Here is a 230,686-nt window from a genome sequence, read left to right as displayed (position 1 = left end):
TGCATTACCGGTTAAGGGCATTTGATAGAAAAACGGCTTCGGTGGATGGCGCTTAACGCTTATCCACCCTACAAAAACCATACGGATTTGTAGGTCGGGAAAGGCGAAAGCCGCCACACGACAGGAGTGTACGAAATCTGCCGACCGGAAGGTCGGCATTTTTTTACCGGTAAGACTGGAGAAAGCATTGTTAAAAGTATTAGTGGTTATTTTGGCGGCCTGCGCCCTGAGCGGTTGTGGCAGCATTATCAGCCGTGCAGTTCCGGGGCAGGGACATGGTAATCAGTATTACCCCGGAGTGCAGTGGGACGTGCGTGACAGTGCATGGCGCTATATTACAGTGCTCGATTTACCATTTTCGCTGGTCTTCGACACATTGTTATTGCCCATTGATGCCAGCCACGGGCCTTACGAATAAGCGTTATCGTTCATCCCACTCATCAGCCGCAGTTTGCCCTTCCTCTGTATCCAACGGCGGCTCAAGTTGAAATTCACCTTCGTCCCACTCATGCAGCGTGTTTTCCTCAATCCACTCCTGGCGCAACTCGATTTCGTCATAGTCGCCGTCGAATACACTTTGGGCCGCCTCACCACTGAGCATCGGTAAACATTCGCCATCTTCGCTGTCATCTGCGAAGAACTCGGCTTGCCACATAATGTCGCCATCCTGAAGAATGTACTTTTGAATGTTCAGTTGCTGAACACTGGCACTCTCTTCTTCAAGCTCCGGGTTATCTACAAGGAAAAGCTCGCGTGCGGCATCAATGGCCTCTTCCAGCGTCGCGTACAGACTCATACTCATCTCCTTTTGTTACAGGTCAGGGAGCGCGCTACAGCGCATTTTCAAGTTAATTGTTGACGCTGTTTGCAAAGTTGCAAGTATGAGATTTAATCCGCTATCACTCTTCTGAAACCGTGATGCGTTCTGTTGGGCGGCGCAGGCTTATCCATGAGTAAAGCGCGTTGAAAAGTACCACACAGGCCGTGACTAAAAAGACGGTACGGAAACCGTAGCTGGCAGAAACGGCCGCGCCCACTAACGGGCCGGTGACATTGCCAATATCGCGGAATGACTGGTTATAGCTAAAAATGCGCCCGGCAATCTGGTTGCTGGAGTTATAGACAAGCAGGGTCTGAACCGCTGGCAGCAATGCGCCGTCGGCAGCGCCCAGCAGGAAGCGTAATACGCCCAATTGCCAGGGCGTTTGTACCATCGACATAGGAATAAGTAGAAGGACGGAGACAACCAGTGCGCAGATTAAAATCCGCTCCGGCCCGATTCTATCCCCCAACTTCCCCAATCGCGGTGCGCTAATCAACGCGGCAACGCCTGGAACTGAGGCAATCATGCCGCTGATAAACGCCAGGTTGCTGACATTCCCCGCAAGCTCGCGAACGTAGAGCGTCAGAATCGGTGCAATGGAACCAGTTGCAACCTGAATGATCATGGTAGTGACAAACAAACTCAGCACCAGTTTTGGGTTCTTAAGCGAAGTTAAAACCTGGCGTGCGTGCAGCATATCTTTCTTGTGCACCGGGGTGAATTGTTCGCGAATGCAGAAGAAGGTAAAGACGAAACAGGTAAACAGCACGCCAGCGGTGATGAAAAACACCGGACGCAGGCCATAAGTATCCGCCAGAAAGCCGCCGATCATCGGCCCGAGAAGGGCTCCGCTTACCCCACCTGTCGAAAGCGTACCCAGCGCCCAGCCACTTTTATGGCGTGGAACCTGAGTGGCTATCAGCGCGTTGGCATTAGGCACAAAGCCGCCTAATAATCCGAGCAGCGCGCGAAGCGCCAGAAATTGCCAGATATTGCTCGCAAAGCCCATCAGCACCATCACAATGGCCATACCTAGTGCCGAACGTAGCAGCATAATTTTGCGGCCTTTACGGTCGGCAAGCCCGCCCCAGAAAGGTGATGCAATTGCTGAGAACAAAAAGGTAATGCTGAAAACGATGCCGGACCACATGTTCAGTGCGCTGTGGCCTGTTACGCCAAGGTGTTCGACATATAGGGGCAGGAAAGGCATTACCAGACTAAATGCGACACCAGTAAGAAAACACCCAAGCCAGGCGACAGTGAGATTTCGTTTCCAGTTGATGGTGCTCTCAGGGAGAGTCATAAAACTCCAAATTGGGCAGAAAAGATATGCGGGGAATTATTACCTTGCTAATTATGCGCCTGTTAGCGTTGGGGTGGCAATGTTTCTGAAACACAATTTTAGAACGAATAAAGGCGGCTTCAGGCCGCCTTATGACTTAAATGAAAGATAGCTAGTAGCGTGAAGGAACGCCTTCGGGTCGGGTTTTAAAACGGCGGTGCAGCCACATGTATTGCTCAGGTGCCATCATGATGCATTCTTCAATGATTTTGTTCATCCAGAGCGCTGTGCCTTCCGGGGTTTCCAGCGGCGGTGAAAATTCCGCAGGCAGAATAATCAGCTCATAGCCTTTTCCGTCAGGTTTGCGGCGTGGCACCATTGGGACAATTGCCGCGCCCGACATACGTGCCAGCGTATAGGTGCCCGTGGTTGTCGCCGCCTGATCAACGCCAAAGAAGGGTACAAAGACGCTGCCGCGCGGGCCGTAATCATGGTCAGGTGCGTACCAGATAATCTCGCCCTGTTTTAGCGCGCGGATCATGCCTTTGAGATCTTTACGGTCGATCATACTTTTATTGGAACGCATGCGGCCCCAGGTTTGCAGCCAGTCCAGCAGGGGATTGTCATTCGGGCGGTAAACGCCAATGCCGGGCGTATTCATGCCGAACATGCGTGCGCCTAATTCAAGCGTCAGGAAGTGAATACCAATCAGCAGTACGCCGCGTTTGGCTTCTTGTACCGCATGAATCTGGTCGACACCGCTCACATCACACCAGCGCTGGATACGCCGTGTTGGCCAGAACCAGGCGATACCAGTCTCCATCAGGCCAAGGCCAACGGACTCAAAGTTTTTTTCCAGATAGTGCTCACGTTCCTCGACGGTTTTGTGCGGGAAGGCGAGCTCAAGATTGCGGCGTGTAATTCTGACGCGACGTTTCATAAAGCGCCTGGCGAGTTGGCCAAGGCCACGGCCAAGTCGATAAATCACAGGGTAAGGGAGAAGAGTAATTAAGTAGAGTAAGCCAATCCCAAACCAAACTCCCCAATAACGAGGATGAAGCAATGCGCGCGAGAATTGCGGTAAGTTCGTCATGTAAAACCTATTGTGACGGCAAATGCCGGATCTTCTTGAGTAAGACTATTGTGACACTTTTTGTGGGACAGCCAAAATTAACAGGTGCGGAGTGACTGATAATCCATCAATTGTTGATTGTGGTGCGGCTAGATGAAGAAAATGTAGCGCAAAATGCGTGGATGTAAATTAACGATAATTGCTTTATGATGCTGCCCAGTTTTTTTCTTATCAACGATAGCCGAGCGAACACCATGCCAGTGTTACACAACCGCATATCGAATGATGAATTGCGCCTGCGTATGTTGGCTGAAACCGAGCCACGCACCACAATCTCATTCTATAAGTATTTCACCATTGAAGAACCTAAAGCCACGCGCGATGCGCTTTATCTGGCTTTTACCGCGCTGAATGTATTTGGCCGCGTATATCTCGCCCATGAAGGGATTAATGCGCAAATCAGCGTACCGCAAAGCCGGGTCGATGCGTTCCGGGAAACACTATACGGATTCCATCCTGCACTTAACGGCGTGCGTTTAAATATCGCCCTTGAAGACGATGGTAAGTCGTTTTGGGTACTACGCATGAAAGTGCGTGACCGTATTGTTGCCGATGGCATTGATGATCCATCGTTTGATGCCAGCAACGTCGGTTCTTATCTTAAAGCGGCTGATGTCAACGCAATGCTCGATGACCCTGAAGCCGTGTTTATCGACATGCGCAATCATTACGAATATGAAGTGGGCCATTTTCAGGATGCTTTAGAGATCCCGGCTGATACTTTCCGTGAACAGCTGCCGAAAGCGGTAGATATGTTGCAGGATGACAAAGATAAAAAAATTGTCATGTATTGCACTGGTGGGATTCGCTGTGAGAAAGCCAGTGCCTGGATGCTGCACAACGGCTTTAAGAACGTCTATCACATTGAAGGCGGGATTATTGAATATGCCCGACGTGCGCGAGAGCAGGGGATTCCAGTGCGTTTTGTTGGCAAGAACTTTGTTTTTGACGAGCGTATGGGTGAGCGAATTTCCGATGATGTGATTGCTCACTGCCATCAATGTGGGGTTTCCTGTGATAGCCACACCAATTGCAAAAATGATGGATGTCACCTGCTGTTTATTCAGTGTCCATCCTGCGCGCAGAAGTTTGCAGGCTGTTGCAGCGACATTTGCCGCGAAGAACTGGCACTCTCACCCGAAGAACAGCGCCGTCGTCGCGCAGGGCGCGAAAACGGTAATAAGATTTTCAATAAATCTCGTGGAGCACTAAATACCACGTTAGGTATTCCTGACCCCGAGTAATACTCGCGCGGGTGGGTTTAATTTGATCCACCCGTTTATTCCCTTTCATTTCAGCCACAAATAAATCACATCAATCAAAATCAGTAATGCTGACAACAGCAGATACAGCATTAAATGCTCGCGTACGTTATTGATCAGATAGCTAAAAAAGCGGTGCATTGCAGGCTCATTTAAAACGTGAAAGTGAGAATGGTGTCAGGTCGAAGCCTGGCTCTTTACCTAACGCAAATTGACACGCAATTTCCCCAAGCACTGAGGCGAATTTAAAACCATGCCCGCTTAACCCGGTGATCACCAACGTATTGTCATGCTCGGGCAAAGTATCAATAATGAAATCCTCATCCGGCGACATATCGTAGGTGCAGGCTGCACCATGCATGCAAACGCCAACACCTGGCATTATCTGGCGTAAGAAGCTGAACACTTCACTGCCATCGGTTGCGATAGCGCCAAACGGTTTGCGTTGCTGCGGTTCACTGATGACTTGCCCGCCATTATGTTTCCCGAGCTTCAGCTCGTTATCTTCGCCGGCCGGGAAGCCATAGTACTGGCTACCATCGGGTAACTCGGCCGTGAATGCAGGGAAATTGTTCTTTTCGCTATAACGCCCATCAGCCTGATGCCAGCTAAAGATTTTACGCACTGGTGTCACTGGCAGCTCGGGTAATAATTTCGTGACCCAGGTCCCTGCGCTCACCAACAGTTTGTCGGCGGTGAACTCGCCTTCCGAGGTATCAACTACTACACCGTCTGCGGTATGGCGAATGTCAGTGACCGGGCAGTTAAATAACTGAGCACAGCCGCCCTGGTTTGCCAGGCGGATATAAGTTTCCACCGCTAACTCGCTGCGTAGCACGCCAGAATTCGGCTCAAATAAGCCAAGGTAGTTTTCTGGAACGGTAATCTGTGGCCAGCGTGCCATGATTTGTTCAGCAGTCAGTGTCTCAAGCGGCAGTGACCAGATTTGCGCACTGCTTTGCACCGTTGAGATAAAAGCTGAATCCGCAGGGCCCAGGTTAATCACACCAGTGCGATGAAAGACTTTCTCGCCGCTGATTTCCTGCAATGCATCCCATAAAGTTTGGGCGCGTAACACCAGTGGGACATATTTTTCCCCTTCGCCATAAGCGTGGCGCATCAGGCGAGTATCACCATGATGGCTACCTTGCTGGTGGGGAGGGTGGCAGCTGTCGATCATGAGCACGTTCAAGCCAGAATGAGTAGCGTAGCATCCGGCGGCTGCGCCAACCGAACCACTACCGACGATGATAAGATCATAATGCATGGCACTTTTCTCTCTGAGAGTCATTATATAGCAGGGTAATTAATTCTTGATTGGCTGACAATAAAGTGAAACCTGAATAATAAAAAAGGCACCTGTACGGTGCCTTGCGTTATTTGGGCAGCATCGACAATCAATGCTTACGATAATCGTTTACCTGGTAATCACTGGATTCAATCTTAGCAATCCCGGCTTCTAAAATAGAAATAAATTGCCGGGCAACATCCGTGGTCAGCCATAAAGTTTGACCGATTTCAGTTTCGTCGTGCTTTTGCGTATTCGAGGTCAGGTAGTGCAGGCGAAGCATCAGCGCATCGTAGCTATCAACGGTGCTGATGTCCCATCCGATAAGGGGATGGGTCTGGATAACATCACTATTTTTTTCCATCATAACCCCTTTTATACGTGTGTTTGAGACAACGGTTCGTGAGGTTTAATGCTTGTTTAATGTGAAGCCAGTTAAGTATATCAATGATTAAGCTATTTCGACGGATAAATAAATACCCTGCAACACTTTTTTTACAATAAAGTGCTTAATTGCACAATAAACCGGCATGATATTTATTATTGAATCAGATGATTCTGTGTAATGTACGCGAAAGGGAATTATTTAAATGAGCGAATTTCATACAATTAAAAAAACCGGATGGCGACACCCGGTATAAAGATAACAACGAGGGAATTATTTATACCCGTCATACTTCAAGCTGTGGGGGTGTTGGCTGTACTCACTTACCCCAGTCACTTACTGAAGTAAGCTCCTGGGGATAAGCTCCCTGGCCGCCTACCCACAACTCGAATTATTTAGGGTATATCAGGTAAATGGTGGTTCATTGCGGCCAGCCCATCCCCATTTTGTTTTTTAATCCGCAGCAAACCAGTCGTCAGCGCTTTCCCAGGTCTCTTGCAATATTTCGCTAATGCGATCGCGGTCTTCTTTGGTAGCCCCTAAAACCGACAGGTTATTTGCAGCGGCATAACGCACCTGAACGTGATTATTGTTTTCAGGATAGTGTTGAGTAATACGGCGTGAAAGTTCATTGGCAAGCGCATCAATAGCGCCTGGTGGCAGAGATGTAGTTTTGGCAATAGTGACTTCAATACGCATAACATCCCCCTGTATAATATACTGGATATTTATACAGTCATATTACCCGTGATGCAACAGGGGGCGGTAAAAATTATGCGTTAACTGACCAGGCGACTTTCTCACCGGCCAGGAATGGCACGATGCTGTCATCGGATGTTTCGATGATTTCTGGCATTTCAACAGGGGTGCGAACCAGTTCGATAGTTTCTTGGTTAACAGGTAAACCGTAGAAACGCGGGCCATTGAGAGATGTAAACGCTTCGAAATGTTGCATTGCATTCATTTCTTCAAATACAGTCGCGTAAGCGCCCAAAGCTGAAGGGGCGTTAAAGCAACCAGCACAGCCACAGCTTGCTTCTTTGCGATGACGTGCATGTGGTGCTGAATCGGTACCCAGGAATACACGGACGCATCCGCTTGCTACCAGTTCACGTAACGCTTCCTGATGCACGCTGCGTTTCAAAATCGGCAGGCAATACAGGTGAGGGCGCACGCCACCAACCAGCATGTGGTTGCGGTTAAACATCAAGTGTTGCGGAGTAATCGTTGCACCTAACAGGGAGTTGCCTTCCTTCACATACTGTGCGGCGTCCCTGGTGGTGATATGTTCAAACACCACTTTCAGTTCGGGCAGTTGCTTACGCAGCGGTTCCATTACACTGTCGATAAAGCGAGCTTCGCGGTCAAAAATATCAATGTCAGCGTGAGTCACTTCACCGTGGATAAGAAGCGGCATGCCGATTTTCTGCATGCGCTCAAGCACAGGTAAGATTGCGGCGGTGCTGGTCACGCCATGGCTTGAGTTGGTTGTTGCGTTTGCTGGATAGAGTTTTGCCGCAGTAAACACACCTTCGTTAAACCCGCGTTCAACTTCGTTCGGGTCCAGAGAATCGGTCAGGTAGCAGGTCATCAAAGGCTCAAAATTATGCCCTTGCGGTACGGCGTCGAGAATACGCTGGCGGTAAGCAATGGCCGCTTCAACCGTTGTTACTGGCGGAGCCAGGTTTGGCATCACAATCGCGCGACCATAAATTTCGCTGGTATAAGGCACCACCGTTTTTAACATATCACCATCACGAAGGTGAACATGCCAGTCATCTGGGCGGCGAATTTTTAATACCTGAGGTAATACGGTCATGAAAGTGCTCCGGCGTAGGAAGGAAATAACGATGATTTATGCCGGGCACAAAGGATAAGCGCAAACGTTTAGCTTTGCACCATTTTCGTTGAGATTTTCTTGGGGAGGACGTGCCTCCCCAGTATTTGCTTGCTTACTCGGTGAACGGAATAATGATTTCACCTGGTTTGACTTCAATCCCTTTGGCGTATTTCTTCGCCAATTTTTCGCCTGCACTGTTATCTTCGCTCAATACGTAAGCTGGCTGTTGGTTGAAGTAATTGCGTAGCGACTGATTGAGATATGGAATCAGTGTCTGAACTATCGTCTGCATTTTTTCAGGCTCGACGGTTGCATCTACCACTTCCATTTCTTGCAAATAGATAGCACCTTGCTCTTTATTAAAGGCTGGCAGGGCTTTGAGTTTAAGTTTGATATTAGCTTTTTGATTGCCGAACAAAGACGTCATATCCAGTTTGGCATCGCCAGTCAGGGTGATTTTGTTCGGTTCTTCTCGGCCAATCGCACTGGCTAAATTAGTTAAGACAATATGAGCATCGGCAACGCCTGGCAGGCCAATGTCTTTAGAGAAATTATTCCGTTTGTGCAGCGCCTGGTTGATTTCCTGTTCGCTGACGGTGTACTGCGTTAGCTGGTTACAACCCACCACTAATCCGCTGAGCATCAAGGCTGCGGCTAAAACTATTTTTTTCATGGATTTCCTTAACATGCTGCATCGGTCACAGATCCTGACATAAAGCATCATGATGTACCAGTGCAGGGCGTGCTACAGGAAAAGGCTTAATTTTTTATTCAACAAAATGAGTTTCTGAACCATGAGATAAAGGCGGGTTAACTTACCCGCCGTAGAACCGTTATCATTCTTTAAATAGCGTGGGATGAGAGCAGATTAATTTGCGTCTGTTTAGCCATATTATCGCGATATGCAGCAACACGACTCGGCCACTCAATTCCGGCAACCAGCGTCAGGTTACGCAGCAGTGGGAAGAGGTGGATATCGTCATCGGACAACTCACCGTTGACGGCATTTGGCTGCACGATAAGTTTATCGAGCTTGCGTAAATCATCGCTGATTTTTTTGGTCAGGCCCGGTGAATGCGTCAGATGGTCAGCAAAAGAACCGATCATTGCCTCTTTCTTCTGTGTGAAATAAGCACGCGCAGCAGGTGTGGCAAACTCATCAAAAGGTGCTTTCGCAATACGCGGCAATAACAGGTGTTGGACATAGCTATTGACGTGGCGTAACCAGTCACTGATGGCTGCGTTAGCTGCACCAGTTAAAAGTGGTTCACCATCAAGTTTGTCGACGTAGTGCACGATATCCATGCTTTCAGGTAGGTAGCGACTGTCATCTTTTTGCAGAATTGGCGCCATTTTCTTGCCAATCATTTTCGTCGGGGTTGCTTCATCGTCGTTTAGCAAGACGACCAGCTCAACGGGGATATTCTTTAAGCCAAAAATCATGCGTGCTTTGAGGCAGAAAGGGCAGTGATCGTAAATATAAAGCTTCACGTTACTCCTCCATATCAATCGTCAGGAAAAATCCGTCAATTTTTGAGTATGGAGGAGAATACCAGGGGCTGCAAACTAGTTGCCGGGCTCGAGCATAGAGGGGTCTACCGGTTTCGGGCTAAATTGCCACCATAATGCGATAAGCGTGATGAAGCCTATAATTCCTAACATCACCCACGGAAGTTCTGGCTGGTTGATACTTTTCCCGGCATCAAATAGCCAACCGCCACCGGCGTAACCAAATGCGCCACCAATTGCCAAACCCAGTCGACTAAAGCCCATGTAACTGCCGCGAGCACGGGAATCAGCAAGTGATGCGCTCAGCGTTTCTCGTGCTGGTTCAGCAATGATGGAACCAACATAAAACACACAAATGAGTGTGAACAGTTGTTGAAGGTTATTGGCAAGGCCAATCGGCAGCATGGCGAGTGACATCAGGAATAAACCCGCCATCAGGCGCTGCTCCAGACGGAAGCGTTTTTCGCTCCAACGCGCAATCGGATAGAGCAGCGTTAAGGAGAGTGCTGCTTCAATGGCATACATCCATTTCACCGCTGCAGGCGTACCGGCAATTTCATTCACCATAATTGGCAGCATGAGCATCACCTGCACCGCCAGCATGTAATACCCGGCAAGCGTTAAGACATAAGTGATGAAACGTTTGTCGCGCAGCACGCGCCCCATGCCTTCGAGTATTGGTGTCCGAATGGTGGAGAGTTTATAGGCCGGAAGCAGCCAGGCGTTGACCATCGCACAAATCACAAACATCACCGCACCCGCGCCACACACCAGACGAAAATCGTATTGCAGCAACCAACTGCCAAGTAGTGCTCCAATGACAGCTCCTGCGCTGTCTTGCATCATCAAAATCGAGAAGAAACGGCCGCGTTGGTGTGGGCGCACCAGTTTCACCACCAGGGCTGCCCGCGGTGGGTCGAATAACGTGCCGCCGATACCGGAAATAAAACACGATAACCACAACACCCAGGGTTCATGGGCGATACCCATCAGTGCAAAACCGACGGCCCGCAGCAGCATTCCGGTGACAATCATCGGTTTGGCACCTAGCCGGTCGGCGATGGCCCCACCGAAAATACCTAACCCTTGCTGAGTAAGCTGACGCAGGCCCAGCGCGATACCGACCATTAACGCCGCCCAACCCATCTGGTCGACAAAGCGAATGGAAATAAGAGGGAAAACCACGAAGAAGCCTAATACAACTAACATGTTATCGAGCAATAAGAAGTATTTACCCAGGCTCCTGGCCTGCGCTACCCGTGACATCTCCCCTCCAGGGAACTTAAAAGTGTGACAAACCGCTATTCTCCACTGCTCTCAGGTTTTTTGACAGGGCGTATGGCGACAATATTTTTTTATCAATCCAGCGCTTTGATTTAACGCGTTAATCGAAAAAAGTATCGCCGGATGAGAAATCTGCATGTTGTTGTTTTCCTTCCATCGCAAGGGGCAGGTATAGTAATTACGTTGGCTCAAAAATACGTGGGATGTGAGGAGTAGGGTGAACATGTTTGGCTACCGCAGTAACGTGCCGAAAGTACGCTTAACAACGGACCGCATGGTGGTGCGTCTGGTGTACGAGCGAGATGCATGGCGTCTGGCAGATTATTACGCTGAAAACCGTCAGTTCCTGAAACCCTGGGAACCCATTCGTGATGACAGCCATTGCTATCCTTCCGGCTGGCAGGCGCGGCTTGGCATGATTAGCGAAATGCATAAAACCGGTAGCGCTTATTACTTTGCGCTGCTCGATCCAGAAGAAAAAGAGATCCTTGGCGTTGCCAACTTCTCAAACGTAGTGCGGGGCTCATTTCATGCCTGCTATCTGGGCTACTCACTTGGTGAGAAATGGCAGGGGCAGGGCATGATGTTTGAAGCACTGACCACGGCTATTCGCTACATGCAGCGTAGCCAGCATATCCATCGCATCATGGCGAACTACATGCCGCATAATCAGCGCAGCGGCGATCTTCTTGCGCGCCTTGGTTTTGAAAAAGAAGGCTATGCCAAAGAGTATCTATTGATTGATGGCGTGTGGCGGGATCATGTTCTGACCGCGCTAACTACCAAAGAATGGACCCCTGGGCGTTAAGGACAAGAAATGAAATATCAGTTAACTGCGGTTGAAGCACGCGTTGTGGGTAGCCTGATGGAAAAGCAGGTGACCACTCCCGAACAATATCCGATGTCTGTCAACGGTGTGGTGACGGCATGTAACCAGAAGACCAACCGCGAACCGGTGATGGATCTGAAAGAGCATGATGTCCAGGAAACGTTGGATATTCTGGTCAAACGCCACTTTTTGCGCACCGTCAGCGGGTTTGGCAATCGCGTAACTAAATATGAGCAACGTTTTTGTAATTCAGAGTTTGGTGACCTTAAACTTTCTGCGGCAGAAGTCGCAGTGGTCACTGCCTTACTGCTACGTGGCGCCCAAACGCCAGGTGAATTGCGTACCCGCTCCGGAAGAATGTTTGAATTCAGCGATATGGCGCAGGTTGAAGCGACTCTTGAACATCTCGCGAATCGCGAAGATGGCCCTTTTGTGGTGCGCTTACCGCGTGAACCCGGCAAACGTGAAAGCCGCTATATGCATCTTTTCAGCGGTGATGTGGATACGTCACAGATTGCAGCGCCAGAAAGTACTGTTGCGCCTGCTGGCGATTTAACGGCGCGTGTCGAGCAGCTTGAAAATGAAGTTGCCGATCTTAAGCAACGCCTGGATTCACTGCTGGCTCATCTCGGAGATTAATTGATGACTAAACTTCGCGTAGGCGTTGTCGGTTTAGGTGGCATTGCGCAAAAAGCATGGCTACCCGTTCTGGGAGCCTCCAGCGACTGGACGCTTCAGGGCGCGTTTTCCCCAACACAGGCGAAAGCGCAGAAAGTCTGTGACACCTGGCGTATCCCCTATATTCCTTCTATTGCTGAACTGGCGGCACAGTGTGATGCCGTGTTCGTTCACAGTGCGACCAGTAGCCATTACGCGGTAGTCAGTGAGTTATTGCAGGCGGGCGTCCATGTTTGTGTGGATAAACCGCTTGCTGAAAACCTTGCCGATGCTGAACGTTTAGTGGAAATGGCACAGCGTCACAAGCGTACGCTGATGGTTGGTTTTAACCGTCGTTTTTCACCGCTGTACCAGGATTTGAAAGCGATGCTGGCGAATGGCTCATCGGTACGGATGGATAAACATCGTGCCGACAGCGTTGGGCCAAACGATCTGCGTTTTACTTTGCTTGATGATTATCTACATGTGGTTGATACCGCACTGTGGCTGGCTGGCGGTGAAGCACAATTACAAAGCGGGACCCTGTTGACCAACGATCAGGGGCACATGCTTTATGCTGAACATCACTTTGCCCGAGGCAACCTACAAATCACCACCAGTATGCATCGCCGGGCGGGTAGCCAACGTGAGTGGGTTCAGGCCGTCACAGAGGGTGGCTTGTACGACGTTACAGATATGCGCGAATGGCGTGAAGAGTGCGGCAATGGCGTGGTGAATCGTCCAATTCCGGGCTGGCAAACCACACTCGAACAACGCGGTTTCGCTGGATGTGCGCGTCATTTCCTTGATTGTGTGGCAAATCAGACAGTTCCTGAAACCTCCGGTGAGCAGGCGTTGATGGCCCAGCGCGTGGTAGAGAAGTTGTGGCGCGATGCCATGAGCGAATAACACGAGTGCTATTTAAATAGAGTATCGGTAGACTACGCGCCTACGAAATGTCCCTTAACAACGCCTGCCTTGCAGGCGTTGATGTTTGTGGAACCATATAATAAATGAATCTATTAAAATCGCTGGCAGCCGTCAGCTCGATGACGATGTTTTCTCGCGTGCTCGGATTTGCACGTGACGCCATTGTGGCAAGGGTTTTTGGCGCAGGAATGGCGACGGATGCCTTTTTTGTGGCATTCAAATTACCGAACCTTCTACGCCGTATTTTCGCCGAAGGTGCATTCTCGCAGGCGTTCGTCCCGATTCTTGCTGAATACAAAAGTAAGCAGGGTGAAGATGCAACACGCGTGTTCGTTTCCTATGTTTCCGGGCTTCTGACACTCGCACTGGCGGTTGTTACCGTCATCGGGATGATTGCGGCCCCGTGGGTTATTCTGGTCACAGCACCTGGCTTTGCGGATACTGCCGATAAATTCGCGCTCACCTCAAGCCTGCTGCGGATAACTTTCCCGTATATTTTCCTGATCTCATTGGCCTCGCTGTGTGGGGCGATACTGAATACCTGGAACCGCTTCTCGGTCCCCGCGTTTGCGCCAACCTTCTTAAACCTCAGCATGATTGGCTTTGCACTTTTTGCTGCACCACACTTTAACCCGCCGATTCTGGCACTGGCTTGGGCGGTTACTGTCGGTGGTGTGTTGCAACTTGCGTATCAGTTACCGCATCTCAAAAAGATTGGCATGCTGGTTTTACCGCGCGTGAACTTGAAAGATGCAGGTGCAATGCGTGTGATTAAGCAGATGGGGCCTGCGATTCTTGGCGTCTCCGTTAGCCAGATCTCATTAATCATCAACACCATTTTCGCCTCGTTCCTCACATCCGGTTCAGTTTCCTGGATGTACTACGCTGACCGTCTGATGGAGTTCCCATCGGGTGTGCTTGGTGTGGCACTGGGTACCATTTTGCTGCCGTCGCTGGCGAAAAGCTTTGCCAGCGGTAATCACGATGAATATTCGCGCCTGATGGACTGGGGTTTGCGTCTGTGTTTCCTGCTGGCGCTGCCAAGTGCGGTTGCATTGGGGATTCTGGCTAAGCCGCTCACTGTTTCACTGTTCCAGTACGGCAAGTTCACCGCTTTTGATGCTTCAATGACGCAACGTGCGCTGGTGGCTTATTCCGTCGGTTTGATGGGTCTGATTGTCGTGAAGGTCCTGGCACCCGGTTTCTATTCGCGCCAGGACATCAAAACCCCGGTTAAAATCGCCATCGTGACGCTGGTTTTGACTCAGGTAATGAACCTTGCGTTTATTGGCCCGCTCAAACATGCAGGGCTGTCGCTGTCGATTGGTCTGGGGGCTTGCCTAAATGCCAGCCTGCTATACTGGCAACTGCGTAAACAGGATATTTTCCAGCCTCAGCCGGGCTGGAGCGCATTCCTCTGGCGCCTGTTTGCCGGTGTCATTGTGATGTCGGCGGTATTGGTTGGCATGATGCACATTATGCCTGCCTGGGATCTGGGCACGATGCCTTATCGTTTACTGCGCTTGATGGCTGTTGTCGTGGCTGGTATTGCAGCATATTTCGCAACGCTTACGGTGCTGGGATTCAGAGTGAAGGATTTTGCCCGACGCACAATGTAGTGTGATGGCAATTTATCGTGTCGACGCATGCCAAAGGCATAGTCGGCACGCGCATTCTGCATTAAACTGCGCGCTGCAAAATTTGACTTATTGAACGATTAATTAGGCGGTAATAGCGATGCACGGGACAATCACAACTTGGTTTGAAGATAAAGGTTTCGGTTTTATCAAAGATGAAAACGGTGACAATCGTTATTTTCATGTGATTAAGGTCGCCAACCCTGAATTGATTAAGAACGATGCGTCAGTTACTTTCGAACCAACGACCAACAACAAAGGCCTGTCGGCGTTTGCGGTCAAAGTCGAGCCTGACAGCAAGTACATTTATATCGCAGGCGAGCGCATTAAAATCACAGCGATTAAATCCTTCCTGGTTTACAGCGAAGAAGTCCCTGCCGAAACCAGGATTGATAAAGAGAATGCGGTGTTGTCTGTAGGCGCTCTGATGAACAGCATTCGTCCGAAAGCTGACCCAAAACCGGGTGAAATGCGCACGCTGAAGAAACTGGCTGTCACCACTTTCCAGGGCTCGACGTTGATTTTCTCTGAAGATGAAATTGATGTTGAAGCGACGATGAAGATTCTGAAGGGTCTTTAACGCATTACCAGGGCGGTGCTTTGAAACCGCCCTTATTCTTTCTGGTATTAAATCGTTATTTTCTTCCCACCACGACTAACCGTCGTCGCTTGCCCATCGGCCCCGTAGAGATTCGGTTCCTGATGCGGCTTGAGTACCGCCAGCGCTTGTTCATTACGCGCTAACTGATCCTCTAATAACCAACCGTTATGCTGGTTGATATCACGTAAGTGCTGCGTTTTCTGCGTAATCGTCTGCCAACGCTGGCTAACATCCGTGCTGCTGGTATTTTCAGCTTTCTGTGCATCACGGCGAAGCTGTTCGAGATAATCGAGCGTCGCAAGTAGCGAGCTTTTATCTTCAGTAATGCGCTGCAACGCACTGCCATTCACATGGCCTGCGGATAGTTGTTGCTGTTCGGCGTCCATCACCTCCTTAAGAGAGTTGAGCACCACAGTCATTTGATCCATCACTTCTAACAGACGATTCATGCAATTATTTACTCGAGATATAGCTTTGAGCTTCCTGGATTAATGCATCGGCGATTTTGCCGGTATCCATTTTAAGCTCACCGTTGCGGATCGCAGTTTTGAGTGCTTCAACGCGTTCCATATTAATATCACCGCTGCCTGGCTGAATTAACTTAGCTTGCGCGTCACTGAGTGTCACGTTGGTGCTGTTTGGCGTGGTACTTTTTTCCAGGCGGCTCTTTTGAATCGGAGCTTCTGATGTTTCACGTGGTTGTACGGTACTTACCGGTTTCAAAGGAGACGTGCGATCAATGCTCATTATTCTATCCTCATCGAGGTGGCTCGCAGCATTTGAGCCTGCCAATATCTATCATCTGTTAACACACTATCGGCAGTCGCCGCAGAACCTTTATACCCTTCTTAATCGCCAGCAGAATATTATAAGTTAATCAGAATATTCCCATCAACGTCGACTGTTCCGCTCACAATCTGACCCGAATCCATTCGTACACGTGCATTCTGTGCGACAGCGGCATTGTTCAGTGCTTTGCCTTCGCTATTCACACTAAAACCTTCACCTGCAGCCACAACCTGGACTCGTTGTCCGGCTTTGACTCGCCATGACTGGCGCACCATCGACAGCATTATTGGCTGATTTGGTGCGATGTCGCGCAGTGTTACCGCATCGTTTGCCTGGCGGATATCCAACATGGTACGCGGAGGGAGTTGATCTAATCTCCCGCGTTTAAGTTGTACCTGACTTTCATTAATGACACTGCCACGTGGTAGTGCCTGGGCTGCAACGACGTAATTTCCAATAGCTTGCACTTGCGCCTGAATAAAGCGTTTGTCATTACCACATTGGGCTAACACGCTCACAGTTCCCCACAGGCGGCTATTACCCGGCATTGAAAATTCGGGAAGCGGGCAGGAGGGTAATTGTGCATCGGGAGTTTTCACTTTTACCGATACTTCATCGCTAATGCTGGCCAGACGTTGCTGAAAAAACTGGCTCAAAGGTGCATCCAGCATACTGGCGAATGCCGATGGGCATGCCAGTAAAAGTGCAATCGTGCTCCAGGTTTTCAGACCGTTCATGACGCTTCTCCTTGTTCAGGTTGCAGTGATTTTAACCGCACACGGAATTGATCAAGGCGACAAATAGCGACCCATTTTGTGTCTATTCCAACGATAACGCACGCGTAAGGGGCTTTAAGCTGTCGGACAAATCCTAATTATGCGGAGGGAACATGCTAGACAAACTGGATGCCGCACTGCGATTTCAGCAAGAAGCGATAAATTTGCGCGCCCAGCGTCAGGAAATTCTGGCAGCAAATATCGCCAATGCCGATACCCCAGGCTATCAGGCTCGCGATATTGATTTTGCCAGTGAAATGAAAAAAGTGATGGACAGAGGACGTGTTGAAGGCAGCGGTGTCTCGCTTGCGCTCACCTCCGCGCGCCATATTCCGGCGTCGACACATTCAACACCTTCGCTTGATCTCCTCTACCGCATTCCTGACCAACCATCAATGGATGGTAACACCGTCGATATGGACCGCGAACGTACACAATTTGCCGACAACAGCCTGAAATACCAGTCAGACCTCACGGTTCTCGGCGGCCAAATCAAGGGCATGATGTCTGTGCTGCAACAAGGTGGCTAATAGATGGCTTTACTGAATATTTTTGATATTGCCGGTTCAGCAATGGCCGCGCAATCCAAGCGTATGAACGTGGCGGCAAGTAACCTGGCTAACGCCGATAGCGTCACTGGCCCGGATGGCCAACCGTACCGCGCCAAACAAGTTATTTTCCAGGTAGATGCAGCGCCTGGTGCTGAAACCGGTGGTGTGAAAGTGACAGGCGTTGAAGAGAGCCAGGCGCCGGATAAGCTGGTATTTCAGCCGGGTAACCCGCTCGCTGATGCGAAAGGCTACGTGCGGATGCCAAATGTTGATGTGGTAGGTGAGATGGTTAACAGCATGTCAGCCTCCCGTAGCTACCAGGCAAACGTGGAAGTACTCAACACCGTGAAAAGCATGATGTTGAAAACCCTGACTCTTGGTCAGTAAAGGAGTGACTGATGGGCATAGCTGTTAATATGAACGACACCACGACCAGTGGTGTTAATACTTTATCGGGTAATAGCAGTATTACCGGGAACAATGCTGCCGATCTTCAGAGTAGTTTCCTGACGCTGCTGGTTGCGCAGCTCAAAAACCAGGACCCGACCAACCCTCTGCAAAATAACGAACTGACTACACAACTTGCGCAAATCAGCACGGTAAGCGGTATTGAAAAACTCAACACCACGCTCGGTTCAGTGTCAGGTCAGTTAACCAATAACCAGTCAGTTCAGGCCAGCGCCCTGATTGGTCATGGCGTAATGATCCCCGGTACTAAAATTCTGGCAGGCAGCGAGGCCACCACTCCGTTTGGTGTCGAGCTGCAACAAGCCGCCGATAAAGTGACCGCAACGATCACCGATAACACCGGCAAAGTGGTACGTACGCTCGATATTGGTGGCCTAAGCGCAGGTGTCCATACCTTTACCTGGGATGGCACGATGACGGATGGCACGACCGCACCAGACGGTGCTTATAACGTCGCTATCAATGCCACAAATGGTGGGACACAGCTGGTTGCTCAGCCGCTAAATTTTGCGATGGTCAACGGTGTGACACTCAGTAATGGCAAGACCTTGCTCGACCTCGGTACTTACGGCACCTCCACTCTCGACGACATCAGGCAGATTATTTAAGCCTATAACCCTTTGCAGGAGTAAGACATGGCCTTTTCTCAAGCGGTCAGCGGCCTGAATGCTGCGGCCACCAACCTGGACGTGATTGGTAACAACATTGCCAACTCCGCCACCTATGGCTTTAAGTCCGGCAGCGTATCTTTCGCTGATATGTTTGCAGGTTCTAAAGTGGGTCTGGGCGTTAAAGTCGCAGGCATCACGCAGGACTTTGGCGACGGTACTACGACTAACACCGGGCGTGGCCTGGATGTGGCGATTAGCCAGAATGGTTTTTTCCGTATGGTGGACACTAACGGTTCGGTCTATTACAGCCGCAACGGTCAGTTCAAACTGGATCAAAACCGCAACCTGGTGAACATGCAGGGTATGCAATTGACGGGTTATCCGGCAACCGGCACACCACCAACGATTCAGGAAGGGGCAAACCCAGTAGGGCTTTCAATTCCTAATACTCTGATGGCTGCGAAAATCACTACCACAGCCTCGATGCAGATTAACCTGAACTCCACAGATAAGGTGCCTACCAAAACGACTTTTGACCCTGCGGATTCAGAAAGTTACAACAAAAAAGGTTCTATCACTGTCTATGACAGCCAGGGTAACTCCCATGATATGAACGTCTTCTTTGTGAAGTCTTCTACAGCAAATACCTGGGATGTTTATACCCAGGACAGCAGCGTTGCGGGCAGCCCAATTCAAAAAGGGACACCTCTGGAGTTCAGCAGTAGTGGTGTCTTAACCAGCGGTACTAGTAGCAATTTTGAGACTGAGGCCATTAATGGTGCAACGCCTGCAAGATTCAGCCTGAGCTTCTTGAATTCCATGCAGCAAAACACCGGCTCCAACAACATCGTTGCCGCGAATCAGAATGGCTATAAGCCAGGCGATTTGGTGAGTTATCAGATCAATGAAGATGGCACTGTAGTTGGTAACTACTCCAACGAACAAACCCAATTGCTGGGGCAGATTGTGTTGTCCAACTTTGCTAACCCGGAAGGCTTGTCCTCTGAGGGTAACAACGTCTGGGCAGCAACGAATGCTTCGGGCGTTGCGCTGTTGGGTACGGCGGGTTCAGGTAACTTCGGTACGCTAACTAACGGTGCGCTGGAGGCTTCAAACGTCGATCTGAGTAAAGAACTGGTCAATATGATTGTTGCACAGCGCAACTACCAGTCTAACGCGCAGACCATCAAAACTCAGGACCAGATACTTAACACCCTGGTTAACCTGCGCTAAGCACTGACGGGGAAGCTTAATGGATCACGCGATTTATACCGCCATGGGCGCGGCCAGTCAGACGCTCAATCAACAAGCGGTGACGGCCAGCAACCTGGCGAATGCTTCAACTCCCGGCTTTCGTGCACAACTTACTGCTTTGCGCGCCGTTCCGGTGGAAGGGCTTTCTTTGCCAACGCGTACGCTGGTGACCGCGTCAACGCCTGGCGCTGATATGTCCCAGGGTCAGCTTGATTACACCCAACGCCCGCTGGATGTTGCCCTGCAACAAGATGGCTGGCTGGCGGTACAAAGTGCTGATGGTACAGAAGCTTATACCCGTAACGGCAATATGCAGGTAAGTCCTGCCGGGCAACTGACCATCGGCGGGCAACCGGTGATGGGAGAAGGTGGCCCGATTGCCGTTCCTCAAGGCGCACAGCTAACTATCGCGGCTGATGGCACCATTTCTGCACTTAACGCGGGTGACCAGCCTAACACGGTGGCTCCGATTGGCCGTTTGAAACTGGTGAAAGCGAGCGGGACAGAAGTTGTGCGTGGTGATGATGGGTTTTTCCGTTTGAGCCCCGCAGCCCAAGCCACGCGTGGTGCGACTTTACAAGCCGATGCCAGCATCTCTTTGATGCCTGGTGTGCTGGAAGGCAGTAACGTTAAACCGGTTGAAGCCATGGCTGACATGATTTCCAACGCCCGTCGTTTTGAAATGCAGATGAAGATTATTTCGAGCGTGGATGAAAACGAGCAACGGGCCAACCAACTGCTGTCGATGAGTTGATAGCCGGGGTTTGTAGGGTGGATAAGCGGTAAACGCCATCCACCACTTGCACCACGGTTGTCGGATGACGTTTCGCTTATCCGACCTACGAAACACAATCTCTAACAGGAATTCAAAATGATCAGTTCTTTATGGATTGCCAAAACCGGTCTTGATGCCCAGCAAACCAACATGGATGTGATTGCCAACAACCTGGCAAACGTCTCCACTAACGGTTTTAAGCGTCAGCGTGCTGTGTTTGAAGATCTGCTTTACCAAACCATTCGCCAGCCTGGAGCCCAATCATCTGAGCAAACCACGTTGCCGTCAGGTTTGCAGATTGGTACGGGCGTGCGCCCGGTCGCCACTGAGCGTCTGCACAGCCAGGGCAACCTGTCGCAGACTAACAACAGTAAAGATGTGGCTATCAAAGGTCAGGGTTTCTTCCAGGTGCAATTACCGGATGGCACCAGTGCCTACACGCGCGATGGTTCATTCCAGGTTGATCAAAACGGTCAACTGGTGACGGCGGGTGGTTTCCAGGTTCAGCCTGCAATCACCATTCCTGCTAACGCCCTGACGATTACCGTTGGACGTGACGGCATCGTGAGTGTGACTCAGCAGGGTCAGGCGCAACCCGTACAGGTAGGCCAGATTAACTTGACCACCTTTATGAATGACACGGGTCTGGAAAGCCTGGGTGAAAACTTGTATGCCGAAACCCAGTCATCCGGAACGCCTAATGAAAGTACTCCGGGGCTTAATGGCGCCGGGCTGCTGTATCAGGGTTACGTTGAAACCTCTAACGTGAACGTCGCAGAAGAGCTGGTGAATATGATCCAGGTTCAGCGCGCTTACGAAATCAACAGTAAAGCCGTTTCTACCACCGATCAGATGCTGCAAAAACTGACGCAACTGTAAGGCGTTTGCCGGTGTGCAGTTTGCACCGGCTGTCTTTATCTGAATGACCTGAAGATGAAAGCAATGCAAAACCCAATGGTTCTCCGTCCTATCGTGATGTGTCTGGTGCTCGCCTCAACGGGCTGCGCGCTGATACCAACTAAACCGCTGGTGGAAGGGGCGACAACGGCCCAGCCAGTGCCAGGCCCTGCGCCTCTCGTCAATGGTTCAATTTTCCAGACGGTGCAACCGGTGAACTATGGGTATCAGCCTTTGTTCGAAGACCGCCGTCCAAGGAATGTCGGCGATACCTTGACTATTCAGCTCCAGGAAAATGTCAGTGCCAGCAAAAGCTCGTCGGCTAATGCCAGCCGTGATGGCAAAACCAACTTTGGCTTTGACGTAACGCCTCGTTATCTCGAGGGGCTATTCGGCAACGATCGTGCGTCAGTGGATGCCTCTGGCGGCAACAGTTTCAACGGTAAAGGTGGGGCAAACGCCAGTAACACCTTTAGCGGAACCTTAACCGTGACGGTGGATCAGGTGCTGGCAAACGGCAACCTGCACGTCGTGGGTGAAAAACAGATAGCCATTAACCAGGGCACCGAATTTATTCGTTTCTCCGGCGTGGTGAATCCTCGCACTATTAGCGGCTCCAATACCGTGCCGTCTACGCAAGTGGCGGATGCACGTATCGAATATGTCGGTAACGGCTATATCAACGAAGCGCAGAATATGGGTTGGTTGCAACGCTTCTTCCTTAATTTATCGCCGATGTAAGCGAGGAAACTCATGACCAAATATTTATTCGGATTGCTGATGCTGGTGGCAACTCTCGCACAGGCTGACCGCATCCGCGATCTGACCACGATTCAGGGCGTGCGTGAAAACTCCCTGATTGGTTACGGTCTGGTGGTCGGGCTTGATGGCACAGGCGACCAAACCACACAAACACCGTTCACTACCCAGACACTCAATAACATGCTTTCGCAGTTGGGGATCACCGTTCCGGCAGGCACCAACATGCAGCTTAAAAACGTCGCAGCGGTCATGGTGACGGCAAAATACCCGGCATTTGCACGCTCTGGCCAGAATATTGATGTGGTGGTTTCATCCATGGGTAACGCCAAAAGTCTGCGTGGAGGCACTTTGCTGATGACGCCGATGAAAGGTGTTGATAACCAGGTTTATGCGCTCGCACAGGGTAACATTCTGGTGGGTGGTGCCGGGGCTTCCGCGGGCGGCAGCAGTGTTCAGGTTAACCAGCTTAACGGCGGCCGTATCACTAACGGTGCGGTTATCGAACGTGAGTTACCGGGCACTTTTGGCTCCGGGAATATAATTAGTCTGCAACTTAACAACGATGATTTCACTCTTGCGCAGCAGATAACGGACACCATCAACCGCTCACGTGGTTTTGGTAGTGCCTCTGCGTTAGATGCGCGCACCATTCAGATTCGTGTGCCAAGCGGCAATAGCTCGCAAGTGCGTTTGTTGGCCGATATTCAGAACCTGGAAGTCAACATGCCTGCGCAGGATGCGAAAGTGATTATCAACTCACGCACCGGCTCGGTGGTGATGAACCAGGAAGTGACACTCGACACTTGTGCGGTTGCGCAAGGTAACTTGTCTGTGACGGTTAATCGCTCAGCTCAGGTAAGCCAGCCAGATACGCCATTTGGTGGCGGTCAAACAGTGGTGACGCCGCAAACGCAAATCGATCTGCGTCAAAATGGTGGTGCTCTACAACGTGTTAATGCCAGTGCCAATTTAAATAATGTGGTGCGTGCGCTTAACACATTAGGCGCATCACCAATGGAATTGATGTCGATTTTACAATCGATGCAAACCGCCGGCTGTCTACGTGCCAAAGTGGAAATCATCTGATGCTTAACGATACCCAGTCACTGGCGAATGCTGCATGGGATGCTAACTCTCTTAACCAGCTAAAAGCGAAAACCGGGCAAGATCCAAAGGGCAACATGAAATCGGTTGCCCGCCAGGTGGAGGGGATGTTCGTGCAGATGATGCTGAAAAGCATGCGTGAGGCACTGCCAAAAGATGGTTTGTTTAGCAGTGAACAAACGCGCATGTACACCAGCATCTACGACCAGCAAATCGCGCAGCAGCTCAGTGCCAAAGGGCTTGGGCTGGCCGATATGATGGTGGAGCAAATGGGCGGCAATGCCGACCCATCGGAAGATGCTGGCAAAGTGCCGATGAAGTTTGATCTGCAAACCGTGACCAGTTTCCAGAACCAGGCGTTAACGCAAATGGTGCGCCAGGCTATTCCTAAAGCCCCTTCTAATGAAGAGCCGCTAACAGGGGATAGCAAGGACTTTCTGGCGCAACTTTCATTGCCTGCAAGACTTGCGAGCGAACAGAGCGGTATTCCTCATCACTTGATTCTGGCGCAAGCTGCGCTGGAGTCAGGGTGGGGTCAGCGGCAAATCCTCACTGAAAAAGGCGAACCGAGTTTTAACTTGTTTGGTGTGAAGGCGTCGGGAAGTTGGAAGGGCCCGACGACGGAAATCACCACTACCGAGTATGAAAACGGTGAAGCTAAAAAGGTGAAAGCCAAATTCCGCGTCTATAGCTCTTACCTCGAAGCGCTTTCTGATTATGTCGGCTTGCTGACGCGCAACCCGCGATATGCCGCCGTCACTAATGCTAATACCGCTGAACAGGGTGCACAGGCATTGCAAAATGCCGGTTACGCCACCGATCCGAACTATGCCCGTAAGCTTACGGGCATGATTCAGCAGATGAAGGCGATGGGTGAGAAAGTGGCGAAAGCGTATAGCAATGATCTCTCAAACTTGTTTTAAACCTGTCATTAATCTCTCAAGTATTGCAGGGAACTGCCGATACTCATCGACAGGAACCGTGATTAACGCGCTAAGGAAATTTCATGTCCAGTAGCCTGATTAACAGTGCCATGAGTGGCCTGGGTGCTGCCCAGGCGGCACTGAATACTGTCAGTAACAACATTTCTAACTATAACGTCACAGGCTATACCCGCCAGACTACCGTGTTGTCGCAGTCGCAAAGTACGCTTGGCGCAGGTGGCTGGATTGGTAATGGCGTACAGGTCAGCGGTGTGCAACGTGAATATGATGCGTTCATCACTAACCAACTGCGTGCGGCACAAACGCAAAGCAGTGGTCTGAATACTCAGTACCAGCAGATGTCTAAAATTGACAATATTCTGTCTGGCACGACAAATACTCTCGCTACAACCATGCAGAGCTTTTTTAGCGGCTTGCAGACTCTGGTAAGCAACTCCGAAGATCCAGCGGCACGCCAGGCATTGCTCGGTAATGCCAGCGGCCTGGTGAACCAGTTTAAGGTGACCGATCAGTATCTGCGCGATCAGGATAAGCAGGTGAATACCGCCATCCAGAGCAGCGTGGAGCAAATCAATAACTACGCCAGTCAAATTGCCAATCTGAATAACCAGATTTCGCGTCTGACGGGTGTGGGCGCGGGTGCCGCACCTAACGATCTCCTCGATCAACGTGATCAGCTGGTTAGCGAGTTAAACCAAATTGTCGGCGTTGAAGTCAGTGTTCAGGATGGCGGCACTTATAACGTCTCCATCGCGAACGGTTTATCTCTGGTACAGGGTGATAAAGCCAATAAATTGGCGGCAGTTTCTTCCAGTGCAGACCCTTCACGCACCACTGTTGCATATGTTGACCCTGTTTCTGGTACTAAGGAAATCCCGGAAAACCAGCTGAACAGTGGCACGCTGGGTGGCATGTTGACCTTCCGTTCTCAGGATCTGGATAGCGCTCGCAACCGCCTGGGGCAACTGGCTCTGACATTTGCCGATGCGATAAATCAACAACATGGCAAAGGGGTTGATGCTAATGGTGATAAAGGCGGCGATTTCTTTGCAATCGGCGGGCCGACGGCGTGGGGAAATGCCAACAATGTCGCTAAAGATACCTCGCTTAAAGTAAGCATGACGAACAGCTCGGAAGTGCAGGCAAGCGACTACAAAGTGACCTATGACGGAAAGGCGTGGCAAGTCACACGCCTGGCGGATAATAAACAATTCGAAGCAGCACTCTCCACTGATGGCAAAAGCATGAGCTTCGACGGCCTGAAACTTGATATTAGTGGAACGGCGCCGAGCAAAAATGACAGCTTCATAGTTAAACCTGTTTCTGACGCTGTTGTGAACATGGGTGTACTGATTACCGACGAAAGTAAGCTGGCCCTGGCAGGTGATCCTAATGGTGGCACCGGAAATACCAGCGGTGGCGCAAGCGATAACCGTAATGCCCAGGCAATGCTGGATTTACAAAGCGGCAAACTCGTTAACGGCAACAAATCGTTTAACGATGCGTATGCAAGTCTTGTGAGCGATGTCGGTAACAAAACCAGTACGCTGAAAGTCACCAGCACCACACAAAATAACGTGGTCACGCAGTTGAGTAACCAACAGCAGTCTATCTCTGGCGTCAATCTCGACGAAGAGTACGGTAACTTGCAGCGTTTCCAACAATATTACCTGGCCAATGCCCAGGTACTACAGACGGCATCAACTCTGTTTGATGCGTTACTGTCCATCCGTTAATTAAGGAATCTGGCGTATGCGTATCAGTACCGCAATGATGTACCAACAGAACATGCGTGGCATAACCAACTCGCAAAGTGAGTGGTTGCGTTATGGCGAGCAGATGTCGACCGGTAAGCGCGTCACTAAACCTTCTGACGATCCGATTGCAGCATCACAGGCTGTGGTGTTGTCTCAGGCTCAGGCACAAAACAGCCAGTATGCGTTGGCGCGCACCTTTGCGACCCAAAAGATTTCGCTGGAAGAAAACGTGTTGGGGCAGGTGACAACAGCTATCCAGTCAGCACAAGAAAAAATCGTTTATGCCGGTAACGGAACATTAAGCGATGATGACCGCGCATCGCTGGCGACCGATCTGGAAGGTATTCGCAATCAGATATTAAACCTTGCCAATAGTACCGATGGCAACGGACGCTATATTTTTGCCGGCTACAAAACGGATTCTGCACCGTTTAGTGATGTTGCCGGGAAGATTACATATGGTGGTGGTGATACTGCGGTTGTGCAATCTGTAGACGCCTCTCGCACCATGACCGTAGGGCATCTGGGCTCGGAGATTTTTGAGTCACTGACCAGCAATGCTGTGCCTGAACCGGGTGCTGGCACGTCTGAGAAGAGTCTTTTCAATATGCTTGATTCAGCTATTGCGACGCTGAGAACACCGACGGAAGGCCTGGATGAAACTCAGAAGGCTGATCTGGACGCGGCAATTGATAAAACCAACCGTGGATTGAAAAACTCCCTCAACAACGTGCTGACTGTTCGTGCAGAACTCGGTACGCAGCTGAACGAGCTGGATAAGCTTGATGAGTTAGGTAGCGATCGCGCATTGGGCCAGGCTCAACAAATGAGTGATTTGGTTGATGTGGACTGGAACTCAGCAATATCTTCTTATGTGATGCAGCAGGCAGCTCTACAGGCCTCTTATAAAGCCTTCAGTGATATGCAAGGGATGTCCTTGTTCCAGCTAAACAAATAAGTTTTACCACTTTGGGCGTGCCATGAAACTGGGCACGCTTTATATGCCCACTTCTGCACCCCGAAGTGGGCTTTTTTTTGCCTAAAAATGGGGGGTGCTGCAGCGAATTTGCCTGTGAATAGACAAAGTGCTTTTGTAGGAAGGGTTAGGGGCGCGGCATCTAACAGCTTACACACATGACTAGTCCTGATATAAGTTGACAGTTTTCTGTCTGTAAAACGCCTGATGAACATCATCGGGCGTTTTGTATTTCAGGGCCTGGTGTGGCCGCTCATGGTTATAAATCGCCACAGATTCTTTTACCATTTCCCGGGCCTGCGCCAGGTCTGCAGGACGCGAGAGTAAAAACTCATTTTTCAGGATCCCGTTTATTCGCTCAGCCAGCGCATTCTGGTAGCAGTCATAACCATCGGTCATTGAACAGGTTATCCCGTTTTTCTCATGGACTGACTGATAAAGCGCTGAGCAGTATTGCAGTCCTCTGTCAGAGTGATGAACCAGGGGCTCCGTCGTTTTTCTTCGCCTCAGAGCCTGTCTGAACGCTTTTACCACATTTTCTGTCTGCAGGTTTTCCCCGACATGATAACCCATGATTTTTCTGGAGCAGGCATCTGTGACCAGACTCAGATAAGCTGTGCCACTGAGCAGTGGAAGGTACGTAATGTCGGCAACCCAGACCTGCTCTGGCTCAAGGGCGGTAACCTGTCCCGGGCCGGGTTTCAGCAAATTAGGATGCCGGTAAAAGCGATGGTGGCTGTTGGTGGTTTTGTGATACGCCCGTTTCACTGGCACCAGGAGCCGGTATTCATTCAGCAGGTTAAACAGACGGTCTCGTCCTATATTCAGCATGTTATCGGCCTGAGTGTTCAGCAGATAGTGCAGTTTACGCGTACCGATTCGCGGCTGACGACACCTGACGCGGGTAACAAACGCAAGAACCCGGGCATGTTGTTCCTGGCGTTTTCTGCGCCTTGTGTTGTCCTGATACCACGCCTGTCTGCTGTGCCCCAGGAACTGGCATGCGCGCGTAACGGTTATTTTGGGGGCCGGACTTTGCGCGAGGACTTGCCGTGCCGCTTTTTTACGACACTCACCCCGTAATCATTTTTCAGGACATTGATAATCGACTCAAAAAACTCCGCTTTCTGGTTCGCCAGCTCAAGCTGTTCTTCAAGTTCCCTGATTCTTTGTTCGGGTGTAAGCGGGATAGTCGTCTGAGCCACAGGCCGTTTCCTCTTCACCAGGTCAGGAAGTCCGGGACTCCAGTCAAGCCGGCCATATTTACGCAGCCAGACAAGAACGGTGGAGCGCCCCTGGATGCCATACCGCTGCTGGGCCTGTTTATAGGTCATCTCGCCTTTTTCAACCTGCTCAACAACGGCTATTTTAAAGGATAGAGGATAATCACGTTGGGTGCGTTTGAACTCAGTCATCATCACGTTCTCCGGATTTAAGTCAGGAACGTGTCAACGCTATTCAGGACGGGTCAACAGAAATAAAAAAGCCGACCAGTTTCCTGGTCGGCTTTTTAGCAACGCTTAGCGATTAGTCAGTGCTTTTCGGGCGTGTTGCTGGTGCTGCTGCCTGGTGAGTTGCGCTGCTGCCACCGGCAGAACCACGACCACTGAAGTCATAAGTTGGGCGTACCCAATCACTTTGACGTGGTGATTCAGGGGTGTATTCAGGAGCTGGTGCTTTTGTCATTGGCGCAGTGGCATGTTTAGTAACATGAGCCACAATCGGAGCAACAGCTGGAGCAACAACTTGTGGAGCTGGCTCTACAGCTTTCACTTCAGGTTGTGCTTCGACAACAGTTTCAACCGCTGGCACAGTTTCTTCAGTCACTTCAACAGGCTGAGCTTCTTCTACTGGAGCAACTGGTGCAGTCTCTTCAACCACAACTGGTGCACTCTCAGCAATTTCAGCTGCTTGCTGCTGCTGTGTCTCTACAACCACATGATCCTGAACCGGCGCAACTTCATCAATCACTTGCTCTGCGACAACGTCGTCCTGAGCTGCAATCAGATGCGGTTGTTCGTTCACTGACGTGGCAATCACTTCCGGATGCGTGGTTTCCACTTTTGCAGCTTCTACAGGTGCCGCTTCAACGTGCGCTGTTTCAACTTGTGCAATTTCAACCACATGTTGCGCTTGAGCAGCAACTTCCTGAACAACCGGTTGTGAAATGATCGCTTCTGGAACTTCTTGCTCGTGCGAGACGAAGACCGGGGTACGTTCAACATTATTGTCGAACTGGCCATCTTCCTGCGAACGGGCAACCGGATAACTAATCCAGGCTTTACCAGAGGCCAGTTCAGGAGAAGCACATGCTACGGTCAACGGCATTGGTGACTGTGTTGGGTAACGCTCGTCACGGTAGCGACGACGGCGCTGGCCACTAACACGTAAATGGCGTGGAGAGCGGCGAGAACGGCGCGGCATACCATTAGAGTCGTTACGTGAATCGTTGTTGTCTTCTTGTTCAACAACAGGCTTCTCGATAACGGCCGGTAACGGAATAGTTGCAAGCTCAGTATGGGTAGCTGGTGCTGCGACTGTTTCAGTGATTTCAGGCGTTGCCACAGCTTGAACAGCAGAATCTTGAGCAGATTCGAAGCGAACTTTCTGGTTCAACTGACGCTGTTTACGACGAGGCATAACCTGGACGCGTTCTTCCTGCTCAGTTTCGACATCAACGTCTACAGTTTCATCACGTTGCAGAACTTTAACTTCTTGCTGCGCCTGGCGTTTATCATCGCTACGACGACGGTTGCGCTCACGACGTGGTTGCTGCTCGTCGCGTGCTTTTGGCTTCTCAACTTCTTCAGCAACTGTTGGGCGGTTTTCACGCACTTCACTATTTTGCTGCTGACCCTGACGGCGATTACGGCGGTTATCGTCGCGATCGCGGTTTTCACGCGGCTCACGGTTGTCACGACTTTCGCTGCGGTTTTCACCACGGCCTTCGCCACGATTATCACGATCGCGATTGTTGCGATCGCCACGGTCGTTACGGTCACGACGGTTATTCTGGCGACGGTTATTACGGCGATCCTGGTTTTGACGTTGGCCTTCAGTCTCAGCAGGTTTAACTTCCTGAACTTCTTTGCTTTCAGGTGTTGGTTCACCTGCGAACAGGTTTTTCAGCGCACTGAAGAAGCGGCTAAGCAAGCCAGGTTGCTCTGTTGTTGCTACTTTCGCAGTTACTGGTTTGGTAACTGGGGTTTGCACCGTGGTTGCTGCAGGGGCTGACTCAGCTGGAGCTGGCGGCACGTCAGGCATCACGAAGGTTGCCAGTGCAGGTTGTTCTGGGCGTTTACGCTCGGCGTACTCTTCTTCAGACGGCACAGCCATCTCTTCTTCATACCGCTTCGGCAGCATGTAGCTCAGAGTTTTGCTTTCTTCGCCTTTACGTACGCGCAGTACGGAATAGTGTGGCGTTTCCATCTGATCGTTAGGAACGATGATAGCTTTCACACCACCCTGACGGGTTTCAATCGCGCTCACAGCATCACGTTTTTCGTTCAGCAGGTAAGAGGCAATGGGTACAGGAACAATCGCGTGAACTTCCTGGGTGTTCTCTTTCAGCGCTTCTTCTTCAATCAGACGCAGAATGGAGAGTGCCATGGATTCGTTGTCACGTACCGTACCTGTTCCGCTACAACGCGGGCAGACGTGGTGGCTGGACTCGCCCAGAGAAGGGGAGAGACGCTGACGGGACATTTCCAGCAGGCCAAAGCGTGAGATATGGCTAATCTGGATACGAGCACGGTCCTGGCGTACAGCTTCGCGCAGACGGTTTTCTACCGCGCGCTGGTGGCGCACAGGCGTCATATCGATGAAGTCGATAACAATCAGGCCACCGAGGTCACGCAAACGCAGTTGGCGTGCGATTTCATCAGCTGCTTCAAGGTTGGTATTGAATGCCGTTTCTTCAATATCACCACCACGAGTTGCGCGCGCGGAGTTGATGTCGATGGCGGTTAATGCTTCGGTGGAGTCAATAACAATCGAACCGCCGGAAGGCAGGCGAACTTCACGCTGGAAAGCGGATTCAATCTGCGATTCAATCTGATAGTGGCTAAACAGCGGGATTTCACCGGTGTAGAGCTTAATTTTGCTGCTGAAATCAGGGCGACCCAAAGCACCGATATGCTGGCGAGCCAGTTCGAGCACTTTCGGGTTATCGATAAGAATTTCACCGATGTCCTGACGTAGATAATCACGGAAAGCACGGACGATCACGTTGCTTTCCTGATGGATAAGGAATGGAGCCGGGCGATTTTCTGCCGCTTTCTGAATGGCTTCCCAATGCTTCAGACGGAAACTTAAATCCCATTGCAGTGCTTCGGCGGATTTACCCACGCCAGCAGTACGTACAATCAGACCCATGCCATCTGGCAGTTCAAGGGAAGACAGGGCTTCTTTCAGTTCGGTACGATCGTCACCTTCAATGCGGCGGGAAATACCACCAGCACGTGGGTTATTAGGCATCAGTACCAAATAGCTACCTGCCAGGCTAATAAAGGTGGTTAAGGCTGCGCCTTTATTACCACGTTCTTCTTTATCAATCTGGACAATCACTTCCTGGCCTTCGCGCAAAACATCTTTAATGTTTGGACGACCATGTGATGAATAATTAGACGGGAAATATTCGCGGGCAATTTCTTTAAGAGGAAGGAAACCATGACGTTCCGCGCCGTAATCTACAAATGCCGCTTCCAGACTAGGTTCAATACGGGTGATTTTGCCTTTATAGATGTTGGCTTTTTTCTGTTCGTGTCCAGGACTTTCAATATCCAGGTCGTACAGGCGTTGCCCATCTACAAGGGCGACACGCAACTCTTCTTGCTGAGTCGCGTTTATTAGCATTCTTTTCATCGTAACTTACTCATTATTCTTACATTGGTGACAGAGCTACGGGCATGGTGACGCTGACCGGGAGTGAACCGATGGCCTCGTGACTAAACGCATTAAGTCGCCAACCTCACGGTTGTCGCTTGCTGAGAGGCGCAAAGTGTCGGTAGCCTGTATTTCATACGGAAATACAGCGCAATTATCGTGGGAATAACCTTAGAAAATTTCTTAAGAGTTGATTCCATTTTACCGGTCAGGCTGCAACCCGCAGCCCGCTAACTGCCTGAAAGTGCAATACGTCTTACGCCATTGCTGCGTGGATGAACATTCAGGCAAAACTGGTAATTCCGCAAAATTCCTTGTTCTAACAAGTATCAACACGGAAAACCGCAACATTATTCCATTGCTAACCTTATTATAGCAAGATGACTTTTGCCTTTGATGCCTCGTTTCTTACAGTTTTTTAACTCACTTTTTCGCTGCGTGTCGCAGAAATTTGAAAAAGGAGAGTCAGGCGACTTAAAACCAGGCAATTTCTCAGTTAAGCACATAAAAATGAGTGGCGCTATGCGCGCACGCTATTTAGAATCGCCGACCATGAAAACTCAGACTCCTTCAGTACAAATCGTTGCCATTTCGTCCGACGAAGCAGGGCAGCGTATCGATAACTTTTTGCTCTCGCGCTTAAAAGGCGTACCGAAAAGTATGATTTATCGCATTTTGCGTAAAGGCGAAGTGCGCGTGAATAAAAAACGCATCAAGCCTGAATATAAAATTCAGGATGGAGACGAAATCCGTATTCCACCAGTTCGCGTTGCTGAACGTGAAGAAGAGGCGGTTTCCCCGCATCTGCAAAAAGTGGCAGCATTGACTGATGCGATTCTCTATGAAGACGACCACATTCTGGTGTTAAATAAGCCATCGGGTACTGCAGTTCACGGCGGCTCTGGTTTAAGCTTTGGTGTAATTGAAGGTTTACGTGCGTTACGCCCTGAAGCGCGTTTCCTCGAACTGGTTCACCGTCTGGACCGTGATACTTCCGGTATTTTGCTGGTTGCGAAGAAACGCTCTGCATTACGTTCGCTGCACGAACAACTGCGTGAAAAAGGAATGCAGAAGGATTACCTGGCACTGGTTCGTGGCCAATGGCAATCGCATGTGAAAGCAGTGCAGGCTCCGTTGCTGAAGAATATTTTGCAAAGCGGTGAGCGTATTGTACGCGTAAATAGTGAAGGGAAACCTTCAGAGACGCGTTTTAAAGTGGAAGAACGTTACGAGTTTGCCACACTTGTGCGTTGTAGTCCGATTACCGGGCGTACTCACCAGATTCGTGTGCACACGCTGCACGCAGGCCATCCGATTGCGTTTGACGATCGTTATGGCGATCGTGAGTTTGATAAGCAACTCGCAGGAACGGGTCTGAATCGCTTGTTCTTGCACGCTGCGGCCTTGCGCTTCACCCATCCTAATACCGGTGAAATTATGCGAGTTGAAGCACCGCTGGATGAGAAGCTAAAGCGTTGCCTTAACGTGTTGCGTAACGCACGCTAGTTTATTGTCAATTGGCTAAGCATTGCACTTGCCGAAAGAAAAAAGGGTGGATCAAGCTGTCGCTTTGCCACCCTTTTTTTCATATCAACAGTGGGTTACAGCCTTCATTGCACAGCATTTCGCACAAGCTAATCAGCGGCAGTCCAACTAACGTATTTGGATCTTTTCCAGATAATCGTTCAAATAATGTGATCCCCAGTCCTTCACTTTTAAAGCTTCCTGCACACTGTAAAGGTTGCTCTTTATGTACGTAATGGCGGATTTCTTGTTCACTCAAATGACGAAAATGCACATCAAAGGGCTCGCAAATCACCTGTAAATTTCCTGCAGCGGAATTATAAAGTGCCAGGCCGGTATAAAAAGTAACAATACTGTTACGCGCAATCAGCAATTGTTCGACTGCTTTTTCTTCTGTGTGCGGCTTACCGACGATTTTCCCATCTAAAACGCAGACTTGATCTGAACCGATAATCAGATGATTTGGATACTGCATACTTAACGCCTGTGCTTTGGCTTGCGCAAGGCGCATGACGAGTTGGCGGGCATCCTCACCGGGAATTGGCGTTTCATCGACCAATGGTGCTGCGGTGATAAAGGGCATACCGAGCTTTTCAAGCAGCTCTCGACGGTATGGCGAAGTTGAGGCCAGAACAATTTGCGTCATATTTTTTTCATTAATGATAGCGATCCGAGAAAAGGCATTTTAAACTATGCCACCGCAATGTGTGCGAATAAGTAGAAAAGGCACTGTTTACAGGCTTTTTCTTTGACTCTATGACGTTACAAAGTTAATATGCGCGCCCTATGCAAAAAGTAAAATTACCCCTGACTCTCGATCCGGTTCGTACGGCTCAAAAACGCCTTGATTACACGGGTGTTTACACCCCTATTCAGGTAGAGCGTGTCGCCGAGTTTGTAGTCAGTGTAGACAGTGATGTGGAATGCGATATGTCATTTGCCATCGATAACCAACGCCTTGCCGTTCTTACTGGTGATGCGAAGGTTTCGGTAACATTGGCGTGTCAGCGTTGCGGAAAGCCGTTTGCCCATCAGGTTTACACGCAGTATTGTTTTAGTCCGATCGTCAAAGACGAGCAGGCTGAAGCACTCCCGGAAGGATATGAACCAGTTCAGGTCAACGAATTTGGTGAAATCGATCTTCTGGCGTTGGTGGAAGATGAAATTATCCTCTCCTTGCCAGTTGTTCCGGTGCATGATTCTGAACACTGTGAAGTGTCCGAGGCGGACATGGTATTTGGCAAACTGCCTTCCGAGGCGGAGAAACCAAACCCATTTGCCGTATTAGCCAGTTTAAAGCATAAGTAATTAAGGAGTAAGGTCCATGGCCGTACAACAGAATAAACCAACCCGTTCTAAACGTGGCATGCGTCGTTCCCATGACGCGCTGACCACAGCAGCAGTGTCCGTGGACAAAGTTTCTGGCGAAACTCATCTGCGTCACCACATCACCGCCGACGGTTTCTACCGCGGTCGCAAGGTTATCGCTAAGTAATTGGCGATACCTTGAGACGTCTAACCCTTGCGTTAGATGCCATGGGTGGGGACTTCGGTCCTTCCGTGACAGTGCCTGCAGCATTGCAGGCACTGGACTCTAACTCTCAGCTAAACCTTCTATTAGTCGGCGACCCCGACGCCATCACGCCATTACTTGCCAAAGCTGATTTTGAAAAACGCTCACGTGCGCAGATAGTTCCTGCGGAGTCGGTTATTGCCAGTGATGCAAGGCCCTCGCATGCGATCCGAAATAGTCGCGGATCCTCAATGCGAGTGGCGCTTGAGTTAGTAAAAGAAGGTCGTGCAGAAGCTTGCGTCAGTGCAGGAAATACCGGTGCTCTGATGGGGCTTGCCAAATTATTGCTCAAACCAATTGAAGGGATTGAGCGTCCGGCGTTGATGACGGTGTTGCCGCATCAGCAAAAAGGCAAAACAGTCGTGCTGGATCTTGGCGCGAATGTGGATTGTGACAGTAATATGCTGGTCCAATTTGCGATAATGGGTTCAGTGATGGCTGAGGAACTCCTCAGCATCAACTCTCCACGTGTCGCATTGCTGAATATCGGCGAAGAAGAGACGAAAGGTCTCGATAGCATTCGTGATGCTTCAGCTTTATTAAAAACAATGCCTTCTATCAACTATATTGGTTATCTTGAAGCTAACGAGTTGTTGACGGGAAAAACCGACGTGTTGGTGTGCGATGGTTTTGTCGGTAACGTCACCCTCAAGACGATGGAAGGGGTTGCAAGGATGTTCCTCTCGCTTTTGAAATCGCAGGGCGAAGGGAAAAAAAGGTCGTGGTGGCTAATTATATTGAAGCATTGGTTACAAAAAAGCCTGACAAGGCGATTCAGTCACCTCAACCCCGACCAGTATAATGGCGCCTGTCTGTTAGGATTGCGCGGCACAGTGATTAAGAGTCACGGAGCGGCCAATCAGCGAGCGTTTGTTGTCGCGATAGAACAGGCAGTGCAGGCGGTGGTGCGGCAAGTCCCTACACGGATTGCTGCCCGCCTGGAATCTGTATTACCCAAGAGTGACTGACGTACATGCATACGAAGATTATTGGTACTGGTAGCTATCTGCCAGAACACGTGCGTACCAACGCCGACCTGGAAAAAATGGTGGATACTTCTGACGAGTGGATTGTCACCCGCACAGGTATTCGTGAACGTCGAATTGCTGGACCAGATGAAACCGTTGCAACAATGGCTTTTGCTGCGGCTACGCGTGCGCTTGAAATGGCAGAAATCGATAAGTCTGAAATTGGGCTGATTATCGTTGCCACAACTTCTTCAACTCACGCTTTCCCAAGTGCTGCCTGCCAGGTTCAGGCAATGTTAGGGATCAAAGGCTGCCCTGCGTTTGATGTTGCAGCCGCTTGCGCAGGTTTTACCTACGCTCTGAGCGTGGCAGACCAATATGTGAAGTCCGGTGCAGTAAAACATGCGCTGGTTATTGGTTCTGATGTGCTGGCACGTACTTGCGATCCTACCGATCGCGGCACAATTATTATTTTTGGTGATGGTGCGGGGGCGGTTGTACTGAGTGCTTCTGAAGAGCCTGGTATCATTTCAACCCACCTGCATGCTGACGGTAGCTATGGTGAACTGCTGACGTTACCGAATGTCGATCGCGTGAATCCCGAAAATTCGATTCATCTGTCGATGGCCGGTAATGAAGTCTTTAAAGTCGCGGTTACAGAGCTTGCGCACATTGTTGATGAAACCCTTGAGGCGAACAATCTGGATCGTTCCGATCTTGATTGGTTGGTTCCGCATCAGGCTAACCTGCGCATTATCAGCGCGACTGCGAAAAAACTCGGTATGTCACTTGATAATGTCGTCGTTACCCTCGATCGTCACGGTAATACCTCAGCCGCGTCTGTTCCGGCAGCGCTGGATGAAGCGGTACGCGACGGGCGGATTCAACGTGGCCAGTTGGTATTGCTCGAAGCCTTCGGTGGCGGCTTTACCTGGGGTTCAGCACTGGTTCGTTTTTGATTATTAGGGATTTAACCATGACTCAATTTGCTTTTGTTTTTCCGGGACAAGGTTCGCAAGCTGTAGGTATGCTGGCAGACATCGCGGCATCAAACCCTGTCGTTGAAGCAACCTTCCGTGAAGCTTCTGATGTGCTGGGCTATGATTTGTGGGCGCTGACCCAACAAGGTCCGGCTGAAGAACTGAACAAAACCTGGCAAACTCAGCCAGCTTTGCTGGCAGCCTCTGTCGCATTGTGGCGTGTCTGGGAGCAGCAGGGTGGCAAAACCCCTGCAATGATGGCAGGACACAGCCTGGGCGAGTACTCTGCTCTGGTTTGTGCCGGCGTCATTGGTTTCGCAGATGCAGTCCGTCTGGTTGAATTACGCGGCAAATTGATGCAAGAAGCGGTCCCAGCGGGTACAGGCGCCATGTATGCCATTATCGGTCTTGATGATGCGTCTATTGCAAAAGCCTGTGAAGAAGCAGCCCAGGGCGAAGTGGTTTCTCCGGTGAATTTTAACTCACCAGGCCAGGTTGTGATTGCGGGTAACAAAGACGCCGTAGAACGTGCAGGTGCAGCTTGTAAAGCCGCCGGTGCAAAACGTGCTCTGCCACTGCCTGTTAGCGTGCCATCTCACTGTGCATTGATGAAACCCGCAGCTGATAAACTAGCTGTTGCGCTGGAAGATATTACTTTCAATGCTCCAGTTGTTCCGGTAGTGAACAACGTTGACGTGAAATGTGAAACCTCTCCTGAAGCTATTCGTAGTGCTCTGGTACGCCAGCTCTATAGCCCGGTACAGTGGACTAAATCAGTAGAATTTATGGCAGCGCAGGGTGTGACCCAGTTGCTGGAAGTAGGGCCTGGTAAGGTATTGACTGGCCTGACAAAACGTATTGTTGACACACTGACTGCATCGGCCATTAACGAGCCGGTAGCGATGTCAGCAGCGCTCGAGCAATAAGACGAGGAAAACCATGAGTTTTGAAGGAAAAATTGCGCTGGTAACCGGCGCAAGCCGCGGTATTGGCCGCGCAATCGCGGAAACCTTAGTGGCCCGTGGTGCGAAAGTTATCGGTACTGCTACTAGCGAAAGCGGTGCGCAGGCGATCAGTGATTATCTGGGTGATAACGGCAAAGGTTATATGCTGAATGTGACCGATCCGGCTTCAATTGAAGCTGTTTTAGGAAATATTCGCGCAGAATTTGGCGAAGTCGACATTCTGGTTAATAATGCCGGTATCACTCGTGATAACCTGTTAATGCGCATGAAAGATGACGAATGGAACGATATCATCGAAACCAATCTGTCATCAGTTTTCCGTCTGTCAAAAGCGGTAATGCGCGCTATGATGAAAAAGCGTCATGGTCGTATTATCACTATTGGTTCTGTGGTTGGTACCATGGGAAATGCTGGTCAGGCTAACTACGCTGCGGCGAAAGCGGGTCTGATTGGTTTCAGTAAGTCTCTGGCACGTGAAGTTGCGTCACGAGGTATTACTGTAAACGTTGTTGCTCCGGGCTTTATTGAAACGGACATGACACGTGCGCTTTCTGATGAACAGCGCGCGGGTATACTGGCGGAAGTTCCAGCGGGTCGTTTAGGCGACGCAAAAGAAATCGCCAGTGCTGTTGCATTTTTAGCCTCTGACGAGGCGGGTTACATCTCTGGTGAGACCCTGCACGTCAATGGCGGAATGTATATGGTTTAACCGCAAGATAAAACTATTTGCGTTATTTGGGCGAATGCCCGCAAAATAGCGTAAAATCGTGGTATGACCTGCCGGGATTTAGTTGCATCTTTTTCAACATTTTATACACTACGAAAACCATCGCGAAAGCGAGTTTTGATAGGAAATTTAAGAGTATGAGCACTATCGAAGAACGCGTTAAGAAAATTATCGGCGAACAACTGGGCGTTAAGCAGGAAGAAGTTATCAACTCCGCTTCCTTCGTAGAGGACCTGGGCGCTGATTCTCTTGACACCGTTGAGCTGGTAATGGCTCTGGAAGAAGAGTTTGATACTGAGATTCCGGACGAAGAAGCTGAGAAAATCACCACCGTTCAGGCTGCCATTGATTATATCAACGGTCACCAAGCGTAAGTGAACATCTCCAGGCGGTCATTCGACCGCCTGAGTTTTATCTAAGTGTCCCACAAGTCCTATTTTTTCCCTCCCTGGAGGACAAACGTGTCTAAGCGTCGTGTAGTTGTGACCGGACTGGGCATGTTGTCTCCTGTCGGCAATACCGTAGAGTCTACCTGGAAAGCTCTCCTTGCCGGTCAGAGTGGCATCAGCCTAATCGACCATTTCGATACTACCGCCTATGCAACGAAATTTGCTGGCTTAGTAAAGGATTTTAACTGTGATGACATCATTTCGCGCAAAGAACAGCGCAAAATGGATGCCTTCATTCAATATGGAATTGTTGCTGGCCACCAGGCCATGCTGGATTCTGGTCTGGAAGTAACGGAAGAGAATGCAATCCGTATCGGCGCCGCAATTGGTTCTGGTATCGGTGGTCTGGGTCTTATCGAAGAGAACCACTCCTCGTTGGTCAACGGTGGTCCACGTAAGATCAGCCCATTCTTTGTGCCGTCTACTATTGTGAATATGGTGGCAGGTCATCTGACCATTATGTTCGGCCTACGTGGTCCAAGCATTTCCATCGCTACAGCGTGTACTTCTGGTGTGCATAACATCGGTCAGGCAGCGCGTATCATCGCTTATGGCGATGCAGACGCTATGCTGGCAGGTGGTGCGGAAAAAGCCAGTACTCCGTTGGGCGTGGGTGGCTTTGGTGCCGCACGTGCACTTTCTACCCGTAATGACAACCCACAAGCGGCAAGCCGTCCGTGGGATAAAGACCGTGATGGTTTTGTGTTGGGTGATGGTGCGGGCATGATGGTACTCGAAGAGTACGAACATGCTAAGAAACGTGGCGCGAAAATCTATGCAGAAGTCGTTGGTTTTGGTATGAGCAGCGATGCTTACCATATGACTTCTCCGCCAGAAACAGGGGCGGGGGCTGCACTAGCTATGGAAAATGCTCTGCGTGATGCAGGTATTACTCCGGGCATGGTGGGTTATGTCAATGCGCATGGCACCTCTACGCCAGCTGGCGATAAAGCTGAAACACAAGCGGTTAAGACTATTTTTGGTGAAGATGCGTACCGTGTTCTGGTGAGCTCTACCAAGTCTATGACCGGCCACCTGTTGGGTGCTGCTGGAGCAGTAGAGTCAATCTACTCCGTTCTTGCATTGCGCGACCAGGTCGTTCCACCAACGATTAACCTCGATAATCCTGATGAAGGTTGCGATTTGGACTTTGTTCCACATGTTGCACGTCAGGTAAAAGGAATGGAGTACACCCTGTGTAACTCCTTCGGGTTTGGTGGTACAAACGGCTCGTTGATCTTTAAAAAGGTCTAAGTCGTTTTAATAAAGGGCTCGCTTGCGGGCCCTTTATACATCTCAACTAATCCCCTCTTGCTGCACCCCTTTCACACTGGCACTCTTAACTCACAGAACGTTGAGGAGTTGTTATGTATTTAATCAATGGTGAGTTCTCGACCAGTTTGCCCGCAAACGACCGCGCCGTGCAGTTTGGCGATGGCTGTTTCTCAACGGCACGGATCAAAGATGGTCGCGTTCGCTTTTTAGCGCAGCACCTTGGTCGTTTACAACAAGCCTGCGAAAAACTCCTGATCCCGTTTGTTCAATGGTCAGTGCTGGAAAGTGAAATGCAGCAACTGGCTGTGGCGCACCAACAAGCCGTGCTGAAAGTGATGATTACTCGTGGAAGCGGCGGGCGCGGATACAGTGCAGCAAATTGCCAGCATCCGACACGGTTACTCAGCGTTTCAGCTTACCCTTCGTTTTATCCGCAATGGCGAGAGCAGGGTATTAGCCTTGCATTAAGCCCCATTCGATTAGGCATCAATCCGCATTTGGCCGGAATTAAACACCTGAACCGCCTTGAACAGGTACTGATTCGTACGCATCTTGAACAGACGCAGGCTCAGGAAGCCCTGGTTCTTGACAGTGACGGGTGGCTTACGGAATGCTGTGCCGCTAATTTATTCTGGCGTAAAGGATCTCAGGTATTTACCCCTTATATGGATAAATCTGGTGTAAATGGCACGATGCGCCAGCATATTATTGCCTGTCTTGCAGACTCACCCTGGCAAGTAACGCAAGTGCGGGAGCGTCCTGAAAGTCTGGCTCAAGCCGACGAGTTACTCATTTGCAATGCATTGATGCCGGTTGTCCCTGTGAATCAGGCTCAATTATGGCGATTTGAATCTCGTGAGCTTTATCAATTTTTAGCACCACTTTGTGAGTAACCGATTAACGATGAAAAAGATGCTACGTTTCTTTCTGCTGCTGTTAGTGATATTTGGAGTGGCGGCAGGTGTTGGCTTATATAAAGTCCGCCAGCTCGCTAATAGCCATCTGACCATTGCGCAAGAAACCATTTTCACCCTTAAACCTGGCACCGGTCGCCTGGCGTTGGGTAAACAGCTGTATGACGAAAAATTACTTAACCGCCCACGTGTATTCCAGTGGTTGCTTAAAGTTGAGCCCGACCTCGCTAAATTCAAAGCGGGGACTTACCGGTTTACACCGCAAATGACCGTGCGCGACATGCTAAAACTGTTAGCGAGCGGTAAAGAAGCGCAGTTCCCGATTCGCTTTGTGGAAGGCACTCGCCTGAGTGACTGGCTAAAACAATTACGCGAAGCTCCATATATTCAGCACACGCTTAAAGACGATAGCTACGCCACTGTTGCCGACGCCTTAAAATTCGAAAACCCGGAATGGGTCGAAGGTTGGTTCTTCCCGGACACCTGGCTGTATACCGCTAATACCACTGACTTAGCCCTGTTAAAACGTGCACATGAGCGCATGGTCAAAGCGGTTCAGGCGGCGTGGGATGGCAAAAAAGAGGGGCTACCGTATAAAACTCAGAATGATCTGGTCACTATGGCCTCGATCATCGAGAAAGAAACGGCTGTTGCAGCAGAGCGCGATCAAGTCGCATCGGTGTTTATCAACCGTCTGCGTATCGGCATGCGCCTGCAAACCGACCCGACGGTAATTTACGGCATGGGCGAAAGCTATAATGGTAAGCTGTCACGTAAAGATCTCGAAACGCCTACGCCGTATAATACCTACGTGATTAGTGGCATGCCGCCTGGCCCGATTGCAATTCCAGGCAATGCATCGCTACAGGCTGCGGCTCACCCGGCGAAAACGCCGTATCTCTATTTTGTCGCTGATGGAAAGGGCGGCCACACATTTAATACCAACCTTGCAGGCCATAACCAGGCTGTACAGGTGTATATCAAAGCGCTGAAGGATAAGAATGGTCAGTAAATTTATCGTCATTGAAGGGCTCGAAGGAGCAGGGAAAACTAACGCGCACAACGTGGTAGTTGCGACCTTAAAAGAGCTGGGAGTCACCGATCTGGTGTTCACGCGTGAACCCGGCGGTACCCCCCTTGCGGAAAGATTGCGCGAGCTGACGCTGAACAACAAAGGTATCGGTGATGAAATCGTTACTGATAAAGCCGAAGTGCTGATGTTCTACGCGGCACGAGTTCAACTGGTAGAAACGGTTATCAAACCGGCATTGTCACGTGGAGCCTGGGTGATAGGCGATCGCCATGATCTCTCTACTCAGGCTTATCAGGGTGGTGGTCGTTGCATCGATCAGGAATTATTGATGGCGCTGCGTAACACAGTGCTTGGTGATTTTTACCCGGACCTGACTATTTATCTTGATGTCACGCCAGAAGTGGGTCTGACACGTGCGCGTGCGCGTGGTGAGCTAGACCGCATCGAACAGGAGTCTGTCGACTTCTTTAATCGCACCCGTGCGCGTTACCTTGAACTCGCCGCCGCTGACAGCCGTATTCATACGATTGATGCAACACAATCGTTGGATAAAGTGTCGCAAGACGTGCGCAACACTGTACTCGAGTGGGCTAAGGGGCTGGCGTAATGAAATGGTATCCATGGTTACGCGCGCCATTTGAGCAAATCCTGAGCCAATATCAGGCCGGGCGTGGGCACCATGCATTACTGCTTCATTCATTATCCGGTATGGGTGATGACGCGTTAATTTACGCACTTACCCGTTGGTTGATGTGCCAGAAACCGCAAGGCAGTAAAAGCTGCGGTCAGTGCCGTAGTTGCCAGTTGATGCAGGCTGGCACGCACCCGGACAGCTATGTGGTTGCGCCAGAGAAAGGCAAGTCAAGCCTTGGCATTGATGCCATCCGTGAAATTACTGAGAAGCTTTACAGCCACGCTCAACAGGGCGGGGCAAAAGTGGTCTGGCTTGAAGATGCAGGGTTACTCACCGAAGCGGCAGCCAATGCGCTGCTAAAAACACTTGAGGAGCCACCAGCGAATACCTGGTTTTTCCTGGGTTGCCGCGAACCGGCTCGTTTACCTGCAACCTTGCGTAGCCGCTGCCTGTACTGGTATCTCACGCCACCAGACGAAACCTTTGCTCTGGCCTGGCTTGCGCGGGAAATCTCACTTCATAGCGCCCAGTTGCGCGCTGCGTTACGTTTAAGTTCTGGAGCACCAGCAGGCGCTTTGGCATTGCTGCAACCCGAGCAGTGGAAACATCGGCAGTTGCTTTGTGACAAACTCAATGAGGCCTGTGCGACCAAAAATATGCTGGCGTTATTGCCAGAGTTGAACAGCGATGATGCAGCTGTCCGTGTTCACTGGTTATGTTCTCTTTTGGTTGATGCACTAAAATGGCAGCAAGGGGCGACACCGTGGTTGACTAACGATGACCAACACTCATTGGTAGCAAACCTTGCCTCCATCGCAACCCCTGCGATGCTACAAGCTATACTGCATAGCTGGTTTTCATGCCGTGAAACACTGTTAAGTGTTGTGGGCGTGAACCGAGAATTAATGCTGACTGAACAATTGCTCACCTGGGAGCGTTTAATGCAACCGGGTGCTGTCCTTCCTACCTTCCATCTTTAAAGAGTATTTGTATGTTCCTGGTTGACTCACATTGCCATCTCGATGGCCTCGATTATCAATCCCTACACAAAAGCGTTGATGATGTTCTGGAAAAAGCTGCCGCGCGCGATGTGAAGTTCTGCCTTGCGGTTGCCACGACGCTGGATGGTTATCGTAATATGCGCCAGTTGGTTGGCGAGCGTCAGAACGTCGCTTATTCATGTGGCGTGCATCCGCTCAATCAGGATGAAGAATACGACGTGGAAGAACTTCGCCGTCTGGCCGCCGATCCAGGCGTGGTGGCAATGGGGGAAACGGGGCTGGATTATTTCTATACCCCGGAAACCAAGCCACGCCAGCAGGAATCATTCCGTCATCACATCCAGATTGGCCGCGAGCTTAATAAACCAGTGATTGTCCACACCAGAGACGCACGCGCCGATACTCTGTCGATCCTTCGCGAAGAGAAAGTGACAGACTGCGGTGGGGTACTACACTGTTTTACGGAAGACAGAGAAACTGCTGGAAAATTGCTCGATATGGGGTTTTACATTTCTTTCTCGGGCATTGTGACGTTCCGCAATGCTGAGCAACTCAGGGATGCAGCCCGTTATGTGCCACTGGATCGCATACTGGTGGAGACTGATTCACCTTATCTTGCGCCAGTGCCACATCGTGGCAAAGAAAACCAACCAGCGATGACTCGTGATGTAGCGGAATATATGGCGGTACTGAAAGGTGTTTCACTTGAGGAATTGGCCGTTGCGACGACAAAAAACTTCGCCACCTTGTTCCATATTCCTGACTCCCGCTTGCAATCCGCCTGATAATTCTAAGTTATTTTAAAGCTCGTAATTAATTATTGAAGCGAGTAAAGTTCACCGCCTCAAAAAGGGCGGTGAACGCCATTTTTGTAACATTCAGAAACGCGTTTTGTAAATTTATGAAAGTTTTTCACAGGGCTGTTTGAGAAACGTGATAGCCGTCAAACAAACTTTCGTCGATTTATTTTACTCTGCGTAATAAATCAAAAGGCACTTAGATGCCTGTTTATGGACCGGATCTCCCCCCAGTCCGATGCGCATAACGCGTAAAAAAAAGCACAAATACTCAGGAGCACTCTCAATTATGTTTAAGAATGCATTTGCTAACCTGCAAAAGGTGGGTAAATCGCTGATGCTGCCAGTATCCGTACTGCCTATCGCAGGTATCCTGCTGGGCGTCGGTTCTGCAAACTTCAGCTGGCTGCCAGCAGTGGTTTCTCATGTTATGGCGGAAGCGGGCGGTTCAGTATTCGCCAACATGCCGCTGATCTTTGCTATCGGTGTGGCATTAGGCTTCACAAATAACGATGGCGTTTCTGCATTAGCCTCTGTGGTTGCATACGGCATCATGGTGAAAACCATGGCAGTTGTTGCGCCTCTGGTTCTGCATTTACCTGCTGAAGAGATCGCAGCAAAACACCTGGCTGATACCGGTGTTCTGGGCGGTATTATCTCTGGTGCAATTGCAGCCTACATGTTTAACCGTTTTTACCGCATCAAGCTGCCAGAATACCTGGGCTTCTTCGCGGGTAAACGTTTCGTACCGATCATCTCTGGTCTGGCTGCGATCTTCATGGGCGTTGTGCTGTCCTTCATCTGGCCTCCAATCGGTACGGCTATTCAGACCTTCTCTCAGTGGGCTGCTTACCAGAACCCGGTTGTGGCATTCGGTATCTACGGTTTCGTAGAACGCTGCCTGGTACCATTCGGTCTGCACCACATCTGGAACGTTCCATTCCAGATGCAAATTGGTGAATACACCAATGCTGCAGGTCAGGTATTCCACGGCGATATCCCACGTTATATGGCAGGTGACCCAACTGCGGGCAAACTGTCTGGTGGCTTCCTGTTTAAAATGTATGGTCTGCCTGCTGCTGCTATCGCAATCTGGCACTCAGCTAAACCTGAGAACCGTGCAAAAGTCGGCGGTATCATGATCTCCGCTGCACTGACCTCGTTCCTGACCGGTATTACCGAGCCAATCGAGTTCTCCTTCATGTTCGTTGCTCCAATCCTGTACATCATCCACGCGGTGTTGGCAGGCCTGGCGTTCCCAATCTGTATCCTTCTGGGTATGCGTGACGGTACTTCCTTCTCTCACGGTCTGATTGACTTCATCGTGTTGAGCGGAAACAGCAGCAAACTGTGGTTGTTCCCAATTGTTGGCCTGTGCTACGCGGCGATTTACTACACCGTGTTCCGTGTGCTGATTAAAGCGCTGGACCTGAAAACTCCAGGTCGTGAAGACGCAACTTCAGAGACTTCTACCACTTCCACAAGCGAAATGGCACCAGCTCTGGTTAGCGCTTTCGGCGGTAAAGAAAACATCACTAACCTGGATGCGTGTATTACCCGTCTGCGTGTTAGCGTGGCCGACATTTCTAAAGTCGACCAGGCTGGCCTGAAGAAATTGGGTGCAGCAGGTGTAGTTGTAGCTGGTTCAGGTGTTCAGGCAATCTTCGGTACTAAATCCGATAACCTGAAAACTGAAATGGATGAGTGGATCCGTAACAGCTAACAAGTAGTTGGGGAGAACTGAGGGAGGCCATTGGCCTCCCTTTTTTATTGCCGTCATTCTTCAAGTAGTAGGGGGGGTGGCTTCGCGCTCTTGCCCGAATCACTTACTAATTTAAGCTTATCGGGACTCGTTCTTTTGCCGCCTACCCTGAACATGAATTATTTAGGCTATGAATTAAATGGCAGATAGCTTGCGTCATCCGCCATTAAGGATGCTAGAAAGCGTAATTAGCGCTTACAGAGAAGTTGCGCGGCGCACCGTAAACGATGGAACGGCTGTCGATGTTGGTGTCGTAAGTTTTGTCGAACAAGTTATCGAGGTTCGCCTGAACGGAGAGCGCCTTCGTGACTTGATAACGGGCAAACAAATCAACTAACGCATAACTGCCTTGTTCCGCACGGAAAGTACCGCCCGGTACTGGAACATCCGCCCACACATGGTCTTGCCAGTTGACGCCGCCACCGACAGTTAGCTCGCGCAGTGTTGGGATCCGGTAACTGGTGAACAATTTAACTGAAGTGCGAGGCAGGTTAGGGTTAACTGCTTTACCGTTGCTGTCTTCAGCAACATAGCGTGTCGCACCAAATGTCATCTGCCAGTCATCAGTCAGCGCACCGTTGATCTCAAACTCCACACCTTTACTTACGGTACCATCAGCTTCACGGTAGGCTGTCTCACCGTTGCTGTCAGGAATTACCATGCCAGTCGATTGTGCGAGGTTATCTTGTTCAATACGGAAGATGGCAAGAGAAGTGGTCAGACGGCTGTTCATCCAGTCAGACTTCACACCTGCTTCATAGTTATTACCGGTGATTGGGGTGAGGTAGTTACCTTGCTCATCACGTTCGGTTTGCGGTTTAAAGACTGAGGTATAGCTTGCGTAAGTTGACCAGTCATCATTGATATCAAACACCACACCGGCGTAAGGCGAGGTGTTATTTTTCTCAAGTTCCTGGGTCAGGGTATGCAGGTTGTATTTGGTATAACGTGCGCCAACGATCACGTGCAAAGGGTCGGCTAGAGTGATGCGAGTCGCCATATAGGCAGACTTCTGGCGAACCGTATCTTCCTGAGCGAGACTCAACGGCGTCCAGTTTGTTTCCGGGAAGTTACCGTCATAATCATTGTAATTACCTAACTGGGTATCGCTGATATTTTCCCAGGAGCTGTGATAGGTGTTGTTCTGTTTGGTGTAGCTGGTACCGATCATCAGTTCATGTTGGCGCCCTAAGAGCTCATAAGATCCATTGGCAAAGGTATCGAGAGCATCCACTTTGCGCTTACCGGTGTTGTAACCTGTGCCACCTACATATGGGTAGGATGCGCCATACGGGCTAACCATCATGCCGCTGTTTTTATCTACCAGTCCGTCCAGGTAAAGCTGCTTACTTTCGAGGTCCATTTCCGTGTGTGTCCCGTTCACCGTGAGCTGCCAGTCATTGGCAAACTTTTGCTTCAGGGTGACGAAGGTGCGCTGCGATTCTTTATCGTTGTAAGCCCAGTCAGGGGCCGTGCTGTAGCTGCGATCCGGATCAGTTTTGCTGCCATCGGTGTACCAGCGCGGAATGCCGCCCCATGTCGGACTGTTAACGTTGGTTTCCTGATAGTCATAACCGACTGAGAAACTGGTGGCCTCGGTCAAATCCGCATCGAGCACACCATAGAAGAATTTTTTCTTCTGATTGTAGCGGTCAAGCCAGCTGTCGTTATCCTGATAACCTGCAACCATACGGCCACGAACATTACCGTTGTCGGTCAATGGCGTAGACATATCAGCAACATAGCGCTGTTTATTCCAGCTTCCATACTCTGCTGATACGTTGGTCTGGAATTCACGACTATCGGCATGTTTACGCACCATATTGACGGCGGCTGAAGGGTTGCCGGAACCGGTCATCAGGCCATTAGCACCACGGACCACTTCAATCTGCTGATACATCGCGGTATCTGTCAGGGCGTCGCCCAGGTTCCAGCGCGATTCAAACAGCGTTGGGATGCCATCGACCATATAGTTATCTATTAAAAATCCGCGCGAGTAGAAGTTGCTGCGGTCGGAGTCGGCAACACTTTCTGATATGCCCGTGGTGTTTTTCAGTACATCGCCCAGTGACTGCAGATTCTGGTCCTGCATGCGCTGTTCGCTGATGATGCTAACGGACTGCGGAATATCACGCGGTACCAGCAACATTTTCGTTCCGCTGGTGGTGGTTTTAACACTGTAATCCTTCTCTTCTGTATCGAGTGTATTAGACACCGAGTTTTCGACAACCAGCGTTTCTTCTGCATTTTGAGTGGCAGAGAAAGCGGTAGAAGGAAGGAGTGCGAAAGCAATACAGGATGCCAGCATAGAAATAGCGCTGGCAGGTGCGCGCTGCCCATCCCTGGTAGAAATGGTTAAAGACATCTTAAACCCTTAATGAATTGTTGGAGGTTATGTCTCTGCGCCAAAGGAATCCGGTCGCGGAGTACATAGAGTGTTTGCGATTTTATTTATTTCATGCGAATAAAAATGAAAATGAGAAATATACTCATTCATTAACTGGCTGTAAACATATGTTACAGCTCAAATGAAATATCGTTTTAATCATGAGAAGTGCAGCGTTTACGAAAGATCTGAGAAGAAGGTTGCCCAAAGAGTGATAAAGAAATAATGGGTTGAGGTTGAAAGAGCACGAGTAACTCGCTCATACTCTTACGTTATGCCTTTAAGCCTGTGCGCGCAGCGACTTAAACGAGCAATTAGTCAGCAATTAATGAATAAAGGTAACGTCATGGCCGAAGAAACTATTTTCAGTAAAATTATTCGCCGCGAGATTCCGGCAGATATCGTTTATCAAGATGAGTTAGTTACTGCATTCCGTGACATATCGCCGCAGGCACCTACCCACATCCTCATTATTCCGAACATACTGATCCCAACAGTTAATGATGTCACTGCTGAGCATGAACTGGCGCTGGGGCGCATGTTGACCGTTGCTGCAAAAATTGCTGAGCAAGAAGGGATTGCTGAAGATGGCTATCGTCTGATCATGAACTGCAATCGTCATGGCGGGCAGGAAGTTTATCATATCCACCTGCATCTGCTGGGCGGTCGTGTGCTGGGGCCGATGCTGGCGCATAAAGGATAAGTTGATGAAAAATAAACCGCTGTTAACGCTACTGGCCGTCATTGTGATGGCTGGGTGTAGCTCCAAACCGGCTATCCCTGTCAATGATGGGCAAACGCTGGTCATGGAAGCATCTGTGCTTGCGGCGGGAGTCAGTGCTGAAAAGCCTGAAATTTCAACTGACAAGGGTGCCACTGTTTCTCGCAGCCGGCTATATAATGAACAGTCTAACCCCGTCATCATCAACTATCGTTTCTATTGGTATGACGAAAAGGGTCTTGAGATTCATCCTCTCGAGCAGCCACGTACGATTACGTTACCAGCGAAATCAAGCGTTTCGGTCTCATCCATAGCCAGTTATCCAGACGCACGTAAAGTTCGTCTTTCTCTCTCTTTGTAAGGGGTGAATTTTGATTAAGGGAATCTATCGTTATCTGGTTATTCTCGCTGCGGCGATGATTTTAACCGGGTGTATTAATCGTGGAGAAGCGCCTGCACCAGTGGAAGAAGTGAAACCTGTTCCACAGCAACCCGTAGAGCCGCCGCCAACTGTTCCAACAGTGCCAACTGTACCCACTCAGCCAGGCCCGATTGAACAACCACAACCTACCATTCCTGCAACACCAAAAGTGCGCAGCTACGATTGGGGCAGCACCATGCAGCCTATGGTTGGAAAAATGCTGCAAGCCGATGGTGTGACAGCCGGTGGCGTATTACTGGTGGACAGCGTAAATAACCACACTAATGGTTCACTGCAAACCAGCAAGGCGACAGAAGCACTACGTGGTGCGCTGGAGAACAATGCCAAATTTACCCTTGTTTCAGCACAACAACTTTCGTTGGCGAAACAGCAATTAGGGCTATCACCGCAAGACAGTCTTGGATCGCGCAGTAAAGCGATTGGCATTGCCCGTAATGTTGGTGCGCAATATGTGCTCTACAGCAACGCCAGCGGTAATGTGAATGCGCCGACGCTGAAAATGCAGTTGATGTTGGTACAAACTGGCGAAATTATCTGGTCAGGAAGCGGTGCTGTACAACAAACTCAATAATTCGACACTGCAACGTTTGATTGAGAAGTACCTTCCGGCGGCTCAGGCCGCCGGTTGCTTTTCTCATCTTCAGGGATTAAGCGGCGGCAGTCTGCATTTCAACCTTGGAACGGAAGAATATGTCGCCCGGCATCAGCTTACCGCGCCAATGCCTGGGGTTTCTCTCAGCAGACAGCATCGGGCTCTGAGACGCCTTCCTCCAGGAATAGGTCCTCGGCCCGTTTGTCTGGCTGAAGGCTGGCTTATCGTTGAATGGTTAAATGGGGAGGTGAAATCGGAACTCCCCTCACTGCAAATGCTCACTTCGTTACTGTATGATTTGCATCGTCAACACTGTTTTGGCTGGCGAATCAGTTTGTTGCAATTACTTGAGCATTATTGGCAAAACGCCGCATCAGAACGAAGAAGTTTGCTCTGGCTACGGTTGTTGAAAAAAATGAAGCGGCAAGGCGAACCTAAGCCGTTGCGTCTGGCACCGCTGCATATGGATATTCATGCCGGAAACCTGGTAAATCAGTCAGATGGTATCAAGCTTATCGACTGGGAATATGCCGGTGATGGGGATGTAGCACTGGAATTGGCGGCAGTCGCGCTGGCTAATAACATTGATTGCGAGCGGTTGGTTCATGCTTACGCGAAGTTAAGCCATATTCCATTACAAGTGCTAGTCCAGCAGGTTGCGCGTTGGCAGCCCTGGGTCATTATGCTGATGGCATCCTGGTATGAATGTCGTTGGTCGCAAACGCAGGATAAAACATTTTTAACTCTTGCAGATGAGGCCTGGAGCCTGCTGTGGAATAAGAATTGATAAAGAGAGGTTGATGTGGGTCCGGTAATGTTAGATGTGGCAGGCTTTGAGCTGGATGCCGAAGAGCGTGAAATTCTAAAACATCCACTTGTTGGTGGGCTGATTCTGTTTACCCGCAACTATCACGATGCTGAGCAACTGCGTGAACTGGTGCGCCAGATTCGTGAAGCTTCCCGCAATCGTCTGGTGGTTGCTGTTGACCAGGAAGGTGGCCGTGTTCAGCGTTTTCGTGATGGCTTTACCCTTTTGCCTGCTGCTCAATCTTTTGCTGCACTGCATGGTCTGGAGCAGGGCGGCAAACTGGCTGAGGAAGCGGGCTGGTTGATGGCGTGTGAAATGATTGCCATGGATATCGACATCAGCTTTGCGCCCGTGTTGGATATCGGCCATATCAGTGCCGCGATTGGTGAGCGTTCATATCATGAAGATCCGCGCAAAGCGCTGGCGATGGCGACTCGTTTTATAGACGGGATGCACGCAGCCGGTATGAAAACGACGGGTAAACACTTCCCTGGGCATGGCGCCGTCACTGCGGATTCTCATAAAGAAACACCTCGTGATCCGCGTGAAGAGGCGCAGATCCGCGAACACGATATGCAGATCTTCCGCACGCTGATTACCGACAACAAACTCGATGCGATTATGCCTGCGCACGTCATCTATACCGATGTCGATCCCCTTCCAGCCAGCGGTTCTCCGCATTGGCTGAAAACCGTGCTACGTGGTGAGCTTGGCTTTAACGGCGTTATCTTCTCTGACGATTTGTCGATGGAAGGCGCCGCGATTATGGGCAGCTATGCTGAACGTGGACAGGCATCTCTGGATGCAGGTTGCGATATGATCCTGGTCTGCAATAATCGTAATGGTGCGGTCAGCGTGTTAGATAACCTGTCTCCGGTCAAAGCAGAGCGTGTTACAGGTTTGTATCATAAAGGTTCATTTACCCGTCAGGAGCTGATGTCATCAGCGCGCTGGAAGGAAGCAAATCAGCAACTTGAGGCGCTGCATGAGCAGTGGCAAGCCCACAAGGCGGGTCTTTAACTCCTCGGGCCAAATGGCCTGAATTCGTGTGGTGAGGATGCAATGATTATCTATTTACACGGTTTCGACTCTAATAGTCCTGGTAACCATGAAAAGGTGCTGCAACTCCAGTTTATCGACCCGGACGTGCGGCTTATCAGCTACAGCACGCGGCATCCGAAACACGACATGCAACATCTGCTCAAAGAAGTCGACAAGATGCTGCAACTGAGTGCCGATGAGCGCCCACTGATTTGTGGCGTTGGGCTTGGTGGTTTCTGGGCGGAACGCATCGGTTTCTTGTGTGATATTCGTCAGGTGATTTTTAACCCGAATTTGTTCCCGCAAGAGAACATGGAAGGCAAAATCGATCGCCCTGAAGAGTACACCGACATTTCGACAAAATGCGTGCAAAACTTCCGTGAGAAAAACCGCGATCGTTGCCTGGCGATTTTGTCGCGTAATGATGAAGCGCTGGATAATACCCGCGCAGCAGAATTGTTGCATCATTACTACGAAATTGTATGGGATCAGGAACAGACCCATAAATTCAAAAATATCTCACCACATTTGCAGCGCATAAAAGCTTTCAAAACTCTCGGCTAGCCGGGGCTTAAAGATGTAAAAGTGAAAGGGTCAGCCATGTGCTGGCCCTTTTTGTTTATCTTTTCGGCATAAAAATTTGATGCACATCAATTTTGGTATGACCAATACACCATCCATGTTATTCTTTGGTCACATTAGTGAGTTTGTTTAGGTAACTTGTTGTTAATTAAATGCTATTTCCATAACCTTTAATTAACAATTGGTTAATATTTTAAGGGGGTCACTTTGACTACGCCATTAAGAAAGATTGTCATTGTCGGTGGTGGTGCTGGCGGACTTGAACTGGCCACTCAGCTCGGTAAAAAACTAGGCCGTGGTAAAAAAGCGAAAGTCACGCTTATCGACCGTAACCACAGTCATTTGTGGAAACCGCTATTGCATGAAGTCGCAACGGGTTCACTGGATGAAGGTGTGGACGCGCTTAGCTATCTGGCACATGCCCGTAATCATCACTTCCAGTTCCAGCTAGGTTCAGTGGTTGATATCAACCGTGAAAGCAAAACCCTGACGCTCTCAGAATTGCGTGATGATAAAGGGGAATTGCTGGTTCCTGAACGCAAAATCCCTTATGACACTCTGGTGATGGCGCTGGGTAGTACTTCCAATGACTTCAATACGCCAGGCGTGAAAGATAACTGTATCTTCCTTGATAACCCGCACCAGGCGCGTCGTTTCCACTCCGAAATGCTGAATCTGTTCCTCAAGTATTCTGCAAATCTGGGTGCCAGTGGCAAAGTGAATATTGCTATCGTTGGTGGCGGGGCAACCGGTGTTGAGCTGTCAGCGGAACTGCACAACGCAGTAAAACAGCTGCACAGCTACGGCTACAAAGGCCTGACGAACGAAGCGCTGAATGTAACGCTGGTGGAAGCTGGTGAACGTATTCTGCCTGCGCTGCCACCACGTATTTCAGCAGCGGCTCACAGCGAGTTAACTAAACTGGGCGTGCGCGTTCTGACGCAAACTATGGTTACTTCTGCAGATGCAGGTGGACTCAATACCAAAGATGGCGAGTATATCGCAGCAGATCTGATGGTTTGGGCTGCAGGTATCAAAGCGCCGGACTTCATGAAAGATATTGGTGGTCTTGAAACTAACCGTATCAACCAACTGGTGACTGAGCCTACGCTGCAAACCACCCGCGACCCTGATATTTTCGCGATTGGTGACTGTGCATCCTGTGCGCGTCCTGAAGGGGGCTTTGTGCCTCCACGTGCGCAAGCCGCACACCAGATGGCCTCATTGGTTCTGACCAATATTCTGGCGCAGATGAAAGATAAACCGCTGAAGTCCTATGTTTATAAGGATCACGGTTCACTGGTTTCGCTGTCTAAGTTCTCAACTGTGGGTAGCCTGATGGGTAACCTGATGCGCGGCTCGATGATGGTAGAAGGGCGTATGGCACGTTTCGTTTATATCTCGCTATACCGTATGCACCAGGTGGCACTACACGGTTACTTCAAAACCGGCCTGATGATGCTGGTGGGCAGTATTAACCGCGTGATTCGTCCGCGCCTGAAACTGCATTAATCAAGTTTCCATGAGATCTCTAGAAACCCGGCCTTGAGCCGGGCTTTTTCATTTTATATAGCAGCATAAAAATCCGTAAATTAGCCTTTCATGCTTAAGATTCCTCTCAAACACATATTTCTAACCTATGAATCCGCATTTTTCATCCGTTGTCTGATTTGTGGAAAACCTCCTTTGGTTGCAAAATTGTAAGCAATTGCACAATCAGGAGGATGTCCTGTGAATAAATCAATGGTAGCGGGTATTGGTATCGGTGTGGCCGCAGCACTGGGTGTGGCAGCGGTTGCCAGCATGAATGTTTTTGACCGTGGTCCTCAGTACGCACAGGTGGTGTCAGCGACACCCATTAAGGAAACGGTAAAAACACCACGTCAGGAGTGCCGCAATGTAACGGTAACTCACCGTCGTCCGGTGCAGGATGAGAACCGCATTCTTGGTTCTGCTCTGGGAGCTGTTGCAGGCGGTGTTATTGGTCATCAGTTTGGCGGTGGGCGCGGTAAAGATGTTGCAACGGTAGCAGGTGCATTAGGTGGTGGTTACGCAGGTAATCAGGTTCAGGGTGCTATGCAGGATCGCGACACCTACACCACTAGCCAGCAGAAATGCAAAACCGTCTATGACAAATCAGAAAAAATGCTTGGTTACGACGTAACCTATCGCATTGGCGAGCAGCAGGGCAAAATCCGTATGGATAAAGACCCTGGTACGCAGATCCCACTGAATGATAAAGGCCAGTTAGTTTTAAACAAAATCTAACGGTTATAAATTGATCTCTAAACGCCCAGGTCATTAATGACTCGGGCGTTTTAGTTACGACTCAGTCGATTAATTCCATCCCTGTTTTCCGCGGCGTGCATAAGGTAAGACAGACAATAAAGCCAGAATAGCCAATATCAGACCGATCCATAAAGCTGAGCGTAATCCATACCCAGAAGAAATAGCCATTCCACCTAAATAAGAACCACCACCTAATCCAATATTAATGACAGAGGTATGAACAGCATTTACCATTGGGCCCGGATGCGCCACGCTAACAATACGTGCCATCATTGCAGGATTCATTGGCACACCCGATAAACCGATAAGTATAACTGCCAGAATAGCGATTGATTGATATTGTACAAATAGCGCCATGCCTAGCAAAGAAATACTCAATACCGTCAAGCCGACGATCATCACCGCTAAACTATGGCGGTACGCCAGGCGCCCCGTTACCATATTTCCGACAATATTTGCCAACCCGTAAAGCATCAGAATGAAGGGGACTGTTTGCATGGTAAATCCGCTAACATCCATCAGTACTGGGACAAAATAACTAAATGCAGCAAAACTTGCGCCTAAAATTAAACAGCTGGTTGTACAGGCTTTCCAATAGGCTTTATTTTTAAATGCCTTAATTTCTTCGGCCATTTTGATAGAGCCGCCGCCAGTCATCTGTGGTAATAAGCGAACTAATGCCAACAAACATACTAAAACCAGCACGGCAACTAGCCCAAAACTCATTTTCCAGCCCCAGTACTGGTCAATAATGGTCGCGATGGGCACACCAAATACATTGGATACCATAAAACCTGCAATCACTATTGAAGCTGCCCTTGGGCGATTTTCTATAGTTACAAGGGCCATACTTGTGGCAAGAGAAAGGCTTAAACATCCGGCACATAAAATACCTGTCACAATTCGAATAGCCACCAGAACATTGTAATCAGAGACAAAGACACTTAATCCTTGCACGACAACATATAATCCTAATAACCATAATAACGTCGTACGGTATGGGGCTTTAAATTTAAGGAAAGCGTAAGTTAATACTGGGCCGCCTAGCATAACGCCGAATGCGTAATACGAAATCAAGTGCCCAACTTCACCGACGGTAACGCCAAATGCTTCAGATAGCGTGGTCATCATGCCGGCTACCATTAATTCTGCTGTACCTAATGAAAAAATGACCAACCCTAAAATATATACGACTAATGGCATAACTTTTTATTTTCTCCCTTTATTGGAATGTTCGTTACAAAAATGGATGTGGAAAATTGATGAACTTTACGCTTGAATTTATAAATTGATTAACAGACCAGCGACGACATCTTCGAGGATTTTTCTATCTGAGATATTTTTATTTAGCACACGTAAACCGTAATAGCCTGCCATAAAGCCTCTTGCCATTTCGACGGGCGATGCTTTATTGCCTAGTTCACCGCTTTGTTGACCTTCGATAAATACTGCAACCAGCGTTTGTTCTAAGCGTTGACGATATTCATTATTCAGACCGGCAACAGCTTCATCTTTGCTGCCCATCTCCAGGGCTGAAAATAAAACCATAGCATCATGCTGTTCTGGAAGAGAAAGATCTTCGGCAATACCCCAAAGTAGCAGAGTATGTAATCGCTCTTTCACCAGACCAGATTGTGTGAGTATTGCTAATTGTGCTGACATAGTTTGCTCATGGCTGCGCAACAAAGCTTGCTCGTACAGAGCTTGCTTGCTACCAAAGGCATTATATAAGCTTCCCCGCCCTAGTCCTGTGCCATCGCATAAATCTTGCGCAGAGGTACCTGCATAACCATTGGCACTAAAAACAGCGACAGCAGCATCAATGACATCCTGATCTTCGAACTTGCGCGGACGACCGGGAAAGGTTGGTTTTTCAGCACTCATAGGGGTGGGGGACTTGAAATGAGTTGAGGCGGCATAGTATTGATTATGGAACGATCAGTCAAATACTTTCCGTTGAAAAAATTAACAGTGATGCGCTGGCTGATTCTCTTGGGAATGGTCATGCACCACTGCTTTGGTTTTTACTAATGACAACCACGTAATTGTTGCTGTAATTCCAGGAGCGCAGTCACCTCAACTATCCGCCGCTGAGTACAGGCAGGGACTTGTTCGGCGGCACGGGCGAAGAGTCTGTTTTCGCCAAACACAACATCCAGTAAACAGCGATCATATAACGGCCCAGCGATGAGATTGCGTTCGCTGTTTTGCGTTGAAATTCGCTCAACCACTTCATTCGTACCTTCACGGTCGATATTAATAATTTGCCCGTCATGAAGATGAATCCGCATCCCTTTTTGGCCACCAGCAGGCCCGGCATATTTATTAAGATGGAGCGTAAAGGGAATGCCGCTCATAGTTCCGGTTAACAGCGCCTCGCCTTCAGCGGTCGTAAAATCACCGACTGAAATGGCATTTCCTAACCGATCCCGGGCGTAACTGAGCTCAACGCATAATTTGTCATTGCCACCCAACTGTTGGACGGTTTCACGCATCATGGCGAGAACATGGGTGCCGATATCAACAATTACGCCATCAGGGTGGCGTAACTGGCGGGTATCTGCCTCACCCGTAGCAAAGTTCAGCGCAATGGGTTCTCCAGCAGCATTAAAGCCGCTGGGTTCAAGCAAGAAAGCTTCGATATGGCTTATTTCATTGATATCATTAATATATTGGCAAGCCTGAGTGCGCACCATCCAGTGATCTAACGCCAGAACACGCGCGGCTTTCCGGGGATCTGCTAGCAACGTTTTTAGTTGTTCAAGCTGCGCAAGTGTGGCGGCGACTGGCTTTTCAACCACAATGACGGGAACTTTGCTTTGCAGTACCGTTTCAAGCACCGGTAAGTGGTGAAGTGAGGAGGTGGTTATCAGCACGACGTCGAGCGGCAATGCCAGCAATGCATCCATTGAATCACAACGTTGAACACCGTCAACTTGCCTCGCCGGGTCAGCATCGTAACCAAACAATTCGATAGAAGGGAGTGACATGCGGCGTAGCGCCGGAAGATATGCTGTTTCGATAACCGAACCTAAACCAATAATACCTGCCAACATATAAATACCTTACCAAATAGAAGTCGTGCCTATCGTTAGAGTCCGTATGTTTTAAATGACTATTGCGCTGGGGTCGAGTGGGATTTTGTGTACGAGGGTAAAACGCTGACTGGTTTTTAGCCAGTCAGCGGGTATTAGCTTAGAACAAGAACGAGTAATTCACACCGTAAGTGCGTCCACGGCCCTTGTATTCGTACAGTGCAGGGCTGCCGTAAGTTGGGCTATACAGCAGCGGTGCGCGCTGGCCCCACACGGTGGTGTAATCTTTATCCAGCAAGTTTTCGATGCTGAAGCTCAGTTTGCCTAATGGTAGAGCGTAGCTTCCAATAAAGTCGACGGTGTTATAACCATTGATCTTATTGTCGCTGGCGTCGGTTAAATCGAAGGTTTGCTGGCTTTGAACGCGCAGGCTCCATGGGTCTGGCGCCCAGCCGACATAAGCGGTGGCTTTCGATGGGCTTGCGTAAATCACGTCCCATTTCTGCCATTTACCATCCACTTTGGTTTCGGACTTCAGCACGTTGAAGTTAACGCCGGTGCTCCAGTTGGAGTCCGGAATAAAGTAATCCACTGCACCTTCAACACCGTAAATACGACGTTTGTCATCTTCCACATTGATGGTCATATCTGCACGGTTGATGGAGATAGACTTGTCGGACAATGAGTAGTACGCCGCAATCTGGCTACGCAGACTGTCGCCGGTATAACGCCAACCCAACTCATAAGAATCGACCTTGATCCCCTGAAGTTTTGACTGCCCAACGTTCACGCTATTTACCAGTTGGTAATGACCATTCACCAGACGGTAAGTGCCATTGCCGTAGTATTTGCCTGGATCTGGCAGCTCCACGCCTTGCGAGAAGTTAAACCACGCTTGTTGGCGTTCAGTGATGTGCATCAACAGACCAGCATTGAATAACGCATTGTCGTAATCAGTGCTGCCACCAGGGATTGCGTCCGCAGACTGAGCGATGCCGTTTGCGATACCTTGTTGCTGAGTAAAGCCAATAAAGTCATCGACTTTATTCTCAGTCCACTGATAGCGCACGCCGCCACTAACGGTAAACAGGTCGTTGATGTCATAGCTGGTTTGCAGGAACGGTGCGAGGTTCGTGATGGTGTATCCCGGATAGCGCCCGGTGGTGTAAATACTCTGGTTATTCAGGCCACCTGAAGCGTTCGCTTTCGCCAGATCAAAGAACATTTGGTTGGAGGTAAAGCTCTCGTGATCGGCATCAACTCCATAGGTAATCTGCCAGCCATCTAGTGGTTGGCTGGTGAGAGCCAGTTTCGCACCGTACTGATCGGTATCCTGCTGGGAGGCTGAGAAACTGGTTACGGCTCCACGCGTGAGCGTCGGGAATGGATAGAAAGTCAGTGACTCATCACGGTAGTAAATTTGCCCAACAACTTCCTGGCCGAGGAAGTCGCTGTTGGAATATTGCAGGCTAATCAGATGGCGTTCGGTACCAGGAATGCGGTCAGAATTAAGCTTGTCACTGACAAACGCGTTGCCGTTACCGGTCACTGCTGAGAAATTTTCACCCAGATTCAGCCCGTAATCATCGTCTCCCTGGCTCTTGTAGTATTGCGTCACCACCTGCAATTGCTGGGTTTCATCAATGTTTATTGTGCCGGTACCCATCACATCCAGACGGTCGGAATACTGTAAACCGGTTTGCGTGTTATCGAGCAAAGTCTGGTCGCCATTGCCATCAAACCAGCCACCAAATTTCTGATAAGCCACCGATAAACGGCCGGAGGCATTATCGTTACCGCCAGATATGGCGCTGGCGACACGTTCATCATGATCTTTACTGCTGTTAAAACCAGACTTAATCCCGGTTTCAAATTCGACCTGAGTGTCAGGCTGCCCCTTTTTCGTCACGATGTTAATCAAGCCACCAGTGCTACCACCGCCGTACAGCGAAGTTGCACCAGAAATAACTTCGATATGTTCGATGTTAAAAGGGTCGATAGAGTCGAGCTGGCGGCTATCGGTACGGGAAGAGTTCAGACGAACGCCATCCACTAAAACCACGATAGAACGTCCACGCATATTCATGCCGTAGTTGGTACGACTTTGGCTGCTGACATCCAGACCGGGAATTAACTGTGCAAGTGCGTCTTTCAGCTCCTTACCTCCCTGAATCTGTTGCTCAAGCTCGGTGCCTTCAATAACCCAGGTGGTCTGCGCCATTTCAGCCACCGTACGGTGCATACGGTTGGCAGAAACCAGAATATTTTCTTCGGAAGTTTGCTGCGCGAAAGCCGGAGCCATCATCGCCAGAAGCAGCGGGTTAAGCACCCAGCGTGCGTTTTTATGCATCATCATCATTCCTTGGATGGGAAAATATTAACATTTGAAAATGTTTTGAAATAAGAACGAGCTGAATTTTGCCGATAACGTTTCTCATTATCAATCTCAATTGATAGTATTTCTCAAATTAATCTTATGAATAATCATATGATTTCTGTGGGTTACTTTTTCGGGCTTAGGCAAGACAAGGCAAAGGAGTTGAAATGGCAGAGGTACAAAGCTACAGATTGTTTAATGTGCGGCTAATGCATAAATCACACGTTTCACCTTCGCTGTTGAGTCTGGTATTTGGCGGTCCGGATGTGGCAAACATGAAATGTGATTCGCCCGATCAGCGAATCAAAATGTTGTTCCCGTCGGAAGATGGCTCAATTCCTAACTTGCCAGACCACGGGCAGTGGTATTCGTTGCTGCAAGAATTACCTAAAGAAAAGCGGCCAGTTGTGCGTACCTATACCTTGCGCCGCGTTGACCGCGAGCGTCAGGAAGTGACGGTTGAATTCGTGAGCCACGGCACGGAAGGGCCAGCCTCCGCATGGGCGATTAGCTCGCAACCTGGTGACAAAATACAAATTGTTGCACCGAATGCTGAGTATCCGGCAGACAGCGGCGGTTATGAATGGACGCCACCTGCGGGTTTGCGCCAGGGGTTAATTGTTGCGGATGAAACGGCACTGCCTGCGGCGCGAGGCATACTTGAACTTCTGTCGAAACAGCAACATCCGCCAGAAATTCAGGCGTTTTTTGAAGTCCCGGAGCAGGGGGACTGCGTGGATTTAAGTGAATTTGGTTTTGCGAAAATTCATTGGTTGCCGCGAAAGGCTGTCAATGCAAGGCATGGGGAGTGCTTGCTCAAGGCGGTGAGTCAATGTGCCCAGCTTCCTGAAACTGCTGGAATTACAGAAACAGTTAATGAAGAGTCTGAAGGTGAACTGTTGTGGGATAAAGCCACTACAGCCAGTAACGCCTTTTACGGCTGGGTTGCGGCGGAATCATCCGTTGTGAAAATGCTGCGCCGTTATTTAATCGGAGAATGCGGTGTGAGCCATGACGCTATCAACTTTATGGCCTACTGGAGCAAAGGGCGAGAGCGTTAAGGCAAACGAAAAGGGCGGCAAATGCCGCCCGATATTCAGACTTTCTTCAGCTCTGGTAATAGCCGCATCGTGGTGCTGACTATCTGCATCAGCTCTGCGTAGCTGGCGTTTTCACGGGCGCTGACCGACATCCCCTGAATGATACAGCACAGGTACTTCGCCAGTTTGTGAACACAACTGCTGGCCGGAATCTCACCTTTCTGCTGGCGTTTTTCCAGGAAATGCACCAGCGTCTTTTCCTGCATTGCATGACGGGCTTTGATGACCGTAGCAATATCTTCCGAAGATGCCGCCAGTACTGACGATGTACAGATGATAAAGCAGCCCGCCGGCGTGTCTTTATCGGTGAAAAGCTTCGCGACGATAGAGAGATAATCTTCTAAAGCCTCTTCAAGTGAGCGCTCCTCACAGAACAAACAGGCTTCGTGTTTTTGTGCAAAGCGCGCGATGTAGCGATCTAACACCGCTTTGAATAGCCCCTCTTTATTGGTGAATTCGGCATAAAGCGTCGGGGCTTTTGCGCCAGTTGCTTCAACCAAATGTGCCATAGAGGTGGCTTCATAGCCGTGTTGCCAGAACAAAGCCATGGCCTTGTCGAGTGCTGCTTCCCTGTCAAACACCTTCGGTCGGCCACGGCTTTTTTTGATGCAACTGGTGTCAGTAGACATAGAAAACCGTTTAACCTTTTGTTGTTTAATGAACGATCATTATAAAAATAATAACACGCGTAAGCCATAGGTTGATTATTAAAAATAATTTAATCCTATGCTTATGAAAAATAGTGTGTTTATAAAATAATTAACGAGCGTTATAAAAATAGTTTGACGTGTGATGCAGATCACATCTATGATTTAGTTATCGATCGTTAAGTAAAGAACTTAACGGCCTAATAAATCATCTGCTCAAGGTAAATAACATGAAAAACGTAAAAACTCTTATCGCTGCTGCTGTTCTGAGTTCACTCTCTTTCGCAAGCTTTGCCGCTGTTGAAGTGCAGGCAACGCCAACCGGTCAACAAAAAGTCGGTACTATCACCGCGACTGCGGGTACAAACCTGGGTTCGCTTGAAGACCAACTGGCTGAGAAAGCCGATCAAATGGGTGCCAGCTCATTCCGTATCACTTCTGTAACTGGCCCGAACACTCTGCACGGTACAGCAGTAATTTATAAATAAGCGTTAACCCTCATTGCGCTGATTTATAAAACTTGCCACGAAAAAGGCCTCGTTGAAAAACGAGGCCTTTTTCATTTCTCAAGCACTCTGAGAACTTAGATTTCGTTGGTTGCTACAGTATGCGCGTTCACATCAATTGGCATACCCGAACGATGTTTCATTGCTTCTTCCATTACGGTTGCATCGGTTTCCGGCGCGGCCTGGAACTGTTTCATCTGCTCTGTGAGCACAATCGGCAGCACTTTAGGATCGTCATTAATGTCTTTAGACAATGGCTGATGCACTTCAACTAAGCGCGTGCCGTCTGGCTCCACCGAAGTTTTAATCGCGGTATTGATAATGCGAACGGGCGTTCCGACAGGCATATCTTTGTACAGCGCTTTAATATCGTCATCACGCAGACGAATACAACCCGAGCTGACACGCATGCCAATGCCGAAATCTGCGTTAGTCCCGTGCAGCAGATAAACCCCGCCAAAGGCTGCGAGACGAATCGCATGGTGGCCCATTGGGTTCTCTGGTCCGGCAGGAACAACAGCTGGAAGCTTTATGCCATTTGCCAGGTAACGAGCGCGAATATTTGCAGTCGGGGTCCAGGTTGGATTGGCCCGTTTATCTGAAACACTGGTCACCATCGTTGGTGTTACCGTATCACCGCCAAGTTGACCGATACCAATCGGATAAACCGTTACGCTGTTCTTTCCTTTGGGATAATAGTAAACGCGCAGCTCGGCAAGATTGAGAACCAGCCCTTCACGTGGTGCATCCGGCAGTAGCATTTGGCGCGGGATGGTTAAAACACTTCCCGCACGGGGAACATAGGGATCGACACCGGGGTTGGCCTGCAATAACGCAAGGAAACCGACGTTGTATTTTTTTGCGATAGCCTCAAGTGAACCACCGTCATCTTTTACCTCATGGAAAAAATTCTGGCCGATAAGACGGCTGCCTTCTGCTGGTAGAGGATAAGAGTTGGCATTCGCGTTAAAAGCGGCGAGTGCTGCACTAACCAGCATAATCGACGCCAGCCAACGCATAGCGCGTGCCTTGCGAGATGATAAAACGCTCAAAGAGGTAATCACGATAAGCCCTATAAATATTATGGTTAATGTTATAAAAAAGTTAATCGATGATTATGGCAGGGGGAGATGTCGGGAAATCCTGGCGGATTGAAAGAATGTGTAAATGTTACAATGAAATGGAGTAGGGCGGGTAAGCGCAAACGCTACCCGCCACCATGGGCACTACGCTACAGCGTTCTGCGCCAGCTGATGCATAAAGTTACGTACCCATTCCATACGCGCTTTACGATCTGCGAGGTCTTCAATAAATTTGAGTCGCGTTGGCCCATCCAGACGGTAATGTTGCGGCTGTTTTTGCAGCAAACCAATCAACCAGACTGGGTTAACGTGGTTTTTTTCCGCAAACTCAATCACACCACCTTTGTCATGACCTTCAATCTTACGTACGCCGAGTTTTTGCGCCTGCTGGCGTAATGCTGCGATATCCAGCAGATTACGAGCGGCGTCCGGCAACAGGCCAAAGCGGTCAATCAATTCTACTTTTAATTCATCAAGCTCATGTGCCGTTTTGGCACTGGCAATGCGCTTATAGAACGACAGACGAGTATTGACGTCCGGGATGAAATCATCCGGCAACAACGCGGGCATACGCAGTTCAACTTCGGTTTGGCTACTGGTCAAATCCTCAAGCGACGGCTCGCGGCCCTCTTTGAGCGCATCGACGGCGTTTTCCAGCATCTCCATGTACAGCGAGAAGCCGATAGTTTCCATCGAACCACTTTGGCCTTCGCCAAGTAATTCACCCGCGCCGCGAATTTCAAGATCGTGAGTCGCCAGCGCAAAGCCAGCCCCCAGGTCTTCTAGCGACGCGATAGCTTCCAGGCGTTTCTGCGCGTCGGTAGTCATCGCTTTCGGATGTGGTGTCAGAAGCCATGCATAAGCCTGGTGATGCGAACGCCCGACGCGGCCACGCAACTGGTGTAACTGTGCCAGGCCGAAATGATCTGCACGTTCAATAATGATGGTATTGGCAGTCGGAATATCGATACCAGTTTCGATAATCGTGGTGCACACCAGAACGTTAAAACGCTGGTGGTGGAAGTCGTTCATCACTCGTTCCAGCTCACGCTCACGCATTTGACCGTGGCCGATAGTAATACGTGCCTCCGGTACAAGCTCGGCGAGGCGATCTGCTGCTTTCTGGATGTTTTCTACATCGTTATAGAGATAGTAGACCTGACCACCACGCAGCACTTCACGCAAAATCGCTTCGCGAACCACCAGGCTGTCGTACTCGCGAACGAAGGTTTTAACTGCCAGTCGGCGCGCCGGAGGCGTTGCGATAATCGACAAATCGCGCATTCCGCTCATAGCCATATTCAGCGTACGTGGAATTGGTGTGGCAGTTAACGTCAGGATATCGACATCGGCACGCATGGCTTTAATGCGCTCTTTATGACGCACACCAAAGCGGTGTTCTTCATCGACAATCAGCAGGCCGAGATCTTTCATCTTCACGTCATTTTGCAATAGCTTATGCGTACCGATCAGAATATCGACTTTCCCTTCTCGCGCTTCTTCGAGAATTTGCGCCTGTTCTTTAGCGGTACGAAAACGTGACAGCATTTCGATGCGCACTGGCCAGTTGGCGAAACGGTCGCGGAAGTTGTCCAAGTGCTGCTGCGCAAGCAGGGTAGTTGGCACCAATACCGCAACTTGTTTGTTATTTTCAACGGCAAGGAATGCGGCGCGCATGGCGACTTCGGTTTTACCAAAGCCCACGTCGCCACATACCAGGCGGTCCATGGCGAGCGGTTGGCACATATCGCTTAGTACTGCGTTGATGGCCTGAGCCTGATCGGGCGTGGTTTCAAACGGGAAGCCATCGCAGAACATTTGATACTGTTCGCGATCGTGCTTAAAGGCAAAGCCCTCTTTGGCAGCACGTTGCGCGTAAATATCCAGCAGTTCAGCAGCAACATCGCGCACTTTTTCTGCCGCTTTCTGGCGCGCGCGGGACCACGCATCGCTACCGAGTTTATGCAGCGGCGCATTTTCTTCGGCACCGCCTGCATAGCGGCTAATCAAATGGAGCGACGAAACAGGCACGTAGAGTTTAGCGTCGCCCGCGTAGGTCAACATCAGATATTCAGCTGTTATGCCACCGGCTTCAAGGGTGGTTAACCCCGCATATCGCCCAACGCCATGTTCAAGATGCACCACCGGTTGCCCGGTATGCAGCTCGGCGAGGTTGCGGATCAGCGTATCCGGGTTAATGGTGCGACGGTTATCCTGACGACGGCGGCTAACGCGCTCGCCCAGCAGGTCGCTTTCGCAAATTAATGCCCGGTTACGCAGAGTGTCGATAAAGCCGTGTTCGCTTGACCCCAACATCAGGTATCGGCCTTTATCCACAGCCTCATCAAGACGATAGATGCGCTTTGGTGCCACTTTAATGCGTGACAATAGCTCGCTCAACGCTTCACGGCGGCCTTCACTTTCTACGGAAAACACTACCGGCCCGGCAAAAGACTCAAGGAATTTACGTAAGTTATCGAGCGGGGCTTTTTGCTGCGCCTGAACTGAAAGATCGGGTAATACGCGATAACCCAGATTGGTGAACGCGGCTTTATCGGCCAGAGATTCGGTTTTTAGCTGGATTCGCGGCCAGGCTTTTAGCTCGCTGAAGAGTTCGTCCACGCGTAGCCACAGATTTTCCGGTGGCAGCAGTGGACGCATTGGGTCAACACCACGGTTTTCGAAACGAGCGAACGTATCCTGCCAGAAGCGCTCGGCGCTGGTTTCGATATCGCCGGTATTAATCAGCAAGGTATTTTTCGGGAAATAGCTAAACAGCGGCGGTAATGGCTCGCTAAAGAACAGCGGCTGCCAGTATTCAATCCCTGCCGGAAGCGTGCCTTTGCTGACTTGCTGATAGATATGCTCAGGTTCACGCTTCACGTCAAACTTGTCACGCCACTTGCTACGGAACAGTTCAATAGCCGTTTTATCGGTCGGGAATTCATGAGCAGGCAGTAAGTTGATGGCATCAACTTCCTGAAGTGTGCGCTGTGTATCGACATCAAACACGCGCAGGCTGTCGATTTCATCATCGAAAAAGTCGATGCGATAAGGTTGCTCACTGCCCATCGGGTACAAATCCAGCAGTGCGCCACGGGTAGCAAATTCACCGTGTTCCATGACTTGATCAACGCTGCGATAACCTGCCTGTTCTAATTGGCTACGTAGGTTGTCACGCGATAAACGCTGACCTTTTTTCATCACCAGCGCGTGGCCATGCAAATAACTATGCGGGCAGACGCGTTGCATCAAGGTGTTGACTGGCAATATCAGCACGCCACGCTGCATGGTTGGCAATTGATACAACGTAGATAAACGCGAAGAGATAATTTCCTGATGCGGTGAAAAACTGTCGTACGGCAGCGTTTCCCAGTCAGCAAGATTCACCACCAGGCTTTCCGTAAACTGGCTAATTTCGTCATGCAGACGTAGAGCATTCTGCATATCAGGGGCAATCAGCACCACCGGCCCGCTATGGCGCTCGACGATCTCGGCAACTTCAGTCGCACAAGCTGAACCGGTGAGTTCTCCAAGCTGGCGCTGATCGCCAGCTTTAACAGGTAAGGAATAGCGATAATTTTCAGACATGGTGGACGTCAGCATCTCTCAGGTTGCGCCTTTCAAACTGCAGGGTATTGATAAGCACTCGAAAACAATGTTGTTTATTATCCGCGATCGTTTTGTATTAGCAACCCAATCGCAAAGCCTCCTGAGAAAGAACGCTTAACGTCTGTCAGCCGCGAACACCATTTTGGCGGGAGGGGTAAAAAACAGATCACCCCATAGCGCACGTGATAATTTCCTGAATCCCAAACCTATTAAAGTGCACGTTGCCAGGCTGACAAACGGATAAACCAGTAAAACTGCGATCAGCAGGTTATCGGAGATTCTGTCTGTGTTGATTTGCCCGATCATAAACAGGCTCAATGCTTCGATGATGATGCGGTGGGTGGTGTAAATGGCAATGGTGTTAGAACCAACGATATTCAGAAAGGCATCAGAGCGGCTTTCGCGCCAACTATCCAGAATATAAAACAGCTTCATAATGACAAATATCGACACCACGGAAATCACTACTGGGACATTCACCAGATACAGGGCTACTGAGAGCAGAGCGACCGCCGTACAAAGCAGCGGATGTTGGCGAAAATGGGTCGCTTTCATCCACGTCATCAATTGTGGGCCAAACCATGCACCCAAACCGTAATAACACATGTTGCGCACCACGCTGTTCATGCCCCACCACGGTAACGGCATAAAGCTGATTGCCACGTTGACGCCAAGCAGCATGATGATTACCGGAACTTTATAGCAGTGCAGACTTTTGAATATCACGAAATAGACTATCAGCGCATAGAGATACCAAAGGCTGGTACTGGCTTTTGCCATGCTGGTGGCAAATTGCAACAGGGTTTCCGAGTACGCGGCATTAGACGTGGGGTTACGTACCAGGTCGGGGGCTAGCCACTGGTTGATTAGCGAAATCCCCAGCCATTGCAAAACACCCCACAGCACCAGGACATAAAAAATATTCCAGATGCGCTTATCCATGCATTCAGGCCATTTCACCGACTCGATATAGCGGGTGATTAAAAAACCAGAAATAAAGAAGAACACGGGCATACGAAACGGCGCCAGATAGAGATTCAGGTAGATCCAGCTTTTCGCAATGTATTCAGGCAGACCCGCTTCGAGTTGCGTCAGATGCGGGTAAAAGGTAATCACCGAGTGATAGATAACGACAAGGCAGATACATAGCCCCTTGATATGGTTGATCCACAGTTGCTTGTTTTTCATGCGCGGGCTTAATCTTCTGTTGGCCTGTATTTGCTATCAGGGTGGAAGATTGTCAGGCATTTTTTTACCTGATTTGTCTGTTTTTGTAAGAATTAGGTGTAATTCAGAAATTCCGCATGATTAATTAATAACCGAATTGATGCGGCTTTACAGCGAAAACAAGATGTTATGAGTTTGATTTAATTGGTATTTCACATGTTCTGAAATATCAAAAAAACGTTACGTTTCATTTACTTGATACGATATCGCTTATATACTTCTCGCCAACTTTGCATCCGCAACTGCCACAAGACGGAATACATGTATCAACCTGTCGCGTTATTTATAGGCCTGCGCTACATGCGTGGGCGAGCAGCTGACCGCTTCGGTCGCTTCGTCTCCTGGCTGTCGACTATTGGCATTACGCTTGGCGTAATGGCACTGGTCACGGTGCTTTCCGTGATGAACGGCTTTGAACGTGAACTGCAAAACAACATTCTTGGCTTGATGCCACAAGCTGTAATCACCTCAACCAGTGGTTCTATTAACCCTGAAACACTTCCTGCAAAAGAGTTAAAACTCGAAGGTGTTACGCGCATTGCACCGATTACTACGGGTGATGTAGTGCTGCAGAGTGCGCGCAGCGTTGCTGTGGGTGTCATGCTCGGGGTTAATCCGGAAGAAAAAGATCCGCTTTCGCCGTTCCTGGTCAACGTAAAGCAAACAGACCTGGTCGCAGGGCAGTACAACATTATTCTTGGTGAACAACTTGCCGGGCAATTGGGTATTAAGCGTGGTGACAGCATCCGTGTAATGGTGCCTTCCGCCAGCCAGTTTACGCCTATGGGCCGTTTACCCAGCCAGCGTTTGTTTAATGTGATTGGTACCTTCGCGGCTAATAGCGAAGTCGACGGTTATCAAATGCTGGTAAACCAGCAAGATGCATCACGCCTGATGCGTTACCCGTTAGGCAATATTACCGGCTGGCGCTTGTGGCTGGCTGAACCACTGAAGGTGGATGTCCTGAGCCAACAAACCTTGCCTAAGGGTACAGAGTGGAAAGACTGGCGCGAGCGTAAAGGTGAGCTGTTCCAGGCTGTGCGCATGGAAAAAAATATGATGGGGCTGCTATTGAGCCTGATTGTGGCCGTTGCCGCCTTTAACATTATTACGTCGCTCGGTTTGCTGGTGATGGAAAAGCAAGGTGAAGTTGCCATTCTTCAGACCCAGGGGCTCACGCGTCGCCAAATCATGGCAGTGTTTATGGTGCAGGGGGCGAGCGCGGGTGTTATCGGCGCTCTGCTGGGGGCGTTGCTTGGTGTGCTGCTTGCGAGCCAGTTGAACAATTTAATGCCGATTATTGGCGCATTGCTCGATGGTGCTGCGTTGCCGGTCGCTATCGACCCTGTACAAGTTATTGTGATTGCGATTATTGCTATGGCTGTCGCTTTGTTATCCACGCTTTATCCATCGTGGCGTGCCGCCGCGACACTTCCCGCTGAGGCTTTACGTTATGAGTAATTCTGTCCTGTTGCAGTGTGACAAGCTGTGCAAACGCTATCAGGAAGGCAAAGTGCAAACGGACGTGTTGCATGATGTCAGCTTCAGCATCAACACCGGTGAGTTAATGGCGATAGTCGGCAGCTCTGGTTCTGGTAAAAGTACTTTGCTGCACCTGTTGGGCGGCCTGGATACGCCAACCTCAGGCGATGTCATTTTTAATGGCAAAGCAATGAGTGCAATGTCCTCTTCCGCGAAAGCGGAACTGCGCAACCGGGAGCTGGGATTTATTTATCAGTTCCACCATTTGCTGCCTGATTTTACCGCGATGGAAAACGTCGCCATGCCGCTGCTAATCGGCAAAAAGAATACCGATGAAACAAAGCAACGTGCGCTGGACATGCTTAAAGCGGTAGGGCTTGCTCACCGCAGCAATCACCGTCCGTCAGAGTTGTCCGGTGGCGAACGCCAGCGTGTGGCGATTGCTCGTGCACTGGTGAATAACCCGCGTCTGGTATTGGCTGATGAACCGACTGGTAACCTCGATGCACGTAATGCAGATAGCATTTTCGAACTGCTGGGCGAGCTGAATGTGCGTCAGGGAACGGCGTTTTTGGTGGTCACTCACGACCTTAAACTGGCGAAACGCATGTCTCGTCAGTTAGAAATGCAAGATGGTCGGCTGACTCATGAGCTGACTTTGATGGGAGCCGATTAATGGCTTCGCCACTGTCACTGCTGATTGGTTTACGTTTTAGCCGCGGGCGTCGTCGCAGCGGCATGGTGTCTCTCATCTCCATTATCTCCACGTTAGGTATCGCATTGGGTGTCGCGGTACTGATTGTGGGGCTGAGTGCAATGAACGGTTTTGAGCGTGAGCTGAATAATCGCGTGCTTGCCGTTGTGCCACATGGTGAAATCGAGCCTGTTAATCAGCCATTCCACGGCTGGAAAGATGTATTGCAACGCGTCGAGAAGGTTAAAGGTATCGTTGCTGCCGCGCCGTATATCAACTTCACTGGCCTTGTGGAAAGCGGTGCTAACCTGCGCGCCATCGTGGTAAAAGGCGTCGATCCGGAACAGGAAACGCATCTGAGCGCGTTGCCAGAGTATGTGCAGAACAATGGCTGGAAGGATTTTAAAGCGGGTCAGCAGCAAATCATCATTGGTAAAGGTGTTGCCGATGCGCTGAAGGTGAAGCAGGGCGATTGGGTATCCATCATGATTCCGAACAGTGATGGCGGTACTAAACTTCTGCAACCGAAACGTGTTCGCCTGCATGTCACTGGAATCCTTGCTCTTAGTGGTCAACTTGACCACAGCCTGGCAATGGTGCCAATGGCTGATGCGCAGAGCTATCTGGATATGGGCGACAGCGTCACCGGTATCGCTATCAAGGTCAATGACGTTTTCAATGCCAATAAGCTTGTGCGTGATGCGGGCGAAGTGACTAATGCTTACGTTTATATCAAAAGCTGGATTGGCACTTACGGCTATATGTATCGCGATATTCAAATGATTCGCGCCATCATGTATCTGGCGATGGTGCTGGTTATCGGCGTGGCCTGTTTTAACATCGTTTCCACGCTGGTGATGGCGGTTAAAGACAAGAGCAGCGACATTGCTGTATTGCGTACCCTTGGGGCAAAAGATGGTCTGATTCGCGCCATTTTCGTCTGGTACGGCCTGCTTGCCGGGTTATTTGGTAGTGTAAGTGGTGTGATTGTTGGGGTGCTGGCCTCCTGGCAATTGACCAATATTATCCGCGTGATTGAAAAATTAATCGGCCACCAGTTCTTGTCAGGCGATATCTACTTCATTGATTTCTTGCCATCTGAACTGCATTGGCTGGATGTATTTTATGTACTGATCACAGCATTGCTACTGAGTTTACTTGCCAGTTGGTATCCGGCGCGCCGAGCCAGTAATATCGATCCGGCGCGAGTATTAAGCGGACAATAAATTCTTCACCAAAATATATACCCTAAGTAATTCAAGCCGCAGGTGTGTTGGCTTGAATTATGACGGGTATAGGGAGAAACGATGTATTACGGATTTGATATTGGTGGCAGCAAAATGGCTCTTGGGGTCTACGACAGGGAACGTCGTCTGCAATGGGAAAAACGTGTTCCCACCCCGCATGACAGTTATGAGAACTTTTTAGCGGCTATCGCTTCCATGGTACAGGAAGCCGATAGCCGTTTTGGTATTAAAGGCTCGGTGGGTATTGGTATCCCCGGAATGCCCGTCACAGATGACGGCACGTTATATGCGGCGAATGTTCCCGCAGCCAGCGGAAAACCAGTACAGGCCGATCTGAGCGCAATGCTCGGGCGTGAAGTGCGCATGGACAACGATGCGAACTGTTTTGCGCTCTCTGAGGCCTGGGATGATGAATTTCGTGATTACCCGGTGGTTATGGGGCTGATTCTTGGCACGGGTGTTGGCGGTGGCATCATCGTCAACGGTAAATCCATTACCGGGCGCAATTATATTACCGGTGAGTTTGGTCATACCCGCCTGCCGGTTGATGCACTGAATGTGCTGGGCCGTGATATTCCCCTCACGCGCTGCGGCTGCGGGCAACATGGCTGTATTGAAAACTATCTTTCTGGCCGTGGATTTGCGTGGGTTTATCAGCACTTCTACTCTGAACCACTGGACTCTAAAGAAATTGTAGCTCGCTACCGCGCAGGGGATAACAAGGCCGTAGCCCATGTCGATCGCTTTGTTGAACTGCTGGCCTGCTGTCTTGGCAGCCTTTTAACGGCAATTGATGCGCATCTGGTCGTGATCGGCGGTGGGTTGTCTAACTTTACTGAGATGTACCAGCAACTGCCTGAGCGTCTACCTAAGTATCTTCTGCCTGTGGCAAAAGTACCGCGTATTGAACCTGCGCGACATGGTGATGCTGGTGGTATGCGTGGTGCGGCATTCCTCCATCTCACGGAGTAAATTATGCTATCGCGTCGTCAACATCGGCTAAGCCGGTTTCGCAAAACCAAGCGTCTGCTCCGTCAGCGTTTACGTCAACGTGCTTTTTTCAGAGATATACCTGGACCCGAAGCGATGGAAAAACCCAGAGTTGTGGTTCTGACTGGCGCGGGAATTTCCGCAGAGTCAGGTATTCGAACTTTCCGCGCCACTGATGGTTTGTGGGAAGAGCACAGGGTTGAAGATGTTGCGACGCCTGAAGGCTTCGCACGCGATCCCCAATTGGTTCAGGCGTTTTATAACGCTCGCCGCCAGCAACTTCAGCAGTCGGAAATTAAACCGAATGCTGCCCATCTGGCACTGGCTCGTCTGGAAGAAGAACTGGGGGATCACTTCCTGTTGGTGACGCAGAATATTGATAACCTCCATGAACGAGCCGGAAATAAAAACATCATCCATATGCACGGTGAACTGTTGAAAGTTCGCTGTGCGCACAGTGGGCAAGTGCTGGAGTGGAAAGGGGATATTACCCGCGAAGACCGCTGCCATTGCTGCCAGATTTCTGCACCGCTGCGCCCACATGTGGTGTGGTTTGGTGAAATGCCACTGGGTATGGATGAGATTTATCAGGCTATTGCTACAGCCGATTACTTTATTGCTATCGGCACATCAGGCCACGTTTACCCCGCTGCCGGGTTTGTACACGAAGCCCGTTTGCAAGGTGCGCATACGGTTGAGCTGAATCTTGAACCAAGCCAGGTAGGCAGCGAGTTCGAGGAAAAATTCTACGGCTTAGCCAGCGAAGTAGTGCCAGAGTATGTCGAGCGCTTGCTTAAAGGGCTATAACAAATAGCGGGTAGCGGATGTTGCCCGCCTATTAATATCAATAAATCACACCCTCGCCGCGACAAATAACTTCTCTTCTCGCAAAGCCACGATAATCAAAAATAGCGAAATATACGTGCAGCAAAGTAATGCCAATGCACTGATATACCAGGGCAATCGGGTCACATACACTGCGCTGCAAGAGAGGATCACCATAATGATTCCAGCGTACATCGGGTGCGCTATCCACGAAAAGATCCCGCTGTGTATTCGCGGTGCATGGGGAAGGTAATATCCCGTCCAGGTATGATGTGTTCCTAAATCGATTTTTCCTTTAACCACCAGAACGGTTCCTGCAATGGCTATCAGCAAACAAACCCAATCCAGCGGCGTAACGCGTTGCACAAGGAAAAGGCTCCACGCGAAGGCGATTATGGGTAGCAAATAAGTGAGCCGTAAGAGTTGTATTGCTCTGATATCAATCAGTGGTTTAGCCTCGGGCTTCTCTTTCTTCGCAAGAATAAAGGCGGTGAAAATGCCAAGGTTGAGCAGTTGGACCAGTATAAAGAATGTATTCATCACGATTTTCACTCATTCTGTAACGAGCGGGGGGAGCGGGATGACGGCAACAGTCAGGGGTTTATTCAAGCGTAGAAAAAGAGGGAGGCTATGCCATAAGGCGAAAGGATGAATTAAAAAGGCGGGACTACAGCCCCGCCGGGTAAAAAATTAACGGCCTGCTTTCAGCTTCTGATAGTAATTCTCATAAATCGTGCTGGCATCACCAACATCGTTTTGCCACTCACCATTTTTTAGCACCGCTTCATCCGGGTAGAGCGTTTTATCACCGGACACTTCTTTAGGCAGCAATTTGCGTGCTTCAAGATTTGGCGTTGGGTAGCCGATGGTTTCAGCCACCTGTTTTGCCACGTCCGGGCGCAGCAGGAAGTTAATCAGTTTTAGCGCACCATCGACGTTTTTAGCATTCGCCGGAATAGAAAGGTTATCCATCCAGAAAATCCCGCCTTCTTTTGGCCAGACAATTTCCAACGGCGTACCCGCCTGGCGGGCAACGAAAGCAGAACCATTCCACACCATGCCGAGATTCACTTCGCCTTCCATATACGGGTTAGCTGGGTTATCAGAGTTGAATGCCGCCACGTTTGGCATTAGCTTTTGTAGCTCGTGGTATGCCGCTTCAATCTCTTTAGGATCGGTGGTGTTGCCGGAGTAGCCGAGTTTGCGCAGCGCGACCTGGAACACTTCACGCGCATCATCAGTCAGCAACAGGCTTTGCTTATATTCTGGTTTCCACAAATCAGCCCAGCTAGTGATGGTTTTCGGGTCAATTGAATCACTGTTTACGCCAATTGCCGTCGCACCCCAGATATAGGGAATTGAATAATCGTTATTCGGGTCAAACGGCTTGTTGAGCATCTCCGGGTCGAGATTTTTGAAGTTGCTCAGTTTGCTTTTATCGATCTTTTGGATCATGCCTTCTTTGCGCATTTTCGCGACAAAGTAGGTCGATGGCACCACTAAATCGTAAGCGCCATCTTTATAGGTTTTCAGCTTGGCGTACATGGTTTCATTCGACTCATAAGTCGAATAAATCACCTTAATACCGGTTTCTTTGGTGAACTGCTCAAGCAGGCCTGGTGGCACATACTCGGTCCAGTTATAGAAATAGAGTGTCTTGCTATCATCGGCATGTGCAGCGCCCATACCCAGTGCCAGAACGCTCGCAGCGAGCAGGTGGCGTGACCATTTAGTCATATTAATGTCCCCTGGTTTTATCACGAAGAATAAGCTGACTGGCAACCACCAGGACCAGCGAGAGTACTAATAAAATGGTGGCAAGTGCGTTCACCTCGGGTGAAACACCAACCTTTACCATTGAGTAAATCTTCAATGGTAAAATTTCATAACTTGGTCCGGTGACGAAAGATGAAACCACCACATCGTCCATCGAGAGAGTAAAACTGAGCAACCAGCCTGCGGCAACGGCAGGCATCGCCAGTGGCAAAAGGATTTTGCGTAAAATTGTGAGCTCGCTGGCGCCCAGATCTTTCGCCGCTTCCAGCATTCGCACATCGAACCCTTTGAGGCGGGAATAGACCGTGACCACCACAAAAGGCAGGCAGAAGGTGATGTGTGAAAACAACAGCGACCAGAAGCCAAGCGACACACCCAGCAGCATAAATAGCACCAGCAGCGAAATCGCCATCACAATATCGGGTGACATCATCACCACAAATAACATACCACTGACAAATGGCTTGCCGCGAAAACGATAGCGATACAGCGCCACAGCGGTCAACGAACCGATTAGTGTTGCTGCGGTAGCGGAAAAAATTGCCATTGTCAGAGAGTGTTGTGCTGCCTGCAATAAGCTGTCGTTGTTCATCAGCAGGCTATACCACTTGCCGGTAAAGCCTTGCCAGTTAATACCGAAACGCGAACTGTTAAACGAGTTCACGATCAAAATGATGATTGGGATGTACAGATAAGCATAGATGGCGGTCATAAAGCCGCCGCGAAGCAGGCGACCCATCATTCTAATTCCACCTTTTTGTTCAGCAATCTGGAAGCACGCCAGTAGATCAGCAGCATCAGACCCATCACCAGTGTCAGTGTAATGCTGGTGGCAGCGCCAAACGGCCAATCGCGAATATTCAGGAACTGGCTCTTGATTACGTTACCAATCAGTAGGTTTTTCGCGCCACCCATCAGGTCGGAAACGTAAAACAGCCCCATCGCAGGCAGCATGACCAACAGGCAACCGGCAATAATTCCCGGCATAGTGAGCGGGATAATAATCCGGATAAAGGTCTGAAGTTTGCTGGCACCCAAATCACGAGCCGCTTCCAGCAGCGGTTTGTCGAGCTTTTCGATGCTGGAGTAGAGCGGCATCACCATAAATGGCAGCAGGATATAAACCAGACCAAGGATAACCGCGCTTTCGGTGTACATGATTCGAATCGGGGTATCAATCACGCCTAGCCACAGCAAAAACGTATTCATATAGCCTTTGGTGCTGAGGAAAATTTTCAGCCCATAAATACGAATCAGTGAGTTAGTCCAGAAGGGAACGATCAGCAAAAACAGCAGCAGCGGTCGCACGCGTTCTGGTAGGCGAGCAAGAAACCAGGCAAACGGATAGCCCAGTACCAGGCAGGCGAGGGTGGCTATCACCGCCATATTCAGTGAGTGCAGCAGCACTTGCGCATACAGCGGGTCGGCAAGACGAGTGTAGTTATCTAACGTGAAAACCATGCTGACGAAATTAACATCATCACGCGTCAGGAAACTTGTCCCGATGATCATCAGATTGGGCAAGAACACAAACAGCAGCAACCAACCGACGATGGTGGCGATCACCAGATTCTGGAACTTACGTGAGCTCTTCATCTGCCAGCACTACCTCCCAGCTTTCAACCCAATTCACAGCCATTTTTTGATCAAGTGTATGGTCAAAATCAGGATCGTCTTCATTGAAGAATTCGCTGACCATCACCATTTTGCCGTTTTCCAACTCGACGTTAGATTCCAGCGTCATGCCTTTATAGTTTCGTTCACGCACATAGCCAATCAAACCGTCGGCAACGTGGGTATCGTTGATCTCTTCAACACGAAGATCTTCCGGGCGCAGCAGCACTTTTAATCGTTGGCCAGCGGTAACTGGCATGGTTACGTAAATATGGCATTCGCGGCCTTCAACGTTCGCCAGCACCCGCTGCTCGTCAACTCGCTCAATGACGATGGCATCGAATATGTTGATCTCACCAATAAAACTCGCCACAAACAGGTTTTTCGGCTCTTCATAAATTTCACGCGGCGTGCCGTCTTGCTCAATGTGACCATCGCGCATCACCACAATCCTGTCAGACATGGTTAATGCTTCTTCCTGGTCGTGAGTCACGAACACAAAGGTGATACCAAGTTTACGCTGCAGCGCTTTTAATTCGTTCTGCATCTGCTTGCGCAATTTGTAATCGAGCGCGGAAAGCGACTCATCAAGAAGTAACAGACGGGGTTTGTTGACCACCGCACGCGCAATCGCCACGCGTTGTTGCTGGCCGCCTGAAAGCTGATGCGGTAAACGCTGGGCAAATTCCTCAAGCTGCACCATTTTCAACGCGTCATTCACGCGTGGGGGGATTTCGGCGGCTGGTGTTTTCTGCATTCTTAAACCGAACGCAACGTTTTCAAAAACGGTCATATGAGGAAACAGAGCGTAGCTCTGGAAGACGGTGTTGACGTGGCGATGCTCAGCCGGAACCCGCGTAATGTCCAGGTCCTCAAGAGAGATAGTCCCTGAATCAACGCTTTCCAGACCGGCAATTAAGCGTAGCACAGTCGTTTTGCCACAGCCGGAGGGGCCAAGAAGTGTCAGAAATTCACCATCATTAATGGTGAGAGATAAATCAGAAATAACGGTTTTGCCATCAAAGCTCTTTCTTACTCCCACCAGTTCTACCAGCGGAGAGAGCGAACATTGCTGTTTATTCAATTTTTTACGCTGTCCCATATAAGACGCATCAAATTGCGGGCTGATGCGGGGTTTGTGATTAACCACCTTGCGGTTTCTGCACGTTAAAGTAAGGGCAGGCATTCTACGGCAAAGCATTGAAATCGCCAATCCTTGATGCTTTCCTGGGGATTGATTCTGAAGATGCTTAAGCAGCAAACACCAAATCCTCTCGCATTGCATTACATTCGTGACTATTTTCAACACTACCAGGCTAAAAGTGACCTAACGCAATATTTGCATTTGCGGCTTACTGATAATGAAGTCACAAAAATTGAGGGTAGCGCGATATGGATAAATTACTTGAACGTTTCTTACATTATGTCTCCCTGGATACACAGTCCAAATCCGGCGTAAAACAAGTTCCCAGCACTGAAGGTCAGTGGAAGTTGTTGCGGTTACTAAAAGACCAAATGGAAGAGATGGGTTTGGTTAATGTGACTATTGCTGAGCATGGCACAGTCATGGGAACACTTCCGTCTACCGTCGATAAAAAAGTTCCGGCTATTGGTTTTATCTCTCATGTGGATACCGCACCTGATTTTTCGGGCAAAAATGTGAATCCGCAGATTGTTGAAAATTATCGCGGTGGCGATATCGCGCTGGGCATTGGCGATGAAGTGTTATCACCAGTGATGTTCCCGGTTTTGCACCAATTGCTTGGGCAAACGCTGATCACTACAGACGGCAAAACGCTGCTCGGTGCGGATGACAAAGCCGGAATTGCAGAAATCATGACGGCGTTAGAAGTTCTGAAAGAGAAGAAGATCCCGCATGGCGACATCCGCGTTGCGTTCACGCCGGATGAAGAAGTGGGCAAAGGCGCGAAGTACTTTGACGTCGAAGCATTTGATGCGCGCTGGGCCTATACCGTTGATGGCGGTGGTGTTGGTGAACTGGAGTGTGAAAACTTCAACGCTGCGTCGGTCACTATCAAAATCGTGGGTAACAACGTTCACCCTGGTTCCGCAAAAGGGGTAATGGTGAATGCGCTCTCAATTGCCGTCCGCATTCACGCTGAAGTGCCTGCTGACGAAAGCCCGGAATGTACCGAAGGCTACGAAGGTTTTTACCATCTGCATGGCATCAAGGGCTCGGTCGACAAAGCGGAAATGCACTACATCATCCGCGATTTTGACCGCGGGCAATTTGAAGCCCGTAAACGCAAAATGATGGATATCGCAAAGAAAGTGGGCAAAGGGCTGCACCCGGATTGCTATATCGAACTGGTGATCGACGACAGCTATTACAACATGCGCGAGAAAGTCGCGGAGCATCCTTACATTGTGGAAGTCGCCCAGCAGGCGATGCGTGATTGCGATATTGAGCCGATCATGAAGCCGATTCGCGGCGGTACAGACGGGGCACAGCTGTCGTTCAAAGGCTTACCATGCCCGAACCTGTTCACTGGCGGCTATAACTACCACGGCAAACATGAGTTTGTGACGCTGGAGGGGATGGAAAAAGCGGTGGCGGTGATTGTGCGGATTGCTGAGCTGACGGCAAAGCAGGCTTGAGAGAATAGCGCGCACCCTATTTCATCAAATTAAAAACAGAGGGGCGGAAAGCCCCTTTTGTGGCTTTTCCAGAGATTTTCTTATGCTTAAATTGTTATGTGGGTTGCTAGTTTGCGTATCTGGCGCAACTTTTGCTGCACCCTCTGTAGAAGTAGGATTCTCATCCGGCAAAGACGGTCATTCAGCGCAAACAATGGTGCTACACCTGATTAATGGGGCTCATAAATCGATTGAAATGATGGCCTATGAATTTAAAGCATCAGATATTGCCGCAGCACTTGATAAAGCGGCTGAGCGAGGCGTGAAAGTTTCGGTCGTCATCGATCATCGCGCGAATAAAGCCAACAAACTCTCACTTGCCGCTGTCACGGATGCAACAAGCCACGGCGTCGCCATTCGCGTGGATAGCCATTACCACATTCAGCATGACAAGGTGATGATTGTTGATGGACGAACCCTCGAAACAGGCTCATTTAACTACACACCGACCGCTGAGAAGGCCAATAGCGAAAACATTCTGGTTCTCAGGCATGTACCGCGAGTGATCAAACTTTATCAGGAACACTTCAAAACACGATGGGAGTACGGTGTGCCATACCAAAAAGGCGACCTTGCATAAACAGATAACCGAAATTGAACCGGGAATAGCCATCTCCTTTTTTGGAGCAGATTGGCGGGATGCTTTTTTATTTTTTGCTTCCTGAATCGCCATGGCTTCAGTAGGCAACTTTCGTTCCTCGCTCATAGCAGTCCTGTTATCTCATCAGTTTGCCCAGTGCTGTGAGTTCAACTAATGGATGCAACACACTTCGACATGTGTACCCAATTTACGGGCTAAGCCTTTTGCTCCCTCGCGCATCACCATATCGTGGTTCCAACGGAAAATGGGGGCAGCCAGTGGAGCCATGTAGTTCATCCATCGTGTATTAGTCCGGATATTCCAGTCATATCTAACAATAGTATCCACGCCATTGTCATAAATAGACCACACACCCCGGCCTTCAACCGCTCCACTGACTGCACCTTCCAAAAGGCAAAAGGGCAAAATTTTCAATACATGAATATCGAAGGTTATTCGATAGGGGAGCACACCTTTCCAGGTATAACGATGCAAGGCGCCAATGCCCTGAATATCACCTTTCTTTAACTCAATAATCTGCTCCAGACTTCTCCACCATTGGGGCCACTGATCCGGATGGCATAAAATATCCCATACCTCCGATATTGAAGCCTCGACCCGCCAGATGGTGGAAAATGTATAGTCAGCCATAGTGCAGGGCTCCCATTAAGGCGCGAAAAAAGCGGGAGGGAAAGGGACATTGAAAACCATTGCATCCATGAAGACAGTTTCCAATAATTTTCCATGTGGTGCGTAACTGACCACTTTGATGGGGAATCTATTTTGTTTATCTAACCAAATTTCATATTGATGAACATTATCGACAGTTTTTCCTTCGGGGCCGACCACTGATAAATGTAATGTCGATTTACCCGCTACGATCTCTTCACCCAGATAATCTGTTGTACCCCCATGTTGCAGGCTACGAATATTATTCAGCAAAACACCTAAGTCTGATTGATCAACCCTATGGCCATTACCATCTTGTATCAACGAGTCTGTTGGCGAGAGCGTCAAAACAGGGAAAGTACCTACGCCGAATGGCCACAACTTAACTTTGCCATCGACGGGGTTATAGATGAGGACGGCACCTGAATGGGGTCTGGTAAAATCCATCCGTACATAGCCAGGTTTGCGATAGCTACAGCGGATGATTTTTGTTTCATCCTGAGGTGACACGGAACGCACCATAACCTGGTAAGACTGGATTTGTTCAAAATGTTGCAGAGAGAGTGGAATGGGATCGGTCATTGTTGAACCCTGCGAAAAAACAGAGGCCACAGCGGTCTTGTCTGCCGCCCAGACTGTGCCGTTAATGCTAAAGATAAGTAATGTTGTCAGCATTACTGCAATAGAGACTGAGTCGCTAATGTTCGTCTCCCGTATTGAAATGTTAGGTAAGCAACTTATCCCTGTGTTCTGAATTTTTTATTCATCAAAGACTTCAAAATGACGATGGTCGGAAGCTTATCAAAACCGATTTTCGTCCAGGGATCGCCAGATATCATTATTAGTATGTCGGATAATATCTGAATATGTAGGGTTAAACGGATGCTTACAAATGATTCTCGGTCATTAGCTTTGCTCCGGGGTTTTTACAGCACCATGATGCTGCATTGTCGGTACTTTTATCATGGAACGTCGTATCTAAAGTGAATCACCACAACTAAGCCAGACACCTACGAACCTTTGTCGCGATAGCTTTATTGGGATGTAACTTCTGCTTCACGTCCTCAAACATTCGACAAGCCTTTTATGGCCTAAATAAGGATAAGTGTCGTGCTTCGATTGCCAGTAAATATTTCGCCTCCCTCATAACACCAACCAATGATTACCCACGCACGATGTATCTGCCTTACAAGAAAATACATTACCGACAATTGCTGATTAGGATATTCAGCAGGATGTCATAATAAAAATGTTAATGTTCCTTCGACAATTGCCACAAAAATTACGACGTACTCAATCTGAAAGTGTGGGTATTTTATTTGGCTTACACCATTTTACTCTGCTGGAAAATGCAACAACCGAACTTTGCTACGGTTGAAGGGGGTAATTCTGGCGAACCGATTTTGGCCTTGAGGATGTGCCAGATGTTAGAGCGTGTTGCGCGACATTACGACCGGGTAGCATTTACATACAGAGTTGTTGGCCGGAACGCATAGCGTTAAATGTTAGCTTCACATCATGAAACAAGTGAGCAAACATAACCACCAGGATATGAAGAGTATATATAATGTTATATTCAGGTCAGTTGTGTTAAAAATAATAATTGAATTAAGTTAAATTTTTATGGCCAGAATTAATTTTACGGAAACTAATCACAAAGCGTTATATTGACCAGTATATAGCGATTGATGTACTGTATATCTATAGCATTTTAACCCATTGTGGTGAACGCAGATTTCAATGATGTAAAAATAATCTTTCTGTTTCAGATAATAACAATCGTGAAACAGATGAATAATACTACCAACCATATTAACGGAATAAATTTTATATTTAATTCCGCATTTTTGTTCGTTCTGAATTTGGTGTTTTAATAAAGTAATTGAGGATGTTATGCCACGTTTATATTTCGGTCTTCGGCCGATAACGGTGATTGTGTTTACTGCGCTGGCTGTGTCAGCACGGGCTGAAACCAACAAAGCACCAGAGCTTAGCGAAGTTGTTGTTAAAGACGATAGCTTATTAACGAACGCGCCTGAAGGGGCTGCCGAACGTGGCTACAGTGTGGATAATGTGCAAAACGTAGGGTTATGGGGTACTCGCAAGCTTGCTGATATACCTTATTCTATGACTTCTACCCCGGCGCAATTGATTCAAAATGCACAGGTCCGCGATACTGACCAGCTGTTTAAAATGAACCCGTTAACGCAACCTGCCGTTCCTCTTTCGACGATGGATGCTACCGATCCGATTATCCGTGGCTTCACGGCATCCACCTTCATTGATGGTAATCAAATTTTAGGTAACTCAAGAACGTCACTGGAAGACAAAGAGCGCGTAGATATTATCAGCGGTGCGCAATCCTTCCTCAATGACTCCGCTTCTATTGGCGGCTCAGTTAATTACATTTACAAGCGTCCTACCAAACAACGCCTGAACGAACTCACCTTAGGAAACTACGGTGGCCAACAGTATTACCAGCATATCGACCTGGGTGGGCCGATTGATGATGAAGGGCGTTTTGGTTATCGATTAAATGCTGTTAATCAGAACGGTGAAACCAGCATTCAGGATCAGAAGCTGAAACATCAGCTCTTTACCCTGGCACTTGATTGGCATGTCACGGATAACCTGTTATTGCAGCCAATCTATTCCTACCGCAAGCGCCATATGGATAACCCATCGTCCTGGTGGAATAGCATTCCAGACTTCTACGACTTTATTCCAGACCCTCATAAAGCCTATGGCGAAAAGTATTCGTATTTCAATACCGTGATGAAAACCTACGGCACAAAAGCCAGTTGGGATGCAACAGATTGGCTCTCCTTCGAAGGCGAATATCTGCGCAACGAAAGTACCTATGAGGGCGATCGCACCATCAATTACCATAACGCGGATGGTAGCTGGAATCAGTATTATTATAACTATTATCCAGCACCACAGCGGCAGGACATCGGGCACCTTTATGCACACCTGAGTTTTGCAACCGCCTGGCTTCAGCACAAGGTCGTCATGGGTTATAACGCATCTCGCATGGTCGGACATCAAAATGCGCGTTTCGGAATTAGCTTGCTTAATGGCTTGACCGACGAACACCCAAATGCCCCGCAACCCGATACGTTCAAAATGGGGCAATGGAATGTTCCTAATCACACTTTCCGTAGCGCTATTAGCGAACGTAATTCTTACAAACTCGGCGATGAAATTGCGTTTAACGATCAATGGTCCGTCATCGTCGGCGGCAGTTATTCGCAATTGTCTTCACGCCAGTACATTAAGACGGGTGAAGAAACTAAAAATTATAATAAAAGCAAGCTGACGCCAACTTACTCCCTGATTTATAAACCGCTGCCATTCGTTACAACCTATGCGACTTATATTGAGGGGCTGGAAGAAGGGGCAATTGTCACTGGTGACTTTAAAAACGCCGGTGACATATTGCCACCGACAGTCAGTAAACAATATGAGTTGGGAACCAAGATTGATCTCGACCCATTACTGTTAACCGCTGCACTTTTCAGGTTGGATAAAGCTAACCAGTTCTCTGATAACGGCAAACCACTGCCAACGATGCTACAAGATGGCCGCCAAATTCATCAGGGGCTGGAACTCACTGCGACCGGGAAGGTTACGGATAACCTGACAATCGTAGGCGGTGCCACTTTCGCTGATGAACACGTAGAAAAAACAGATGACCCTTCTGTGAAGGGCAAGCGTCCGACGGATGCTGCCGAACGAATGTATAAGCTGTATACCGAATATAGCCTGCCATTCTACCCGCAAGTCGCGCTAACCGGCGGCGTTTACTACGTCGGTGATAGCTACGCTGATGCGCAAAACAAGAAGAAGATCCCTGCTTATGCGACGGGTGATGTTGGAGCGCGTTACACCACGAAGTTTGGTAATTACCCGACGACTTTCCGTCTGATCGTGACAAACGTAACCGACAAAGCTTATTGGGCAACGCAAAATTCCGTCGGCATGCCGCGCACTGTGGCGTTTTCTGGAACGGTTGATTTCTGATAATTCAGCCCCGGCTACGGTCGGGGCCTGCTGAGACCTGATAATGAAAACCTACCACGGTAGCGCATGGGTGATTGTTTTTCTTACCCTCGGGTTGATGTCGCTACTTTTATTACGACCTCAGCCTGTATTTAAACCCGGGTCTTACTCAAGGAGTATCACCGATGCTCGCGGGGTAACAGTTTCTATCCCAGAAAATGCGCGTGTGGCGGCCTATTCCTGGGAGTTCCTGACGGAGACTCATCGCCCGGATCGGTTATCTGGTCGCAGCGAAAGGATCCGCAATATGTTGCGCGGATATCGCTATTTTATGCCGGTACGGGTTTATCGTGCAGTTTTCGATAACGATGCTTATTGGCACGATACCAGTACGTTAGAAACGTTACTGGCAAACAGTAACAATACAGTCATTGCCGGTGCGACATGGTTCCACAATCACGCGATTGGGGCCGATGAATTACGTACGTTAGGTATCATTGCGCTGGATGTTGACGGCACCAATTCCGTGACGGCCGATGAGAAAATTGCTCGCGAAACGACTATCTACAATGAAATCATAAACCAACCCGCTTTTGCACAAACACTGATCTCGCGTTATCAGCAAGACTATTCCAGCTTCCACGCCGACTATAAAGCACCAACCAACCCAATAGATTGTCCGCGCATTGCCGGTGTTGGCGCACCGGATAACGATTGGTCAAAAGTATCAATGGGCGGTGGCGATACTCCCTCAGAGACCGGTCAAAAATGTGATGAAAATGGAACACGCGATGCCGTGGCTGGATTCAGGGCGCGCGGCAGGCAGCAAGATGCTGAACGCGTATTAGCCGTTGATCCAGACATCATCATGCTAATGGGAACCGATGCACGAAAATTTATGCAGGACCCGCGCTGGCAGGGCCTCAAAGCCGTACACTCGCGCCGCGTATACACCTCCGAGCCAGCTTTTAGCGGCTATAGCTATAACATCGATAACCGCCCCTTTGCTGCACGCTGGTCGGCAGAAGTTATTCATCCTGAACTGATTAAACCTCGTGTGCGGCAGTTACTACGCGACCACTATCAGGCAGCTTATGGATATCACCTTTCGCAAGAGGAACTGGATGGCCTGTTAAGTGTGAAGCAAAACAGCCAATCAGCAGGTTATGAACGCTTCTTTGCCGCGAAGGGGGAGTCAAAAAAATGAATACTCAAAGAATCGATTTGCGGCAAAAAATGGTCATCCTGACGTTAATGATTACGCTGCTTATCGCTGTTTTTGTCTCGCTGTGCATTGGGGCTTATCCGATGGCTGGAGGGCATCTTTTATCGGCGCTGGTAGGACTGTTTTTGTTCATCCAGCACGCCGATAACACCGGGTTACGCGATCAGGCCGTTATCCTGATGGTGAGATTGCCGCGCGTTCTGATGACGGTTTATATCGGCATCGCCCTTGGTCTATCGGGTGCCGCGCTTCAGGGCATCATGCGCAATCCATTAGTCAGTCCAGATTTGGTTGGCGTTAGCTCTGGAGCTGCTTGTGGAGGGGTTCTTGCCGTGATGTTGAACATTGACAACAATCCGCTGGCGCTGGTTGCTTTGGCCTTTTGTGGCGGTGTCATCGCCATGATCTGCACTCAAGCGTTGGTCCGCCTGGCCCGCGCAAACAGCAGCGGCATCATGCTTATCGTCGCCGGGATTTTTGTTGGCGCTCTCTTCACCTCCGGCGTGAGTCTGGGCTGCTTCCTTGCAGACGATCGACAAGGTTCGCGTATCACTGACTGGCTTCTCGGGACGGTGGCGCATGCCACCCCGGCAATGGTTGGGCTTATCGCGGCACCGGTACTCGTCGGGGGTAGCATTCTGATGCTTTTGCGCTGGCGCATTAACATTCTCTCCCTCGGCGATATGGACATAGCCGGATTGGGGATCAATCCAGCACGTGTGCGCTGGTTGGTCATCCTTTGTGTCTCCTGGATGATCGCAGCCCAGGTAGCAGTCAGTGGAGTCATCGGCTGGGTTGGACTGGTATCGCCCCATGCTGCACGCCTGCTGGTGGGTAGTGATCATCGCCGGGTCTTACCTGCCTCAGCTTTACTGGGCGGTTTATTTACCCTGCTGGTTGATGATTTTGCCCGTGTGGTTTTGCGCGCTGATATCCCTATGAGCGTATTAACCACACTCATTGGCACGCCGTTTATCTGTTTCCTGTTCTGGAAACAGAAAGCAAGGAAAGAAAAACATGAATAAGACGTTCATTCGCACGGTACCGGTTTGGATGTTGTTACTGCTATTGATCGTTGCCATAGCGGCATCAATGCTAACCGGTGCCTATCCCATGTCTGCTTTCCATGCGGCAAAGGTGCTTTTCAGCGGCGGTGATTTGAAAGAGATAGCTGTTATGACGCTAATCCGTCCGCCGCGCATTCTTGTTGCGATGCTTGCTGGTTGCGCTCTGGGGTTATCCGGCGCGGCTTTGCAGGGCGTGATGCGTAACCCATTAGTCAGCCCCGACCTCGTCGGAGTTAGCTCTGGGGCAGCATTCGGAAGCGTGCTGGCAATCATGGCAGGACTTTCTTCGTTCGTGATGGTTGGATTCGCGTTATTCGGCGGCATCCTGGCTCTGGCATGTACTTTCGCACTCGCGGCAATCATGCAGGTAAGGAACGGGGTAGGGCTGATTCTGGCCGGTTTTTTCGTTGGTGCATTCTTCCTCGCAGGAATTGGTTTTTGCCTTTACATGGATCCAACCGGCAGCGCGCCGGGGATCAGCTACTGGATGATGGGCACTTTCCGTGGGGCTGATCCGCTGAAAGCAGAAATTTTAGGCGCGGCAGTGCTGCTCGGTGGTGGTGTATTGATGGGACTGCGCTGGCGTATCAATCTCCTTTCGCTCAATGACCAGGACGCCGCCGCTTTAGGTGTCAATGTCAGCCTTGTACGCTGGTTAGTCATTACGATTGTTGCCCTGCTTGTCGCCGCGCAAGTGGCGGTTTCTGGCGTTGTAGGCTGGGTCGGCCTCATCGTGCCGCACATTGCCCGCATGCTGGTTGGTGCCGACCACAGACGGCTTTTACCCGCTTCAGCATTTATCGGCGGGGTTTTCGTTTTAGGGCTGGATGACTTAACGCGTTCAGTGATACAGGGCGAGATCCCCGTAAGCGTGCTGGCTGCGTTTATTGGGACACCCTTCATCTGCATCCTCTTCTGGAAAGCAAAAAATAAAGGTTGGGGCGAACAATGAGCAATATTGCATTTGCTTTCGAAGAGTTAGGACACGCGTACTTGCCCGATAATTGGATCTTCAGAGGCTATAACGCCCATGTCAACAAAGGGCAAGTTTTTGCCCTGATGGGCGCTAATGGGCGCGGGAAGACAACGATGCTTAAAACCATTTTAGGCACGCTTTCACCCACTGAAGGAAAAGTCACGGTAAATGGTCGCGTAGCGTTTGTGCCACAGCTATTTCAGGTGAGTTTTGACTACTCGGTACTGGATATGGTGCTGATGGGACGTGCACGCAAAGTCGGCCTGTTCAGCCAGCCCTCAAAGGAAGATGAAGCCGCTGCGATGCAGGCGCTGGCGCGTTTCCGGCTAGCACATTTGGCGCAACGACCCTTCCACGAATTATCAGGCGGTCAGCGACAGCTGATTATCTTTGCCAGAGCGATTGTCGGTGGTGCCGACATTCTGATCCTTGACGAACCTACCTCCGCTCTGGACCTGAAAAATCAGGGCGTGGTGCTCGACTGGATCCATACACTGGCACGTCAGGAAGGGTTAACCGTCGTTTTCACAACGCATCATCCACACCATGCTCACGCTGTGGCCGATAAGGCTTTGCTGATGTTCGATGCCCGGAACTACGCCAGCGGCGATATTGCAGACGTACTGACAGAAGAAAATCTTTACCGGCTGTATGGCATCCCGCTGCGACAGATTGGCTTTGAGTTTGAGGGGCAATCTCTTAAAACGCTGATTCCGGTCTTCCGTCCAACCCTCGTGGACTGCGCGCCATGATCTCTGCCAGAAGCCTGTTTCTGCTTGTTCTGATTGCTCATATTTTGGGGATTGCCGCCATTGGCCGTATATCCTTCAGCAACAAACAAGGCACAGCGGGTATGCCTGGCGTTTTACAAGTCAGCACAATAGAGGCAGGCCGGCCCGCGCCGGTCGTCAAAGACATTACGCCAGTGGTTAAACCAGCAAAACGGATGAAGCCAGCACATACCACACCTCACAAAGCACCACGTGTGCTAGCTGTTGCCGCAAAGTCTTCGAAAGCTATCGTCAATCGTCAGGTACAACAGCCGGTAACGGATAAAAATCAACCGGTACAGCCAGCGGCTACAAATCAGGTCGTGGGGGAAACCAATGATGCTCTTGCGCATGCTGGCACCCGGCAGCCACCGAGTCTTGATGCTGATTACCTTTCTAACCCTGCACCAAAATATCCAACACTGTCACGCATGTTCCACGAACAAGGGCTGGTGAAGCTGCGTATCCATGTCACAGCCCAGGGCAAACCCGATGCCGTACAGCTAGAGCATAGTTGTGGTTACGATCGGCTCGATCAGGCCGCAATGGCAGCTGTCTGGAGCTGGCGCTTTGTCCCGGCTAAAGAGTCAGGCTATGCGGTTGCGGGTGACGTGACAGTTCCTGTTCGTTTTTCATTACGGAGTTAATATGTTCGCTTTTCCATTCTTCTCCCACACCGATAAAGTGGGCTATTTCGTTATTGCCCTGTTATTGGGCATGTCAATTATTAGCTGGTTTTTGATTCTTCTCAAAAGCTGGCAATACCTCCGCCTGAATAGTGCTAATCGCCACTTTTCAGCCGAGTTTAGCGTTGTAAATACCTTTTCAGATATCCAGACGCTGGCTAATACCAGGTGCTCAAGTGCTCCGCTTTATCATGTGCTGACTCATGGCATTCAGGCATGCCGGCTGATTGAACAGCCGGAGGCGATACGCGGTTTTGAAAGCTCGACGCCAGATGATTTCATCAGCGCCGCGTTACATGCCGCGATTGCCGAAGCGGAGAGGATTCGCGATAAGGGCGTGTCAATTTTAGCCACCATTGGCTCCACCGCACCGTTCGTTGGGTTATTCGGTACGGTTTGGGGGATTTACCATGCGCTGATGGCTATCAGCCAGTCCGGGCAAAACAACCTGGACCAGGTTGCCGCACCTGTCGGTGAAGCGTTGATTATGACGGCCTGCGGATTGGCAGTGGCGCTTCCCGCAGTATGGGGTTACAACGCTTTTGTCAGAGCCAGCCAGCGGCAGACCGGATATTTGGAAAAATTCGCACACAATATCTTTGGGTTATTAGGCTTCGGTAGGGTGAAATAATGGCTTTCCATCCCTCAACGAAAAACAAAAAGCCCATGTCTGAAATCAATATGATCCCTATGATTGATGTGATGTTGGTGCTGCTGATTGTCTTTATTATTTCCGCTCCACTGCTGACCAACTCGGTAAAAATAGATCTCCCAACGGCGAGCAGCAACCCGGTAGATACCAGAGAAAAATCGGTCCAGCTTGCTATTAAATCTGAAGGCAATTTTTACTGGAACGGAACGCTCAAAGATAAGGATTCACTGCAGGGATTGATGCTAGAGGCATCGCACCAGACTCCACAACCGGAGATTCAGTTGCAGGCCGACGCTCATACGTCGTATGAAACGGTTGCTCAGGTTATGGCGCTATTGTCCCGTTCGGGTTTGGCAAAAATTGCTTTTATCAGTCTTCCGGAGAAACCTTAGCGGGTGTTAAACGAAAATAGGGCTATTGGCATCCTGGCCCTCTCTACAATTTTTTCTGGAGCCGTAATTTACCTCATAGGCAGAGGCTGGTGGCATATCTGTACATCATGACCAGCGGTAAGGGGATCGGGATGATGGTTCCAATAGTGCTCAGAGTTTTAGTCTTATCGTTACTCAATAGCACCACAGATTGTGCTCTCTGGTAAGACCTTGTTTCAGTGAATCATAAATCTCGTAGCGTTTGGATGGCTGCTGTGGCGGTGCAACGGAAAATTTATGATGCGACTGGCTAACAAACTCATAAGCCCTGAAAGCGCCAAAAACTTCATTATTTATACATAACAAACTGTTTAATAAGACTTAAGTTTTTTATTTCTCCGAACCCTCAAAGTCAATAACTCTCTCCCGTCACCCGACAAAAAATCTGAAAAAGTAGACAATCGTCGACTTTTCATCTTAAAGTCCTGCGCCTGGCACTAGACAAAACCAGTAACTAGTTATCAAATGGTTAAATAATAATTTCTGAATGTTAAAAAGCGGCAGTCATTCAAATAGCCGCCATGCATTCTGGTGCTACAGGCACTCGACACACTTCCATGGAGAATTTATGCATTCCTCTGTTAATAAAAACGAAAGCCGGACCTTTTTCGGCCATCCTTATCCGCTAGGCTCACTGTTCTTTACTGAAATGTGGGAGCGGTTCTCGTTTTATGGTATTCGCCCGCTACTGATCCTGTTTATGGCGGCCACGGTTTACGACGGTGGTATGGGGCTTGCGCGTGAAAACGCCTCGGCTATCGTCGGGATCTTTGCCGGTAGCATGTATCTGGCCGCGCTGCCGGGTGGATGGCTGGCTGACAACTGGCTCGGCCAGCAGAAGGCGGTCTGGTACGGTTCGATTCTTATCGCCCTCGGTCACCTGTCCATCGCGCTCTCCGCATTTATGGGCGACAGCCTGTTCTTCATCGGCCTGATGTTTATCGTGCTCGGTTCCGGGCTGTTCAAGACCTGCATCTCGGTGATGGTCGGGACACTGTATAAAAAAGGCGATGCGCGTCGCGACGGCGGGTTCTCGCTGTTCTATATGGGCATCAACATGGGTTCGTTTATCGCTCCGCTGATCTCCGGTTGGCTGATAAAAACCCATGGTTGGCACTGGGGCTTTGGCATCGGCGGTATCGGGATGCTGGTGGCGTTGGTGATCTTCCGCGTGTTCGCCGTTCCGTCGATGAAGCGTTATGACAGCGAAGTTGGCCTGGACTCCACCTGGAACAGCCCGGTGGCGAAGAAAAAAGGTGTAGGTGCCTGGCTGATGGCGCTGGCGATTGGCGTGGCTGTCGTGGTTACGCTGATAGCGCAGGGCGTGATTGTTATTAATCCTGTCGCGGTTGCCAGCGTGCTGGTTTACGTGATCGCAGCTTCCGTTGCCCTGTACTTTATCTACCTGTTTGTGTTTGCGGGTCTGAACCGTAAAGAGCGCGCCAGGCTGCTGGTCTGCTTTATTCTGCTGGTGTCCGCAGCGTTCTTCTGGTCGGCATTTGAGCAAAAACCGACTTCGTTCAACCTGTTCGCTAACGACTACACCAACCGCATGATCGGCGATTTTGAAATCCCTGCCGTGTGGTTCCAGTCCATCAATGCGCTGTTCATCATTTTGCTGGCACCGGTGTTTAGCTGGGCGTGGCCAATGCTTGCGCGCAAAGGCGTGCGTCCGAGCAGTATTACCAAGTTTGTCATCGGTATCTTGTGTGCCGCGGCGGGCTTTGGCGTGATGATGCTGGCGGCGGAAAATGTGCTGAACAGCGGCGGGGCGGGTGTATCGCCATTCTGGCTGGTGGGCAGCATTCTGATGCTGACGCTCGGCGAGCTGTGCCTGAGCCCAATAGGGCTTGCGACGATGACGCTGCTGGCGCCGGAAAGAATGCGCGGCCAGATGATGGGGCTGTGGTTCTGCGCAAGTGCATTGGGTAATCTGGCGGCAGGCTTGATTGGTGGCCACGTTAAAGCAGACCAGTTGGATATGCTGCCGGACCTCTTTGCACGCTGCTCTATCGCGCTGCTGATTTGCGCCGCCGTGCTGCTGGTGCTGATTGTGCCAGTGCGTCGCATGCTGGAAAACGCCCAGACGAAGCCTGAGCAAAAACCGGTGACCAATGCGTGATGCGAAAGCGTAACTAATCACTGAACCACAACAAGGCCGATCGAAAGATCGGCTTTTTTTGTGCTAAGGAACAGCCTCAAAAAATATAAGAGTGAGCCAGCAAACTATTCAAAGGAAAACGGTTAGCCAAGACAGGCAAGATACTTTTTGCCCGAGCGATTCACGATGTCATCGGCATTTTCCCTGATGTTCTTTCCTTCAAACGCACCGTAGAGTCTTTTAAATTTCACCGTGCTCAGGCGGCGCGTAATATCGCTGACCGTCGCGCCCGACAGTGGCAGCATATTCGGATAGCTCCACATAAAGGATACGGCATCAGCGCCAGGCGTGACCTGAACGATGTCCCCCGCCAGCAGTATGCCTTCGCCCCTTGCCCAGTGAAGAACGCTGCCGCCAGCGAAGTGCCCGCCAAGACGTATCAGGCTGACGCCTGCGGCCAACTCAAGGGTGTCGCCTTCCCAAAACTTGATGTAAGGACTCTCGCGCATGACCCACTGGCGATCGCGGGCATGCAGATAAATCGGGGCGTCGAATTCGGCGGCCCAGTCCTGCATGGTGGTGTAGTAATGAGGATGTGAAATAGCGATAGCTTTAAGCCCGCCCAGTGAGGAAATCAGTGTTTTTGTGGCGTCGTCGAGATTGGCTATGCAGTCCCACAAAATATTGCCTTCTGGCGTTCCCAGAATAAAAGCGCGCTGACCAATCGCAAACTCAGGAACCGTCTGGATGCTGAACAGATTGGGCTCCTGTTGCTGCCACTTATTTGTGTGTGAAGCGACAAGTGTGTCCAGCTCAACCCATTCCTGCCCCGTTACGGGTACGTACTGGCGCTCATCTTCACAGATGTTGCAGTGTTCCGGATGGGAATGAGTGGACTCGAAGGATGTGCCGCAGGCTTTGCATAATGTGATCATTAAGGCGTCCTCATTGCTCCTGTTAGGGTTGTTATAAAGGTAGCAGTGCCGATTAAGCCGGTTTGTCCATAACTGCGACTGTTTATAGTCGTTAAATGTCAGGAAATTCGAGGTTAAAGAGTGGGTTCATCAAGCACAGCGGGAAAATATTGGCAAGCGAGGCCTTGCGGAGTTTTTTATATTAACGATGTGAAAGCGACGATGGTTGCGTTTCCCTGCCTTCTTAGCAAGTCAATAGCTGAGAAGGCAGGGGAGAGGTTTTAGTCTTCGAAATACCAGTATCCACTGTTAACCAGTGCCGCCAGCATTGCCAGGAACGACGGGTCTTCCAGCGCATCACCAAACATTTCTGCTTTCAGTGTGATGTTGCTCGCCAGGGCTTCAAGCGCCGGGCGATGCGGGCTGTCAATTTTCTCACCGTTAACGTAAATCTCGTCGGCAATACGCAGAACGCGCAGCCCACCCAGTCGAGTAATGGCATCACCCTGTTTCAGCGCATCGTAAATCTCGTCAGGCTGATAGGGTGGCTCTGGTGGTGCAACGTCCAGTTCGTGGCGCGACTGGGAAACGAACTCACCGAACCAGGTTTTAAAGTGCTCTGGCTGGTTGATAAGTTCCAGCATCATTTCGCGTAACTTATCCATTTCCTGCGGCAGAACATCAGCCGGATGCTGGCGCGCAGGCACGTCAGGGTCGGTATAACGTTGGCTACCCAGTTCACGTTGCAGCACGTAATCTGCAAAACCACTAATCAGCTCGCGTCCACTTGGCGCGCGGAAGCCGACCGAGTAGTTCATCGAGTTTTCCAGCGAGTAACCTTCGTGCGGGAAACCTGGCGGGATATAGATAATATCGCCCGGCTCCAGCTCTTCATCGATGATGGCGTCGAACGGTTCAACTTGCAGTAAGTCGGGATGAGGGCAGTGTTGTTTCAGGGCAACTTTTTCCCCAACACGCCAGCGGCGGCGGCCAACGCCCTGAATGATAAACACGTCATACTGGTCGAAATGCGGGCCAACGCCGCCGCCTGGAACCGAGAAAGAGATCATCAGATCGTCAATTCGCCAGTCCGGAAGGGCGCGGAATGGGCGCATCAGGCGGGCACTTTGTTCATGCCAGTGGTTAACTGCCTGAACCAGTAAAGACCAGTTGTTTTCGCCCAGATGATCGTAGCTCTGGAACGGGCCGTGGCTGACTTGCCATCTGCCGTCGTTATGGCTGACCAGGCGGCTATCCACCTCGTTTTCCATAGCAAGGCCTGCCAGTTCATCCGGGGAGATTGGGTCGATGAAGTTTTTGAAGCCACGTTTTAGAACAACCGGGCGTTTCTGCCAGTAGTTCGCGATGAAATCGGGCCAGTTTAGGTCGAGTTGATAGTCCATATTATTATCCGGCAGGTGAAGGAGCCTGCCGAGGATTATAACGGATGGCGTCCGCCGTTACGGGAGTATTTTTAATCTTCTTCTCGGTCTGGACGCTGGCGCGCAAAAATCACTTCCATACGTGCGCCACCCAGTTCGCAGTTTGAGGTCAGAATCTCTCCGTCATATTGTTCGACGATTTCACGTGCGACGGATAAACCCACTCCCTGGCCCGGTCGTAAGGTGTCTGCACGTTGCCCACGGTCAAACACCATACTGCGTTTGCTTTCAGGAATACCTGGCCCGTCATCATCAACGATTAAGTGCAGTGTGTCATCGAGCTGGCGGCCAGAGATTTCAACAAATTCAAGGCAGTATTTGCAGGCGTTATCCAGCACATTGCCCATCACCTCCATAAAGTCATTTTTCTCACCCACAAAGGTAATTTCCGGTGAAATATCCAGCGAAATATTCACCCCTTTGCGTTGGTAAACTTTATTGAGTGCGGAACACAGGCTGTCGAGTAATGGTGCAACCGGATGAAGCTCCCGACTGATGAGTGCACTGTCGCCGCGCATGCTGGCGCGATGCAGGTAATAGCCAATTTGCTGTGATATACGGCTGATTTGCTCAAGCATTACCGGTTCCGCCTCTTCGATACTCAGCTTCTTAGTGCGCATAGATCGCAAGGTACTTTGTAACACCGCCAGCGGTGTCTTCAGACTGTGTGTTAAGTCGGTAAGAGTGGTGCGGTATTTATCGTAACGGTCACGCTCAGTGCGCAGCAGGCGGTTGAGATTGCGCACAAGGCTTGTCAGCTCGCGTGTGGTTTCGGGGTTAAGGCTATCCCGGTCATGTTTTTCCAGCTCGCGCACTTCTTTTGCCAACTCTTCGATAGGGCGTAAGCTCCAGCGTGCGGCTACCCAAAGCAAGGGTATAACCAACAACAAGTTGGCGAGGAAAACACAGGTAAACAAACTCCAGACTGTATACGAGCGTTTTAACTCGATAGGAATGGTGTCGACAACCACAATAGTTAAGGCGGGCATTTTGCCCATCGCCGGGTATTTGTTGACCGCTACGGAGTGGCTGACTTCATCGCTATAGTCGCCATCATAAAAATCTTTTAGCTGGTTCTGGAGGTTTTGGTCGTTGCCTAACAATTCATGGCTGGTATCAAAATTGGCCTCCAGGTCGTGAAAACCATCGGTGACGAGCCACTCTTTTTTAATTTGCTGCACCACATGTGGCAAATCACGCTGAGCCCACATCAGCTTGCCTTTATCATCGTAGATAAGGGCCATGGTCGGAGTTTTCAGATTCAGGTTTTCAGGAAGCACGACATTTATCTTGCCGTTCTCGTAGGTCGCAAGGGTATAAAACAGGTTGCTCTCACCGCGCAGCAAACGGAAAGTGGTTTTATCAAAACTGATGTTATAACCCACCAGTGCCACAACGCCGTAGGCCAGTGACAGCACCAAAACCACGGCGGCGGTTGCGAGTAAAAAGCGAACTCGTAACGATAACGGTAAAAAATGTCGGATGAATTTCATGGTTAACGCAGATCGAAGCGATAGCCCTGACCACGCACCGTGGTGATGGCTTCGTGAGAGTATTCTGCCAGGATCTTCTTGCGCAAACGTCCCATTAATACATCAATGGTGTGGCTTTCGCGCAGTTCGGCATCGGGGTAAAGCTGGAGCATGAGTGAATCTTTGCTAACCACTTTGCCGTTGTTACGAATCAGCGTTTCCATGATGGTGTATTCAAAGGCGGTTAACTTGATTAGGTTGTCGTTGATCAGGAGTTCGCGGCGCGACAAATCGACGTGGAAAGGAGGCAGGGAAATAACCTGCGACGCCAGCCCGCTGTTGCGGCGCATTAACACCTGCATGCGGGCGACGACTTCCTCGAGATGAAACGGCTTGGTCACGTAATCATCCGCACCCGCACCCAGCACTTCAACCTTGTCCTGCCAGCCTTCACGCGCGGTAAGAACCAGGATGGGAATAGTCACATCATGGCTGCGCCAGCGGCGAATAAGACTCAGGCCATCTTCATCGGGCAGGCCTAAATCGACAATGGCAATATCGGGGGTATGTTCACTCAGAAAATAGTCGGCTTCTTTAGCATCTTCAGCAGCATCGACCTGATGACCTGCTTCCCGCAACTGCACCTGAAGATGGTGGCGTAACAGTGCATTGTCTTCCACAACCAGAACACGCATCGCATTTCCCCAATAAATGAATAGCTTTGATAGTTTAACGCTAATTATGGTGCAGGAGGGGTAAACCTTGAATAAACAATCATGAGGGTGAGGCGGGGATGAAAAAACGCCACCGCGTAGGGTGGCGTTAGCTGGTTATTTTAGCTCGTCAACCATGGTGATGGCGCGGCCAATATAGTTAGCCGGAGTCATCGCTTTCAGGCGAGTTTTTTCCTCTTCTGGCAGCTCAAGGCTATCGATAAACTGCTTCATGCCTTCAGCATCCACGCGTTTGCCGCGAGTCAGCTCTTTGAGTTTCTCGTACGGCTTCTCAATGCCGTAACGGCGCATCACGGTCTGAATTGGTTCAGCCAGCACTTCCCAGTTGAGATCCAGTTCCGCCAGCAGACGGTCACGGTTCACTTCCAGCTTGCTCACACCTTTCAGGGTGGACTGGTAAGCAATCAGCGCGTAGCCAATGCCGACGCCCAGGTTACGCAGCACGGTTGAGTCAGTCAGGTCGCGCTGCCAACGGGAAACAGGCAGTTTGCTCGCCAGGTGTTGCAACATAGCGTTAGACAGGCCCAGGTTACCTTCCGAGTTTTCGAAGTCAATTGGGTTAACTTTGTGCGGCATAGTGGAAGAGCCGATTTCACCTGCGATGGTTTTCTGCTTGAAGTGGTTCAGCGCGATGTAACCCCAGACGTCACGATCGAAGTCGATCAGAATGGTGTTAAAGCGGGCGATGCAATCAAACAGCTCAGCGATGTAATCGTGTGGTTCGATCTGTGTGGTGTACGGGTTCCACTGGATGCCCAGAGAAGTCACGAACTCCTCACTGAACTGGTGCCAGTCAACTTCCGGGTATGCCACCATGTGGGCGTTATAGTTACCTACCGCACCATTGATTTTGCCCAGAATGTCCACTTTCTCTAACTGGCGGAACTGGCGCTCCATACGATACGCTACGTTTGCCATCTCTTTACCCATTGTTGATGGGGTTGCAGGCTGGCCGTGGGTACGGGAGAGCAGTGGAATATCACGATACTGAACCGACAGGTCTTTCACCGCGTCGATAACTTTACGCCAGTACGGCAGAACCACGTCCTGACGGGCGGTTTGCAGCATCAACGCGTGGGACAGGTTGTTGATATCTTCTGAAGTACAGGCGAAGTGAATAAATTCAGATACCGCATGCAGGGCAGGGATGGCCGCCACTTTTTCCTTCAGAAAATATTCAACCGCTTTTACGTCGTGATTGGTGGTGCGTTCAATGGTTTTGATGCGCGCGGCATCTTCTTCACTGAACTCAGCCACAATTTTATCAAGGTAACCGTTTGCGTCCGCGTCAAAAGCAGGAACTTCCTTGATCGCTGTGTGCGTGGCCAGTTTTTGCAGCCAACGTACTTCGACTTGTACGCGGAATTTCAGCAAACCAAATTCGCTGAAAATAGCGCGCAGAGCGCTGACTTTGTCGCCGTAACGTCCATCAACGGGGGAAACGGCGGTCAGTGAGGATAATTCCATAAGTTACAACTCCAGAGAGGTTAACATTGAGCAAGAATTTGTTTGGCCTGAGCACACAGGCGACTACGAGAAAACATTAACTGCAAGCGGCCACCGCCAACTTGATGCCATAACACGGCGGCGCGAATACCCGCCAGCAGTGAGGCGCGTACTTTACTTTGCACCTGCGGGCTTTGCAGCACAGCAGGGGAGCCGGTGACCTGAATACGTGGGCCTAATGGGCTAATTACATCAACATAAATCCCGGCCATGGCGCTCAGAAGCGTGTCGGACTCAAGATCAAAATGTTCAAGCTGACGTTGCAACCCGGCAATGCTTGAACCGAGTTTGTCCATGGCACCTTTGCTGCCGTGAAGCTTACGTTCCAGCACCATCAGGCTTAATGTGTAGCGCGTCAGTTCGGCGTTCAGCCCCTGGCGATTACTGGCGTTCAACACGCCCAGCAAAGTTTCCAGACCGAGTTTAAGGTTAGCTTCGTTGCCACCAAAAACATCCAGCGTGGAGCCCGGGTTTTGATCGATAACGCTGTTCAACGAGACATGCAGCGCATCGTTATCGCAATGCCCCTGGTGTGCCAATTGCTGAACCAGACGGGCAGACTGGCAGATCCCTGCCAGTGCGATGGTGATGTCATAGTAATTCTTGGCCACGGAGCTTCTTCCTTGCTGACAATTTTTAAACAGTGAGCGGCAGACGCTGCTCAATAACACCACCGCCGAGGCAGATTTCGCCCAGGTAAAACACGGCAGACTGGCCGGGCGTTACGGCAGCAACAGGTTCATCAAAACGCACTTCAATACGATCGGCATCCAGAGGTGTAATCACGCATGGAAGGTCAGCCTGGCGATAGCGAGTTTTAACGGTGCATTTGAGCGGTTCGGTCAGTGTTTCACGGTCAACCCAATGTAATTGTTGTGCAATCAAGCCAACGGACATCAAACGCGGATGCTCACTACCCTGAGCAACTACCAGAATATTGTTTTCGACGTCTTTATCGACCACATACCATGGATCTTCGCTGCCTTCTTTAGTGCCGCCGATACCCAGACCTTTGCGTTGCCCGAGCGTGTGGTACATCAAACCCTGATGCTCACCAATGTGTTCGCCATCAACGGTAAGAATTTTACCCGGCTGTGCAGGCAGGTAACGGCCAAGAAATTCGCGGAATTTGCGCTCGCCGATAAAACAGATACCGGTGGAGTCTTTTTTCTTCGCGGTGATCAAATCTAACTCTTCAGCAATGCGGCGCACTTCTGGCTTTTCCAGTTCACCTACCGGGAACAGGCTCTGTGCGATTTGCTCGTGCCCCAGGGTATAAAGGAAGTAGCTTTGATCTTTATTATTGTCTAAACCGCGCAGCAGGCGGCTTTTACCGTCCACATCCTCGCGGCGCACGTAGTGACCGGTGGCGATATAATCGGCACCTAAATCTTCGGCGGCAAATTCGAGGAAGGCTTTAAATTTGATCTCTTTGTTGCACAGAATATCCGGGTTAGGTGTACGCCCGGCTTTGTACTCTTCCAGGAAGTGTTCAAACACGTTATCCCAGTATTCTGCGGCAAAGTTTACGGTGTGCAGTTCAATGCCGAGCTTGTCGCAAACGGCTTGCGCATCAGCTAAATCAGCAGCAGCAGTGCAGTACTCCTCGCCATCATCCTCTTCCCAGTTCTTCATGAACAGGCCTTCCACCTTGTAACCTTGTTGTTGCAACAGGTAAGCGGAAACGGAGGAATCGACACCGCCGGACATCCCGACGATCACTTTTTTTGGGCTTTCAGACATTGGAGTAACTCATGACATTGAACTTATAAGGCGGCGTATTCTATCACGCATCCCCAAAGCTATCACCCCTAACTAAACGGCCAGTTAAATGCGCCCAGTATGCTGAGCGGATAACGTTCAGCACGTTGGTAGCAGCGAATACTCTCGGCAACCAGCGGCGAGCGCAGATTATCAGCGTTAACAATTTGTTGCGCATCGAGCCATAAACAACGATCGATATCGCTATCGTGTGGCGTTGTCGGGAGTTGTTCGTCAAGATCGATAGAAAAAAGGAATCGCAGAAAAGGGGTTTTATCCGGGGCTATCCATTGGTGCATACGGATAAACGTTTGTGGTTGCGCATAAATACCGGTTTCTTCATATAATTCGCGCTTAGCGGCTTCTATTAACGTTTCATCAGCTTCAAGGTGCCCGGCAGGCTGATTCCACGTGGCTTTGCCATTGATTGTTTCTTCAACGATTAAAAATTTCCCTTGTGCCTGAACCACGCAGGCGACGGTAACGTGCGGTTTAAACATCGTTATTTATCCTGTCTTAAATTCGTTAGTACGATCATTAGAAAGTGATCTGGATCACATATTTTCCTGTGACCTATACTTTGTTGGATTTCAAAAATCCCACGAGGGCACCATCATGCAGCTTACCACGCGTATTATGCCGCAACAGAAACGTATCGCTTTAGTAGCTCACGATCCTTGTAAACCCGACTTACTGAACTGGGCGGTTGATAACCAGACGGCTCTTAGCCACCATATCATCTATGCAACGGGTACCACCGGAAACCTATTGCAGGCACACACTCGGTTATCCGTTCTGGCGCTGATGAGTGGTTCGATAGGGGGCGACCAACAGCTCGGATATCTGATTGCTTCAGGCCAGATTGACGTACTGATTTTCTTCTGGGACCCGCTTAGCGCGGTGCCACATCACTCTGATGTCAAAGCACTGATGCGGCTGGCAACGGCCTGGAACATCCCGATTGCCAGCAACGCGTGTAGCGCAAATTTCCTGATTAACTCATCGTTATTTGAGCAGGCACTGGAAATCACGGTGCCCGATGGCGATGCGTTCCTGAGCAGCCGCGTTTCTCATGTGACTCAAAACGGTGTCCATACTCAGCATCTTTTATAGCGCGTCCATTGGGATTTCGCGCCATTCTCCCGGAGCTAAATCTGCCAGTTCAAGTGTCCCCATTGCATAACGAACCAGGCGCAGCGTCGGGTAACCGACATGCGCCGTCATTCTCCTAACCTGACGATTACGCCCTTCATATAAAGTGATTTTCAACCAACTGGTTGGAATGGCCTTGCGTTCACGAATCGGTGGATTACGTGCCCAGATCCACGTTGGCTCATCAACTAATTCAGCGCCAGCTGGCAGGGTTGGACCATCGTTGAGCGTCACGCCATTTCGCAAAGATTCCAGCGCTTCTTCCGTCGGCACACCTTCAACCTGCACGAAATAAATTTTACCGGTGCGTTTGCCTGGTTCAGTCAGCTTTGCCTGCAATACGCCGTCATTAGTTAACACCAGTAAGCCTTCGCTATCGCGATCCAGACGGCCCGCCGCGTAAATTCCTTGTAACGGTATGTAATCTTTCAACGTGCTGCGCCCGGATTCGTCGGTGAATTGCGGTAGCACATCATAGGGTTTATTGAAGATAACCAGCCGCTTCGGTCCGCTATGCTGTGGTTTTTTGGCAGGTCGTTGTGTGCTGAATCGTTTAACTTGCTGGTTTCTAAAAGAAGTTTTATTCATAGTGTTTTCAGACGTTAGGTATTAACGCATTATAACGGAAATCACCAGTGATTGGCGCGGGCCTGATATTCAAGTAGTATTGACACGCACATTACAAATCATTAACAAAAAGAAGCGCTCGAAGGAGAAGGTTAATGGAAAGCAAAGTAGTTGTTCCGGCGGAAGGTAAAAAGATCACCCTGCAAGATGGCAAACTGAATGTTCCTCACAACCCAATCATTCCTTTCATTGAAGGTGATGGTATCGGTGTGGACGTGACGCCAGCTATGATTAAAGTGGTTGATGCCGCTGTGCAGAAGGCCTACAAAGGCGAGCGGAAAATTTCCTGGATGGAAATCTATACCGGCGAAAAATCTACCCAACTTTATGGCCAGGATGTCTGGCTGCCAGAAGAAACTCTGGACCTGATTCGTGATTACCGTGTGGCGATTAAAGGGCCACTGACCACGCCAGTTGGCGGCGGCATTCGTTCTCTGAACGTTGCTCTGCGTCAGCAACTTGACCTGTACGTGTGCCTGCGTCCGGTGCGTTACTACCAGGGCACTCCAAGCCCGGTTAAACACCCAGAGCTGACCAACATGGTTATCTTCCGTGAAAACTCAGAAGATATTTATGCGGGCATCGAGTGGAAAGCTGACAGCGCTGAAGCTGAGAAAGTCATCAAATTCCTGCGTGATGAAATGGGCGTGACGAAAATTCGTTTCCCGGAACATTGCGGTATCGGCATCAAGCCTTGCTCAGAAGAAGGCACCAAACGCCTGGTTCGTGCAGCCATCGAATACGCAATCACCAACGACCGTGATTCCGTGACTCTGGTTCACAAAGGCAACATCATGAAATTCACCGAAGGTGCTTTCAAAGACTGGGGCTACCAACTGGCGCGTGAAGAGTTCGGCGGTGAGCTGATCGACGGCGGTCCATGGGTGAAACTGAAAAACCCTAATACCGGCAAAGAGATCGTCGTTAAAGACGTTATTGCTGATGCGTTCCTGCAACAGATCCTGCTGCGTCCTGCTGAATATGACGTTATCGCGTGTATGAACCTGAACGGTGACTACATCTCCGACGCCCTGGCAGCACAGGTTGGCGGTATCGGTATCGCACCAGGCGCGAACATCGGTGACGAATGTGCACTGTTCGAAGCCACCCACGGCACCGCACCAAAATATGCAGGCCAGGATAAAGTGAACCCAGGTTCTATCATCCTTTCCGCAGAAATGATGCTCCGTCATATGGAATGGTTCGAAGCGGCTGATCTGATCGTTAAAGGTATGGAAGGCGCGATTAACGCTAAAACCGTAACTTACGATTTCGAACGCCTGATGGAAGGCGCTAAACTGCTGAAATGTTCAGAGTTTGGCGACGCGATGATCGAACATATGTAATTAGCGAAGTTTGCTAATGTTGAAACGGGAGCCTTTGGGTTCCCGTTTTTTATTGGGACGCTATTCCTCTGCTAAACTTTGGTTTCATTACTCTTTGTTATGGCTGAGGATTATTAAAAATGGCGATAATCACTAAAGACTCCGCTCGTACAATAAAGAATCCTGACCATTTGCGTTTCCATCGCCTTCATCAGCACTTAGCGCCGACCTTCGGGGAAAGTTGGTTTGCATTAAAAGCTGAAGCGTTTGCCCGGTTTTTCGGCACGCCATTCTTTCTCGGTGCACAAACCCTGATAGTTTTAGTTTGGATCTTGCTCAATATCACAGGGGTGAGCCATTTCGATCTTTATCCCTTCATCTTATTGAACCTGGCATTCAGTCTTCAGGCCGCCTATGCGGCACCTCTTATTTTATTGGCACAAACGCGGCAGGCTGAACGAGATAAGGCACATGCGGAAGCTGACGCTCTGCACAGGGAGGATTTAGCTCAGGCCAATGAGAAACGTTTAAAAGTTGCAGCTGAACAGGCCGAGCAGATGATTAAATTAATCGAAATGAATACAGAGCTGACAAAGGTGACAAAACAGCTTACCGAACGTATAGAAATAATAACTGAGCAGCTCCATAAACATTTGGTTAAGTAAGAATGCCGCAAATCATTAGCCAAATTTTAAGCAAATAAGTTGTTATTTCGTCGTGAATGGTTGATTTAAAATCAATAAGTTGAATTTTTGAGCGAACGATTCGCAGGGGTTTGCATAGCGGCTCGGCTTTGTATAATATGTTTTCCACGCCGACTTAGCTCAGTAGGTAGAGCAACTGACTTGTAATCAGTAGGTCACCAGTTCGATTCCGGTAGTCGGCACCATACATTAAAAAAGCCACCTTTCAGGTGGTTTTTTTTCGTCTGTATTTTAGTGAAAAAAGGAAGGCTAGCTGTGGATAGCACTTCCTTCTTATTGGTTAGATCCAACCTTGCTGGCTTGCAAGCCAAACCAGGATTGCCACCACAATTAGTACTACGGTTGTTTTTCTCATTATTGCTTAACCTGTTGGGAAATAGCCCTGATTTAGGGTAGTGCCGATGATAGCAGGAGTTTAGAACGGGAATAACCACGTTTTTATCGACTGTGCCGGCCTACATTTACTCTTCACAAACCAACCAAAAATCTGCTTCGTCAAACATCTCTTCTACCAGACGGTTAATCTTTTCTTTTTCATTCTTTGTACAGTCACTGTTTACTGCATTAGTTTGCATCGGTTTTACCCTGACATCGGCATCGGGGAAAATGGCCTGAACGCGTCGGGTCAGTTCATCAAGAATTTTTTCATTTGCACCGGGAAGGCCCGCTACATTTCGTTTGTCGTAAACCAATTCAACGAACATTAAAATGCTCCTTCTAAAACTGTATTTATATACAGTAATAAATATCGGTATTCAAGGCAAGTCTGTTCCCGAAAAACACAACGTCAGCAGAGGGGTGATGTGAGGGTTATTCTGTTTTAAGCCCGGTAAGCGGAGTCTCGTGTCCACGTGCTTTCATCTGTTCCATGATTAATTGATAAGCAATGTAATACTTGAAGATATTACTCACGTATTGCACGGTTTCATTGCCAATGCGCTGCTGTGCAATGCGTTCGACATTGTTAAACCAGATGTTGGGATCAAGACCTTTGGCCTCGGCTTCTTTGCGTAAACGGGCAATTTTAGCTGGCCCTGCATTATAGGAAGCAAAGGTGAAAAGGAGTTTGTTCATTTCGGTCATAGGCTGGTCCGCAAAATAGCGGTCGCACATAAAGCGGATATATTTCACACCCGCGTTAATGTTTGGGTCGATTAACCGTATATCACCGACTTTTAACTCTTTCCCGGTCGTAGGGAGCACTTGCATTACGCCAATCGCGCCGCTTTTACTGCGCACCTTCTGGTCAAGGCGAGACTCCTGGTAGCCTTGCGCTGCCATCAATAGCCAGTCGACATTATATTGCTGACCATATTTGCGGAAAATTTCGGTTACCTGGTAAAACTTATCTAATTCTTCTTGCGAGCGAGAATCTTTCACCCATTTTGTATTGCGTAAGTATTTATAAACTTGCTGATTTCCGAATGAAGTACCAATTTTATGTGTCGTGGTGAATTTATCTAATTGCTTACGCAGAAGCGGGGAGTTTTTGCGCATAGCCAATGCGATAGAACCATCATTACGAAGCGTAATGTCTTCATATACCACCAGATTAGGGTAAATTTGCTTCCATAATAGCGCCAGGTATCTGTCAACGACGGTGTAATCTGCAAGATTGGCATTCACCATCTCCAGAATATCTTCTGGCTCAAAATTACCAGGGGCTTTAATGACGACTGCCGGAGGGAGCTTCTTCTCAACTAAGCTTTTATTTAGTGCATCAATACTGGAAATGTAGCTGGTCGAGGGGTTCACATACAGGGACTTACCCGAAAGGGATTCAACATTCTTTAATTGAGGTGCTTTACTACTGGCAATAACGACTTCACGGACGTTTTTTGCTAATGGAGCACTGAAGTCGACGAGTTTTTCGCGCTCCTCGGTAATCGTCAAATTAGCTGCAATTATATCGCCATGCCCGGCGATGAGTTGGGGGATAAGTTGATCACGAGCGGTCGGAATAAATAGAAGATGTGTTTTCTGGGAGGGTTTTAGGCCCTTGTTAATTTGTTTATCAAACTCTTGCATCAGTTCTACCATGACACCACGTTGCGTCCCGCCGTTATCTATAAAGTAGAAAGTTTTACTGTATGGAATCAAAACGCGCACGACGCGCCTTTTTTGCATCACATCAAAGTCACCCAGAACAGTATTAACTTTGGTTTCGAATTTCAAAGGGGGGTCTTCGGTGGCTGCGTGCGTCATCGGCAAAACCGCTGTGATCAATAGCACTACAAGCAGCAAGCGGATCATTGCTACACCATCTAAACCTTCCAACCGGACACTGTTTAACTATAGCTCGCGCATGATAACTTGATTAAAAAACGCACAATACATTAATGGGCGAAAGCCATAGAAAGCCATAGAAAGCCATAGAGGGCGGTTTGCGGCCTGGATGAGAAAATTATTATTTGAAAATAATTCTTGCTTCCAATGCGCGACTATGAGTAAATGCGTCATCGGTTTGGAAGACAGACCTTATGAAAGCAGTTTTAGTAAAGCAGTCCTCAGTTCAAGCGCTATCAAGTCATCAGATACCCCTTCTTCGTGAGTCTCCTCCTAAGTGCCTAAATAAGAAACGTTCTGCAATACAGACCACGTTCGCCATATTAAATGGCTATAAAATATCGAGGAAGTATCTATGTCTAAAATGACTGGTTTAGTAAAATGGTTTAACCCAGAAAAAGGTTTCGGTTTCATCACTCCTGACAATGGTAGCAAAGATGTGTTCGTTCACTTCTCTGCCATTCAGAGCAATGATTTCAAAACTCTGGACGAAGGCCAGAAAGTTGAGTTCTCTGTTGAGAACGGCGCTAAAGGTCCTTCAGCAACTAACGTTGTTGCTCTGTAAGACTGCTAACGCATACTAAGACTGACGCATGCGAAGACGGTGAATAACCCGAGCCGATAAGTCGAAGTGAATAAACCCGCCATGTGCGGGTTTTTTGTTATTTGTAATCCTTAAAATCCCTTCTTTTTATCCAGGTAATCAATCACATAATATTTGTATGTGCATATCTGTTATTTACATTAATTAACGATACACCCTCGGTTGGTTTACGCTCAGTCGACTATGCTGGTAGTGAAATATACTTATTTGATTGTAGGTAGCATTAATAACTGGAGTTTTTTTATGGGCTTTTGGCGTATTGTTTTTACGATTATTTTACCCCCGTTGGGCGTTTTGTTAGGCAAGGGATTCGGCTGGGCATTTCTTTTAAATATTGTCCTGACTTTATTAGGTTATATTCCAGGCGTAATCCATGCGTTTTGGGTGCAAACCCGCGATTAATAAAATAAGACAGGCTTGTTGGTTTATTGCGAGTTCTGCAATGGTTCAAGTTGCGCTGCACGCGACCGGCACAGCCTCTTTACATCATTCCCTTTCATTGGGTGAAAGCGGCCTGTTTACATTTTAATCTAGGAATGTTCTGATATAGCCAATTTTTAACGAGCTATAGAGTCGCTTTATGTTTCAACTAAAACCGGGAATGCTGGCAATGATTATTGGTTCCCGTACTGCAGCCGGGCGCGTAAACGTGGGTAAATCAGTCGAGCTTTTTGGACTGTGTGAGCCTGGTGAGAGCTTTATAAATCCGGTGACGGGAGTTATGACGCAACTTCCACGTGATGCAACTCATCCATTGTGGCTGGTGACTGGCAATGTAGTGGCTTTTGATGGGCGCGAAGGCTATACCTTTGTGCGGGCAGAATACCTGATGCCGCTTGATAAGACATTATTGCCAGAGTTTGATGAAGAACTGGCAGTATTTTGATTGGATGATGGCGACAGGTGGCAGTTAAAACGCAGTTGCCATCATTGATTTTATTTTTTTAACCTTCTAATTCTTCAATTCGAGCAATCAACGCGGGAAGTTCGCTTTCGGCGTAAACTTCGATACCATTTTGTCGCAGTAATGCGGCCGCCACTCCGACTCCCGGTTGGGTAATCCCCTGAAAAGTTCCGTCATAAATCTTCTGACTACCGCATGTTGGGCTACCGTCGGTCATCAATGCTAGTCTGCATCCTGATTCTTGTGCTGTTTTTAACGCAAGCCATCCGGCCAGGAGATAGCTTTGACTTACGTCCGTACCATCACTTTCCTGGATTTTTGCATTCCCCATAAGAGCCGTAAAACCATCACCCCCCACCAGTTCTGCGGGTAGGCGCGGTGTTGTAAGCCCTGCTGCTAATTCAGGGCAATGAATAACCAATCGTTGCTCTTGATGCCAGTGTTCTAACACGCGGGTAAGCAGTGGTTTGGCTTGCCCGTTATAGCGAACTTTAAAGCCCATCAGACAGGCACTAACCAGTATTTTTGTTTTCATGGCATCACGTAAATGTATGGAAAGATGCACGGTACTACAGTGTGCAGTGCCGTCGCCACCCTGCTAATTTTGGGCGTTGCAAGGCAGAAGGTAACGGCATACTCTATCATTCCTTATGTAGCAGAAGTTACTAAACATAAGGATAATCAATTAAATGCCCCCATTGCCTTTGAAACAAACTCTTCGCATTGCGCTGGTTGGTGACTATAACCCTGCGGTCATTGCACATCAGGCTATTCCTCTTGCTTTAGATAATGCTGCTGAATATGTTGGCGTTACTGCTGACTACGATTGGTTGCCAACACCAGAAGTCACGAGTCCGGAAGACCTGGTGGGGTATGACGCCATCTGGTGCGTTCCAGCCAGCCCTTATCGGAATGAAGAGGGGGCTTTTTTGTCCATCCGTTTTGCCCGTGAGAACCAGATTCCGTTCCTTGGAACCTGTGGTGGATTCCAGCATGCAATTATCGAATACGCGCGAAACGTAATGGGCTGGGAAGATGCTGGTCATGCGGAAACTGAAAGCCAGGGCCGCCTGGTTATTGCGCCACTCATCTGTTCGCTGGTGGAGAAATCCGACGCTATAAAACTCGAAGCCAACTCAATCATTGCTAAAGCGTATGGCAGGGCGAGAATTGAGGAAGGCTACCATTGTAATTATGGGATAGCTGAAAATTTTGCCGAACAGCTAAGCCTGTCTGAACTACACGCCACCGGTTGGGATGAACGAGGTGATATTCGTGTCGTTGAGTTAAGGGGGCATCCTTTCTTCGTCGGTACGCTTTTCCAGCATGAGCGTAATGCCCTGAAGGATAAACCTGCGCCACTGGTTGAGGCTTTGCTCATAGCGGCGCAGCATTAATCAGGAGGAGTGATGAGAACGCGCTGGGCTGATCTCCGCATCACGCCCGGCGAAACCACCAAATACCGCCATCACGCACGCAAGGATCGCGCATCCCAACAAAGGAAGGCTCCATTGGCCAGAAAGGTCGTGTATTTTCCCCATTGCTGGTGGCCCGAATGCAGCCAATAAATACCCAACGCATTGCGCCATGCCTGAGAGAGCCGCCGCCTGGTGTGCGCTATTCGCTCGTAAGCCGATAAACGTCAGGCCTAAAATCATTGTTGCGCCGGAGCCAAAGCCAAATATCACCACCCAGATACTGGCGAGGCCTGGTACAAACAGCAAGCCGATACAGCTGATGGCGCAGAGTAATGCCATAAGAATCGCGATCCCTCGTTGATCTTTCAGGCGGCTTAAGATCATGCCAACCAGCAAACCTGGTGCTGCAGTTGCAAGCTGCATTAGTCCGTGCAGGGAGCCTGCTTGTGCTTCGCTATAACCGTGGCTGATGAGTATTGAAGGCAGCCAGCCAATCACCACGTAATAAATTAACGAGTTAATTCCCAAAAATAGCGTAACTTGCCAGGCAAGAGCCGAGCTCCAGATGCCACGGCTATGTAGCGCTTTGCTGGTACTCAGTGTTGATGTGGTGTGATTGGATAGCTGTGGTAACCAAATCAGCAGTGCAACGATTGGAAAGATCATCAGCGCCATTAGTGCGCCTGGCCAACCGTAGCCGTGCTGAGCAATGGGGACGACAAACATTGAGCCAATAGCCGCAGCAACACCCATTGTTAGAGAATACGCGCCAGTCAGGCGTGCGACCTGGCCTGGGAAGTCACGTTTAATCAGGCCGGGTAATAGCACATTACCCATCGCAATACCGCAACCGATAATCGCTGTGCCAACATACAAGAATGCGGTGTTTCCCGCAGAGCGCAGCGCGATCCCTCCACAGATAATCAGCATCGCTGCAAACAGGCTGCGTTCTATTCCAAAGCGACGGGCAATACCAGCAGCCAGTGGAGAAACTATCGCAAATGCTAATAGTGGGAGAGTGGTAAGGATGCCTGTTTGGGCCGTAGTTAGCCCAAAAGTATCGCGAATCATATCCAGCAACGGTGCAGTGCCGGTAAACGTAACGCGAAGTGTTGTGGCAATCATTAAAATGCCGAGCAGCAACAAGCCGTGTTTTTTCATGCTTGTGGAAAAAATTGACGTCATAAAAATATCCCTTAATACGAAGCGTTCAAGATACACGCTATAGGAATGGATGAAATCAACGTAAAATGCCAGTTTATCCCTAAATTCGGACAAGGTTATGGAGCGTGGTTTAGCCCTCGAAGGATTCGACCCTGATAGTAATTGCCATCCTGCGCAGGCATTTCGGATTCTGGTGTCAGAAAGTGAGAACGAAATAGCCTTCCACCAGCATAGAAAAGGGCAGTTGATTCTGGCTTTGCACGGTGGGATTACCTGTGAAGTTGAGCAGGCGTTGTGGATGGTGCCAACTCAACACGCGGTCTGGATCCCTGGAGAAATGCCTCACAGTAACCGGGCCACGGCTAATGCACGTCTTTGTTTTCTGTTTATCGAACCTGGGGCGGTAGAGATGCCAACTCAATGCTGCACCCTGAGAATTTCACCGTTGGTTCGCGAGCTTATACTGCATCTGACTGAGCAACATGAAGGTGATCTATCGCAGCCTGCAACTCAAAGACTGGTACAGGTTTTGTTTGATGAATTGCCGCGCCAGACGGTAGAACCGCTGCATTTGCCGATGTCAGGGCACCCGAAGATTCGCTTTATCGCTGACCAGTTGGCGCAGCATCCGCAGCAACGCCAGACCTTGCAGCAGTGGGCTTCGCACCTGGCGATGAGCGAGCGTAATCTGGCCCGTCTGGTGGTGAAGGAGACAGGTCTTAGTTTTCGGCGTTGGCGGCAACAGTTGCAATTAATCATCGCAATCCGGCTCTTAATTAGCGGTTCGTCTGTGCAACAGGTGGCGAGTGAACTCGGGTATGACTCGACCAATGCATTTATCACAATGTTTAAGAAAGCGCTTGGTAACACGCCAGGGCGTTATCTTGCATCACTGGAACCGCAGTAGAGCTATTACTGTTTCCCGATGACCAGTGAAACCAGTCCGGCAGCGATAAGCGGCCCGACTGGTACACCGCGAAATAGCGCTACGCCAAGAACAGTGCCGACTAAAAGGCCCGCCACTAAACTTGGCTGACTGCTCATGAGCGTAACGCCACGCCCGCCAAGCCATGAAACAAACACCCCCACAATGATAGCAACCAGCGATTTCCAGTTGGTGAAAGAGTGCAAAAGGGTGCTTGCGGGCAGAGTGCCGCTGGCGATCGGGGCCATTACACCGATAGTCAGAATAATTATCCCCACTGTCAGGCCCTGTTTTTCAATCCACGGGAAGAAATGACTTAAAGGGGTTACGCGGACAATAATCAGTACCAGAATTGATACCGCAACGGTGGTGTTATGGCTAACAAACCCAAGCCCGGCGAGAGCCAGCAGGATTAATAGCGTGGAGTCGAAAATCATTTTGTTCCTTGCGAAGTAGGGCGAGTATAAAAAGAGAAAACGGTTTTTTATTGTTATTAACCACTCTACGCGCAGGTGGATAGCCGCGTCAGCCTTTTTAAGTGATTCCCTATTTTTTTGTGCAAATGCATGATGTTTATTGATATTGCAGATTTTTAGCAGGTTACGTCTTTGCTGAGGAATATAAAAAATTAAATGACTTTATTTGTGTCATATAAAGAAAATCAGCCAGTATAGGACTGGCTGATTTTGGGGTTAGCTGTAACTTTTACTCGCCTGCTTTTGGAAAAGCTCACGGAATACAGGGTAGATATCATCCTGGTCGCGAATATGCTGCATCGCGAAGTTATCAAACGTGGATTGTAAATCCTCATATTCGCGCCACAAGGTTTGGTGGGCGCGGCGCGTAATTTCGATATAACTGTAATAACGCACCATTGGCAGTAATTTCTTCGCCAGTAATTCATGGCACAACGGCGAATCATCGGCCCAGTTATCGCCATCAGAAGCTTGCGCGGCGTAAATATTCCACAGTGCAGGATCGTAGCGCTCCTTCATCACTTCATCCATCAGTTTCAGGGCGCTTGAGACAATTGTGCCGCCCGTTTCCTGCGAGTAAAAGAACTCGTGCTCATCCACTTCTTTGGCCTGAGTGTGGTGGCGTATATAAACCACTTCCACGTTTTTATAGGTTCGACTCAGGAACAGATAGAGCAAAATATAAAAGCGTTTTGCCATATCTTTGGTGGCCTGATCCATCGAACCAGAAACGTCCATCAAACAGAACATTACCGCCTGGCTTGAAGGCTCAGGGCGTTTTTCGTAGTTTTTGTAGCGTAAATCGAAGGTGTCGATAAACGGTACACGGGCTATTTTCTCGCGCAGTTCGGCAATCTCTTTGCGCAAGCGTTCTTCTTCAAGCAACTGAGCAGGTTCGCTGTTGCTCACCGTTTCAAGGCTGTCTTCAAGCTCGTGTAATTGACGCCGTTTTCCAGCAGTCATTGCAGTGCGACGAGCCAGCGAGTTTTGCAACGAACGGACAACGCTGATATTCGCCGGCACACCATTCGAGGTGTAACCCGCACGGTGTGATTTAAACTCGGTTATCTGGCGATGCTGATTCTTTTTCAGATTCGGCAATGCCAGGTCTTCAAACAGTAAGTCGAGATATTCATCTTTAGAGATTTGAAAGACGAACTCATCCTGGCCTTCACCGTCCTGGCTTGCCTGGCCCTGGCCACCACCTGAACCACCGCCACCACCTTGTGGGCGCTCGATACGGTCGTTCTGTACAAAGTGATCGTTACCCGGGTGAACACGATGGCGCAGCCCACCACGCCCCTGATGAAACATCGGTTCGCTGATATCTTCACTTGGGATAGAGACGGATTCGCCGCTGTCCACGTCGGTTACCGAACGCTTGTTGATGGCCTCGGAAATCGACTGTTTAATCTGTGCTTTATAACGGCGCAAAAAGCGTTGGCGATTCACCGCGCTTTTGTTTTTGCCGTTCAGTCGCCTGTCAATAAAATAGGCCATATTTCCCCCAAACTTCTTTGCCAACTGCGCAGAGGTGCCACGGTTGTGGCACCCATTTTGACTTAGACGTTATGAAGATTTGCGCACCCGCAGATACCATTCGCACAGCAGACGGACTTGTTTGCGGGTATAGCCTTTCTCCATCATACGATCGACAAAGTCATCGTGTTTCTTCTGCTCGTCGGTCGAGGTTTTGGCATTGAACGAGATAACGGGTAGCAACTCTTCGGTGTTCGAGAACATTTTCTTCTCGATAACCGTGCGCAGCTTCTCGTAGCTGGTCCAGTTAGGGTTACGACCATTATTATTGGCTCGGGCACGCAAGACGAAATTCACGATTTCATTACGGAAATCTTTCGGATTGCTGATGCCCGCTGGTTTTTCAATTTTTTCCAGTTCCGCATTAAGAGATTCGCGGTCAAACAGCTGGCCGGTGTCCGGATCGCGGTATTCCTGATCCTGAATCCAGAAGTCAGCGTAGGTTACATAACGGTCGAAAATGTTTTGCCCATACTCTGAGTAGGATTCGAGGTACGCCGTCTGAATCTCTTTACCGATAAATTCGGCGTATTTAGGGATCAGATAGCCTTTTAAGTGCTCCAGATATTTCTCTGCCACATCCTGCGGGAACTGCTCACGCTCGATCTGTTGCTCCAGCACGTAGAACAAGTGCACCGGGTTCGCCGCCACTTCGACGTGGTCGAAGTTGAACACGCGCGACAGAATTTTGAACGCAAAACGTGTGGAGAGCCCGTTCATGCCTTCGTCTACACCGGCGTAATCACGATACTCCTGGTAGGATTTCGCTTTCGGGTCGGTATCTTTCAGACTTTCACCGTCATAAACCCTCATTTTGGAGTAAATGCTGGAGTTTTCCGGATCTTTCAAACGCGACAGAATCGAGAATCGAGACAGCGTTTCCAGTGTGCCAGGGGCGCAAGGCGCGTGCAGCAATTCACTGTGGGTCAACAGTTTTTCGTAGATCTTAATTTCTTCGGAAATACGCAGGCAATAAGGCACTTTGACGATGTAAACACGGTCAAGGAACGCCTCATTGTTTTTGTTATTACGGAATGTCACCCACTCAGATTCGTTGGAGTGCGCCAGAATAATACCGTTAAACGGCAGGGCGGAGATGCCTTCGGTCCCATTATAGTTCCCCTCCTGGGTTGCGGTGAGCAACGGGTGGAGCACTTTAATTGGCGCTTTAAACATCTCAACGAATTCCATGATGCCCTGGTTTGCACGGCACAGCGCACCGGAATAGCCATAAGCATCGGGATCGTTTTGCGCGTGGTTTTCCAGTTTGCGAATATCCACTTTACCGACCAGCGCCGAGATATCCTGGTTGTTCTCGTCACCCGGTTCAGTTTTGGCAATCGCGATTTGTGCCAGAATTGACGGCCACACTTTAACGACGCGGAATTTGGTGATGTCGCCGCCAAACTCATGCAGACGTTTTGCCGCCCACGGAGACATAATCGTGCCGAGGTAGCGTGTAGGGACGCCGTACTCTTTTTCAAGAATAGAGGCATCTTCCTGTGGGTTGAACAGGCACAGCGGGTGGTCATTCACCGGACTGCGTTCACCGTTGGCGCTAAGCGTGTAAATAGGCACACGCTGCATCAACGCTTTCAGGCGTTCAGCGAGTGAAGATTTACCGCCGCCCACCGGCCCCAGTAAATAAAGGATCTGTTTCTTCTCTTCCAGACCCTGGGCCGCGTGTTTGAGATAGGCAACAATCTGCTCAATGGCTTCTTCCATGCCATAGAACTCCTCAAACGCCGGATAACGGGAGATCACCCGGTTCGAAAAGAGACGGGATAGCCGTGGCTCAGTGGCAGTATCCACCATCACTGGCTCACCAATGGCCATCAATAGCCTTTCTGCCGCGTTAGCATAGGCACTGCGATCTTGCTTACATACAGCAAGAAACTCCTGCAGTGTGAACTCTTCGTCCTTGGCAGCTTCATAACGCTGGCGATAGTGATCGAATATATTCATGGCATGCCGTCCTTTCGTTTTTAGCACAGGTTAGAGAGCCGAGGGTAATAGTAATGGGGGCTCCCGGAAGACGTCTCCTGAATCTTGAGCAACCCTTATGCCAACTTCGTTAGTGGCAGTTTTATTGCTGCGTTCAGCGTATTTCATCTTCCTAAAATAAAGCGTAGATGGCATTTGCAAAACTTGCATACGGCTGCAAGCCAATTTCAATGACATATCAATAACTCATCCATTTATTTCTCCTTTTGTTGTAAAGGGAAGGGACTCACATCACATGACGTTCATAAAAGTGAAAAGAAGGTGAAACCTGTGTGAGGGATGTTAGTCAATTGGTTTGAGATTTCGAATAAGTAAAAAACTTGGGGTGCTAAGCGAGAGAGGTTACACTCTCGTCGCTGATTATTTGATTAAAGGACTGAATGGATTGTGAGCAAATTCAAAATTCTTGCATTAGGGGCGTTGATTGCCTCATCTTTTTCTGCTGCACAGGCAGCAGATGGCCCATGGTCTTTAGGGGCTGCTGCATTGGTCACCCCGAATCCTTACAAAGGCGACCAGGACCGGGTGTATCCGGTTCCGATGGTGGGTTATGAAGGGGATAGTTTCTACCTGCGTGGCATCAACGCGGGTTACTACCTGTGGAACGACAAGACCGATAAGCTCTCCGTCACCGCTTACTATTCGCCGTTATTCTTCCGTGCGAAAGACAGTGACTCTGACAGCATGCGCAAGCTGGATAACCGCAAAGCGACGTTAATGGCAGGGCTTTCCTATGTTCATTACACCGATTATGGTTTCCTGCGCACCGTGCTGGCAGGTGATACTCTGGACAACAGTAATGGCATCACCTGGGATACTGCGTGGTTGTATCGCTTCAACAGCGACAAATTGACTCTGACGCCAGGGATTGGGGTGCAGTGGAGCAGTGATAATCAAAATGATTATTACTATGGTGTCAGCAAGAAAGAGTCCAGCCGCAGTGGCCTGAGCTCTTACGAAGCTGAAAGCAGCTGGTCGCCGTATGTTGAGCTGTCCGTTAACTACAAATTGACTCAGGACTGGAGCGTATTCGGCCTGGGCCGTTATGTGCGTCTGGCAAATGAAGTCACCGATAGCCCGATGGTCGATAAAGAGTGGACCGGGGTATTGATGACCGGCGTCACTTATAGTTTCTGATGGTGCAACTCATGCACTTCTACGGGGCGCTTGCGCCCCGTTTGCATTATGTTGGTGCAACTATTTAAGGAGGATGTCATGGCGAAACAAATTCTCTTTCCTCAATCACAACCTTTACCGGCAATTGGGCAAGGCACCTGGTATATGGGTGAAAAGCCTGCGCAACGCACAGAAGAAGCCAATGCACTACGCGCGGGCATCGACCTTGGGTTGACGCTCATCGATACCGCTGAAATGTATGCCGATGGTGGCGCGGAAAAGGTGGTGGGTGATGCTATTAGCGGCAGACGAGATGAGGTTTTCCTCGTCTCAAAAGTGTATCCGTGGAACGCCGCAGGGCAGCATGCAATTGCCGCATGCGAGGCGAGCCTGAAACGGCTAAAAACAGATTATCTCGACCTCTATTTACTGCACTGGCGTGGTGATATTCCGCTGGAAGATACCCTCAAGGTCATGCAGCAGCTCATACAGCAAGGCAAAATTCGCCGTTGGGGTGTTTCTAATTTTGACTATGCAGATATGCAAGAGTTATGGCGTGAGGCTGGTGGGCGTGGATGTGCTACCAACCAGGTGCTTTACCACCTTGCATCTCGTGGGATCGAACATGATTTACTGCCCTGGTGCCAACAGCAAAAGATACCTGTTATGGCTTATTGCCCTTTAGCACAGGCGGGGCGTTTGCGTCGTGGGTTGATGAATGATCCGGCACTCAATGAGTTGGCAAACCGTAAAGGTGTGACTGTCGCACAGTTATTACTGGCATGGGTCATTCATCACGATGGCGTGATGGCAATTCCGAAAGCGGGGAGTGTGGCGCATGTGAAAGAAAATGCGGCGGCACTTGAAGTTACTTTGAGTCAGGAAGAAATAGCGCTGATGGAAAAGGCGTTCCCGGCACCGGGCCGTAAAACGCCTTTAGATATGGTTTAAGCTTTTTTCGCTACACGCACAGTTGTTGCTAAACGAGCCGGTTTATCAGCTGTCGCTTTTTGCGTCGCACTCGCACATGCGGTTTCAACACACACGAAAGTTTTGTAACCATCGTCTGGCATATCTGCCATAGAAGCAGAGAGTGCCGGGCCTGGGTTCCAGCCAACCACATTGACATGGTGGTGGTGAACAACGTCAATGGTGCGGCTAAGGCTCGCGTCATGAATAACGCTGCACTCTTCTGGTTCCAGGTAAACACGATCTGTGCGATCAGGGAAGGTCTGCACACCGTCTGTTAACTGGCCTTCAGTCGCATTCAACACTTTATCGATATAACGTTTACCCAGACCGCTCACTTTCACATCAGCAATATCGCCAACGTTGAAATAAGTGTGCAGGGCGGAGTTAACTTCAAATTCACCGTGCGCTTCCAGTTCCATCTCACAGGTTTTACCCAGTTTGTAACGTGCGTACAGGGTAAAATCATGCGGCCAGTATTTGCGGGAAACATCGCTGCTTTGCAATTCGAAGGTCAGGGAAACACCGCTTTCATCTTCGTTATGCGCAGTCAGAGCCCATGGCAGGTTGCGGGCAAAACCGTGTGCTGGCAGGTCTGCTTGTGCACCTGGGCCAAACCATGGCCAGCAGATTGGCACGCCACCACGAATAGCGGTACCGTGTTTGAACGGAGTATTGCCGCTCAGCCAAAGTACTTCTTCTTCGCCAGCTGGTTTCCATGACAACAGGTGTGCGCCTTGCAAAGTCACAGCACCACGTGCTTGTGGATGTTCAACCACGATAACTTCCAGCTCATCAATCTGACGGCGTGAAATAGAGGGGGTGATTTGTTCAATTACTGGAAGGGCAAAAATTTTGTTAATCATTGACTCACCTATCAATCGAAGCCAAAAAAAAGGCGACCGCATGGGTCGCCTTCAGGACTAATTACTCATCTCAACTTATTTGGAGATGTGAGCGATCAGGTCCAGTACTTTGTTTGAGTAGCCAGTTTCGTTGTCGTACCAGGAAACCAGTTTCACAAAGTTGTCGTTCAGTGCGATACCAGCTTTAGCATCGAACACAGAAGTACAGATTTCGCCGTTGAAATCAGTAGATACAACGTCGTCTTCGGTGTAACCCAGAACGCCTTTCATTGGGCCTTCAGAAGCCGCTTTGATTGCTTTCTTGATTTCTTCGTAAGACGCAGCTTTTTCCAGACGAACGGTCAGGTCAACTACAGACACGTTTGGAGTTGGAACGCGGAACGCCATACCAGTGATTTTACCGTTCAGCTCTGGCAGTACAACGCCTACAGCTTTAGCAGCACCGGTAGAAGAAGGGATGATGTTCTGAGCTGCGCCGCGGCCGCCGCGCCAGTCTTTGTGAGACGGGCCATCAACAGTTTTCTGAGTAGCGGTAGTTGCGTGAACAGTGGTCATCAGGCCTTCAACGATACCGAAGTTGTCGTTGATAACTTTAGCCAGTGGAGCCAGGCAGTTAGTGGTGCAAGATGCGTTAGAAACGATATCCTGGCCAGCATATTTCTCGAAGTTAGCACCTTTAACGAACATAGGAGTGCTATCTTTAGAAGGACCAGTCAGAACAACCTTTTTAGCGCCAGCAGTGATGTGCTTACGAGCGGTTTCGTCAGTCAGGAACAGACCAGTTGCTTCAGCAACAACGTCTACGTTGACTTCGTTCCACTTCAGGTTAGCCGGGTCACGTTCTGCGGTAACACGGATAGTTTTGCCGTTAACAACCAAGTGGCCGTCTTTGACTTCTACAGTGCCGTTGAAACGACCGTGAGTTGAGTCGTACTTCAGCATGTAAGCCATGTATTCAGCGTCTAACAGGTCGTTGATTGCAACGATCTCGATGTCAGAACGTTCCTGAGCAGCACGGAAAACAATACGGCCGATACGGCCAAAACCGTTGATACCTACTTTGATAGTCATATATTCCACCAGCTATTTGTTAGTGAATAAAAGGTTGCCTGTAAAATTACAAAAACCTTACTCAGCGTCAAGCGGAATCGTGTCAATCATTGCGACAAATCAATCCTATGGACATCATTTGAACGACTGAACCGCCTCGCGCTTCCCTTTTGGCTCTTTAGCCATATGGGGACGATGCGAGGAATTTTAAAGGACCATTCCAACAAGAATGTGACGGCGATCACAATTGACGCTGCGCCTGAAATTCAGGGCTAAGTTTAGAACAAAAAACAGCACGGCGTTGTTAATTTTTTGTTAGAATCATGCTGTTATCAGTTACAGTACCCACTGCCCGAGATGTACGCATATGGCTAACCAATTACCTCCTGATTTATCGAAAAAAAACCTTTCTGAAATGCAGTTTTATGTCACCCAGAAGCATGGCACTGAGCCACCGTTTTCCGGGCGTCTACTGCATAACAAACGGGAAGGGGTGTATCATTGCCTGGTCTGCGACGCACCGTTGTTTATGTCAGAGTCTAAGTATGACTCAGGCTGCGGCTGGCCTAGCTTCTATGAACCCGTAAGCGACAGCGCTATCCATTACATCAAGGACTTCTCACACGGTATGGAGCGCATTGAAATCCGTTGCGGCAATTGTGAAGCCCACTTAGGCCATGTTTTCCCGGATGGCCCGCAGCCAACAGGTGAGCGTTACTGCGTGAATTCAGCCTCGTTAAACTTCACCGATGATAAAAACGGCGAGCAAATCGAAGGTTGAAAAATCGATTCAGCAAATTATTCCACAGGAACTTGCCTCATGATGAATCTGGACGAGATGTTAGAAGCAATGACACCGGAAGTTTATCAACGCCTGGTGACTGCCGTTGAGCTGGGGAAATGGCCAGACGGTGTGGCACTGACGCCCGATCAAAAAGAGAACAGTTTGCAATTAGTGATGATGTGGCAGACGCGTCATAACACCGATCCGCAGCATATGACCATCGGCACTGACGGCAACATCGTGATGAAGAGTAAGCAGCAACTTAAAGCTGAATTCGGCATTGAGCCTGCGCCAATTATGACCGTGAAGCTGTAAACTCAAAAAAACTGGGTGGCACAATTGCCGCCCAGTTTGATTTTGAAAATTAATGCTCCGTTTTAATGCCCAAATCTTTGGCTAGCTCTTTCGCCAGTTGGTTATTATCATCCGCGCCATACTCCCAGAACATTGCGCCACCCAGGCCTTTCGCTTTGATGTACTCCGCTTTAATTGCTACAGAACGCGGGTTTTCATAAGAAATGGCGAACAGCGGCTTACCTTCGGCTGACTTGATGGTCAGATAAGGCACATGCGCGTCATCATCCCAGTTTTCGGTAAAGCGTTTCTGCGGGTCGTTAAGCATCTTGCTGACAATATCGTTGTATTTCATATAACTGTCTTTGGTTAGATCAACACCTAAAGACATAAACAACGCTTTTTCTGTATCACCAAAGTACGGTTGTGTGACCGGATTTTTAGCAGCGTCTGGTTTATCCCAGTCAATGCCCGGTTCGGTTGCGCGTTTAGGTATACGGCCGTAGAAGCCGATACCGAGGTTCATCTGTGCCGGCTTAAGCCCCGCTTTGATATAATTATCGACCACGAAATTAACGTTGTAGTTATCAGCCGCAGCCACGGTTGGCCAGGTCTTCGAATCATACAGATTAGCGTTAAAGTACTGAGTGCCATACGCCATGTCGTAGGTCATCAGGTTGATGTAATCCAGCGCTGGTGCAATGGCCTTCACATCGACCCATTCCGTTGGGCTTTTCACGTTAGCGCCCACAGCGATGGTCAGTAATTTTTCTTTACCCAAAGCGGTGCGCAGTTCGTTTAGCAAGGCAGTGAAATTAGCGCGGTCTTCAGGAAGACTTGCCACTAACCCCCATGCGCCATTCACCGGGTATTCCCAATCCAAATCGATACCATCGAGTCCGTAGCGGGCAATCACGTCCTGCACCGAACGAATAAACACCGCGCGGTTTTCAGGTGTTGCCGCAGCTCCTGAAAAGCCACGAGCACCCCAACCACCTACAGACAGCAAAACTTTCAGTGAGGGATTCTGTTTACGCAACTCCGGGATCTTCTCAAGGTCGGACATCACTTTTGGTGATAACCAAATCTGGTGCAATTTTGAGGCATCTTTCAGCGCCGGATTGGTTTCGTCTTTCTCGTCGTTGTAAATCAGACCAAATGAGTAATTGAGGTGGGTTATCTGGCGCACATCGAGTTTGTTGATATCGCCACCAGGCCCGGCGGTAACATCACCGCCTCCATTAAAGTAACCGACGGAGAGATAAGAGCTTGCCTGAGCCACACCGGCACAGGCGATTTGTATTACTGCCAGCAACGGCAGCAGTTTACGCGTGAAGACCATAGGGTAGTTCCTCTTTGACGAGTCATAACAATAAAAACCAGCCGTAACCCGGGGGACGGAAGGTAAAAAAATACAGCTAACATGCTGCATTAATAAGCAAAGTCATTATGAGAGCGCTCTCAAAAATCAGCTATCAAAAAAAGCCAGGAATGAGAGCGGAATCGAGAAAGGGGAAGGGCGCGATCGCGCCCTGGGGGATAATTAATAAGTAAAATCAGCAAACGTCATTAAAGTGGCACCTGCCGCAGACATGGTCTGGAATGCCTTCAGACTGTCCTGAGGATGAAGGTTCACGCCCCGGCAACCATCGGTAATCACTATCACGTCATAACCCAATGTCAGTGCGTCGAGTACTGTGAACTTCACGCAATAATCGGTTGCTAAACCCATAACAACGACCTGTTTGATCTCATTGCGAAATAGCCAGCTGTCGAGCTCCGTTTTCTGGCGATGCCCATTATCAAAAAAGCCACTGTAGCTATCAATTTGAGTATTTTCGCCTTTGCGAAAAATAGCGTCGATCTCCTGAGTTTTCAGCAAAGGGTGGAGTTCTGCACCTTCGCTGTGTTGTACGCAGTGATCAGGCCACCAGGTTTGTCTCAATCCGTCGAGTTTACCCTGGGTATAAGGCTCGGTTTTTTGCACGCTGGCAAAGCTTCCGTGATTAGCTGGATGCCAGTCTTGTGTGGCTACAACGGCATCCCCACGCGTCTTGCAAAAACTCATCAGTGCATTCGCCACATCAACAATGCTATCCCCGTCAGGGACAGCGAGAGCGCCACCGGCACAAAAATCATTCTGTATATCAACCATCAACAAAGCACGTTTCATGGTGTCTCCTTACTCGTCTGGGGTGAGTTCACCACGCAAGTTGCGCGTCATGGCCTCGCGAATGGCCTGCACATCCAGATTCTGGCTGAGCAAATAGTGAAGCTTAGTCAATGTCGCTTCTACAGTCATATCATAGCCGCTAACTACGCCTGCCTGAGCCAGGGCATTACCCGTTGCGTAGCCGCCCATATTGACTTTACCAGACATACATTGCGTCAGGTTCACAACGATAATGCCGCGTGAACAGGCTTCCTGTAACTCTCTGAGGAATGCGCCGTGCTGCGGGGCGTTCCCCACACCGTAAGAACGCAGGATTAATGCCTTAACCGGTTGACGTAAAAAGTTGCCGACAACGTCTGCTGAAATTCCCGGGTAAATCGTCACCACGCCAATCGGCTGTGGCGTAATCGGGTGAACAATCAACTCACCTTCGCTGTGTGGTGCGGCGGGCGTATTCAGGCGGCGAATGTGGATACCCGCTTCAAGCAGCGGTGCAAGATTTGGCGAGGCAAAGGCATCAAAACCGTCGGCATGTGCCTTAGTGGTGCGGTTACCGCGATACAAACGGTTATTGAAGAATAGAGTGACTTCGTTAATCGGGAAATTGGCTGCGATGTACAAAGAGTTAAGCAGGTTAATCTGCCCATCAGAACGCAGTTCAGCCAGCGGAATCTGCGAACCAGTAACAATGACCGGTTTGCTAAGGTTTTCCAGCATGAAAGAGAGCGCCGAGGCGGTAAACGCCATGGTGTCGGTGCCATGCAGAATCACAAAGCCGTCGTATTTGTCGTAATTGGCTTTAATGTCATCAGCAATATGCTGCCAGTCCTCTGGCGTCATATCAGAGGAGTCCATCAGCGGCTGATATTCGTGAATTGTGAAATCAGGCATTTCCTGGCGATGGAATTCTGGCATCAAAGCCAACTGGCGTTGTAAGTGGCCGGAAACAGGAATGTAACCGTGTTCTGAGCGCTGCATACCGATAGTACCGCCGGTATAGGCAACGTAGATGGATTTCTTTTGCATGAGTGAACTCAGGGCTGGCTTTTACGTTATGGGGCGCAGTATAAGGCGGTGAGGCAAAAAAATCAGCCCGGTAAATACCGGGCTGGATTATAGATTATCGCACATCACCACAGGTGAGGCAGAAGGCATATCGGTTTTGCGGGTCATTCATTGTGCCAAACTTGTCGTTTTGCGCTTTTACCGCCAAAGCCATATCTGCCAGCGGTGCTGGCAAATATGCCTGTAATGCTTGTGGCAACATGGCGCGTACCGAGCCGCTCACGCTGTTAAAGACCATATCAAGCACGCTTGGCTCATCCTGCCAGAAAACCAGGTGCCAGCTTTTAAGTTTCGCAAGCTCAGCGGCTTTCGCAACGGCATCATCGAAATCACCCAGACTGTCTACCAGGCCGTTTGCTTTTGCATCCTGACCTGTCCAGACATGGCCCTGAGCGATAGCATCGATTTGCTCCGGGGTTTTCTTACGGGAATCCGCAACCAGGTTCACAAAGCGCTTATAGCCGTTCTCGATGGTCAACTGCATCATCTGCTGAACTTCCGGTGGCAGTGATTTTGTCACCGCAACATCGGCTAATGGTGAGGTCGCCACTCCATCAGTATGAACGCCAATCGAATCGAGGCTGTTTTCAACGGTGTTTATGACGCCAAAGATGCCAATTGAGCCGGTCAATGTATTCGGGCTTGCCACGATGTAATTAGCTGGAGTTGAAATCCAGTAACCGCCTGATGCCGCCATACCGCCCATTGAAACTACAATCGGTTTACCCGCAGTGCGTGCCGCTTCCAGCTCATCACGAATGACTTCGGATGCCGTCACGCTGCCACCGGGGCTGTTTACGCGCAGAACAATCGCTTTCACTTTCGGGTCAAGGCGCGCCTCGCGAATTTGCATTGCCGTGGTGTCACCACCCACCTGGCCTGGCGTTTCCTCTCCATCCATGATCGCGCCATTGGCGATAATCACCGCGATAGAGTCACCTTTATCAGACGGTTTTTTTACCACGTAGTCGTACATGCTGGTGTAGCTGAAATCTTTGTTCTCTTTATTCCAGCCAAACTGCTTAACCATCGCTTTATCAACCGCGGCGCTGCTGGCAAGTTCATCAACCAATTTGTTATCCAGGGCATATTTCGCGGTGTCGCCCCCCAGTTTTTGCAGGTTATCAAGCAAACCCTGCGCACCCGGGAACACTTGCTGCGCCGTAATCTGGCGGTTAGCTGCAATGGTGGTGAGGTAGTTTTGCCACAGCTCGCCAATCCAGCGGCTATCTGCTTCACGCGCAGCCGGAGACATATCATCACGAATAAACGGCTCAACGGCAGATTTATAAGTCCCGACGCGGAAGATATGCGTGGAAACTTTCAGCTTATCGAGCAGCGTTTTGTAATAGAGCGAGTTGGTAGCAAAGCCGTGAAGATCCACCACGCCTTGCGGTGAGAGCCAAATTTTATTGGCAAAACTTGCCAGGTAATATTGCCCCTGGTTGTAGCTGTCGCCCACGGCATAAACCGGTTTCCCGCTGTCGCGGAATTCACGCAGTGCTTTGCCGATATATTGCATAGAAGGCTGGTCGCCACCGGCAAACTCTTTTAAATCGAGCACAATGCCGGTGATATTGCGGTCATCTTTTGCCTGTCGAATGGTATCGACCACATCAAACAATGAGTTTTCCTGCAGGCGATCTGAGCTTGCGCCAAGCAACTGGCGGCCAATCACGCCCAATTTATTGCTGACCGAAGGCTTATCGACCACCACGCCGGTGATATCAAGCAACAACGCACCGCGTGCAGGCTCTGCTGGCGCGCTGTTAATCTGCATCCAGATCCCTACGCCAACCAGCACCAACAACACTAAAAATAGGTTAAGAATAAATTCTCGAATAAAGTTAAGCAGACGCCAGGTCCACTTAAAAAAACCGGCAACAAATCGCCCGATGGTGCGCATGTATTCTCCGTAATATCTGGCAAGCTGCGTATAACAGCTTTAGTGAACGCTATCCTAAATACCCCCAGGGCAAAAGTCAGTAGGAAATCAGCCCTGTGCTGTAACAAAATCTACGGCTGTGTTAATTTCGGCGCTAAATTTCATTGCAGGAGTTATCAAATGGATGCACTTGAACTACTTCTTAACCGTCGCAGCGCTTCCCGCCTGGCGGAGCCTGCACCAGCAGGTGAATCACTGGAAAATATTATTCGTGCCGGTATGCGCGCGCCTGATCATGGAACCTTGCAACCATGGCGCTTCATTGTCATTGAAGGCGAAGGCCGCGAGCGTTTCAGTAAGGTCATGGAAGAAGCTGCAATTGCTGAAGAGCAAGACGAAAAGGGCATAGAAAAAGCGCGTACCGCTCCGTTCCGTGCTCCTATGATTATAGCGGTCGTTGCACATTGTGATGACAATCATAAAGTTCCGGTCTGGGAACAGGTTGTTTCTGCAGGTTGTGCGGTAATGGCAATGCAAATGGCAGCGGTTGCTCAGGGCTACAACGGCATCTGGCGCACCGGCATCTGGACGGAAAGTGAAGCCGTTCGCAAAGCACTTCATTGCCGTGAGCAAGATGAAGTCGTTGGTTTCTTATATCTGGGAACGCCACAACTCAAAGCCTCCACTACGGTCAACATCCCGGACATCACTCCGTTTGTGCGCAATTTCTAAGCAAACAGGCAAAAGCTGTCTGGATTGTGACCAGGAATGGCGCAATTCAGACATGCAGTCTTACCACTATCCTGCTGAACGGTTACCATAGAGTGATTGCCAATGACAGGAGTAGTCCATGAGTGAGCAAACCGTTCGTTTGACGCAGTACAGCCACGGAGCTGGTTGCGGCTGCAAAATTTCCCCGAAAGTCCTGCAAACTATTCTGCACTCTGAGCAGGCTAAATTTGTCGATCCTAACTTGCTGGTAGGAAATGAAACCAGTGATGACGCGGCAGTTTATGATTTGGGCAACGGCACTTGTGTCATCAGCACCACCGACTTCTTTATGCCGATTGTCGACGATCCGTTCGACTTTGGGCGTATTGCTGCCACCAACGCGATTAGCGACATTTACGCGATGGGCGGCAAACCGATTATGGCTATCGCTATTCTCGGCTGGCCGATTAACACCCTTGCACCAGAAATCGCCCGCAAAGTAATTGAAGGCGGGCGTTTTGTTTGCCAGCAGGCGGGCATTTCCCTGGCAGGCGGTCACTCCATCGATGCGCCAGAGCCTATCTTTGGCCTTGCTGTTACCGGGATCGTACCAACCGATCGCGTTAAGAAAAACAGCTCAGCTACCGCAGGTTGCAAACTGTTCCTCACCAAGCCGCTTGGTATTGGTGTGCTGACCACAGCTGAGAAGAAATCCCTGCTAAAACCTGAGCACTACGGTCTTGCGGCGCAAGTGATGTGCCAGCTGAATAAACCGGGTGCGGAATTTGCCGACATCGAAGGTGTCACCGCCATGACGGATGTCACTGGTTTTGGTCTGCTCGGTCACCTCAGCGAAATGTGCCAGGGTGCGGGCGTTCAGGCCGAAGTGTGGTTTGATAAAGTGCCGAAATTACCTGAAGTTGAAAACTATATCGCCCAGGGCTGTGTTCCTGGTGGTACTTCGCGCAATTTCGCAAGCTACGGTTATCTGATGGGCGAAATGACCCAGGCGCAGCGTGATCTATTATGCGACCCACAAACTTCCGGCGGCTTGCTGTTAGCTGTTAAAGCCGACGCGGAAGCGGCGGTTGCCGCCGTTGCCGAAAAAAATGGCATCAAACTGACGGCTATTGGTGAGCTAAAAGAAGCTCGCGCCGGTCGCCCGATGATTGAGATTCGTTAATCGGATGCGTCTGTTCATTGCCGAAAAACCCAGCCTTGCTCGTGCTATTGCTGATGTGCTTCCTAAACCCCATCGCCGGGGTGACGGGTTCATTGAGTGTGGAAACGGGCAGGTTGTGACCTGGTGTATCGGTCACTTGCTGGAACAGGCTCAGCCAGATGCATACGATGCGCGCTACGCGCGTTGGAACCTTGCCGATTTGCCGATTGTGCCGGAAAAATGGCAGTTGCAGCCGCGCCCGTCAGTCACCAAACAGCTTAATGCCATCAAAAAACTACTCGTCCAGGCTGATGAAGTGGTTCATGCGGGTGACCCGGATCGTGAAGGGCAGTTGCTGGTGGATGAAGTTCTCGACTACCTGGAGCTCGCTCCGGCAAAGCGCCAGCAGGTTCAACGCTGCCTGATAAACGACCTCAACCCGCAAGCCGTTGAACGTGCCATCACTCGTCTGCGTTCCAACAGCGAGTTTATACCGTTGTGTGTTTCGGCACTTGCGCGAGCCCGTGCCGACTGGCTTTACGGTATCAACATGACTCGCGCTTACACTATTCTTGGCCGTAACGCCGGTTATCAGGGCGTGCTTTCGGTTGGACGTGTGCAAACGCCAGTGCTTGGGTTGGTGGTGCGCCGCGATGAAGAGATTGAGAATTTCATCGCCAAAGATTTCTTTGAAGTCAAAGCGCATATCGTCACACCTGCGGATGAACGCTTTGTGGCAACCTGGATCCCTAGCGAGTCTTGCGAGCCGTATCAGGATGAAGAAGGGCGTTTGCTACATCGCCCGCTGGCTGAACATGTGGTTAACCGTATCGGCGGGCAGCCGGCAGTCGTCACGGCGTATAATGATAAACGGGAATCAGAAATTGCCCCGTTGCCGTTCTCACTCTCCAGTCTGCAAATCGAGGCAGCAAAACGTTTTGGGCTAAGTGCGCAGAACGTGCTGGATATCTGCCAGAAGCTGTATGAAACGCACAAACTCATCACCTATCCGCGTTCGGATTGTCGTTACCTGCCGGAAGAACATTTTGCGGGTCGCCATGCGGTGCTGAATGCGATTAGCGTTCATCAGCCGGATTTGCTGCCGCAACCTGCGGTGAATACCGATCTGCGCAACCGTTGCTGGGATGATAAAAAAGTCGACGCCCACCACGCGATTATCCCCACGGCGCGTAGCTCAAAGATCTCGCTTTCTGAAAATGAAGCTAAAGTTTACAACCTCGTCGCCCGACAATACTTAATGCAGTTCTGTCCCGATGCGGTGTTCCGTAAATGCACCATCGATCTCGATATTGCTGGCGGTAAATTTAACGCTAAAGCCCGTTTTCTGGCCGAAGCTGGCTGGCGCACGCTGCTTGGCAGCAAAGAGCGCGACGAAGAGAACGACGGCACACCGTTGCCGGTGGTCGCCAAAGGCGATGAGCTATTGTGCGAAAAAGGTGAGGTGGTTGAGCGTCAAACTCAGCCGCCGCGTCATTTCACCGATGCCACTTTGCTCTCTGCAATGACCGGCATCGCGCGTTTTGTGCAGGATAAAGATCTGAAGAAGATCCTGCGCGCAACGGACGGACTGGGCACTGAAGCGACGCGTGCCGGGATCATCGAGCTGCTGTTTAAGCGAACGTTCCTGGTAAAAAAAGGGCGCTATATACATTCATCGGATGCCGGACGAGCGTTGATCCATTCGTTGCCAGAGCTTGCGGCAAGACCGGATATGACGGCTCAGTGGGAGTCAACGCTGACGCAAATCAGCGAAAAGCAATGTCGATATCAGGACTTCATGCAGCCGTTGGTTCAAACGCTCTATGACCTGATTCACCAGGCTCGGACCAAGCCGGTTCATCATGCTTTCAAAGGCGTTAAAGCGCCTGACGAGCAGAAAAAACCGCGTAAGCAATGGACGAAAAAAGAGGGAAGTGATGATGCAACTAAGAAGCGTGCTCGCCGCCGCCGTAGCGCTGATGGTGACTCTGCCAGTGATGGCGCAGCGTCTTGATCCACAGGTAGATATCTCGGTGCCGCCAGAAGTGTTCAGCAGTCAGGGACAGCGCGCTGCACCCTGTAACCAGTGCTGCATTTACCAGGATCAAAACTACTCGGAAGGTGCGGTGGTGAAAGCCGATGGTGGTGTATTGCTACAATGCCAGCGTGATGAAAAAACGCTGAGCACTAACCCTTTAGTCTGGCGTCGCGTAAGGACATAAACGCTTCAAGTAACGGAATATCTGCCGGGGCGAGATCGTATCCAAATGCCTCGGCAGGTAAACACCAGGCCAGCTCGCTGTGGCAAAGCGCTTTCATTTCTCCGCTAAATTCCGCCACATGCCAGGCATGAAGATGAATAATCCGCCCCGAAACTTCACGTTTATGGCTGGCAATGTAATCGCCCACTAACGCTTCGATCATTAACTCTTCTTTCAGTTCCCGTGCCAGGGCTTGCGGCTGCGATTCACCGTTATCAACCTTACCACCAGGAAACTCCCACAAACCCGCCTGATCACCGCTTTCCGGGCGACGAGCAAGCAAAATTTTACCGTGCTGCTCGATAATCGCGGCAACAACATCAATGGTTTTCATGATACCAATCCGTTCTTTGTCTATGGGCGTGGCATAATACGCGCCACCAAAGATTATCTGAAGATCTTCCCGAATTATGATTAAAAACAGCTCTCCATGGGTGACACCGCTTAAAAAATTGCCTGCCAGTTTGCGGCCTATAATCTCAATGCAGGAAAAGCACTTCGGTTCGGTGCTCAATCCCACCCGCTGGTGGGGGCGTTTCCCTTATTTATTCTGGCTGGTCGCGTTGTTTGTCGGTTTTCTGGAAAGACGCCGTGCTGGTATCGACCCGGTGGTGCGCTCGCTGGTGATGACACGTGTTTCCCAGCAATGCTGTTGTGAGTTTTGTATTGATGCCAATAGCTTACGGCTGGCTGAGCGTAGCGGTTCGATGGATAAAGTGCTGGCGGTGGCTAACTGGCGTGAAGAAACATTGTTTTCAGCCAAAGAGCAGGCCGCCTTGGCCTATGCTGACGCAATGACCGCAACCCCTCCGCAAATCAGTGATGCGCTAAAAGCCGAACTGAAAACGCATTACGATGACAAAACCATTACTGAATTAACTGCGCTCATTGCTTTTCAAAACCTGTCTGCACGCTTTAATGCCGCACTGGATATTCCGGCGCAAGGGCTGTGCGTAAGCGCTACCGGGAAGCAGCCCCATGTTTGATAGCTACCTTCATCCGCGTATAAAACCGACGCTTGAGCGGGTGGCAAACGCGCTGGATAAACCAGGCATTTCACCAGATGGATTAACGCTGCTCGGTTTTGCCATCGGCGTGCTCGCCTTGCCATTTCTGGCGCTGCAATGGTATGGCGCAGCGCTCGTTGCCATCGTCCTGAATCGCCTGTTCGATGGATTAGATGGCGCACTGGCAAGGCGGAGGGGTCTGACGGACGCGGGCGGTTTTCTGGATATCGCGCTCGATTTCTTGTTTTACGCGCTGGTGCCGTTTGGTTTTATTCTTGCAGATCCCGCGCACAATGCACTTGCAGGTGCGTGGTTGTTGTTTGCCTTTATCGGCACCGGCAGCAGTTTCCTGGCTTTTGCTGCCGTCGCGCAAAAACACCAGCTTGATAACCCCGGCTATGCACATAAATCGTTTTACTATCTCGGTGGGTTGACCGAAGGCACGGAGACTATCGCATTATTTGTGTTGAGCTGCCTGTTTCCACAGTGGTTTGTCTGGTTTGCGTGGGTGTTTGGTGCGCTATGCATGATGACAACATTTACGCGGGTGTGGAGTGGGTATGAGACGTTAAGGCGGTTGGATAAGCGCTAGCGTTATCCACCTTTTCTGCATACTGTCAGTTGTAGGGTGGATAAGCGACAGCGCCATCCACCGTTAATTGCAATGATTAATCCGGTTTACGTTCACCCGTCACAACCGGGTTCTTCGGATTACTGCTCCACTCATACCAACCACCGTCGTATACACCCACATTCTGCCAACCCATCGCGCGTGCATACATGAAGGTTTCAGAGGCGCGCCAGCCGGTGCCGCAATAAAACGCGACGTGCTGATCCGGCGTGATGTTCCAGCTTTTCCACATTGCTGCGATGTCGTCAGCTGAACGCATGGTGCCGTCTGGGTTATGGAAATCTTCCATATGGGTGGAGTCTGAACCTGCATGGCCCCAGCGCGCCCCGGCAATTTCGCCTTTTGGCTTAATGTAGCTATAACCGCTGGTAGTGCCGATAAATTCAGGCCATGAACGAATACTCACCAAAGAGGCATCTTTACGCCCGAGCAGTCCGCGAGCCTGTTCTGTATCAAGCATCAGCTGTGGCTGGCCTGGGAAAGGTGCTCCAAAGTCTGCCGCAGGTTTAACGTCACTTGGTAAACCGCGTTCCACAGGCAATTTGGCATCAGACCAACTCTGCCAGCCGCCATCGAGCAAACGCACATCTTTCACACCTGCATACAACAGAATTTGCGCGACACGTGCCGCAGCGTAGACATCACGGCCGTACATCACCACCGTGGTATCATGGCGAATGCCGTGTTTGGCTAACAGCGCCTTGAGCTTGTCGTCGGACACTTTATTCCACAGCGGCTCGCTTTCGATATCGTTGGTATCGATGTAATCAGCACCTGGAATATGGTTCAGCAAATACTGCTTAGGCGCGCCCCAGGCGGCTTCGATAATTTTCACTTCGCCTGCAGGTTGCGCCGCGACAGGCTTATTCTGCATCAGGTTATGTAACCATTGCGGGTAAACGAGTTGCTCGAAGTGCGCCATTTTCTGCAGGCGCGCAGGCTGTTGCAGCGCATCTGAGAGCAGCGCGATATGGGTGTAGCCAAGGCTCGTCATGCGCTCTTTAACCGCTTTGGTTTCAGCGCTTTGACCATACAGCGCAATCAGGCTATCTGGCTCGATGCTGTGTTGTTTTGCCCACAGTTGCAGTTGTTCATCGTTCATCATGCCTAACCAACTGGCCGATAAATTCACTGCAGCAGGTTCATGCCCACCCACACCGTGAACGGTTTGCGGCCAGCCGTTATAAAAGGCACTTGGACGTGTATCAATAACCACCCCTTTTTGTGCCTGAAGATTGGAGAAAGTCATCTGAGAAGGTTGACCCGCAGCGATAGCCATATGCGCCAACCCGGATAACATCAAGGCGGCGGTTAGTTGAGAAACACGTTTCATCTTATAACCTGAAAAGAAGAGAAAAAAAGAGCCGCTATTCTTGCCGAATAACGCCAGCTATTCCTTGCGATAACGCATAATTATGTATGACAAATTAATAGCCCGAACCGCTGATCGTAATAATATGACCGCCTGCGGGAATATCTTGCGGATCGTGTGTGACCAGTACCACAGGAATGGCCTGTTGCTCAACTTGCTGCCAGACGAACTGACGGAACTGCTCGCGTAAGGTTTGATCCATTCGTGAGAAAGGCTCATCGAGCAACAGGGCTTCGGGCTTCGCCAGTAATGCCCGCAACACGCTGACGCGCGCACGTTCACCGCCGGAAAGTGTTGCAGGGTCGCGTCGGGAGAAATGGGTTAGCTGCGCGTTTGCCAACGCTTGTTCGACATAATACTGCCGTTGTTCACGCCCTTTAATTGTTGCGGGTAGGGCCATCGCCAGGTTTTGCCCAACATTCAAATGCGCAAACAACAGAGCATCCTGAAAAAGAATGCCAATATTTCGCCGCGCGGTTGGAAGCGTATCGCGGCGTTTCTGGTTAAGCCACAGCTCTCCTTTAACGCTAAATTCCGCAGGCAACGCGCCAATCATCCAGCTTAGAAATGTCGATTTCCCGGCCCCGGATGGCCCCATTAGCGTCAGCACCTCGCCGGGGGAGACCGTGAAATTCATGTTCTGAATCAACGAGCGTGCGGCATAAGAAATAGAACAATCCTGAACACGCAGCATTAGCGTAATCCTTGTCGATAATGGGTGAGCAGACGGCTGAGCTGTCGCATGGCAATAAACATGATTGCCGGAAGTAGCATTTGTAGCAACGCCTGAATCGCCTGCTGCTGCGGGTCGCCGCCGCTACTGAGTGCCACAGTTTCTGTTGTGACGGAGGTAAAGCGCCCGGCACCTGCGTACAGCGTCGGTAAATATTGCGCGACGCTCACTGAAAACCCGACAGCCAGAGATGCCAGTAGCGGGCGGATAAGCAATGGCAGCTTAACCCTGCATAAAATTTTCCACGCTGACCAGCCAAATGTTTGCGCTGTAATTGTCAGGCGCGCATCAAACTGATGCCACGCAGGGCGTGCGACCAGCAGCATATAAGGGACAACCCACAGCAAATGGCTCCAGATAACGCCCAGCCAGCTACCGTCTTGATCTATAACCAGCAAGATTTGATATTGCCCGGCAACCAGCGGTAGAGCGGGTAAGAAAAGCGGTAGCGCAAGCCAGAGATCAAAGCGTGAACTTCCTCCTTCCAGCCACAGAACAACCACCAGCAAACCTATCAGGCTGCTTGCCAGCGCCAGTAGTAATGTGGTGGTTAATGGTGATAGTTCCGCCGCTTGCCAGCCGGTAAAGGCGAATGCATCGGGCAACAATGCCGGATAAAACCAGCCATCTGCAAACGACCACAGCACCAGCATTGCTATCGCTGCAGTGCCGGTGAGAGCCATGATAAAACCAGACGCTAATGCCACAGGCTGAATGCTGAATTGATGACGCTTACCGGAAAATTGCCCCAGGGCACGGCGGACAAACAGCCATGCGGCGTAGCCAACGGTGCTAAAAATCCCCAACATCACTACGAGCAGCAGTGACGTTAACATGCCCATTGCCACACGTTGTGGATCGGCATCGGCAAGCCACTGCCAGGCCAGAACCGCGAGCGTTGGTGGGTTATTCGGGCCCAGAATGATTGCTACATCCACGACAGACAAGCTGTAGGCTACAACTGCCAACAACGCCCATTTCAGGCGCGGCAATAACTGCGCAACCAGCACTCGAATACGGCTTTGCAATGGGCCATAACCCAGGCTTTGGGCCACGGTTAGTTGTTGGGAAAGGGATTGCAGGTTGAGCTGTGTGCTGGCAACCCATAGCAGGAACCAGCACTCTTTCAGTGCCAGCAAGATACCCAGCCCAACACCATTTTCATCAACATGAAACGACACGCTGCATAGACGCGCCAGCCAGCCGTTATCGGAAAACAGGAATAAAAAGCCGCTGGCAAAAGCGACGTGGGGGAGAGCCAAAAGTAATGGCAGTTGTGAGGTCAAACGTTGCCAGTGTGCGCCTGGCCATAGGCCGCAAAGCAGCACAAGGCAAAGAGTCAATGATCCTGCAACGCTAATCACAGTCGAATTAAATGTGGCTTGCAGCGCACCAGACCACTGGTTGTCGGCCCACAACTGATGCCAGATATCGGGCATCAACATCGGTTTTGTCATCATCACTAAGCCTGGAAGCAGCGGCGCGAAAACACACCCCATTGCAAGCAAGGCTAAGGTGCGTTGCAGCACGCGGTTACTCACTTCGCTCCGTAACGCTGTAACCACTCTTTTTCCAGCGCATTAACCCAGGCAGCATGAGGTTCAGGCAGATATGGCACTGCTTGCAGATGGGCTGGTTTTTGCGCATCGAGCTGCTCATTTAATGGCGCAGGCAGCGTTGCGCTATCCAGAACGGTGGCATCACCCCAGACTGCCGGGGTGGCTTTGCGAATTTGCGCTTGTGGAGACATCAGGAAATTTGCCAGCACCTGAGCCCCCGCCTGGGAGCGGGCATTGGCTGGAATGGTGACAAAATGGACGTTGCCCAACATGCCTTGCTCAAAGCCAAATGCCTGTGCTGTTTTTGGCAGTTGCTTGCGGTCGATAAGGTTATCGACATGTGCGGGATTGAACGTTACAGAGAGCAGCAACTCGCCGTCTGCAAGCATACGGTCCATGCGAGCCGGTGTTGATGGGAACGTTTTACCTTCACGCCACAACAGAGGATGCAGTTTGTCCAGATACTCCCATAGCGGAGCGGTAACCTGGTTAAAAGTTGCCGGATCCGGTGGCAGGCGCAGCGCCTGCGAGTCGCGGGTCAGCACAATCAATAACTGCTCGATAAATGCAGTGCCGGTGAAATCCGGTGGGCGAGGGTAACTCAGTTTGCCGGGGTTCGCTTTGGCGAATGTCAGCAAATCCGCAGCACTACGCGGGAATGCCACATTAGGCTGTTTGTTGCCAATCAACATCAACTGAGCGCTACCCCAGGGTGCTTCAGCACCGTCCGTCGGCTGTGAGAAATCCTCGCGCACGGGTTTTTTCTGGTCTACGTAACGCCAGTTGGGTAATTCCCACGCCCAGCCTTCTTTCAACAATCCGGCTTGTTTTAATGTGTGGAAGTTTTCGCCATTGACCCACAGTAAATCGACCGACCCTTTTTCTTTGCGCCCGGCGGCGGCTTCACTCTGGATACGTTTTACCGCATCGGCGGCATCAGCCAGACGCACTACTTTTACTGTCACACCGTACTGCTGCTTCATCTCACCGGCCACCCAGTCGAGATAACTGTTTACCGCAGGGTCGCCACCCCAGGCGTTGAAGTAAACGGTTTGGCCGTTCGCCTGCTGGCGCAGAGCGTTCCAGTTGGTGGGTTGTGCACAGGCTGTGAAGCTGAGCGCAACAAGCGACAGCAAAAGTGTTAGAAGGCGCAAAATGGGGTCCTTATGATTTCTGGAGAATGCGGACTAACCGGCGTGACGCCAGCGGCAGCAAACCCAGCAAAATAAACATCACAATCATACCGGGTGAAAGAATATCGCTAAGGTTACGCAACTGGCTCAGTTGGCGCCCCGCGTTGAGATAAACCACGATCGCCGGCAGCATTCCGACAAGGCTAACGGCAAAATAGTGCAGCGTTTTGATTGGCGTCAGGCCCATCAATAAATTTATCAGAAAGAACGGGAAAACCGGCGTGAGGCGTAGCGCAAAAAGATAGTACAACCCTTCGCGCTCCATGCCGCGGTTAATCGCCGCCATCGGCGTAGCAAAACGAAGGTGTACCCAATCACGTAGCAAATAGCGGCTGATAAGCATCGCGAGCGTTGCGCCACAGGTTGCAGCCAGCGCCACCAGAATGGTTCCTTGAACGCCCCCAAACTGCGAACCAGCAAGCAACGTTAATAATGTTGCGCCGGGAATGGAAAGGGTAGTGACCACAACATAAATCACAAAAAAGGCCAGCGCTGTCTGCAACGGGTGCTGCTGATGCCAGGCCGAGAATTGTGCCTGATAATGTTGCAGTGCCGCCAGGCTACCCGGCGGCAGGAAGGTAATCAGCAGGATAAAAGCAACCACCAGAGCGGCAAAAAGTAACTTACGCATCGGGCAAGAAACCACAGCGCCGGGTGATGTTCATACCACGTCCCTTACAGCTTAAATTCAGCCCACACTGGTGCATGGTCAGAAGGCTTTTCCATGCTACGAATATCGTAATCAATACCGGTAGCGATGCAGCGCTCTGCCAGCGGCTGGCTTGCCAGAAGCAGGTCAATACGCAGACCTCGGTTGTCATCAAAGCCTTTTGAGCGGTAGTCAAACCATGAGAACTTGTCGTTGGTTTCCGGGTTGGCGTGGCGGAAGGTATCAACCAGGCCCCAGTTTTTCAGGCGGTCCATCCATTCACGTTCTTCTGGCAGGAAGGAACATTTGCCAGTACGCAACCAACGCTTACGGTTTTCTTCGCCAATGCCGATATCCAGGTCGGTTGGGCTGATATTGACATCACCCATAATCAGCACCGGATTCTCTTTTTTCAGTTCGCTGTCGAGGAAGTTTTGCAGGTCCTGGTAGAACTTCGCTTTGGCCGGGAATTTGGTTGGGTGGTCGCGGCTTTCGCCCTGCGGGAAGTAGCCGTTAATCACCGTCAGGTTGCCTAATGGCGAAGGAATTTCCGCCATAATAATGCGGCGTTGCGCTTCTTCATCATCACCAGGGAAGCCACGGCGAACCGAAATCGGCGTCTCTTTAGTTAATAGCGCCACACCATAATGGCCTTTCTGACCATGATAAAAGACGTTGTAGCCCAGTTTTGCGACATCTTCGAGCGGGAACATGTCGTCATGGACTTTGGTTTCCTGCAAACCGATAACATCAGGCTGATGTTGTTCAACAATGGCCTGAAGTTGATGTGGGCGGGCACGCAGGCCGTTGATATTAAAAGAGACGAATTTCATAAGTCGCTGCCGTAGTTGCTAACAATGTTGCAGGATGGTAGCAGAAAAAGCCGGGAAGTGAGACGGATGGCAAATTTTTTCCCGGGGCGAGTTTGAACTGAGCAAAATCTGCACCAAAATACGTCATGCCGCCCCGTTTTGGGGCGTAAACAACGTGCAAACCCCAGCATCGATCACAAATCCAGTATTATATTTTCCCACTGCATAATCTTTCTTGTTTTTATCTGGCGATCCAAGCGGCACCGTAAAACTATGCACTATATATTCACTTTATGTGAATAGTGGTAGTGCGTAACCTATTGATTTCACGATCTCACCTCTCTGCTATTCATTTATATCGCTGGCTGGCACGAAGCGTGCAATCTACATTTACAGCGCAAACACTCAATTATTTAACATCTAAATAACTTTTTATTTACCGGAAGAGGTCGCTATGTCGCAGTCAATTACCCGCCAGAATTTCGACGAATGGATGATGCCCGTTTATGCCCCCGCTTCTTTTATTCCGGTACGCGGTGAAGGGTCGACTTTGTGGGATCAACAAGGCAAAGATTATATCGACTTTGCGGGTGGGATTGCGGTGAACGCCCTGGGTCACGCCAACCCTGAACTGCGCAAAGCGCTTGAAGAACAAGCCGCAAAATTCTGGCATACCGGCAATGGCTACACCAACGAGCCGATTCTGCGCCTGGCAAAACAGCTGATTGATGCCACTTTTGCCGACAAAGTGTTCTTTTGCAACTCGGGGGCTGAAGCCAACGAAGCGGCGTTAAAGCTGGCACGTAAATATGCTCATGATAATTTTGGACCGCAGAAAAGCGGCATTGTAGCGTTCAAAAACGCCTTCCACGGACGCACATTATTTACCGTTTCGGCGGGTGGTCAGCCTGCTTACTCACAAGATTTTGCACCATTACCGCCGCAAATCAGCCACGCCATTTATAACGATCTGCAATCTGCCAGTGAGCTGATTAACGAAAATACCTGTGCGGTGATTGTTGAACCCATACAGGGTGAAGGCGGTGTAGTACCTGCTGATCCTACTTTCCTGCAAGGTTTGCGCGAACTGTGTGACCGCCACAACGCGGTACTGATTTTTGATGAAGTGCAAACTGGCGTTGGCCGCACGGGTGAGTTGTACGCATATATGCATTACGGCATCACGCCGGATGTACTTTCTACCGCTAAAGCACTGGGCGGTGGCTTCCCGATTGGTGCCATGCTGACCACTGAAAAGTTCTCCAGAGTGATGGTTGTGGGCACCCACGGAACCACATACGGCGGCAACCCGCTAGCCGGTGCCGTTGCTGGCCGGGTGATGGAGATCATCAACACCCCTGACGTACTTAACGGTGTTAAACAGCGCCACGCCTGGTTTGTTGAGCGTTTAAACAACATAAACCAGAAACATCAGCTGTTTAGTGAAGTGCGTGGTCTGGGACTGTTAATTGGCTGTGTGCTGCAACCAGCGTACAGCGGAAAGGCTAAACTTATCTTACAGGCCGCAGCACAGGAAGGCTTGATGATGCTTATCGCCGGGGCGAACGTTGTACGTTTTGCGCCAGCGTTAATTGTCAGCGAAGCTGAAGTGCAACAAGGGCTGGATCGTTTTGAGCGCGCCTGTGAACGCTTTATTGCGGGAGAGCAATCATGATGATTATCCGTCCGGTTGAGCGCGGTGATTTATCCGGGCTGCTGGAGATGGCGGGTAAAACAGGCGGCGGCTTGACTTCACTGCCTGCGGATGAAAAAACGCTGTCCGAACGTATCGAACGCTCAATAAATACCTGGCAGGGTGGCCTGCCAAAAGGCGACCAGGGCTATGTTTTCGTGCTGGAGGATACTGCCACCGAACATGTGGTGGGGATCTGCGCTATTGAAGTGGCGGTTGGTTTAAACGACCCCTGGTACAACTATCACGTGGGTACACATGTACACGCCTCCAAAGAGCTGAATATCTACAACGCATTGCCGACGCTGTTTCTCAGCCACGATCACACCGGAAGCAGCGAACTTTGCACGCTTTTCCTCGACGCTGACTGGCGTAAAGAGGGCAACGGTTACCTGCTTTCCAAATCACGTTTTCTGTTTATGGCAGCGTTTCGCGAGCGCTTTAATGACAAAGTGGTGGCCGAGATGCGTGGTGTGATTGACGAACATGGTCATTCACCGTTTTGGGAAAGCCTGGGCAACCGCTTCTTCTCTATGGAATTTAGCCGTGCTGATTACTTGTGCGGTACCGGGCAGAAGGCGTTTATCGCCGAATTAATGCCTAAACACCCGATTTACACCGATTTCCTGTCGCCAGAAGCTCAGGCCGTTATTGGTAAGGTGCATCCACAAACCGCGCCAGCGCGTGCGGTGCTTGAAGCCGAAGGTTTCCGTTATCGCAATTACGTGGACATTTTTGACGGTGGCCCAACGCTTGAGTGCGACATCGACCGGGTAAGGGCGATTCGCAAAAGTCGCCTTGTTGAAATTGCTGTTGGGCAACCGGCAACCGAAGAGCTACCGATGTGCCTGGTAGCCAATGAAAAATATAACGATTTTCGCGCCATGCTGATTAAGGCAAATCCAAAAGGTGACCGGCTTGTTATTGATGCCGTTACCGCAGATGCCCTGAAATGCAGTGCTGGCGATAAAGTCCGTCTGGTGCGTTTGTGCCCCGAGGAGAAAAAAGTATGACTCAGTGGATTAATGGACAGTGGCTTTCCGGGCAAGGCGAATCATTACAAAAACATAACCCAGTAAATGGTGATTTGCTGTGGGAAGGCGTTGCAGCGGATGCAAAACAAGTTGAACAAGCATGCCTGGCGGCGCGTGCCGCATTCCCGGCATGGGCAAAACGTCCGTTTGCCGAGCGCCAGGCCATCGTTGAAAAATTTGCGACCTTACTCGAGGCCAACAAAGAAGCGCTGACCGTAACTATTTCCCAGGAAACCGGCAAACCGCGCTGGGAAGCGGCGACTGAAATTACCGCGATGGTGAACAAAATCGCTATCTCGATTAAGGCTTACCACACGCGAACCGGTGAAACGCATACCGAAATGCCGGACGGTGCGGCGACACTGCGCCACCGCCCGCACGGTGTTCTGGCGGTTTTTGGCCCGTACAACTTCCCCGGCCATTTGCCAAATGGGCACATTGTGCCCGGCCTGCTGGCAGGCAATACCATCGTATTCAAACCTAGCGAACTGACGCCGCGGATTGGCGAGCAAGTGATGAAACTGTGGCAGCAGGCGGGCGTGCCGGATGGCGTGTTAAACCTGGTGCAGGGCGGGCGCGAAACCGGCCAGGCGCTGGCGCAACAATCGACGCTTGATGGCCTGTTATTCACCGGCAGCGCAAATACGGGTTATCAGTTGCACCGCCAGTTCGCCGGGCAGCCGGAAAAAATTCTGGCCCTCGAAATGGGTGGCAACAATCCGCTGATCGTTGAAGAACCTGAAGATATCGACGGTGCTGTTCATCTGGTGATTCAGTCGGCGTTTGTCACCGCCGGGCAGCGCTGCACTTGCGCCCGTCGCTTGCTGGTAAAACAGGGGCCGCAGGGTGATGCATTCTTAAACCGCCTGGTGGAAGTGGCGGGACGTATTCGCCCGGATGCATGGGATGCCACGCCGCAGCCGTTTATTGGTGGATTGATCTCTGTGCAGGCCGCAGAACGCGTGCTGACCGGCTGGCAGGAACATATCGCGCGTGGTGGCAAACCGCTGCTTGAGCCGAAACTGGTAAAAGCAGGTACATCGCTTCTGACGCCAGGGATTGTTGAATTAACCGGTGTCGCAAATGTGCCCGATGAAGAAGTGTTTGGGCCACTGCTTACGGTCTATCGTTATGCTGATTTCGATGAAGCTATAGCGATGGCGAATGACACACGTTATGGGCTGGCAAGCGGCCTGATTTCTCCGCATCGCGAGCAGTTTGACCAGTTGTTACTCGAAGCGCGTGCCGGGATTGTGAACTGGAATAAACCATTAACGGGCGCGTCGAGTGCGGCACCATTTGGTGGTGTAGGTGCCTCAGGCAACCACCGCGCCAGCGCCTGGTATGCAGCCGACTACTGCGCATGGCCGATGGCGACGCTGGAAAGCCCGTCCTTCCCGCTGCCTGCAACCCTGAGCCCAGGGCTTGATTTTAGCCGTGAGGAGTAATCATGAAAGCGCGTGAAGTTAATTTTGATGGACTGGTGGGTTTGACCCACCATTACGCCGGGCTTTCTTTCGGTAACGAGGCATCAACCAAACACCAGTTCCGTGTTTCCAACCCGAAGCTTGCCGCTAAACAAGGTTTGCTGAAGATGAAAGCGCTGGCGGATGCCGGGTTTGCACAAGGGGTCATCCCGCCTCAGGAGCGGCCTAACATTCCGCTGCTGCGCCAGTTAGGTTTTAGTGGCAGCGACGAACAGATTGTTGCGCGCGTAGCAAAACAAGCCCCCCAACTGCTGTCGGCGGTGAGCTCGGCTTCCTCAATGTGGGTGGCGAACGCTGCGACAGTCAGTCCGTCGGCAGATAGCCTCGATGGCAAAGTCCACTTCACCGTAGCGAACCTGAACAACAAGTTCCACCGTGCAAGCGAAGCGCCAACCACAGAAAATGTCTTGCGAGCCATCTTCCGTAACGAGGACTATTTTTGCGTTCATGGCGCATTGCCGCAAGTCAGTATGTTTGGCGACGAAGGGGCGGCAAATCATAACCGTCTCGGCGGCGCGTATGGCGAGCCATCGACACAGCTTTTTGTTTATGGCCGCGAAGAAGCTAAAGCAGGATTGGTTCCGGCACGTTACCCGGCTCGCCAGACGTTAGAGGCAAGCCAGGCAGTTGTAAGGCTTAACCAGGTTAACCCGGATTTAGTGGTTTACGCGCAACAAAACCCGACGGTTATCGATCAGGGCGTGTTCCATAACGACGTAATCGCGGTGTCGAACCGCCAGGTATTGTTCTGCCATGAGCAGGCATTTCTTCATCAACATGCGTTATACGAGCAGTTGCGTGTTAAAGTGCCCGGATTCACGCCTATTGAAGTTCCCGCAAATAAAGTTTCAGTGGCCGATGCGGTCGCAACTTATCTGTTTAACAGTCAGTTATTAAGCCGTGGCGATGGCAGCATGACGCTGATTTTGCCAGAAGAATCCCGCCAGCACGCAGGCGTCTGGCGTTATCTCAATGAAGTGTTGGCAGCCGATAACCCAATCAGCGAACTTAAAGTGTTTGACCTGCGCGAAAGCATGGCAAACGGCGGTGGTCCGGCTTGTCTGCGCCTGCGCGTCGTCCTGAACGAAGCGGAACAAAAAGCGTTAAACCCCGCGGTGATGATGAATGACACGCTGTTTGTTACGCTCAATAACTGGGTCGACCGTTGGTACCGTGACCAACTGACTCAGGCTGATTTAGCCGACCCACAGTTGTTGCACGAAGGACGCGAAGCACTCAATGAACTGACTCATATACTAGACTTAGGTTCTGTTTATCCATTTCAGCATGAGTAGACTATCTTATTTGTCATTTCGGCCCTGGGCAGTGCTCAGAATCTTCACGTACTTTGTGTACGTTTCGGTTCTTGCGCGCTGTCCTTGACCAACCTGACTGCATCGATAATGTCTACTGGTTAGTTTTATACAGGAGGCACAATGTTGGATTTTTTGGCGCAAACTCTGGCGGGTAAAGTGCCAACTCCGAGCTCCGGAGAAAATGCCCATCTGCATTGGCAGTGGTGGGATGAAGGTATTTTGACACTGTCCCCACATCAGGCGACGCAAAAAACGCTGGTGTTGTCGGCAGGGGTTCACGGTAACGAGACTGCGCCAGTAGAAATACTCGCGCAACTGGTGGATAGCCTGGTTGCCGGTGAAATAGCGTTGCAATGGCGGTTGCTGGTCATTCTTGGCAATCCTGCGGCACTGCGTAGCAACCAGCGCTATCAGCACAGTGACATGAACCGTATGTTTAGCGGCGGTTGGCAGCAATTCCCGGAAAGCATTGAAACACAACGTGCCTGCCGACTTGAGCATGCGTTAGATCTGTTTTTGGCCGAATGTGAAGAGACCATCTGCTGGCACCTGGATATGCATACCGCCATTCGCAGCTCCTTGCACCCACGTTTCGGCGTCTTGCCTTCGCGTCCATTGCCATATGATGAGGAATTTCTCTCCTGGCTGGGCTGTGCGGGATTACAGGCTCTGGTGTTTCATCAGGAGCCTGGTGGCACTTTTACCCATTTCAGCAGCGAACATTTCAATGCGCTTAGCTGCACGCTCGAGCTGGGCAAGGCGCAGCCATTTGGCGAAAACGATCTCAGCCAGTTTGAGGTGACAAAACAGGCATTACAGGCATTGCTAAGCGGTGAGGCGGCGAAGCCCGTTGAAAGTAAGCCGTTACGCTATAAAGTGGCGCAACAGATTACACGCCACAGCGAAGCCTTTGTGTTGCATATGTCCGCGCAAACACAGAACTTCACTGCATTCCCGAAAGGCACATTGCTGGCAGAGGATGGTGATACGCAATATATAGTGAAAGAAGATATTGAATTTGTGCTATTCCCGAATCCTAATGTAGCGCTCGGGTTACGAGCCGGTTTGATGCTGCGCGAAATATAAATAACTTGGCCCCGTTTTTTGGGGCTAATAAATAATCATTCAGCAAACAATGATGTACAGATAAATCTTAGAGCACATCTTTTCCCTACGTAATAATTACTATACAATATCTTCATAATTTCTTTAAAATCATTGCCTTGTTATATTCTGTTGCAATTCCTCTCTGCATTATCCTTATTCTCTTCATAATTGCTGCAAATTTGTTGTTTACCCTTTCAATGCTTTACCGACGGGGACTATTACTTGACGCATAACCCCGTAGACTTAATTTCGTCAACGCGGCAGACCTTGTCGTAATTATAAAGTAATTGCCCTATAGATTTTCAGTTACAGCAACGCGGCATGTATTTGCGTCCTGAGAGCTAAGTGACCAGGATGTGCGGCCAACACAGCAGTAGCGGAAAAGCTGACGGGAAGAAGAGGAATAAACACTATGCGTAAATTAACAGCTCTCTTTGTTGCTTCAACTCTGGCTCTGGGCGCGGCGAACCTGGCTCATGCAGCTGACACCACCACTGCTGCAAAAACAGATGCACCGATGATGCACCACAAAGGTATGCGCGGTGGCTATCACGACATGATGTTTAAAAACCTGAACCTGACCGATGCGCAGAAACAGCAAGTGCGTGACATCATGAAAGAACAGCGCGGTAAAATGGAGCGCCCTTCTGTAGAAGAACGTCGTGCGGCGCACAGCATTATCGCCAGCGACAGCTTCGATAAAGCTAAAGCACAGGCTCAGGTAGATAAAATGGCTGAGCAGAACAAAGCCCGCATGATGGCTCATATGGAAACGCAGAATAAGATCTACAACATTCTGACGCCAGAACAGAAAAAACAATTTAATGCTAATTTTGAGAAGCGTCTGACAGAACGCCCTCAACATGAAGGTAAAATGCCTGCTGATCAGGAATAACTGATCGACTGACTTAAGACCGCCGGTCCTGTCCACAATAGCGATATCGCAGTGGACAGGACCGGCGGTTTTCTTTTGTGTCGGATGAGGCTATTGCACGACCTGTGGTTTGGTTTCGCAGGGTGGATAAGCCATAGGCTCAGGCTATCTGCTGCGCACTACTCAACATTGAACGGATAAGCTGCTCGAGCAACGGCTGCAACTGCCCGGCACGATCGGAACGCCATGCAAACGGCGGCTGCTCATCCATATAATTACATTGTGCCAGTTCTAGCTGCACTGCATGAACCCCTTGCGACGGCTGCCCGTAAGCGCGGGTGATATAGCCGCCTTTGAAACGCCCATTTGCCACCCAGCTAAATTGCTTTTGCGATGCCGCACAAGCCACCAGATGCTCTTCTATTAATTCATCACAACTTTTACCGCCGTTAGTACCGAAATTAAGATCCGGAAGTCTGCCTTCGAACAAACGTGGAATATGGCTGGCGATGGAATGGGCATCAAACAACAGCGCATAGCCGTGTTCCGCTTTCATTCTCTCCAGTTCACTTTGTAACTGCTGGTGGTAGGGCTGCCAGATATTGTCCAGTGCCGCTTTTCGTTGTTCCGCGCTCGGCTCTTTTCCTGGAATAAACACCGGGGTGCCATCAAATAGTGTTTCGGGATACAGACCTGTAGTGGCGGTGGTGTACAGCGGTTTGTCGTCTGCCGGGCGGTTGAGGTCGATAACCATGCGCGAATAATTGCCGGTAATAACACTTGCACCCAGTGCGTGAACAAAATTATAAAGCTTCGGAATATGCCAGTCGGTGTCAGGCAATGGTTTTGCTGCGTCGCTTAGGGCCGACTCAACTTCTGGCGTTAGTGCGGTGCCTGCGTGCGGAATACTGATAAGGATTGGCAGTTTCCCACGACTGAAATTAAAAGATGCTGTCACGTTTCTCTCCCTGATAAATAACGGTGCAGGGCAATTGCCCCCCTAACCAATAGACCAGTTCTGCGGGACGTGCCACGGGCCAGTGCACAAAGTTAGCAACTTTTCCGCACTCAAGGCTGCCGTGGCTTTCACGGATACCCAAGGCCTGCGCGGCATGCAGCGTGACGCCCGCCAGCGCTTCTTCTGGCGTTAATCCAAACAGAGTACAGGCCATATTGAGCATTAAACGCAGAGAAAGCGCGGGTGAGGTGCCAGGGTTTACGTCACTTGCGACCGCCATCGGCACACCGTATTTGCGGAATGCGGCAACCGGAGGTTGTTGTTTTTCTCGCAGCAGATAAAACGCACCCGGCAGCAGCACGGCAACGGTGTTCGCAGCGGCCATCGCTTGCGCGTCAGTATCGGTTGCGTATTCAAGATGGTCGGCCGATAACGCCTGATACTGCGCCGCAAGGCTGCTGCCCGCCAGCGCTGACAGTTGCTCGGCATGCAGTTTTACCGGCATTCCCAGAGTGCGGGCAGCGCTAAAAACCTTCTCGGTTTGTGCGGGGCTAAAAGCCAGATGCTCGCAAAAGGCATCGACGGCATCGGCCAGTTTTTCTTGAGCTACACGCGGGAGTAACTGTTCGCAAACCACTTCAACCCATCTGTCACTGTCACCGTTAAATTCGGGAGGAACAGCATGAGTTGCAAGACAGGTGGCATAAACTTCTACCGGCAGGATTTCCCCGAGTTTGCGGATCACGCGCAGCATTTTGATTTCATTGTCGATATCCAGCCCATATCCCGACTTAATTTCGACAGTCGTCACGCCTTCATGCAGCAGATGTTGCAGGCGCTGGCGGGCGGAGTGCAGTAATTCCTCTTCATCCGCTTCACGCGTGTGGCGAACGGTGGAAATAATCCCGCCGCCCTGGGCTGCAATTTGCGCGTAACTCATGCCATTTAAACGCATCTCAAACTCTGCACTACGATCGCCACCAAACACCAGGTGGGTATGGCAGTCGATAAAACCTGGCGTGATGATCCCGCCTTCAAAGTGGTGATGGGCCTGAGCGCTAATATCGGGGAGCGCTTCGCGCTTACCGATCCAGACTATTTTCCCCTGATCTACGGCGATAACCCCATTTTCAATCAGCTGGTATTGCCCCTCTTTCATTGTGACGAGCGTTGCACCGCTCCACAGGCTGTCAATGCTGCGAGGATAAGGCATGATATTCTCCGTGTCAGGTTGTATAGACAATTGACTACAAGCTAGCGCAGCCAGCGCTTTTCGGCAACTTGCGTCAGCCGAATTATGACGGCGGTAAACAAGTTTGAAATTTGGTTTGCGTTAGCTGTAATTAATCGCTAAATCATTGGCATCGCAAAAGAAGGAATCAAATCCATGCCTGCATTTTATGCTCCAGTTGTGATGCTCCCACAAGGTTGGGGGCACAATGTGCGCATTAGCGTCAACGAACAAGGAACGATTACTCACGTCGAAGTTGGTGCTTCAGGGGAAAATGCCACATTGCTTCCGGGCATCGTGATTCCTTCTATCTCAAACTTGCACTCGCATGCGTTTCAGCGGGTGATGGCGGGGTTGACGGAAGTGGCGGGCAATCCGCAGGACAGTTTCTGGACGTGGCGCGACATGATGTATCGCATGGTCCAAAAACTATCCCCCGAACAAGTCGGTGCCATTGCCACTCATTTGTACATTGATATGCTCAAGGGTGGTTACACTCAAGTAGCTGAATTTCACTATTTACATCATGACGTTAACGGAAAACCGTATGCGTCAGGTGATTTGATGCTACAGCAATTGCTGGTTGCTGCCGATAACAGCGGAATAGGGCAAACGTTGCTGCCGGTGCTCTACAGCCACGCCGGTTTTGGCGCGCAACCGCCGCAGCCGGGGCAAAAAAGATTTATCCAGGATGTCGACCGCTATCTTCGTCAACAGCAGGCGCTGGGTAACGCGCTTCGCCGTTATCCGTTGATTAACCACGGCCTGTGTTTTCACTCATTAAGGGCGGTCACGCAGGAGCAAATGGAAGATGTGCTGGAAGCGAGCGATTACCGCTTGCCGGTGCATATTCACATTGCCGAGCAAGAGAAAGAGGTGGATGACTGCCTCGCCTGGAGCGGAGAACGCCCGGTGGACTGGTTATATAACCGCTTTGCGGTGGACGACCGCTGGTGTCTGGTTCATGCCACGCATTTATCCGCTGAAGAGTTAACTCAAATTGTGGAAAGCCGCGCGGTGGCAGGCTTGTGCCCTACGACTGAAGCAAATCTCGGTGATGGGATTTTCCCAGCCACCAATTTCATTGCTCAGGGCGGCCACTGGGGGGTGGGTTCTGACAGCCATGTCTCGGTTAGTGCACTGGAAGAATTACGCTGGCTTGAGTACGCGCAGCGCCTGCGTGATAAAAGGCGCAACCGCATTGTGTTGCCAGAATTGCCTCAGGTTGGCGAAGTTCTGTGGCGCCAGGCCGCCGTAGGTGGCGCACAAGCTTGCGGCGTAACGATGGGGATGATTGCGCCGGGGCAGCGTGCTGACTGGTTAGTGCTCGAGCGTGATTCATGGCTTGCACATGTTGAAGATTACGCGATTTTAAATCGCTGGTTATTTGGTGGACGCAGCGAACAAATACGAGACGTGTGGGTTGCTGGAAAACAGGTGATAACCGACAGGCAGCATCCGCTCGATGAACAAAGTAATGCACAGTTTGCGCAGGTGATGCGCACTCTTCAGGAGTGGTGATGGAATTCTTTGATATACGGAAAGTGCCCGTCAGCTTGTGGCGTAACGGGGCCGGAGAAACCCGCGAAATTTGCTGTTTTCCGCCCGCGACACGCGATTTCAACTGGCGTGCCAGTATCGCGTCAATCGCCAGTAGCGGCGAGTTTTCAGCTTTCCCTCAGGTAGACCGTGTCATCACCTTGCTTGAAGGAGGGGAAGTGGTTCTGGATGCCGGAAAGGCGTTTCGTCATACCCTAAAGCACTTTCAGCCTTTTGCTTTTGCCGGTGATTACACGGTTAAAGCCGAGCTAAAGCAGGGTATGTCGATGGATTTCAATATTATGACGCACCGCGACCGCTGCCGCGCCAAAGTGCGCGTTGCAGACCGCACATTTACAACCTTCGCTCCGCGTGGTGGCATTGTTTATGTGCTCAGCGGTGAGTGGCAACTGGGTGACAAACTACTGACCCCGGAGCAAGGTGCGTGGTGGCAAGATGGCCGCCACACCTTGCGCTTACTGAAGTCGGAAGGGAAGTTGCTGTTTAGCGAAATTACCTATCTCTGATCACTGCCCGGTAAAACTACCGACCAATTGATAACGTGAGCCTGGATATAGCAGCCGGGCTACCGTCACTACCTGTGAATGGTGCCAGGTGCGGCGTTGAATCAATAAACAAGGTTGATTGGTCGTCACTTCTAGCAGCCCTTGCTGTGATTCATCGGCCAGCACGGCTTCCACAATGTGTTCACCTGAAGTAAGCGGTGCGACTTTGCTCAGATAATGGTGTGGCGTTTCCAGGCGAAAATCTTGTTGCAGATAATCTGCGGCAAGCGCCGGGTTCACATAGCGCGTTTCCAACTGTACTGCCATATCGTTGTCGTAGTGAACCAGTTGCGAATAAAACAGTGGCTCACCAACGTTGATTGAAAACGCATGTGCCAGCTTTTCATCAGCCTTAACTTGTTCAAGAGCTACCACCTGATTGCGGTAGTGATGGCCTCGTGCGGTAATCTCTTCGGCAATACTGCCCACTTCAAGCATCGCAGTATGGCCTTTTTGTTCAGCGACAAAGGTTCCCACACCCTGCATTCGCACCAGCCAGCCTTCTCCGGTCAATTCCCGCAGCGCCCGGTTAATCGTCATTCTGCTGACATTCAGTGCATTGACCAGTTCTGTTTCCGAAGGCACTCGCTGGTGAGCAAGCCAGTTTCCGCTGCGGATCTGGCTGATAATTCCCTGCTTAACCCGCAAATAAATAGGGGCAGGGAGATCGCTGATAGCGGAACGTAACTGCTCCAGAGTTTCTGAATCAGACATGTTTTGTCCTTTCTTATAATGTGGGTTAAGCGCGATCCCGCTCACTAATCTATAAAAATTACCTATGACGTACTGGCGGTGATTTGGGTTTATTAGTTAGGTTGTCTATACAACTCTATACGTTCATATGAATTGATGCCATCAGGATGTCATTATGTCGCTGCAAAAAAAGCTTTGCTCTCTTACTCCGGGGCGCGTAACGCTCGCCACATTGCGTGAAATTTATCACGGCACCGTGACTCTGAGTCTTGATCCACAGGCGGTTGATGCCGTGGTTAAATCACAAAAAACCGTTGAAGCTATCGTCAATCATGGCGATGTGGTTTACGGCATCAATACCGGCTTTGGCAAGCTGGCGCAAACGACCATTGCCAAAGAACATCTGGCGGAATTACAGCGCAACCTGGTGCTGTCACACAGCGTGGGCCTGGGTAAACCGTTGCCGGATGATGTGGTACGTCTGGTGATGGCCAGCAAAATTATTAGCCTCGCGCGTGGCCATTCAGGTGTGCGTATGGAGGTTATCGACAGTTTATTACGCCTGTTTAATGCGGGTGTGATGCCGGTTATTCCGGAAAAAGGCTCAGTGGGCGCATCGGGCGATCTCGCACCGCTGGCACATCTTTCGCTGATGTTGTTGGGCGAAGGAAATGTGCGTTTCAACGGCGAAGAATTGCCAGCCATTGCAGGACTAAAAATGGCGGGCGTTGAGCCGCTGGTGCTCGGTCCAAAAGAGGGGCTGGCCTTACTTAATGGCACGCAAGTTTCTACCGCACTGGCGTTGCGTGGCCTGTTTGAAGGCGAAAAAGTGTTTGGTGCGGGGCTGGTGGCAGGGGCGTTATCCCTTGAAGCGATTAAAGGCTCGGTGAAACCTTTCGATGCTCGTATTCATGAAGCGCGTGGGCAGACTGGGCAAATCGATGTTGCGACGGCAGTCAGAGCATTGCTTGCCGACAGTGAAATTGTTGACTCTCATCAGCACTGCGGGCGTGTACAAGATCCGTACTCTATCCGTTGCGTACCGCAAGTCATGGGGGCGTGTCTCGATAACTTGCGCCACGCCGCGCGCGTGCTGCAAATTGAAGCCAACGCCGCGTCCGATAACCCACTGGTGTTTAGCGAAACCGGCGAAGTGATTTCCGGCGGGAATTTCCATGCCGAACCGGTGGCGTTCGCCGCCGATATTATCGCACTGGCCGTGGCTGAAATTGGTGCGATTTCTGAACGTCGCCTGGCACTGCTGCTGGATACCGGTCTTTCTGGCTTGCCGCCATTCCTGGTGAAAGAGGGCGGAATTAACTCCGGCTTTATGATTGCACAGGTGACTGCCGCAGCGCTGGCATCTGAAAATAAATCGCTGGCACATCCTGGCAGCGTGGATAGTCTGCCGACATCGGCAAACCAGGAAGATCACGTTTCAATGGCAACCTACGCCGCACGCCGTCTGGGAGACATGTGTTTCAACACGGCTGCTGTAGTGGGAATCGAAGCAATGGCGGCTGCCCAGGGCATTGAGTTTTCCCGCCCATTACGCAGTTCACCGATCATGGAGCAGGTCTTTAATGGCGTGCGTGAACGTGTTGCCTTCCTTGATAAAGACCGCTTACTGGCACCGGATATCGAAAGCATGCGCCAGTGGGGTTGTAGTGGTGAATTACCTGCTGCTATTACACAACTTTTCCCTTCTACGTCGGCCTGATGCCGGGAGCCACTACAATGACTGAAACTGTAAAACAGGCGGTAGCCCGCACGTTACGCGCGCCACATGGCAGCACATTGCACTGCGAAAACTGGCTGATCGAAGCCGCTTACCGCATGATCCAGAATAACCTTGACCCGGATGTTGCAGAGCGCCCGGAAGATCTGGTGGTGTATGGCGGGATCGGCAAAGCCGCTCGTAACTGGGAATGCTTAGAACAGATCCTTACCTCGCTGCGCAGCCTGAAAGCTGACGAAACGTTGCTGGTGCAATCCGGTAAACCTGTCGGGATTTTCCGCACTCACGCTGATGCACCGCGCGTATTGATCGCCAACTCCAACCTCGTTCCGCACTGGGCAAACTGGGATCACTTCCACGAATTAGATAAAGCCGGGCTGATGATGTACGGTCAAATGACTGCGGGTTCGTGGATTTACATCGGTGCGCAGGGCATCGTGCAGGGTACGTTTGAAACTTTCGCTGAAGCGGGGCGTCAGCACTACAACGGCGATCTGCGCGGCAAGTGGATTCTCACCGCAGGGCTTGGCGGCATGGGCGGCGCGCAGCCACTGGCAGGCGTGCTGGCTGGGGCTTCTGTGTTAGCCATTGAATGCCAGGAGTCGCGCATTGATTTCCGTCTGCGCACGCGTTATCTGGATTACAAAGCGACAAATCTTGATGAAGCGCTGGCGATGATCGAAAAAGCCAATGCAGAGAAAAAAGCGATCTCCGTTGGCCTGTTGGGTAACGCCGCTGAATTGCTGCCAGAACTGGTTAAGCGGGCAAAAGCAGGTGGTATTAAGCCTGATATCGTGACCGATCAAACCTCCGCGCACGATCCGGTCAACGGTTATTTGCCGCTGGGCTGGACGGTGGAACGCTGGCAGAACGAGCGCACTTCACAGCCAAAAGCGGTGGAAAAGGCGGCCCGCGCTTCAATGGCGGTACACGTTCAGGCGATGCTCGACTTCTGGGAAATGGGCGTGCCGACGGTGGATTACGGTAACAATATCCGCCAGGTGGCGTTTGATGAAGGCGTGGAAAATGCTTTTGATTTCCCGGGTTTTGTTCCTGCCTATATTCGCCCACTGTTTTGTGAGGGCAAAGGCCCATTCCGCTGGGTAGCACTTTCTGGCGATCCGGAAGATATCGCCAAAACGGATGCGAAACTCAAAGAGCTATTCCCGGATAACCAGAATCTGCATCGCTGGCTGGATATGGCGCAGGAACGCATCGCATTCCAGGGCTTACCGGCGCGTATTTGTTGGCTGGGGTTGGGCGAACGACATCTTGCAGGGCTGGCGTTTAACGAAATGGTGCGCAACGGCGAGCTGAAAGCGCCAGTGGTGATTGGGCGCGACCATCTGGATTGCGGTTCGGTGGCTTCACCGAATCGTGAAACCGAGGCGATGAAAGATGGTTCAGATGCGGTTTCCGACTGGCCATTGCTCAACGCACTGTTAAATACCGCAGGCGGTGCAACGTGGGTGAGCCTGCATCATGGCGGTGGTGTGGGGATGGGCTTCTCGCAGCACGCTGGTGTGGTAATTGTCGCAGACGGTACACCAGAGGCTGCTGTGCGCTTAGGGCGTGTGCTGTGGAATGACCCAGCCACCGGTGTGATGCGCCATGCCGATGCGGGCTATGAAAGTGCGGTTGAATGCGCCCACGAGCACGATCTGAAATTGCCGATGGTGAAATAAATTGTCTGTCAAACGGTGGAGCGAGAAAGCTCCACCACTTCGTAATCTCCGCTCAATACCAACTTGCACAAAATCTTGTAGCCATCGTTATCAAAGCCTTTCGGCGGCGCGGCGAGTTTATTTGCTTCCCGCAGATTTTGCACCGATCCGAGATAAAACCAGCTATCGATGATGTGGTACTGCGTCATCTCCGGCCCGGTTTCCTTCAGGCCAACCGGCCCTTGCCATGGCCAGCACATTACCCGAATGCGTTCCATGGCTGCCAGCAAACGTGCGTGATGCTCTTCGACGGTTTCTCTTCCGCAACATGCACCGGCACAACGCTTTAAACCTGCGCGGAAACAGGCGCGCCCGGCGCTGAGTGTTTCCAGCCCCAGCAAGCCGTAACAAAGCTGATGTTCATCGGCCAGGGTTTGCAGTGTTTGCAAAGCCGTGCGGCGGTTGGCGTACAGGCCGTATAACCCTGTTTGCTTCGAAAAATCCACATCACGGGCGTAAACCACCTGCGGTTTAACGCCGCCAAATTGCAGCGAACAAAGCTGGCGGTTACGGCGCAGGCGTTTATTAAACAGCGGTTGCTGTTCTTTAATCATCTGCGCTTCAAGCAGTAGCGCACCCAGTTCGCCCGCCGTGCGGGTAAAGGTGATGCGGCGGGACTGGCGCAACAGGGCTGCCTCGTCCGGCGTGCGGAAATGGGACATAACGCGGCTGCGGATGTTGACGCTCTTGCCGATATAGAGCGGCATGAGATCGCTTTCGCCGTGAAAAACATACACCCCGGAGGTTTTTGGGAGATCTTCAAGCCACGTGCGGAGATGTTCGGGATATTCGTAAACTGCTGCTGCTTCAAATTGCATGCGCGGAGCGCTGACACGCCTGACCACTGCTTAAACTCCTGAATACTGGTTACCTGTACAGTGTAGCAGGGAATCGGAGCGCAAAAAAGCGGCAATTTAGCCGTAACGGCGGGTTGCTAACCAACATAAAAGCGACCCGGCCACCACCATTATCACACCCTGCCAGAATGCCCAACCGGGATGTAAGCCTAACCACAGACTGGCGATTAGCGCCGATAACACTGGCGTAAAGTACGAGGCAGTTGCCAGCAACGTCATGTTCCCGCGCTGAATGCCATTATTCCAGGCTGAATAAGCGACTGCCGTGGAAACGCCCATAAACAACAGTTGCAGTGTCGAAGGCAGCGTAAAGTGAATAGGGGCTTCGCTGACAAAAGCGAATTTAACCCACAGCACAATGGCGGTGGCGCAGAAAAACAGCGAGACGCCATTTTTGCCGTCGCTCCAGCGGCGCGTAATATTGCAATAAAGCGCCCAGATTAGTGCGGCGGCAAAAGCTAGTCCGTAGGCCAGCGGGTTATCGAGAATGTTGTGCCACATCAGCAACGGCGACCAGTCGCCATCGCCTTTCATCACCTGGACAATACCCGCCAGCGAGAGCGCAAGCCCCGGCCAAAGCCACAAGTTGCTGCGTTGTTGATTGATAAACAGCGCCAGTAGAATAGTGAGGCTTGGCCACAAATAGTTAATCATCCCCAGTTCCAGCGACTGGCTGCGGCTGTGCGCAAGGCCAATCGCCAGCGCGAGGCTGATCTCATAAGTGACAAATAGTGCGCCGCCAATCCACAAATAGCGGAGCGGTATTTCGCGAACCTTGGGTAACCCGCGCGCCAGACACAAGCACGCCGCGCTGACGGTGTAAATCAGCGCAGCACCACCAACGGGGCCAAAATGTTCGCTGATGCTACGCAGTAAACCAACCGAAGTGCTCCAGAGAAGGATCGCGAGCAGACCGAATAGGGTGGCGCGTTGAGTAGAACTGTCCATGCGATCTCGAAATGTGTCGGGTGGCGCTGTGCTTACCCGACCTACGTGAAAGAATTGAATGGCCGTAAACGTAGGGCGGATCAGCTTGCGCCATCCGCCGTTAAAACAGCTTACTTTTTCCAGAAATCATCGAAAACTGTAATCGGCGGGCGACGTTTGTGTTCGGTTTTCAGATACCAACCTTCGATGATTTTGCTGGTGGCTTCGTCCAGCGTTTTACCTTCCAGGTAGTCATCAATCTGCTCGTAGGTCACGCCCAGCGCAGCTTCATCTGGCAGAGAAGGGCGATCGTCTTCGAGATCCGCTGTTGGGGCTTTCTGATACAGATGTTCCGGGCAGCCGAGGGTTTTAAGCAGCGCTTTCCCCTGGCGCTTATTGAGGCGGAAAATTGGGTTGATGTCGGTGCCGCCATCGCCGTATTTGGTGAAGAAGCCGGTCACCGCTTCTGCGCCGTGGTCAGTACCCACAACAACACCTTTGGTCATGCCTGCAATGCTGTATTGCGCTTTCATGCGCTCACGTGCCTTTTCGTTGCCGCGAATAAAATCGCTCAGCTCAATGCCCGCTTCGCGCAGCGCTTGTTCGCTCGCCAGCACAGCACCTTTGATATTCACGGTTAATACGCGGTCTGGCTGGATAAAGGCGATAGCATCCTGGCAATCTTGCTCATCGGCCTGAACGCCAAACGGCAAACGTACTGCGATAAACTGGTAACTTTCGTCACCGGTCTCATCACGCAGTTCATTGATGGCAAGCTGGCAGAGTTTACCGGTAAGAGTTGAGTCCTGGCCGCCGCTAATACCCAGCACCAGCGACTTAATAAATGAATATCTTTTCAGGTACGACTTCAGGAAATCAACGCTGACACGAATTTCGTGTTCCGGGTCGATCTGTGGTTTCACCCCTAGTGCCTGGATAATCTCTTGTTGCAGAGCCATTTAACCCTCCGGTGCAATTTACCTGCGCATACAGGTAGCAAAAGTCAGATTTGTTAAAACTACCCGTTTGTAGTTAAAACGACAAGGCTCATGGGAGAGTGGTTTTGCCGTTTGGTGTGATTTAGAGCTATTTGGTACGTTCTGGAGCTAACCTGGTGTTTTGTTTAATAATCCTAAAATTTGTTCATTTGGTCTGCTTAGTTGAAAAATGCGCTTTTATATTCCAGGCTTATCTAACACGCATGAGCAATACCCTGAAAAACGAGGATAAAATATGAACAAGACTTTTGTAGGAATTTTAAGCGCCGCAGCGGTTATGACAATGTTGGCTGGTTGTACCGCGTATGACCGCACTAAAGATCAGGTTGCCACTCCTGTTGTTAAAGATGTGAAAAAAGGCATGAGCCGTCAGCAAGTTCAGCAAGTCGCAGGCAAACCGTCTTCAGAAGTGACCATGATTCACGCTCGTGGTACTTGCCAGACTTATATTCTGGGCCAGCGTGATGGTAAAACAGAAACCTATTTCGTCGCGCTTGATGATACCGGACATGTGATGAATTCGGGTTATCAGACTTGTGCGGAATACGATACCGACCCGCAGGTTAAACATAAGTAATTCCCTCTTTAGTAAAAAAGCCGTCACGTTTGTGACGGCTTTTTTATGGTCACTGACCCGTCCTGAATAGCGTTGACACGTTCCTGACTTAAATCCGGAGAACGTGATGATGACTGAGTTCAAACGCACCCAACGTGATTATCCTCTATCCTTTAAAATAGCCGTTGTTGAGCAGGTTGAAAAAGGCGAGATGACCTATAAACAGGCCCAGCAGCGGTATGGCATCCAGGGGCGCTCCACCGTTCTTGTCTGGCTGCGTAAATATGGCCGGCTTGACTGGAGTCCCGGACTTCCTGACCTGGTGAAGAGGAAACGGCCTGTGGCTCAGACGACTATCCCGCTTACACCCGAACAAAGAATCAGGGAACTTGAAGAACAGCTTGAGCTGGCGAACCAGAAAGCGGAGTTTTTTGAGTCGATTATCAATGTCCTGAAAAATGATTACGGGGTGAGTGTCGTAAAAAAGCGGCACGGCAAGTCCTCGCGCAAAGTCCGGCCCCCAAAATAACCGTTACGCGCGCATGCCAGTTCCTGGGGCACAGCAGACAGGCGTGGTATCAGGACAACACAAGGCGCAGAAAACGCCAGGAACAACATGCCCGGGTTCTTGCGTTTGTTACCCGCGTCAGGTGTCGTCAGCCGCGAATCGGTACGCGTAAACTGCACTATCTGCTGAACACTCAGGCCGATAACATGCTGAATATAGGACGAGACCGTCTGTTTAACCTGCTGAATGAATACCGGCTCCTGGTGCCAGTGAAACGGGCGTATCACAAAACCACCAACAGCCACCATCGCTTTTACCGGCATCCTAATTTGCTGAAACCCGGCCCGGGACAGGTTACCGCCCTTGAGCCAGAGCAGGTCTGGGTTGCCGACATTACGTACCTTCCACTGCTCAGTGGCACAGCTTATCTGAGTCTGGTCACAGATGCCTGCTCCAGAAAAATCATGGGTTATCATGTCGGGGAAAACCTGCAGACAGAAAATGTGGTAAAAGCGTTCAGACAGGCTCTGAGGCGAAGAAAAACGACGGGGTCCCTGGTTCATCACTCTGACAGAGGACTGCAATACTGTTCAGTGCTTTATCAGTCAGTCCATGAGAAAAACGGGATAACCTGTTCAATGACCGATGGTTATGACTGCTACCAGAATGCGCTGGCTGAGCGAATAAACGGGATCCTGAAAAATGAGTTTTTACTCTCGCGTCCTGCAGACCTGGCGCAGGCCCGGGAAATGGTAAAAGAATCCGTGGCGATTTATAACCATGAGCGGCCACACCTGGCCCTGAAATACAAAACGCCCGATGATGTTCATCAGGCGTTTTACAGACAGAAAACTGTCAACGTATATCAGGACTAGTCACACCTTTAAACCACCTCCTCCGGAGGTGGTGATTGATTTGCTACGCGGGCAGATGGGCAATTTTACTGTCGCGTGCCCAAACCCGATGGGCGGCGAGAAGTTTAAGGAATTCACTGGTGAATTTGGCAGTGACGGTGTCACCTTCAACCACACCTTCTTCTCCCTGTGCATCTATACCCAGTTTCTTTTTAAACTGGCGCGCATCTCCAGCCAGGCCAATGACTTTCAAATGTTTATACGCCTCCAGCAGATAGTAGGCGGCATCGCCGTTATCCAGAATGGATTTCAGGTCGCCCCCCGGCACAATCACCGCATCCACCGTTACCGACGGTGAACCTGTGAAGGTCGCCGCGATAGGCAACAGGGAACCATCGTCTGCGCTGATTTCACCCATGCGCGAGAAGAGCAGTTTGGTATGCACGCCTTGCGCTTTTAACGCCTTCATGGTGGCTAATACATCTGTGGCTTTAGTGGTTTCATTCAGTAGAATCGCCACCACACGCCCTTTCACTGTGCCGCTCGGCACCGCGTACAGACTCAGGCTCGGATCTTTCTTCAAGCCGTTCACATCTTTTGGCGGCGCGACGTGCATCTGTTCATCAGACAGTTCGATACCCAGATTTTCCGCGACCGGTTGGGCAAGGGAAATATCGATATGTGTCAGATGATCCAGCACTCTTTCGCGGATATACGGCCTTGCGACTTTTGATAATTCAAAGCTAAACGCGTTAATAATATGCTGCTGCTCGACAGGCGTCTGACTTTGCCAGAACAGGCGAGGCTGAGAATAATATTCCCCGAACGACGGGCTGCGCTCACGAACTTTATGCCCCTCGATGCGTTCCTGATAACTTTCAAAACCACCCCGTTTAGGCCCCGGAGGCGTCTCTCGTGGCCAGTTATCGTTGATGGAGTTTGGCTCGTAGTTGGCTGGATTGCTGTCGATATCCATGCGGTGCATGCCGTCACGCTGGAAATTGTGATAAGGGCAGGTCGGGCGGTTTATCGGTATTTCATGGAAATTTGGCCCCCCCAGACGGCTGATTTGGGTATCGGTGTAGGAGAATAAACGCCCCTGCAATAGCGGATCATTACTGAAATCCAGCCCCGGAACGATGTGGCCTGGGTGGAACGCCGCCTGCTCGTTCTCGGCGAAGAAGTTGTCCGGGTTACGGTTGAGCGTCATTTTGCCCACCAGATGAACCGGCACTAATTCTTCCGGAATTAATTTGGTCGGGTCGAGCAGATCAAAATCGTATTTAAATTCATCTTCTTCCGGGATTAATTGCAGGCCTAATTCGTATTCCGGGAAATCGCCCGCTTCAATAGATTCCCAAAGATCGCGACGGTGGAAATCGGGGTCGCGGCCTGTTAGTTTTTGCGATTCATCCCAAACCAACGAGGCTTTACCGGCGGTCGGCTTCCAGTGGAAACGCACGAACGTCGCTTTACCCTCGGCGTTGATCATGCGGAAAGTATGGATGCCGAAACCTTCCATGGTGCGATAGCTGCGCGGCAGGCCACGGTCAGACATCGCCCAGATGACGTTGTGCAGCGTTTCGGGTTGCAGGGAGACATAATCCCAGAAAGTATCGTGGGCGCTGCCGCCTTGCGGGATAGCCCAGTGTGGCTCGGGTTTTACGGCGTGGACGAAATCCGGGAATTTATGCGCATCCTGAATGAAAAAGACCGGCGTATTGTTGCCGACTAAATCGAATATGCCTTCTTCGGTATAAAACTTGGTGGCGAATCCGCGAATATCGCGCACCGTGTCGGCTGAGCCTGCACCGCCTTGTACGGTAGAGAAACGCACAAATACCGGCGTGATTTTATCGGGATCAGAAAGGAAATCTGCTTTGGTCACTTCTGCCATATTTTTGTATGGCTGGAAATAACCGTGCGCCGCAGAACCACGCGCGTGGACGATACGCTCGGGAATACGCTCATGGTCAAAATGGGTGATTTTTTCCCGCAGGATAAAATCTTCCAGCAGTGTAGGACCGCGTGTACTGGCACGCAGTGAGTTCTGGTCATCGGCAATGCGCACACCCTGGTTGGTGGTGAGAGGGAAGTTCTCACCATTTTTGCGATGAGGATCGAGCGATTTAAGTTTTTCGTTTGAGGTATCAGGGCTTTTAAAACTCCCCGGTGCGGTAGGTTGCGCTCCCGGTGGGGATGGCTCAGCGGAAGGCTGGTGAGATCCATCTTCAGGTGCCAGTGAATCCATACCAGGCTTTGACTCGTTAGCGTCATGTACAGGTGCACTGTGATTCGAAGGGTGCTTATCGTTCTTCGACATTGAACTCATCTCCTGTTTTAGTTCTGCTATTAATGGGCCTTTTATGGCCAAAACAGCTTTAACTATAGAACAAGGTCATCTCAACGCGAGACGAGAAGGGGCGTTCTCCGCTATCATAGCGAAGTTGTTCATCAATTTAGTTTTGATTCCATTGCCTATGAAACCTTTGCGCCAACCGAATACTCGTCCCGTTCTTACGTACCAACCGCGTGTTGAACCCGCACCACCGGCTCATGCCTTGCGAGTGGATGGGTTTAAGGATGTGTGGCTACTACGCAATCGCTACGTGGCTTTTGTACTGGTAGGGAATGCGTTCCGTCAGTCACCGCCCTTTACCTTACCGGAATCGGCACAACGTTGGGCAACACAGGTCAGACATGAAAATGAGATTTACTGAGAGAAGAACGAGCTCAGAGCTGTTTTAAGAAATATGAATTTAAAGGCCTGCCGGGTGCAGGCCCTGCAACGAAAATAACTTATCCGCCGTTACTGATCCGCTCAAACTCTTCGCAACCGGTATCAAAGCCTTCAGTGCAACTCAAATTCAGCCACTGCAAGGCACGCTGTTTATTGACAGCGATAAAACCTTTTTCGCCATTTAAAAATAGCATTCCAGCCCAGTACTCGGCATAACCCGTGCGGGAGAGTGCAGAGCTGCGTTTAAACCAGAAAGTGGCTTTTTCATCATCTTGCGCAGCCCCTACACCGTTGGCGTAGATCAACCCTAGTAACATTTGCGCATCGACTGCTGAGTCACTTTCTATATCCTGCGAGGCGCTTTCCAGCAGTGTAATGGCCCTCGGGTAATCGGGTTTACCCGCTTGTGTATTAACGAAAATACGCGCCAGAGTCACTTTCCCTGCCAGGCTACCTCGTTGTACGGCTTGTTCTGCTAACGACTTAGCCTGCTGATAATCTGCAGTGGCGGGATCATGAATTTTGAGTTGGGCCAGTAATGCCATGGCATCGGCATCACCCTGAGCCGCTGATTTGGCAGCCCAGCTTTCAGCCTGCTGATATTCACCGGCGCTAACCAAAGTATCGGCAAGATAGAATTGCGCGCGGCTATCACCTTGCTGCGCATGTTGTAGATAAGGGCTATCGAGATTTTCTGCCCAGACGCCAGAGACACAGAAGAAAAGTAGAATGGAGAGTCGTTTCATTGAGGGAAGAGGTCCGTAGAAGGCTAAAGTATTTTGGCACCCTGAAAGGGGCTCTAAGTTATAAATAAAAAACGGTTCCCTTTTACAGGAACCGTTTATTGTCGCAGATTCTACGGTGGTTTTGCTACTGATTAGCGATGTGCCAATTCCGCTTCTTCATCGCTATTGAGTAATTCTTTATCCGTCTGTTTCATCAACTGGCTGGTGATAGTACCCGCAGTCATTGAACCGCTAACGTTGAGTGCGGTACGACCCATGTCGATAAGTGGCTCAACAGAAATCAGCAACGCGACCAGTGTGACCGGCAAGCCCATAGCTGGCAGAACAATCAGGGCTGCGAAGGTTGCACCGCCACCGACCCCTGCAACACCTGCGGAGCTTACGGTTACGATACCAACCAGAGTGGCAATCCATATAGGGTCCAGTGGGTTAATCCCGACTGTTGGCGCGACCATCACTGCCAGCATGGCAGGATACAGGCCAGCACAACCGTTCTGGCCAATTGTGGCACCAAAGGACGCCGCAAAGCTTGCGATGGACTCAGGAACACCCAGACGGCGAGTTTGCGCTTCAACGTTCAATGGAATGCTGGCTGCGCTAGAACGACTGGTGAAGGCAAATGTCAGGACAGGCCAAACCTTGCGGAAGTATTTCAGCGGGCTGACGCCGTTTACGGCCAGCAATACTGCATGCACGCCGAACATAATTGCCAGACCCAGATAAGACGCAACCACAAAACTGCCGAGCTTGATGATGTCTTGCAGGTTTGAACCAGCAACAACTTTAGTCATCAGTGCAAGTACACCGTATGGCGTCAATTGCATGACCAGACGTACCAGCTTCATTACCCAGCTTTGCAGCGTATCGATCGCAACCAGAACACGTTCACCTTTCGGTGCGTCGTCTTTCAGCAATTTCAGAGCAGCGACACCCAGGAAAGCGGCGAAAATGACCACGCTGATGATTGAGGTTGGATTCGCCCCAGTCAGGTCAGCAAACGGATTCTTCGGCACGAATGACAGAATCAGCTGCGGCACGTTCAGGTCAGCCACTTTGCCCACATAAGTGGTTTCAATGGTACTCAGACGGGCTGTTTCAGCAGTACCTTGTACCAAACCTTCAGCCGTCAGGCCGAACAGGTTGGTAACTAACACGCCAACAAGTGCTGAAATCAAAGTGGTAAACAGCAAGGTTCCGATGGTCAGGAAGCTGATTTTCCCCAGTGAAGAGGCATTATGCAGACGAGCTACCGCGCTCAGAATTGAGGCGAACACTAATGGCATGACGATCATTTGCAACAGTTGTACATAACCGTTACCAACGATGTTAAACCACTGGATAGATTGTTTAAGTACCGGGCTGTCTTCGCCATAAATGGTGTGCAGCGCAAGGCCAAACACGACGCCCATTACTAAACCAAGTAGTACTTTCTTTGCCAGACTCCACTGTTTGTGGCGAGTTTGCGCCAGCAACAGCAGCAGAATAACGAACACGATAACGTTCGCTATAAGTGGAAAATTCATCCCCGTATCTCCTGAGTGTTTTTTAAATAGATGGACTGATTGCCATCTTTATTCTGTAAATCGTACCAGAAGCTTAGAGCGACACTTATATTCAAAAGGAATTGATTATTACATTTTGAGTGGTTTCGTCTAATTATTGTGCCGAATGGTGATTTAAAAGACTGTTGAAGGTCATTTGCATGGAAATTATCACCTGTGATGACCAACGCACCGCACTGTTATCGGGCAAACTTTGCGGCATCCACACTGCCAAACCAAAAAGCGCCATACACAAAACGCGTTCAAGTTGGTTGCCTTTTTGCGGTCTGACAATCGGAAAGCGAAAGCGCAAACGGCATGGCCATAGCAGTGGAACTCCAGCAGGGGTAAGCATATCTGCCAGAATATGGCTCAAATAACCCAACACCATACCTTGTAGCGCATCGGCGGGAATAACCCAGCTTTCAGGGACTTTAAGATAGAACAGTGCAAGGCTTGCAAACACCGCAAACAAACTGTGTGTGAAGCCCCTATGACCGCAGGCACGGGCGATAGGTTTAGAAATCCATGGCAGACGCTGGCCCAGGAACGACTTTGGATGATCGATATCTGGTAATAAGCAGGTCAGAATGGCTGATGGCACAATATGCCACCAGTCTCCTTGAGCAAGCACGGGCGTGAGTTCGGCGTTTTTCGCGAAAACTGCGCAGGCAATGGAAAAAAGAAGATGGCCTTCCGCCGTCATGATACTACCTGGATGAAAACTGTCGATTCATACAGTATAGGGATTTTATACAGTAGACGGAAGAGGTGACGGCGTAACATTTTGCAACCGCCGGTTACCCGGCGATAGCCTATTTAGCGGGCCAGCCAGCCTCCGTCGACGGCAATGGTATATCCGTTGACGTAATCGGACGCACTTGATGCGAGAAAAACTACCGGGCCTTGTAGATCCGCGGGAACTCCCCAACGGCCTGCTGGAATACGGTCAAGTATTTCCTGGCTGCGGACTTCGTCATCACGCAGTTGCTGAGTATTGTTGGTAGCCATATATCCGGGGGCAATGGCATTCACATTAATATTGTATTGTGCCCATTCGTTTGCCAGAAGTCGTGTGACACCGAGCACCGCGCTTTTTGATGCCGTATAAGAGGGAACACGTATACCGCCCTGGAATGACAACATTGAGGCGATATTAATGATTTTCCCGCTACCACCTTGCGTGATGAATTGTTTTGCTACCGCCTGAGAGAGAAAGAACACTGATTTAATGTTCAGGTTCATCACGTCGTCCCAGTTTTTCTCACTAAACTCAAGAGCGTCTTCGCGGCGAATGGTGCCCGCGTTATTGACCAGGATGTCTATTTTCCCCATCCCAGACACGGCTTGTTCGATGATACCTGGTATAACCTCGTGCTGGCTTAAATCGGCCTGGATGGCGAGAAAACGTCGCCCTAGCGCTTCCACTTTTTGCGCGGTTTCGTGCGGAGTTTTGCGGTTCACACTAACGATGTCACAACCAGCCTCAGCAAGGCCGATCGCCATTCCCTGACCCAGTCCAGTATCACAGCCTGTGACGATTGCGACTTTACCCTGCAGATTAAAAGCATCGAGAATCATAGTTACCCCGGTATCCGGAAAAGCGCATATGCGCGTGTAAATAAAGAATAGATACGGGATGGAGGAAATTCAAATTAATATGAAATGGCGTTTCAATAATTTTGACGGAGGTATGATTTTGAGAAAGGTGCGGGGAGCCCCGCACCTTATAAAATATTAGCCAAGCAGGTGTTCGGCACGTAATTCAACCAGTGACGGGAGTTTTACGTTGGCAAGGCACCAGCGCACATCAGCATGGTTTTCTTCGGCGGGAACCACGATTGAACGCATACGCGCAGCTTTTGTAGCAATCATCCCATTTACGGAATCCTCGAGCGTCACACAGGCAAGGGGATCAACACCTAATTTTGCTGCGGCATCCAGGTAAACCTGAGGGTGCGGTTTGCTGTAAGTCAGGTGTTCAGCTGAGGCGATGGCATCAAATTGGTCACGCAGATCAAACAGTTCCAGAACACGTTCAAGCATATGCAGAGGTGATGCAGAAGCTAAACCTACTTTCAGCCCCTGTGCTTTGCACAAAGCAACGGCTTCACGCACGCCAGGCAAGAGAGGGCGTTTTTCTTCAACTAGGGAGATGGCACGGGTAATGACTCGGTTAGTCACTTCTTCACGCGTTGGGCCATTCCACGGTTGATGGGCGAACCACAGGTCGACAACCAGATCGATACGCAAACCCAGGGTATCGGGCAGTTCGCAACGGCGGGAGATATCCACACCAATGCTTGCCATAACCTCCAGTTCGGCTTCATCCCACAGCGGTTCTGAATCAATTAGCAAACCGTCCATATCAAAAATTGCAGCTAAAATTTGGCGAGTAACAGCCATTTATCGACTCCTGTCATTTATGTATTAAAGATAAGATCTCTAATCAATAGCTGGAATTATCTGAGGATGCCACCGCTTTGTGAAATTCGTCCGTAAAGCTCAGGCGAAATCACACCGGACAAGGTAGACTTTGTGCGTACAAGTTACGTCTTAACCAAGGGGAACGAATGACGTATCAACAAGCTGGACGCATTGCCGTACTCAAACGTGTGGCTGGCTGGGTGATTTTTATCCCGGCAGTAATTTCTACACTGATTTCGATTTTGAAGTTTATGGATGCGCATAGCGAAAAACAGGCGGGCATTAATGCCGTGATGCTGGATTTTGCTCATGTCATGATCGAGATGATGCGTTTCAATACGCCATTTTTAAATTTCTTTTGGTACAACTCGCCCCAACCGGAGTTCCATCAGCAGGCAAACGTGCTGTTTTGGGTTATCTACGCGCTGATTTTTATTGGCCTTGCGTTGCAGGCGTCGGGTGCGCGTATGAGCCGCCAGGCTAAATTTTTGCGTGAAGGTGTGCAAGATCAGTTGATTCTGGAGCAAGCGAAAGGCCCGGATGGATTAACTAAAGCTCAGATCGACGCAAAAATCGTCGTGCCACGACACACGATTTTCCTGCAAATTTTCCCACTCTATATTTTACCCATCATCATTATCGTCATCGGTTACTTCTTCTTTTCTTTACTGGGTTTCATCTAGAAAACGCCACTCCTGATTGAGGAGTGGCGAAGTCATTACGCTGCCAGAACCCTATCTAATGCTTTTTCCGCGACCACTAAATGCTGGCCGCCAAAAAGAATCGCCCGGTTAAGTAGGGTGTAGAGTTGATAGATTGGTTGGCGCAGGAGGAAGTCTGTGGGAAGAGGGGAGATCGACTGATAACCGTCATAGATTTGCGGTGGTTGATCGGGATGCAACGGCAACATTGCGAGGTCGCATTCACGATCTCCCCAGTAACACGCCGGGTCGTAAATAAATGGACCATCAGGCCCCATGGCACAATTTCCTGACCACAAATCACCATGCAGCAACGATGGCTGTGGCTGGTGGGAGGCGAGAGTTTGGTGTACAAAATCGACGATAAGATCGATATCGCCAAATTGGATCCCTTTTTCAGCGGCGAGTTCTAACTGCCAGCCAATCCGTTGCTCTGCAAAAAATGTTGACCAGCGTCGTTGCCAGGCATTGGGTTGAGGGGTAGTGGAAAGATCATTATCAAAATCGAGGCCAAATTGCGGTTGCTCGCTCCATTGATGCAATCGCGCCAGTTGTTGCCCCAGCAAAAAGGCGTTATGTGCATCCAGCGGTTTTGATGGCATGTATTCGAGCAGCAAAAAGCTGTAATCGCGATCGCTGCCAACCGCCCAGACTTTTGGTACGCGTACCGTGTTGCTGCGTGAAAGTAACTCAAGCTGATCGGCTTCCGCAGTAAAAATAGGCAACATTTCACGCGCATCGCTTTTGACAAAGATCTCATGACCGGCATAGTGAATTCGCCAGGCTGCATGAATTTCTCCGCCGGGTAATTCCGTGCGTTGTTCAATTTCCGCAGTGCCGAGTTGTTCACTTAACAGACGACTAATAGCTTGCCACATGATGCTTCTCCCCAGGTTTTCTGGTAGATCATTAGCTTATCGCTGTTAACCGGGTCAAACTTCGAACTGACGCACATCCCCGGTCATGATATTTAAAACAAGGTTATTTACTCTGTTGTAGCCAATTTTCCCATGTTGTTACTGACACTTCGGGTTCGATACCTAGCGCTAGCTGACCAAGGCCACGGGATAACTCTTCAACTTCTGTCTGGCTCGATGTGCTTATTAACCCAAATGTATTGATACCTAACTCGTGAATTTTCCCTTCGTCATCTGACATCGTGAGCAAAAAACCGCCGCGTGTCAGTTGGTTATTGAGCTCGTTAAGATCCGTAAGATTGTTCTCCTGGAACTTAAATGTGACAACATAACGCACGATGTCTCCGTTACTCATTATTCACCTCATTGTTATCCCGAAGGTTTTAGCATAGTTGATCTATATGAAATGGCGACTTTTGACGAAACGACAAGCCGCCATTCAGAATGCAGTCGCTAATTACGCAAGTATTCGTAGATTTTTTGTGTATTTTCCAATGAGCACAGACGAGTGCCATGATTTAAGGTTGCGGCACTACCGGCGGCGACACCGAAACGAACCATATCTAATAAAGGTGCCCCTTCCGCCAGTTTCAACGTCATTGCCCCGACCATGCTATCGCCTGCGCCAACCGTACTTTGGCTTTTGACTGGTGGTGGGACAACTTGTACACAACCGCTAGCATCAACACCAAGAGCACCTTGTGGACCAAGAGAAACCACCACGCGTTTCGCTTTGCCACTGTCGACAATCTCTTGTGCAGCCTGGCGCACATCGTTAGGTTGAGTGAGAGAACGGTTTACTAAAGCACTGAGTTCTTTTTGGTTTGGTTTAACCAACTCAATATTGCCGATTTCAAGGGTTGCTTTTAAGGCTTCACCAGAGCTGTCCACGATGCAGCGAATACCTGCTCGTTGAGCGGATTTTACTAGTGCGCACAGTTTAGAAACGTTAATACCTGGTGGGAGGCTACCACTGATAACCAGAATAGCTTCGGGCTCAATAGACAATACTTTTTCTTCAAGAAGACGGAATTCATCATCGGACAGTGCGGCGCCAGGCATCACAAAACGATACTGCTCGTCAGTTGACTCAGCATGAACATGCAAGTTTTGCCGGGTCCAGTCGCGAGCATTAATTGTATCAATAGCGACATGTTCATCTAGCAAGAGGGCGCGCAGGTGTTCCCCGGTCGCGCCACCGGAAGGAAATATGGCTGTTGCCTGGCCTCCTAAGTGCACAATCGCTCGTGCAACGTTAATACCACCACCGCCAGGTTCAAACACTGGAGCGGTGCAGCGGAGTTTTCCTTCCGGGTAAATTTGTGCGGTCAATGTTGCGCTGTCGAGTGAGGGAGCAAGTGTCAATGTGTAAATCCGAGCCATATATCCTCCTTAATTTAGCATTGGGATAAAGCGTAGCACTGTTTTAGCCCAGGGAATGTCAATTAACACAATGATTTATCAAATGATTTGTAAAAAGCAACAGCTCACTATGTTTATGAAAATAAAGATGTTTTAAGAGCACTCTTATTCAAAAAATGAAAGAAGAATTCATTGCTATGTTATTCGGGCTTTTTTATAATTTGTAACCTTTCTTGGCTCATAATTATTTGATCCACAGAAGAGATTCCGGAACCTTGATGGTTTCTTTTTATGTTGTACGGACGATTAAATGAAGATTGCAAGAACTAAAAAACATTTCTCTAGGACAGTACAAAACGGATTTTCAACTTGCTATCGTGAGGGTATGTCCTCATGAAACGTATTTTGAAAATGTCCAAGCTTGCAATTCCATATCGTCGCTATTCCTCTGATATGCAAACGGGTAATAGTTCTCTGGAGCGTCAACAACAGATGATTAACCAATGGTTGGTGTCTGAAGAGGGGAAGGAGTACACAACATCAATTGCCTACACATACCTTGATGAAGGGGTGAGTGGGTATTCTGGCTCTCACATTGAGAAGGGTGACTTTGGTCGATTCCTTGAGGATATGCGCTCAGGTGTATTCAAGCGCTATGACTCGCCAACATTGCTTATAGAGAACGTTGATAGATTTGGTAGGCAGAAGGCGACAAAGACAGTCGGTCTACTGGATGAAATAGTAAATGACTATGGAATCAACATTAGATTTCTGAACAGCACCAAGACCATTACGAGTCCTATTGGTGACACAGAGCTATTGATTTTCGTTGTGGAGTCGATGCGCTCTCATGGTGAGAGTCTACGTAAGTCTGAAATGGTTGGTAAGGCTTGGGATTTAAAGCGAGGTCGAATCCTCTCAGAAGGTAAGACGCTTACTCGTAATGTGCCTTGGTGGGTGAATCCTGCTGACCGATATGATGTTACGAGTGATGAGTTTAAAAGACGACAAGACTTGATAAGGGAAATCTTTAACCTGAAAAAGAAAGGTACGTCTTGTGGGAAGATTGCAACGCTCTTAAATGAACGTGGTGAGATTATACCGACTAACCGCACTCAGAAACCTGAGAAAGAGTATAAACGTTCAAGGGTGCGTGGTAAGTGGGATGGTGCATTGATTTCTCAGACGTTGGCTAACAGGGCTGTGATGGGTTATTTAGCTCCACAGGCTCACACATCTTCAAATAGTACTGTGACAAGAACAACTGACCCTGTTACCGGAAAGATAACCAAAACTTTCAAGCTAAAGGAAGGTAAAACTTTAAGGCCAGAGATTGCTGACTACTTCCCCGAAATTATCAATCACACTTTATTTTCTGCTGTAAGTTTACTGAAAGAAGACCAGGCAGGACGTAAGCGCTCTTCTGGCTTGCCTAACTCAGTCATGCTATTCAAGAAGCTTATGTACTGCTCAGGGTGCGGATTACCTTTATCTGTTTACGGTTCACGTGAGAGTTACCCTGGTGTTTATCAGTGCTCAGGGACAAGGTTTAAAGCATGTGATGAGATTTCCATATCCCGCAGAGATGTAGATTCAGCATTACTTAATCATCTCTTGCCAAATCTATCAAAGCTAAACGTTAACGATTCCTTAGCTGAACAGATTGCAAAGCTTGAAAATCATCGTGACAGATTAGTCAGTGAAGCAGTGAACATTTACGACATAGTAAAAGTTGCTGGTATGAATCCACAGACAGCACAGATGATTGCAGAGAATACCAAGGCTCAGGCAGATGCTAATACACAGATTGATGCTCTCACTACAAAACGTAATGCATCAGAGTACGAGTCTTTGAGTCATCTTAATCTTGAGTTGTATGAAGACAGAGTAGAAGCACAGATTATTATCAAGCGCATGATAAAGAAAATTATCATTGATACTGACACGCGCAAGATGAATATTACTTTGGTTAACGGTTCAGAGATGCATGGTTTTGAAGTTGATAGCAAGATTAATCAGAGGGCAGGGCTAAATAGTGCTCTTAACCCTTCTGAGGTTGATAAAGAAATCAATGAGACTTTCGGTGTGCATAAGGTGATTCATCATGTAGCTCTTCGAGGTGCATCTGAAGAGCCTGAGCCTCATGAGCCACCTGAGTATGATGACAAGGGTAATCGGTTGAGAGATATTCAGTGGAGAAATGAAGATAACAGTGAGCCTGAGTGCAATCCTGCTGATGAGGAAGAATAAATTATGAAAAGTGTTTTAGCGGGTTTATTAATGCTTGCTTCATGTTCTGCTTCTGCAATTGGTATATCTGCTGAAGAGTACCAAAAAATGATTGATATGACGCAGTGTGCCTTTATTGCAAACTCTATGAAGTCTGGAGCTATACCAGTAGAAACTGTTGATAAAGCCTTTTTGCAGTCAGTGGAGTTATACAAGAAAAATACTGGACTGATGAGGGGGTTTGATTACAACCCTGCACCTGAACAATTAGCAATAGATTTTGCCGTACACTATCAACAGAACACTTCAGACCTTTACGATGAAATGTTTCAGGCTCTCAAGGCTCAGGGTTTACCTCTGGCACCTGAATCATGGTTTAAAATCTCTGCTCAATATTGGTTATCAAAAGGTTGTCAGTCAATTGTAGGTTAAAGCTATACACTGCACAGACTTCATAATAGGGTGTCTGTGTAGTGTCCATGTCCGAAATTTCTGACATAGGGGATTAATTGCTTGTAGCGAGTTTTATCTCGCCACTTTAAGCAGACAAGAATTTATGTGGGTTGTATCATTCTCTTTGCATACCGCCAAGTAACACATGAATATTAAATAATGCATCAATGCAAAGCTGTACCGCTAAAGAATTTGCAGATGCAATAACTGAGATGATAGCAAGAGATGAAATTATTCTACGTAGTGCCTGATGGTAAGTGCAAGACTGTGCTTGATGTGGCTAACTCATCTGGCAATGAAAGTGCAAGCCCTGAGTTGTTTAATTTTATTGCTGGGTTGGTTGGTGTTACAACGTCAATTAAGGAGCTGGCTAACTGCCATTTAATTGGTGATTCTGTAAGTTACTCTTTTGATGAGGCTGGTAACCTGACCGTAACCGACTCTGATAGTGAAGTGGTTGAGAAGGGCTTTAGGTTAAAACTGGAGAATCAATTCAAAGATGAGCTTGCTGGCGTCAATCTTGAAGTGTTGATTTCTGGTTTGCTGGAGCTTGGCAAGGTTAAAGCTGGTTATGCTGGTGATATCCTTAAGGCTGCTGCACCTGATGTTTATAAAGTGATTGTTGGTAACATCGTCACTAAAGCATCGGTAGTTAAAGAAGCAAAAGCTAAAGGTGATAGAAGTGATTCCTGTGTAGTTGCTCAGTCATCTGAAGAGATAAAGAGTCTGGTAGACTATCTCAATAAGTGCATTGATGATAAGAAGCTTCCATTGTGGAAAGATGTTTCTGAGGGAATGGATGCTGAACAGAGAAGGGCTGTTAGGACTACTTACATAGCCATTGCAGGTGAGTCTTTCCCTTTGCAAACAGCCAAGATAAGGTATCTTGAAGATGGCAGGCTTGATGAGTATTTCCTGAAGCTGAAGCAGAACCTGACCAGAGTTAAGAATGGCTTTGCAAGTAAGCTTGCTGAAGCTGTTGCTAAGAATCCTCAGTGTAAGATTGTTGATTTCAATTTTAACCACTGATGTTGTATGAGGGGTTACTGCAAAGGTGACCCCCCTTGATTGTATGTGTTAGTGCTTACCTATCACTTGCTCCAGCTTTTTAATATCACTAGCTACAAGTTCCATTGCTTCACCGCAAATCTGATAAAGAGCCATTGAGCCGTTATCTAGTTCTTTGAAGGTGTCTGGTTTGGGTTTGCTACGTGATGGAAGGGAGGATTCTTCTATACACCTGTCCCATACCTTGGCTAATCCCTTCAGGCCAGAGCCAATTGTAATAACCTGAAGGGTTAAATCCCCGCCAGGTATGTCGAATGGGTTGATTCTATCAAATAACTCGCCAAGGTCTTTCAGTTCATCTGATGAGGCAATAGCATAATCTTCCTCGCTTCCACGGCTTATAACATTTCTTGTATATCCGGTTTCGTTGTATGCGCACACCATTAACCATTTAATTGATTTAAGCTTTGTCAGGTCTGCCTCAGCAGCCTTTTGTCTTTCAAGAGCTTTTTCATGTTGCATTTGTTTCATTGCATATCGAGATGCATACGCTATTGCACCGATGCTCCCCAGTGCCTGAATCCATGCGGGGAATAACTGTGTATATGTCTCTTTATCGTGATAATCGACCAGTGTTAATGCGTAAATAACAAAATCCAGAAATACAGCCACTAAAGCCCATTTAATAAAGCGTTTCATTCGTTGTCTTGGGGGGGGGTGATTTAGAAAGTGGGTAAATCTACTACGTGGAATTTGACTTATCTAGAAAAACCTTTTTTCTTGTGTGTGATTGCAAAGCAGAAATGAAAAAGGACTCCCGAAAGAGTCCCTGTTATAAAGCTTACTCTCTTATTACCAGCCTACGGATACACCAGCACCGTAGCCAAAGTTGTTATCTGTATCGTCTGATACCGTCATCTTAACAATGGTTCTTTCACCAGCATGGAACGATGCACCCACGGCTAAGGCCGCTTCGGAATCATAACCACCAACACCAGCACCCACTGCAAATTGCTGTGAATCGGTCACCTGTGGAATGTTGCTCATTGCAAACGCTGAAGAGATACCCGCAGAAGCTTTCTTATCATTGTCACTGATACGCTTATCCTGAGCTTTCTGATGTGACTCAACTGAATCAAGACGCTGTGTATTGGCTGCTGTAGCTCTGTTATTCAGTTCTGCATGTTGAATAACGGTTGTGGTGATACCTGCCACACCATCTTTACCTGCCAGGCCGTCTTTACCATCTTTACCGTTGACACCATCCTTACCTGCTACACCATCTTTAGGGCGAGATGCATCATACAGTGCTGACAGTTGGCGCTGTGTCTTCTCACTGTTCTGTAGAGCGGCTGTCTTAGCAGCACCTTCTGCACCGTGATACTTCATCTCTGTCAGTTGACGTTCAGCATCCTGAGCAGATGAGTTGTACTTGGTAGCTGTCAGATTAGCCTGTGCTTCCTGAGCAGATGCATTGTACTTAGCAGAGGTTAACTCTTGCTGGTTACCCTGAGCTACAGAGCCATACTTCATATCAGTCAAAAGACGTTGTGCAGCTTGTGGAGCATTGCTGTACTTGGTAGCGGTTAACTCACGCTGTGCATCCTGAACGGAGGAATTGTACTTTGCATTGGTCAGATTAGCCTGTGCAGACAGCATATCAACCTTACTTCTGTTCGCTGCATGGGCTGAGGTAGTGGCAATAACAACAAGTGCTGCAATAGTAGTGAGCTTCAACATGATAATTTACGTTTCCAATTTAAGAATAAATGGTTTCTGTGATTCAGGTCTTTGTCTACTCAGAAGGTACTGAGTTTGGCCTGTTTTAGATAATCCGTATCTGTAATCACAGCATTATGTTTCCAATAGAAACGGATTAGACCATTTTCAGGTTCTGTATATCAACGTAAAAATACCTTGTTTCAGGTAAGGGTTTGAAATGTCACTTAAAATAGTTGTTTCTCATCTCTCTTGATTTGGATTCTTGCTTATACTTCTGGTTGGGGGTATGACAGATGAATGAATTTGCTAAAGTTTTTAATGAGATGGGTATTGAGAGGGCTTTACTGACATCCCTAACGGGCATGAGCAGGAGTGTTGTACATAAGTACATAGAAGGGGATGTGTCTGTGCCAGCCTCTGCTATGGCGCTAATCAGGGCGTTACAGCTTATGCAGAAGCGTTCTCCAGAACTGTTTAAAGAGTTTCTGATATTGCAGGAATTTAACGTGGCACCTGAGCACTACATTGATAACCCTGAACTACACAAGGTGTTTGAGAACTCCATTGAGAAGGCTGCACCATCTGTGAAGAAGTACCTCGGGAAGAGTTGATTGATTTTTGAGCTTAAAATGTGATTAGGTATAGATGTATTTTTTTTAGTGTATCTGTACATTTACTCTAATCCGATAACCAAAGACAAGAGAATAAACCCTTTAGAGTCTGATTAACCGAACCGTACAAAACTATAAGTTTCTGGTCACAGTTAAAACATTGTTGGTTGCTTGCGCTTATACCAACAGTCGTTCGCTCGCTCACTCCACTCACTGTTAAACAGTTCTCTTTACATATCTGAACAATCTCACTAATCATTTCAAAAGAAATAATGAGCGCAAGCGAAAGAAAAGATTTTAAAGGTGATTAGTAACGCTGTTCAGTTACCTTAAAGTCTTCTTTGCAGTATCGGTAAACCCTTGTCCTTGCTTGCGCTTATCAGGACTTAATAGAACTGTTAAAAGACACTGTACAGTATATGACAAAGTTCCTGAGTTCCCAACAGGTTAACCACTCAACTTTGAGAGTAGAAATCACATTTATTTTCCCTTGCAGTGCGCAAGCCTTCGGTACATCGCAAGGGCTATAACTCACCCAATTACGAGCCTGCAAAGAGCCTGGTTGTTCAGCCCTTAATTCCAAGTTATCACTGATTTACAGTCTGTCAACTGTTTATTTATACAGTGGTAATTATCAGTGGTTTCAGGGTGGTGGTTGAGGGTGTGTCTGATGATGGGTTATATGTTAAGTGATTGATTTTACAGTGAATTGTGGTAAGTGGTTGTGGTGGGTGATGGTGTAGCTTTTACCGTGGGGCTAATCACCGTTAACTCGTCATGTCAATAAAAATGTTAACATTCAAATAGTTACACCAAAAAGACCCTCTGTAAAGCCCCTGAAAACAACGTGTTACAGGTGTGTTGCACTCATCGCTCATCATTTGACCTGCCAGTAAAATGACCAGTATCATGCATGGAAAGGTTTGATGTGACTAATAGATCGCATGGAACCACTGTAAAACGCGCTGTAAGCGATTCCGAGGGGTTTTAGTGCAAGGTGGTATGATTCATCGCCTTGTTAAAAATAACCTCACAGAGAGGCTCCTGTGCAGTATTTCTTGGCGTGTATGATGTGTGGTGGCTGCTTGACGGTGAAGAATCGAGTTGGGATAGGCGTAAGCACCAACGATGTTTTTAACTGTGACCAATAAACTGTACGGGTTAGCTGTAAAACGCTCTGTGTGCGATTCTGAGGGGTTTTACTGTAATGTGGTATGATTCGTCATCTTTAAGGTTGTGGTGTTGTGTGGTGCATCCTGCGCGGTAATTGTAGGGTTAAAAGAACTTGCCAGTAAGATTGAGCAAAGCCTCAAGGATGAGGCTTCATCATCTGACAAGTTGAAATGGCAAAGGGGCTTGCTCTATGCAGAGGCAAGGGCGATGTTTAAATCTGATAAGTTGTTTGGAGAGTGGCTTGAGCAGTTGAGGGTTGTCGCGCGCGACATACCACATGATAAGCAAAATATGCGCTCAAGATTAATAATGGCAGTTACACATCTCTCTGAGCAAGGCTTCTTAGAACTTGGTTACAGTAAAGTTGCAGAGTTAATGGATAAGAGTATGTGGAAAGACCACTCAGCAGATATGGAAGGGGTGGGCACAAGCGCCAGTAACTGTGCAGATGCGCTCTAAAACGCTCTGTATGCGATTCTGAGGGGTTTTACTGTAAAGCGGTATGATTCATCATCTTTTGTAAAATAACCTCACAGAGAGCTTCCTGTGTGGTATTCTTTAATCTGTGGGGTGTGCAGTAATCATTTAACGGTGAGGAGTTGAGCTGGGGTAAGCGCAAGCACTAACGATGTTTTAAATTGTGGCGGGTAAACTATACAGATACACTGTAAAACGCTCTGTATGCGATTCTGAGAGGTTTTACTGTAAAGTGGTATGATTCATCGTCTTCTATAAGATAGTCTCACAGAGAGGCTTCTGTGCAGCATTCTTTAATCTATACGCTGTTGCTCTACTAATGCCTGTAACCTTTATCACCTCCGCAAGGCTGACACCATCACATATCATCTTCTTAGCCTGCACAGTCTCTTTAGTAACCTTACGACCAAGAGTTACATTGTTATCTTTAAGTCTGTTCAGTGCTGCCTTTGTACGCTCTGAAATAATATCCCTTTCCAGTTGAGCAAATGCCATCATCTGAGTTGCAAGCAGATAACCTTGCGAGGTGGTAGTGTCCAAGCGTTCCCGAAGGGTTACCAGTGCTACACCTTTACTGCTCAGTAACTCTATAAGATTAAGGAAGTCTATAGTTTTACGAGATACACGGTCAAAGGCTACCGCTACAATAGTATCACCCTTTTTCATTGTCTTCAGAATACGGTTAAAGCCACTGCGTTTAGTGGGGTGCACAGTACCACTTACACCTTCATCAGTAATAACAATGGTCACACCACCCCTTTCAGCAAGAACGGCTTCAATCTGGTTGTCAACAGACTGACCCTTGTCATCCGTAGAGATTCTCGCATAAAGGTAAGTGGTCATTGTTTATCATCTCAATAATAAGCGTGTGCAGACATTGTAAGGTGTCTCATAATGATATGTACAGTGAATCTTTACATTACAAACGACCCTTTATGAGATTTACAATGTGATAGGTGTGTTAACGGTGGGGTTTAACGGTAATGCTACATAGTCACACTGTAAAGGTCATGCATAGTCAATGCGCTACAGTGAAAATAGATAGTGTATGTTGATAGATTGACTGTGCAGAGGTTGTATACTGTGAGGACAATGAAGAGGTTTCTATTGATATGATGTGCAGATTGCTGTAAAGTGTTGATTTTACGGAGATATTTCAGATTTCTGTAGAGTGTGCTGTATAGTGCTCTGATGCTGTTAAGTACTCATACATGTATTTCTCAGAAAACACCCCGAACAATGCCTCTTAGATATTTTCTTTAAAATCATAATGTTACATGCAAATTTATGCATTCCCCGTAATAAAAATTTTAAAATTCCCGGTAAACTCTGGTTGCAAAGCGATTGTCTTCTGTAAAACTCCAGACACACAAGCACTGTTTAGACTGACTGAAATAGATATTGTCACTATTAGCTGGCATCTTTCTGTTCATTGCAAGTGCATTAAGCAATGTTGGTTGATTCAGTTTAACTGTGCAGTGTAAGTTAATGTTGAATCCACCATCTATAGTTGCATGTTTGCGCTTACTTTTATAATGAACATGTACAGGGGGTTTTAATCTTCTGCCTTGACGTGTCGAGTAAGTCCTGTTGTAGCTGATGATGTTAATCATTATTGTTCCTTATGCTGAAGAGTATCTAATCACCCTTAAAATCTTCTTTCGCTTGCGCTCACTTATTTCTTTGAAATGATTAGTGGATATTCTTCAGATAATAAAGAGAACTGTTTAACGGTGGATGGAGCGAATGAGTGAGCGACTGTTGGTATAAGCGCAAGCACCAACGATGTTTTCTATGTGACAGTAACTTATAGTTTTTGTACGGTTCCATTAATCAGACTTTAAAGGGTTTATTCTTTTGTCTTTGGTTATCGGATTGGAGCAACTGTACAGATACACTAAAAAGAATCCTTCCTATACTAATCACATTTTCCGTTCAAAAATTAATCAATACCTAAATCAAAGCAGAAATCATCCTCAGTCACATCTGTAAGAATGAAATCATGACTACCCCACGCAGTAGCGACACTCTCACATTTATTAATGAGCTTTCTTGCATGTGGAACTGAGATTAAAGGTAACTCTCGTAATGCTCGTTTTACATTAAGCCAGTTCGACAACTCTTCGGGATTGAATTTTTTAAATGTCTTCAGGAGCATGAATATCATATTAATGCCGAATCTTGTTCCATCACCGTCAACAAGAGGTGCTCTTACGATTCCAGTAAAGATGTCCTGTTGCTTGGTTGGCATTCCAGAAAAGGAACCGTAGACATTGAATGTATTATAAAGTGTATTCATTTTAGTTTTCCCTCTTGCCATTACACAGGTAGCTTTATGAGGGGCAATATCTAAGAGTACCTTATTTACTGATTCCTCAAGCTCCGCTGGTAATGGTGGCTTTTGTTTGTACTTAACATCGGGGTTGCAGTACCCATTATCACGATTGTTTGTATTTGATGTTTTAAGATATTCTCTAAATTCTTTGCCTGTCATTCATAGCGCGGCTGCCTCAGTAGTTTTAAATTGCTTAAAGTAAATTTGAATACTTCTCTCTGTTCTGTTTGTAATCACCGCAACCTCTTTAACAGTCAGCCCCTCATCATATAAGAGTCGAGCCTTCTCTCTGGTAGAAAGAAAATGTACTGCATCAGATTTAATGTCACGGCGATAACGGTTCAGATAATCCTGAACATTTTGCCTTGTACAGTTTGGGAAGTAAGTTCTTTGAAGGGGTGTTGCAGTCAGTGGCTCATTATTCTTGATACACTGTTTGATAACTTCTTTGAATTTAGCCTTTCCGATTTTCATTCATAATTTATACCTTGTGTGTTTTTAAGTTCATATCTTATGGTAACACTAATGCGAAATCTGTAAAGTATTTTCTTTACAAATCTTGACAATTCACACCTTGCTCTATAGACAAACTCTGTAATAAGCGTAAACTATGTATATCAACAAAGAATAGAGCGTTGTCATTTCCTTAGTATTTCCTACCAAGAGTCTTAATGCCTAAAGGCTCTTTATAGGTAACCCTGCGTTATCTGACTCCATGTTGTAAAAAAGCCCTGTCACTATGCATGAATCATTTTGACAGGCATCACCTTAAAGCGTATTCAACAGAGTGTTCTTTAAGGTGGTGAAATCTCACCGCTAAAGTGTAGAAGCTTGTATTGTAATTCCTTCCTGTAGTGACTTTTAAAATCAAACTCTCCCATACCATGCACAGTTAACTCTGTCAGGGGTGGGAGTTTTTTCATGAGTGTTATTCGTTAAAACCTAATCAATAATATTCCAAACTAATTAATAGAGAACAAAATAATGTCAGATAAAGAAATTGATAGCTATGTGCAGGGTACAGACCACCGCAACATTTCAGCAAGAGAAGCGCATACAGTGCAGATTGCACCAGAGATTACAAATAATGGCCTTGGCTCAAACACTGAATACAGCCCAGCTTCTGGTGCTAACGTACTGTTAGATAATGGTCGAATGATGAATGTTGAGATGCCTGATACCTCAAGTATTGATGCTCTCGCTGAGTTTCGTAAGCAAGAAACACTTGCAGGTGCAATGCGTGATAGAGGGCTTTACCTGCGCACACTTACACCGACTGAGGCGCGTATTGAAGTTGAACGAGAATACATTCCTGAGTTAAAGCGTCTTTACGGTTATGTATACGATGCAAAGAGTGCTCTTGACGAATATCAAGATGATGAAGCTAACTTTATCACTAAAGCTGTAATTCAAGATGTTTATGTAATGATGACCTCACCTGAATACAAAAAGATTCATTGTCATGGGCCTCTTCACTATAACAATACAATTCTAAAAGACTCTGACTTGATGCAGAACTGGTATGAAATTAAGCGCTCATCTGTAGCGGCATTACCAGGGGCGGCCTCTTATGACATTTGGTATTTACCACGTGGTGTTGTGCAAAAAGACCTGGAGGTTGATTCAGCAGAAAGAGCGAAAGCTGCATACATTTCAGGTAGACCGGCCTTGGTAAGGACATTCAATAGAGCATATGAAATTGCTGATGCTAAGAAAAAAGAGTTCCAGAAGGCTCTGGCTGAAATTCCTACCTCTGAAGGTGTCATTGGATTATTTAAACAGTGTACCGCTATGAAGAATGAAATTGAGAAGAGTGGGGCTAAATAATGTTTGTTAAATTATCAAAACCAGAAACCCAATACTATGAAGCATTACGAGACAGGTTAAGACAGTTACCAGATTATGTAGCTGATGATATTAATGAGACTCGTACTTTGTGGTGCACTGACAATCATTATAACTATGTCAAGTTGCTTGCTCTCCGTGTCCAGTGTCCAGACCTAAACCGTGTACGCATTATTGAAGAGGCATTTGCATCTGTTGAGACTGTAGAAGCATTGCTTGCTGACCGGAATAAAGATGGCCTTGAAGATGTGGTAGACAGTATTTTGCTTAGAGGTCTGCATGGTTAATGATGATGAAATTTCAACTACCACGATTTGACGACGATGATTATCAGGATGATAGAGAGTTTCCTTTTGTCATCTATGAATCACCATCAATGACGGGTGTAACAAGAGTCGTCACTTTGCTTAATGCTGATGGTAAGCATCTGAACTTAACAGCGGGGTGTCTTGTTGATGCTGACTGCATCCCTGTTACAGGTGACTTGTCTCGTACCTGTGGTATCTCCCTCTGTGAGGTGTCACCTGTAACAGGGCTAACTACAGAGGGTGATTTTTACGGTGTATACATAAGACCAACTGCATCTCATCACGTGTATCTCGATAAGTCTTACTTCACATCAAGACAAAGAGAAGCACTTGAGTTAATCGGTTTCGAATTTAAAGAGGTTTATAACAATGCAAAGTATGAGTGAATACTATGACTGGCGCTACATCAATAAACGCCAGAATGAAAAAGAGAGCGAAAACGAATCTATGGGTGCTAACGGTTTGCCTAAAGATTAAATTTAAAGGTGGGTTTAATGAGTAAAATGATAACAGCCCACTACACAATCCCCAGTGTCACAGAATACTGTCAATCAGACATTCTGGATGAGGTTTATAGAATGTACAAAGATAAAGCAGATGTCTCGAAATCACCTGTAACAGTTGTTCTTCCTGATAAAGTAATTGGCATCCTGAAAGAGATGGGTGCAGAGATTAAGAAAGATAACGGTGTTGTATTTGCAAATCCTCTAACAGTTGCAATATGCAATCTGGTAAGCGGCAAGACAAGGATGTATTAATAATGAGTTTGTATGACCTGATTCTAATTCTGCATAGTAAGTGGACACTACCTTTTATCCTGATATTAGTAAATGTAGGTTTGATAGCAGTGATACTTTCTACATTATTGCTATACATGGTGGTGTGCACATCACTAATTAAAAAGCTGATTATACAATCAGGTGAATTATTCAGAACTTCCAAAGAGGTTATTACCCAAAGGAGAAAGTTTAATGTCGAAATCTAATAATGCTAAAAAGAGTAATGCAGGTAGACCATCAAAGGCTGCTCTTGCTTTACGTGCTGCACAGCAGGAAGCACAGGCACAGGTAGACCGGCATATGAAGCTTCAACTTGCTATCCGTGATGGTGATGAGAAAGCTTTAAAGGAGTTTGGTATTCCTTTATGTGACATCACAACAAAGATGAAGATTAAAGCTTCAGAAACTATTCATGCATTTGCTACACAGTCGGTGCAGGAATTAAAAACAGTTCAACAGCCCGATGTTCAGAAGTATGTCTCTGAGAAAAGAGCAACCTTTCAAACATGGGTTTCTGAGAAGTACAAGAATAGCCCTACGGCTAAAATAGTTTATGGCGTTCCTGTTGACGACAATGGCAACCCAATCAATCAAAACAATGAAGGTAATTAATAATGTCTACTAATATTCTGAAACGTCAACGTAGTAAAAACATCAACGGTAAAGAAGTGAAGATTATCGCACTTGGTGCACTGGATGGTCTGACAATGGCACGAAAACTGGCAACATGCTTTATTCCATGCTTCAAGTCTCTTTCCTCATCTGAAAGCTTCGATTTCATGGGAATGCTTGAGCTTGCCACTGATAAACTTGGTGAGATTGAAGTGAATAAGATTGCCACACAGCTATTTGCGGGTGCTACAGTCGATGACTTCCCTTTAAATGTCGATGATTACTTTGCAGCAAACTATGGCGAATTTGTAGATTTCATGGTGTTTGCGATTAAAGAGAACTTTGGCTCATTCTTCAAAGCTGAGATTGCAAAAGGTGTTTAATGTCACTCAAAGCATTCCCAACTTCACAAGGGGAATTGCTGGTAAAGGTTCTGAATGCAAGAGAGGGGTTAACATTAGCGTTTAAGCTACTGCAACACTCTCTGGCAGTATCCAGTATTACCCCTGATGAAATAACAGCCTTACTCTTCAGTCTCCCCGATAGCCTCCGCAACAAACTAATCAATACACTCTTCTCTGATGCTCAACTGAATAATAAGCCATTAGATATTGACGATGACTTTTCAGATTATAACTTTCTGATTGAATGTCTGACGTTGGTGTTTAAAGAAAACTTTGGTGTGTTCTTATCATTCGTTGTTAAGCCATTCGTTAAACCTGATTTTGTCTATGATGCAGAAATACACAGTTTATGTGCTGCTGATACAACTAAAGCCAAAATAGATTCTATGGCTGAGATTGACGATGTTACAGCAACTATCCAATCAGTTTATTTCTCAGAGTTACACCATGAAACATGGGAATCACTAACAAATATGAGTCTTGGTGACTTCTGGTTATTAAAGGTTGGTATTGAGATTAGGGAAAGCGCAAAGGCAGAGACTGAGCATAAACAGTGGCGTGTAAGAAAGTCACAAAGGAAATAGATAATGGAAATGGTCGTTGATGAATTTGTAATTGCCCTATCAATCAAGGACAACATTACAAACGCTGTCAAGAAACTTGAGCGTGATACAGAGGCTCTACTCGTAAAACTTGAAGAGAGATTTGCAAAGCTTTCTAAAAGTATCCCAGCAGGCGTAGGTGGTGGTAGTAAGCCAGCCCCAAGGCCAGCTACTAAAAAGAATTTTGATGACAGAGCTTATGCAGCCGCTAACAGTGCAACTATCAACAAGATGCTTAACGGTGGGGCGCAATCAGCTTTAGCGGCTATGGAGGCTAAATCTAAGATATGGGCTGCTGCTGGCAGAGCTAACATTGACCAAGCTGCATCAGGGTTTAAGAGAACCTTAATTGACACTCAGAATGTGCTGAGAAGCTTTAATACAAGAGCAGCTAATCAATCTGGTGCTACTCGAATTGCTCCAGAGATTGCACCACAGCCAAGGTTTAGATTCCTGGGTCGTAGTGCTGCTGAAGCTAATAACACTGGAGAGAACTCGCCTGTATTCAGTCGTACTATCACTAATGCACAAAATGGTATTCGTGCTTTCAATGGTCGAGTTAATCAGGCTGGTAACGCATTAGGACGAGCATCACAAGGTGCAAATAACCTTGCTCATAGTTCACAGGCTGCTCACAGTGGGCTTCAGGGAATGATTGCAGGCTTCTTTGCACTGCATACTGTGATGCATCTTCTTACCGAGTCTATTCAGGTAGGTATGGAGCGCCAGAGAGCCATGAATGGCTTTGAACTTGCCTACAATAAACAAGGTGAAGCCGCTGCACAGGCTGAAGAGGTCAGAAAGTTATCGGACAAATATGGGACGAATCTCAGTGAGGCTTTACAGCAATCTGCACAGATTAAAAACCTCTTGGGTGATGTCATGTCAAACAAGGAGCTTGCTCAGTATCACGAAAGCGTAACTGTAGAGGCTGGCATGGGTGGTAACACTCAGGAACAGATTAACCGCTTCACAATGGCTCTTGAGAAGATGTCTGGTGCTAAGAATGGTGGTGGTGTTCAGTTCATCCAGATTCAAAAAGCTATGCCAGCAATCTTGGCAAGAATGGCACGTGAACAAGGTGTGAATCAGACCACTCTCCGTGGTAAAGCCAAAGGTATGACGGGTGAACAGTTCGCCAAGATGATTACTGATTTCATGGCGCGTGATATCACCACCAAGAATGCTAATGGTGTAACTGCTCGTGACCAGTACGCAAAGTCTGACTTTGTAATGATGAACAGGGTTAGAAACGATACCCTGGATTCAATGGTGACATTCCAGAAGGCAGCCTCAACAGGTGTGTCTGCATTTGCTGAATCACTGTCAAATCTGATGAGAAGCAATCAATGGTTGTTCAACTGGCTAGGTGATGCGTTTAACGGATTGCTTACCAGACTGACACCATTGATAACAGCATTCTCAGACTTCCTGATTTACCTTGATATTATCGGTATTGGTATTCAGCAGTGGTATCACCAGCTATCGCCAGAGATGCAAGGTTTAGTAGATGTCTTCACTGGTATCACCAAAGACCTGTTAGCAGCAGCATTTGTGGTAACACTTGGCTCAGTAATTGGTAGTGTCATTGCTTCTCTGTGGAGGCTTAACGCTGCAATACTTGGTGCTGTTGGTGGTGGTAGCGCTGCTGCTGGTGCAGGTATGGTTGGTCTGATGGGTGCAGTTGGTAGTCTTGCATTAGCTATTGCAGGTGCATACATGGTTGTTAAACCTGTAGCTGATAAATGGTTTGATGCTGGTGACAAGTACGGACGTGAACACTATGGTAGTGACACTTTAGCAGGTGGCAATATCAGGGCTGGTTCCCCAGTTGGTCATGCATGGAAAGATGTTATCGAGTGGTGGAAGAATCTAACCTCCAGTGCTGATGGTATTTCACCAGATGATTTCAGCAAAGGTAACCTTGCAGCTATTACAAGAAACAACGCTTCATTGGTTCCACAGGATATGTCTAAGATTGCTGAGAATATGACACCACCACAAAAGGTTGATTTCAATCTGACTACCCCACAGGAAACTAAAGTGAATGTCATTCTTGACCTTCAGAATATGAAGCAACAGATTGATGCAATGATTCAATATCATGTTGATGACTCTACTCAACTTCAGAATTTTGATGGTAAGGCTTTAAGCTATCATCCTCAATTAAGGTAAAAAAAACATGAATGAACTTATTAACAAAAGCAGCAGGACTTGCAGCTACTGCAATTAATCTTTTCCCTGTAACAAATAAAGACGGGGTGTACTTTCACCCTAAAGATAATCTTACAGTCCTGCTAAAACTATCTGCTACTGAAGAGTTCTCTTCATCATCTCAATACTCAGTTTCGACACTACCAACTGTTGACACGCTAACTGTTACCGATGCTATCACCAGACAATCCAAGAAGGTTTCTGTTAGAGGTGTATTGGTGCCATCTGTGGTGGGTGCAGGTGTTAGTGTCTCAGTATCTGACTTTGTAGAAACCGTTGAACTGTGGCGTAAGCAGCGACAAATCATGACCATTCACTTACCTGATGGAATGACCATTGAGCAAGCGTTTATCACCAGCTTTGATGCATCACGTGATAAGACCAATAGCAAGGGCTTTAACATCAGCATTGAATTTGAAGAGATTATGTCCTTCCCTCAGAGGTTAGGTAAGGGTGTAGCTACTATCAAGGCTGGTGATACGCAAGCTTCCTCTGGTCAACCAACAACGAATAAAGGCTCTGTGACATCTAAGGTCGAGAAAGGGCAGCTATCAACCACTGAAGGTAGCTCTCGTAAAGCTTGTGATGCAGTCCTTGCTATAGAGAACACCTATAAGGGTCAACGTAGCGACATCTGGAATGCAATGTCTAAGTGTAAATCTGCTCAGTTATCTAATGCTGGAGTACTAGACAAGGCATCAGCAGAGGAAGCTGCAAGACAGGTCTACAAAGTCAACGGGGCTAATCCCAATAAGAATAAGGGGGCTGCAAATGGCCTACATAATTAACGTTCCAGATAATGACTGGTCATCTCAGGTTGTTATTCTTGGTAAGAGTCGATACAGACTGGAACTTAAATTTAAAGAGAGACTTAATAGATGGTACTTCAGTCTCTTTGATAATGATGGTGAAAGACTTGTAACGGAAAGAAAAATTATCCCTGGTGTATTCCTTACTGAACCATTCAGTTTTGAAGGGTTTGAAGGTGCATTAATTTGTGAAGTTCAATTTGGTGCTGATGAATATCCGTCGAGAGATAACCTTGGAAGGGGTAAAGCTTTTGAGTTGCAGTATCTGACCGCTGAAGAGATGCGTTTACTCGCAGACTTGTTTAATGAGGTGGTTTAATGTCCAGCAGATTAAGAGATTATGAAATCACTGTCGGTTCTGCGTCAGAAGTGTTTGGCGGTGACCCTTCACAATTGAAAAGAAGCGCAACAGCATCAGTAGTAACTAATCTTCAGATTGAAGGCTCAGTATCGGTATCAAACGATTATACGAATACGCAGTCTGATATGGCTCAGTTCAAGATTTACAACTTATCAAGTGCACTTAAAGACCAGTTCAAAATTCCTGGTGCAGCCATCATGATTAGGGCAGGGTATACCGATAGCTCAAAGCGTGATGAATCTGGTGAGATTATCAGGGATGCTGAAGACTTACCTGTAGTCTATGTCGGTACGATTATCCATACCACTACAACACGACGTGGTAATGATGTTGTAACGGTTGTCTACGCTTCTTCAGATAAACTTGAAAGAGCAATGATTAAAACATCAAATGCTTTTGCGCCTGGTGTGCCTGTTACCGCTGTAATTGAATATTTCCTTTCACTGATAAACATGCCACGTGCTCACATTGACTTATCATCAGTTGCCTCAAATGCATATTCTGGTGGTCTGTCAGTCTATGGGAATGCTTTTGCAGAACTTCAAAGGGTCTGCTCTGAGTGGAAGCTGAAGCTATTCGTGCACGACAAGCAAATAAACATCGTTCCTGCTGTACCCAATGAGAAATCAACCGTTGAGGTGTGGGATATCTATTCTGGTGACATTCTTGATGTGCCTGAACAGACTTACGAGCGAACTCAAACGAGAGAGAAGGTTCTCAAATCTGGTAAGACTCCTGCTGTGAAGGAACTGAAGCCTGGTGAGGTTCTCACTGTTGAAGATGGTCTACGTACAGTCACTAAGAATGGATTGAATTTCTCAGTCCCATTAGATGGACGTATTAAGGTTGGTCACTACGTCAGATTAAATGATATTGGTGACGTAACTGGTGTTTATCGAGTTGAGAAGTTATCTCACAGTTTTACATACATTGGCGGTAGCTGGTCTACTTCTCTTGAAACAATCCCCGTATAAAAATAAACCCTGTTCAGTGTTGGCTGTTCAGGGTTTTTTCTTTCATTTAACCTTAACTAAGAACATGTACTGATGTGTAATTACATCAAATGGCTCATCAATTTTTGGATATTTGATTTTCAAATAAATACGTGTTCGCTCAATGTATCCACTTATCCAGGTGTACCACACCCCCTCAAAATAGACTTCATCACCTTTATTTATGTTTGTATAAAATACTTCTCGTACAATAAAGGTTCTCTTGTCCTTCAGGAGATTGATTAACTCTTCTTTCATGGCTACTCAGTATCAACACTCGTATCTGTATCAATGTTATAGAGGGTTGAGCCATCGTTAGACGCCTGAACAGTGTCACCCTCAGTAAACTCTTCAATATCCTGACTATCAACGGTGTATTCATTCCCGTCAGAGAGCGTTACCGTAGAAGAGTTTAAATCCACATCATCCACAGTTTCAGCAGCCATTACAGGTGCTGCCAGTATCAATGCGAAACCTAAAGCTATTGCATATCTCATGTTTAATTACCCTGTTGTGCTTCTAGTATGCCTTTATTGTGTGAATCTCTCAGCCCATGCATAAGGTTATCTTTATAGCTACCATGCTTATAGCAATAATAGCTCTGCTTTCCGAATGGTGGGAATACAGCTATAACATCACCAGTATTAGCAATCTCTCCTTTACCGAAAACAACAAAGAAAAAGATGTTATCCAGAGCATCAGGTTTAATCTCTTTCTCATACAAGGCTATTGCTGGTAATGAATTGGTGTTGTACTTATTTGTATCCTGATAAGACAGCAGGGATTCATTATTAAACTTGAAACCTTTTAGAGTCTCACCATCCAGAGTAAAACTTTTGAAAGCACCGTTGCTATAGTCAATATCAAGAGTCGCCTCCCATGACCGAGCTAATCCGTTAAAAGCATATACATCATCTTCACAAGTGTATTTAACAGGTGATGCATAAACAGATGTGGTTAACATCATGCAGGTAACCAGTAATCCCAGCTTCATGTTTAATTACCCTGTTGCTCTTCTAGTATGCGTTTATTGTGTGAATCTCTAAGTTGGGTTAGCTGTTTATCAATAGCGCTTCCATTCTTATAGCAGTTATAAGTCATTCCATTCTTATCCTCTGAAACAAGAATTACTTCAGCAAACTTTACACCATTGCTCTTACCATAAATCAGGACATCTAATTCACCTTTCCTGAAAGCTGCTATAGGTGAACCGAAATCATAAAACATTGAATCTTTGTTTGGTTCGTGAGCAAGCATCTTGATTATCTGCATGTCTTCACTGTCATAATCAAGGTCGTTGTGAGATACACCTCTCAGGGTGAAATTATTCATTCGAGCATTCTGGTAATCTGCATCAACTATTGCTGTCCATGAAGGAGCTATAGCATTAGTAAAGCTATCTTCTTCACAAGTGTATTTAACAGGTGATGCATAAACAGAACCAGCCATTAACATTCCAGAAATAAACAAACCAACTTTCATTTTATTAATTAACTTATCCGGTGAGGTAGTGCCAATATCATATTATTACTGCACCCCTCCAACAATCGTAATGTATTGGCCTTTGCATCTGGTACTGAACAACCAACAATTACACCAAGGCAAAGTGTGATTAGAATGATATGGTAATTTTTCATCTTACTTTGCCTCTGCTAAGAAATTACATTTGACCTCATCACTTTTCAGAGCTTCTTCATATTTCTCTATAAGTCGAGAGTAAACCTTAGCTTTAGTGCTGTAGTTCTTCTCACCAAGTCGGAACCATTGACCGGAATCATCCTGCGTAAACTCACTAATGAACTCACCTGATGGAGTAAACAGTGTGAAAACAGAAGGGGAGGATTGAACGGTGTTTGATTCCATCTCCTTTACTCTCTTATCCAAAGCAGCATATTCATCAGCCGTTAAGCGTTTAAACTCTTCAAACCATCTTGTTAGCTTTGTGAACTGCATTAGCATGGTCAATTCAGACTTGTGCTCACTGAAGTTCAGCATCCCTATGAATTTCAGGTTAACTGATGCTCTGTACTGTGTAGGCTTGTCACAATCTACCCGTTTAATGATATTCACCTGGTCAAGGTTAGTTACACCCTCATTCTTTAGATACTCACGAACTTTTTTGAAGAACTTCTGTTTAGGGGTAAGTTTAATCGTTGGTGTTTGTGGTTCACCATCACTAACCAGAGCAGCACAATAGGAATCAGCAAACGTATAAAGCACATCACGTTTAGTTCTGAGATAGCGCATACCATCCCCAAAACGTACTATTTGCAGTTCTCCTGAAGTAGGGAAAGTGCGCTTATCAATCGTAGCAACAAGGCTGCCTTTCTTTGTACGTAGTTCCAGTGTGTCAGGTGCAACTTCCTTAGTGCATGATTCCATCTCATCAAGCAGTTCGTTTAACTCTGCATAATCATCAGCAAACTCAGCTTTGAAATCTTCAACCCATTTAGCCAGCTTCACAGACATTCTTTCGTGGGCTTTGGCTGTACGTTGATAGATAACAGGGGCATTACGAAGGCCAGATTCAGTGTCAGTATTGTAAGTAACCTGAGTGCTGTATGAGATAACCGCAGGGTTAAGAGCTTCAATTTCCTCAGTGGTTAATGTCTCTAATTTAACATCCCCTTTTAGGGTAAAAGCCCATACATCAGCATCAAGGTTGATTCTGCTCAGGTCGGTTATTGCTTTCTCCTTGGTTAGGTTGTGGAGCAATACAAAGAACTCTTTTCTAGTTGTGGTGCTGCTCGGTTCGTTGTGAACGATGCATGTGTATTTCTGTTCTGGAGTTCCAGAGCCATATTTAGTGCATTGAGCAGCCAGTTTCAAAATCTTCTTGGTGATGTGGTCAGTCATTTTTTCATCTCTCTCTGATTAAATTTATTTTTAAATTTGCTACGATAGTCACCGTTAAAGGCGTACCAATCGCCAAATCCTTGTGTCGTATCTTAGAGAGTTGAAATGAATTTAGTTAAGACAGTACCGGCTGCAATTTTGCTGACCGGAAGTGCGCTATTGAGTCACTTTGCAATTGCAGATAATTCGGTTTTCACTGTCATGGATGACCCATCTACTGCTAAGAAACCGTTCGAAGGTAACCTGAATGCGGGTTATCTTGCGCAATCAGGTAACACCACAAGCTCTTCGTTGACAGCGAACACCAATATGACCTGGTATAACACCTCTACCGCATGGTCAATTTGGGGTAATGCAAACAACACCTCCTCTAACGATGAGCGCTCTTCTGAGACATATTCGGCTGGTGGTCGTAGCCGTTACAACATGACCGACAGTGATTACCTGTTTGGCCAAGCCAGCTGGTTAACTGACCGTTATAACGGTTATCAAGCGCGTGACGTAGCGACAGCCGGTTATGGTCGCCAGTTCCTCAGTGGCCCGGTTCACAGTCTGCGTGTGGAATTTGGTCCTGGTGTGCGTTATGACGAATACAGTGATGGTGGCCATGAGACCCAGGTTCTGGGTTACGCATCGGGTATCTATAACTGGCAGTTGACCGATAACGCTAAATTTATCCAGGGCGTTTCCGTGTTGGGTAGTGAAGATACGACGGTGAACTCTGAAACTGCGCTTGAAGTAGCAATCAATGAGCATTTTGGTTTGCGGGTTGGCTACAACGTCACCTGGAACTCAAATCCACCTGATTCTGCTCCAGAGCATACAGATAGACGTACCGCAGTTACTCTTGGTTATAAGATGTAATTGGTAAAGCCGGGTCATTCCCGGCTTTAATGTTTTATTTTATCGTTCTGTGCTAATATTATTTTGGTCCATGGTTTTGTTTTAAATAAAATCTAATATGCCAACTTTCCTTCATAATCTCTCCACAATCTAGCACTTCGACATATATTCAGTATCTTTGAAACTATTTGACAAATAAATTGACTGGGAAAAAGTGTGATCTGGATCTACTCTTATTTTGTATAAGGCAATATGCCTGCAGGTCCACTAAATAAGAGAATAATGAATATGAAAACAATTAAATATACCGCTACAGCAGTTGTGCTTTCTGTAATTTCATTCGGTGCATTTGCAGCCCAACCTACAACTACCACTACTTTAGCGAGCACTACTGTCGCCCCGCAGACTGCACCATCCAACACATGGCATGCTACTGATATTGAAGCTGGCTCAAATATCCAGCCTGGCGCTCAATCAACAGGCCGTTCAATGGATGATGCTTTTGATGTCCATACACTGGTTGCTGGCGAGTGGTATTAGTAAATAAAGCAGTGATGATTATGTTTCATTTGTGCGAAATTGCTAATTGATCGCTCATTTTCAAATTCGCATGAAATAAAAAGCCGGAGCAGGATGCCCGGCTTTTTATTTTTTAACCTTATAAACCGGTAATGTAATTATTCGTCAAGGGCAATGTTTAGAAAAGCTTATTAGTTTTACTTGTATTTGTTTCGAATATACGAACGTGTTTTCGTTGATAATTGCATAAAAAAGTGGGTAAAACAGTCAGTTATTATTATCGTTCTCAAGATGTTTCTGGGCTGCAAAACGCGACATAACCTGCTTAAAGTGATAGTATTCTCAACCGTCGTGAAGCCTGTGCTCTGCACGCTCACGCATAAATTGTGGAGTCGGCCTTGCAATTGTGGGCGAGATGACGACACAACCGGTTGAAACCAAAGAAAAATAAACGTTGCATGTGATCTTGCGTATGGGTCACCACTGCAGATAAGGACTTATAATGCCTGTTATTACTCTTCCTGATGGCAGCCAACGCCATTACGACCATGCTGTTAGCCCACTGGATGTAGCCCTGGACATCGGTCCTGGCCTTGCCAAAGCGTGTATCGCTGGCCGTGTTGATGGCGAACTGGTTGATGCATCTGATCTTATTGAGCACGATGCTAAACTCGCGATTATCACCGTTAAAGATGAAGCTGGCCTGGAGATTCTCCGCCACTCATGCGCCCACTTATTGGGCCATGCTATCAAACAACTGTGGCCGCACACTAAAATGGCGATTGGCCCGGTTATTGATAACGGTTTTTACTACGACGTTGACATTGACCACACGCTGACGCAGGAAGATCTTGAGCTGCTCGAGAAGCGTATGCACGAGCTGGCTGAGAAAGATTACGATGTCATCAAGAAGAAAGTGAGCTGGCACGAAGCCCGCGAAACTTTCGTGAACCGTGGTGAAAGCTACAAGGTTGCGATTCTTGATGAAAACATCAGCCATGATGATAAGCCAGGTCTGTATCATCATGAAGAATACGTTGATATGTGCCGTGGTCCGCACGTACCAAATATGCGTTTCTGCCATCATTTCAAACTACAGAAAACATCCGGTGCATACTGGCGTGGCGATAGCAGCAACAAAATGCTGCAACGTATTTATGGCACCGCATGGGCAGATAAAAAGCAGCTGAATGCTTATCTGCAACGCCTGGAAGAAGCGTCTAAGCGCGATCACCGTAAAATTGGTAAGCAACTCGACCTGTATCATATGCAGGAAGAAGCGCCAGGTATGGTGTTCTGGCATAACGACGGCTGGACTATCTTCCGTGAGTTGGAAGTATTCGTACGTTCCAAGCTCAAAGAGTACCAGTATCAGGAAGTGAAAGGCCCGTTCATGATGGACCGTGTGCTGTGGGAAAAAACCGGCCACTGGGACAACTACAAAGATGCAATGTTTACCACTTCTTCCGAGAACCGTGAATACTGCATCAAGCCAATGAACTGCCCTGGTCATGTGCAGATCTTTAACCAGGGGTTGAAGTCTTACCGCGACCTGCCATTGCGTATGGCTGAGTTTGGTAGCTGTCACCGTAACGAGCCGTCAGGCGCGTTGCATGGACTGATGCGTGTTCGCGGCTTTACTCAGGACGATGCTCACGTATTCTGTACCGAAGAGCAGGTTCGCGATGAAGTGAACAGCTGTATCCGCATGGTCTATGACATGTACAGCACCTTCGGTTTTGAAAAAATCGTTGTGAAGCTGTCGACCCGCCCGGAAAAACGCATCGGTACCGACGAAATGTGGGATCGTGCAGAGGCGGATTTGGCCGTAGCGCTGCAAGAAAATAATATACCGTTTGATTATCAACCGGGTGAGGGTGCATTCTATGGCCCTAAAATTGAATTTACCCTATACGACTGCCTGGATCGTGCATGGCAGTGCGGTACTGTACAGCTGGACTTCTCTTTACCATCACGCCTGAACGCGTCTTATATCGGCGAAAGTAACGAACGCCTGGTTCCGGTAATGATTCATCGTGCAATTCTCGGATCTATGGAACGTTTCATTGGTATCCTGACCGAAGAATTCGCGGGCTTCTTCCCAACCTGGCTGGCACCGGTACAAGCAGTGGTCATGAATATCACTGATGGACAGTCTGATTACGTCGACGAATTGACCCGTAAACTGCAAAATGCAGGCATTCGTGTAAAAGCAGACTTGAGAAATGAGAAGATTGGCTTTAAAATCCGTGAACACACGTTGCGTCGTGTCCCTTACATGTTAGTTTGTGGCGACAAAGAGGTCGAAGCAGGCAAAGTAGCCGTTCGTACCCGTCGTGGCAAAGATTTGGGGAGCATGGACGTCAACGAATTGATTGAAAAGCTGCAAAACGAAATTCGCAGCCGCAATCTAAATCAACTAGAGGAATAGAGTTATTAAAGGCGGAAAAAGAGTTCAACCGGCGCGTCCTAATCGCATAAACAGAGAAATTCGTGCCACTGAGGTTCGTCTGACAGGTATAGACGGCGAGCAACTAGGTATTGTGAGTCTGAATGAAGCTTTAGAAAAAGCCGAGGAGGCTGGGGTTGATTTAGTTGAAATCAGTCCTAATGCTGAACCGCCTGTTTGTCGAATTATGGATTACGGCAAATTCCTCTACGAAAAAAGCAAATCTTCTAAGGAACAGAAGAAAAAGCAAAAAGTTATTCAGGTTAAGGAAATCAAATTCCGACCTGGTACCGATGATGGCGACTATCAGGTAAAACTCCGCAGCCTGGTTCGCTTTCTGGAAGAGGGTGATAAAGCTAAAATCACACTGCGTTTCCGCGGTCGTGAAATGGCTCACCAACAGATTGGTATGGAAGTGCTTAACCGCGTCCGTGACGATCTGAGTGAACTGGCAGTCGTCGAATCCTTCCCATCGAAGATCGAAGGCCGCCAGATGATCATGGTGCTCGCTCCGAAGAAGAAACAGTAAGGCCATCAAGTAACAGTTCTCGCGAGGTCTCGGCCTCGTGAGTCTTGTTCGCCTTCTGGTTCGTTTTATTAACAATGCGAAGTGGAAAGTTATTAAATGCCAAAGATTAAAACTGTACGCGGCGCCGCTAAGCGCTTCAAAAAGACCGCCGGTGGTGGTTTTAAGCGTAAGCACGCTAACCTGCGTCATATTCTGACTAAAAAGTCTACTAAGCGTAAACGTCACCTGCGTCCGAAAGGTATGGTCTCCAAAGGGGATCTGGGCCTGGTCATCGCTTGCCTGCCGTACGCATAAGTAGCACTTTTTAATTAATTCAGAATATAGAACAGGAGAGCTAATATGGCTCGCGTAAAACGTGGTGTAATCGCACGTGCTCGTCACAAAAAAATCCTTAAACAAGCCAAAGGCTACTACGGTGCGCGTTCACGCGTATACCGCGTTGCTTTCCAGGCTGTTATCAAAGCTGGCCAATATGCTTACCGTGACCGTCGTCAACGTAAGCGTCAATTCCGTCAGCTGTGGATTGCACGTATCAACGCTGCAGCTCGTCAGAACGGGATCTCTTACAGCAAATTCATCAACGGCTTGAAAAAAGCTTCTGTTGAAATCGACCGTAAGATCCTGGCTGACATCGCCGTATTCGACAAAGTGGCATTTACTGCACTGGTTGAGAAAGCGAAAGCAGCTCTGGCGTAAGCCAGTTATTAGAGGGAGCTTGCTCCCTCTTTTAATTTCTAATGGTATGTTTAACACTGATCAATAAGGTAACTGCAAGCATGAATGCTGCTATTTTCCGTTTCTTTTTTTACTTTAGCACCTGAATTCGGGGGCTTTGCGCGTAAGAAAAGAAACGAAAAATAGCGCCGAAAGCCTCCATTAGGAGGCTTTTTTTTTGCATCCCTTTTTATCTTTATATACGGATCAACTACCCCGGTAATTATGCCGGCATAAGAGGAATACCATGCCACATCTCGCAGAGCTGGTTGCCAACGCAACGGCCGCCATAAACGAGGCCCAGGATGTTGCCGCGTTAGACAACGTACGCGTCGAGTATTTAGGGAAAAAAGGTCATCTGACCCTCCAGATGACTACCCTGCGTGAATTGCCAGCAGAAGAGCGCCCAGCCGCCGGTGCAGTAATTAACGAAGCCAAAGAGAAAGTGCAGGAAGCATTGAATGCTCGTAAAAATGCACTTGAAAGTGCTGCGCTGAATGCTCGCCTGGCAGAAGAAACTATCGATATCTCACTGCCCGGGCGCCGTGTTGAAAATGGTGGTTTGCACCCGGTTACACGCACCATCGACCGTATTGAAAGCTTCTTTGGGGAGTTAGGCTTTACCGTGGCAACTGGCCCGGAAATCGAAGATGACTATCACAACTTCGATGCGCTGAATATTCCAGGCCATCACCCTGCTCGTGCTGACCACGATACATTCTGGTTCGATGCAACGCGTTTACTGCGCACCCAGACCTCTGGCGTTCAGATTCGCACCATGAAAGACAAGCAGCCGCCGATTCGTATTATCGCGCCGGGACGCGTGTATCGTAACGACTACGATCAGACTCACACGCCGATGTTCCACCAGATGGAAGGTTTGATTGTTGATACCAATATCAACTTCGCTAACCTGAAAGGTACCATCCACGATTTCCTGAACAACTTCTTCGAAGCTGATTTGCAGATTCGTTTCCGCCCGTCTTACTTCCCGTTCACCGAACCATCCGCAGAAGTTGATGTGATGGGTAAAAATGGCAAATGGTTGGAAGTATTAGGCTGCGGCATGGTGCATCCGAACGTTCTACGTAACGTTGGTATCGATCCAGAAGTTTATTCAGGCTTTGCTTTCGGTATGGGCATGGAGCGTTTGACCATGCTGCGCTACGGCGTAACCGATTTGCGTGCATTCTTCGAAAATGATTTACGTTTCCTCAAACAGTTTAAATAAGGGCGGGATATCCAATGAAATTCAGTGAACTCTGGTTACGCGAATGGGTAAATCCAGCCAACAGTAGTGAAGAGCTTTCCGGTCAAATTACTATGGCTGGTCTTGAAGTTGATGGTGTTGATGCCGTTGCGGGCGAATTCAACGGTGTGGTTGTGGGTGAAGTGGTTGAGTGTGGCCAACATCCAAATGCTGACAAACTGCGTGTAACAAAAGTTAATGTCGGTGGTGACCGTCTGTTAGACATCGTTTGTGGCGCACCAAATTGCCGTCAGGGCCTGAAAGTTGCTGTGGCAACCGTTGGTGCTGTGTTGCCAGGTGATTTCAAAATTAAAGCAGCAAAGCTGCGCGGTGAGCCATCTGAAGGCATGCTCTGCTCATTCTCCGAGTTGGGCATTTCCGATGACCACAACGGTATTATTGAGCTGCCGCTGGATGCCCCGATTGGTACTGACATCCGTGAATACCTGAAGCTTGACGACCAGACTATCGAAATCAGCGTAACGCCAAACCGTGCCGATTGCCTCGGTATCATCGGTGTTGCCCGTGATGTCGCGGTTGTGAACCAACTTCCGTTAAACGTGCCAGAAATAGCTACTGTAGCGGCGACTATTACCGACACGCTGCCAATTCGTGTCGACGCGCCTGAAGCATGTCCACGTTACCTGGGCCGTGTGGTTAAAGGTATCAACGTCAAAGCACCTACGCCGCTGTGGATGAAAGAAAAACTGCGTCGTTGCGGTATTCGTTCTATTGATGCAGTGGTTGACGTGACTAACTACGTGCTGTTGGAACTCGGCCAGCCGATGCATGCGTTTGATAAAGACCGCATTGAAGGTGGCATCGTTGTGCGTATGGCAGAAGAGGGCGAAACCCTGACGCTGCTTGATGGTAACGAAGCGAAGTTGAATGCCGATACTTTGGTCATTGCTGACCACAACAAAGCACTGGCAATGGGTGGCATCTTTGGTGGCGAACATTCTGGTGTCAATGATGAAACCCAGAACGTACTGCTTGAGTGTGCATTCTTCAGCCCGCTGTCTATTACTGGCCGCGCGCGTCGCCATGGCTTGCATACCGATGCTTCCCATCGTTATGAACGCGGTGTGGATTCAGCGTTGCAGTACAAAGCAATGGAACGTGCGACCCGTCTGTTGATCGATATTTGCGGCGGCGAAGCTGGCCCGGTTATTGATGTTACTAATGAAGCACATCTGCCAAAAGCTGCCACAATTACTCTGCGTCGCAGTAAGCTCGACCGTCTGATTGGCCACCATATTGCAGATGCTCAGGTTGGCGATATTCTGCGCCGTCTGGGCTGTGAAGTGACTGAAGGTGATAACCAGTGGACGGCGGTTGCTCCAAGCTGGCGCTTTGATATGCAGATTGAAGAAGATCTGGTTGAAGAAGTGGCGCGCGTTTATGGCTACAACAGTATCCCTAACGAGCCTGTACAAGCCGGTCTTATCATGGGCACTCACCGTGAAGCTGACCTTTCGCTCAAGCGTGTGAAAACCATGCTGGTCGATAAAGGCTACCAGGAAGTGATCACCTACAGCTTTGTTGATCCTAAAGTTCAACAGCTGCTGCACCCGGGTGAAGAAAATCTGATTCTGCCAAGCCCAATTTCCAGCGAAATGTCAGCAATGCGTTTGTCCCTGCTGACCGGCCTGCTCAATACTGTGGTTTATAACCAAAACCGCCAGCAGGCGCGTGTGCGTATCTTTGAGTCCGGTTTACGCTTTGTTCCTGATACGCAGGCAGACCTGGGTATTCGTCAGGATCTTATGCTGGCTGGTGCGATCTGTGGTAACCGTTATGAAGAGCATTGGGATCTGGCGCGTAACACCGTCGACTTCTATGATTTGAAGGGCGATCTGGAAGCGGTTCTGGATCTGACGGGTAAACTTTCAGACATCGAATTTAAAGCAGCAAGTAACCCAGCCTTGCATCCGGGACAAAGTGCTGCCATTTATTTAGGTGGGGAATACGTTGGTTTCATTGGTGTTGTCCACCCGGAACTGGAACGTAAGCTTTCGCTCAATGGTCGTACACTGGTGTTCGAAGTGCTGTGGAACAAGCTTGCAGACCGCGCTGTGCCTGAGTCTAAAGAGATTTCTCGTTTCCCTGCGAACCGTCGTGACATTGCTGTTGTGGTTGCAGAAAACGTTCCCGCAGCAGATATTTTGGCAGAGTGTAAGAAAGTTGGCGCAAATCAGGTAGTTGGCGTAAACTTGTTTGATGTGTACCGTGGTAAAGGTGTAGCCGAAGGTTATAAGAGCCTTGCCATAAGCCTTATCCTGCAGGATACGGGCCGTACACTCGAAGAAGAGGAGATGGCCGCTACCGTTGCAAAATGTGTAGAGGCATTAAAAGAGCGATTCCAGGCATCATTGAGGGATTGAACGTATGGCGCTTACAAAAGCTGAAATGTCAGAATATCTGTTTGATAAGCTAGGGCTTAGCAAACGTGATGCTAAAGAGTTGGTAGAGCTGTTTTTCGAAGAGGTTCGTCGCGCTCTGGAAAATGGCGAGCAGGTTAAGCTATCAGGCTTTGGTAATTTTGACTTACGCGATAAAAACCAACGTCCCGGGCGTAACCCGAAGACTGGTGAAGATATTCCTATCACGGCACGCCGTGTAGTGACCTTCAGACCTGGTCAGAAGTTGAAGAGTAGGGTTGAAAACGCGTCGCCGAAAGACGAGTAACCTGAATTAACCAAAAAGGCCGCTTTAGCGGCCTTTTTCTTTGCTTTGAGCCGTCCTGAATAACTACCAACCGCATACGTTATGATCATCATCTTCATCATAACCGCGCACGATATTAATCAGTTCTTTTACCATTTCGGCGGCCGTATTCGGAGCTGCCAGTTCATCAAGCGTGCTGAAATCTTTGTCTACAGACACCCCGTTATTATTGTTGGTCACGGAAAGCGCATAACCTTTATCGCACAGGGCACAATCCTCGGACAGTGCTAAGCAGTCTACCAGCGTCGTGACAGCCTCATTTGCGAAGACTGGAACATAGAGAGCCATAGGCTTCAAATACACTTTCTCAGCGACTGCCCCAGTTCTGCGATTCATTATCGCCAGCGTATACCCCTTATTTTCTTCTCCGTTATCCATCATTATTACTTTATCCTTCTATTAAAATTTGTGGGTCAACGTAGAAATCAACGCTGAACAAGACATCATCTGTTAACGCTTCGATGAAGTGCCATTTCTCCGGCGGGAATACGGCAAATTGGCCTGCCTCGATGGTTAAAGTTTCCAGCACTTCGGGGCTAAACTCGTCAGAAAAATTGTAATAGCGAATAATTCCTTCCATCACTGATAAACGCGGATAGACCCCCTGTCGCGTACCCGCGTCAAGATGTCGACGCCAAATACCCGGAGGTGCAGTTTCACGGTTCCAGAAAGGCGTACTACGAGTGTGAACGTAATGTGATGGGATCTCGATTCGCTTCATTTATTAATCCTTGTGAGTATTCACTACCTGACCAAAACCTTTCCCGCTCAGTTGCACTTCCGGCTCAGCAAAAAAATCGATATTGAAATAGGTATCGTCGGTCAACAGCTCAATACGATGCCATTTCTGCGGGGGGCTGATGCCAAAGCAACCCGCCTCTATAACCAGTTCCAGATCTGGTGTTGTCGCTTCCGCATCGGCGAAACCAAAGTATTTGACGGCGCCTCGCATGACGGAAAGACGACCATAGACGCCGGCTTTAGTGTTGTGATGACTTAAAAGTGCAGCAGGGACATTCGATTTATCAAAGAATTGTGTGGCACTAGTGTGGACGTAATTGGCAGGAATAGTGAGTTTCATTGTTTTATCCCTCGTTTGGGGTCAGTACGACCCGATATGAGATTTAATGGCAAACCATCGCCGTGCGATTATGCGATTATGCGATTATGCGATTATGCGATTATTTGATAATAGCAAAAAATATTTTAAAGATAGTGTACCTGTAAAAGGCGCCGTTACGATTCGCCAGGTGCTCTATCCCTATAAAAATCCCTTACGTAACCACTTAGTGGTATCAAAAAAGAGGGCGGGTAATCAGCCTATAAAATCCGCATCTGGCAGCTTTCTTCTTTTCTTCTTGTTCTGCGCGGAAAATCCCTCGTAAAATCAAATTTATGAATGGCTACTAATCGGACCTTATTACCCAGATGCTCACTTTTGTCGCTCAACAACGCCGCCACGAACGCCGTTGGCTACTTGCATTGTTTGCCACAATGTTGGGGATGGTGGTGCTGAGTTTAAGCGCCGGCGACCAGTGGTTTGCTCCGCAACACTGGATGCGTGAGGATGCTCAACTGTTCATCTGGCAGATCCGCATGCCCCGTACCTTAGCAGTGCTATTGGTTGGCGCGGCATTGGCGATCTCTGGCACCATTATGCAGGCCCTTTTCGAAAACCCGCTGGCCGAGCCGGGCCTGCTTGGTGTATCCAATGGTGCAGGTGTTGCGCTGGTCGCTGCGGTATTACTTGGGCAAGGGATGCTGCCGGACTGGATCCTGGGAATTTGCGCGATCGCCGGTGCGCTGATTATCACATTTATCCTGTTACGTTTTTCGCGGCGGCATCTTTCAAATAGTCGATTGTTGCTTGCGGGTGTGGCTCTGGGGATTATCTGTAGTGCGCTGATGACCTGGGCTATCTATTTCAGTTCAAGCCTCGACTTACGCCAGTTAATGTATTGGATGATGGGTGGTTTTGGAGGTGTAGACTGGCGGCAATGGTGGTTGATGATAACTCTGCTGCCTGTGATGTTGTGGTTATGCCGCAACTACGCCCCCCTGAACTTAATGGCGTTGGGTGAAATGTCAGCTCGTCAGCTCGGCCTGCCTGTCTGGTTGTGGCGCAATATTATGGTCATTGCAACTGGCTGGTTGGTCGGTGTGAGTGTGGCACTTGCCGGTGCTATTGGTTTTATCGGCCTGGTCATCCCACATATGCTGCGTCTGAAGGGGCTAACGGATCACCGTATCTTATTGCCTGCCAGTGCGCTGGCAGGTTCAACAGTGTTGCTTGGGGCTGATGTCATTGCACGTCTGGCACTTGTTTCGGCTGAATTGCCGATAGGTGTTGTGACAGCAACCCTGGGCGCTCCGCTATTTATATGGCTACTATTAAAAGCTGGGAAATAACCATCGTTTGATTTCAATTTAAGGGGACACAATGCAAGACATTCTGAATACTGAAGTCACTACCATTGATGGTGAAGCGACAACGCTCGAAAACTGGAAAGGTAAAGTACTGCTGGTGGTGAACGTAGCCTCTAAATGCGGCCTGACGGTGCAATACGAACAATTAGAGAATCTGCAAAAAGAGCTGCAACACGAAGGTTTCTCGGTTCTTGGTTTCCCATGCAACCAGTTCCTGGGCCAGGAGCCGGGTAGCGAAGAAGAGATCAAAACCTTTTGCAGCACTACTTATGGTGTGACGTTCCCTATGTTTAGCAAAGTGGATGTCAATGGAGAGAATCGTCACCCGTTGTACCAAAAATTAGTGGCTGCCGCGCCAACTGCGGTTGCGCCTGATGGGAGTGGCTTTTTTGAACGCATGAGCAGCAAAGGTCGTGCACCCGCTCATGCTGGCGATATTCTGTGGAACTTCGAGAAATTCCTTATCGGGCGCGATGGCCAGGTTATTCAACGTTTCTCACCTGATATGACACCTGAAGACCCGGTTGTTATTGGTGCTATCAAGTCGGCGCTGGCGAGATAATGTCGTTGTTACAGCTTAACGATGTGGTTGTGGCGGAGCGGCTTGGGCCGATTTCCGCCATTGTACACACGGGCGAACTGGTGCATCTTGTCGGGCCAAACGGCGCGGGGAAAAGCACATTGTTAATGAGAGCTGCAGGGTTGAGTTTGGGAGGCGGGGAAATAACCTTTGCCGGCAGCAACCTGAACGAATGGCAACCCACGCAACTGGCTCGCCATCGTGCTTATCTTTCTCAGCAACAGATGCCACCATTTTCCATGCCTGTCTGGCACTACCTGCAAATGCATCAACAAGTCACTCCTGACGATAGCGTGATGCTCAAGCTCGTTGGCAGTTTGGGTCTGACAGATAAACTTACGCGCAGTGTTAACCAGCTTTCTGGCGGCGAGTGGCAGCGTGTTCGCCTCGCAGCCGTCGTGTTACAAATTCATCCTGAAATTAATCAGCATGGGCGCTTGCTCCTGCTGGATGAGCCAATGAACAGCCTGGATATTGCGCAGCAAACTGCGCTGGACAGAATTCTGATGGCGTTATGCGAAGCGGGCATTGCGGTGTTGATGAGCAGCCATGATTTGAACCACAGTTTGCGTCATGCCCATACTGTCTGGTTATTGCGTGCGGGTAAAATGATTGCACAAGGTAAGCGGGATGATGTGCTGTCTGTGCAACATTTAGCGACAGCCTATAACATGCACTTTCGTAGAATGCAGGTTGAAGGGCACAGCATGCTGATAGCCACACTTTAATTGCTGGTAAAAACTTGCACCAAATCATAGGTAAGCGCTAAATTACTGGAAATTATAAACGGGTGAGGACTAGCCTGAAAATGCGTGTATGGATTCTTGTAGTGGCATGTCTGGTGCTCGCTGGGTGTAGCCATCATGCGCCACCTCCAAATTCTCGTCTTTCAGACTCGATAACGGTGATTGCCAGGCTTAATGATCAACTCAGCGGCTGGCATGGCACTCCGTATCGTTATGGTGGCATGAGCCGTCGTGGCGTCGATTGTTCCGGTTTTGTGTCAATTACTTTCCGCGACCGGTTTGATCTGCAACTGCCACGCGAAACGCGCCAGCAGGCCAAAATTGGCACTGAAATTGATAAAGATGATTTACTCCCGGGCGATCTGGTGTTCTTTAAGACGGGGTCCGGTGAAAGTGGCCTGCATGTTGGTATTTACGATACGGACAACCAATTCATTCATGCCTCGACCAGCCGTGGCGTGATGCGATCGTCGCTCGATAATGTCTACTGGAGCAAGAAATTCTGGCAGGCCCGCCGTATCTAGCACCGTTATTTTCCTCGACCAGGGCCAGGCTATTGGCCCTAAACGTGACTCCCTTCAGCAATTCCGCGGCTAACCCAGGTACGATTCACAATATCAGGTAATATCTGGGAGCATTTCGCTCCTACTAAAGGATAGTTCATGGTGACTCTCGAAGATGTTGCCGCCAGCGCAGGTGTATCCCGGGCGACCGTCTCGCGCGTGGTGAATGGCGACAATAAAGTTAAAACACAGACCCGAATCAAAGTTGAAGCGGCGATCATTGAATTAGGCTACACGCCGAATCCTGCGGCTCGAGCTTTAGCATCCAGTCAGAGCAATACATTAGGGCTTGTCACGACCTCTTATCGTGGCGGTTTCTTCGGGGCACTGATGGATACCATTCAGAGTGAAACTGAATTACACGGAAAACAGTTATTAGTGACCCAAGGGCGTGATACTGCTGAGAAAGAGCTCAATGCAATTCAGCGGCTGTTTAATTTACGTTGTGATGGCCTGATATTACACGTCCGCGCCATCACCGATGGCACTCTTGTGCAACTGGCTGAACAAGATCGCAAATTCATTATTCTTGACCGGGACGTTCCGGGGCTTGAATCACGCTGTGTGGTGTTTGATCATCGCGCGGCGAGTGCTCTTGCCACTCAGGTTTTTATTGATGCAGGCCATACTGCAATTGCTTGTTTGCATGGGCCGAGTGGACGATCTTCAAGCTTACTACGTCTTCAGGGTTTTATTGATGCAATGAATCAGGCGCAGCTGTTGCCGGTTGCGGTGCTGGGTGGCGAGTACGACATGCCGGGTGGCTATCAATTGGCATCTCAGTTACTGGAGAGTGCCCAACCGACGGCTATTTATTGTTGTAATGAGGAGTTGGCGGTAGGTGCAATGCTGGCAATCACTGAACGCGGGCTGCGAATTCCCCAGGATATCTCACTTGTTTGTTACGACAGTGGAGAAAGAGCCGCATTTGTTCGACCTGCAATTACCAGTGTTCATTTTCCGATAAGTGAAATGGCGCGTTTTGCGATCCGTAAATTATTGGAAAATAATTATGAGAATGAATCTTTTTCTCCCAAGATAATCCACCGTGATTCTGTCCGTCATATTCGCTAAAACTGGCGATAGGAAGATAACCAGGATAATATAATTATATTCAAAAAGAATCTGATACACATATCAAGGATGACCTTGCGTTTAAATACAATCAAATCAATCCAGTTAACGCTGGATGTTCATCGTGTCACGATGCCCTCCACCTCATGCGAAACACGGCTGGCCATATGATCCTCGTACTCGATACACAATATCGTTCGGATTTTTATTTCCAGCCTGTTTACTTGCCGCAGGGTGAAGTTTTAGGTGTTGAATTATTAGTTAATTTTGTTGGAGTCGATGCGCCGGTGCGTATTCCAACAGAATTAGTTGCGCCGGTTATTAAATCAGAACAGCAATTAATATTGTTTCATGAGCAAATAGAATTACTCGAAAACTATCAAGAATTCTTTAAGGCTCAGAACATGGTTGTCTGGGTGAATATAAGTGCGGTAATTGTTGATGAGGTTTTAGCCAATTCAGCGCTGGCTTCGCGCCTGGCGCAGCTTCCGTTCATTGAGTTTTCTATCAATGAAAACTTCCCCGAGTTAAATCATGGCAATGAAAATACGCGTTTAGTAACAATGTGTAAGCATTATTCATTAGCGCTGGCTAATTTTGGTGCGGGAGTGGCGACGACTAAACCGATTTTTGATGGGCTATTTAAACGTGTATTTATGGATAAATTATTTATTCATAAACAAATTAAACAACGTTCTTTTGAACCCTTTATGCTAGCAATGCTTGCCCAACTGACTCCTTTTTGCCAGACACTGATTATAACGGGTATTGATGATGACGCAGCGCGCAAGAAAGTCCTCTCATTAACTACCTTTGCCATGCAGGGGAATTATTGGCCAGCTATTGCACCTGAGGCATTAACCGACTGGTTTCATTCTAATTAACCCGCTCGAGTGAATACCCCTGCCAACGTGCTGTGTTTAAAACCTCAGACAAGCACTACACTATCGGCAGGAGGTAACATGACCAATAAACCTGTATTTAACAATAGCTGGCACGATGAATTGCCCGGCTTTTACACGGCTCTGAAGCCCACGCCGCTGCATCATTCCCGGCTTTTTTATTATAACCGTCCATTGGCTGATGACCTTGGGCTTGATACCTCATTGTTTGACCAATCTCATGCGGGTATCTGGAGTGGTGAAACGCTACTTCCGGGTATGCAGCCTTTAGCTCAGGTTTATAGCGGACATCAGTTTGGTGTCTGGGCGGGGCAACTTGGCGACGGGCGCGGTATTTTGCTCGGTGAACAGCAACTGGCTGACGGACGCAAATTTGATTGGCACTTGAAAGGCGCAGGCTTAACGCCTTATTCGCGGATGGGCGATGGCCGCGCCGTGTTGCGCTCAACGGTGCGTGAATTTCTCGCCAGCGAAGCGATGCATGGCTTAGGAATTCCAACCACGCGTGCGCTCAGTATCGTCACCAGCGACACTCCGGTACGTCGCGAAACCACTGAGCAAGGCGCAATGCTGATTCGTGTGGCGCAAAGCCACGCCAGGTTTGGTCACTTCGAGCATTTCTACTATCGCCGTGAACCTGAAAAGGTTCAGCAACTGGCGGATTATGTGATTGCCCATCACTGGCCGCATCTGGTTGATGAAAAAGATAAATATCAGCTTTGGTTCCGCGATGTTGTCGAGCGTACCGCACAGATGATTGCCAACTGGCAAACTGTTGGGTTCGCCCATGGGGTGATGAATACCGACAATATGTCGATTCTCGGCCTGACGATGGATTACGGCCCGTACGGTTTCCTTGATGACTATCAGCCTGATTTTATCTGCAACCATTCCGATCATCAGGGGCGTTATGCTTTTGATAATCAACCAGCCGTAGGCCTGTGGAACCTGCAACGCCTCGCGCAGACGCTATCACCGTTTATCTCGGTCGAATGGCTAAAAGAGTTGCTCGACCACTATCAGTTCGCGCTGATGAAAGCATTCGGGGAATTAATGCGCGGTAAACTGGGACTGTTGACTGAACAAACGGCAGATAATGACATTCTCACGGAACTGTTTGGCTTGATGGCAAAAGAGGGTAGCGATTACACGCGCACTTTCAGAATGCTAAGCCTGACTGAGCAAAATTCAGCAAGCTCGCCGCTACGGGATGAATTTATCGACAGAGCTGCTTTTGATAGCTGGTTTACCCGCTATCGAACTCGTCTGCAAATTGAGCAGATTACTGACGAACAACGTCAGCAGGCAATGAAAGCTGCGAATCCTTCAATTGTTCTGCGTAACTGGTTAGCTCAGCGTGCCATTGATGCCGCCAATAAAGGGGATGTAAGTGTTCTGGCTGAACTACATGAAGCACTTCGCCATCCATTTGCTGAACATCCGGACGATTTGACACAACGTCCGCCGGACTGGGGCAAACGGTTAGAAGTGAGTTGTTCAAGCTAAAAAACCGGTGGATGGCGCTACGACTTTTGTAGGTCGGATAAGCGCAGCGTCATCCGGCGAAGCGATCACTGCTGTAACCACACCTGGGGTACAGGGTGTTCTGGATGATTGAACACCCGTAAATCCGCCTGATACCAATGTTGCAACGTCGATTCGTTCAACACATCTCGCGGAGTGCCATTTGCCACCAGCTTCCCTTCATGCAGCAATACAATCCGGTCAGCCCAAAGTGCGGCAAGATTCAAATCATGCAGCACTACGCAAACCGACAACGTTCCCATCAGCGATAAACGTCGCAGTAAACGTAAGATATGTTGCTGATGATAAAGATCGAGCGCAGAGGTGGGTTCATCTAAAAACAGCCAGCCGTGGGGTTTCCCATCAAGCCACAGCTGAGCCAATGCACGAGCCAGCTGCACGCGCTGCTGTTCACCGCCAGAAAGCTGGCAGAAATCGCGCCCGGCAAGCGTATCGCACCCCGTTAGTGCCATCACTTCCTGAACGACAGATTTAGTCTCTTTCTCCGGCCACGGCGCACGCCCCATAGCAATCACATCTTCAACGGCCCAGCTAAAGGCCATACCGCTGCGCTGGCGCATGACCGCACGTTTACGCGACAGGGCATCTCCAGACCATGCTGTAAGTGGGCGTCCAGCAAGAGAAATTTCACCCTCATCTGGTGGCTGAAAACCGGTCAGCACTCGTAGCAGCGTAGATTTTCCTGCACCGTTAGGGCCGATTAGCGCCACGACTTCACCGACAGCCAGCGTCAGATTAATGTCATCGAGCAATTTTCGCTCGCCTGGGCGAAACGTAACGTTTTTCGCCTGCAGCAAATCATCCATCACTTTCCCTCCCAGGGCGGAAGATCATGGCTAAAAACCATGGGCCGCCAAGCAGGCTGGTCAGCAGGCCAACGGGCATTTCAGCGGGGGCAACCAGCGTGCGGGCGAGGGTATCAGCAACCAACAAAAGCATCGCACCCGCCAGCACTGAGCCGGGAATCAGCCAGCGATGATCGGCACCTAGCCACATCCGTACTAAGTGCGGCACAACTAAACCAACAAAACCAATCACACCGCTTACGGCGACGGATGCTGCGACTAACAATGCACTTAAGATGAGGAGTTGCCGTTGGGTTTTTTTGACGTCTACACCAAGATAATGGGCTTCTTCATCTCCAAGCTGTAACAGGTTAAGGCGTCTGGACAGAAACGCGATGGCCAGCGAAGCCGGGAGAATAAACGAAGCAGTAGCAAGCAAGGTTGACCACTGTGCTTGCCCAAGACTCCCCATTCCCCAAAGCGACAATTGACGCAATTGGGCATCGTTACTGATCCAGGAAAGTACACCGACAGCCGCACCGCATAATGCATTTATGGCGATCCCCACCAGCAACAGCCGGGATAGACTGTTGTTACCCTGGCGACTTAAGAAGAAGATCACCAGCGTAACCGCGAGACTGCCAACAAATGCTGCAAGCATTGGAACATATAATGCGAGGACTGCCGGTAGCGCTAGCGGCAAGACCACAGAAAACCCAACCGCAAGTGCAGCACCGCTACTGATCCCAAGTAAACCCGGGTCAGCAAGCGGGTTGCGAAATAGCCCCTGCATGACGCAGCCTGAAAGCGCCAGTGCGCCGCCGACAAGCGTTGCAAGCAACACTCGCGGCAAACGAATGTTAAGCCAGATATGGCGCAGCGCCTCATCCTGGGCTTGCCACAACACGGCGATGGAAAGACGCATTGCACCTAAATTGGCAGCGACCAAAGACAGAGCCAATAACGCCAGAATCATAGCGAACAGGGCTCGTTGAGGCAGGGGGCGACGTATCAAGGCAATTGCTCCGCTTTATGGCGTAATGCAAGGATCGCATCTGGTGTTTGCAGGCCGAAACCGAGCAATGCCATATCGTCCACGACTAACAACTGACGAGTTTTCCCAGCGGGAGTTTGCGCAAGACCTGGCAGTTTCCAGACGTTATCTTCACCACCCAGCGTTTTCACACCGTCGGCTGTGACCAGTACCAATTGCGGTTGGCTGGCAATAACGCCCTCCTGCGACATTGGCTGATAACGTTTGAAACCTTGCATCGCATTTTGCAAACCCGCGGCGCGAATCGCAGCATCAGCCGCCGTCTCTTGCCCGGCAGCCATGGCAGTCATGCCACCGTGACTCATGATGAACAGCACTTTCACCAGCAATGGTTTTTCAGGAATCGACGCCAGTTTGCTATGCACTTGTTTGCGCAAAACATCACCCTCGGCCGTTTTCCCCATCGCTTGAGCGACTGCGTCAATTTTCTCGTCGATAGCATCCAGCGAATTACTCGCTGGAATAGTGACTACTTTCACGTTGCTACTGGCGACTTGTTCAAGCGCGAGTGAAGGTTTGGCCTGCGCACTCGCGAGTACCAGCGTCGGGCGCATAGCCAGAATCCCTTCGGCATTAAGCTGGCGCAAGTAACCGACATCCGGAAGCTTTGTTGCAGCCTCCGGATGGAGGCTGGTGCTGTCCCGGGCGACCAGTTGGTCACCCGAACCTAATGCAAAGGCAATTTCCGTTACGTCGCCACCAATTGCCACCACTCGTTCATTGGCCGCGGCAATCACTGGCATTGCAAGCAGAGCAATTAACCAGCGTTTCATGCGGCCAGCCCTTTGCTTACCAATGCTTCCAGCTGTGAGCGCCACTGCTGCTGCTCAGGTTCGCCTTCGGTACGTTGGCCGTAAAGCTGCGCGATTTGCGTGCCGTCAGCCGCAAACAGTTCCAGGCTCGTTACAAAGCCATCACCACTTGGTTTACGTGTCACCCAGCTTTCAGCGATGGTGTCTCCCATCAAGTGCAAGGTGAATTGCGGGTTGAAGATGTTGATCCAGTTATCCATTGGCACAACTTTTTCCACCTTGCCGGTGAAAATCTGCACGGTGCCCTGGTTGCCAACGAAGATCATAATTTCATTTTGATCCTGTTTAGCCTGAGCTAACAGCTGCGCCAGTGCGCTGTTATCAACCTGGCAGGCCAGATCTTCAGCAACCAGGCGGAATGCCTGCTGGCGAGTCAGCTGGTGGCGTTTGAGCAGACCAAAGAACTGATGCACATCACGCAGGCTACGCCATTCGGAATCAACCTGTTGGCCATCCACCGCAGGCGTCATCACGTTTTCTTGTACCGCTTGCAGCTCAAGCTCCGGGTTATCGGCATAGATAAACTTCGCAAGCATATCGCCCCAGGCCGCGAAATCGGTATTGTCGGTGGTATACACCTTCAGCAGCGCATCGCCCTGATGGTCAAAGAACTGAATACTCTGACGCTCGCCGCGAGCGGTTTCTTCACGGATGTGGAAAGCGAAAGCCCATTGGTTCAGAAACAAACGCAAATCCAGAGCTCGCGGGTTAAGAACCAGCCCTGCGTGACCGTGAAGTTGTTGGTTTTCAAAACGCCCAACATGTTCATGCACCGCATATTCGTTACGGCAAATGGATTTGATTTCGCCAACACTTTCAAGGGAGGCGAGAATGTCGCGAACTTCACCTTTTAAGCGCCATGCATCATGCCCTACACGAGCATGAGTCAGTTCGGCCTCGCTGATGCTCATCAGTTTTGCGATATCGCGAGCATATTTTTTAGGGTGCTGTTGTTTGAGCTGCAACCAGTTTTCATAATGCTGAGTCATATTGCTTCCTTACCATTGATAACTAACGAAGATTTTGCCGTTACGGCCATCTTGTGGGAGCCCCTGTGGCGACCAGTATTCCTTATCAAAGGCGTTACCCAGTACCAGGGAAGTGGTTAGCCCGCGTAACTGCTGCTGGCCTGTATAGCTGACATAGAAATCGTTCACGCCGTAACCTGCCTGGGCGCTATAGCTGCTGCTGATGTGCGTTGAGCGTTCAGCAAAAGTGCCCACCCAGCCCACGGAGAAACCGCTTTGAGCAACGGGTATATCCAGAATGCTGGTGACCGTGTCCGGATTAAGGCTTGAAATCCAGTCACCTGTATCGGTGTCTTTACCACGGGTGCGGTTGTAGGCCAGATCTAAACTGAACCACGCACTGGTGTATTTCGCCGTCATATCCCAACCCCAGATTTTGGCATCAGGGACGTTATAGGACATGGTGGTCGCTTTGGCGAAATCGACGGTGGTAGAAATGTAGTCTTTTGCTTTGGTGTCGAAGTAGCTGGCTTTAAATTCGAGGCCATCTTCAGCCAGCATTAGATCGTCAAAGCGTAAGCCAAAACCGTACTCCTGCGTTTCGTTAGTTTCCGGGCGCAGATTTGGGTTCGGAACCCAGTAGTTGGTGTAACGCGTGCCGATAGAGAAGTGTTTGGCGTCGTTATACATTTCGCCCATGGTCGGGGCGCGGAATGCCTGCGCATAAGAACCAAACAGCATCAGCCAGTCGGTTGGTGTAATGGATAACGCACCACGGGATGACCATTTATCTGCATTTACATCGTCATAGCCATCACTGCTGCCGCTGTAATTGTCATATCGTGTACCGGCTAACAGGGAAACAGGCAGATCGCGCAGGGTGATTTCATCCTGTAACCAGCCGGAGCCAAAGTCGATGTTGGCCTGCGGGAAACCTGTGGTGTTGCCGCCTGGTTTTTGATCCTGACGATAATACTCACCGCCATAAGTCAGCAGGTGGGCTGCGAAACTGTCGGTAAATGCGCGGCTGCGGTTTTCGACTTTTCCGCCTGTTGTCGTTTGTTTGCGGAATTCAGCACCATCAGTTTGGCCCTGCGCGTTGATACGCGCTTCAGACCAGTAAGCAGTAGCATCGGCATTCAGCCAGTCGCTTTGGTCTGGCCCAATGTGGTACTTCAGCTGTGCATCACGCTGAATGGTTGAACGATCAACCATCGGGTTACTCGGATCTGCATTGGTGGTTTGCGGGTTTTTAGGTTCCTGCGCGGCGTTATTGTAATAACGCACAGAACCTGCAAGAGATTGCGCCGGATCGATATACCAGGTGCCTTTAGTCAGGAAGTTGCTGATATTTTCATCATTTGGAGCCGTTTCACCATCACTCTGGCGAATGTCGCCACGGTCGCGGCTCGACCAGGCAACCAGTCCATCGAGGTTATCCATGCGGCCAAAGGCGCTGGCACCCATTCCGACACTGTGATCGCCCGTTGCACCGCTACCAAACACGCGGAAACCACTGTTCTGACCTTCATATAGCAAATCGCTGGCATCTGCTGTTTCATAAGAAATCACACCGCCGAGTGCGCCGCTGCCGTACAGCAGAGCTGCCGGGCCGCGCACCACTTCGATACGCTTGATTAAAGCCGGGTCAAGAAACGTGCTGTTAAGGTGCCCGGTGTCCGTGCCCTGACGGACGCCATCAACCAGCATCAACACGCCACGGCGATCGTAACCGCGCATGCTGACGTCCTGGCCATTGGTGCGGCCGGTGCCGGAAACAGTGATTCCTGGCACGCGGCGCAACATGTCGGCGGCAGATGATGAGGTTTGGCTTTCAGGGGTAGTTGCGTCAATCACGGTGACCATCATTGGCGCTTCAAATGTACTGCGTTGGTTGCCGGTGGCTACCACGGTCATTTGATCATCTTTCGCGAAAGCGGGCAGGGCAGAAAAAACCGCAACAGTCAGTAATGACAGACGGAAGCCGACTGTGTGTAAAGCAGGCATGCGCAAATCTCCATAGGAAAATTTAAAAGCGCTGGCTGCCTTGGAAACACCTGGGTGGCTTGCGTAATTTTGGGGCTAAATTTAGGGATTATTTGGTCAGGATTAACTTCCCGGCCTGAGTCTGACGTAACTGGTATTGCTGGCCTTCGTGAACAATAACCACACGCCCGTCAGGGCCGAGCAAAAGCTTGCTGTCTATCTGACGTGGGCCAGCCGCAGATTGCGGATTCGTAGGGGTGAATGCTTTATCCATGTTTCACTCTGTTTACAAATGACAATCAATGTAACAATGATAATCATTATCAATAAACTATGTTTCATCATCAAGTGTTATTTGTAAGAAATTTGTGAATGGATCAATTTTGAGCGAAAGAGAGAAAAAGGTCGGATGTTGCTTACGCTAATCCGACCGGGGAAAGGCGGTTGTAGGGTGGATGATTGTTATCCACCGAAAATTTAGAAACGGCTCTCTGTTGCCTCTGCAAGCATATCGAGCAGCGTTTCTGTATCTTCCCAGTTCAGACAAGGGTCGGTAATTGATTGGCCGTACACCAGTGGCTGCCCTGCAATAATTTTCTGTGTGCCTTCACGAATGAAGCTTTCAGCCATCACACCGGCAATCGCCCGCGAACCGTTGCGAATTTGATTACATACATCTTCGCAAACTTCGAGCTGGCGGCGGTGTTGCTTCTGGCAGTTACCATGGCTGAAATCAATTACCAGCTGTTCTGGCAAATCAAACTCATGCAGGCTGTCGCACGCCGCGGCGATATCGGCTGCGTGGTAGTTTGGCTGTTTTCCGCCGCGCATGATGATATGACCGTACGGGTTGCCGCTGGTTTGGTAAATGGTCATCTGGCCGTGTTTGTCCGGCGAAAGGAACATATGGCTGGCGCGGGCGGCACGAATGGCATCAACTGCAATACGTGTGTTTCCATCGGTGCCATTTTTGAAGCCGACCGGGCATGAAAGGGCAGAGGCCATTTCACGGTGGATCTGACTTTCGGTAGTACGTGCACCAATCGCGCCCCAGCTAATCAAATCAGCAATATACTGCCCGATCACCATATCGAGAAATTCGGTCGCTGTTGGCACACCAAGCTCGTTGACTTGCAACAGCAAGCGACGCGCCTGCTCGATACCGTGATTTACACGGTAACTACCGTTTAAATCGGGATCTGAAATTAACCCTTTCCAACCCACAACTGTGCGCGGTTTTTCAAAGTAAGTACGCATCACGATTTCAAGACGGTGCTGATGTTTCTCACGCGCAGCCTGCAATCGATGGGCGTAATCCATGGCCGCATCCAGATCGTGGATCGAGCAAGGGCCAACAATCACCAGCAGGCGATTGTCTTCGCCATTAAGAATTTTTTCGATACGACGACGTGAAGCCGTTACATTTTGTGCAACTTCCTGGGATACAGCCAGACGCTGTGCTAACTCCGCAGGTGTTACCAGACTATCGATGCGCGCTGTACGCAATTCATCTGTTTTATTCATTGGGTGTCTCAGAAATTTTGTCTTCAGCTCGGCAGGAGTACCGGGAAGTGATGGCAGTCACGATAAACCAATTTATGTTGAATTCAACCGTAGAACTGAATCGTAACCACCAGATTCTGTACACCCTACCATACAAAATTGCACCTTTGAACTAGTTTGTTAGTACATGCGACGATTTAAGCCCATGATATCGAGGATCTTAGTCGCCATCTCTTCAACGGAGTAATTGGTACTGTTGAGATAGCGAATCTGATTTTTACGAAACAGGGCTTCAACTTCAGCCACTTCAAGGCGGCATTGGCGCATCGACGCATACCGGCTATTTTCACGGCGCTCTTCACGAATTGCTGCAAGACGCTCTGGGTTGATAGTCAAACCAAAGAGCTTATGTTGCAAAGGTTTCAACACTGCTGGCAGCTGAATATTATCCATATCGTCGGCTATAAACGGGTAGTTTGCCGCCCGAATACCAAACTGCATCGCAAGGTACAAACTGGTTGGGGTTTTGCCGCAGCGTGATACGCCCAGCAAGATAACCTGTGCTTGATCGAGATTGCGCATTGAAATGCCGTCATCATGCGCGAGTGTGTAATCAATGGCAGCAATACGTGCATCATATTTGATTAAATTGCCCGGATTCAGGCCATGAGTTCGGTGAGCAATCGGCGTCGGTTCCAGCTTTAATTCCTGCTGTAAAGGGGCGACCAGCGCTTGCACGATATCCTGACAAAAACCCTCACTTTGCAAAATAATATCGCGAATTTCGGGTAAAACGATGGAGTAGAAGACGAGTGGGCGCACGCCAGATTGCAGATAAATAGCATTGATTTGTTCTTTCACTGCATTGGCCCGGCTTTCGTTTTCAACAAACGGCAGCGTGATGCTGTTAATGGCAACAGGAAACTGCGACATAACCGCGTGTCCAAGGACTTCTGCGGTAATCGCGGTGCCATCGGAAATATAAAAAACTTGCCTGTCTGCTGAGTTATCCATTTTTTATTCCTGAAATGTTTCACATAGGCTGAAGCATAAATTAAAACCTTCCATCCTGGATCAATCTCATTTCATTTTTAAAACTGAAACATGGTTTTTATTTTTAATGAAATGTATGGTTCATTTTTATTTTCCCGATAAACCTTTATTAATATAGGGATTAAATTAAGAATCAACAAGTTAGGTAAAAGGTAAATATATCTGAAAATTTCAAATTTTTATTTTGCTTGAACGATTCACCCGTTTCACTCAGGCCGCCAATTATGCCAATCTAAAAGGGATGTAATGTATTTCTCATTCATATATCACAAAAGGATTGTTTCGATGTCCAACTCGTCACCGCTGGTGCTTTGGTATAACCAACTCGGCATGAATGATGTAGACAGGGTCGGAGGCAAAAATGCCTCTCTGGGTGAAATGATTACTAACCTTTCAGGCATGGGTGTTTCCGTGCCGAATGGTTTTGCCACCACGGCCGAGGCATTTAACCTGTTTCTTGACCAGAGTGGTGTGAACCAGCGTATCTATGAATTGCTGGATAAAACGGATATTGACGATGTGACGGAGCTTAGCAAAGCTGGTGCGCAAATCCGCCAATGGATAATCGATACTCCATTCCAGCCTACGCTTGAAAAAGCCATTCATGACGCCTACGAACAACTTTCCGCAGACGATGCTGATGCCTCTTTTGCCGTGCGTTCTTCTGCAACAGCTGAAGATATGCCAGATGCGTCGTTTGCCGGACAACAAGAAACTTTCCTCAACGTACAAGGTTATGACGCGGTACTGATTGCCGTGAAGCATGTCTTTGCTTCTCTGTTCAACGACCGGGCTATCTCGTATCGCGTCCACCAGGGTTATGATCACCGCGGCGTGGCGCTCTCGGCAGGCGTTCAGCGCATGGTTCGCTCAGACCTTGCATCTTCTGGTGTGCTCTTCTCCATCGACACTGAGTCTGGTTTTGACCAGGTGGTGTTTATCACCTCCGCTTATGGCCTGGGTGAAATGGTGGTGCAGGGAGCGGTTAACCCGGACGAATTCTACGTTCACAAGCCAACATTAGCTGCCGGTAAACCATCAATTGTGCGCCGCAATATGGGCTCGAAGAAGATTCGCATGGTTTATGCTCCAAGCCAGGAGCATGGCAAACAGGTGTGCATTGAAGATGTGCCACAAGCTGACCGTGATAAGTTCTCTATCACGCCTGAAGAAGTGCAGGAACTGGCAAAGCAGGCTGTACAGATTGAGAAGCACTATGGCCGCCCGATGGATATCGAATGGGCAAAAGATGGGCACACCGGCAAGCTCTATATCGTCCAGGCGCGTCCGGAAACCGTGCGTTCTCAGGGCCAGGTCACCGAGCGTTACCAGCTGCATGCTCAGGGTAAAATTATTGCCGAAGGGCGTGCTATCGGCCATCGCATCGGTGCTGGCCCGGTTAAAGTGATTCATGATATTAGCGAGATGAATCGCATTCAGCCAGGCGACGTTTTAGTCACTGACATGACCGACCCTGACTGGGAACCGATCATGAAAAAGGCGGCGGCGATTGTTACCAACCGTGGCGGGCGTACTTGTCACGCAGCGATTATCGCGCGTGAACTGGGAATTCCTGCAGTCGTCGGTTGTGGTGATGCCACTGAACGGATGACGGATGACCAGAACGTGACAGTCTCCTGCGCTGAAGGGGACACCGGTTATGTTTACCAGGAACTGCTGGATTTCAGCATCAAAAGCTCCACAGTAGATACCATGCCGGACCTGCCGCTGAAAATCATGATGAACGTCGGTAACCCGGATCGTGCATTTGATTTTGCCTGCCTGCCGAACGAAGGCGTGGGGCTGGCGCGTCTGGAATTTATTATCAACCGTATGATTGGTGTGCATCCGCGTGCGTTGCTGGAGTTCGACCAACAAGAGCCTGCCTTGCAGAACGAAATCCGCGAGATGATGAAAGGCTACGACGATCCGGTTGAGTTTTACGTCGGTCGTCTGACTGAGGGGATCGCCACACTTGGCGCGGCATTCTGGCCAAAACGTGTGATTGTCCGTCTTTCTGACTTCAAATCTAACGAGTACGCCAATTTAGTTGGTGGTGAGCGTTACGAACCTGAAGAAGAGAACCCGATGCTAGGTTTCCGTGGCGCAGGTCGTTACATCGCTGATAGCTTCCGCGACTGTTTCGCCCTGGAATGCGCTGCGATGAAGCGTGTGCGTAACGAAATGGGCTTGACCAACGTCGAAGTTATGGTGCCGTTTGTCCGTACAGTGGCTCAGGCAAAAGCGGTGGTTGAAGAACTCGAGCGCCAGGGTCTGAAACGCGGTGAGAACGGGTTGAAAATCATCATGATGTGTGAGATCCCATCGAATGCCTTGCTGGCCGATGAGTTCTTACAATATTTTGATGGCTTCTCCATTGGTTCAAACGACATGACTCAACTGGCATTGGGTCTGGATCGCGATTCCGGCGTGGTTTCGGAGCTGTTTGATGAGCGTAACGACGCAGTAAAAGCATTGCTGTCGATGGCGATTAAAGCGGCGAAAAAACAAGGTAAATACGTCGGTATTTGTGGTCAGGGTCCATCCGACCATGAAGATTTTGCGGCCTGGCTGATGGAAGAGGGGATCGATAGTCTTTCTCTGAACCCGGACACCGTGGTGCAAACCTGGCTGAGTCTGGCAGAAGCGAATAAATAATTACTTTGCTGTAGAAAGGGCCCCTCATTTCTGAGGAGCCCTTTTTTTACGATGAGACTTTTGGACTTAACGTAACGGGAATGTCATTTTCGCTCTGGAATTTACCCACCCGCAAATCACCAACGATACTATTCATTTTGTCTTCGGTCAGTTTGTAATAACGAATCGATATCGCAGTAATTATGTAGAAAACTGCCGGTAGTACTGTAAATAGAATTAACACACCACGTACAGCTTCGGCCGATTGCTGCTCAACACCAGCCTGATAACCAAACCAGGCCAGGCCCCATCCGGTTAATGCGCCCCCAATTGCGACACCCAGTTTAATAATGAAGATATTCGCTGCAACGTTCATTCCGGTGATACGGCGTTGGGTTTTCCACTCGCCGTAGTTATTTGCATCGGTAATCATCGACCATTGCAGTGGAGCATTGATGCCTTGCAATATATTAAGCGCAATGTGTACCAGGAAAGCCGGGACCCAGTAGTTGGTTGGAAGTACAAGGAACAATAACCCGACTAATGCGCTCAGCACATTTACCCAAATAGAAGCACGGATTTTACACATCCAACTGCCAAGGGTTTTTGCAAATAAACTGCCGAATACTGCGGCGATGGTAGTCGCAAGCATAAACATAGAAATAACGCCACTACCCTGATGAAGGATATATTGTACGAAATAGACCAATAAACTCCCTCGCACCACAACACCGCATAACATCGCCAGGTTATAAACAGACAAAATACGCCACTGGTCATTTTTTAATAAAACTTTCAGATCGCGCATAATATTCAGGTTTTCTTCTTTTACTGGTGTAATACGTTCGCGGGTGGTGAAGAAACAAACCAAGAACATCACGCAGCCAATAACACCAAAAATACCCATCGCCCACTGCATACCCGCGGCTCTGTCTGTTGGGGAGATGAAATCAGCCAGCGGCAGAATTAGCGCGGTACCCATTGCACCACCGATTGGAGCAATGGCAAAACGCCATGATTGCAGAGAAAGGTTTTCCTTTGGATCAGAGGTAATTGCAGCACCCAACGAGCAATATGGAATATTTATGGCGGTATACATTAATGTCATGAATATATATGCGAGAACGGCGTAGACAATTTTACCGGTTTGGTCAAAACCGGGCGTTGAATAAACCAACACACAACTTACCGCAAATGGTACACAAATTATCAATAACCACGGACGGAATCGGCCCCAGCGACTTTTTGTTTGGTCGGCAATGGCGCCCATAATAGGATCCGTAATCGCATCCAGTACCCTGACGACCAAAAATAAAGTCCCCATTACTGCTGGGGGTAAGCCATAAATATTGGTATAGAAATAAGCGAGAATGGCAACTGAAGAATCAAACACGATGTGACTTGCCGCGTCACCCAGTCCAAACCCCAGTTTTTCTTTGATGGTAATTTTTTCAGTTAATACCGACATACATTCACCTTTATAAGAGTCGGAACATGCCACTAGTTATATGTGGTGAATCTGAACAGGAGTATTGTAATTTTTAATTTATGTTTTATGTTTCTTATCAATTGTGACGGGGTTATCTCTTATCCCATTCTCTTTGTAGTGAATTTTCCTTATTTCATGCATATTTTTGAACCCCATCACACTTACCGTTAAAAACCAAAAAACGTAATCTCTCAGTCTATTCTGGCAATTGTTTACTCCCTCATTCATCACCCATATTGATAATTAAAAAATTATCTTCGCGAACAGTCGCGTGGATGGCTGAACTCGAAAGGGGAATATTATGTCTGCCATTTATAAGGATGCTCACCGCCCGGTAAATGAACGTGTCGCTGATCTGCTGTCGCGCATGACCCCGGAAGAAAAATTTGCCCAAATGCATGCATGGTGGCTGGTTTTATCAAGTGATGGTAACCACCGGGAGCGCACGGATTTAAGCGATGAATTTGCAGGGGTAAAGGAACAGTCGGCACTTACCGAGCGTATTAAACTGGGGGTGGGGCAAATTACTCGACCATTGGGCACTCATATTGTTGATGCCAAAGAAGGCGTGCGTGCCGCTAACCGCTTACAGAAAACGCTGTTAGAAGAAACCCGACTGGGTATTCCGGCGCTGTTTCATGAAGAGTGTCTGGTGGGCCTGTTGTGCAAAGATGCTACGTTATTTCCTTCATCCCTGAATTATGGCTCGACCTGGGATTTGGATCTGATTGAACGTGCGGCTGCTGCTATTGGCGAAGAGGCTCGTTCAACCAACTGCCACCAGGGGCTGGCTCCGGTGTTAGATGTGTCGCGCGATGTGCGTTGGGGCCGTACGGAAGAGACTTTTGGTGAGGACCCGTGGCTGGTTGGGATGATGGCGACGCATTATGTCAAAGGCTTGCAGGGTAAAAACCGTGACCTGTTAGCCACGCTGAAACATTACGTTGGTCACTCATTTAGTGAAGGTGCGCGTAATCACGCTCCGGTTCATCTTGGTTTTTGCGAACTAAACGATATTTTTTTGCTGCCGTTTGAGATGGCGGTGAAGCTCGCTAATGCGGGTTCGGTAATGCCGGCTTATCACGATATTGATAACCAGCCGGGTCACTCTGACGAATTCCTGATGACCACAGTCTTGCGTGAGCAGTGGGGCTTTGACGGACTGATTGTGGCCGATTACGGCGGCGTGAGCTTGCTGCATCAACATCATGGTGTTTCACATGATGCAGCAGAGTCTGCGGCGCTGGCATTTAATGCTGGGCTGGATGTGGAGCTACCGAAAGATGATTGTGCTCGCCATCTTTCAGAAGCAGTAGAGCGCGGACTTATCACTATGCAAAAAGTCGATGAGATTGTAACTCGCGTATTAAAAGAGAAGTTCCGACTTGGCTTATTTGAGCATCCTTACCGTGATGAAAGCGGTGTGGTGCTGCAAAGTGCAGCCACCATAAAGATTGCTCGGGACGTGGCGACACGGTCAATCACCATGCTTGAGAACGACGGAACGTTACCGTTGAAGGGGCAGCCACGCGTTGCGGTGATTGGCCCGACGGCTGATGATCCGCTTGCACTCCTGAGCGGCTATAGTTTCCCGGTGCATCTGATTATCAGCGATATGCTTGAGCAAACCTCGCAAGTGACAACGCCGCTGGAAGCTCTGCGTAATCAACTGGGCAGCGATAATGTGCATTACAGCAAAGGTTGCCACATTATTGAGAAACGCATGGCTGGCGCGCCGGTATTTCCCGGTGATAGCGGTGGCAAACAGATGCAGGCATCACCGGTGTCAGATGATATGTCACTGATTCCTGAGGCCGTGAAAACCGCTGAGCAAAGCGATGTTGTGGTGCTGTGCGTCGGGGACTTATCCGGTTTGTTCCAAAGCGGTACGGTTGGAGAAGGTTCAGACACGGATAGTCTGTTGTTGCCTGGCGTGCAGCAACAGTTACTTGATGCGTTGATTGCTACTGGCAAACCGGTAGTTGTTGTGATGACCGGTGGGCGGCCATACAACCTGGGTGGTCAGGAAGATAACGTTGCGGCGCTATTAATGGCCTGGGCGCCGGGGCAAGAAGGCGGCCATGCGATCGCCGATATTATTACCGGCCATGCAGAGCCTGGCGGGCGGCTGGTCGTTTCCATCCCCAAAAGCGCGGGGGCGATGCCCTATTACTACAATCATAAACTGAAGAGCGGCGGCACACCGTTTGCTTTCCATTTTGGTTCTCGTTACCCATTCGGTTTTGGTAAAACCTGGACTGAATTTGATTACGGTCCGCTACAGTTTGAAAGCAGAGATGTTCCTAATGAAGGCGGCGTAGTTAGCGTTGGCATCACCGTGAGCAACAATGGGATGGTGTCCGGGAGTGAAGTTGTGCAGCTGTATGTTCACGATAAAGTCGCATCAATGGTGCGCCCTGTTCAGGAATTAAAAGCGTTCCAGCGGGTGCATCTTGAACCCGGTGCCAGTGCGCGGCTCACATTTAGCGTTCCGACCGATATGCTGAATTTCACGTCACGACGCGGAGAACGCATAGTTGAAGCAGGCGAGTTTGAGATTCGTGTCGGGGCTTCCAGTGCGGATATTCGAAGCTCTGGATGTGTGATGATCACTGGTGACACTAAGGTAATTGGTGGTAACTGGCGAATGGTGAGTCATTGCAAGATTGAATATCTAAAGTAATCCCCTAAATAATTCGAGTTACAGCAAGGCGGCAAGGGAGCAAATCCCCAGGAGTTTACTTTAGTAAATGACTGGGGTTTGTGAGTGCAGCCAACGCAGCTGTAGCTTGAAGAATGACGGGGATAAAAGGATAAAAAAAAGCCCATCGTTGAGATGGGCAAAGACTACACACAGCAATTCGTTGTTTCACTCAGGGGATTTCCATGCTTATAAATCAATGTGTTGATTCATAGCCGTGAAGTAATAGTAGGCATCTCATCCTGGAGCGTCACTCGGATTCGTCTCAATAGTTAATAGAAAGTAAACGGTTAGAGCCACATTACGGCATGTTTGCAGAATCAAAAGCTTGAATTAATAAGTGTTGTTAATTGATTTCGTTATGTCGCCCCATGGAAGGGGCGACATAAGATTACTGCAGGGTTTTATTCGCGTTCTTCCAGGACTTCTACCACTTCATTCGGATCATCCTGTGGCGCGGGAGCCTCGTGCATCCATACCGAAATCAAACGGTAAGAGACTGCCAGTAGAACCGGCCCGATAAACAAGCCAATCATACCAAAGGCAATCAATCCTCCGATAACGCCTGAGAGAATCAGGATCATGGGCAAGTCCGCACCCATACGAATCAGTACCGGACGGATAAAGTTATCCATCGTGCCTACTACGCAGCTCCATACCAGCAGCACCGTGCCCCACGTGTTATCACCGGTCCAGTACAACCAGGCAATTGAAGGCACCAGCACCAGCAATGGGCCAATTTGCACCAGGCAACATAACATCATCACCACGGTGAGCAGCGTCGCATTTGGGATACCTGAAATGGCAAGCCCCACACCGCCTAAAACCGACTGAACCAGCGCAGTGACAACAACACCAAGTGCTACAGCGCGAATCGCTTGCCCGGCAAGTAATACAGCAGCATCACCACGAGTCCCCGCGAGGCGAAATGCAAAGTGGCGAATCCCATTGCCTAGCGTTTCACCTTTCGCATACAGCAACACGCTAAATAGCAGCATCAGGCCACAATGCATCAGGAAACTGCCTACATGTATCGCCTGGCCGAGGAACCAGGTGGTTGTGGTACCAATGTATGGGCGCACCTTCGCCATAATGGCACTGCCACCACTCTCAACGAGTGTATTCCAGCCTGCGTAGAGTTTGTCGCCAATAAGTGGAATGGTATTAAGCCACTCAAATTTCGGTAACTCCATATTGCCTTTGGTCGCCCAATCAATAACCGGGCCGCTGTTATCCACCAGGCTATTTACCAGCAACGCAACCGGAATAACAAACAACATCAACAGCAATAGGGTCATCACAAGAACGGCAAGCGAACGTTTCCCCCACAATAATTTCTGAACTTTGAGCATCAGTGGCCAGGTGGCGAGCACGATTGTACCTGCCCAGGCAAAACCAAGAACAAATGGGCGGACTATCCACAAACAAGCGATGATCATCACCGAGATAAACAACACCGACAGCAGGATTTGTAGCAGATCCTTTGGCTGACTCACTTTAACCATAGATAAAATCCCTTAATTACTGATAACGGGCAAAACGCCACGTTAAAACCGCGAAGCGGATGTGTTAATGATGATGTATTTCCTCGATTTTGGACAGGTACAAAACAGACGGGAATGTCTGAATAAAATGTGTTAAAAAATAAATACCCGTCATCCTTCAAGTTACAGCGGTGTTGGCTGCATTCACTTACCCGAATCACTTACTTATGTATGCTCATCGGGATAAGTTCTTTTGCCGCCAGGCTGTAACTCGAATGATTTAGGGTACAAATGGAAGCAAACGCAAACGATAACTCATAACTCTTTTACCCTTTTGCATTCGAGTTGCAGCCAACCCACTGCAGCTTGAAGAATGGTGGGTATACAACGTCAGGCAGGGTCGGAAAGTCAATGATCCCACAAATTTCTCAGGCACCAGGTCTTGTTCAATTGGTGCTCAATTTTTTGCAGGCACTGGAACAACAAGGTTTTACCGGCGATACCGCCACCAGCTACGCTGACAGGCTAACTATGGCTACTGACAACAGTATTTATCAACTGTTGCCAGATGCAGTGTTATTCCCTCGTTCTACGGCCGATGTGGCATTACTTGCCAGACTGGCTTCTGAAGAACGCTTCAAAACTCTGGTCTTTACACCACGCGGTGGCGGCACCGGCACTAACGGTCAGTCTTTGAATAAAGGCATCGTTGTCGACATGTCACGCTATATGAATCGCATCATTGAAATTAACCCCGAGCAGGGTTGGGTGCGAGTCGAAGCGGGTGTGATTAAAGATCAGCTCAACCAATATTTGAAACCTTACGGTTATTTCTTCGCGCCGGAACTTTCCACCAGTAACCGCGCAACACTAGGTGGGATGATTAATACCGATGCATCAGGGCAAGGTTCATTGGTTTACGGCAAAACGTCTGACCACGTTATGGGCGTTCGTGCTGTGTTGTTGGGGGGAGATATTCTCGACACGCACCCAATGGCGACAATGCTTGCTGAAGAAATGGGGCGCGATGAAAGCCCAACCGGCAGGATTTATAACACGGTGCTTGAGCGTTGCCGCGAACAACGCCAGTTGATTATCGACAAATTCCCGAAACTTAACCGCTTCCTGACCGGCTACGATCTGCGACACGTTTTCAACGACGACCTTTCGCAGTTCGACCTGACGCGCATTCTTTGTGGTTCAGAAGGTACGCTGGCGTTTATCACTGAGGCGAAACTGGATATCACGCGCCTGCCAAAAGTGCGCCGCCTGGTGAATATCAAGTATGACTCCTTCGACTCTGCGCTCCGCAACGCGCCGTTTATGGTAGAAGCCCGTGCACTTTCCGTCGAAACCGTCGATTCAAAAGTCCTGAACCTGGCGCGTGAGGATATTGTCTGGCATTCGGTCAGTGAATTAATCACCGATGTTCCTGGCAAAGAGATGCTGGGCCTGAACATTGTGGAGTTTGCAGGGGATGACCTGGAACTCATCGAAGGCCAGGTTGCTTCACTGTGCGAGCGTCTTGACTCGCTGATTACTCAAGGCGAAGGCGGCGTTATCGGCTGGCAGGTTTGTACTGAGCTTGCCGGCATCGAGCGCATTTATAACATGCGCAAGAAAGCCGTTGGCCTGCTCGGTAACGCAAAAGGGCAGGCCAAACCTATCCCGTTTGCGGAAGATACCTGCGTGCCGCCGCATCATCTGGCCGATTACATCACTGAGTTCCGCGCTTTGCTTGATAGCCATAACCTGAGTTACGGCATGTTTGGGCACGTTGACGCGGGCGTTTTACATGTGCGCCCGGCACTGGATATGACCGATCCGCATCAGGAAGTGCTGATGAAGCGCATTTCTGACGATGTGGTTGCGCTCACTGCGAAATATGGCGGTTTGTTGTGGGGCGAACATGGTAAAGGCTTCCGTGCAGAATACAGCCCGGCATTCTTTGGCGAAACGTTATATGAAGAACTGCGCCGTATTAAAGCGGTATTCGACCCCGATAATCGCCTGAACCCTGGCAAAATCTGCCCGCCGTTAGGTGTGGATGACCCCATGATGCAGGTTGATGCGGTGAAGCGCGGCACATTTGACCGCCAAATTCCGATTGCGGTGCGCACATCCTGGCGCGGAGCGATGGAGTGTAACGGTAACGGCTTGTGCTTTAACTTCGATGTGAAAAGCCCTATGTGCCCATCGATGAAAATCACCAGCAACCGTATTCACTCCCCGAAAGGCCGTGCGACGCTAACGCGAGAATGGCTGCGCCTGCTGGCGGATCGTGGCGTTGACCCGGACGCGCTGGAAAAACAGCTACCTGAGAAACGCGCCAGTTTACGTACACTTATCGAGCGTAGCCGTAACTCCTGGCATGCCCGCAAAGGCGAGTACGATTTCTCCCATGAAGTGAAAGAGGCGATGTCCGGTTGCCTGGCGTGTAAAGCTTGTTCCACGCAATGCCCGATAAAAATCGACGTGCCGGAATTCCGCTCGCGCTTCTTACAGCTCTATCACACGCGTTATTTGCGCCCGATGCGTGATCACCTTGTGGCCACCGTCGAAAGCTACGCGCCGCTGATGGCTCGTGCGCCGAAAACCTTTAACTTCTTTATGAGCCAGCCGTGGGTGCGCAATCTTTCTGCCAAACATATCGGCATGATCGATCTACCAATGCTTTCAACGCCATCGTTGCAGCAGCAGTTAGTAGGGCACACTTCAGCAAACACCACGCTTGAACAGCTTGAAAGTTACAGCGCTGAGAAGCGTGCCAAAACGGTGCTGGTGGTGCAGGATCCGTTCACCAGTTACTACGATGCGCAGGTGGTGGCTGATTTTGTGCGCCTGGTCGAGAAGCTTGGGCTGGAACCAGTAGTTCTGCCATTTTCACCAAACGGCAAAGCGCAGCATATCAAAGGTTTTCTGCAAAAATTCGCCCGTACCGCGCGTAAAACTTCTGAGTTCCTGAATCGCATTGCGAAACTGGGAATGCCAATGGTCGGCGTCGATCCGGCGCTGGTACTCTGCTATCGCGATGAATACAAACAAACGTTGGGTGAGGAACGGGGGGACTTCCACGTGCAATTGGTTCACGAATGGCTGCCTGCTGTGTTGGAAAAACGTGAAATGACAAGCGTTGGTGGGGAGTCGTGGTATCTGTTTGGCCACTGTACAGAAGTCACCGCGCTGCCGACAGCACCGAACCAGTGGGCAGCGATATTTGCCCGCCTGGGCGCGAAGCTTGAAAACGTCAGCGTTGGTTGTTGCGGTATGGCGGGAACCTACGGGCATGAAGTGAAAAACCATGCGAACTCGCTTGGGATTTACGAACTTTCATGGCACCAGGCAATGCAGCGCCTGCCACGCCAACGCTGCCTGGCAACGGGATATTCTTGCCGCAGCCAGGTAAAACGTGTGGAAGGCAACGGTGTTCGCCATCCGCTACAGGCGCTACTGGAGATTCTGGGATGATCTGGCGACGTGAAGTAAATCTGGATGCGCTCAATAAAATGGGCGCCGAGAATATGGTAGCGCATGTGGGTATTGTTTTTACCCGCATTGACGATAACGAGCTGGAAGCCATCATGCCGGTTGATCACCGCACCCGTCAGCCGTTTGGTCTGCTGCACGGCGGAGCGTCCGTTGTACTTGCGGAAACGCTTGGCTCGGTAGCGGGCTATTTGTGTACCGAAGGCGAGCAGAAAATTGTCGGGCTTGAAGTCAACGCCAACCATCTGCGATCCGCGCGAGAAGGCATCGTGCGCGGAGTGTGTAAGGCAGTGCATGTTGGCCGTCGCCATCAGGTGTGGCAAATCGAAATCAGCGACGAGCAAGGGCGGCTTTGCTGCACATCGCGTTTAACAACCGCGGTAGTGTGATAAATAGCCTTCCCAGGAATTATTCGAAAATAAATAATAATGGCGGTGGGATATTATCCCGCCGCATTTTATTTACATCCTGAAATGAATAACCGTGCTTTTCTGTATTTATTGAGTGATCCACTTCACCTTTCCCCATTAGTTGCCGAAATTTGTTATTCCCTTTTGCGATTTATTGTCAGCATGGAGGTAATTCTTCAGGAGGCGCAATGGAAAAGGAACGCATTATTCAGGAATTTGTTCCTGGAAAACAGGTAACACTGGCACATTTAATTGCCCACCCAGGCGAAGAACTGGCAAAGAAAATAGGTGTGCCAGGCGCCGAAGCCATTGGCATTATGACGCTGACTCCCGGTGAAACGGCGATGATAGCGGGGGATCTCGCCACAAAAGCCGCCAGCGTACAAATAGGTTTTCTGGACAGATTTAGCGGCGCGTTAGTGGTTTACGGCTCAGTAGGTTCGGTAGAAGAAGCATTACAACAAACGATAACCGGCCTTAGCAACATTCTCAGTTATACCGTCTGTACGCTGACGCGGAGTTAGTCAAATGAAACGCATCGTTTTTGTTGGCACCGTAGGCGCAGGTAAAACAACATTATTTAATGCATTGCAGGGGAATTATTCACTGGCTCGAAAAACGCAAGCGGTTGAATTTAGCGATGTGGGAAACATTGATACGCCAGGGGAATTTTTAAGCCATCCGCGTTTATATTCTGCATTAATTAATACCCTGGTCGATGCGGAATTATTGATATATGTCCACGCTGCCAATGATCCGCAATGCCGTATTCCTGCAGGGTTGTTGGATATTTATCCTCGCCTGACACGCGTTGCGGTAATAAACAAAATTGATTTGCCCGAAGCAAATATTGCGCAGACGCAGGCGATGTTAATTGACGCAGGGTTTACGCCGCCAATATTTGCACTGAACAGCCTGGATGCTGCAAGCGTCAGGCAACTTGAGGATTATCTGGCTGAAGAGTGTGGCCGGGAGGAACCTGTTCAATGAAAAAACTCATTACGGCTAATGATGTGCGTGAAGCGGATGGCAAAGGTCATAAAACAATTTCTTTTGTGCTCAAAGAATCTATCGTCACGCCGGAAGCCCGTGTTGTTGCCGAGCAACTGGGGATAGCGTTAGTGGAAGAAGGGGCGAACCAAACGGTCGCAGACAATACACCGCCGCGTCCTGAACGCCAGCGTATTCGTGAAGAGATCATCTCTCAGTTGCCGGAAGGCCAATTTACTGAAACCCTGGTGGCGCAGCTTATTGAAAAGGTTGAGCAAGAGCAGAAAACGCGCGCCGCCGGTGGAATGCAACCCAGTTTTCGGGCTGTAACCGGCAAGGGCGGCATCAAAGTCATTGATGGTAGTTCGGTGAAGTTTGGCCGTTTTGAAGGTGCTCAAGAACCTTGCGTTGGATTAACCGATCTCGTGACGGGAGCAGATGGCAGCAGCATGGCCGCTGGTTTTATGCAGTGGGAAAACGGCTTTTTCCCCTGGACCCTGAATTACGACGAAATCGATATGGTGCTGGAAGGGGAGTTACATATTCGCCACGAAGGCGAAACGCTTATCGGGAAAGCAGGCGATGTGATGTTTATCCCGAAAGGCTCCAGTATTGAATTTGGCACCACTAGCCACGTTCGTTTTCTGTATGTCGCCTGGCCTGCCAATTGGCAGGAATGTTGAGACGGGGCGCTTATGAGCACCTTCATCACCGAAGACTGGCTGCGGGCAAACCACACTCTCAGCGAAGGGAGCGAAATTCGCCTTCCTGCTGACAGTCGTATGACGCCATCTGCCCGTGAGTTGATCGACGCTCGCCATTTACTG

234 protein-coding genes, 1 tRNA gene, 1 other RNA gene, 1 pseudogene and 1 other annotated feature (2 of these 238 only partly in view) are annotated in these 230,686 nt (G+C 49.1%); of the genes and pseudogenes, 136 read left to right on the top strand and 101 right to left on the bottom strand.

What is annotated here, in order from left to right:
• Positions 1-25: the 3' end of a glucans biosynthesis glucosyltransferase MdoH gene (mdoH, locus tag IX31_RS05570; protein WP_034456220.1), read on the top strand. Its footprint begins 2,513 nt before the window's first position; 25 of the gene's 2,538 nt are visible here — the last part of the coding sequence; the start codon falls outside the window, past its left edge; it ends in the stop codon at positions 23-25.
• A 162-nt stretch (positions 26-187) separates the two neighbouring features.
• Positions 188-418: a YceK/YidQ family lipoprotein gene (locus IX31_RS05565; protein WP_034456219.1), complete on the top strand. Its 231-nt coding sequence runs from the start codon at positions 188-190 to the stop codon at positions 416-418.
• Between the two features lie 3 nt (positions 419-421).
• Here the strand turns inward: IX31_RS05565 and IX31_RS05560 are convergent, their stop codons facing one another.
• The 3 genes from IX31_RS05560 to IX31_RS05550 all read right to left on the bottom strand — a co-directional run bounded on the left by IX31_RS05560 (position 422) and on the right by IX31_RS05550 (position 3,198).
• The gene (locus IX31_RS05560) at positions 422-796 is read right to left on the bottom strand and encodes a MysB family protein (protein WP_034456217.1); all 375 of its coding nucleotides are present in this window, start codon (positions 794-796) and stop codon (positions 422-424) included.
• 103 nt (positions 797-899) lie between these two features.
• Positions 900-2,126 (bottom strand): multidrug efflux MFS transporter MdtG, encoded by a 1,227-nt coding sequence (gene mdtG / locus IX31_RS05555; protein WP_034456215.1) that lies wholly within the window; start codon positions 2,124-2,126, stop codon positions 900-902.
• 151 nt (positions 2,127-2,277) lie between these two features.
• Complete coding sequence (locus tag IX31_RS05550) at positions 2,278-3,198, bottom strand: Kdo(2)-lipid IV(A) acyltransferase (RefSeq protein ID WP_034456213.1); 921 nt, start codon at positions 3,196-3,198, stop codon at positions 2,278-2,280.
• A gap of 233 nt (positions 3,199-3,431) precedes the next feature.
• Here IX31_RS05550 and trhO point away from each other — a divergent pair, with 233 nt between their 5' ends.
• Positions 3,432-4,481 carry an oxygen-dependent tRNA uridine(34) hydroxylase TrhO gene (gene trhO, locus IX31_RS05545; RefSeq protein ID WP_034457174.1) on the top strand — a complete coding sequence of 350 codons (1,050 nt, stop codon included), beginning with the start codon at positions 3,432-3,434 and terminating at the stop codon, positions 4,479-4,481.
• 45 nt (positions 4,482-4,526) lie between these two features.
• On the opposite strand, the gene IX31_RS22230 is transcribed toward trhO, so the two are convergent.
• The 8 genes from IX31_RS22230 to mdtH all read right to left on the bottom strand — a co-directional run bounded on the left by IX31_RS22230 (position 4,527) and on the right by mdtH (position 10,787).
• Positions 4,527-4,640 (bottom strand): DUF2770 family protein, encoded by a 114-nt coding sequence (locus IX31_RS22230; protein WP_072009411.1) that lies wholly within the window; start codon positions 4,638-4,640, stop codon positions 4,527-4,529.
• Between the two features lie 7 nt (positions 4,641-4,647).
• On the bottom strand, positions 4,648-5,766 hold the full coding sequence (gene solA, locus IX31_RS05540; RefSeq protein WP_034456212.1) for an N-methyl-L-tryptophan oxidase: 1,119 nt from the start codon (positions 5,764-5,766) through the stop codon (positions 4,648-4,650).
• 130 nt (positions 5,767-5,896) lie between these two features.
• On the bottom strand, positions 5,897-6,151 hold the full coding sequence (gene bssS / locus IX31_RS05535) for a biofilm formation regulator BssS (RefSeq protein WP_034456211.1): 255 nt from the start codon (positions 6,149-6,151) through the stop codon (positions 5,897-5,899).
• Between the two features lie 474 nt (positions 6,152-6,625).
• Positions 6,626-6,871, bottom strand: a complete 246-nt coding sequence (gene dinI, locus IX31_RS05530) for a DNA damage-inducible protein I (protein WP_034456209.1) — start codon at positions 6,869-6,871, stop codon at positions 6,626-6,628.
• A 73-nt stretch (positions 6,872-6,944) separates the two neighbouring features.
• A complete protein-coding gene (gene pyrC / locus IX31_RS05525) occupies positions 6,945-7,991 on the bottom strand; it encodes a dihydroorotase (protein ID WP_034456208.1) in 1,047 nt (348 codons plus the stop codon).
• Between the two features lie 133 nt (positions 7,992-8,124).
• Positions 8,125-8,685 (bottom strand): lipoprotein, encoded by a 561-nt coding sequence (locus IX31_RS05520; RefSeq protein WP_034456206.1) that lies wholly within the window; start codon positions 8,683-8,685, stop codon positions 8,125-8,127.
• A gap of 170 nt (positions 8,686-8,855) precedes the next feature.
• A complete protein-coding gene (gene grxB, locus IX31_RS05515) occupies positions 8,856-9,503 on the bottom strand; it encodes a glutaredoxin 2 (protein WP_034456204.1) in 648 nt (215 codons plus the stop codon).
• A gap of 75 nt (positions 9,504-9,578) precedes the next feature.
• Positions 9,579-10,787 carry a multidrug efflux MFS transporter MdtH gene (mdtH, locus tag IX31_RS05510; RefSeq protein WP_034456203.1) on the bottom strand — a complete coding sequence of 403 codons (1,209 nt, stop codon included), beginning with the start codon at positions 10,785-10,787 and terminating at the stop codon, positions 9,579-9,581.
• Between the two features lie 241 nt (positions 10,788-11,028).
• Here mdtH and rimJ point away from each other — a divergent pair, with 241 nt between their 5' ends.
• The 5 genes from rimJ (at position 11,029) to IX31_RS05485 (ending at position 15,438) form a co-directional block, all read left to right on the top strand.
• Positions 11,029-11,613 (top strand): ribosomal protein S5-alanine N-acetyltransferase, encoded by a 585-nt coding sequence (gene rimJ, locus IX31_RS05505; protein ID WP_034456200.1) that lies wholly within the window; start codon positions 11,029-11,031, stop codon positions 11,611-11,613.
• Between the two features lie 9 nt (positions 11,614-11,622).
• Positions 11,623-12,273 carry a YceH family protein gene (locus IX31_RS05500; RefSeq protein WP_034456198.1) on the top strand — a complete coding sequence of 217 codons (651 nt, stop codon included), beginning with the start codon at positions 11,623-11,625 and terminating at the stop codon, positions 12,271-12,273.
• A 3-nt stretch (positions 12,274-12,276) separates the two neighbouring features.
• Positions 12,277-13,200: a Gfo/Idh/MocA family protein gene (locus IX31_RS05495; RefSeq protein WP_034456197.1), complete on the top strand. Its 924-nt coding sequence runs from the start codon at positions 12,277-12,279 to the stop codon at positions 13,198-13,200.
• Positions 13,201-13,304: 104 nt separating this feature from the next.
• Complete coding sequence (murJ, locus tag IX31_RS05490) at positions 13,305-14,840, top strand: murein biosynthesis integral membrane protein MurJ (RefSeq protein ID WP_034456196.1); 1,536 nt, start codon at positions 13,305-13,307, stop codon at positions 14,838-14,840.
• 112 nt (positions 14,841-14,952) lie between these two features.
• Complete coding sequence (locus IX31_RS05485; protein ID WP_034456194.1) at positions 14,953-15,438, top strand: cold-shock protein; 486 nt, start codon at positions 14,953-14,955, stop codon at positions 15,436-15,438.
• A gap of 47 nt (positions 15,439-15,485) precedes the next feature.
• On the opposite strand, the gene flgN is transcribed toward IX31_RS05485, so the two are convergent.
• The 3 genes from flgN to flgA all read right to left on the bottom strand — a co-directional run bounded on the left by flgN (position 15,486) and on the right by flgA (position 16,985).
• Positions 15,486-15,908: a flagella biosynthesis chaperone FlgN gene (gene flgN / locus IX31_RS05480; protein WP_034456193.1), complete on the bottom strand. Its 423-nt coding sequence runs from the start codon at positions 15,906-15,908 to the stop codon at positions 15,486-15,488.
• A 4-nt stretch (positions 15,909-15,912) separates the two neighbouring features.
• Complete coding sequence (gene flgM, locus IX31_RS05475; RefSeq protein WP_034456191.1) at positions 15,913-16,206, bottom strand: flagellar biosynthesis anti-sigma factor FlgM; 294 nt, start codon at positions 16,204-16,206, stop codon at positions 15,913-15,915.
• A 119-nt stretch (positions 16,207-16,325) separates the two neighbouring features.
• Complete coding sequence (gene flgA, locus IX31_RS05470; RefSeq protein WP_034456190.1) at positions 16,326-16,985, bottom strand: flagellar basal body P-ring formation chaperone FlgA; 660 nt, start codon at positions 16,983-16,985, stop codon at positions 16,326-16,328.
• A 152-nt stretch (positions 16,986-17,137) separates the two neighbouring features.
• Here flgA and flgB point away from each other — a divergent pair, with 152 nt between their 5' ends.
• The 11 genes from flgB to flgL all read left to right on the top strand — a co-directional run bounded on the left by flgB (position 17,138) and on the right by flgL (position 27,105).
• On the top strand, positions 17,138-17,554 hold the full coding sequence (gene flgB / locus IX31_RS05465) for a flagellar basal body rod protein FlgB (RefSeq protein ID WP_034456188.1): 417 nt from the start codon (positions 17,138-17,140) through the stop codon (positions 17,552-17,554).
• A gap of 3 nt (positions 17,555-17,557) precedes the next feature.
• Positions 17,558-17,962: a flagellar basal body rod protein FlgC gene (flgC, locus tag IX31_RS05460; protein ID WP_034456187.1), complete on the top strand. Its 405-nt coding sequence runs from the start codon at positions 17,558-17,560 to the stop codon at positions 17,960-17,962.
• A gap of 11 nt (positions 17,963-17,973) precedes the next feature.
• The gene (flgD, locus tag IX31_RS05455) at positions 17,974-18,651 is read left to right on the top strand and encodes a flagellar hook assembly protein FlgD (protein WP_034456185.1); all 678 of its coding nucleotides are present in this window, start codon (positions 17,974-17,976) and stop codon (positions 18,649-18,651) included.
• A gap of 27 nt (positions 18,652-18,678) precedes the next feature.
• Positions 18,679-19,887: a flagellar hook protein FlgE gene (gene flgE, locus IX31_RS05450; RefSeq protein ID WP_034456184.1), complete on the top strand. Its 1,209-nt coding sequence runs from the start codon at positions 18,679-18,681 to the stop codon at positions 19,885-19,887.
• Between the two features lie 19 nt (positions 19,888-19,906).
• Positions 19,907-20,662, top strand: a complete 756-nt coding sequence (locus IX31_RS05445; protein ID WP_034456183.1) for a flagellar basal body rod protein FlgF — start codon at positions 19,907-19,909, stop codon at positions 20,660-20,662.
• A 117-nt stretch (positions 20,663-20,779) separates the two neighbouring features.
• Positions 20,780-21,562: a flagellar basal-body rod protein FlgG gene (flgG, locus tag IX31_RS05440; protein WP_034456182.1), complete on the top strand. Its 783-nt coding sequence runs from the start codon at positions 20,780-20,782 to the stop codon at positions 21,560-21,562.
• Between the two features lie 63 nt (positions 21,563-21,625).
• Complete coding sequence (locus IX31_RS05435) at positions 21,626-22,321, top strand: flagellar basal body L-ring protein FlgH (RefSeq protein ID WP_122974002.1); 696 nt, start codon at positions 21,626-21,628, stop codon at positions 22,319-22,321.
• Between the two features lie 12 nt (positions 22,322-22,333).
• Positions 22,334-23,428, top strand: coding sequence for a flagellar basal body P-ring protein FlgI (locus IX31_RS05430; RefSeq protein WP_034456180.1), 1,095 nt, complete (start codon positions 22,334-22,336; stop codon positions 23,426-23,428).
• A complete protein-coding gene (flgJ, locus tag IX31_RS05425; protein WP_034456178.1) occupies positions 23,428-24,369 on the top strand; it encodes a flagellar assembly peptidoglycan hydrolase FlgJ in 942 nt (313 codons plus the stop codon). Before IX31_RS05430 ends, flgJ begins: the two co-directional genes overlap by 1 nt.
• 83 nt (positions 24,370-24,452) lie before the next feature.
• Positions 24,453-26,126, top strand: coding sequence for a flagellar hook-associated protein FlgK (flgK, locus tag IX31_RS05420; protein ID WP_034456177.1), 1,674 nt, complete (start codon positions 24,453-24,455; stop codon positions 26,124-26,126).
• Positions 26,127-26,142: 16 nt separating this feature from the next.
• Positions 26,143-27,105, top strand: coding sequence for a flagellar hook-associated protein FlgL (gene flgL, locus IX31_RS05415; protein ID WP_034456175.1), 963 nt, complete (start codon positions 26,143-26,145; stop codon positions 27,103-27,105).
• A gap of 180 nt (positions 27,106-27,285) precedes the next feature.
• Here the strand turns inward: flgL and IX31_RS22770 are convergent.
• Positions 27,286-28,541 (bottom strand): IS3 family transposase gene (locus tag IX31_RS22770; RefSeq protein ID WP_122973988.1). Its coding sequence is split into 2 segments (ribosomal slippage): positions 27,286-28,190 and positions 28,190-28,541, totalling 1,257 coding nucleotides; the frame shifts between segments, so codons are not numbered across the junction.
• A gap of 109 nt (positions 28,542-28,650) precedes the next feature.
• Complete coding sequence (gene rne / locus IX31_RS05400) at positions 28,651-31,986, bottom strand: ribonuclease E (RefSeq protein WP_034456172.1); 3,336 nt, start codon at positions 31,984-31,986, stop codon at positions 28,651-28,653.
• A gap of 573 nt (positions 31,987-32,559) precedes the next feature.
• Between rne and rluC the strand changes: the two genes are divergently transcribed.
• Positions 32,560-33,513, top strand: a complete 954-nt coding sequence (gene rluC, locus IX31_RS05395; protein WP_198528555.1) for a 23S rRNA pseudouridine(955/2504/2580) synthase RluC — start codon at positions 32,560-32,562, stop codon at positions 33,511-33,513.
• A gap of 79 nt (positions 33,514-33,592) precedes the next feature.
• On the opposite strand, the gene IX31_RS05390 is transcribed toward rluC, so the two are convergent.
• Positions 33,593-34,177 carry a Maf family protein gene (locus tag IX31_RS05390; protein ID WP_034456171.1) on the bottom strand — a complete coding sequence of 195 codons (585 nt, stop codon included), beginning with the start codon at positions 34,175-34,177 and terminating at the stop codon, positions 33,593-33,595.
• A 140-nt stretch (positions 34,178-34,317) separates the two neighbouring features.
• Between IX31_RS05390 and yceD the strand changes: the two genes are divergently transcribed.
• The 14 genes from yceD (at position 34,318) to ptsG (ending at position 46,570) form a co-directional block, all read left to right on the top strand.
• Positions 34,318-34,839, top strand: coding sequence for a 23S rRNA accumulation protein YceD (yceD, locus tag IX31_RS05385; RefSeq protein ID WP_034456169.1), 522 nt, complete (start codon positions 34,318-34,320; stop codon positions 34,837-34,839).
• 16 nt (positions 34,840-34,855) lie between these two features.
• Positions 34,856-35,026, top strand: coding sequence for a 50S ribosomal protein L32 (rpmF, locus tag IX31_RS05380; RefSeq protein ID WP_034456167.1), 171 nt, complete (start codon positions 34,856-34,858; stop codon positions 35,024-35,026).
• Positions 35,027-35,037: 11 nt separating this feature from the next.
• Positions 35,038-36,072, top strand: coding sequence for a phosphate acyltransferase PlsX (gene plsX / locus IX31_RS05375; RefSeq protein WP_122973987.1), 1,035 nt, complete (start codon positions 35,038-35,040; stop codon positions 36,070-36,072).
• Positions 36,073-36,077: 5 nt separating this feature from the next.
• Positions 36,078-37,031, top strand: a complete 954-nt coding sequence (locus IX31_RS05370) for a beta-ketoacyl-ACP synthase III (protein ID WP_034456165.1) — start codon at positions 36,078-36,080, stop codon at positions 37,029-37,031.
• Positions 37,032-37,048: 17 nt separating this feature from the next.
• Positions 37,049-37,978: an ACP S-malonyltransferase gene (gene fabD / locus IX31_RS05365; RefSeq protein WP_034456163.1), complete on the top strand. Its 930-nt coding sequence runs from the start codon at positions 37,049-37,051 to the stop codon at positions 37,976-37,978.
• 13 nt (positions 37,979-37,991) lie between these two features.
• Positions 37,992-38,726, top strand: a complete 735-nt coding sequence (gene fabG / locus IX31_RS05360; protein ID WP_034456162.1) for a 3-oxoacyl-ACP reductase FabG — start codon at positions 37,992-37,994, stop codon at positions 38,724-38,726.
• Positions 38,727-38,881: 155 nt separating this feature from the next.
• Positions 38,882-39,118, top strand: coding sequence for an acyl carrier protein (gene acpP / locus IX31_RS05355; protein ID WP_034456161.1), 237 nt, complete (start codon positions 38,882-38,884; stop codon positions 39,116-39,118).
• Positions 39,119-39,205: 87 nt separating this feature from the next.
• Positions 39,206-40,447: a beta-ketoacyl-ACP synthase II gene (fabF, locus tag IX31_RS05350; RefSeq protein ID WP_034456158.1), complete on the top strand. Its 1,242-nt coding sequence runs from the start codon at positions 39,206-39,208 to the stop codon at positions 40,445-40,447.
• Positions 40,448-40,560: 113 nt separating this feature from the next.
• The gene (gene pabC / locus IX31_RS05345) at positions 40,561-41,361 is read left to right on the top strand and encodes an aminodeoxychorismate lyase (protein WP_034456157.1); all 801 of its coding nucleotides are present in this window, start codon (positions 40,561-40,563) and stop codon (positions 41,359-41,361) included.
• Between the two features lie 10 nt (positions 41,362-41,371).
• Positions 41,372-42,394 (top strand): cell division protein YceG, encoded by a 1,023-nt coding sequence (gene yceG / locus IX31_RS05340; RefSeq protein ID WP_034456155.1) that lies wholly within the window; start codon positions 41,372-41,374, stop codon positions 42,392-42,394.
• Positions 42,384-43,022 carry a dTMP kinase gene (gene tmk, locus IX31_RS05335; RefSeq protein WP_034456153.1) on the top strand — a complete coding sequence of 213 codons (639 nt, stop codon included), beginning with the start codon at positions 42,384-42,386 and terminating at the stop codon, positions 43,020-43,022. Before yceG ends, tmk begins: the two co-directional genes overlap by 11 nt.
• The gene (gene holB, locus IX31_RS05330; protein ID WP_034456151.1) at positions 43,022-44,029 is read left to right on the top strand and encodes a DNA polymerase III subunit delta'; all 1,008 of its coding nucleotides are present in this window, start codon (positions 43,022-43,024) and stop codon (positions 44,027-44,029) included. The genes tmk and holB overlap by 1 nt, the downstream gene beginning before the upstream one ends.
• Positions 44,030-44,040: 11 nt before the next feature.
• Entirely contained in the window at positions 44,041-44,835 is a 795-nt protein-coding gene (locus tag IX31_RS05325) for a metal-dependent hydrolase (protein ID WP_034456150.1), read from the top strand.
• Between the two features lie 301 nt (positions 44,836-45,136).
• A complete protein-coding gene (gene ptsG / locus IX31_RS05320) occupies positions 45,137-46,570 on the top strand; it encodes a PTS glucose transporter subunit IIBC (RefSeq protein WP_034456148.1) in 1,434 nt (477 codons plus the stop codon).
• A gap of 214 nt (positions 46,571-46,784) precedes the next feature.
• Here ptsG and fhuE read toward each other — a convergent pair whose 3' ends face one another.
• Positions 46,785-48,974, bottom strand: a complete 2,190-nt coding sequence (gene fhuE / locus IX31_RS05315) for a ferric-rhodotorulic acid/ferric-coprogen receptor FhuE (protein ID WP_034456147.1) — start codon at positions 48,972-48,974, stop codon at positions 46,785-46,787.
• 367 nt (positions 48,975-49,341) lie between these two features.
• Here fhuE and hinT point away from each other — a divergent pair, with 367 nt between their 5' ends.
• The 8 genes from hinT to IX31_RS05275 all read left to right on the top strand — a co-directional run bounded on the left by hinT (position 49,342) and on the right by IX31_RS05275 (position 55,449).
• Positions 49,342-49,698: a purine nucleoside phosphoramidase gene (hinT, locus tag IX31_RS05310; RefSeq protein WP_034457171.1), complete on the top strand. Its 357-nt coding sequence runs from the start codon at positions 49,342-49,344 to the stop codon at positions 49,696-49,698.
• 4 nt (positions 49,699-49,702) lie between these two features.
• Positions 49,703-50,077, top strand: a complete 375-nt coding sequence (locus IX31_RS05305) for a YcfL family putative periplasmic lipoprotein (protein ID WP_034456144.1) — start codon at positions 49,703-49,705, stop codon at positions 50,075-50,077.
• A gap of 55 nt (positions 50,078-50,132) precedes the next feature.
• Positions 50,133-50,729: a penicillin-binding protein activator LpoB gene (gene lpoB, locus IX31_RS05300; RefSeq protein ID WP_241767175.1), complete on the top strand. Its 597-nt coding sequence runs from the start codon at positions 50,133-50,135 to the stop codon at positions 50,727-50,729.
• A complete protein-coding gene (thiK, locus tag IX31_RS05295) occupies positions 50,707-51,537 on the top strand; it encodes a thiamine kinase (protein WP_034456142.1) in 831 nt (276 codons plus the stop codon). The genes lpoB and thiK overlap by 23 nt, the downstream gene beginning before the upstream one ends.
• A 15-nt stretch (positions 51,538-51,552) precedes the next feature.
• Complete coding sequence (gene nagZ / locus IX31_RS05290; RefSeq protein WP_034456141.1) at positions 51,553-52,578, top strand: beta-N-acetylhexosaminidase; 1,026 nt, start codon at positions 51,553-51,555, stop codon at positions 52,576-52,578.
• A 42-nt stretch (positions 52,579-52,620) separates the two neighbouring features.
• Positions 52,621-53,163, top strand: coding sequence for an alpha/beta hydrolase YcfP (gene ycfP / locus IX31_RS05285; protein WP_034456138.1), 543 nt, complete (start codon positions 52,621-52,623; stop codon positions 53,161-53,163).
• Between the two features lie 225 nt (positions 53,164-53,388).
• The gene (locus IX31_RS05280; RefSeq protein ID WP_034456136.1) at positions 53,389-54,693 is read left to right on the top strand and encodes an NAD(P)/FAD-dependent oxidoreductase; all 1,305 of its coding nucleotides are present in this window, start codon (positions 53,389-53,391) and stop codon (positions 54,691-54,693) included.
• Positions 54,694-54,912: 219 nt separating this feature from the next.
• Positions 54,913-55,449: a glycine zipper 2TM domain-containing protein gene (locus tag IX31_RS05275; protein ID WP_034456134.1), complete on the top strand. Its 537-nt coding sequence runs from the start codon at positions 54,913-54,915 to the stop codon at positions 55,447-55,449.
• A 69-nt stretch (positions 55,450-55,518) separates the two neighbouring features.
• On the opposite strand, the gene IX31_RS05270 is transcribed toward IX31_RS05275, so the two are convergent.
• The 4 genes from IX31_RS05270 to iutA all read right to left on the bottom strand — a co-directional run bounded on the left by IX31_RS05270 (position 55,519) and on the right by iutA (position 60,855).
• The gene (locus IX31_RS05270) at positions 55,519-56,673 is read right to left on the bottom strand and encodes an MFS transporter (protein WP_034456133.1); all 1,155 of its coding nucleotides are present in this window, start codon (positions 56,671-56,673) and stop codon (positions 55,519-55,521) included.
• 78 nt (positions 56,674-56,751) lie between these two features.
• Entirely contained in the window at positions 56,752-57,354 is a 603-nt protein-coding gene (locus IX31_RS05265; protein WP_034456131.1) for a TetR/AcrR family transcriptional regulator, read from the bottom strand.
• Positions 57,355-57,497: 143 nt separating this feature from the next.
• Positions 57,498-58,526, bottom strand: a complete 1,029-nt coding sequence (locus tag IX31_RS05260) for a Gfo/Idh/MocA family protein (RefSeq protein WP_034456130.1) — start codon at positions 58,524-58,526, stop codon at positions 57,498-57,500.
• 139 nt (positions 58,527-58,665) lie between these two features.
• Positions 58,666-60,855, bottom strand: coding sequence for a ferric aerobactin receptor IutA (gene iutA, locus IX31_RS05255; protein ID WP_034457170.1), 2,190 nt, complete (start codon positions 60,853-60,855; stop codon positions 58,666-58,668).
• Between the two features lie 194 nt (positions 60,856-61,049).
• On the opposite strand from iutA, the gene IX31_RS05250 reads away from it, so the two are divergent.
• The gene (locus IX31_RS05250) at positions 61,050-61,943 is read left to right on the top strand and encodes a siderophore-interacting protein (protein ID WP_034456129.1); all 894 of its coding nucleotides are present in this window, start codon (positions 61,050-61,052) and stop codon (positions 61,941-61,943) included.
• 35 nt (positions 61,944-61,978) lie between these two features.
• Here IX31_RS05250 and IX31_RS05245 read toward each other — a convergent pair whose 3' ends face one another.
• The gene (locus tag IX31_RS05245; RefSeq protein WP_034456128.1) at positions 61,979-62,611 is read right to left on the bottom strand and encodes a TetR/AcrR family transcriptional regulator; all 633 of its coding nucleotides are present in this window, start codon (positions 62,609-62,611) and stop codon (positions 61,979-61,981) included.
• Between the two features lie 248 nt (positions 62,612-62,859).
• Between IX31_RS05245 and bhsA the strand changes: the two genes are divergently transcribed.
• The gene (gene bhsA / locus IX31_RS05240) at positions 62,860-63,117 is read left to right on the top strand and encodes a multiple stress resistance protein BhsA (RefSeq protein WP_034456127.1); all 258 of its coding nucleotides are present in this window, start codon (positions 62,860-62,862) and stop codon (positions 63,115-63,117) included.
• Positions 63,118-63,212: 95 nt separating this feature from the next.
• Here bhsA and ldtC read toward each other — a convergent pair whose 3' ends face one another.
• From ldtC to IX31_RS05225, 3 genes are all read right to left on the bottom strand, one after another.
• Positions 63,213-64,154 (bottom strand): L,D-transpeptidase LdtC, encoded by a 942-nt coding sequence (ldtC, locus tag IX31_RS05235; RefSeq protein ID WP_034456126.1) that lies wholly within the window; start codon positions 64,152-64,154, stop codon positions 63,213-63,215.
• 207 nt (positions 64,155-64,361) lie between these two features.
• Positions 64,362-67,808, bottom strand: a complete 3,447-nt coding sequence (gene mfd / locus IX31_RS05230; protein ID WP_034456124.1) for a transcription-repair coupling factor — start codon at positions 67,806-67,808, stop codon at positions 64,362-64,364.
• Positions 67,809-67,943: 135 nt separating this feature from the next.
• A complete protein-coding gene (locus IX31_RS05225; RefSeq protein WP_034456122.1) occupies positions 67,944-69,017 on the bottom strand; it encodes an acyltransferase family protein in 1,074 nt (357 codons plus the stop codon).
• A 300-nt stretch (positions 69,018-69,317) separates the two neighbouring features.
• Here IX31_RS05225 and lolC point away from each other — a divergent pair, with 300 nt between their 5' ends.
• The 5 genes from lolC (at position 69,318) to cobB (ending at position 74,276) form a co-directional block, all read left to right on the top strand.
• Positions 69,318-70,517: a lipoprotein-releasing ABC transporter permease subunit LolC gene (gene lolC, locus IX31_RS05220; protein ID WP_034456121.1), complete on the top strand. Its 1,200-nt coding sequence runs from the start codon at positions 69,318-69,320 to the stop codon at positions 70,515-70,517.
• Positions 70,510-71,214: a lipoprotein-releasing ABC transporter ATP-binding protein LolD gene (gene lolD, locus IX31_RS05215; RefSeq protein WP_034456120.1), complete on the top strand. Its 705-nt coding sequence runs from the start codon at positions 70,510-70,512 to the stop codon at positions 71,212-71,214. The genes lolC and lolD overlap by 8 nt, the downstream gene beginning before the upstream one ends.
• Positions 71,214-72,458, top strand: coding sequence for a lipoprotein-releasing ABC transporter permease subunit LolE (gene lolE / locus IX31_RS05210; protein ID WP_034456117.1), 1,245 nt, complete (start codon positions 71,214-71,216; stop codon positions 72,456-72,458). The genes lolD and lolE overlap by 1 nt, the downstream gene beginning before the upstream one ends.
• A gap of 81 nt (positions 72,459-72,539) precedes the next feature.
• Positions 72,540-73,451 (top strand): N-acetylglucosamine kinase, encoded by a 912-nt coding sequence (gene nagK, locus IX31_RS05205; RefSeq protein WP_034456116.1) that lies wholly within the window; start codon positions 72,540-72,542, stop codon positions 73,449-73,451.
• A gap of 3 nt (positions 73,452-73,454) precedes the next feature.
• Positions 73,455-74,276, top strand: coding sequence for a Sir2 family NAD+-dependent deacetylase (gene cobB / locus IX31_RS05200; RefSeq protein WP_034456114.1), 822 nt, complete (start codon positions 73,455-73,457; stop codon positions 74,274-74,276).
• A gap of 45 nt (positions 74,277-74,321) precedes the next feature.
• Here the strand turns inward: cobB and IX31_RS05195 are convergent, their stop codons facing one another.
• The 5 genes from IX31_RS05195 to potA all read right to left on the bottom strand — a co-directional run bounded on the left by IX31_RS05195 (position 74,322) and on the right by potA (position 78,786).
• Positions 74,322-74,834, bottom strand: a complete 513-nt coding sequence (locus IX31_RS05195) for a methyltransferase (protein ID WP_034456113.1) — start codon at positions 74,832-74,834, stop codon at positions 74,322-74,324.
• Between the two features lie 150 nt (positions 74,835-74,984).
• Positions 74,985-76,031: a spermidine/putrescine ABC transporter substrate-binding protein PotD gene (gene potD / locus IX31_RS05190; RefSeq protein WP_034456111.1), complete on the bottom strand. Its 1,047-nt coding sequence runs from the start codon at positions 76,029-76,031 to the stop codon at positions 74,985-74,987.
• A 1-nt stretch (position 76,032) separates the two neighbouring features.
• Complete coding sequence (potC, locus tag IX31_RS05185; RefSeq protein WP_034456110.1) at positions 76,033-76,812, bottom strand: spermidine/putrescine ABC transporter permease PotC; 780 nt, start codon at positions 76,810-76,812, stop codon at positions 76,033-76,035.
• Complete coding sequence (gene potB / locus IX31_RS05180) at positions 76,809-77,666, bottom strand: spermidine/putrescine ABC transporter permease PotB (RefSeq protein WP_034456109.1); 858 nt, start codon at positions 77,664-77,666, stop codon at positions 76,809-76,811. The genes potC and potB overlap by 4 nt, the downstream gene beginning before the upstream one ends.
• Positions 77,650-78,786 (bottom strand): spermidine/putrescine ABC transporter ATP-binding protein PotA, encoded by a 1,137-nt coding sequence (potA, locus tag IX31_RS05175; protein WP_034457169.1) that lies wholly within the window; start codon positions 78,784-78,786, stop codon positions 77,650-77,652. The genes potB and potA overlap by 17 nt, the downstream gene beginning before the upstream one ends.
• Positions 78,787-79,076: 290 nt before the next feature.
• Here potA and pepT point away from each other — a divergent pair, with 290 nt between their 5' ends.
• Positions 79,077-80,303 (top strand): peptidase T, encoded by a 1,227-nt coding sequence (pepT, locus tag IX31_RS05170; protein ID WP_034456108.1) that lies wholly within the window; start codon positions 79,077-79,079, stop codon positions 80,301-80,303.
• A gap of 82 nt (positions 80,304-80,385) precedes the next feature.
• Positions 80,386-80,922 carry a phospholipase D family nuclease gene (locus IX31_RS05165; protein WP_034456107.1) on the top strand — a complete coding sequence of 179 codons (537 nt, stop codon included), beginning with the start codon at positions 80,386-80,388 and terminating at the stop codon, positions 80,920-80,922.
• A gap of 171 nt (positions 80,923-81,093) precedes the next feature.
• Here the strand turns inward: IX31_RS05165 and IX31_RS05160 are convergent, their stop codons facing one another.
• Both IX31_RS05160 and IX31_RS05155 read right to left on the bottom strand, forming a co-directional pair.
• On the bottom strand, positions 81,094-81,573 hold the full coding sequence (locus IX31_RS05160; protein WP_034456106.1) for an SRPBCC family protein: 480 nt from the start codon (positions 81,571-81,573) through the stop codon (positions 81,094-81,096).
• Positions 81,574-81,588: 15 nt separating this feature from the next.
• Positions 81,589-82,266, bottom strand: coding sequence for a DUF1571 domain-containing protein (locus IX31_RS05155; protein WP_081908625.1), 678 nt, complete (start codon positions 82,264-82,266; stop codon positions 81,589-81,591).
• A gap of 517 nt (positions 82,267-82,783) precedes the next feature.
• Between IX31_RS05155 and IX31_RS23575 the strand changes: the two are divergent.
• The 10 genes and pseudogenes from IX31_RS23575 to IX31_RS05105 all read left to right on the top strand — a co-directional run.
• Positions 82,784-83,053: pseudogene (locus IX31_RS23575) on the top strand (hypothetical protein); the annotation flags it as partial.
• A gap of 431 nt (positions 83,054-83,484) precedes the next feature.
• The gene (locus IX31_RS05145; RefSeq protein ID WP_051880557.1) at positions 83,485-85,614 is read left to right on the top strand and encodes a TonB-dependent siderophore receptor; all 2,130 of its coding nucleotides are present in this window, start codon (positions 83,485-83,487) and stop codon (positions 85,612-85,614) included.
• A gap of 43 nt (positions 85,615-85,657) precedes the next feature.
• Complete coding sequence (locus IX31_RS05140) at positions 85,658-86,800, top strand: ABC transporter substrate-binding protein (protein ID WP_081908624.1); 1,143 nt, start codon at positions 85,658-85,660, stop codon at positions 86,798-86,800.
• Entirely contained in the window at positions 86,797-87,843 is a 1,047-nt protein-coding gene (locus IX31_RS05135) for a FecCD family ABC transporter permease (RefSeq protein ID WP_051880556.1), read from the top strand. Before IX31_RS05140 ends, IX31_RS05135 begins: the two co-directional genes overlap by 4 nt.
• Complete coding sequence (locus IX31_RS05130; RefSeq protein ID WP_034456102.1) at positions 87,836-88,837, top strand: FecCD family ABC transporter permease; 1,002 nt, start codon at positions 87,836-87,838, stop codon at positions 88,835-88,837. Before IX31_RS05135 ends, IX31_RS05130 begins: the two co-directional genes overlap by 8 nt.
• A complete protein-coding gene (locus IX31_RS05125) occupies positions 88,834-89,613 on the top strand; it encodes an ABC transporter ATP-binding protein (RefSeq protein ID WP_034456101.1) in 780 nt (259 codons plus the stop codon). The genes IX31_RS05130 and IX31_RS05125 overlap by 4 nt, the downstream gene beginning before the upstream one ends.
• On the top strand, positions 89,610-90,278 hold the full coding sequence (locus IX31_RS22040; protein WP_051880554.1) for an energy transducer TonB: 669 nt from the start codon (positions 89,610-89,612) through the stop codon (positions 90,276-90,278). Before IX31_RS05125 ends, IX31_RS22040 begins: the two co-directional genes overlap by 4 nt.
• Before the next feature lies 1 nt (position 90,279).
• Complete coding sequence (locus IX31_RS05115; protein ID WP_051880552.1) at positions 90,280-90,948, top strand: MotA/TolQ/ExbB proton channel family protein; 669 nt, start codon at positions 90,280-90,282, stop codon at positions 90,946-90,948.
• Complete coding sequence (locus tag IX31_RS05110) at positions 90,948-91,361, top strand: ExbD/TolR family protein (protein WP_034456100.1); 414 nt, start codon at positions 90,948-90,950, stop codon at positions 91,359-91,361. The genes IX31_RS05115 and IX31_RS05110 overlap by 1 nt, the downstream gene beginning before the upstream one ends.
• Positions 91,362-91,968: 607 nt before the next feature.
• Positions 91,969-93,522, top strand: a complete 1,554-nt coding sequence (locus IX31_RS05105) for a peptide MFS transporter (protein ID WP_034456098.1) — start codon at positions 91,969-91,971, stop codon at positions 93,520-93,522.
• Positions 93,523-93,644: 122 nt separating this feature from the next.
• On the opposite strand, the gene IX31_RS05100 is transcribed toward IX31_RS05105, so the two are convergent.
• The 8 genes from IX31_RS05100 to IX31_RS05065 form a co-directional block, all read right to left on the bottom strand.
• The gene (locus IX31_RS05100) at positions 93,645-94,436 is read right to left on the bottom strand and encodes an MBL fold metallo-hydrolase (RefSeq protein WP_034456095.1); all 792 of its coding nucleotides are present in this window, start codon (positions 94,434-94,436) and stop codon (positions 93,645-93,647) included.
• 260 nt (positions 94,437-94,696) lie between these two features.
• The gene (locus IX31_RS05095) at positions 94,697-95,818 is read right to left on the bottom strand and encodes a ribosomal protein uL16 3-hydroxylase (RefSeq protein ID WP_034456094.1); all 1,122 of its coding nucleotides are present in this window, start codon (positions 95,816-95,818) and stop codon (positions 94,697-94,699) included.
• Between the two features lie 71 nt (positions 95,819-95,889).
• Complete coding sequence (phoQ, locus tag IX31_RS05090) at positions 95,890-97,350, bottom strand: two-component system sensor histidine kinase PhoQ (RefSeq protein ID WP_034456093.1); 1,461 nt, start codon at positions 97,348-97,350, stop codon at positions 95,890-95,892.
• A gap of 2 nt (positions 97,351-97,352) precedes the next feature.
• A complete protein-coding gene (gene phoP, locus IX31_RS05085; RefSeq protein ID WP_034456091.1) occupies positions 97,353-98,024 on the bottom strand; it encodes a two-component system response regulator PhoP in 672 nt (223 codons plus the stop codon).
• A 135-nt stretch (positions 98,025-98,159) separates the two neighbouring features.
• Entirely contained in the window at positions 98,160-99,530 is a 1,371-nt protein-coding gene (gene purB, locus IX31_RS05080) for an adenylosuccinate lyase (protein ID WP_034456090.1), read from the bottom strand.
• 20 nt (positions 99,531-99,550) lie between these two features.
• Entirely contained in the window at positions 99,551-100,180 is a 630-nt protein-coding gene (hflD, locus tag IX31_RS05075; protein WP_034456089.1) for a high frequency lysogenization protein HflD, read from the bottom strand.
• 25 nt (positions 100,181-100,205) lie between these two features.
• A complete protein-coding gene (gene mnmA, locus IX31_RS05070; protein ID WP_034456087.1) occupies positions 100,206-101,312 on the bottom strand; it encodes a tRNA 2-thiouridine(34) synthase MnmA in 1,107 nt (368 codons plus the stop codon).
• A gap of 68 nt (positions 101,313-101,380) precedes the next feature.
• A complete protein-coding gene (locus IX31_RS05065) occupies positions 101,381-101,830 on the bottom strand; it encodes an NUDIX hydrolase (RefSeq protein ID WP_034456085.1) in 450 nt (149 codons plus the stop codon).
• 115 nt (positions 101,831-101,945) lie between these two features.
• Here IX31_RS05065 and IX31_RS05060 point away from each other — a divergent pair, with 115 nt between their 5' ends.
• A complete protein-coding gene (locus tag IX31_RS05060; protein ID WP_051880550.1) occupies positions 101,946-102,443 on the top strand; it encodes a methylglyoxal synthase in 498 nt (165 codons plus the stop codon).
• Here the strand turns inward: IX31_RS05060 and rluE are convergent.
• Positions 102,438-103,070, bottom strand: coding sequence for a 23S rRNA pseudouridine(2457) synthase RluE (rluE, locus tag IX31_RS05055; protein WP_034456084.1), 633 nt, complete (start codon positions 103,068-103,070; stop codon positions 102,438-102,440). The two genes, IX31_RS05060 and rluE, sit on opposite strands and share 6 nt — an antisense overlap.
• Before the next feature lie 134 nt (positions 103,071-103,204).
• Here rluE and icd point away from each other — a divergent pair, with 134 nt between their 5' ends.
• The 3 genes from icd (at position 103,205) to IX31_RS05040 (ending at position 105,323) form a co-directional block, all read left to right on the top strand.
• On the top strand, positions 103,205-104,455 hold the full coding sequence (gene icd, locus IX31_RS05050; protein WP_034456083.1) for an NADP-dependent isocitrate dehydrogenase: 1,251 nt from the start codon (positions 103,205-103,207) through the stop codon (positions 104,453-104,455).
• 119 nt (positions 104,456-104,574) lie between these two features.
• Positions 104,575-105,099 carry a DUF1003 domain-containing protein gene (locus tag IX31_RS05045; RefSeq protein ID WP_034456082.1) on the top strand — a complete coding sequence of 175 codons (525 nt, stop codon included), beginning with the start codon at positions 104,575-104,577 and terminating at the stop codon, positions 105,097-105,099.
• Between the two features lie 148 nt (positions 105,100-105,247).
• Positions 105,248-105,323, top strand: a tRNA-Thr gene (locus IX31_RS05040).
• 276 nt (positions 105,324-105,599) lie between these two features.
• On the opposite strand, the gene IX31_RS05035 is transcribed toward IX31_RS05040, so the two are convergent.
• Both IX31_RS05035 and IX31_RS05030 read right to left on the bottom strand, forming a co-directional pair.
• A complete protein-coding gene (locus IX31_RS05035; protein ID WP_034456080.1) occupies positions 105,600-105,842 on the bottom strand; it encodes a DinI-like family protein in 243 nt (80 codons plus the stop codon).
• Between the two features lie 106 nt (positions 105,843-105,948).
• A complete protein-coding gene (locus IX31_RS05030) occupies positions 105,949-107,415 on the bottom strand; it encodes an MltF family protein (RefSeq protein WP_241767163.1) in 1,467 nt (488 codons plus the stop codon).
• 364 nt (positions 107,416-107,779) lie between these two features.
• Here IX31_RS05030 and cspE point away from each other — a divergent pair, with 364 nt between their 5' ends.
• From cspE to IX31_RS05015, 3 genes are all read left to right on the top strand, one after another.
• Positions 107,780-107,989: a transcription antiterminator/RNA stability regulator CspE gene (cspE, locus tag IX31_RS05025; protein ID WP_034456078.1), complete on the top strand. Its 210-nt coding sequence runs from the start codon at positions 107,780-107,782 to the stop codon at positions 107,987-107,989.
• Between the two features lie 282 nt (positions 107,990-108,271).
• Positions 108,272-108,430, top strand: a complete 159-nt coding sequence (locus IX31_RS22215) for a YqaE/Pmp3 family membrane protein (protein ID WP_034456077.1) — start codon at positions 108,272-108,274, stop codon at positions 108,428-108,430.
• Between the two features lie 178 nt (positions 108,431-108,608).
• Entirely contained in the window at positions 108,609-108,914 is a 306-nt protein-coding gene (locus IX31_RS05015) for a hypothetical protein (protein WP_034456074.1), read from the top strand.
• A gap of 58 nt (positions 108,915-108,972) precedes the next feature.
• Here the strand turns inward: IX31_RS05015 and IX31_RS05010 are convergent, their stop codons facing one another.
• The gene (locus IX31_RS05010) at positions 108,973-109,467 is read right to left on the bottom strand and encodes a 2-thiouracil desulfurase family protein (protein ID WP_034457158.1); all 495 of its coding nucleotides are present in this window, start codon (positions 109,465-109,467) and stop codon (positions 108,973-108,975) included.
• Between the two features lie 154 nt (positions 109,468-109,621).
• Here IX31_RS05010 and IX31_RS05005 point away from each other — a divergent pair, with 154 nt between their 5' ends.
• A complete protein-coding gene (locus IX31_RS05005) occupies positions 109,622-110,329 on the top strand; it encodes a CTP synthase C-terminal region-related (seleno)protein (RefSeq protein ID WP_034456073.1) in 708 nt (235 codons plus the stop codon).
• Here the strand turns inward: IX31_RS05005 and IX31_RS05000 are convergent, their stop codons facing one another.
• Positions 110,330-111,535, bottom strand: coding sequence for a CynX/NimT family MFS transporter (locus IX31_RS05000; RefSeq protein ID WP_034456072.1), 1,206 nt, complete (start codon positions 111,533-111,535; stop codon positions 110,330-110,332).
• A gap of 97 nt (positions 111,536-111,632) precedes the next feature.
• Between IX31_RS05000 and IX31_RS04995 the strand changes: the two genes are divergently transcribed.
• Positions 111,633-112,421 carry an AraC family transcriptional regulator gene (locus tag IX31_RS04995; protein WP_034456071.1) on the top strand — a complete coding sequence of 263 codons (789 nt, stop codon included), beginning with the start codon at positions 111,633-111,635 and terminating at the stop codon, positions 112,419-112,421.
• Between the two features lie 5 nt (positions 112,422-112,426).
• Here IX31_RS04995 and IX31_RS04990 read toward each other — a convergent pair whose 3' ends face one another.
• The 3 genes from IX31_RS04990 to yeaG all read right to left on the bottom strand — a co-directional run bounded on the left by IX31_RS04990 (position 112,427) and on the right by yeaG (position 116,419).
• On the bottom strand, positions 112,427-112,873 hold the full coding sequence (locus IX31_RS04990) for a DUF441 domain-containing protein (protein ID WP_034457157.1): 447 nt from the start codon (positions 112,871-112,873) through the stop codon (positions 112,427-112,429).
• Positions 112,874-113,131: 258 nt separating this feature from the next.
• Entirely contained in the window at positions 113,132-114,415 is a 1,284-nt protein-coding gene (locus IX31_RS04985; RefSeq protein ID WP_034456070.1) for a YeaH/YhbH family protein, read from the bottom strand.
• A 69-nt stretch (positions 114,416-114,484) separates the two neighbouring features.
• Positions 114,485-116,419 carry a protein kinase YeaG gene (gene yeaG / locus IX31_RS04980; protein WP_034456069.1) on the bottom strand — a complete coding sequence of 645 codons (1,935 nt, stop codon included), beginning with the start codon at positions 116,417-116,419 and terminating at the stop codon, positions 114,485-114,487.
• 426 nt (positions 116,420-116,845) lie between these two features.
• On the opposite strand from yeaG, the gene IX31_RS04975 reads away from it, so the two are divergent.
• Positions 116,846-117,595, top strand: a complete 750-nt coding sequence (locus tag IX31_RS04975) for a MipA/OmpV family protein (protein WP_034456067.1) — start codon at positions 116,846-116,848, stop codon at positions 117,593-117,595.
• 78 nt (positions 117,596-117,673) lie between these two features.
• Positions 117,674-118,525 (top strand): aldo/keto reductase, encoded by an 852-nt coding sequence (locus tag IX31_RS04970; protein ID WP_051880546.1) that lies wholly within the window; start codon positions 117,674-117,676, stop codon positions 118,523-118,525.
• Here the strand turns inward: IX31_RS04970 and IX31_RS04965 are convergent.
• Together IX31_RS04965 and gapA are read right to left on the bottom strand one after the other, a co-directional pair.
• Positions 118,522-119,409, bottom strand: coding sequence for a D-hexose-6-phosphate mutarotase (locus IX31_RS04965; RefSeq protein ID WP_034456066.1), 888 nt, complete (start codon positions 119,407-119,409; stop codon positions 118,522-118,524). The genes IX31_RS04970 and IX31_RS04965 overlap by 4 nt on opposite strands.
• 75 nt (positions 119,410-119,484) lie before the next feature.
• Positions 119,485-120,480 (bottom strand): glyceraldehyde-3-phosphate dehydrogenase, encoded by a 996-nt coding sequence (gapA, locus tag IX31_RS04960; RefSeq protein ID WP_034456065.1) that lies wholly within the window; start codon positions 120,478-120,480, stop codon positions 119,485-119,487.
• A 346-nt stretch (positions 120,481-120,826) separates the two neighbouring features.
• Here gapA and msrB point away from each other — a divergent pair, with 346 nt between their 5' ends.
• Both msrB and IX31_RS04950 read left to right on the top strand, forming a co-directional pair.
• Entirely contained in the window at positions 120,827-121,240 is a 414-nt protein-coding gene (msrB, locus tag IX31_RS04955) for a peptide-methionine (R)-S-oxide reductase MsrB (RefSeq protein WP_034456064.1), read from the top strand.
• Between the two features lie 42 nt (positions 121,241-121,282).
• Complete coding sequence (locus IX31_RS04950) at positions 121,283-121,558, top strand: YeaC family protein (protein WP_122974001.1); 276 nt, start codon at positions 121,283-121,285, stop codon at positions 121,556-121,558.
• 49 nt (positions 121,559-121,607) lie between these two features.
• Here IX31_RS04950 and chiD read toward each other — a convergent pair whose 3' ends face one another.
• From chiD to sppA, 4 genes are all read right to left on the bottom strand, one after another.
• Positions 121,608-122,879: a chitinase ChiD gene (chiD, locus tag IX31_RS04945; protein WP_034456062.1), complete on the bottom strand. Its 1,272-nt coding sequence runs from the start codon at positions 122,877-122,879 to the stop codon at positions 121,608-121,610.
• Between the two features lie 201 nt (positions 122,880-123,080).
• A complete protein-coding gene (gene pncA / locus IX31_RS04940) occupies positions 123,081-123,710 on the bottom strand; it encodes a bifunctional nicotinamidase/pyrazinamidase (protein WP_034456061.1) in 630 nt (209 codons plus the stop codon).
• Positions 123,711-123,719: 9 nt separating this feature from the next.
• Positions 123,720-124,736, bottom strand: a complete 1,017-nt coding sequence (ansA, locus tag IX31_RS04935) for an asparaginase (RefSeq protein WP_034456060.1) — start codon at positions 124,734-124,736, stop codon at positions 123,720-123,722.
• Between the two features lie 94 nt (positions 124,737-124,830).
• Positions 124,831-126,681 (bottom strand): signal peptide peptidase SppA, encoded by a 1,851-nt coding sequence (gene sppA / locus IX31_RS04930; protein WP_034456059.1) that lies wholly within the window; start codon positions 126,679-126,681, stop codon positions 124,831-124,833.
• Between the two features lie 159 nt (positions 126,682-126,840).
• Between sppA and IX31_RS04925 the strand changes: the two genes are divergently transcribed.
• From IX31_RS04925 to IX31_RS22210, 4 genes are all read left to right on the top strand, one after another.
• Complete coding sequence (locus IX31_RS04925) at positions 126,841-127,392, top strand: NAD(P)H nitroreductase (protein ID WP_034456058.1); 552 nt, start codon at positions 126,841-126,843, stop codon at positions 127,390-127,392.
• Positions 127,393-127,510: 118 nt separating this feature from the next.
• Complete coding sequence (gene selD / locus IX31_RS04920) at positions 127,511-128,554, top strand: selenide, water dikinase SelD (RefSeq protein ID WP_034456057.1); 1,044 nt, start codon at positions 127,511-127,513, stop codon at positions 128,552-128,554.
• Positions 128,555-128,558: 4 nt separating this feature from the next.
• Entirely contained in the window at positions 128,559-130,547 is a 1,989-nt protein-coding gene (locus tag IX31_RS04915) for a DNA topoisomerase III (RefSeq protein WP_034456056.1), read from the top strand.
• Positions 130,513-130,755 carry a DUF1496 domain-containing protein gene (locus IX31_RS22210; protein ID WP_422110226.1) on the top strand — a complete coding sequence of 81 codons (243 nt, stop codon included), beginning with the start codon at positions 130,513-130,515 and terminating at the stop codon, positions 130,753-130,755. The genes IX31_RS04915 and IX31_RS22210 overlap by 35 nt, the downstream gene beginning before the upstream one ends.
• Here the strand turns inward: IX31_RS22210 and IX31_RS04910 are convergent.
• Positions 130,721-131,128: a pyrimidine (deoxy)nucleoside triphosphate diphosphatase gene (locus IX31_RS04910; RefSeq protein WP_034456053.1), complete on the bottom strand. Its 408-nt coding sequence runs from the start codon at positions 131,126-131,128 to the stop codon at positions 130,721-130,723. The two genes, IX31_RS22210 and IX31_RS04910, sit on opposite strands and share 35 nt — an antisense overlap.
• 79 nt (positions 131,129-131,207) lie before the next feature.
• On the opposite strand from IX31_RS04910, the gene IX31_RS04905 reads away from it, so the two are divergent.
• Together IX31_RS04905 and IX31_RS04900 are read left to right on the top strand one after the other, a co-directional pair.
• Complete coding sequence (locus tag IX31_RS04905; RefSeq protein WP_422110225.1) at positions 131,208-131,780, top strand: carboxymuconolactone decarboxylase family protein; 573 nt, start codon at positions 131,208-131,210, stop codon at positions 131,778-131,780.
• Positions 131,773-132,393 (top strand): CDP-alcohol phosphatidyltransferase family protein, encoded by a 621-nt coding sequence (locus tag IX31_RS04900; protein ID WP_034456051.1) that lies wholly within the window; start codon positions 131,773-131,775, stop codon positions 132,391-132,393. The genes IX31_RS04905 and IX31_RS04900 overlap by 8 nt, the downstream gene beginning before the upstream one ends.
• Positions 132,394-132,469: 76 nt before the next feature.
• On the opposite strand, the gene IX31_RS04895 is transcribed toward IX31_RS04900, so the two are convergent.
• The 6 genes from IX31_RS04895 to xthA form a co-directional block, all read right to left on the bottom strand.
• On the bottom strand, positions 132,470-133,765 hold the full coding sequence (locus IX31_RS04895) for a rhodanese-like domain-containing protein (protein WP_034456049.1): 1,296 nt from the start codon (positions 133,763-133,765) through the stop codon (positions 132,470-132,472).
• A gap of 94 nt (positions 133,766-133,859) precedes the next feature.
• Positions 133,860-134,498, bottom strand: coding sequence for an ATP-binding cassette domain-containing protein (locus IX31_RS04890; protein ID WP_034456048.1), 639 nt, complete (start codon positions 134,496-134,498; stop codon positions 133,860-133,862).
• Entirely contained in the window at positions 134,498-136,102 is a 1,605-nt protein-coding gene (locus tag IX31_RS04885) for an ABC transporter permease subunit (RefSeq protein WP_241767162.1), read from the bottom strand. Before IX31_RS04885 ends, IX31_RS04890 begins: the two co-directional genes overlap by 1 nt.
• Positions 136,075-137,250, bottom strand: a complete 1,176-nt coding sequence (locus IX31_RS04880) for an ABC transporter substrate-binding protein (RefSeq protein ID WP_034456046.1) — start codon at positions 137,248-137,250, stop codon at positions 136,075-136,077. The genes IX31_RS04885 and IX31_RS04880 overlap by 28 nt, the downstream gene beginning before the upstream one ends.
• Before the next feature lie 10 nt (positions 137,251-137,260).
• A complete protein-coding gene (locus IX31_RS04875) occupies positions 137,261-137,920 on the bottom strand; it encodes a TVP38/TMEM64 family protein (protein WP_034456045.1) in 660 nt (219 codons plus the stop codon).
• Between the two features lie 44 nt (positions 137,921-137,964).
• Complete coding sequence (xthA, locus tag IX31_RS04870) at positions 137,965-138,771, bottom strand: exodeoxyribonuclease III (protein ID WP_034456044.1); 807 nt, start codon at positions 138,769-138,771, stop codon at positions 137,965-137,967.
• Positions 138,772-139,204: 433 nt separating this feature from the next.
• On the opposite strand from xthA, the gene astC reads away from it, so the two are divergent.
• From astC to spy, 6 genes are all read left to right on the top strand, one after another.
• Positions 139,205-140,425, top strand: a complete 1,221-nt coding sequence (gene astC / locus IX31_RS04865) for a succinylornithine/acetylornithine transaminase (protein ID WP_034456043.1) — start codon at positions 139,205-139,207, stop codon at positions 140,423-140,425.
• Entirely contained in the window at positions 140,422-141,456 is a 1,035-nt protein-coding gene (gene astA / locus IX31_RS04860; RefSeq protein WP_034456042.1) for an arginine N-succinyltransferase, read from the top strand. Before astC ends, astA begins: the two co-directional genes overlap by 4 nt.
• Entirely contained in the window at positions 141,453-142,925 is a 1,473-nt protein-coding gene (astD, locus tag IX31_RS04855) for a succinylglutamate-semialdehyde dehydrogenase (RefSeq protein ID WP_034456041.1), read from the top strand. The genes astA and astD overlap by 4 nt, the downstream gene beginning before the upstream one ends.
• Positions 142,926-142,927: 2 nt before the next feature.
• Positions 142,928-144,259 (top strand): N-succinylarginine dihydrolase, encoded by a 1,332-nt coding sequence (astB, locus tag IX31_RS04850; protein WP_034456040.1) that lies wholly within the window; start codon positions 142,928-142,930, stop codon positions 144,257-144,259.
• A 141-nt stretch (positions 144,260-144,400) separates the two neighbouring features.
• Positions 144,401-145,366: a succinylglutamate desuccinylase gene (gene astE / locus IX31_RS04845; protein WP_034456038.1), complete on the top strand. Its 966-nt coding sequence runs from the start codon at positions 144,401-144,403 to the stop codon at positions 145,364-145,366.
• A 433-nt stretch (positions 145,367-145,799) separates the two neighbouring features.
• The gene (gene spy / locus IX31_RS04840; RefSeq protein WP_034456037.1) at positions 145,800-146,282 is read left to right on the top strand and encodes an ATP-independent periplasmic protein-refolding chaperone Spy; all 483 of its coding nucleotides are present in this window, start codon (positions 145,800-145,802) and stop codon (positions 146,280-146,282) included.
• A 139-nt stretch (positions 146,283-146,421) separates the two neighbouring features.
• Here the strand turns inward: spy and hutG are convergent, their stop codons facing one another.
• Both hutG and hutI read right to left on the bottom strand, forming a co-directional pair.
• The gene (gene hutG / locus IX31_RS04835) at positions 146,422-147,219 is read right to left on the bottom strand and encodes an N-formylglutamate deformylase (protein WP_034456036.1); all 798 of its coding nucleotides are present in this window, start codon (positions 147,217-147,219) and stop codon (positions 146,422-146,424) included.
• Positions 147,203-148,432: an imidazolonepropionase gene (gene hutI / locus IX31_RS04830; RefSeq protein ID WP_034456035.1), complete on the bottom strand. Its 1,230-nt coding sequence runs from the start codon at positions 148,430-148,432 to the stop codon at positions 147,203-147,205. The genes hutG and hutI overlap by 17 nt, the downstream gene beginning before the upstream one ends.
• 174 nt (positions 148,433-148,606) lie before the next feature.
• Here hutI and IX31_RS04825 point away from each other — a divergent pair, with 174 nt between their 5' ends.
• Positions 148,607-149,971, top strand: a complete 1,365-nt coding sequence (locus IX31_RS04825) for a formimidoylglutamate deiminase (protein WP_034456034.1) — start codon at positions 148,607-148,609, stop codon at positions 149,969-149,971.
• On the top strand, positions 149,971-150,516 hold the full coding sequence (gene ves, locus IX31_RS04820; protein WP_034456033.1) for an environmental stress-induced protein Ves: 546 nt from the start codon (positions 149,971-149,973) through the stop codon (positions 150,514-150,516). The genes IX31_RS04825 and ves overlap by 1 nt, the downstream gene beginning before the upstream one ends.
• Here ves and hutC read toward each other — a convergent pair whose 3' ends face one another.
• Entirely contained in the window at positions 150,517-151,269 is a 753-nt protein-coding gene (gene hutC / locus IX31_RS04815) for a histidine utilization repressor (RefSeq protein ID WP_034456032.1), read from the bottom strand. It lies immediately after the preceding gene.
• 154 nt (positions 151,270-151,423) lie between these two features.
• On the opposite strand from hutC, the gene hutH reads away from it, so the two are divergent.
• A complete protein-coding gene (gene hutH, locus IX31_RS04810; RefSeq protein WP_034456030.1) occupies positions 151,424-152,968 on the top strand; it encodes a histidine ammonia-lyase in 1,545 nt (514 codons plus the stop codon).
• A 17-nt stretch (positions 152,969-152,985) separates the two neighbouring features.
• Positions 152,986-154,671: a urocanate hydratase gene (gene hutU / locus IX31_RS04805; protein WP_034456028.1), complete on the top strand. Its 1,686-nt coding sequence runs from the start codon at positions 152,986-152,988 to the stop codon at positions 154,669-154,671.
• 8 nt (positions 154,672-154,679) lie between these two features.
• Here the strand turns inward: hutU and cho are convergent, their stop codons facing one another.
• The 3 genes from cho to nadE all read right to left on the bottom strand — a co-directional run bounded on the left by cho (position 154,680) and on the right by nadE (position 157,453).
• Complete coding sequence (gene cho / locus IX31_RS04800) at positions 154,680-155,555, bottom strand: excinuclease Cho (RefSeq protein ID WP_034456027.1); 876 nt, start codon at positions 155,553-155,555, stop codon at positions 154,680-154,682.
• Between the two features lie 69 nt (positions 155,556-155,624).
• Positions 155,625-156,515: an aromatic amino acid DMT transporter YddG gene (yddG, locus tag IX31_RS04795; RefSeq protein WP_034456026.1), complete on the bottom strand. Its 891-nt coding sequence runs from the start codon at positions 156,513-156,515 to the stop codon at positions 155,625-155,627.
• Between the two features lie 110 nt (positions 156,516-156,625).
• Positions 156,626-157,453 (bottom strand): ammonia-dependent NAD(+) synthetase, encoded by an 828-nt coding sequence (gene nadE / locus IX31_RS04790; RefSeq protein WP_034456025.1) that lies wholly within the window; start codon positions 157,451-157,453, stop codon positions 156,626-156,628.
• A 274-nt stretch (positions 157,454-157,727) separates the two neighbouring features.
• On the opposite strand from nadE, the gene osmE reads away from it, so the two are divergent.
• Together osmE and IX31_RS22765 are read left to right on the top strand one after the other, a co-directional pair.
• Positions 157,728-158,069: an osmotically-inducible lipoprotein OsmE gene (osmE, locus tag IX31_RS04785; RefSeq protein WP_034456024.1), complete on the top strand. Its 342-nt coding sequence runs from the start codon at positions 157,728-157,730 to the stop codon at positions 158,067-158,069.
• A gap of 106 nt (positions 158,070-158,175) precedes the next feature.
• Positions 158,176-159,431 (top strand): IS3 family transposase gene (locus tag IX31_RS22765; RefSeq protein WP_122973986.1). Its coding sequence is split into 2 segments (ribosomal slippage): positions 158,176-158,527 and positions 158,527-159,431, totalling 1,257 coding nucleotides; the frame shifts between segments, so codons are not numbered across the junction.
• Between the two features lie 43 nt (positions 159,432-159,474).
• Here the strand turns inward: IX31_RS22765 and katE are convergent.
• Entirely contained in the window at positions 159,475-161,733 is a 2,259-nt protein-coding gene (gene katE, locus IX31_RS04770; protein WP_034456022.1) for a catalase HPII, read from the bottom strand.
• Positions 161,734-161,890: 157 nt separating this feature from the next.
• On the opposite strand from katE, the gene cedA reads away from it, so the two are divergent.
• Positions 161,891-162,130, top strand: a complete 240-nt coding sequence (gene cedA, locus IX31_RS04765; RefSeq protein ID WP_034457154.1) for a cell division activator CedA — start codon at positions 161,891-161,893, stop codon at positions 162,128-162,130.
• Between the two features lie 79 nt (positions 162,131-162,209).
• Here cedA and IX31_RS04760 read toward each other — a convergent pair whose 3' ends face one another.
• The 5 genes from IX31_RS04760 to hxpB form a co-directional block, all read right to left on the bottom strand.
• Positions 162,210-162,896 (bottom strand): tetratricopeptide repeat protein, encoded by a 687-nt coding sequence (locus tag IX31_RS04760; protein WP_034456021.1) that lies wholly within the window; start codon positions 162,894-162,896, stop codon positions 162,210-162,212.
• Positions 162,897-163,027: 131 nt separating this feature from the next.
• Positions 163,028-164,419: an L-cystine transporter gene (locus IX31_RS04755; RefSeq protein WP_034456019.1), complete on the bottom strand. Its 1,392-nt coding sequence runs from the start codon at positions 164,417-164,419 to the stop codon at positions 163,028-163,030.
• A gap of 133 nt (positions 164,420-164,552) precedes the next feature.
• Positions 164,553-165,143, bottom strand: a complete 591-nt coding sequence (locus IX31_RS04750; protein ID WP_034456017.1) for a metal-dependent hydrolase — start codon at positions 165,141-165,143, stop codon at positions 164,553-164,555.
• 113 nt (positions 165,144-165,256) lie between these two features.
• Positions 165,257-166,018, bottom strand: a complete 762-nt coding sequence (kduD, locus tag IX31_RS04745) for a 2-dehydro-3-deoxy-D-gluconate 5-dehydrogenase KduD (RefSeq protein ID WP_034456016.1) — start codon at positions 166,016-166,018, stop codon at positions 165,257-165,259.
• Between the two features lie 156 nt (positions 166,019-166,174).
• Positions 166,175-166,843 carry a hexitol phosphatase HxpB gene (gene hxpB, locus IX31_RS04740; protein WP_034456014.1) on the bottom strand — a complete coding sequence of 223 codons (669 nt, stop codon included), beginning with the start codon at positions 166,841-166,843 and terminating at the stop codon, positions 166,175-166,177.
• Between the two features lie 167 nt (positions 166,844-167,010).
• On the opposite strand from hxpB, the gene IX31_RS04735 reads away from it, so the two are divergent.
• Positions 167,011-167,547 carry a YniB family protein gene (locus IX31_RS04735; protein ID WP_034456013.1) on the top strand — a complete coding sequence of 179 codons (537 nt, stop codon included), beginning with the start codon at positions 167,011-167,013 and terminating at the stop codon, positions 167,545-167,547.
• A gap of 35 nt (positions 167,548-167,582) precedes the next feature.
• Here IX31_RS04735 and IX31_RS04730 read toward each other — a convergent pair whose 3' ends face one another.
• The 3 genes from IX31_RS04730 to pfkB all read right to left on the bottom strand — a co-directional run bounded on the left by IX31_RS04730 (position 167,583) and on the right by pfkB (position 169,865).
• Positions 167,583-168,443 (bottom strand): fructosamine kinase family protein, encoded by an 861-nt coding sequence (locus IX31_RS04730; protein WP_034456012.1) that lies wholly within the window; start codon positions 168,441-168,443, stop codon positions 167,583-167,585.
• Between the two features lie 103 nt (positions 168,444-168,546).
• Positions 168,547-168,837, bottom strand: coding sequence for a type V toxin-antitoxin system endoribonuclease antitoxin GhoS (ghoS, locus tag IX31_RS04725; RefSeq protein WP_034456011.1), 291 nt, complete (start codon positions 168,835-168,837; stop codon positions 168,547-168,549).
• Between the two features lie 98 nt (positions 168,838-168,935).
• Positions 168,936-169,865, bottom strand: a complete 930-nt coding sequence (gene pfkB, locus IX31_RS04720; protein ID WP_034456010.1) for a 6-phosphofructokinase II — start codon at positions 169,863-169,865, stop codon at positions 168,936-168,938.
• A 372-nt stretch (positions 169,866-170,237) separates the two neighbouring features.
• On the opposite strand from pfkB, the gene IX31_RS04715 reads away from it, so the two are divergent.
• From IX31_RS04715 to IX31_RS04705, 3 genes are all read left to right on the top strand, one after another.
• Complete coding sequence (locus IX31_RS04715) at positions 170,238-172,094, top strand: recombinase family protein (RefSeq protein ID WP_034456009.1); 1,857 nt, start codon at positions 170,238-170,240, stop codon at positions 172,092-172,094.
• A gap of 3 nt (positions 172,095-172,097) precedes the next feature.
• Positions 172,098-172,505 carry a hypothetical protein gene (locus tag IX31_RS04710; RefSeq protein ID WP_034456007.1) on the top strand — a complete coding sequence of 136 codons (408 nt, stop codon included), beginning with the start codon at positions 172,098-172,100 and terminating at the stop codon, positions 172,503-172,505.
• Between the two features lie 246 nt (positions 172,506-172,751).
• Positions 172,752-173,555, top strand: coding sequence for a hypothetical protein (locus IX31_RS04705; RefSeq protein WP_034456005.1), 804 nt, complete (start codon positions 172,752-172,754; stop codon positions 173,553-173,555).
• 48 nt (positions 173,556-173,603) lie between these two features.
• Here the strand turns inward: IX31_RS04705 and IX31_RS04700 are convergent, their stop codons facing one another.
• Together IX31_RS04700 and IX31_RS22035 are read right to left on the bottom strand one after the other, a co-directional pair.
• On the bottom strand, positions 173,604-174,233 hold the full coding sequence (locus tag IX31_RS04700; protein WP_034456004.1) for a hypothetical protein: 630 nt from the start codon (positions 174,231-174,233) through the stop codon (positions 173,604-173,606).
• Between the two features lie 153 nt (positions 174,234-174,386).
• Complete coding sequence (locus tag IX31_RS22035) at positions 174,387-175,274, bottom strand: YadA C-terminal domain-containing protein (protein ID WP_051880545.1); 888 nt, start codon at positions 175,272-175,274, stop codon at positions 174,387-174,389.
• 275 nt (positions 175,275-175,549) lie between these two features.
• Between IX31_RS22035 and IX31_RS04690 the strand changes: the two genes are divergently transcribed.
• Positions 175,550-175,867, top strand: coding sequence for a hypothetical protein (locus IX31_RS04690; protein ID WP_034456003.1), 318 nt, complete (start codon positions 175,550-175,552; stop codon positions 175,865-175,867).
• A gap of 1,242 nt (positions 175,868-177,109) precedes the next feature.
• Entirely contained in the window at positions 177,110-177,499 is a 390-nt protein-coding gene (locus IX31_RS04685; RefSeq protein ID WP_034456001.1) for a hypothetical protein, read from the top strand.
• A 270-nt stretch (positions 177,500-177,769) separates the two neighbouring features.
• On the opposite strand, the gene IX31_RS04680 is transcribed toward IX31_RS04685, so the two are convergent.
• The 3 genes from IX31_RS04680 to IX31_RS04665 form a co-directional block, all read right to left on the bottom strand.
• Positions 177,770-178,360 carry a recombinase family protein gene (locus IX31_RS04680; RefSeq protein ID WP_051880542.1) on the bottom strand — a complete coding sequence of 197 codons (591 nt, stop codon included), beginning with the start codon at positions 178,358-178,360 and terminating at the stop codon, positions 177,770-177,772.
• Between the two features lie 1,099 nt (positions 178,361-179,459).
• Entirely contained in the window at positions 179,460-180,011 is a 552-nt protein-coding gene (locus tag IX31_RS04670; RefSeq protein WP_034455999.1) for a hypothetical protein, read from the bottom strand.
• Positions 180,012-180,326: a response regulator transcription factor gene (locus tag IX31_RS04665; protein ID WP_034455998.1), complete on the bottom strand. Its 315-nt coding sequence runs from the start codon at positions 180,324-180,326 to the stop codon at positions 180,012-180,014.
• Positions 180,327-180,836: 510 nt separating this feature from the next.
• Between IX31_RS04665 and IX31_RS04660 the strand changes: the two genes are divergently transcribed.
• The 11 genes from IX31_RS04660 to IX31_RS04605 all read left to right on the top strand — a co-directional run bounded on the left by IX31_RS04660 (position 180,837) and on the right by IX31_RS04605 (position 188,760).
• Positions 180,837-181,679, top strand: a complete 843-nt coding sequence (locus tag IX31_RS04660) for a hypothetical protein (protein WP_034455997.1) — start codon at positions 180,837-180,839, stop codon at positions 181,677-181,679.
• The gene (locus IX31_RS04655; RefSeq protein WP_034455996.1) at positions 181,679-181,984 is read left to right on the top strand and encodes a hypothetical protein; all 306 of its coding nucleotides are present in this window, start codon (positions 181,679-181,681) and stop codon (positions 181,982-181,984) included. The genes IX31_RS04660 and IX31_RS04655 overlap by 1 nt, the downstream gene beginning before the upstream one ends.
• Entirely contained in the window at positions 181,984-182,391 is a 408-nt protein-coding gene (locus IX31_RS04650) for a hypothetical protein (protein ID WP_034455995.1), read from the top strand. Before IX31_RS04655 ends, IX31_RS04650 begins: the two co-directional genes overlap by 1 nt.
• A 108-nt stretch (positions 182,392-182,499) precedes the next feature.
• Positions 182,500-182,763: a hypothetical protein gene (locus tag IX31_RS04645; RefSeq protein ID WP_034455994.1), complete on the top strand. Its 264-nt coding sequence runs from the start codon at positions 182,500-182,502 to the stop codon at positions 182,761-182,763.
• A 213-nt stretch (positions 182,764-182,976) separates the two neighbouring features.
• A complete protein-coding gene (locus IX31_RS04635; protein ID WP_034455992.1) occupies positions 182,977-183,396 on the top strand; it encodes a hypothetical protein in 420 nt (139 codons plus the stop codon).
• Positions 183,397-183,398: 2 nt separating this feature from the next.
• On the top strand, positions 183,399-183,779 hold the full coding sequence (locus IX31_RS04630; protein ID WP_034455991.1) for a phage tail assembly chaperone: 381 nt from the start codon (positions 183,399-183,401) through the stop codon (positions 183,777-183,779).
• Entirely contained in the window at positions 183,779-184,384 is a 606-nt protein-coding gene (locus tag IX31_RS04625; RefSeq protein WP_034455990.1) for a phage tail assembly chaperone, read from the top strand. Before IX31_RS04630 ends, IX31_RS04625 begins: the two co-directional genes overlap by 1 nt.
• Before the next feature lie 3 nt (positions 184,385-184,387).
• Positions 184,388-186,577 (top strand): hypothetical protein, encoded by a 2,190-nt coding sequence (locus IX31_RS04620; RefSeq protein ID WP_034455989.1) that lies wholly within the window; start codon positions 184,388-184,390, stop codon positions 186,575-186,577.
• Between the two features lie 11 nt (positions 186,578-186,588).
• Positions 186,589-187,404, top strand: coding sequence for a phage baseplate protein (locus IX31_RS04615; protein WP_034455988.1), 816 nt, complete (start codon positions 186,589-186,591; stop codon positions 187,402-187,404).
• A complete protein-coding gene (locus IX31_RS04610) occupies positions 187,388-187,744 on the top strand; it encodes a phage baseplate plug family protein (RefSeq protein WP_034455987.1) in 357 nt (118 codons plus the stop codon). The genes IX31_RS04615 and IX31_RS04610 overlap by 17 nt, the downstream gene beginning before the upstream one ends.
• Entirely contained in the window at positions 187,744-188,760 is a 1,017-nt protein-coding gene (locus IX31_RS04605; RefSeq protein ID WP_034455986.1) for a hypothetical protein, read from the top strand. The genes IX31_RS04610 and IX31_RS04605 overlap by 1 nt, the downstream gene beginning before the upstream one ends.
• 42 nt (positions 188,761-188,802) lie before the next feature.
• On the opposite strand, the gene IX31_RS23480 is transcribed toward IX31_RS04605, so the two are convergent.
• The 5 genes from IX31_RS23480 to IX31_RS04580 all read right to left on the bottom strand — a co-directional run bounded on the left by IX31_RS23480 (position 188,803) and on the right by IX31_RS04580 (position 191,634).
• Positions 188,803-189,036, bottom strand: coding sequence for a hypothetical protein (locus tag IX31_RS23480; RefSeq protein ID WP_034455985.1), 234 nt, complete (start codon positions 189,034-189,036; stop codon positions 188,803-188,805).
• Positions 189,037-189,038: 2 nt separating this feature from the next.
• Positions 189,039-189,275, bottom strand: a complete 237-nt coding sequence (locus tag IX31_RS04595; RefSeq protein WP_034455984.1) for a hypothetical protein — start codon at positions 189,273-189,275, stop codon at positions 189,039-189,041.
• Positions 189,276-189,277: 2 nt separating this feature from the next.
• Entirely contained in the window at positions 189,278-189,772 is a 495-nt protein-coding gene (locus tag IX31_RS04590; RefSeq protein WP_034455983.1) for a hypothetical protein, read from the bottom strand.
• Positions 189,773-189,774: 2 nt separating this feature from the next.
• A complete protein-coding gene (locus IX31_RS04585; protein ID WP_034455982.1) occupies positions 189,775-190,227 on the bottom strand; it encodes a hypothetical protein in 453 nt (150 codons plus the stop codon).
• 189 nt (positions 190,228-190,416) lie between these two features.
• The gene (locus IX31_RS04580; protein WP_034455981.1) at positions 190,417-191,634 is read right to left on the bottom strand and encodes a hypothetical protein; all 1,218 of its coding nucleotides are present in this window, start codon (positions 191,632-191,634) and stop codon (positions 190,417-190,419) included.
• A gap of 105 nt (positions 191,635-191,739) precedes the next feature.
• On the opposite strand from IX31_RS04580, the gene IX31_RS04575 reads away from it, so the two are divergent.
• The 10 genes from IX31_RS04575 (at position 191,740) to ihfA (ending at position 200,625) form a co-directional block, all read left to right on the top strand.
• Positions 191,740-192,498, top strand: a complete 759-nt coding sequence (locus IX31_RS04575) for a DUF481 domain-containing protein (RefSeq protein WP_034455980.1) — start codon at positions 191,740-191,742, stop codon at positions 192,496-192,498.
• Positions 192,499-192,765: 267 nt separating this feature from the next.
• A complete protein-coding gene (locus IX31_RS04570) occupies positions 192,766-193,017 on the top strand; it encodes a YdgH/BhsA/McbA family protein (protein WP_034457151.1) in 252 nt (83 codons plus the stop codon).
• A 481-nt stretch (positions 193,018-193,498) separates the two neighbouring features.
• Positions 193,499-195,427, top strand: a complete 1,929-nt coding sequence (gene thrS, locus IX31_RS04565) for a threonine--tRNA ligase (protein WP_034455978.1) — start codon at positions 193,499-193,501, stop codon at positions 195,425-195,427.
• A 4-nt stretch (positions 195,428-195,431) separates the two neighbouring features.
• A complete protein-coding gene (infC, locus tag IX31_RS04560; protein ID WP_072009408.1) occupies positions 195,432-195,974 on the top strand; it encodes a translation initiation factor IF-3 in 543 nt (180 codons plus the stop codon).
• Between the two features lie 96 nt (positions 195,975-196,070).
• Entirely contained in the window at positions 196,071-196,268 is a 198-nt protein-coding gene (gene rpmI, locus IX31_RS04555; RefSeq protein WP_005968897.1) for a 50S ribosomal protein L35, read from the top strand.
• Between the two features lie 45 nt (positions 196,269-196,313).
• Positions 196,314-196,670, top strand: coding sequence for a 50S ribosomal protein L20 (rplT, locus tag IX31_RS04550; RefSeq protein ID WP_000124850.1), 357 nt, complete (start codon positions 196,314-196,316; stop codon positions 196,668-196,670).
• Positions 196,671-196,745: 75 nt separating this feature from the next.
• Positions 196,746-196,868 (top strand) — a sequence feature (Phe leader region).
• On the top strand, positions 196,751-196,795 hold the full coding sequence (gene pheM / locus IX31_RS23130) for a pheST operon leader peptide PheM (protein ID WP_001386830.1): 45 nt from the start codon (positions 196,751-196,753) through the stop codon (positions 196,793-196,795). It overlaps the preceding feature by 45 nt.
• Before the next feature lie 67 nt (positions 196,869-196,935).
• A complete protein-coding gene (gene pheS / locus IX31_RS04545) occupies positions 196,936-197,919 on the top strand; it encodes a phenylalanine--tRNA ligase subunit alpha (RefSeq protein ID WP_034455974.1) in 984 nt (327 codons plus the stop codon).
• A 14-nt stretch (positions 197,920-197,933) separates the two neighbouring features.
• Complete coding sequence (gene pheT / locus IX31_RS04540; RefSeq protein ID WP_034455973.1) at positions 197,934-200,321, top strand: phenylalanine--tRNA ligase subunit beta; 2,388 nt, start codon at positions 197,934-197,936, stop codon at positions 200,319-200,321.
• A gap of 4 nt (positions 200,322-200,325) precedes the next feature.
• Positions 200,326-200,625 carry an integration host factor subunit alpha gene (gene ihfA / locus IX31_RS04535; protein WP_034455972.1) on the top strand — a complete coding sequence of 100 codons (300 nt, stop codon included), beginning with the start codon at positions 200,326-200,328 and terminating at the stop codon, positions 200,623-200,625.
• A gap of 63 nt (positions 200,626-200,688) precedes the next feature.
• On the opposite strand, the gene IX31_RS04530 is transcribed toward ihfA, so the two are convergent.
• From IX31_RS04530 to IX31_RS04520, 3 genes are read right to left on the bottom strand one after another with little or no spacing between them, the layout of a single operon-like run.
• A complete protein-coding gene (locus IX31_RS04530; protein ID WP_034455971.1) occupies positions 200,689-201,045 on the bottom strand; it encodes a DUF1869 domain-containing protein in 357 nt (118 codons plus the stop codon).
• Between the two features lie 7 nt (positions 201,046-201,052).
• The gene (locus tag IX31_RS04525; RefSeq protein ID WP_034455970.1) at positions 201,053-201,385 is read right to left on the bottom strand and encodes a TehB family protein; all 333 of its coding nucleotides are present in this window, start codon (positions 201,383-201,385) and stop codon (positions 201,053-201,055) included.
• 3 nt (positions 201,386-201,388) lie between these two features.
• Positions 201,389-201,745 (bottom strand): TehB family protein, encoded by a 357-nt coding sequence (locus IX31_RS04520; protein WP_034455969.1) that lies wholly within the window; start codon positions 201,743-201,745, stop codon positions 201,389-201,391.
• Positions 201,746-201,791: 46 nt separating this feature from the next.
• On the opposite strand from IX31_RS04520, the gene IX31_RS23390 reads away from it, so the two are divergent.
• The 8 genes from IX31_RS23390 to selO all read left to right on the top strand — a co-directional run bounded on the left by IX31_RS23390 (position 201,792) and on the right by selO (position 208,462).
• Positions 201,792-202,049, top strand: a complete 258-nt coding sequence (locus IX31_RS23390; RefSeq protein ID WP_157837362.1) for a hypothetical protein — start codon at positions 201,792-201,794, stop codon at positions 202,047-202,049.
• A gap of 43 nt (positions 202,050-202,092) precedes the next feature.
• Complete coding sequence (gene btuC / locus IX31_RS04515; RefSeq protein ID WP_034455968.1) at positions 202,093-203,073, top strand: vitamin B12 ABC transporter permease BtuC; 981 nt, start codon at positions 202,093-202,095, stop codon at positions 203,071-203,073.
• Between the two features lie 31 nt (positions 203,074-203,104).
• The gene (locus tag IX31_RS04510; protein ID WP_034455967.1) at positions 203,105-203,653 is read left to right on the top strand and encodes a glutathione peroxidase; all 549 of its coding nucleotides are present in this window, start codon (positions 203,105-203,107) and stop codon (positions 203,651-203,653) included.
• A complete protein-coding gene (btuD, locus tag IX31_RS04505) occupies positions 203,653-204,399 on the top strand; it encodes a vitamin B12 ABC transporter ATP-binding protein BtuD (RefSeq protein ID WP_034455966.1) in 747 nt (248 codons plus the stop codon). Before IX31_RS04510 ends, btuD begins: the two co-directional genes overlap by 1 nt.
• An 80-nt stretch (positions 204,400-204,479) precedes the next feature.
• Positions 204,480-204,941, top strand: coding sequence for an NlpC/P60 family protein (locus IX31_RS04500; protein WP_034455965.1), 462 nt, complete (start codon positions 204,480-204,482; stop codon positions 204,939-204,941).
• Between the two features lie 138 nt (positions 204,942-205,079).
• Entirely contained in the window at positions 205,080-206,054 is a 975-nt protein-coding gene (locus tag IX31_RS04495) for a LacI family DNA-binding transcriptional regulator (protein WP_034455964.1), read from the top strand.
• Positions 206,055-206,221: 167 nt separating this feature from the next.
• The gene (locus tag IX31_RS04490; RefSeq protein ID WP_034457150.1) at positions 206,222-206,938 is read left to right on the top strand and encodes an EAL domain-containing protein; all 717 of its coding nucleotides are present in this window, start codon (positions 206,222-206,224) and stop codon (positions 206,936-206,938) included.
• Positions 206,939-207,016: 78 nt separating this feature from the next.
• Positions 207,017-208,462, top strand: coding sequence for a protein adenylyltransferase SelO (gene selO, locus IX31_RS04485; protein WP_034455963.1), 1,446 nt, complete (start codon positions 207,017-207,019; stop codon positions 208,460-208,462).
• A 65-nt stretch (positions 208,463-208,527) separates the two neighbouring features.
• Here the strand turns inward: selO and IX31_RS04480 are convergent, their stop codons facing one another.
• The 8 genes from IX31_RS04480 to ppsR all read right to left on the bottom strand — a co-directional run bounded on the left by IX31_RS04480 (position 208,528) and on the right by ppsR (position 216,623).
• Positions 208,528-209,307, bottom strand: coding sequence for a heme ABC transporter ATP-binding protein (locus IX31_RS04480; RefSeq protein WP_034455962.1), 780 nt, complete (start codon positions 209,305-209,307; stop codon positions 208,528-208,530).
• Positions 209,300-210,262, bottom strand: coding sequence for a FecCD family ABC transporter permease (locus IX31_RS04475; RefSeq protein WP_051880540.1), 963 nt, complete (start codon positions 210,260-210,262; stop codon positions 209,300-209,302). Before IX31_RS04475 ends, IX31_RS04480 begins: the two co-directional genes overlap by 8 nt.
• Before the next feature lie 35 nt (positions 210,263-210,297).
• The gene (locus IX31_RS04470) at positions 210,298-211,113 is read right to left on the bottom strand and encodes a heme/hemin ABC transporter substrate-binding protein (RefSeq protein ID WP_034455961.1); all 816 of its coding nucleotides are present in this window, start codon (positions 211,111-211,113) and stop codon (positions 210,298-210,300) included.
• Positions 211,110-212,141 (bottom strand): hemin-degrading factor, encoded by a 1,032-nt coding sequence (locus IX31_RS04465; RefSeq protein ID WP_034455960.1) that lies wholly within the window; start codon positions 212,139-212,141, stop codon positions 211,110-211,112. The genes IX31_RS04470 and IX31_RS04465 overlap by 4 nt, the downstream gene beginning before the upstream one ends.
• A gap of 9 nt (positions 212,142-212,150) precedes the next feature.
• Positions 212,151-214,127, bottom strand: coding sequence for a TonB-dependent hemoglobin/transferrin/lactoferrin family receptor (locus tag IX31_RS04460; protein ID WP_034455959.1), 1,977 nt, complete (start codon positions 214,125-214,127; stop codon positions 212,151-212,153).
• Positions 214,128-214,215: 88 nt separating this feature from the next.
• Entirely contained in the window at positions 214,216-214,380 is a 165-nt protein-coding gene (gene hemP, locus IX31_RS04455; RefSeq protein ID WP_034455958.1) for a hemin uptake protein HemP, read from the bottom strand.
• Positions 214,381-214,583: 203 nt separating this feature from the next.
• A complete protein-coding gene (gene aroH, locus IX31_RS04450; protein WP_034455957.1) occupies positions 214,584-215,630 on the bottom strand; it encodes a 3-deoxy-7-phosphoheptulonate synthase AroH in 1,047 nt (348 codons plus the stop codon).
• A 159-nt stretch (positions 215,631-215,789) separates the two neighbouring features.
• The gene (ppsR, locus tag IX31_RS04445; protein ID WP_034455956.1) at positions 215,790-216,623 is read right to left on the bottom strand and encodes a posphoenolpyruvate synthetase regulatory kinase/phosphorylase PpsR; all 834 of its coding nucleotides are present in this window, start codon (positions 216,621-216,623) and stop codon (positions 215,790-215,792) included.
• A gap of 285 nt (positions 216,624-216,908) precedes the next feature.
• Here ppsR and ppsA point away from each other — a divergent pair, with 285 nt between their 5' ends.
• Entirely contained in the window at positions 216,909-219,320 is a 2,412-nt protein-coding gene (gene ppsA / locus IX31_RS04440) for a phosphoenolpyruvate synthase (protein ID WP_034455955.1), read from the top strand.
• Between the two features lie 46 nt (positions 219,321-219,366).
• Here ppsA and IX31_RS04435 read toward each other — a convergent pair whose 3' ends face one another.
• Positions 219,367-220,767 (bottom strand): glycoside-pentoside-hexuronide (GPH):cation symporter, encoded by a 1,401-nt coding sequence (locus IX31_RS04435; protein WP_034455954.1) that lies wholly within the window; start codon positions 220,765-220,767, stop codon positions 219,367-219,369.
• Positions 220,768-221,089: 322 nt separating this feature from the next.
• Between IX31_RS04435 and IX31_RS04430 the strand changes: the two genes are divergently transcribed.
• Complete coding sequence (locus IX31_RS04430) at positions 221,090-223,471, top strand: glycoside hydrolase family 3 N-terminal domain-containing protein (RefSeq protein WP_034455953.1); 2,382 nt, start codon at positions 221,090-221,092, stop codon at positions 223,469-223,471.
• Between the two features lie 130 nt (positions 223,472-223,601).
• Here IX31_RS04430 and rprA read toward each other — a convergent pair.
• Both rprA and ydiK read right to left on the bottom strand, forming a co-directional pair.
• Positions 223,602-223,708: antisense sRNA RprA (gene rprA / locus IX31_RS22200), an RNA gene on the bottom strand.
• 185 nt (positions 223,709-223,893) lie between these two features.
• The gene (ydiK, locus tag IX31_RS04425; RefSeq protein WP_034455952.1) at positions 223,894-224,994 is read right to left on the bottom strand and encodes an AI-2E family transporter YdiK; all 1,101 of its coding nucleotides are present in this window, start codon (positions 224,992-224,994) and stop codon (positions 223,894-223,896) included.
• A 390-nt stretch (positions 224,995-225,384) separates the two neighbouring features.
• Between ydiK and ydiJ the strand changes: the two genes are divergently transcribed.
• The 6 genes from ydiJ to eutT form a co-directional block, all read left to right on the top strand.
• Positions 225,385-228,441, top strand: coding sequence for a D-2-hydroxyglutarate dehydrogenase YdiJ (gene ydiJ, locus IX31_RS04420; RefSeq protein ID WP_034455951.1), 3,057 nt, complete (start codon positions 225,385-225,387; stop codon positions 228,439-228,441).
• Positions 228,438-228,848, top strand: a complete 411-nt coding sequence (gene menI, locus IX31_RS04415; RefSeq protein WP_034455950.1) for a 1,4-dihydroxy-2-naphthoyl-CoA hydrolase — start codon at positions 228,438-228,440, stop codon at positions 228,846-228,848. The genes ydiJ and menI overlap by 4 nt, the downstream gene beginning before the upstream one ends.
• Before the next feature lie 209 nt (positions 228,849-229,057).
• Positions 229,058-229,393, top strand: coding sequence for an ethanolamine utilization microcompartment protein EutS (gene eutS / locus IX31_RS04410; protein WP_034455949.1), 336 nt, complete (start codon positions 229,058-229,060; stop codon positions 229,391-229,393).
• 4 nt (positions 229,394-229,397) lie between these two features.
• A complete protein-coding gene (gene eutP / locus IX31_RS04405; protein ID WP_034455948.1) occupies positions 229,398-229,859 on the top strand; it encodes a EutP/PduV family microcompartment system protein in 462 nt (153 codons plus the stop codon).
• On the top strand, positions 229,856-230,542 hold the full coding sequence (gene eutQ / locus IX31_RS04400) for an ethanolamine utilization acetate kinase EutQ (RefSeq protein ID WP_034455947.1): 687 nt from the start codon (positions 229,856-229,858) through the stop codon (positions 230,540-230,542). The genes eutP and eutQ overlap by 4 nt, the downstream gene beginning before the upstream one ends.
• A gap of 12 nt (positions 230,543-230,554) precedes the next feature.
• Positions 230,555-230,686, top strand: the 5' portion of a protein-coding gene (gene eutT, locus IX31_RS04395) for an ethanolamine utilization cob(I)yrinic acid a,c-diamide adenosyltransferase EutT (protein ID WP_034455946.1). The gene runs 678 nt beyond the window's last position; the window shows 132 of its 810 coding nt (coding positions 1-132); it begins with the start codon at positions 230,555-230,557; its stop codon lies off the right edge, out of view.

Source organism: Buttiauxella noackiae (assembly GCF_000737905.1).
GTDB lineage: Bacteria > Pseudomonadota > Gammaproteobacteria > Enterobacterales > Enterobacteriaceae > Buttiauxella > Buttiauxella noackiae.
This window is presented reverse-complemented; position numbering and strand designations above follow the sequence as displayed.

Bases quoted from the DNA above. Each gene is read 5' to 3' on its own strand.
- IX31_RS05560 (WP_034456217.1), bottom strand. From the start codon at position 796: ATGAGTCTGTACGCGACGCTGGAAGAGGCCATTGATGCCGCACGCGAG.
- mdtG (WP_034456215.1), bottom strand. From the start codon at position 2,126: ATGACTCTCCCTGAGAGCACCATCAACTGGAAACGAAATCTCACTGTC.
- IX31_RS05550 (WP_034456213.1), bottom strand. From the start codon at position 3,198: ATGACGAACTTACCGCAATTCTCGCGCGCATTGCTTCATCCTCGTTAT.
- trhO (WP_034457174.1), top strand. From the start codon at position 3,432: ATGCCAGTGTTACACAACCGCATATCGAATGATGAATTGCGCCTGCGT.
- IX31_RS22230 (WP_072009411.1), bottom strand. From the start codon at position 4,640: ATGCACCGCTTTTTTAGCTATCTGATCAATAACGTACGCGAGCATTTA.
- solA (WP_034456212.1), bottom strand. From the start codon at position 5,766: ATGCATTATGATCTTATCATCGTCGGTAGTGGTTCGGTTGGCGCAGCC.
- bssS (WP_034456211.1), bottom strand. From the start codon at position 6,151: ATGGAAAAAAATAGTGATGTTATCCAGACCCATCCCCTTATCGGATGG.
- dinI (WP_034456209.1), bottom strand. From the start codon at position 6,871: ATGCGTATTGAAGTCACTATTGCCAAAACTACATCTCTGCCACCAGGC.
- pyrC (WP_034456208.1), bottom strand. From the start codon at position 7,991: ATGACCGTATTACCTCAGGTATTAAAAATTCGCCGCCCAGATGACTGG.
- IX31_RS05520 (WP_034456206.1), bottom strand. From the start codon at position 8,685: ATGAAAAAAATAGTTTTAGCCGCAGCCTTGATGCTCAGCGGATTAGTG.
- mdtH (WP_034456203.1), bottom strand. From the start codon at position 10,787: ATGTCACGGGTAGCGCAGGCCAGGAGCCTGGGTAAATACTTCTTATTG.
- rimJ (WP_034456200.1), top strand. From the start codon at position 11,029: ATGTTTGGCTACCGCAGTAACGTGCCGAAAGTACGCTTAACAACGGAC.
- IX31_RS05500 (WP_034456198.1), top strand. From the start codon at position 11,623: ATGAAATATCAGTTAACTGCGGTTGAAGCACGCGTTGTGGGTAGCCTG.
- IX31_RS05495 (WP_034456197.1), top strand. From the start codon at position 12,277: ATGACTAAACTTCGCGTAGGCGTTGTCGGTTTAGGTGGCATTGCGCAA.
- murJ (WP_034456196.1), top strand. From the start codon at position 13,305: ATGAATCTATTAAAATCGCTGGCAGCCGTCAGCTCGATGACGATGTTT.
- flgN (WP_034456193.1), bottom strand. From the start codon at position 15,908: ATGAATCGTCTGTTAGAAGTGATGGATCAAATGACTGTGGTGCTCAAC.
- flgM (WP_034456191.1), bottom strand. From the start codon at position 16,206: ATGAGCATTGATCGCACGTCTCCTTTGAAACCGGTAAGTACCGTACAA.
- flgA (WP_034456190.1), bottom strand. From the start codon at position 16,985: ATGAACGGTCTGAAAACCTGGAGCACGATTGCACTTTTACTGGCATGC.
- flgB (WP_034456188.1), top strand. From the start codon at position 17,138: ATGCTAGACAAACTGGATGCCGCACTGCGATTTCAGCAAGAAGCGATA.
- flgC (WP_034456187.1), top strand. From the start codon at position 17,558: ATGGCTTTACTGAATATTTTTGATATTGCCGGTTCAGCAATGGCCGCG.
- flgD (WP_034456185.1), top strand. From the start codon at position 17,974: ATGGGCATAGCTGTTAATATGAACGACACCACGACCAGTGGTGTTAAT.
- flgE (WP_034456184.1), top strand. From the start codon at position 18,679: ATGGCCTTTTCTCAAGCGGTCAGCGGCCTGAATGCTGCGGCCACCAAC.
- IX31_RS05445 (WP_034456183.1), top strand. From the start codon at position 19,907: ATGGATCACGCGATTTATACCGCCATGGGCGCGGCCAGTCAGACGCTC.
- flgG (WP_034456182.1), top strand. From the start codon at position 20,780: ATGATCAGTTCTTTATGGATTGCCAAAACCGGTCTTGATGCCCAGCAA.
- IX31_RS05435 (WP_122974002.1), top strand. From the start codon at position 21,626: ATGCAAAACCCAATGGTTCTCCGTCCTATCGTGATGTGTCTGGTGCTC.
- IX31_RS05430 (WP_034456180.1), top strand. From the start codon at position 22,334: ATGACCAAATATTTATTCGGATTGCTGATGCTGGTGGCAACTCTCGCA.
- flgJ (WP_034456178.1), top strand. From the start codon at position 23,428: ATGCTTAACGATACCCAGTCACTGGCGAATGCTGCATGGGATGCTAAC.
- flgK (WP_034456177.1), top strand. From the start codon at position 24,453: ATGTCCAGTAGCCTGATTAACAGTGCCATGAGTGGCCTGGGTGCTGCC.
- flgL (WP_034456175.1), top strand. From the start codon at position 26,143: ATGCGTATCAGTACCGCAATGATGTACCAACAGAACATGCGTGGCATA.
- rne (WP_034456172.1), bottom strand. From the start codon at position 31,986: ATGAAAAGAATGCTAATAAACGCGACTCAGCAAGAAGAGTTGCGTGTC.
- rluC (WP_198528555.1), top strand. From the start codon at position 32,560: ATGAAAACTCAGACTCCTTCAGTACAAATCGTTGCCATTTCGTCCGAC.
- IX31_RS05390 (WP_034456171.1), bottom strand. From the start codon at position 34,177: ATGACGCAAATTGTTCTGGCCTCAACTTCGCCATACCGTCGAGAGCTG.
- yceD (WP_034456169.1), top strand. From the start codon at position 34,318: ATGCAAAAAGTAAAATTACCCCTGACTCTCGATCCGGTTCGTACGGCT.
- rpmF (WP_034456167.1), top strand. From the start codon at position 34,856: ATGGCCGTACAACAGAATAAACCAACCCGTTCTAAACGTGGCATGCGT.
- IX31_RS05370 (WP_034456165.1), top strand. From the start codon at position 36,078: ATGCATACGAAGATTATTGGTACTGGTAGCTATCTGCCAGAACACGTG.
- fabD (WP_034456163.1), top strand. From the start codon at position 37,049: ATGACTCAATTTGCTTTTGTTTTTCCGGGACAAGGTTCGCAAGCTGTA.
- fabG (WP_034456162.1), top strand. From the start codon at position 37,992: ATGAGTTTTGAAGGAAAAATTGCGCTGGTAACCGGCGCAAGCCGCGGT.
- acpP (WP_034456161.1), top strand. From the start codon at position 38,882: ATGAGCACTATCGAAGAACGCGTTAAGAAAATTATCGGCGAACAACTG.
- pabC (WP_034456157.1), top strand. From the start codon at position 40,561: ATGTATTTAATCAATGGTGAGTTCTCGACCAGTTTGCCCGCAAACGAC.
- yceG (WP_034456155.1), top strand. From the start codon at position 41,372: ATGAAAAAGATGCTACGTTTCTTTCTGCTGCTGTTAGTGATATTTGGA.
- tmk (WP_034456153.1), top strand. From the start codon at position 42,384: ATGGTCAGTAAATTTATCGTCATTGAAGGGCTCGAAGGAGCAGGGAAA.
- holB (WP_034456151.1), top strand. From the start codon at position 43,022: ATGAAATGGTATCCATGGTTACGCGCGCCATTTGAGCAAATCCTGAGC.
- IX31_RS05325 (WP_034456150.1), top strand. From the start codon at position 44,041: ATGTTCCTGGTTGACTCACATTGCCATCTCGATGGCCTCGATTATCAA.
- ptsG (WP_034456148.1), top strand. From the start codon at position 45,137: ATGTTTAAGAATGCATTTGCTAACCTGCAAAAGGTGGGTAAATCGCTG.
- fhuE (WP_034456147.1), bottom strand. From the start codon at position 48,974: ATGTCTTTAACCATTTCTACCAGGGATGGGCAGCGCGCACCTGCCAGC.
- hinT (WP_034457171.1), top strand. From the start codon at position 49,342: ATGGCCGAAGAAACTATTTTCAGTAAAATTATTCGCCGCGAGATTCCG.
- IX31_RS05305 (WP_034456144.1), top strand. From the start codon at position 49,703: ATGAAAAATAAACCGCTGTTAACGCTACTGGCCGTCATTGTGATGGCT.
- lpoB (WP_241767175.1), top strand. From the start codon at position 50,133: ATGATTTTAACCGGGTGTATTAATCGTGGAGAAGCGCCTGCACCAGTG.
- ycfP (WP_034456138.1), top strand. From the start codon at position 52,621: ATGATTATCTATTTACACGGTTTCGACTCTAATAGTCCTGGTAACCAT.
- IX31_RS05270 (WP_034456133.1), bottom strand. From the start codon at position 56,673: ATGCCATTAGTCGTATATATTTTAGGGTTGGTCATTTTTTCATTAGGT.
- IX31_RS05265 (WP_034456131.1), bottom strand. From the start codon at position 57,354: ATGAGTGCTGAAAAACCAACCTTTCCCGGTCGTCCGCGCAAGTTCGAA.
- IX31_RS05260 (WP_034456130.1), bottom strand. From the start codon at position 58,526: ATGTTGGCAGGTATTATTGGTTTAGGTTCGGTTATCGAAACAGCATAT.
- iutA (WP_034457170.1), bottom strand. From the start codon at position 60,855: ATGCATAAAAACGCACGCTGGGTGCTTAACCCGCTGCTTCTGGCGATG.
- IX31_RS05250 (WP_034456129.1), top strand. From the start codon at position 61,050: ATGGCAGAGGTACAAAGCTACAGATTGTTTAATGTGCGGCTAATGCAT.
- IX31_RS05245 (WP_034456128.1), bottom strand. From the start codon at position 62,611: ATGTCTACTGACACCAGTTGCATCAAAAAAAGCCGTGGCCGACCGAAG.
- bhsA (WP_034456127.1), top strand. From the start codon at position 62,860: ATGAAAAACGTAAAAACTCTTATCGCTGCTGCTGTTCTGAGTTCACTC.
- ldtC (WP_034456126.1), bottom strand. From the start codon at position 64,154: ATGCGTTGGCTGGCGTCGATTATGCTGGTTAGTGCAGCACTCGCCGCT.
- mfd (WP_034456124.1), bottom strand. From the start codon at position 67,808: ATGTCTGAAAATTATCGCTATTCCTTACCTGTTAAAGCTGGCGATCAG.
- IX31_RS05225 (WP_034456122.1), bottom strand. From the start codon at position 69,017: ATGAAAAACAAGCAACTGTGGATCAACCATATCAAGGGGCTATGTATC.
- lolC (WP_034456121.1), top strand. From the start codon at position 69,318: ATGTATCAACCTGTCGCGTTATTTATAGGCCTGCGCTACATGCGTGGG.
- lolD (WP_034456120.1), top strand. From the start codon at position 70,510: ATGAGTAATTCTGTCCTGTTGCAGTGTGACAAGCTGTGCAAACGCTAT.
- lolE (WP_034456117.1), top strand. From the start codon at position 71,214: ATGGCTTCGCCACTGTCACTGCTGATTGGTTTACGTTTTAGCCGCGGG.
- nagK (WP_034456116.1), top strand. From the start codon at position 72,540: ATGTATTACGGATTTGATATTGGTGGCAGCAAAATGGCTCTTGGGGTC.
- cobB (WP_034456114.1), top strand. From the start codon at position 73,455: ATGCTATCGCGTCGTCAACATCGGCTAAGCCGGTTTCGCAAAACCAAG.
- IX31_RS05195 (WP_034456113.1), bottom strand. From the start codon at position 74,834: ATGAATACATTCTTTATACTGGTCCAACTGCTCAACCTTGGCATTTTC.
- potD (WP_034456111.1), bottom strand. From the start codon at position 76,031: ATGACTAAATGGTCACGCCACCTGCTCGCTGCGAGCGTTCTGGCACTG.
- potC (WP_034456110.1), bottom strand. From the start codon at position 76,812: ATGATGGGTCGCCTGCTTCGCGGCGGCTTTATGACCGCCATCTATGCT.
- potB (WP_034456109.1), bottom strand. From the start codon at position 77,666: ATGAAGAGCTCACGTAAGTTCCAGAATCTGGTGATCGCCACCATCGTC.
- potA (WP_034457169.1), bottom strand. From the start codon at position 78,786: ATGGGACAGCGTAAAAAATTGAATAAACAGCAATGTTCGCTCTCTCCG.
- pepT (WP_034456108.1), top strand. From the start codon at position 79,077: ATGGATAAATTACTTGAACGTTTCTTACATTATGTCTCCCTGGATACA.
- IX31_RS05165 (WP_034456107.1), top strand. From the start codon at position 80,386: ATGCTTAAATTGTTATGTGGGTTGCTAGTTTGCGTATCTGGCGCAACT.
- IX31_RS05160 (WP_034456106.1), bottom strand. From the start codon at position 81,573: ATGGCTGACTATACATTTTCCACCATCTGGCGGGTCGAGGCTTCAATA.
- IX31_RS05155 (WP_081908625.1), bottom strand. From the start codon at position 82,266: ATGCTGACAACATTACTTATCTTTAGCATTAACGGCACAGTCTGGGCG.
- IX31_RS05145 (WP_051880557.1), top strand. From the start codon at position 83,485: ATGCCACGTTTATATTTCGGTCTTCGGCCGATAACGGTGATTGTGTTT.
- IX31_RS05140 (WP_081908624.1), top strand. From the start codon at position 85,658: ATGAAAACCTACCACGGTAGCGCATGGGTGATTGTTTTTCTTACCCTC.
- IX31_RS05135 (WP_051880556.1), top strand. From the start codon at position 86,797: ATGAATACTCAAAGAATCGATTTGCGGCAAAAAATGGTCATCCTGACG.
- IX31_RS05130 (WP_034456102.1), top strand. From the start codon at position 87,836: ATGAATAAGACGTTCATTCGCACGGTACCGGTTTGGATGTTGTTACTG.
- IX31_RS05125 (WP_034456101.1), top strand. From the start codon at position 88,834: ATGAGCAATATTGCATTTGCTTTCGAAGAGTTAGGACACGCGTACTTG.
- IX31_RS22040 (WP_051880554.1), top strand. From the start codon at position 89,610: ATGATCTCTGCCAGAAGCCTGTTTCTGCTTGTTCTGATTGCTCATATT.
- IX31_RS05115 (WP_051880552.1), top strand. From the start codon at position 90,280: ATGTTCGCTTTTCCATTCTTCTCCCACACCGATAAAGTGGGCTATTTC.
- IX31_RS05110 (WP_034456100.1), top strand. From the start codon at position 90,948: ATGGCTTTCCATCCCTCAACGAAAAACAAAAAGCCCATGTCTGAAATC.
- IX31_RS05105 (WP_034456098.1), top strand. From the start codon at position 91,969: ATGCATTCCTCTGTTAATAAAAACGAAAGCCGGACCTTTTTCGGCCAT.
- IX31_RS05100 (WP_034456095.1), bottom strand. From the start codon at position 94,436: ATGATCACATTATGCAAAGCCTGCGGCACATCCTTCGAGTCCACTCAT.
- IX31_RS05095 (WP_034456094.1), bottom strand. From the start codon at position 95,818: ATGGACTATCAACTCGACCTAAACTGGCCCGATTTCATCGCGAACTAC.
- phoQ (WP_034456093.1), bottom strand. From the start codon at position 97,350: ATGAAATTCATCCGACATTTTTTACCGTTATCGTTACGAGTTCGCTTT.
- phoP (WP_034456091.1), bottom strand. From the start codon at position 98,024: ATGCGTGTTCTGGTTGTGGAAGACAATGCACTGTTACGCCACCATCTT.
- purB (WP_034456090.1), bottom strand. From the start codon at position 99,530: ATGGAATTATCCTCACTGACCGCCGTTTCCCCCGTTGATGGACGTTAC.
- mnmA (WP_034456087.1), bottom strand. From the start codon at position 101,312: ATGTCTGAAAGCCCAAAAAAAGTGATCGTCGGGATGTCCGGCGGTGTC.
- IX31_RS05065 (WP_034456085.1), bottom strand. From the start codon at position 101,830: ATGTTTAAACCGCACGTTACCGTCGCCTGCGTGGTTCAGGCACAAGGG.
- IX31_RS05060 (WP_051880550.1), top strand. From the start codon at position 101,946: ATGCAGCTTACCACGCGTATTATGCCGCAACAGAAACGTATCGCTTTA.
- rluE (WP_034456084.1), bottom strand. From the start codon at position 103,070: ATGAATAAAACTTCTTTTAGAAACCAGCAAGTTAAACGATTCAGCACA.
- icd (WP_034456083.1), top strand. From the start codon at position 103,205: ATGGAAAGCAAAGTAGTTGTTCCGGCGGAAGGTAAAAAGATCACCCTG.
- IX31_RS05045 (WP_034456082.1), top strand. From the start codon at position 104,575: ATGGCGATAATCACTAAAGACTCCGCTCGTACAATAAAGAATCCTGAC.
- IX31_RS05035 (WP_034456080.1), bottom strand. From the start codon at position 105,842: ATGTTCGTTGAATTGGTTTACGACAAACGAAATGTAGCGGGCCTTCCC.
- cspE (WP_034456078.1), top strand. From the start codon at position 107,780: ATGTCTAAAATGACTGGTTTAGTAAAATGGTTTAACCCAGAAAAAGGT.
- IX31_RS22215 (WP_034456077.1), top strand. From the start codon at position 108,272: ATGGGCTTTTGGCGTATTGTTTTTACGATTATTTTACCCCCGTTGGGC.
- IX31_RS05015 (WP_034456074.1), top strand. From the start codon at position 108,609: ATGTTTCAACTAAAACCGGGAATGCTGGCAATGATTATTGGTTCCCGT.
- IX31_RS05010 (WP_034457158.1), bottom strand. From the start codon at position 109,467: ATGAAAACAAAAATACTGGTTAGTGCCTGTCTGATGGGCTTTAAAGTT.
- IX31_RS05005 (WP_034456073.1), top strand. From the start codon at position 109,622: ATGCCCCCATTGCCTTTGAAACAAACTCTTCGCATTGCGCTGGTTGGT.
- IX31_RS05000 (WP_034456072.1), bottom strand. From the start codon at position 111,535: ATGACGTCAATTTTTTCCACAAGCATGAAAAAACACGGCTTGTTGCTG.
- IX31_RS04995 (WP_034456071.1), top strand. From the start codon at position 111,633: ATGGAGCGTGGTTTAGCCCTCGAAGGATTCGACCCTGATAGTAATTGC.
- IX31_RS04985 (WP_034456070.1), bottom strand. From the start codon at position 114,415: ATGGCCTATTTTATTGACAGGCGACTGAACGGCAAAAACAAAAGCGCG.
- yeaG (WP_034456069.1), bottom strand. From the start codon at position 116,419: ATGAATATATTCGATCACTATCGCCAGCGTTATGAAGCTGCCAAGGAC.
- IX31_RS04970 (WP_051880546.1), top strand. From the start codon at position 117,674: ATGGCGAAACAAATTCTCTTTCCTCAATCACAACCTTTACCGGCAATT.
- IX31_RS04965 (WP_034456066.1), bottom strand. From the start codon at position 119,409: ATGATTAACAAAATTTTTGCCCTTCCAGTAATTGAACAAATCACCCCC.
- gapA (WP_034456065.1), bottom strand. From the start codon at position 120,480: ATGACTATCAAAGTAGGTATCAACGGTTTTGGCCGTATCGGCCGTATT.
- msrB (WP_034456064.1), top strand. From the start codon at position 120,827: ATGGCTAACCAATTACCTCCTGATTTATCGAAAAAAAACCTTTCTGAA.
- IX31_RS04950 (WP_122974001.1), top strand. From the start codon at position 121,283: ATGAATCTGGACGAGATGTTAGAAGCAATGACACCGGAAGTTTATCAA.
- chiD (WP_034456062.1), bottom strand. From the start codon at position 122,879: ATGGTCTTCACGCGTAAACTGCTGCCGTTGCTGGCAGTAATACAAATC.
- pncA (WP_034456061.1), bottom strand. From the start codon at position 123,710: ATGAAACGTGCTTTGTTGATGGTTGATATACAGAATGATTTTTGTGCC.
- ansA (WP_034456060.1), bottom strand. From the start codon at position 124,736: ATGCAAAAGAAATCCATCTACGTTGCCTATACCGGCGGTACTATCGGT.
- sppA (WP_034456059.1), bottom strand. From the start codon at position 126,681: ATGCGCACCATCGGGCGATTTGTTGCCGGTTTTTTTAAGTGGACCTGG.
- IX31_RS04925 (WP_034456058.1), top strand. From the start codon at position 126,841: ATGGATGCACTTGAACTACTTCTTAACCGTCGCAGCGCTTCCCGCCTG.
- selD (WP_034456057.1), top strand. From the start codon at position 127,511: ATGAGTGAGCAAACCGTTCGTTTGACGCAGTACAGCCACGGAGCTGGT.
- IX31_RS04915 (WP_034456056.1), top strand. From the start codon at position 128,559: ATGCGTCTGTTCATTGCCGAAAAACCCAGCCTTGCTCGTGCTATTGCT.
- IX31_RS22210 (WP_422110226.1), top strand. From the start codon at position 130,513: ATGGTGACTCTGCCAGTGATGGCGCAGCGTCTTGATCCACAGGTAGAT.
- IX31_RS04910 (WP_034456053.1), bottom strand. From the start codon at position 131,128: ATGAAAACCATTGATGTTGTTGCCGCGATTATCGAGCAGCACGGTAAA.
- IX31_RS04900 (WP_034456051.1), top strand. From the start codon at position 131,773: ATGTTTGATAGCTACCTTCATCCGCGTATAAAACCGACGCTTGAGCGG.
- IX31_RS04895 (WP_034456049.1), bottom strand. From the start codon at position 133,765: ATGAAACGTGTTTCTCAACTAACCGCCGCCTTGATGTTATCCGGGTTG.
- IX31_RS04890 (WP_034456048.1), bottom strand. From the start codon at position 134,498: ATGCTGCGTGTTCAGGATTGTTCTATTTCTTATGCCGCACGCTCGTTG.
- IX31_RS04875 (WP_034456045.1), bottom strand. From the start codon at position 137,920: ATGCGTAAGTTACTTTTTGCCGCTCTGGTGGTTGCTTTTATCCTGCTG.
- xthA (WP_034456044.1), bottom strand. From the start codon at position 138,771: ATGAAATTCGTCTCTTTTAATATCAACGGCCTGCGTGCCCGCCCACAT.
- astC (WP_034456043.1), top strand. From the start codon at position 139,205: ATGTCGCAGTCAATTACCCGCCAGAATTTCGACGAATGGATGATGCCC.
- astA (WP_034456042.1), top strand. From the start codon at position 140,422: ATGATGATTATCCGTCCGGTTGAGCGCGGTGATTTATCCGGGCTGCTG.
- astD (WP_034456041.1), top strand. From the start codon at position 141,453: ATGACTCAGTGGATTAATGGACAGTGGCTTTCCGGGCAAGGCGAATCA.
- astB (WP_034456040.1), top strand. From the start codon at position 142,928: ATGAAAGCGCGTGAAGTTAATTTTGATGGACTGGTGGGTTTGACCCAC.
- astE (WP_034456038.1), top strand. From the start codon at position 144,401: ATGTTGGATTTTTTGGCGCAAACTCTGGCGGGTAAAGTGCCAACTCCG.
- spy (WP_034456037.1), top strand. From the start codon at position 145,800: ATGCGTAAATTAACAGCTCTCTTTGTTGCTTCAACTCTGGCTCTGGGC.
- hutI (WP_034456035.1), bottom strand. From the start codon at position 148,432: ATGCCTTATCCTCGCAGCATTGACAGCCTGTGGAGCGGTGCAACGCTC.
- IX31_RS04825 (WP_034456034.1), top strand. From the start codon at position 148,607: ATGCCTGCATTTTATGCTCCAGTTGTGATGCTCCCACAAGGTTGGGGG.
- ves (WP_034456033.1), top strand. From the start codon at position 149,971: ATGGAATTCTTTGATATACGGAAAGTGCCCGTCAGCTTGTGGCGTAAC.
- hutC (WP_034456032.1), bottom strand. From the start codon at position 151,269: ATGTCTGATTCAGAAACTCTGGAGCAGTTACGTTCCGCTATCAGCGAT.
- hutH (WP_034456030.1), top strand. From the start codon at position 151,424: ATGTCGCTGCAAAAAAAGCTTTGCTCTCTTACTCCGGGGCGCGTAACG.
- hutU (WP_034456028.1), top strand. From the start codon at position 152,986: ATGACTGAAACTGTAAAACAGGCGGTAGCCCGCACGTTACGCGCGCCA.
- yddG (WP_034456026.1), bottom strand. From the start codon at position 156,515: ATGGACAGTTCTACTCAACGCGCCACCCTATTCGGTCTGCTCGCGATC.
- nadE (WP_034456025.1), bottom strand. From the start codon at position 157,453: ATGGCTCTGCAACAAGAGATTATCCAGGCACTAGGGGTGAAACCACAG.
- osmE (WP_034456024.1), top strand. From the start codon at position 157,728: ATGAACAAGACTTTTGTAGGAATTTTAAGCGCCGCAGCGGTTATGACA.
- katE (WP_034456022.1), bottom strand. From the start codon at position 161,733: ATGTCGAAGAACGATAAGCACCCTTCGAATCACAGTGCACCTGTACAT.
- cedA (WP_034457154.1), top strand. From the start codon at position 161,891: ATGAAACCTTTGCGCCAACCGAATACTCGTCCCGTTCTTACGTACCAA.
- IX31_RS04760 (WP_034456021.1), bottom strand. From the start codon at position 162,896: ATGAAACGACTCTCCATTCTACTTTTCTTCTGTGTCTCTGGCGTCTGG.
- IX31_RS04755 (WP_034456019.1), bottom strand. From the start codon at position 164,419: ATGAATTTTCCACTTATAGCGAACGTTATCGTGTTCGTTATTCTGCTG.
- IX31_RS04750 (WP_034456017.1), bottom strand. From the start codon at position 165,143: ATGACGGCGGAAGGCCATCTTCTTTTTTCCATTGCCTGCGCAGTTTTC.
- kduD (WP_034456016.1), bottom strand. From the start codon at position 166,018: ATGATTCTCGATGCTTTTAATCTGCAGGGTAAAGTCGCAATCGTCACA.
- hxpB (WP_034456014.1), bottom strand. From the start codon at position 166,843: ATGGCTGTTACTCGCCAAATTTTAGCTGCAATTTTTGATATGGACGGT.
- IX31_RS04735 (WP_034456013.1), top strand. From the start codon at position 167,011: ATGACGTATCAACAAGCTGGACGCATTGCCGTACTCAAACGTGTGGCT.
- IX31_RS04730 (WP_034456012.1), bottom strand. From the start codon at position 168,443: ATGTGGCAAGCTATTAGTCGTCTGTTAAGTGAACAACTCGGCACTGCG.
- ghoS (WP_034456011.1), bottom strand. From the start codon at position 168,837: ATGAGTAACGGAGACATCGTGCGTTATGTTGTCACATTTAAGTTCCAG.
- pfkB (WP_034456010.1), bottom strand. From the start codon at position 169,865: ATGGCTCGGATTTACACATTGACACTTGCTCCCTCACTCGACAGCGCA.
- IX31_RS04715 (WP_034456009.1), top strand. From the start codon at position 170,238: ATGAAACGTATTTTGAAAATGTCCAAGCTTGCAATTCCATATCGTCGC.
- IX31_RS04710 (WP_034456007.1), top strand. From the start codon at position 172,098: ATGAAAAGTGTTTTAGCGGGTTTATTAATGCTTGCTTCATGTTCTGCT.
- IX31_RS04705 (WP_034456005.1), top strand. From the start codon at position 172,752: ATGAAATTATTCTACGTAGTGCCTGATGGTAAGTGCAAGACTGTGCTT.
- IX31_RS04700 (WP_034456004.1), bottom strand. From the start codon at position 174,233: ATGAAACGCTTTATTAAATGGGCTTTAGTGGCTGTATTTCTGGATTTT.
- IX31_RS22035 (WP_051880545.1), bottom strand. From the start codon at position 175,274: ATGTTGAAGCTCACTACTATTGCAGCACTTGTTGTTATTGCCACTACC.
- IX31_RS04690 (WP_034456003.1), top strand. From the start codon at position 175,550: ATGAATGAATTTGCTAAAGTTTTTAATGAGATGGGTATTGAGAGGGCT.
- IX31_RS04680 (WP_051880542.1), bottom strand. From the start codon at position 178,360: ATGACCACTTACCTTTATGCGAGAATCTCTACGGATGACAAGGGTCAG.
- IX31_RS04670 (WP_034455999.1), bottom strand. From the start codon at position 180,011: ATGACAGGCAAAGAATTTAGAGAATATCTTAAAACATCAAATACAAAC.
- IX31_RS04665 (WP_034455998.1), bottom strand. From the start codon at position 180,326: ATGAAAATCGGAAAGGCTAAATTCAAAGAAGTTATCAAACAGTGTATC.
- IX31_RS04660 (WP_034455997.1), top strand. From the start codon at position 180,837: ATGTCAGATAAAGAAATTGATAGCTATGTGCAGGGTACAGACCACCGC.
- IX31_RS04655 (WP_034455996.1), top strand. From the start codon at position 181,679: ATGTTTGTTAAATTATCAAAACCAGAAACCCAATACTATGAAGCATTA.
- IX31_RS04650 (WP_034455995.1), top strand. From the start codon at position 181,984: ATGATGATGAAATTTCAACTACCACGATTTGACGACGATGATTATCAG.
- IX31_RS04645 (WP_034455994.1), top strand. From the start codon at position 182,500: ATGAGTAAAATGATAACAGCCCACTACACAATCCCCAGTGTCACAGAA.
- IX31_RS04635 (WP_034455992.1), top strand. From the start codon at position 182,977: ATGTCGAAATCTAATAATGCTAAAAAGAGTAATGCAGGTAGACCATCA.
- IX31_RS04630 (WP_034455991.1), top strand. From the start codon at position 183,399: ATGTCTACTAATATTCTGAAACGTCAACGTAGTAAAAACATCAACGGT.
- IX31_RS04625 (WP_034455990.1), top strand. From the start codon at position 183,779: ATGTCACTCAAAGCATTCCCAACTTCACAAGGGGAATTGCTGGTAAAG.
- IX31_RS04620 (WP_034455989.1), top strand. From the start codon at position 184,388: ATGGAAATGGTCGTTGATGAATTTGTAATTGCCCTATCAATCAAGGAC.
- IX31_RS04615 (WP_034455988.1), top strand. From the start codon at position 186,589: ATGAACTTATTAACAAAAGCAGCAGGACTTGCAGCTACTGCAATTAAT.
- IX31_RS04610 (WP_034455987.1), top strand. From the start codon at position 187,388: ATGGCCTACATAATTAACGTTCCAGATAATGACTGGTCATCTCAGGTT.
- IX31_RS04605 (WP_034455986.1), top strand. From the start codon at position 187,744: ATGTCCAGCAGATTAAGAGATTATGAAATCACTGTCGGTTCTGCGTCA.
- IX31_RS23480 (WP_034455985.1), bottom strand. From the start codon at position 189,036: ATGAAAGAAGAGTTAATCAATCTCCTGAAGGACAAGAGAACCTTTATT.
- IX31_RS04595 (WP_034455984.1), bottom strand. From the start codon at position 189,275: ATGAGATATGCAATAGCTTTAGGTTTCGCATTGATACTGGCAGCACCT.
- IX31_RS04590 (WP_034455983.1), bottom strand. From the start codon at position 189,772: ATGAAGCTGGGATTACTGGTTACCTGCATGATGTTAACCACATCTGTT.
- IX31_RS04585 (WP_034455982.1), bottom strand. From the start codon at position 190,227: ATGGCTGGTTCTGTTTATGCATCACCTGTTAAATACACTTGTGAAGAA.
- IX31_RS04580 (WP_034455981.1), bottom strand. From the start codon at position 191,634: ATGACTGACCACATCACCAAGAAGATTTTGAAACTGGCTGCTCAATGC.
- IX31_RS04575 (WP_034455980.1), top strand. From the start codon at position 191,740: ATGAATTTAGTTAAGACAGTACCGGCTGCAATTTTGCTGACCGGAAGT.
- IX31_RS04570 (WP_034457151.1), top strand. From the start codon at position 192,766: ATGAAAACAATTAAATATACCGCTACAGCAGTTGTGCTTTCTGTAATT.
- thrS (WP_034455978.1), top strand. From the start codon at position 193,499: ATGCCTGTTATTACTCTTCCTGATGGCAGCCAACGCCATTACGACCAT.
- rpmI (WP_005968897.1), top strand. From the start codon at position 196,071: ATGCCAAAGATTAAAACTGTACGCGGCGCCGCTAAGCGCTTCAAAAAG.
- rplT (WP_000124850.1), top strand. From the start codon at position 196,314: ATGGCTCGCGTAAAACGTGGTGTAATCGCACGTGCTCGTCACAAAAAA.
- pheS (WP_034455974.1), top strand. From the start codon at position 196,936: ATGCCACATCTCGCAGAGCTGGTTGCCAACGCAACGGCCGCCATAAAC.
- pheT (WP_034455973.1), top strand. From the start codon at position 197,934: ATGAAATTCAGTGAACTCTGGTTACGCGAATGGGTAAATCCAGCCAAC.
- ihfA (WP_034455972.1), top strand. From the start codon at position 200,326: ATGGCGCTTACAAAAGCTGAAATGTCAGAATATCTGTTTGATAAGCTA.
- IX31_RS04530 (WP_034455971.1), bottom strand. From the start codon at position 201,045: ATGATGGATAACGGAGAAGAAAATAAGGGGTATACGCTGGCGATAATG.
- IX31_RS04525 (WP_034455970.1), bottom strand. From the start codon at position 201,385: ATGAAGCGAATCGAGATCCCATCACATTACGTTCACACTCGTAGTACG.
- IX31_RS04520 (WP_034455969.1), bottom strand. From the start codon at position 201,745: ATGAAACTCACTATTCCTGCCAATTACGTCCACACTAGTGCCACACAA.
- IX31_RS23390 (WP_157837362.1), top strand. From the start codon at position 201,792: ATGGCAAACCATCGCCGTGCGATTATGCGATTATGCGATTATGCGATT.
- btuC (WP_034455968.1), top strand. From the start codon at position 202,093: ATGCTCACTTTTGTCGCTCAACAACGCCGCCACGAACGCCGTTGGCTA.
- IX31_RS04510 (WP_034455967.1), top strand. From the start codon at position 203,105: ATGCAAGACATTCTGAATACTGAAGTCACTACCATTGATGGTGAAGCG.
- btuD (WP_034455966.1), top strand. From the start codon at position 203,653: ATGTCGTTGTTACAGCTTAACGATGTGGTTGTGGCGGAGCGGCTTGGG.
- IX31_RS04500 (WP_034455965.1), top strand. From the start codon at position 204,480: ATGCGTGTATGGATTCTTGTAGTGGCATGTCTGGTGCTCGCTGGGTGT.
- IX31_RS04495 (WP_034455964.1), top strand. From the start codon at position 205,080: ATGGTGACTCTCGAAGATGTTGCCGCCAGCGCAGGTGTATCCCGGGCG.
- IX31_RS04490 (WP_034457150.1), top strand. From the start codon at position 206,222: ATGATCCTCGTACTCGATACACAATATCGTTCGGATTTTTATTTCCAG.
- selO (WP_034455963.1), top strand. From the start codon at position 207,017: ATGACCAATAAACCTGTATTTAACAATAGCTGGCACGATGAATTGCCC.
- IX31_RS04480 (WP_034455962.1), bottom strand. From the start codon at position 209,307: ATGGATGATTTGCTGCAGGCGAAAAACGTTACGTTTCGCCCAGGCGAG.
- IX31_RS04475 (WP_051880540.1), bottom strand. From the start codon at position 210,262: ATGATTCTGGCGTTATTGGCTCTGTCTTTGGTCGCTGCCAATTTAGGT.
- IX31_RS04470 (WP_034455961.1), bottom strand. From the start codon at position 211,113: ATGAAACGCTGGTTAATTGCTCTGCTTGCAATGCCAGTGATTGCCGCG.
- IX31_RS04465 (WP_034455960.1), bottom strand. From the start codon at position 212,141: ATGACTCAGCATTATGAAAACTGGTTGCAGCTCAAACAACAGCACCCT.
- IX31_RS04460 (WP_034455959.1), bottom strand. From the start codon at position 214,127: ATGCCTGCTTTACACACAGTCGGCTTCCGTCTGTCATTACTGACTGTT.
- hemP (WP_034455958.1), bottom strand. From the start codon at position 214,380: ATGGATAAAGCATTCACCCCTACGAATCCGCAATCTGCGGCTGGCCCA.
- aroH (WP_034455957.1), bottom strand. From the start codon at position 215,630: ATGAATAAAACAGATGAATTGCGTACAGCGCGCATCGATAGTCTGGTA.
- ppsR (WP_034455956.1), bottom strand. From the start codon at position 216,623: ATGGATAACTCAGCAGACAGGCAAGTTTTTTATATTTCCGATGGCACC.
- ppsA (WP_034455955.1), top strand. From the start codon at position 216,909: ATGTATTTCTCATTCATATATCACAAAAGGATTGTTTCGATGTCCAAC.
- IX31_RS04435 (WP_034455954.1), bottom strand. From the start codon at position 220,767: ATGTCGGTATTAACTGAAAAAATTACCATCAAAGAAAAACTGGGGTTT.
- IX31_RS04430 (WP_034455953.1), top strand. From the start codon at position 221,090: ATGTCTGCCATTTATAAGGATGCTCACCGCCCGGTAAATGAACGTGTC.
- ydiK (WP_034455952.1), bottom strand. From the start codon at position 224,994: ATGGTTAAAGTGAGTCAGCCAAAGGATCTGCTACAAATCCTGCTGTCG.
- ydiJ (WP_034455951.1), top strand. From the start codon at position 225,385: ATGATCCCACAAATTTCTCAGGCACCAGGTCTTGTTCAATTGGTGCTC.
- menI (WP_034455950.1), top strand. From the start codon at position 228,438: ATGATCTGGCGACGTGAAGTAAATCTGGATGCGCTCAATAAAATGGGC.
- eutS (WP_034455949.1), top strand. From the start codon at position 229,058: ATGGAAAAGGAACGCATTATTCAGGAATTTGTTCCTGGAAAACAGGTA.
- eutP (WP_034455948.1), top strand. From the start codon at position 229,398: ATGAAACGCATCGTTTTTGTTGGCACCGTAGGCGCAGGTAAAACAACA.
- eutQ (WP_034455947.1), top strand. From the start codon at position 229,856: ATGAAAAAACTCATTACGGCTAATGATGTGCGTGAAGCGGATGGCAAA.